This window comes from Paenibacillus enshidis (assembly GCF_042136365.1).
Classification (GTDB): Bacteria; Bacillota; Bacilli; order Paenibacillales; family Paenibacillaceae; genus Paenibacillus; species Paenibacillus enshidis.
Genome location: NZ_JBHHMI010000005.1, coordinates 57,672 through 254,112, shown reverse-complemented (window position 1 = coordinate 254,112; position 196,441 = coordinate 57,672). Strand labels below are relative to the sequence as shown.

General features: G+C 52.3%; 180 protein-coding genes, 1 pseudogene and 2 riboswitches (1 of these 183 running past the window's edge). Of the genes and pseudogenes, 148 read left to right on the top strand and 33 right to left on the bottom strand.

The window, feature by feature from the left end:
* Nucleotides 1–175 precede the first annotated feature (175 nt).
* Nucleotides 176–757, bottom strand: a complete 582-nt coding sequence (locus ACE41H_RS08760; protein WP_375354788.1) for an alpha/beta hydrolase fold domain-containing protein — start codon at nt 755–757, stop codon at nt 176–178.
* Between the two features lie 164 nt (nt 758–921).
* On the opposite strand from ACE41H_RS08760, the gene ACE41H_RS08755 reads away from it, so the two are divergent.
* Nucleotides 922–1,398, top strand: coding sequence for an Lrp/AsnC family transcriptional regulator (locus ACE41H_RS08755; RefSeq protein WP_375354787.1), 477 nt, complete (start codon nt 922–924; stop codon nt 1,396–1,398).
* A gap of 83 nt (nt 1,399–1,481) precedes the next feature.
* Here the strand turns inward: ACE41H_RS08755 and ACE41H_RS08750 are convergent, their stop codons facing one another.
* From ACE41H_RS08750 to ACE41H_RS08740, 3 genes are read right to left on the bottom strand one after another with little or no spacing between them, the layout of a single operon-like run.
* A complete protein-coding gene (locus ACE41H_RS08750; RefSeq protein WP_375354785.1) occupies nt 1,482–2,933 on the bottom strand; it encodes a PTS transporter subunit EIIC in 1,452 nt (483 codons plus the stop codon).
* Nucleotides 2,934–2,966: 33 nt separating this feature from the next.
* A complete protein-coding gene (locus tag ACE41H_RS08745; RefSeq protein ID WP_375354783.1) occupies nt 2,967–3,527 on the bottom strand; it encodes a PTS sugar transporter subunit IIA in 561 nt (186 codons plus the stop codon).
* The gene (locus tag ACE41H_RS08740; RefSeq protein WP_375354780.1) at nt 3,524–4,408 is read right to left on the bottom strand and encodes a PRD domain-containing protein; all 885 of its coding nucleotides are present in this window, start codon (nt 4,406–4,408) and stop codon (nt 3,524–3,526) included. Before ACE41H_RS08740 ends, ACE41H_RS08745 begins: the two co-directional genes overlap by 4 nt.
* A 269-nt stretch (nt 4,409–4,677) precedes the next feature.
* Here ACE41H_RS08740 and ACE41H_RS08735 point away from each other — a divergent pair, with 269 nt between their 5' ends.
* The 4 genes from ACE41H_RS08735 to ACE41H_RS08720 all read left to right on the top strand — a co-directional run bounded on the left by ACE41H_RS08735 (nt 4,678) and on the right by ACE41H_RS08720 (nt 9,685).
* Complete coding sequence (locus ACE41H_RS08735; RefSeq protein ID WP_375354778.1) at nt 4,678–5,235, top strand: glycerol-3-phosphate responsive antiterminator; 558 nt, start codon at nt 4,678–4,680, stop codon at nt 5,233–5,235.
* 205 nt (nt 5,236–5,440) lie between these two features.
* Nucleotides 5,441–6,262, top strand: a complete 822-nt coding sequence (locus tag ACE41H_RS08730; RefSeq protein ID WP_375354777.1) for an MIP/aquaporin family protein — start codon at nt 5,441–5,443, stop codon at nt 6,260–6,262.
* A 36-nt stretch (nt 6,263–6,298) separates the two neighbouring features.
* Nucleotides 6,299–7,792 carry a glycerol kinase GlpK gene (gene glpK / locus ACE41H_RS08725; protein ID WP_375354775.1) on the top strand — a complete coding sequence of 498 codons (1,494 nt, stop codon included), beginning with the start codon at nt 6,299–6,301 and terminating at the stop codon, nt 7,790–7,792.
* 204 nt (nt 7,793–7,996) lie between these two features.
* A complete protein-coding gene (locus tag ACE41H_RS08720) occupies nt 7,997–9,685 on the top strand; it encodes a glycerol-3-phosphate dehydrogenase/oxidase (protein WP_375354773.1) in 1,689 nt (562 codons plus the stop codon).
* A 65-nt stretch (nt 9,686–9,750) separates the two neighbouring features.
* Here the strand turns inward: ACE41H_RS08720 and ACE41H_RS08715 are convergent, their stop codons facing one another.
* On the bottom strand, nt 9,751–10,431 hold the full coding sequence (locus ACE41H_RS08715; protein WP_375354772.1) for an LrgB family protein: 681 nt from the start codon (nt 10,429–10,431) through the stop codon (nt 9,751–9,753).
* Nucleotides 10,428–10,799: a CidA/LrgA family protein gene (locus tag ACE41H_RS08710; RefSeq protein ID WP_375354770.1), complete on the bottom strand. Its 372-nt coding sequence runs from the start codon at nt 10,797–10,799 to the stop codon at nt 10,428–10,430. The genes ACE41H_RS08715 and ACE41H_RS08710 overlap by 4 nt, the downstream gene beginning before the upstream one ends.
* 147 nt (nt 10,800–10,946) lie before the next feature.
* Here ACE41H_RS08710 and cidR point away from each other — a divergent pair, with 147 nt between their 5' ends.
* On the top strand, nt 10,947–11,852 hold the full coding sequence (gene cidR, locus ACE41H_RS08705; protein ID WP_375354769.1) for a cidABC operon transcriptional activator CidR: 906 nt from the start codon (nt 10,947–10,949) through the stop codon (nt 11,850–11,852).
* Between the two features lie 65 nt (nt 11,853–11,917).
* Here the strand turns inward: cidR and ACE41H_RS08700 are convergent, their stop codons facing one another.
* Entirely contained in the window at nt 11,918–12,094 is a 177-nt protein-coding gene (locus ACE41H_RS08700; RefSeq protein ID WP_375354768.1) for a Spo0E family sporulation regulatory protein-aspartic acid phosphatase, read from the bottom strand.
* 226 nt (nt 12,095–12,320) lie between these two features.
* On the opposite strand from ACE41H_RS08700, the gene ACE41H_RS08695 reads away from it, so the two are divergent.
* Nucleotides 12,321–14,654 carry a helicase C-terminal domain-containing protein gene (locus tag ACE41H_RS08695; protein ID WP_375354767.1) on the top strand — a complete coding sequence of 778 codons (2,334 nt, stop codon included), beginning with the start codon at nt 12,321–12,323 and terminating at the stop codon, nt 14,652–14,654.
* Nucleotides 14,644–15,192, top strand: coding sequence for a MarR family winged helix-turn-helix transcriptional regulator (locus ACE41H_RS08690; protein ID WP_375354766.1), 549 nt, complete (start codon nt 14,644–14,646; stop codon nt 15,190–15,192). Before ACE41H_RS08695 ends, ACE41H_RS08690 begins: the two co-directional genes overlap by 11 nt.
* Before the next feature lie 333 nt (nt 15,193–15,525).
* On the opposite strand, the gene ACE41H_RS08685 is transcribed toward ACE41H_RS08690, so the two are convergent.
* Nucleotides 15,526–16,170: a hypothetical protein gene (locus ACE41H_RS08685; RefSeq protein ID WP_375354765.1), complete on the bottom strand. Its 645-nt coding sequence runs from the start codon at nt 16,168–16,170 to the stop codon at nt 15,526–15,528.
* Nucleotides 16,171–16,713: 543 nt separating this feature from the next.
* Here ACE41H_RS08685 and ACE41H_RS08680 point away from each other — a divergent pair.
* The 8 genes from ACE41H_RS08680 to ACE41H_RS08645 all read left to right on the top strand — a co-directional run bounded on the left by ACE41H_RS08680 (nt 16,714) and on the right by ACE41H_RS08645 (nt 24,978).
* Nucleotides 16,714–17,664 carry a nucleoside hydrolase gene (locus ACE41H_RS08680; protein WP_375354764.1) on the top strand — a complete coding sequence of 317 codons (951 nt, stop codon included), beginning with the start codon at nt 16,714–16,716 and terminating at the stop codon, nt 17,662–17,664.
* Between the two features lie 220 nt (nt 17,665–17,884).
* Nucleotides 17,885–18,229 (top strand): DUF2294 domain-containing protein, encoded by a 345-nt coding sequence (locus ACE41H_RS08675; protein ID WP_375354763.1) that lies wholly within the window; start codon nt 17,885–17,887, stop codon nt 18,227–18,229.
* Between the two features lie 172 nt (nt 18,230–18,401).
* Nucleotides 18,402–19,478: an ABC transporter substrate-binding protein gene (locus ACE41H_RS08670; RefSeq protein WP_375354762.1), complete on the top strand. Its 1,077-nt coding sequence runs from the start codon at nt 18,402–18,404 to the stop codon at nt 19,476–19,478.
* On the top strand, nt 19,478–20,452 hold the full coding sequence (locus ACE41H_RS08665) for a nucleoside hydrolase (protein WP_375354761.1): 975 nt from the start codon (nt 19,478–19,480) through the stop codon (nt 20,450–20,452). Before ACE41H_RS08670 ends, ACE41H_RS08665 begins: the two co-directional genes overlap by 1 nt.
* Before the next feature lie 29 nt (nt 20,453–20,481).
* Nucleotides 20,482–21,303 carry an ABC transporter permease gene (locus ACE41H_RS08660; RefSeq protein WP_375354759.1) on the top strand — a complete coding sequence of 274 codons (822 nt, stop codon included), beginning with the start codon at nt 20,482–20,484 and terminating at the stop codon, nt 21,301–21,303.
* 6 nt (nt 21,304–21,309) lie between these two features.
* Nucleotides 21,310–22,098, top strand: coding sequence for an ABC transporter permease (locus tag ACE41H_RS08655; protein ID WP_375354758.1), 789 nt, complete (start codon nt 21,310–21,312; stop codon nt 22,096–22,098).
* Nucleotides 22,099–22,113: 15 nt separating this feature from the next.
* A complete protein-coding gene (locus ACE41H_RS08650) occupies nt 22,114–23,175 on the top strand; it encodes an ABC transporter ATP-binding protein (RefSeq protein ID WP_375354756.1) in 1,062 nt (353 codons plus the stop codon).
* 90 nt (nt 23,176–23,265) lie between these two features.
* Nucleotides 23,266–24,978, top strand: coding sequence for an adenine deaminase (locus ACE41H_RS08645; RefSeq protein ID WP_375354755.1), 1,713 nt, complete (start codon nt 23,266–23,268; stop codon nt 24,976–24,978).
* 153 nt (nt 24,979–25,131) lie between these two features.
* On the opposite strand, the gene ACE41H_RS08640 is transcribed toward ACE41H_RS08645, so the two are convergent.
* Complete coding sequence (locus ACE41H_RS08640; RefSeq protein ID WP_375354754.1) at nt 25,132–25,599, bottom strand: MarR family winged helix-turn-helix transcriptional regulator; 468 nt, start codon at nt 25,597–25,599, stop codon at nt 25,132–25,134.
* Between the two features lie 148 nt (nt 25,600–25,747).
* Between ACE41H_RS08640 and ACE41H_RS08635 the strand changes: the two genes are divergently transcribed.
* The 7 genes from ACE41H_RS08635 (at nt 25,748) to ACE41H_RS08605 (ending at nt 32,237) form a co-directional block, all read left to right on the top strand.
* A complete protein-coding gene (locus ACE41H_RS08635) occupies nt 25,748–26,890 on the top strand; it encodes an NADH-dependent flavin oxidoreductase (protein ID WP_375354753.1) in 1,143 nt (380 codons plus the stop codon).
* 98 nt (nt 26,891–26,988) lie between these two features.
* On the top strand, nt 26,989–27,750 hold the full coding sequence (locus ACE41H_RS08630) for an SDR family oxidoreductase (protein ID WP_375354752.1): 762 nt from the start codon (nt 26,989–26,991) through the stop codon (nt 27,748–27,750).
* A 116-nt stretch (nt 27,751–27,866) separates the two neighbouring features.
* Nucleotides 27,867–28,787, top strand: a complete 921-nt coding sequence (locus ACE41H_RS08625; RefSeq protein ID WP_375354751.1) for an alpha/beta hydrolase family protein — start codon at nt 27,867–27,869, stop codon at nt 28,785–28,787.
* 386 nt (nt 28,788–29,173) lie between these two features.
* Nucleotides 29,174–29,596 carry an SRPBCC family protein gene (locus tag ACE41H_RS08620; RefSeq protein ID WP_375354750.1) on the top strand — a complete coding sequence of 141 codons (423 nt, stop codon included), beginning with the start codon at nt 29,174–29,176 and terminating at the stop codon, nt 29,594–29,596.
* A gap of 301 nt (nt 29,597–29,897) precedes the next feature.
* Nucleotides 29,898–30,374, top strand: a complete 477-nt coding sequence (locus ACE41H_RS08615; protein ID WP_375354749.1) for a Dps family protein — start codon at nt 29,898–29,900, stop codon at nt 30,372–30,374.
* 162 nt (nt 30,375–30,536) lie between these two features.
* A complete protein-coding gene (locus ACE41H_RS08610; protein ID WP_375354748.1) occupies nt 30,537–31,664 on the top strand; it encodes a nitric oxide synthase oxygenase in 1,128 nt (375 codons plus the stop codon).
* Between the two features lie 114 nt (nt 31,665–31,778).
* Nucleotides 31,779–32,237 carry a hypothetical protein gene (locus tag ACE41H_RS08605; protein ID WP_375354747.1) on the top strand — a complete coding sequence of 153 codons (459 nt, stop codon included), beginning with the start codon at nt 31,779–31,781 and terminating at the stop codon, nt 32,235–32,237.
* Between the two features lie 559 nt (nt 32,238–32,796).
* Here ACE41H_RS08605 and ACE41H_RS08600 read toward each other — a convergent pair.
* From ACE41H_RS08600 to ACE41H_RS08580, 5 genes are all read right to left on the bottom strand, one after another.
* The gene (locus ACE41H_RS08600; protein ID WP_375354745.1) at nt 32,797–33,516 is read right to left on the bottom strand and encodes a 3-ketoacyl-ACP reductase; all 720 of its coding nucleotides are present in this window, start codon (nt 33,514–33,516) and stop codon (nt 32,797–32,799) included.
* A gap of 48 nt (nt 33,517–33,564) precedes the next feature.
* The gene (locus ACE41H_RS08595; RefSeq protein WP_375354744.1) at nt 33,565–33,873 is read right to left on the bottom strand and encodes an antibiotic biosynthesis monooxygenase; all 309 of its coding nucleotides are present in this window, start codon (nt 33,871–33,873) and stop codon (nt 33,565–33,567) included.
* A 518-nt stretch (nt 33,874–34,391) separates the two neighbouring features.
* Nucleotides 34,392–34,802 carry a DUF948 domain-containing protein gene (locus ACE41H_RS08590; RefSeq protein WP_375354743.1) on the bottom strand — a complete coding sequence of 137 codons (411 nt, stop codon included), beginning with the start codon at nt 34,800–34,802 and terminating at the stop codon, nt 34,392–34,394.
* 94 nt (nt 34,803–34,896) lie between these two features.
* On the bottom strand, nt 34,897–35,406 hold the full coding sequence (gene nrdG, locus ACE41H_RS08585; RefSeq protein ID WP_375354741.1) for an anaerobic ribonucleoside-triphosphate reductase activating protein: 510 nt from the start codon (nt 35,404–35,406) through the stop codon (nt 34,897–34,899).
* A complete protein-coding gene (locus ACE41H_RS08580) occupies nt 35,403–37,346 on the bottom strand; it encodes an anaerobic ribonucleoside triphosphate reductase (RefSeq protein ID WP_375354740.1) in 1,944 nt (647 codons plus the stop codon). The genes nrdG and ACE41H_RS08580 overlap by 4 nt, the downstream gene beginning before the upstream one ends.
* Nucleotides 37,347–37,634: 288 nt before the next feature.
* Here ACE41H_RS08580 and ACE41H_RS08575 point away from each other — a divergent pair, with 288 nt between their 5' ends.
* The 28 genes from ACE41H_RS08575 to ACE41H_RS08440 all read left to right on the top strand — a co-directional run bounded on the left by ACE41H_RS08575 (nt 37,635) and on the right by ACE41H_RS08440 (nt 64,811).
* Nucleotides 37,635–38,030, top strand: coding sequence for a Fur family transcriptional regulator (locus ACE41H_RS08575; RefSeq protein ID WP_375354738.1), 396 nt, complete (start codon nt 37,635–37,637; stop codon nt 38,028–38,030).
* Nucleotides 38,006–38,803 (top strand): winged helix-turn-helix domain-containing protein, encoded by a 798-nt coding sequence (locus tag ACE41H_RS08570; protein WP_375354737.1) that lies wholly within the window; start codon nt 38,006–38,008, stop codon nt 38,801–38,803. The genes ACE41H_RS08575 and ACE41H_RS08570 overlap by 25 nt, the downstream gene beginning before the upstream one ends.
* A gap of 648 nt (nt 38,804–39,451) precedes the next feature.
* Complete coding sequence (locus tag ACE41H_RS08565; protein WP_375354735.1) at nt 39,452–39,865, top strand: BlaI/MecI/CopY family transcriptional regulator; 414 nt, start codon at nt 39,452–39,454, stop codon at nt 39,863–39,865.
* Nucleotides 39,866–39,868: 3 nt separating this feature from the next.
* The gene (locus ACE41H_RS08560; RefSeq protein WP_375354734.1) at nt 39,869–40,729 is read left to right on the top strand and encodes a M56 family metallopeptidase; all 861 of its coding nucleotides are present in this window, start codon (nt 39,869–39,871) and stop codon (nt 40,727–40,729) included.
* Nucleotides 40,730–40,821: 92 nt separating this feature from the next.
* Nucleotides 40,822–41,235 (top strand): DoxX family protein, encoded by a 414-nt coding sequence (locus ACE41H_RS08555; protein WP_375354732.1) that lies wholly within the window; start codon nt 40,822–40,824, stop codon nt 41,233–41,235.
* A gap of 641 nt (nt 41,236–41,876) precedes the next feature.
* Nucleotides 41,877–43,475 (top strand): spore germination protein, encoded by a 1,599-nt coding sequence (locus ACE41H_RS08550; RefSeq protein WP_375354730.1) that lies wholly within the window; start codon nt 41,877–41,879, stop codon nt 43,473–43,475.
* A gap of 3 nt (nt 43,476–43,478) precedes the next feature.
* Nucleotides 43,479–44,663 (top strand): Ger(x)C family spore germination protein, encoded by a 1,185-nt coding sequence (locus ACE41H_RS08545; protein WP_375354729.1) that lies wholly within the window; start codon nt 43,479–43,481, stop codon nt 44,661–44,663.
* Complete coding sequence (locus ACE41H_RS08540) at nt 44,660–44,884, top strand: hypothetical protein (RefSeq protein ID WP_375354728.1); 225 nt, start codon at nt 44,660–44,662, stop codon at nt 44,882–44,884. The genes ACE41H_RS08545 and ACE41H_RS08540 overlap by 4 nt, the downstream gene beginning before the upstream one ends.
* A gap of 45 nt (nt 44,885–44,929) precedes the next feature.
* The gene (locus ACE41H_RS08535; protein WP_375354727.1) at nt 44,930–46,027 is read left to right on the top strand and encodes a GerAB/ArcD/ProY family transporter; all 1,098 of its coding nucleotides are present in this window, start codon (nt 44,930–44,932) and stop codon (nt 46,025–46,027) included.
* Between the two features lie 91 nt (nt 46,028–46,118).
* The gene (locus tag ACE41H_RS08530; RefSeq protein ID WP_375354726.1) at nt 46,119–46,985 is read left to right on the top strand and encodes a uroporphyrinogen-III synthase; all 867 of its coding nucleotides are present in this window, start codon (nt 46,119–46,121) and stop codon (nt 46,983–46,985) included.
* A 30-nt stretch (nt 46,986–47,015) separates the two neighbouring features.
* Nucleotides 47,016–47,231 (top strand): hypothetical protein, encoded by a 216-nt coding sequence (locus ACE41H_RS08525; RefSeq protein ID WP_375354725.1) that lies wholly within the window; start codon nt 47,016–47,018, stop codon nt 47,229–47,231.
* A 905-nt stretch (nt 47,232–48,136) separates the two neighbouring features.
* A complete protein-coding gene (locus ACE41H_RS08520; protein ID WP_375354724.1) occupies nt 48,137–49,039 on the top strand; it encodes a transposase in 903 nt (300 codons plus the stop codon).
* Nucleotides 49,040–50,104: 1,065 nt separating this feature from the next.
* Entirely contained in the window at nt 50,105–50,686 is a 582-nt protein-coding gene (locus tag ACE41H_RS08515; protein ID WP_375354723.1) for an LOG family protein, read from the top strand.
* Between the two features lie 80 nt (nt 50,687–50,766).
* Nucleotides 50,767–50,956, top strand: a riboswitch (cobalamin riboswitch).
* Nucleotides 50,940–51,107 (top strand): hypothetical protein, encoded by a 168-nt coding sequence (locus ACE41H_RS08510; RefSeq protein ID WP_375354721.1) that lies wholly within the window; start codon nt 50,940–50,942, stop codon nt 51,105–51,107. It overlaps the preceding riboswitch by 17 nt.
* Before the next feature lie 96 nt (nt 51,108–51,203).
* Nucleotides 51,204–51,992 carry an energy-coupling factor ABC transporter permease gene (locus ACE41H_RS08505; protein ID WP_375354808.1) on the top strand — a complete coding sequence of 263 codons (789 nt, stop codon included), beginning with the start codon at nt 51,204–51,206 and terminating at the stop codon, nt 51,990–51,992.
* Nucleotides 51,989–52,285 carry an energy-coupling factor ABC transporter substrate-binding protein gene (locus ACE41H_RS08500; protein WP_375354719.1) on the top strand — a complete coding sequence of 99 codons (297 nt, stop codon included), beginning with the start codon at nt 51,989–51,991 and terminating at the stop codon, nt 52,283–52,285. The genes ACE41H_RS08505 and ACE41H_RS08500 overlap by 4 nt, the downstream gene beginning before the upstream one ends.
* Entirely contained in the window at nt 52,269–53,051 is a 783-nt protein-coding gene (gene cbiQ, locus ACE41H_RS08495) for a cobalt ECF transporter T component CbiQ (RefSeq protein WP_375354718.1), read from the top strand. Before ACE41H_RS08500 ends, cbiQ begins: the two co-directional genes overlap by 17 nt.
* Before the next feature lie 25 nt (nt 53,052–53,076).
* Complete coding sequence (locus tag ACE41H_RS08490; protein WP_375354717.1) at nt 53,077–53,913, top strand: energy-coupling factor ABC transporter ATP-binding protein; 837 nt, start codon at nt 53,077–53,079, stop codon at nt 53,911–53,913.
* Between the two features lie 15 nt (nt 53,914–53,928).
* A complete protein-coding gene (cobJ, locus tag ACE41H_RS08485) occupies nt 53,929–55,659 on the top strand; it encodes a precorrin-3B C(17)-methyltransferase (protein WP_375354715.1) in 1,731 nt (576 codons plus the stop codon).
* A gap of 109 nt (nt 55,660–55,768) precedes the next feature.
* Nucleotides 55,769–56,770 carry a sirohydrochlorin chelatase gene (locus ACE41H_RS08480; protein ID WP_375354713.1) on the top strand — a complete coding sequence of 334 codons (1,002 nt, stop codon included), beginning with the start codon at nt 55,769–55,771 and terminating at the stop codon, nt 56,768–56,770.
* The gene (cobK, locus tag ACE41H_RS08475; RefSeq protein WP_375354712.1) at nt 56,767–57,528 is read left to right on the top strand and encodes a precorrin-6A reductase; all 762 of its coding nucleotides are present in this window, start codon (nt 56,767–56,769) and stop codon (nt 57,526–57,528) included. The genes ACE41H_RS08480 and cobK overlap by 4 nt, the downstream gene beginning before the upstream one ends.
* A gap of 47 nt (nt 57,529–57,575) precedes the next feature.
* On the top strand, nt 57,576–58,226 hold the full coding sequence (locus tag ACE41H_RS08470) for a precorrin-8X methylmutase (protein ID WP_375354711.1): 651 nt from the start codon (nt 57,576–57,578) through the stop codon (nt 58,224–58,226).
* Nucleotides 58,227–58,321: 95 nt separating this feature from the next.
* Complete coding sequence (locus tag ACE41H_RS08465; protein ID WP_375354806.1) at nt 58,322–59,428, top strand: cobalt-precorrin-5B (C(1))-methyltransferase; 1,107 nt, start codon at nt 58,322–58,324, stop codon at nt 59,426–59,428.
* The gene (cbiE, locus tag ACE41H_RS08460; protein WP_375354710.1) at nt 59,421–60,680 is read left to right on the top strand and encodes a precorrin-6y C5,15-methyltransferase (decarboxylating) subunit CbiE; all 1,260 of its coding nucleotides are present in this window, start codon (nt 59,421–59,423) and stop codon (nt 60,678–60,680) included. The genes ACE41H_RS08465 and cbiE overlap by 8 nt, the downstream gene beginning before the upstream one ends.
* Nucleotides 60,680–61,390, top strand: coding sequence for a precorrin-2 C(20)-methyltransferase (gene cobI / locus ACE41H_RS08455; RefSeq protein ID WP_375354709.1), 711 nt, complete (start codon nt 60,680–60,682; stop codon nt 61,388–61,390). Before cbiE ends, cobI begins: the two co-directional genes overlap by 1 nt.
* On the top strand, nt 61,387–62,211 hold the full coding sequence (gene cobM, locus ACE41H_RS08450; protein ID WP_375354708.1) for a precorrin-4 C(11)-methyltransferase: 825 nt from the start codon (nt 61,387–61,389) through the stop codon (nt 62,209–62,211). Before cobI ends, cobM begins: the two co-directional genes overlap by 4 nt.
* Entirely contained in the window at nt 62,204–63,322 is a 1,119-nt protein-coding gene (locus ACE41H_RS08445; RefSeq protein WP_375354707.1) for a cobalt-precorrin 5A hydrolase, read from the top strand. The genes cobM and ACE41H_RS08445 overlap by 8 nt, the downstream gene beginning before the upstream one ends.
* Nucleotides 63,315–64,811, top strand: a complete 1,497-nt coding sequence (locus ACE41H_RS08440; protein ID WP_375354706.1) for a cobyrinic acid a,c-diamide synthase CobB — start codon at nt 63,315–63,317, stop codon at nt 64,809–64,811. Before ACE41H_RS08445 ends, ACE41H_RS08440 begins: the two co-directional genes overlap by 8 nt.
* A 359-nt stretch (nt 64,812–65,170) precedes the next feature.
* Here ACE41H_RS08440 and ACE41H_RS08435 read toward each other — a convergent pair whose 3' ends face one another.
* Entirely contained in the window at nt 65,171–65,620 is a 450-nt protein-coding gene (locus tag ACE41H_RS08435; RefSeq protein ID WP_375354705.1) for an AbrB/MazE/SpoVT family DNA-binding domain-containing protein, read from the bottom strand.
* 339 nt (nt 65,621–65,959) lie between these two features.
* Here ACE41H_RS08435 and ACE41H_RS08430 point away from each other — a divergent pair, with 339 nt between their 5' ends.
* The 15 genes and pseudogenes from ACE41H_RS08430 to ACE41H_RS08360 all read left to right on the top strand — a co-directional run bounded on the left by ACE41H_RS08430 (nt 65,960) and on the right by ACE41H_RS08360 (nt 83,812).
* A complete protein-coding gene (locus tag ACE41H_RS08430) occupies nt 65,960–66,598 on the top strand; it encodes a ThuA domain-containing protein (RefSeq protein WP_375354703.1) in 639 nt (212 codons plus the stop codon).
* A gap of 111 nt (nt 66,599–66,709) precedes the next feature.
* On the top strand, nt 66,710–67,069 hold the full coding sequence (locus ACE41H_RS08425; RefSeq protein ID WP_375354702.1) for a phasin family protein: 360 nt from the start codon (nt 66,710–66,712) through the stop codon (nt 67,067–67,069).
* Nucleotides 67,070–68,728 (top strand): ABC1 kinase family protein, encoded by a 1,659-nt coding sequence (locus ACE41H_RS08420; protein WP_375354701.1) that lies wholly within the window; start codon nt 67,070–67,072, stop codon nt 68,726–68,728.
* Between the two features lie 421 nt (nt 68,729–69,149).
* The gene (locus tag ACE41H_RS08415) at nt 69,150–70,487 is read left to right on the top strand and encodes a DEAD/DEAH box helicase (protein ID WP_375354699.1); all 1,338 of its coding nucleotides are present in this window, start codon (nt 69,150–69,152) and stop codon (nt 70,485–70,487) included.
* A 127-nt stretch (nt 70,488–70,614) separates the two neighbouring features.
* Nucleotides 70,615–71,754 carry an AI-2E family transporter gene (locus ACE41H_RS08410; RefSeq protein ID WP_375354805.1) on the top strand — a complete coding sequence of 380 codons (1,140 nt, stop codon included), beginning with the start codon at nt 70,615–70,617 and terminating at the stop codon, nt 71,752–71,754.
* 193 nt (nt 71,755–71,947) lie between these two features.
* A complete protein-coding gene (locus ACE41H_RS08405) occupies nt 71,948–72,991 on the top strand; it encodes a FecCD family ABC transporter permease (RefSeq protein WP_375354698.1) in 1,044 nt (347 codons plus the stop codon).
* Nucleotides 72,991–74,019 carry a FecCD family ABC transporter permease gene (locus ACE41H_RS08400; RefSeq protein WP_375354697.1) on the top strand — a complete coding sequence of 343 codons (1,029 nt, stop codon included), beginning with the start codon at nt 72,991–72,993 and terminating at the stop codon, nt 74,017–74,019. The genes ACE41H_RS08405 and ACE41H_RS08400 overlap by 1 nt, the downstream gene beginning before the upstream one ends.
* Nucleotides 74,020–74,060: 41 nt before the next feature.
* Nucleotides 74,061–74,939, top strand: a complete 879-nt coding sequence (locus ACE41H_RS08395) for an ABC transporter ATP-binding protein (protein WP_375354696.1) — start codon at nt 74,061–74,063, stop codon at nt 74,937–74,939.
* A gap of 100 nt (nt 74,940–75,039) precedes the next feature.
* A complete protein-coding gene (locus ACE41H_RS08390) occupies nt 75,040–75,516 on the top strand; it encodes a glutathione peroxidase (RefSeq protein WP_375354695.1) in 477 nt (158 codons plus the stop codon).
* A gap of 372 nt (nt 75,517–75,888) precedes the next feature.
* Nucleotides 75,889–77,250 (top strand): FAD-dependent oxidoreductase, encoded by a 1,362-nt coding sequence (locus tag ACE41H_RS08385; RefSeq protein ID WP_375354694.1) that lies wholly within the window; start codon nt 75,889–75,891, stop codon nt 77,248–77,250.
* A 413-nt stretch (nt 77,251–77,663) separates the two neighbouring features.
* Nucleotides 77,664–78,515, top strand: a complete 852-nt coding sequence (locus ACE41H_RS08380; protein ID WP_375354693.1) for a formate/nitrite transporter family protein — start codon at nt 77,664–77,666, stop codon at nt 78,513–78,515.
* Between the two features lie 298 nt (nt 78,516–78,813).
* On the top strand, nt 78,814–80,880 hold the full coding sequence (locus ACE41H_RS08375) for a molybdopterin-containing oxidoreductase family protein (protein ID WP_375354803.1): 2,067 nt from the start codon (nt 78,814–78,816) through the stop codon (nt 80,878–80,880).
* 102 nt (nt 80,881–80,982) lie between these two features.
* Nucleotides 80,983–82,216, top strand: a pseudogene (locus ACE41H_RS08370) (MFS transporter).
* A gap of 42 nt (nt 82,217–82,258) precedes the next feature.
* Nucleotides 82,259–82,765: a GNAT family N-acetyltransferase gene (locus tag ACE41H_RS08365; RefSeq protein WP_375354691.1), complete on the top strand. Its 507-nt coding sequence runs from the start codon at nt 82,259–82,261 to the stop codon at nt 82,763–82,765.
* Between the two features lie 63 nt (nt 82,766–82,828).
* On the top strand, nt 82,829–83,812 hold the full coding sequence (locus tag ACE41H_RS08360) for an ABC transporter substrate-binding protein (protein ID WP_375354690.1): 984 nt from the start codon (nt 82,829–82,831) through the stop codon (nt 83,810–83,812).
* Between the two features lie 79 nt (nt 83,813–83,891).
* Here ACE41H_RS08360 and ACE41H_RS08355 read toward each other — a convergent pair whose 3' ends face one another.
* Complete coding sequence (locus ACE41H_RS08355) at nt 83,892–84,440, bottom strand: GNAT family N-acetyltransferase (RefSeq protein WP_375354689.1); 549 nt, start codon at nt 84,438–84,440, stop codon at nt 83,892–83,894.
* Nucleotides 84,441–84,677: 237 nt separating this feature from the next.
* Between ACE41H_RS08355 and ACE41H_RS08350 the strand changes: the two genes are divergently transcribed.
* Entirely contained in the window at nt 84,678–86,360 is a 1,683-nt protein-coding gene (locus ACE41H_RS08350) for a glutamine--tRNA ligase/YqeY domain fusion protein (RefSeq protein WP_375354688.1), read from the top strand.
* A 173-nt stretch (nt 86,361–86,533) separates the two neighbouring features.
* Nucleotides 86,534–87,814, top strand: coding sequence for an ArsB/NhaD family transporter (locus tag ACE41H_RS08345; RefSeq protein WP_375354687.1), 1,281 nt, complete (start codon nt 86,534–86,536; stop codon nt 87,812–87,814).
* Nucleotides 87,815–87,917: 103 nt separating this feature from the next.
* Here ACE41H_RS08345 and ACE41H_RS08340 read toward each other — a convergent pair whose 3' ends face one another.
* Nucleotides 87,918–89,138, bottom strand: a complete 1,221-nt coding sequence (locus ACE41H_RS08340; RefSeq protein ID WP_375354686.1) for an MFS transporter — start codon at nt 89,136–89,138, stop codon at nt 87,918–87,920.
* A 152-nt stretch (nt 89,139–89,290) separates the two neighbouring features.
* Between ACE41H_RS08340 and mobA the strand changes: the two genes are divergently transcribed.
* Complete coding sequence (mobA, locus tag ACE41H_RS08335; RefSeq protein WP_375354685.1) at nt 89,291–89,980, top strand: molybdenum cofactor guanylyltransferase; 690 nt, start codon at nt 89,291–89,293, stop codon at nt 89,978–89,980.
* Here the strand turns inward: mobA and ACE41H_RS08330 are convergent.
* The 4 genes from ACE41H_RS08330 to ACE41H_RS08315 are packed head-to-tail and all read right to left on the bottom strand — an operon-like array spanning nt 89,925 to nt 92,135.
* Nucleotides 89,925–90,860: a 1-phosphofructokinase family hexose kinase gene (locus ACE41H_RS08330; RefSeq protein ID WP_375354683.1), complete on the bottom strand. Its 936-nt coding sequence runs from the start codon at nt 90,858–90,860 to the stop codon at nt 89,925–89,927. The two genes, mobA and ACE41H_RS08330, sit on opposite strands and share 56 nt — an antisense overlap.
* Before the next feature lie 35 nt (nt 90,861–90,895).
* Nucleotides 90,896–91,210, bottom strand: a complete 315-nt coding sequence (locus ACE41H_RS08325; RefSeq protein ID WP_375354682.1) for a DMT family transporter — start codon at nt 91,208–91,210, stop codon at nt 90,896–90,898.
* Nucleotides 91,210–91,551 (bottom strand): DMT family transporter, encoded by a 342-nt coding sequence (locus ACE41H_RS08320; protein WP_375354681.1) that lies wholly within the window; start codon nt 91,549–91,551, stop codon nt 91,210–91,212. Before ACE41H_RS08320 ends, ACE41H_RS08325 begins: the two co-directional genes overlap by 1 nt.
* Complete coding sequence (locus ACE41H_RS08315; RefSeq protein WP_375354802.1) at nt 91,548–92,135, bottom strand: TetR/AcrR family transcriptional regulator; 588 nt, start codon at nt 92,133–92,135, stop codon at nt 91,548–91,550. The genes ACE41H_RS08320 and ACE41H_RS08315 overlap by 4 nt, the downstream gene beginning before the upstream one ends.
* 229 nt (nt 92,136–92,364) lie before the next feature.
* On the opposite strand from ACE41H_RS08315, the gene fni reads away from it, so the two are divergent.
* The 47 genes from fni (at nt 92,365) to metK (ending at nt 146,343) form a co-directional block, all read left to right on the top strand.
* Nucleotides 92,365–93,456, top strand: a complete 1,092-nt coding sequence (fni, locus tag ACE41H_RS08310) for a type 2 isopentenyl-diphosphate Delta-isomerase (protein ID WP_375354680.1) — start codon at nt 92,365–92,367, stop codon at nt 93,454–93,456.
* A 155-nt stretch (nt 93,457–93,611) separates the two neighbouring features.
* Nucleotides 93,612–94,088 carry a GNAT family N-acetyltransferase gene (locus ACE41H_RS08305; RefSeq protein WP_375354679.1) on the top strand — a complete coding sequence of 159 codons (477 nt, stop codon included), beginning with the start codon at nt 93,612–93,614 and terminating at the stop codon, nt 94,086–94,088.
* 125 nt (nt 94,089–94,213) lie between these two features.
* A complete protein-coding gene (gene ychF / locus ACE41H_RS08300) occupies nt 94,214–95,314 on the top strand; it encodes a redox-regulated ATPase YchF (protein ID WP_375354678.1) in 1,101 nt (366 codons plus the stop codon).
* A gap of 260 nt (nt 95,315–95,574) precedes the next feature.
* Nucleotides 95,575–96,642 (top strand): peptide chain release factor 1, encoded by a 1,068-nt coding sequence (prfA, locus tag ACE41H_RS08295; RefSeq protein ID WP_375354677.1) that lies wholly within the window; start codon nt 95,575–95,577, stop codon nt 96,640–96,642.
* Between the two features lie 25 nt (nt 96,643–96,667).
* Nucleotides 96,668–97,531, top strand: a complete 864-nt coding sequence (gene prmC / locus ACE41H_RS08290; RefSeq protein ID WP_375354800.1) for a peptide chain release factor N(5)-glutamine methyltransferase — start codon at nt 96,668–96,670, stop codon at nt 97,529–97,531.
* A 99-nt stretch (nt 97,532–97,630) separates the two neighbouring features.
* On the top strand, nt 97,631–98,812 hold the full coding sequence (locus ACE41H_RS08285) for an FtsW/RodA/SpoVE family cell cycle protein (RefSeq protein WP_375354676.1): 1,182 nt from the start codon (nt 97,631–97,633) through the stop codon (nt 98,810–98,812).
* A gap of 137 nt (nt 98,813–98,949) precedes the next feature.
* Nucleotides 98,950–99,606 (top strand): stage II sporulation protein R, encoded by a 657-nt coding sequence (spoIIR, locus tag ACE41H_RS08280; RefSeq protein ID WP_375354675.1) that lies wholly within the window; start codon nt 98,950–98,952, stop codon nt 99,604–99,606.
* A gap of 107 nt (nt 99,607–99,713) precedes the next feature.
* Nucleotides 99,714–100,919: an L-threonylcarbamoyladenylate synthase gene (locus ACE41H_RS08275; protein WP_375354798.1), complete on the top strand. Its 1,206-nt coding sequence runs from the start codon at nt 99,714–99,716 to the stop codon at nt 100,917–100,919.
* A gap of 145 nt (nt 100,920–101,064) precedes the next feature.
* Nucleotides 101,065–101,625 (top strand): manganese efflux pump MntP, encoded by a 561-nt coding sequence (locus ACE41H_RS08270; protein ID WP_375354674.1) that lies wholly within the window; start codon nt 101,065–101,067, stop codon nt 101,623–101,625.
* A 41-nt stretch (nt 101,626–101,666) separates the two neighbouring features.
* Nucleotides 101,667–102,248 carry a low molecular weight protein arginine phosphatase gene (locus ACE41H_RS08265; RefSeq protein WP_375354673.1) on the top strand — a complete coding sequence of 194 codons (582 nt, stop codon included), beginning with the start codon at nt 101,667–101,669 and terminating at the stop codon, nt 102,246–102,248.
* Between the two features lie 80 nt (nt 102,249–102,328).
* A riboswitch (ZMP/ZTP riboswitch) is annotated at nt 102,329–102,410 on the top strand.
* 157 nt (nt 102,411–102,567) lie between these two features.
* Entirely contained in the window at nt 102,568–103,152 is a 585-nt protein-coding gene (locus tag ACE41H_RS08260; protein WP_375354672.1) for a TIGR01440 family protein, read from the top strand.
* A gap of 22 nt (nt 103,153–103,174) precedes the next feature.
* Nucleotides 103,175–104,425, top strand: a complete 1,251-nt coding sequence (glyA, locus tag ACE41H_RS08255; protein WP_375354671.1) for a serine hydroxymethyltransferase — start codon at nt 103,175–103,177, stop codon at nt 104,423–104,425.
* Between the two features lie 271 nt (nt 104,426–104,696).
* On the top strand, nt 104,697–105,326 hold the full coding sequence (upp, locus tag ACE41H_RS08250; protein WP_375354670.1) for a uracil phosphoribosyltransferase: 630 nt from the start codon (nt 104,697–104,699) through the stop codon (nt 105,324–105,326).
* A 27-nt stretch (nt 105,327–105,353) separates the two neighbouring features.
* Nucleotides 105,354–106,508 carry a non-hydrolyzing UDP-N-acetylglucosamine 2-epimerase gene (gene wecB, locus ACE41H_RS08245; RefSeq protein WP_375354668.1) on the top strand — a complete coding sequence of 385 codons (1,155 nt, stop codon included), beginning with the start codon at nt 105,354–105,356 and terminating at the stop codon, nt 106,506–106,508.
* A gap of 187 nt (nt 106,509–106,695) precedes the next feature.
* Nucleotides 106,696–106,950, top strand: a complete 255-nt coding sequence (locus ACE41H_RS08240; RefSeq protein ID WP_375354667.1) for an AtpZ/AtpI family protein — start codon at nt 106,696–106,698, stop codon at nt 106,948–106,950.
* A complete protein-coding gene (locus ACE41H_RS08235) occupies nt 106,943–107,335 on the top strand; it encodes an ATP synthase subunit I (protein ID WP_375354666.1) in 393 nt (130 codons plus the stop codon). The genes ACE41H_RS08240 and ACE41H_RS08235 overlap by 8 nt, the downstream gene beginning before the upstream one ends.
* Before the next feature lie 18 nt (nt 107,336–107,353).
* Nucleotides 107,354–108,172, top strand: a complete 819-nt coding sequence (atpB, locus tag ACE41H_RS08230) for a F0F1 ATP synthase subunit A (RefSeq protein ID WP_375354665.1) — start codon at nt 107,354–107,356, stop codon at nt 108,170–108,172.
* A gap of 91 nt (nt 108,173–108,263) precedes the next feature.
* Nucleotides 108,264–108,488 (top strand): F0F1 ATP synthase subunit C, encoded by a 225-nt coding sequence (atpE, locus tag ACE41H_RS08225; RefSeq protein WP_355326366.1) that lies wholly within the window; start codon nt 108,264–108,266, stop codon nt 108,486–108,488.
* 111 nt (nt 108,489–108,599) lie between these two features.
* A complete protein-coding gene (gene atpF / locus ACE41H_RS08220; protein ID WP_375354664.1) occupies nt 108,600–109,088 on the top strand; it encodes a F0F1 ATP synthase subunit B in 489 nt (162 codons plus the stop codon).
* The gene (locus ACE41H_RS08215) at nt 109,085–109,630 is read left to right on the top strand and encodes a F0F1 ATP synthase subunit delta (RefSeq protein WP_375354663.1); all 546 of its coding nucleotides are present in this window, start codon (nt 109,085–109,087) and stop codon (nt 109,628–109,630) included. Before atpF ends, ACE41H_RS08215 begins: the two co-directional genes overlap by 4 nt.
* A gap of 19 nt (nt 109,631–109,649) precedes the next feature.
* Nucleotides 109,650–111,164 (top strand): F0F1 ATP synthase subunit alpha, encoded by a 1,515-nt coding sequence (gene atpA, locus ACE41H_RS08210; protein WP_375354662.1) that lies wholly within the window; start codon nt 109,650–109,652, stop codon nt 111,162–111,164.
* A 178-nt stretch (nt 111,165–111,342) separates the two neighbouring features.
* Nucleotides 111,343–112,209, top strand: a complete 867-nt coding sequence (gene atpG / locus ACE41H_RS08205) for an ATP synthase F1 subunit gamma (RefSeq protein ID WP_375354661.1) — start codon at nt 111,343–111,345, stop codon at nt 112,207–112,209.
* 94 nt (nt 112,210–112,303) lie between these two features.
* Nucleotides 112,304–113,704, top strand: a complete 1,401-nt coding sequence (atpD, locus tag ACE41H_RS08200; protein WP_375354660.1) for a F0F1 ATP synthase subunit beta — start codon at nt 112,304–112,306, stop codon at nt 113,702–113,704.
* 68 nt (nt 113,705–113,772) lie between these two features.
* On the top strand, nt 113,773–114,171 hold the full coding sequence (locus tag ACE41H_RS08195) for a F0F1 ATP synthase subunit epsilon (RefSeq protein WP_375354659.1): 399 nt from the start codon (nt 113,773–113,775) through the stop codon (nt 114,169–114,171).
* Nucleotides 114,172–114,629: 458 nt separating this feature from the next.
* The gene (locus tag ACE41H_RS08190) at nt 114,630–114,845 is read left to right on the top strand and encodes a DUF1146 family protein (protein ID WP_375354797.1); all 216 of its coding nucleotides are present in this window, start codon (nt 114,630–114,632) and stop codon (nt 114,843–114,845) included.
* Between the two features lie 381 nt (nt 114,846–115,226).
* Nucleotides 115,227–116,573, top strand: a complete 1,347-nt coding sequence (gene murA, locus ACE41H_RS08185; RefSeq protein ID WP_375354658.1) for a UDP-N-acetylglucosamine 1-carboxyvinyltransferase — start codon at nt 115,227–115,229, stop codon at nt 116,571–116,573.
* A gap of 196 nt (nt 116,574–116,769) precedes the next feature.
* Nucleotides 116,770–117,846 (top strand): stage II sporulation protein D, encoded by a 1,077-nt coding sequence (gene spoIID / locus ACE41H_RS08180; RefSeq protein ID WP_375354657.1) that lies wholly within the window; start codon nt 116,770–116,772, stop codon nt 117,844–117,846.
* A 112-nt stretch (nt 117,847–117,958) separates the two neighbouring features.
* On the top strand, nt 117,959–118,690 hold the full coding sequence (gene spoIIQ / locus ACE41H_RS08175; RefSeq protein WP_375354655.1) for a stage II sporulation protein SpoIIQ: 732 nt from the start codon (nt 117,959–117,961) through the stop codon (nt 118,688–118,690).
* Nucleotides 118,691–118,875: 185 nt separating this feature from the next.
* Nucleotides 118,876–119,163: a sporulation transcriptional regulator SpoIIID gene (spoIIID, locus tag ACE41H_RS08170; RefSeq protein WP_375354654.1), complete on the top strand. Its 288-nt coding sequence runs from the start codon at nt 118,876–118,878 to the stop codon at nt 119,161–119,163.
* Nucleotides 119,164–119,327: 164 nt separating this feature from the next.
* The gene (locus tag ACE41H_RS08165; protein WP_375354653.1) at nt 119,328–120,326 is read left to right on the top strand and encodes a rod shape-determining protein; all 999 of its coding nucleotides are present in this window, start codon (nt 119,328–119,330) and stop codon (nt 120,324–120,326) included.
* A gap of 100 nt (nt 120,327–120,426) precedes the next feature.
* Complete coding sequence (locus ACE41H_RS08160) at nt 120,427–121,317, top strand: flagellar hook-basal body protein (RefSeq protein ID WP_375354651.1); 891 nt, start codon at nt 120,427–120,429, stop codon at nt 121,315–121,317.
* A 13-nt stretch (nt 121,318–121,330) separates the two neighbouring features.
* Nucleotides 121,331–122,149, top strand: a complete 819-nt coding sequence (locus tag ACE41H_RS08155) for a flagellar hook-basal body protein (protein WP_375354650.1) — start codon at nt 121,331–121,333, stop codon at nt 122,147–122,149.
* Between the two features lie 8 nt (nt 122,150–122,157).
* On the top strand, nt 122,158–122,361 hold the full coding sequence (locus ACE41H_RS08150; RefSeq protein WP_375354649.1) for a DNA-directed RNA polymerase subunit beta: 204 nt from the start codon (nt 122,158–122,160) through the stop codon (nt 122,359–122,361).
* A gap of 324 nt (nt 122,362–122,685) precedes the next feature.
* Nucleotides 122,686–123,120: a 3-hydroxyacyl-ACP dehydratase FabZ gene (gene fabZ, locus ACE41H_RS08145; protein WP_375354647.1), complete on the top strand. Its 435-nt coding sequence runs from the start codon at nt 122,686–122,688 to the stop codon at nt 123,118–123,120.
* A gap of 52 nt (nt 123,121–123,172) precedes the next feature.
* Nucleotides 123,173–124,891 (top strand): phospho-sugar mutase, encoded by a 1,719-nt coding sequence (locus tag ACE41H_RS08140; RefSeq protein ID WP_375354646.1) that lies wholly within the window; start codon nt 123,173–123,175, stop codon nt 124,889–124,891.
* Nucleotides 124,892–125,093: 202 nt separating this feature from the next.
* On the top strand, nt 125,094–127,112 hold the full coding sequence (locus ACE41H_RS08135) for a DUF5693 family protein (RefSeq protein WP_375354645.1): 2,019 nt from the start codon (nt 125,094–125,096) through the stop codon (nt 127,110–127,112).
* Nucleotides 127,085–128,215 carry a polysaccharide pyruvyl transferase CsaB gene (gene csaB, locus ACE41H_RS08130; RefSeq protein ID WP_375354644.1) on the top strand — a complete coding sequence of 377 codons (1,131 nt, stop codon included), beginning with the start codon at nt 127,085–127,087 and terminating at the stop codon, nt 128,213–128,215. Before ACE41H_RS08135 ends, csaB begins: the two co-directional genes overlap by 28 nt.
* Before the next feature lie 6 nt (nt 128,216–128,221).
* Nucleotides 128,222–128,980, top strand: coding sequence for a WecB/TagA/CpsF family glycosyltransferase (locus ACE41H_RS08125; RefSeq protein ID WP_375354642.1), 759 nt, complete (start codon nt 128,222–128,224; stop codon nt 128,978–128,980).
* Between the two features lie 169 nt (nt 128,981–129,149).
* Entirely contained in the window at nt 129,150–130,277 is a 1,128-nt protein-coding gene (locus tag ACE41H_RS08120; RefSeq protein ID WP_375354641.1) for a glycosyltransferase family 4 protein, read from the top strand.
* 262 nt (nt 130,278–130,539) lie between these two features.
* Nucleotides 130,540–134,457 carry an S-layer homology domain-containing protein gene (locus tag ACE41H_RS08115; protein ID WP_375354639.1) on the top strand — a complete coding sequence of 1,306 codons (3,918 nt, stop codon included), beginning with the start codon at nt 130,540–130,542 and terminating at the stop codon, nt 134,455–134,457.
* 297 nt (nt 134,458–134,754) lie between these two features.
* The gene (locus ACE41H_RS08110) at nt 134,755–137,889 is read left to right on the top strand and encodes an efflux RND transporter permease subunit (protein WP_375354638.1); all 3,135 of its coding nucleotides are present in this window, start codon (nt 134,755–134,757) and stop codon (nt 137,887–137,889) included.
* A gap of 34 nt (nt 137,890–137,923) precedes the next feature.
* Nucleotides 137,924–139,276: an efflux RND transporter periplasmic adaptor subunit gene (locus ACE41H_RS08105; RefSeq protein WP_375354637.1), complete on the top strand. Its 1,353-nt coding sequence runs from the start codon at nt 137,924–137,926 to the stop codon at nt 139,274–139,276.
* 494 nt (nt 139,277–139,770) lie between these two features.
* A complete protein-coding gene (locus ACE41H_RS08100) occupies nt 139,771–142,185 on the top strand; it encodes a copper amine oxidase N-terminal domain-containing protein (protein WP_375354635.1) in 2,415 nt (804 codons plus the stop codon).
* Between the two features lie 129 nt (nt 142,186–142,314).
* On the top strand, nt 142,315–143,856 hold the full coding sequence (locus ACE41H_RS08095) for a stalk domain-containing protein (RefSeq protein ID WP_375354634.1): 1,542 nt from the start codon (nt 142,315–142,317) through the stop codon (nt 143,854–143,856).
* Nucleotides 143,857–144,004: 148 nt separating this feature from the next.
* Nucleotides 144,005–144,526: a hypothetical protein gene (locus tag ACE41H_RS08090; RefSeq protein ID WP_375354632.1), complete on the top strand. Its 522-nt coding sequence runs from the start codon at nt 144,005–144,007 to the stop codon at nt 144,524–144,526.
* 92 nt (nt 144,527–144,618) lie between these two features.
* Nucleotides 144,619–144,918, top strand: coding sequence for an alpha/beta-type small acid-soluble spore protein (locus tag ACE41H_RS08085; protein WP_375354630.1), 300 nt, complete (start codon nt 144,619–144,621; stop codon nt 144,916–144,918).
* A gap of 222 nt (nt 144,919–145,140) precedes the next feature.
* Nucleotides 145,141–146,343 carry a methionine adenosyltransferase gene (metK, locus tag ACE41H_RS08080; RefSeq protein WP_375354629.1) on the top strand — a complete coding sequence of 401 codons (1,203 nt, stop codon included), beginning with the start codon at nt 145,141–145,143 and terminating at the stop codon, nt 146,341–146,343.
* 62 nt (nt 146,344–146,405) lie between these two features.
* Here metK and ACE41H_RS08075 read toward each other — a convergent pair whose 3' ends face one another.
* Genes ACE41H_RS08075 through ACE41H_RS08065 form a run of 3 tightly spaced genes read right to left on the bottom strand, consistent with a single transcriptional unit; the run spans nt 146,406 to nt 151,874 of the window.
* Nucleotides 146,406–147,290: a TetR/AcrR family transcriptional regulator gene (locus ACE41H_RS08075; protein ID WP_375354628.1), complete on the bottom strand. Its 885-nt coding sequence runs from the start codon at nt 147,288–147,290 to the stop codon at nt 146,406–146,408.
* A gap of 34 nt (nt 147,291–147,324) precedes the next feature.
* Complete coding sequence (locus ACE41H_RS08070) at nt 147,325–150,456, bottom strand: efflux RND transporter permease subunit (RefSeq protein WP_375354626.1); 3,132 nt, start codon at nt 150,454–150,456, stop codon at nt 147,325–147,327.
* A complete protein-coding gene (locus tag ACE41H_RS08065; RefSeq protein WP_375354625.1) occupies nt 150,453–151,874 on the bottom strand; it encodes an efflux RND transporter periplasmic adaptor subunit in 1,422 nt (473 codons plus the stop codon). The genes ACE41H_RS08070 and ACE41H_RS08065 overlap by 4 nt, the downstream gene beginning before the upstream one ends.
* A 280-nt stretch (nt 151,875–152,154) precedes the next feature.
* Between ACE41H_RS08065 and ACE41H_RS08060 the strand changes: the two genes are divergently transcribed.
* The 24 genes from ACE41H_RS08060 to ACE41H_RS07945 all read left to right on the top strand — a co-directional run bounded on the left by ACE41H_RS08060 (nt 152,155) and on the right by ACE41H_RS07945 (nt 177,272).
* Nucleotides 152,155–154,851, top strand: a complete 2,697-nt coding sequence (locus ACE41H_RS08060; RefSeq protein WP_375354624.1) for a stalk domain-containing protein — start codon at nt 152,155–152,157, stop codon at nt 154,849–154,851.
* A 47-nt stretch (nt 154,852–154,898) separates the two neighbouring features.
* Nucleotides 154,899–156,059: a sensor histidine kinase gene (locus ACE41H_RS08055; RefSeq protein ID WP_375354623.1), complete on the top strand. Its 1,161-nt coding sequence runs from the start codon at nt 154,899–154,901 to the stop codon at nt 156,057–156,059.
* Nucleotides 156,060–156,063: 4 nt separating this feature from the next.
* Complete coding sequence (locus ACE41H_RS08050; RefSeq protein ID WP_375354622.1) at nt 156,064–156,786, top strand: response regulator transcription factor; 723 nt, start codon at nt 156,064–156,066, stop codon at nt 156,784–156,786.
* A gap of 66 nt (nt 156,787–156,852) precedes the next feature.
* Nucleotides 156,853–157,281: a hypothetical protein gene (locus tag ACE41H_RS08045; protein WP_375354621.1), complete on the top strand. Its 429-nt coding sequence runs from the start codon at nt 156,853–156,855 to the stop codon at nt 157,279–157,281.
* 286 nt (nt 157,282–157,567) lie between these two features.
* Nucleotides 157,568–159,529 (top strand): ATP-dependent helicase ComFA, encoded by a 1,962-nt coding sequence (locus ACE41H_RS08040; RefSeq protein WP_375354620.1) that lies wholly within the window; start codon nt 157,568–157,570, stop codon nt 159,527–159,529.
* 59 nt (nt 159,530–159,588) lie between these two features.
* A complete protein-coding gene (locus ACE41H_RS08035; protein WP_375354619.1) occupies nt 159,589–160,461 on the top strand; it encodes a ComFC family protein in 873 nt (290 codons plus the stop codon).
* Between the two features lie 178 nt (nt 160,462–160,639).
* A complete protein-coding gene (locus ACE41H_RS08030) occupies nt 160,640–161,050 on the top strand; it encodes a TIGR03826 family flagellar region protein (RefSeq protein WP_375354618.1) in 411 nt (136 codons plus the stop codon).
* A gap of 146 nt (nt 161,051–161,196) precedes the next feature.
* Nucleotides 161,197–161,472, top strand: a complete 276-nt coding sequence (gene flgM, locus ACE41H_RS08025) for a flagellar biosynthesis anti-sigma factor FlgM (protein ID WP_375354617.1) — start codon at nt 161,197–161,199, stop codon at nt 161,470–161,472.
* Nucleotides 161,473–161,483: 11 nt separating this feature from the next.
* A complete protein-coding gene (locus ACE41H_RS08020) occupies nt 161,484–161,984 on the top strand; it encodes a flagellar protein FlgN (RefSeq protein WP_375354616.1) in 501 nt (166 codons plus the stop codon).
* A 15-nt stretch (nt 161,985–161,999) separates the two neighbouring features.
* Nucleotides 162,000–163,580 (top strand): flagellar hook-associated protein FlgK, encoded by a 1,581-nt coding sequence (gene flgK / locus ACE41H_RS08015; protein WP_375354615.1) that lies wholly within the window; start codon nt 162,000–162,002, stop codon nt 163,578–163,580.
* Nucleotides 163,581–163,608: 28 nt separating this feature from the next.
* Nucleotides 163,609–164,517: a flagellar hook-associated protein FlgL gene (gene flgL, locus ACE41H_RS08010; RefSeq protein WP_375354613.1), complete on the top strand. Its 909-nt coding sequence runs from the start codon at nt 163,609–163,611 to the stop codon at nt 164,515–164,517.
* 78 nt (nt 164,518–164,595) lie between these two features.
* Nucleotides 164,596–165,012, top strand: coding sequence for a flagellar assembly protein FliW (locus ACE41H_RS08005; protein WP_375354612.1), 417 nt, complete (start codon nt 164,596–164,598; stop codon nt 165,010–165,012).
* On the top strand, nt 165,012–165,281 hold the full coding sequence (gene csrA, locus ACE41H_RS08000) for a carbon storage regulator CsrA (protein WP_375354611.1): 270 nt from the start codon (nt 165,012–165,014) through the stop codon (nt 165,279–165,281). The genes ACE41H_RS08005 and csrA overlap by 1 nt, the downstream gene beginning before the upstream one ends.
* Before the next feature lie 223 nt (nt 165,282–165,504).
* Nucleotides 165,505–166,275, top strand: coding sequence for a flagellin N-terminal helical domain-containing protein (locus ACE41H_RS07995; protein ID WP_375354610.1), 771 nt, complete (start codon nt 165,505–165,507; stop codon nt 166,273–166,275).
* A 192-nt stretch (nt 166,276–166,467) separates the two neighbouring features.
* On the top strand, nt 166,468–166,833 hold the full coding sequence (locus ACE41H_RS07990) for a flagellar protein FlaG (RefSeq protein WP_375354609.1): 366 nt from the start codon (nt 166,468–166,470) through the stop codon (nt 166,831–166,833).
* A gap of 11 nt (nt 166,834–166,844) precedes the next feature.
* Complete coding sequence (gene fliD / locus ACE41H_RS07985; protein WP_375354608.1) at nt 166,845–168,314, top strand: flagellar filament capping protein FliD; 1,470 nt, start codon at nt 166,845–166,847, stop codon at nt 168,312–168,314.
* A 20-nt stretch (nt 168,315–168,334) separates the two neighbouring features.
* Nucleotides 168,335–168,718 carry a flagellar export chaperone FliS gene (gene fliS / locus ACE41H_RS07980; protein WP_375354606.1) on the top strand — a complete coding sequence of 128 codons (384 nt, stop codon included), beginning with the start codon at nt 168,335–168,337 and terminating at the stop codon, nt 168,716–168,718.
* 1 nt (nt 168,719) lies between these two features.
* On the top strand, nt 168,720–169,055 hold the full coding sequence (locus ACE41H_RS07975; protein ID WP_375354605.1) for a hypothetical protein: 336 nt from the start codon (nt 168,720–168,722) through the stop codon (nt 169,053–169,055).
* Nucleotides 169,056–169,207: 152 nt separating this feature from the next.
* Nucleotides 169,208–170,452, top strand: a complete 1,245-nt coding sequence (fliB, locus tag ACE41H_RS07970) for a flagellin lysine-N-methylase (RefSeq protein ID WP_375354603.1) — start codon at nt 169,208–169,210, stop codon at nt 170,450–170,452.
* Nucleotides 170,453–170,987: 535 nt separating this feature from the next.
* Nucleotides 170,988–171,185: a cold shock domain-containing protein gene (locus ACE41H_RS07965; RefSeq protein WP_375354602.1), complete on the top strand. Its 198-nt coding sequence runs from the start codon at nt 170,988–170,990 to the stop codon at nt 171,183–171,185.
* A 244-nt stretch (nt 171,186–171,429) separates the two neighbouring features.
* Nucleotides 171,430–171,993 carry a ribosome hibernation-promoting factor, HPF/YfiA family gene (hpf, locus tag ACE41H_RS07960; RefSeq protein WP_375354601.1) on the top strand — a complete coding sequence of 188 codons (564 nt, stop codon included), beginning with the start codon at nt 171,430–171,432 and terminating at the stop codon, nt 171,991–171,993.
* A gap of 401 nt (nt 171,994–172,394) precedes the next feature.
* Complete coding sequence (secA, locus tag ACE41H_RS07955) at nt 172,395–174,845, top strand: preprotein translocase subunit SecA (RefSeq protein WP_375354600.1); 2,451 nt, start codon at nt 172,395–172,397, stop codon at nt 174,843–174,845.
* A gap of 67 nt (nt 174,846–174,912) precedes the next feature.
* Nucleotides 174,913–176,026 (top strand): peptide chain release factor 2 gene (gene prfB / locus ACE41H_RS07950; protein ID WP_375354598.1). Its coding sequence is split into 2 segments (ribosomal slippage): nt 174,913–174,984 and nt 174,986–176,026, totalling 1,113 coding nucleotides; the frame shifts between segments, so codons are not numbered across the junction.
* Nucleotides 176,027–176,372: 346 nt separating this feature from the next.
* Nucleotides 176,373–177,272 carry a YitT family protein gene (locus ACE41H_RS07945; protein WP_375354597.1) on the top strand — a complete coding sequence of 300 codons (900 nt, stop codon included), beginning with the start codon at nt 176,373–176,375 and terminating at the stop codon, nt 177,270–177,272.
* Between the two features lie 10 nt (nt 177,273–177,282).
* Here ACE41H_RS07945 and ACE41H_RS07940 read toward each other — a convergent pair whose 3' ends face one another.
* From ACE41H_RS07940 to ACE41H_RS07925, 4 genes are all read right to left on the bottom strand, one after another.
* On the bottom strand, nt 177,283–178,533 hold the full coding sequence (locus tag ACE41H_RS07940) for an MDR family MFS transporter (RefSeq protein WP_375354595.1): 1,251 nt from the start codon (nt 178,531–178,533) through the stop codon (nt 177,283–177,285).
* A gap of 39 nt (nt 178,534–178,572) precedes the next feature.
* Nucleotides 178,573–179,166 carry an NADPH-dependent FMN reductase gene (locus ACE41H_RS07935; protein ID WP_375354594.1) on the bottom strand — a complete coding sequence of 198 codons (594 nt, stop codon included), beginning with the start codon at nt 179,164–179,166 and terminating at the stop codon, nt 178,573–178,575.
* A gap of 173 nt (nt 179,167–179,339) precedes the next feature.
* Entirely contained in the window at nt 179,340–180,089 is a 750-nt protein-coding gene (locus tag ACE41H_RS07930) for a response regulator (protein ID WP_375354593.1), read from the bottom strand.
* A 28-nt stretch (nt 180,090–180,117) separates the two neighbouring features.
* Nucleotides 180,118–181,782, bottom strand: coding sequence for a GAF domain-containing sensor histidine kinase (locus ACE41H_RS07925; RefSeq protein ID WP_375354591.1), 1,665 nt, complete (start codon nt 181,780–181,782; stop codon nt 180,118–180,120).
* A gap of 207 nt (nt 181,783–181,989) precedes the next feature.
* Here ACE41H_RS07925 and argC point away from each other — a divergent pair, with 207 nt between their 5' ends.
* The 7 genes from argC to argH all read left to right on the top strand — a co-directional run bounded on the left by argC (nt 181,990) and on the right by argH (nt 190,331).
* Nucleotides 181,990–183,039, top strand: coding sequence for an N-acetyl-gamma-glutamyl-phosphate reductase (gene argC / locus ACE41H_RS07920; protein WP_375354589.1), 1,050 nt, complete (start codon nt 181,990–181,992; stop codon nt 183,037–183,039).
* A gap of 22 nt (nt 183,040–183,061) precedes the next feature.
* Nucleotides 183,062–184,288 carry a bifunctional glutamate N-acetyltransferase/amino-acid acetyltransferase ArgJ gene (gene argJ / locus ACE41H_RS07915; protein ID WP_375354588.1) on the top strand — a complete coding sequence of 409 codons (1,227 nt, stop codon included), beginning with the start codon at nt 183,062–183,064 and terminating at the stop codon, nt 184,286–184,288.
* Nucleotides 184,289–184,327: 39 nt separating this feature from the next.
* Complete coding sequence (argB, locus tag ACE41H_RS07910; protein ID WP_375354587.1) at nt 184,328–185,161, top strand: acetylglutamate kinase; 834 nt, start codon at nt 184,328–184,330, stop codon at nt 185,159–185,161.
* 63 nt (nt 185,162–185,224) lie between these two features.
* A complete protein-coding gene (argD, locus tag ACE41H_RS07905) occupies nt 185,225–186,457 on the top strand; it encodes an acetylornithine transaminase (protein ID WP_375354586.1) in 1,233 nt (410 codons plus the stop codon).
* 71 nt (nt 186,458–186,528) lie between these two features.
* Nucleotides 186,529–187,485, top strand: a complete 957-nt coding sequence (gene argF / locus ACE41H_RS07900) for an ornithine carbamoyltransferase (RefSeq protein WP_375354584.1) — start codon at nt 186,529–186,531, stop codon at nt 187,483–187,485.
* Nucleotides 187,486–187,587: 102 nt separating this feature from the next.
* Nucleotides 187,588–188,820 (top strand): argininosuccinate synthase, encoded by a 1,233-nt coding sequence (locus tag ACE41H_RS07895; RefSeq protein ID WP_375354583.1) that lies wholly within the window; start codon nt 187,588–187,590, stop codon nt 188,818–188,820.
* Between the two features lie 92 nt (nt 188,821–188,912).
* The gene (gene argH / locus ACE41H_RS07890) at nt 188,913–190,331 is read left to right on the top strand and encodes an argininosuccinate lyase (RefSeq protein ID WP_375354582.1); all 1,419 of its coding nucleotides are present in this window, start codon (nt 188,913–188,915) and stop codon (nt 190,329–190,331) included.
* Between the two features lie 411 nt (nt 190,332–190,742).
* Here argH and chrA read toward each other — a convergent pair whose 3' ends face one another.
* From chrA to ACE41H_RS07870, 4 genes are all read right to left on the bottom strand, one after another.
* Nucleotides 190,743–191,285, bottom strand: a complete 543-nt coding sequence (gene chrA, locus ACE41H_RS07885; RefSeq protein ID WP_375354581.1) for a chromate efflux transporter ChrA — start codon at nt 191,283–191,285, stop codon at nt 190,743–190,745.
* Nucleotides 191,282–191,875 carry a chromate efflux transporter ChrB gene (gene chrB, locus ACE41H_RS07880; RefSeq protein WP_375354580.1) on the bottom strand — a complete coding sequence of 198 codons (594 nt, stop codon included), beginning with the start codon at nt 191,873–191,875 and terminating at the stop codon, nt 191,282–191,284. Before chrB ends, chrA begins: the two co-directional genes overlap by 4 nt.
* Nucleotides 191,876–191,903: 28 nt before the next feature.
* Nucleotides 191,904–192,371 (bottom strand): chromate efflux transcriptional regulator ChrS, encoded by a 468-nt coding sequence (gene chrS, locus ACE41H_RS07875; RefSeq protein WP_375354795.1) that lies wholly within the window; start codon nt 192,369–192,371, stop codon nt 191,904–191,906.
* Between the two features lie 320 nt (nt 192,372–192,691).
* On the bottom strand, nt 192,692–193,480 hold the full coding sequence (locus ACE41H_RS07870; RefSeq protein ID WP_375354578.1) for an alpha/beta hydrolase: 789 nt from the start codon (nt 193,478–193,480) through the stop codon (nt 192,692–192,694).
* Nucleotides 193,481–193,859: 379 nt separating this feature from the next.
* Between ACE41H_RS07870 and ACE41H_RS07865 the strand changes: the two genes are divergently transcribed.
* Nucleotides 193,860–195,008, top strand: a complete 1,149-nt coding sequence (locus ACE41H_RS07865; protein ID WP_375354577.1) for an S-layer homology domain-containing protein — start codon at nt 193,860–193,862, stop codon at nt 195,006–195,008.
* A gap of 99 nt (nt 195,009–195,107) precedes the next feature.
* On the opposite strand, the gene ACE41H_RS07860 is transcribed toward ACE41H_RS07865, so the two are convergent.
* On the bottom strand, nt 195,108–196,441 hold the 3' portion of the coding sequence (locus ACE41H_RS07860) for a VanW family protein (protein WP_375354576.1). Its footprint extends 115 nt past the window's final position; 1,334 of the gene's 1,449 nt are visible here — the last part of the coding sequence; its start codon lies off the right edge, out of view — the gene reads right to left on this strand; it ends in the stop codon at nt 195,108–195,110.

Here is a 196,441-nt window from a genome sequence, read left to right as displayed (position 1 = left end):
AAGAATAGTGAACTTAAACATAGACACGGGTATGATATTGCATCCTCCTCGGGTCTGGTTGGCATGGAAATCCAAGGAGCGATGGCCATATTTGCAGTGAACCTAAAACGAATATTGAAGCTGATGGAGGAATAATCCTCCTCCTATCCCATGACAGCAAGCGAAAAGACGGCACTCATTCACGTATTTCTGAATGAAATGTCGTCTTTTTGATGAATTCTCTTTTGGCCCTCAGAAAAGCTATGTTTTTCAGTGGCCTCCCTGCCGGCAAAGGTGTCTTTGTATCCCGAATACTCATCAAAAGGGCTGCTGTAAGATTCCCGCCTGCCGAGTCACCGGCGATAATAATGTTTTTAGGAGAGTATCCTTGGTCCAATAACCAGTCATAAGCTTTCATCGCATCTTCAATGGGGGCTGGGAAAGGATGTTCTGGCGCCAGACGATAATTTATGGATAATGTACGAGCTTTGGCAGCTCTCCCCAATTCGCTGGATTCTCCACGGTGTGTAGCTATACTTCCATACATAAAACCGCCGCCGTGCAAATATAGAAGAACACGGTTTTCTCTGGACTCCGGAACGATTTGCCACTCGCCTTTCATTCCATTAATATCTACTTCCTCTGTAATCAAGTCGCTTGCTACAGGAAGCAGGGCAAACATGGCTTCTATATGCTTGCGAACCTCTTCAACAGATGCTGAATAACTTGGCAGATTGTCCTTGAATAGACGATGTGCTCTGTGTAATGATGCCTTCATGAATACCTCTCCTCCTCTAATCGATTGATTCTTTTTTGAGACAAGTTTATTGTATTAAGAAAATCATCTGTTTTACATGGCACAATCATTTCATTACTTTCATTTCACTAAGAAATACTAAGTATTATGTGGATATAGATTTGAATTTAAAGGAGGAGAATAAAATGGATTCAACAGATAAACAAATCCTGTTTTATCTTCAGGAACAGGCGAGAATATCGATGACAGAGCTGGGCAAATGTGTGGGACTGTCACAACCCGCTGTTACGGAGAGAGTCAGACGCATGGAGGAAAAAAGGATTATTATGGGTTATCGTACAGTCCTTTCTCGGGAAAAAGTAGGAAAAGGCGCAGCGGCTTATATGCTTTTTCGTACCAGCAATTGCCCTGCTTTACTTGATTTCGTCCGTTCATCACCTCACGTCAAGGAATGTCACCGCATCAGTGGGGGCCACAATTTTTTATTAAAAATCGTAACAGACTCCATAAGCGCGATTGAAGATTTCGGCGTTCAGTGTGACAAATATGGCACCTATACCATTCTGATTATTATGTCATCACCTTTAGACTACGCCCCTCTCATTCATTCCCTGGAAGAAGCATGCGGCGTTGCCAGTAAGAATGAGCTGTTGGAACTCTGATCTCATGAGAAAAAACCCCTAGTTCGTTCTCCCTTGAAAGGGGTACGAGCTAAGGGGCTTTTCATTTAAAACAGGTTAGAAAACTACATCAGCTTCTTAATCTCATCCTTCAGGATTTCGGATTGGGTGCCGAAGATGACCTGCACGGCTCCGCCGCCGAGCCTCATAATACCGGAAGCGCCGAGCTGCTTGAGAGCCTGGTCGTTCACGGCTTTGTCGTTCTTGACCACAAGCCGGAGGCGGGTAATGCAGGCGTCGATGCTTTCGATATTGTTCGCTCCCCCGATCTCCGCGAGCACCTTGCTGGCTTTGGAGTCGGTGGATGCCGCTGCCACGGAGCCCGTGCGAGTATCGGCATCATAGACATCATCCTCGCGCCCAGGTGTTTTCAGGTTAAACTTGACGATGATGAAGCGGAACAGGAAGTAGTAGACGACCGCAAAAGCGAGTCCCACCGGAATCATGAGCAGCGGATTGGTCGATAGCTTCATGTTCACCAGATAATCGATCAGGCCTGCCGAGAAGGCGAAGCCCAGCTTTACATTCAGCAGGTACATGATGAGGCCGGCCACCCCGGTAAGGACGGCGTGCACTAAATACAGCAAAGGAGCAGCGAACATGAACGAGAACTCAAGCGGTTCGGTAATACCCGTTAAGAAGGAAGCCACTGCTGCGCCGATAAAGATAGAAGCGACCATCTTGCGCTTTTCAGGTCGGGCCGTATGAATTAGGGCAAGCGCTGCCGCTGGTAGAGCGAACATCATGATCGGGAAGAAGCCGGCCATGAACATGCCTGCCGTAGGGTCACCGGCAAAGAAGCGCGTCAGGTCACCATGCACAACTTCCCCGGCTGCATTCGTATAATCCCCGATCTGGAACCAGGCGATAGAGTTGAGGACATGGTGCAGACCGAGCGGGATGAGCAGGCGGTTGGCGATCATGAACACCATGGAGCCGACACCGCCAAAGCCGACAATCCAGGCCCCAAACGCGCCGATTGCGTCCTGAATCGGGCTCCAGATCATGCCGATCAGGATGGCCAACACCAGCATGGAACCGGCTGTGACCATTGGCACAAAGCGTTTGCCGGAGAAGAAGCCGAGCCAGTCGGGCAGCTTGATGTTGTGATACCTTTTATACATATAGGCTGCCAGCAAACCGGCAAATATACCGCCAAGGACGCCCATATCCAGCTTGACATCGTCAGGAATATAATCGAATACGCCCGGAACTGCGCCCAAAATCCGCGTCAGCACCATATAAGCGATCAGGGCGGAAAGCGCGGCGACGGCATCCCCCGCCAGCCCGATCGCCACCCCGACGGCGAAGATCAGGGCAAGATTGCCGAAGATCGCACCCGCCCCCTGATTCAGGAACGGAGCTACATACTGATTGAGAAATCCGCCTACCACAGGTCCGAGCGGAATATCTTTTTCATAATTCAGCAGGCCGAAGCCTTGGAGTATCCCCGCTGCAGGCAGTGTAGCCACAGGCAGCATCAGGGATCTTCCCAGTTTTTGCAGTGCTTTTAACATATTGTTCTTCCTTTCTGTTTTGGATTGTTTATCTTATTTGGGCAAGCTGACTTTCATGATGATGTTCTGGCCTGCTGCAACGCTGCCGTAACCCGGCTGTACCTCCCACTGCTGCTCTGCCGCATTCGCAACGATAACAGGGGTGATGACAGGATACCCGGCGGAAGTGATGGCATTCAGGTCAAATTCGATCAACGTCTGACCGATGGTGACCTGATCCCCGACCTGTACCCGGGGAGTAAAGCCCTGTCCCTTCAGGCTGACGGTATTGATGCCGATATGCAGCAAAAGCTGCAACCCGGAGCTATGCTCAATCATGACGGCATGATGCGATTTGATCAGGTGCACCACGGTTCCGTCGATAGGAGCGACCAGCCGACCCTCCTGTGGAATGACGGCGGCTCCTGGTCCCATCATGCCCTGTGCGAACGCTTCGTCAGGCACTTCTGCAAGACTGACACAGGTTCCGGTGAGCGGAGAGGCGACAATGATTGCCTCAGATTCTTTAGATACTTCGGGAGTCTTAGATACTCCAGATGCTGCAGATACCTCGGATGCTTCAGTTGCTTTGTTTTTCTTCCATTTCCAGATCATTGCGTGATGTCCTTCCTGTTGTTTAATTTGGCATGGGTCTGATACAGCCGGTATAGATGCATGGCGAGAAAAGCGGTTTCTTCCTCCGGTACCTCTGTGCCCAGATCCTCGGCCATCACTGCGCTTAGCTTCTTCGCCAGCCGGTATTCGGACGGATACTCTTTGCACACATACTCAGCGAAGGTTGGAGCCGTCATGGGCTGCTGATACAAGCGTTCCATGGAAAAGCGCAGATGAATCATGAGCCTTGCCTGACTAAGACTGCCTTGGGCAAAGCGGATGCCTCCTTCCTCTTCAATGATGGATTGCAGCTTGCTGATCATATTCGACACCTTGACCAGTTGTCCGACAGGGACGTGGTTGACGGAGGAGTACACATGGTACGTCAGGAAACCTGCCTCATCCTCCGGAACTTTTACGCCAAAAGCCTCTCCAATCATGGCAGCAGCTTCCGAAGCAATCTCGAATTCCTTGGGGAAGCTGAGCTTCGTCTCCTGCAGGAAAGGGTTCAGAATTTCCATGCCGTTGCGGAGCCTGTATAAGGTGAATTGAATATGACTGGGCAGGGCGAGGTAGATTTTGTCATTCAGCTTGCCGGGAAATTGCTCGGCGATCAAGCGGATAATCCGGTCGGAGATGTCAATGACCCTGGGATCCATGTCTTTCATCAGTTCCTGCGCCTGGCCCCATTCTTCCCGGTCTTCCAGCCGGAATCTTTTCTCTATCCGCGGATCATCGGCCTGAACCGTACTCTCCCCCTTGAATGCAAATCCCAGCCCTTTGCCGATAAGCACGTACTCCTTGGTATTCTGGTGTGACCGGGCCAGAACAATATTGCTGCCGACAACCCGTTCTACCTGCAGCAGCATTCTTTCACTCACGGTTCACCGCCTCCTTGCTTCTTAAAATCAAGGCTTCTATGCTTTCAGGAACGGCAAAAAGAGCCAAGAAGCGAGTGTATTCTCATGTTCGCTTCTTGGCTCATGCCCTCTGGGTTGGTAACACGCCAATTAATATATAGTACGTTCTTCCTACATCATATAGAAGCGAATCTGACACCGTCAACCCCAATTTTGTCATTCGCCTATTCGTCGTTTAAGATAAGATATGATTAATCTCACAGAAAAGGAAACCTGAACAGGAGGCGGACATGGCTTTTTACGGACAGCAGATTCTGCCGGCTGCTAAAAACATGAAGCAGTTTGAGTCGATATTGGAGAGCAGCTACAAATACGGCGTATTTCTCGATACGCATGTGGCGCAACTGCGCACCCTGTACCAGATGGCCCGGAGCAAGGAGAAAAATATGCTGCTGCATGCCGATCTGGTGCAGGGCCTGAAGAATGACGAGTATGCGGCGCAGTATCTGTGCCAGGAGATCAAACCGTTCGGCATTATTTCCACCCGCGCCAGCGTCATCACTACAGCCAAGAAAAAGGGGATTCTGGCCATTCAGCGCCTGTTTATGCTGGATACGATTGCCCTGGAAAAGAGCTACACACTGGTTGAAAAAACACAGCCGGATTTTATTGAGGTGCTGCCTGGCGTCATGCCTCATATGATTGTGGAGGTCAATGAGCGGACAGGCATCCCCATTCTTGCCGGTGGACTGATCCGCAGCGTCGAGGAAGTGGAAATGGCGCTTGCTGCCGGGGCCACGGCGGTGACCACTTCGAATAAGGGCTTGTTTGACCATTATCGTCTGTGAAAAAAATCATGTTGACACCGCTTTCATGTTACGATATGATCAACTCAAGTTAATACACCGTGACGGAGACGAGGAGAGCCACACAGACATCACATGCTGCAGCATGTGGGGCGTTTTGTGACGGCTCTCCTCTTTTTTGTGCGGTTGAAAATTTGCATGAAGTTTACATGAAGTCAGTCAGGGAAAATGAAGGAGGTAAATGATTATGACGCCATTTTTTGCTGAATTTATCGGCACCATGATTCTGATTACCCTTGGCGCGGGCGTTTGCGCCGGGGTTACGCTGAACAAATCGCTCGCGCAGAACTCCGGCTGGATCGTCATCGGATTGGGCTGGGGGCTGGCGGTGGCGTTTGCGGTTTATGCGGTTGGCGGCATTAGCGGAGCGCATCTGAACCCGGCGGTTACGCTGGCGCTGGCATTCCAGGGGACATTTCCGTGGGCCGAGGTGCCAGGTTACATTATTGCCCAGTTGCTGGGAGCTATGGTGGGTGCAACACTGGTATATCTGCATTATCTGCCACATTGGAAGGCTACGGATGACCCGGGCGCGAAGCTTGGCGTATTTGCCACGGGGCCGGCGATCGATCATCCGTTTTCGAATGTGCTCAGCGAGATGATCGGGACGTTCATTTTTGTGCTCGCTATGCAGGCCATGGGGGCCAATGCTTTTACAGAAGGGCTGAACCCGCTGATCGTCGGCTTTTTGGTCGTCAGCATCGGTTTGTCCCTGGGCGGAACGACAGGTTATGCCATCAACCCGGCCCGGGATTTCGGACCGCGTCTTGCCCACTTTCTGCTGCCGATTGCGGGCAAAGGAAGCTCCAATTGGAAATATGCGTGGGTTCCGATTGTCGGCCCGCTGCTTGGCGGTTCGTTCGGTGGACTCTTTTACAGTGCTGTGTTTAAAGGCGTCTTGACGACTGCATTCTGGGTGGTGCTCGTACTGATCGTTGTTGTTCTCGTGATTGCCCTGCAGGCCGGGCGTAAGCGCACAGTCAACGCCGCAGGCAAGTCGGTGGCTTGACTACCATTAATATTAACCACACAGGAGGGCATACTCATGGAAAAATACATTCTGTCGCTGGATCAGGGAACGACCAGTTCACGGGCTATTTTATTTAACCGTGATGGTGAAATTGTATATACGGCACAGCAGGAGTTTCCGCAATATTTTCCCCATCCGGGCTGGGTGGAGCAGAACGCTAATGAAATCTGGAGCTCCATTCTCGCGGTCATCGCTTCCTGTCTGTCGGAGTCGGGAGTTAAAGCTTCACAGATTGCCGGCATCGGCATTACCAACCAGCGCGAAACGGTTGTCGTATGGGATAAAGAAACCGGTCTTCCGGTGTATAACGTAATCGTCTGGCAGTCCCGCCAGACCGCACAAATCTGTGAAGAGCTGAAAAATCAGGGGCTGAACGATATGTTCCGCCGTAAAACCGGGCTGCTGATCGACCCTTACTTCTCCGGCACGAAGGTGAAATGGATTCTGGATCATGTGGAAGGCGCGCGCGAGAAGGCTGAACGCGGCGAGCTACTGTTCGGAACGATTGATACCTGGCTCATCTGGAAGCTCTCCGGCGGCAAGGCGCATGTCACGGATTACTCCAATGCCGCCAGAACGCTGATGTACAACATTCATGAGCTGAAATGGGATGAAGAGCTGCTGGATATTCTGGGTGTGCCGCAAAGCATGCTTCCTCAGGTCCGCCCTTCTTCCGAGGTGTACGCTCACACCGTCGATTATCATTTCTTCGGGGAGAATGTGCCGATCGCCGGAGCGGCCGGCGACCAGCAGGCAGCGCTGTTCGGGCAGGCCTGTTATGACAAAGGCATGGCCAAGAACACGTATGGCACAGGCTGCTTTATGCTGATGAACACAGGGGATCAGCCGGTCGAATCCGAGCACGGGCTGATTACGACAATCGCCTGGGGACTGGAAGAGGGCAAGGTGCAGTATGCGCTGGAAGGCAGCATTTTTGTGGCCGGCTCGGCCATTCAGTGGCTGCGCGACGGATTGCGCATGTTCAAGGAAGCGAAGGATAGCGAAGCCTACGCTGCCCGTGTAGAGTCGACCGATGGCGTGTACCTGGTACCAGCCTTCGTAGGGCTGGGCAGCCCATATTGGGACAGCGATGTACGGGGAGCCATGTTCGGATTGACACGCGGTACGACCAAGGAGCATTTTATCCGGGCCACGCTGGAAGCGTTGGCCTATCAGACCCGGGATGTGCTGGCAGCTATGGAGAGTGACTCGGGGATCAAGATGAAGACACTGAAGGTGGACGGCGGCGCGGTGCTGAACGACTTCCTGATGCAGTTCCAGAGTGATATTCTCGGTTCTGTCGTAGAACGGCCTGCGGTTCACGAGACGACAGCGCTGGGAGCGGCTTCGCTTGCGGGTCTGGCTGTGGGCTTCTGGAAGGACATTGATGAGCTGCGTGCTCATATGACGGTGGAGCGCTCTTTTGAGCCGGAAATGGCTGAAGATACCCGGGAAGGTCTGTATGCAGGCTGGAAGAAGGCGGTTCATGCCGCTATGGCCTTCAAATAAAAGAACGGTTATGCGGCGGATTTGGCATTTATTTTTCACCAGCAGTATGGTACGATAGAGCCAAGTTAATATCCTTGTCAGGAGATTGGGAGAGACCACGATGCACCCGGCATTTGCTGCTGCGGTGAAGTTCGTGGTCTCTTTTTTTTCGGACTATGGCCTGCTGGAAACGGCAGTTATCAATAAAAAACGGAGGGAAACGACATGACTACAGTTCAATTTGCGGGGAACGAACGGGCCAAGCTGCTGCGGCGGATGGCTGGAGAGCATTTCGACGTGCTGGTGATCGGCGGCGGCATTACAGGCGCGGGCATCGCGCTTGATGCAACTACGCGGGGCATGAAGGTGGCGCTGGTGGAAATGCAGGATTTTGCGGCAGGCACCTCCAGCCGCTCCACGAAGCTTGTCCACGGCGGCCTGCGTTATCTGAAGCAGTTTGAAGTCGGGATGGTGGCCGAGGTTGGCAAAGAGCGGGCGATCGTGTACGAGAACGGCCCGCATGTCACCACGCCGGAGCGCATGCTGCTGCCGATGCACAAAGGGGGAACCTTCGGCAAGTTCACGACCTCCATCGGGCTGCAGGTATACGACCGGCTAGCCGGTGTGAAGCACAGCGAGCGGCGGCGCATGCATGATGCGCAGGAGACGCTCGCCAAGGAGCCGCTGTTGAAGCGCGAAGGCTTGAAGGGTGGCGGAACCTACGTGGAATACCGGACGGATGATGCGCGGATGACGATCGAGGTTATGAAGAAGGCGGTCTCCTCCGGCGTCTTGGCCGTCAACTATGCCAAGGTCACCAAATTGCTCTATGAGAACGACCGCGTAGTCGGGGCGCAAGTAACGGACCGCGCATCGGGTGAAGGCTATGATGTTCGCGCAACGCTGGTCATTAACGCAGCCGGGCCATGGGTGGACACGTTGCGTGAGATGGACGGGTCCAAGAAAGGCAAGGTATTGCAATTGACCAAGGGTGTGCATCTGGTCTTCGACCAGCAGCGCTTTCCGCTGCGCCAGGCGATTTATTTCGATACACCGGATGGTCGGATGGTGTTCGCGATCCCGCGGGACGGCAAAACCTATGTCGGAACGACGGATACGGTATATAAAGCCGATACAGCACATCCGCGCATGACGGCGGCAGACCGGACTTATATTATTAATGCGATTAATTATATGTTCCCGGACGTAAAAATCACTGTAGAAGATGTAGAGTCCAGCTGGGCAGGGGTACGCCCGCTGATTTATGAAGAAGGCAAGGACCCGTCGGAAATTTCGCGCAAGGATGAAATTTGGGAGTCAGCCTCCGGGCTGGTCACCATTGCAGGGGGTAAGCTGACCGGCTACCGCAAAATGGCCGAAATGGTCGTGGACCGGGCAGTAGAGCTGCTTAAGGAACGTACGGGCACTTCTTATGGTGGTGCAGTGACCAGAGATCTGACCATGTCCGGTGGCGATGTGGGCGGCTCCAAGGGCTTTGAGGCCTTCGTGCGCTCAGCCGCTGATAAAGGCGTCTCCTACGGCGTGCCGCGTCAGCTCGCGGAAGCCTGGGCCAAGCGGTATGGCTCGAACGCCGAGCGGCTGTTCGCCATCGCCGTTCGCCCGCAGGAGAGCCAGGCCGAGCAGTCGCTGCCAGACGAGGTGAGAGTTCCGCTACTGTATGCTATGGAAGAGGAGATGGCGGTCATGCCGGCCGATTTCTTCATCCGCCGTACCGGCGCTCTCTTCTTCAACATCGCCTGGGTGAAGCGGTGGAAGACACAGGCGATTGCCCTCATGGCCGAGCGGGCAGGCTGGAGTGTGGAGCAGCGTGAGCGGTACACGGAGGAACTGGAAACAGAGCTGCATTATGCCGTGGTGCCTGAGGATGAGAAGAGTGTTGTAACCGTTGGATAAGGGGATAAACGTACAAAAAGGGAGACCGTCATCACATACGGACTCCCTTTTTCTGTTTTATGCTGTCAGTGCAGCAGCAGTCCCACCAATAATGGCGCGCTTGCCAGTGTAAACACGGCGGCCAGCACCATAGAGATGCTCGAAATCGTGCCGGTCAGCGAGCTCAGCTCGAATGCCTTCGAGGTGCCGGTGCCGTGAGCTGCTGTACCGAACAGAACGCCGCGCGCAATCTCATTTTCAAAGCGGAACAGACGCATCGTAAGCGGCCCGACAAACAGCCCGCTCAGTCCGGTCAGGATGACAAAAACGGCTGTAATGGTCGGATTGCCGCCGATCGTCTGCGAGATGTTCATCGCAATCGGCGTGGTGATCGAGCGGGGAATGATACTGTTCATGAGCGATTCATCCAGATGCAGCCAGCGGGCCAGCAGCAGCGAGGACACGACGGAGATCAGGGAGCCGCTCAGCACGCTGGCCACAATTTCGCCGGAATGCTTCTTGAGCACAGGATAATAGCGGTGCAGCGGCACAGCGAAAGCGACCGTGGCTGGCTGCAGCAGCAGGGAAAGCCAATGCCCGCCTTCGTTGTATGTGCTGTAAGATACACCAGACAGCATGAGGATAAGAATAATAACGACAGGTGTAATCAGCAGCGGGGACAGATATACTTTGGGCAGCTTGCGGTACATTCTTTTGGCCAGCACATAGATGGCGACAGTCAGGATGAGACAGAGAAGTCCGGTCATGATGCTTTTCGCTCCTTTCCTTTGGTCATGATCGTAGCCACGAGGCCGGTAACGGCCATGACGATAAACGTGCCGAGCAGCACAACCAGCAGAATGATCATGCCGTTATGTTCAAGCATTGGTCCGTAATCCATAACCCCCACCGCCGACGGAATGAAGAACAGCAGCAGTTCGGCCAGCAGCCAGTTGGCTCCGGCCTCAATCCAGCTTAAGCGGACCACGCCGGTCTGCAGCAGTATGAACAGGATCGCCATGCCGATGATGCTGCCTGGCACAGGCCAGTGCAGCCAGTTTACCAGTGTGTTGAGCGCGGCTGATAAAGCGAGCAGCAGAGCTATTTGAATAACGCTGCGAATCACGGTTTTCATGAACCATCGCTCCTTTTTTTGTAATGGATTGACATGCTTTTTCATATTGTATTGAAATTTTACAACAGATGTTTTCATGGGTAAAATGCATATTAAGAATGTTTTGTATTCCATTTGGTTATAGAAGTTTGCTGAAAGGGGGATGTCATGGATATCCGGCATTTGCAGTATTTTCTGGAGGTGGCGCGTCAGCGGAGCTTCACCAAAGCGGCCCAGTCCCTGTTCATCACCCAGCCGACGATTAGCAAGACGATCAAGGGGCTTGAGGATGAGCTTGGTGTTGTGCTGCTGGACAGGATTGGAAAAAGAATCGAACTGACGGATGCGGGACGCGTGATCGAAACGCAGGCGCAAAATATTGTGAAGTCCTTTCAGAATCTTTCCTCAGAGCTGGGAGACTTGATGGATTTGCGGAAGGGTCATATTCGGATCGGTCTGCCGCCGATGGTGGGCTCCAGTTTTTTCCCAATGGTTATCGGCGAGTTTCATAAAGAATATCCGGAGGTCACGCTGCAGTTATTTGAGGATGGGGCGAAGAAGGTGGAGATTGATGTGGCCTCGGGCGCTTTGGATATCGGGGTCGTGGTGCTGCCAACCGGGTCGGATATATTCGATTCCTTTTCATTTGTGAAGGAAAAGCTGAATCTGCTCGTGCATCCCGAGCATCCGTTGGCGGGCAGAACCCGGGTGGCGCTGAGTGAGCTTGCGGAGGATGCCTTTATTCTTTTCCAGGAAAATTTTGCGCTGCATGACCGTATTATTGAGGAATGTGTGCGGGCCGGCTTTCAACCGCGGGTCGTGTACGAGAGCTCGCAGTGGGATTTAATATCGGAGATGGTAGCCGCCAAGCTTGGCATCGCGCTGCTGCCGGAAACGATCTGCCGCGACATGGACCCGAGGAGAGTCAAAGTCATTCCGCTCACCGACCCCGTGATTCCCTGGCATCTGGCGATGATCTGGCGCAAGGACCGCTATCTGTCGTTTGCGGCGCGCGAGTGGATTTCCTTTACCCAGTCCATGCTCCGGAAGAGCAGCCAGGAGAGCGGCGAATAATGAAGAGCAAGGGGGAGAGCGGCGAAAAAAAACCGCTGTCTCCCGGACAACGGCTTTCATTAAGTTTAATTCAATGGCTGGCGGAAGGCTGCAAGCTTGGCACGGTTGTATACATCCAGAATCCGATCCACCTTAAGTGACTTGTCCAACACACGATTGTCTTTGAGTCCATGCTGATTTGCCATCCGGTTAAGTTCCTGCCGTTCTTTCTCCAACAATTGCTCCAGTTCTTTGAGGTTCACAAGGCACCTCCCCATAAGATGTCATGCTTTTACACTGCTGTTTGATAAAAACATGTACATTATGCTTATCGGCATTTTGTCATCAATTTATAATATTTTACCATAACTTATATCATTTATTTCAATTTCTTTTTAATAGAGATGCTCGGCTGATTCATTCAGATCACTTACGTTATGCCCGCAGGCATGGTAAAGTGAAAAGATAAAGACCGGGACGGGTGACCTTATGAAGACAAGAGCGACGGTTCACATTTCAGTAAGGCCGCTGGTTGAATATGTGTATCGCAGCGGCAGTATTATACCCGGATTTCGATCCGCAGGCAGCATGCAGGAAGGGACAAGGGTGCATCAAAGCGTTCAGGCGCAATATAAAGAGACGGACAGGAAGGAAGTGCTGCTGAAAGCAGAGCTTGTTCACGAGGATATTCTCTTCCTGGTAGAAGGGCGCTGCGACGGGCTCATCGAGCTGGATGGTGTCCTGACGGTTGATGAAATCAAGTCCTTCACAGGCGCCGCCGGAGAGCAGGAAGAAGACGGACTGCCTGTGCACTGGGCTCAGGCTATGCTGTACGCTTATATGATTGCGAAAGATGAAGGTTTGCCTTCCATGCAGGTCCAGTTGACCTACGTCCAGCAGGAGAGCGGGGAGACCAGGCGCTTCCGGCGGCAGCTTTCGCTGGCGGAGCTGGAGGGTTTCGTCCGCTCTCTGCTTGAAGCATATGCTCCTTATGCGCGTCTCCTGGCAGATCACAGGGAGCGCAGGGATGACAGCATCCGTACGCTGGAATTCCCCTTTGAGCAGTACAGGGCAGGACAGCGCAAGCTGGCAGGTGCGGTGTATAAAACGATCGCCGAAGGCGTAAATCTGTTCGCGAAGGCGCCGACCGGGATCGGCAAGACGATATCCACCCTGTATCCGGCATTGAAGTCGATGACGGGAGAAGGGATGCAGCGCATTTTTTACCTGACTGCTCGTACCACCACCCGCGCCGGGGCGGAGGAGGCCTTTGCCCGGATGCGGCGTCACGGTCTGCATATTCATGCCATTACCCTGACAGCCAAAGACAAGATTTGCTTCAAGGAAGAGAATCGGTGTGATGCCGGGGAATGCGCGATGTGTGATGGATATTACGACAGGATTAACGGAGCGGTAATAGATATTCTGGGGAATGAGACGATCATGACCCGTCCGGTCATTGAGGCTTACGCCCGCAAGCACAGCGTGTGCCCGTTCGAGTTTTCCCTGGATGTGGCGTATGTCTCTGACGCTGTGATTTGCGATTACAATTATGTGTTCGATCCCCGGATCGCTCTGAAACGTCAGCTGGAGGAGAATAAACGGAAGAGTGTGCTTCTGGTGGACGAGGCGCATAATCTGGTTGAGCGCGGTCGTGACATGTATTCGGCGGAGATCGGCAAAGACGCTTTCCTGGATCTGAAGAGTGTATTCAAGACGGTGAATCCGGGGGTTGCCGCCGCGGCTGGCACAATAAACACTTATTTCATTAATTTGCGCAAAGCTTTGCAGGAATCCGGTTATGAAGTCTCCGAGGAGCAGCCTCATGAGCTTATCGAGCTGCTTGCTTCCTTTGCGGGGGTAGCTGAGCGAGAGCTGCTTGAGCCCGCAGGAGAGGATGCCGAGGCGCAGTCATTGCTGCTGGACACCTACTTTGCCGCACAAAATATGATCCGGATCTCGGACTTGTACGATGAACGTTATGTCACCTATTCGGCGGACACGCGCGAGGACCTGATCACACGGCTGTTCTGTCTGGATCCTTCCGCTCTGATCGCTTCCGCCGTGAAAGGTTACAGGTCAGCCGTCTACTTCTCAGCCACGCTGACCCCGCTCTCTTACTACCGGGATATGCTGGGAGCGGGAGCAGACGACTATACGCTGCATGTCCCGTCCCCGTTTTATCCGGAGCAGTGGGATGTCCGTCTTCTGCCGCTCTCGATACGCTACCGGGACCGCGAGCGTTCCAGAGGGCCGATTGCCGACATGCTGGAGACGCTCGCGGCGGAGAAGAAAGGCAACCTGCTCGTCTTTTTCCCGTCCTACCCTTATTTAAGAGAGGTGGCGGAAGAGTTTATGAGCCGGGATACGGACGCAGAGATTCTGGTGCAGAGCCCGGGGATGCGGGAAGAGGAGCGCGATGCTTTTCTGGCTGCGTTCCAGCCTGGCGCGGAGAAGATGCGGATGGGTTTTGCGGTGCTGGGTGGAGTGTTTGCCGAAGGCGTCGATCTGCCCGGAGACCGGCTGAGCGGTGTGGTCATTGTTGGAGTAGGGTTGCCGCAGATCGGCGCGGAGCGCGATATTCTCCGCAGTTATTTCGAGCGTGCAGGCAAGAACGGATTTAATTATGCCTATGTATATCCTGGTATGAACAAAGTGCTGCAGGCCGGAGGACGCCTGATCCGAACGGAAACGGATAAAGGGGTGCTCGTGCTGGTGGATGACCGGTTTGTGAAGGAGCCTTATGCCTCACTTCTGCCGGAGGAGTGGAGACATTATCGATTTTTGGGCAAAGGAGTGAGAAGGATACAGGATGAATTTTAATTTTCATAACGACTCTATTCGCGGAATTCTCCGCAACCCGGGACATGAAGAAGCGGATATATCGGATATTGAGACTTTTCTGGCTTTCGCCAGATTGGCAAACGGGATATTCCGTGAAATGAACAGCGACCTGGCCAAGCGGGGGGCCTCTCAAGGCAGGGTCATCGTACTGAGCCTCCTGTCCCGGAGTACTCCTCACGATATGACACCTTCGGAGCTGGCACTGCTGGCCGATGTCACGCGCGGAACGATGACAGGGTTGATTGACGGGCTTGAGCGGGACGGATTGATTGAACGGGTGGCGCACAAAGGCGACCGGAGAATGGTCACGGTACGGCTGAAAGAGGACGGACAGGCTTTTCTGGATGATATTCTTCCTTACTATAAGAATCTGATTAAGACGCTGCTGTCCGATTTTACGGAGGAGGATCATGAGATGATGAGGCGGCTTCTCGTGAAGATGAAGGGCAGCTTTGAACGGATATGGCAGGCTTCCGAGTGTGGAGGAGCGGTCAAGGGAGAGCCGCCGGAGAAATAGCCTGCTGCTTTTTATTCTCATATACGGTAAAGAGAAAGGAGACGGCGTTGTATACTCCGTCTTTTTACTTGTGCAATGATGTATAGATCAAATGGTTATTAATACCATTATTTACCTGTTTATTTCCGGCTTATGGAGTATGATGAGTGCAGACTGAATTGAACGAGGTGCTCAGTAATGCTTATCGTTTAAGAGCCCGGAAGGAAACTCCAAGTATGTCCTGAAGGTGAGAGCGTTGGAATAGGAAAGAAGTATCGGGGAACCCAGCCAAGACCTTGGTTTACCTGAAGCTTGGTTGGGCTCCTGGCAGTCACGACAGTTAGAAATAAGGTTTTAAACACGGATGCGAGGGTTATTTCTGTTCAGCATTCTTTCGGTTGGGTCTTCCTCTTCGGAAGCCTGCTTTGTCCGGCCTTCCGATCCCGGAGGAAGCAGTTGGATTACACGGCCTGCCGGGATCGGCTTCAACGGTGCCTGCGGCACGGTCCAGCCATCCGCGCGCTTCTCTGCCGCACGTTGCCGCATGAGGCGCTTGGCAACTTCGTAGCACTCGTCAACATGCCGGTTGCCGATCATGCGCATGGCCGTGAAGCCGAGCGCGGCGGCCAGCCCCTGGCCCAGGATGGGCACAAGCTTGGCGGCATGTCTGGTGGCGATACGAAGACCCAGCTTCTGAAGCAGATGCAAAATGATCTCCTTCGTTACGACACGTCCGATCAGGCTGCTTCCTACAGAGGTGATCAATCCGTACACCATGGATTTGGTTTCCGCATCCAGGCCGGACAGGTCCCTTTCGGACAGGCCGAATTTGGCATTAATGGCCGGCAGCAGCTGCATCAGAATGCCTACATCTGCGAAGACATCCGCGCCGGGAAGGGGAATCAGAGCCGTCCCGCCTGAAGCGATGGCCCGTTTCGTTACCATGGATCTGCATTCCTGCCGGATGCGGTCGAGATCTTCAACCGTATGCAATGTCATCTTCATTCCCCTTTCAAGGCCCTGAGGACCTTTTTTATTAAGATAACTTGCAGCCCTGATCCTTTCGGATTTCTGCAAAAGCTCAGGTTTTCGAGCAGACCGTGTGTCCGCCGGAAATCTAACGGGTGTAGAAGCTGCTATTTCGCGAAAAAAAGGCCTTTTCAAATTCTAACGGTCGCGATTGACGTTATTTTCCTTAATCAAGGCGAAAATGCCCTGGGCAAGTGAAATAGGCGCCATGGCAACCGCTATAATTTGAAATCAACGTTTTTGGAACCAATAGCGGTTGCGGCAACCGTTAGAGGCAGCTGTTAGAACAGTTTGGTGGTCAGAAGATGCGATAGATGGTAATACTACATAAATATTTAAAAGAAGCTAAACCTATGTGCCGAAAAGTGATGGTTTATAAGAAAAAAGTCTATCGACGTAATTCACAGAAAGCCAGACCGCGTTTTCCAACGGGTTCGAGTTTACTGTAAACGACGGATGCTTCATAATTAGGGCTGGCTTGTATATTTGCGCGAGGAAGGAAGAGAATGACATATGACGCTGAAAAACGTATATTTCAACCATGACGGAGGCGTGGACGATCTCGTTTCGCTGTTTATGCTGCTGCAAATGGAGGACGTGCGCCTTACAGGAGTGTCCGTCATTCCGGCAGACGGTTATCTGGAGCCGGCCACGGACGCCAGCCGTAAAATCATTGATCGCTTCGGGGACGGGACCGTTGAAGTGGCCAAATCCAACTCCCGCGGTAAAAACCCTTTCCCGGCCGCATGGCGCATTCATTCGTTCTATGTTGACGCCCTGCCGATCCTGAATGAGTCGGGTCGCATGGACGCCCCGCTGTCCGCGCTCCCTGCCCACCGTCATCTGATTGAAAAGGTACGTGAGGCGGAAGGGAAAACTGTACTGCTCTTTACCGGACCGCTGACCGACCTGGCCCGTGCCCTGGACGAGGCCCCTGATATCGAGGGCAAAATCGAGAAGCTCGTCTGGATGGGGGGCACCTTCGAAAAGGGGAACGTTGAGGAGCCGGAGCATGACGGTACGGCAGAATGGAATGTGTTTTGGGATCCGGAAGCTGCGCTGCGTGTGTGGCAGAGCGGTCTCGAAATCGATCTGGTCGCACTGGAGAGCACGAACAAGGTGCCGCTCACTCCGGCTGTGCGCAGACGCTGGGCGTCCGAACGCCGCTATGAGGGCGTTGATTTCCTCGGCAACTGCTACGCAGGCTGCCCGCCGCTCGTCTACAGTGAAACCAATTCCACCTATTATCTGTGGGATGTGCTGACGACAGCTTCGGTTGGCCGTCCGGACCTGGTTAGAAAGAAAACGGTCACCTGCACGGTAATCCCTGATGGGCCAAGTCAGGGCAGAACGGTCGCTATTCCCGATGGCCGTCCGGTTCAACTGGTCTACGATACCGAGCCTGAGGCTTTTTTTGACTATATGACAGGACTTGCTCAAAAAGCCGCTCCACAGCGATATTAGTTTCACCCAAGCGATAGGGGAGCAATGCCCGGCAGCTCCTTTTGTCACGGGGTGTATGACCAAAATAGGACTATATTCACCAATTTTCGACACATTGTTCGTCTTTCGCGCATGAACAATTACATTTGTAGTGCTGCGGGTTGCCATTTCACGAAAGTTTATGTATAATTCAAGAAGCTGGTGTGTTGAATGTACGGTAGTCCTTGATGAGGGTGGGTTCATGAAGCTGCTGGACAGTAATGAGAGTAAGAAACGTTTATACCGGATTTACAATGATATTTCCAAGGATTTGTTTGGATTCGGTACTACGCTTTTGCGGGCTACCGTTGAAGACAACCTGATTACCCTCGTTGCGAAGCATCGGCGTTCTCCGCGGTCTGTAGCCTTGGAAGGGGAAGCCCCCGGCTTGAAGCTGGAAGTGGATTTCCGTATGTCCTTGCTCTATAAGAAGAGACTTCGCGAGAAGCTGGAACAAGAATTGGGGCTTGATATTGAGGTTCTACTCCGTGATTATGATACCGGGACCCAGTGGGCTGTGACCAATATCATGCTCAAGCCATCCTGAATAACTTCATATGTCGGCTTTTCGCCTCGGATCTATCTGAGGGGAGAACCTGTTTTACTTTTAGCGGGTAGCGCTTATCTTTGTTTACGAAGAAAAGTGTTCTTGGTCACTCAAGAATGCTTTTCTTTTTTTCTATTTATAAGCAGTTATTACATTTGGGGGGAAGCAAGGTATGAAAAAATGGTTTGGCGGTCTCATCACAGTTACACTCGCATCCGCATTGCTGGCAGGCTGCGGGAGCAGCGCGGGCACTAGCGGAAATGCTGAAGGAGGCGGCTCCACACAAGGGGAGAAGCAGAAGCTGGTCGTCTCCACCTGGGGTTTTTCCGAGGATTTCTTTAAATCTGAGGTATATGCGCCGTTTGAGAAGGAGCATAATGTCGAGATCGTTGTAGATACTGGCAATAACGCCGAGCGTCTGAACAAAATCCGTCAGGGCAGCTCCGATGTTGATGTGGTATTCCTTTCTGACTACTATGCTCAACAGGGAATTCAGGAAGGGCTGTTCGACACCGTCGACCGCTCGAAAATCCCGAATATTGATAACATTTATGATATTGCGAAAGCTCCGCTTGGCGAGGAATACGGCCCTGCCTATACCATTGGCCGCCTCGGTATTGCATACAATCCGGGCCTGGTATCCGGTGACGTTACATCCTGGGCGGATCTGTGGGGATCTCAGTTTGCCAAAAACCTGACCCTGCCTAACATTACGTCAACCGCAGGTCCGATGGCCGTGGACATGGCTTCCAAAGTAGCAGGCAATACGGAATTTAATGAGGATGCTGCCTTCGCGAAGCTGGCTGAGGCGAGCCCGAATATCGTCAAGTTCTACGGCCAGACCTCCGAGTTCGTGAATATGTTCAGCCAGGAGGAAATTGCTGGCGGTCCTATTATGGAAATGTATTTTAAAGACCTCCAGGCAGCTATTCCTGATGCGAAATTTGTAACTCCTTCCGAAGGAGCTTATGCGGTTATGAATACCGTAAATATTGTCAAAGGCAGCGATCAGAAGGAACTGGGCGAAGAGTTCATTAACTGGATTCTCAGCAAGGAAGTGCAGGAGGCATCGGCGAAAGCGAAGGTGGACTCTCCGGTCAATACGGAGGTTGTGCTTAGTGGAGCAGATACGGAAGGCATTACTTATGGTGCCGACGTTGTCGAGAAACTCGTTAAGCTGGACATGTCCTTCGTCAATGAAAATATAAAGAAGTGGACTGACCGCTGGAACAGGGAAGTTGCTCAATAATGAAAAAAGTGATCCTGGATGTAGACACGGGTATTGATGATGCATTAGGCATAGTGCTCGCCGTCAAAAGCGGGCTTCTGGATATTCGGGCTATTACAACGGTGTGCGGCAACGTATCGCTGGAGCAGGCAACCTTGAATACATGCAAGATCATGGATCTTCTTCATCGTCCGGATATCCCGGTGTACAAGGGTGCGAATGCGCCCTTGGTCCGGAATCATTATGACGAGAAAAGAATTCATGGTGAGGACGGCATGGGCGGGGCGTTGAAAAATGAAGCACCGCATGCCACACCCTCCGACGGATTTGCACCTGACATCATGATTAACCTTGCGAAACAGCATCCGGGCGAGCTTACACTGGTATGTACCGGCCCATTGACCAATCTGGCGAACGCTTTGTTGAAGTGCCCTGAGCTTCCCCGCTTTGTAAAAGAAGTTATTTTTATGGGCGGGGTCATTCACGGCCCGGGAAATGTGACGCCTGTAGCAGAGTACAATATGTATGCCGATCCTGAGGCGGCCCGCATCGTGTTTCATGCCGGTTTTGGCAGACTGGTTCAGGTTGGGCTGGACGTCACGCGCAAGGCGCTGCTTACGGCCGAGCATGTGGCACAGCTGGCTGACCCGCAGCTGCAGGCCTTCGTTAAGGAGAGCACCGCTGATTATACGAAAAGGTATGAAGCACGGTACGGCGTCCGGGCGTGCGCGCTGCATGACCCGCTCGCTGTAGGTGTGGCGATAGATTCCGGTCTTGTACACATGTCTTCGCTGTATGTGGACATTGAGACCTCCAGCCGTCTATGCGACGGGCAGACGGTTGGCGATGTCCAGAGCAGGCTGGGCCAGCCGCCGAACATGGCGGTGTGCGAAGAGGTGGACAGCACTGCATTTCTGGAACTGTTCGTCAGGGAGGTCGGCAAACCGGCGATGTCCCCTGCCGGGCAGGGGGAGCATAAACCAATTTTGGGTTAAGAGAATTGACCCGCTGCAAGGAGTTGCACATGAAGAGAACATACCTGTATTGGCTGCTGCTGCCGGGTCTGCTCTTTCTGACGGTGTTTATGGTCATTCCAATCGTGCTGACGATTGGATCGACCTTTGTTCAGGAAGGCTCCTTCACGCTGGAAGGCTATCTGCACTTTTTTAAAGACCCTTATTTTTTGAAAATACTTCTTACAACACTGCAGGTTAGCGTGGTGACTACACTGCTGTGCGTGCTGCTCGGCTTTCCGACAGCTTATTATATTTCGCAAAAAGCGCCGCGGAAGAAAGGCATTTTGCTTGCGCTGGCCATCTTTCCGCTGCTGACCAGCCCGGTGGTGCGTTCCTTCAGCTGGATGGTCATCCTCGGACGCAAGGGCCTGGTGAATGAGACGCTTACGGGACTCGGGATCGTGGACAAGCCGCTTGAAATTCTGTATACGCCTGTCGCCATGATTATCGGTCTCGTGCATCTTTTCCTGCCGCTGATGATTATTTCGCTGGTGGGTGTGCTGGAGAACATTGACAATGATCTGGTCAAGGCTGCCCAGAGTCTGGGGGCATCGCGTTTTGGCGCCTTCCGCAGGATTGTATTTCCGCTTGCGGTCCCGGGGTTGATTATCGGATGTGTATTGGTGTTCGTAGGAAGCCTGACCGCGTATACGACGCCTGCGCTGCTTGGAGGCAAGCAGCGGGTTATTGCGACCTTCCTGTATCAGAACGCGATGACGCTGAACGACTGGTTCCTTGCATCGGTTATCGCAACAATGATGATCGTCATTACATTTATTGTGGTTGGTCTGTTGAACAAAACGGCGGTCAAACTCAATCCGAAGGGGTAGGTGGATATGCGGGAGAAACATTTCGGGCTGGGCTTGTTCAGTCTGCTGGTCTTCATCTTTTTGCTGGGCCCGCTTCTGATCATTTCCGCCACTTCATTTGAATCCGGGACGGTGCTGAAATTTCCGCCGGAGAGCCTTTCGCTGCGCTGGTACCGGAATATTTTCGAGGTTGGTGCGTTCATGTCCTCATTCTGGACTTCCATGATCGTATCTCTGGCAGGCAATATTCTGGCTTTGCTGCTGGGAGTGCCGGCTGCTTATGCGCTAAGCCGTTTTTCCTTCCGGGGCAAAGGCTTGCTGAACGCGGTATTTCTGTCTCCGGTGCTGATTCCCGGCATTGTGCTCGGATTTACGTTGTTGCGGTATCTGATCGTCGTTTATCATCTTCCGGTCGTGGCAGGGCTGCTGATCGGACACACGGTCATTATGCTGCCATTTGTAATCCGTGTAATCGCATCAAGCTTGTCGAATTTTGATTTTGCTGTCGAAGAAGCGGCGCTGAGCCTTGGCGCGGGCAGACTGCAGACCTTCTTCCAGGTGGTGCTGCCGAATATCCGTTCAGGCATTATTGCTGCGGTTCTGATTGCCTTTCTGGAATCCTTCAACAATGTCGACATCTCGGTATTCATGACAGGTCCGGGCTTCAGCACGCTTCCGATTCAGATGCTGACGTATGTGGAGAACTATTTTGATCCGACGATCGCCGCTATCTCGGTGCTGCTGATGATTCTGACCGGGGTATTGATGTTCTTGCTTGAACGGCTCATGGGCTTGTCTTATTTCACAAAAAGGTAATGGGGGCTTCAGGTTATGGCATTGCTAACATTGGACCGCGTATCCGTGGCCTACAACAACACGTATATTTTGAAGGATTTTGACCTGCAGCTTGAGAAGGGGCAGCTGCTGTCGCTGCTCGGCCCAAGCGGCTGCGGCAAAACGACGACATTACGCCTGATCGCCGGTTTTCTCGAAGCGAAGGAAGGCAAGTTCCTGTTCGGTGGAGAGGACTACACTCGCGTTCCGGTCAACAAACGCAATTTTGGCTTCGTGTTTCAAAGCTATGCCTTGTTCCCGCACCTGTCCGTTTATGACAATGTGGCGTTTGGGCTGCGGCTGCGCAAGGTAAAAGAGGATGAGGTCAAGCGGCGGGTGATGAGCATGCTGGACATCGTCAGCCTTGTCGGTTTCGAGAAGCGCTTCCCCGGAGAGCTGTCGGGGGGCCAGCGGCAGCGTGTTGCCATTGCGCGGGCGCTCGTCATTGAGCCTGATTTGCTGCTGTTTGATGAACCGCTCAGCAATCTGGACGCCAATCTGCGGGTGAACATGCGTGTGGAAATCCGTCGCATTCAGCAGGAACTGGGCATTACGACAGTTTACGTGTCCCACGATCAGGAGGAGTGTTTTTCGATTTCTGATCAGGTGGCTATTATGAACAAGGGAACCGTCGAGCAGCTTGATGCTCCCTCGGCCATTTTCAAATATCCGTCAACAGAGTATGTAGCCCGATTTATAGGCTTCAACAACTTCCTCCAATTCGACGAGAGAATCGTGGAGGATGACGCACATCTTGCACTGACTTCAGGGGGCAGACCTTTCCTGCTGTCCCGCAATCCCGGCACTGCCCAGTCGGGCGCGCGGACGGGTGCGATTCGTCCTGATGATATCGTCATCCGGGAGAACACGGGAGAGAGCTCGCCCAATGATATTCCAGGCATCATTAAAGTGAGCACCTATCTCGGAAGAAGCTATCAATATGTTGTGGAGACCGATTACGGCCTCTTCACCGCCAACCAGGAAACGGATGTGCCTTACCCGAACGGTCAACGGGTCGTTCTATATTTTCCCAAAGACAAAATGGTGCTCGTTCATTAATGAGCGATCATGACGGTCCGGCGTATGCGCCTCCGGTTTCAGCCGAAGGTACGCAGCAGCAAGAACGGCGAACTGAGAAGGAGAACCCTTATGCGTGCAGATAAGCTGATTTTACAAGTGCAAGTATACAATAGCTTTTACAAACGGTTTGAAACAGGGAACGTGGCGGTGCTGAACGGCCAGTTCATGTACATTGGCAGCCGCGGACTGGACACGTTTCATGCCGATGAGATTGTCGAGGGCGGCGGCAGATATATGATTCCCGGCCTGATTGACATTCATCTTCATATTGAGAGCTCGATGGTTACACCGGCCGCCTTCTCGGATGGGCTGATCCGCAACGGTGTGACGACGATTGTGCCGGAGCCCCATGAAATGGCCAATGTGTTCGGCCTTGAAGGGATTCAAAAGATGATGGAGGCGAGCAGGGAATGTACGGCTGATATGTTCTATGCCATTCCCAGCTCCGTGCCGGCGACCCCGATGGAAACATCCGGCGGGGAAATCGATATTCCGGAAATTGATCAGCTCCTTCAGACCGGAGAAATGATCTGTCTCGGTGAAATTATGAACTATGTAGACGTGATCCGTGATCCGGACAGCAAAACGAACCGGATTCTGAAGCATGTCCGCGAGCATTATCCGGACCTGATCATTGAAGGCCATACTCCAAAGCTGCTTGACCTGGATTTGCATCGCCTGATTTATGCCGGCATCGGCTCCGATCACACTCATCAGAGCATCGAAGGCATGACGGCCCGAATCGCTGCAGGCATGTTCATTGAGATTCAGGAAAAATCGATGACACCCGAGATTATGGACTATTTGATCCGTGAAGATGTCGCCCAGCATTTCTGCTTTGTGACCGATGATGTGATGCCGGATTCCTTTGTGGAGCGGGGGCATATCAACCATATCGTACGCAAGGCGGTAGAGATGGGCATGAAGCCTGAGCATGCGATCTATGCGGCGACCTTTACACCTGCGATGCGGATGCGCATGAATGACCGCGGGACCATCTCTCCGGGTAAAATTGCCGATTTCGTACTGCTGTCAGATCTGCGAACCTTTGAACCGGATCAGGTGTACAAGAACGGGGTTAAGGTGTTTGACAGGTATGAAGAATACACAAGCAAGCTGGTGGCCGGGTATTTTCCGGAGCATTTTTATCACAGTGTACAGCTCCCGCTGCTGGAGGAAACAGACTTTAAAGTCCATATTGACGAGGAAGACGGGGTTCGTGATTGCCGTGTAATGATCGTTAAGGATGGCTCCACGTTTACGGAAGAACAGATTGCCCCGGCTGTGGTGCGTGACGGTCTGCTGCAGTGGGAAGAAGGGGAATACGGCCTGATTGCCACATTTGAACGGTATGGCAAAAACGGAAACCGGGCCTACGGATTGATCGGCGGAGACACCCTCAAGCGCGGCGCGGTAGCTACAACGTATTCGCACGATAATCATAACCTGTTGGTGGTCGGACATCATCCACAGGACATGGTGCTGGCAGCCAACACCGTTATTGCAGGGCAGGGCGGCTTCTGTGTTGTGCATGAAGGCAAGGTTTTGGCTCATTTGTCCCTGCCTGTTGGCGGCATTCTGACGGAGGAGCCGCTGGACATCGTGGCCGTCAAGGTTAAAGAGCTTCGCTCGGCCATGCTGTCATTGGGTTATCGCCATTATAACCCGATAATGTCGCTAAGCACACATTCTCTGCCCGTAAGCCCTGCTTTCAAAATTACCGATCACGGCCTGATTGATGTGAATGCAGGCAAGGTTGTGCCGCTGCTGGTGAAAAAGTAATATGAACATGGAAACATGGATACGATAAAACAGGAAAAGCAGCTTCATCCTCATTGTGGGGATGGAGCTGCTTTTCTATGTACAAGAAAAACCATCGGAGTCCCAGGATCCAAACCTGTGACCGGTGGTTTTCTTGTTCGTGCTGTTGACTATTCATTGCGGGTCTTTGCAAGACCCGGAAGAACCTGTTTTGCTTCTTTCCCCCAGCTTCATAATCAACTCGATGTCTTGATCGGTTAACCGGTCAAGGAAATGTGTGCGTATCGCCTGGGAGACGACGGGACGGGCCTCATCCAATGCTGCTTTTCCAGCGGAAGTGATGATGACTTGAACACCACGATCCGTGTCTAATGGTTTCCGCATCACAAGCTCGCGTTTCTCCATCCGTGTCAGATGGTGTGACAATCGGCTCTTATCCCAGCCCATCGAGTCGGCCAATTCCTGTTGTCGAAGGCTGCCGTCCCCCAAAAGGTCTAACCGGTCCAATACCCCATAATCACCCTCTGATAGTCCTGTGTGCTCGGACATCTCTTTGATTACGCGGCCGAAGATGCTCTGAAAGGAGCCTTTCCACGTATGCCATATTCGCATTTCTTCTGCGTTCAATTCGTTTTTATCCATAGCAACATCATAACACGGTTGACGCATCAACTTCAATATGTTACAGTGGATTAAGGTTGATGTATCAACTTAATTCAAGGCTATATTTATAACATGGGGTAGTACCAGCGTAGCCAATAAAAACATACACGGAAAGTAGGAATGGAACATGAATGCTCGATACGAACCTCTATTTGCATCGTTTCGTTTGCCTTCGGGCGTAAGGTTAAACAACCGGGTGATGATGGCGCCGATGGGCATTGGGGCATCCGGCCCAAACGGAGAAGTGACGGATGTGGAGCTGGCTTATTATCGGGCTCGCGCTCAAGGAGCTGGCGCTATCATTACAGCTAGCGCGCTCGTATCGCCAAACGGAAAGTTCATCCAGCATGGACTCGGCATCGATCACGACGAGCTGCTGCCCGGATTGAAAAAGCTGGCGGCGGTCATTCAGGAAAACGGAGCCAAAGCGATTGTGCAACTTTATCATGGGGGCCGGCTGGGCAATCCGGCGATGGTTCCAAGCGGTCATGCGCTGGGTCCCAGTACGATCGCGGCAGAACGTGAAGGTGCGGCTGTCCCCAAGGCGATGACGGAAGCGGACATCGAAACGGCGATCGAAGAGTTCGCGCAGGCGACCCGCAGGGCAATCGAAGCCGGCTTTGACGGGGTTGAAATTCTTGGTGCCAACGGGTTTCTGATCCATCAGTTCTTTTCCCCGCATGCGAACCGAAGGGAAGACAAGTGGGGCGGAACGTTGGAAAAGCGGATGGCCTTCCCGCTCGCGGTTGTGAAACGCGTTCAACAAACCGTTGCGGCGTATGCAACGTCACCATTCGTAGTCGGGTACCGCATCTCGCCGGAGGAGAAAGAAACGCCAGGAATCACTATGGCCGATACGCTTCATTTTGTCGATGTGCTGGCAGAACAAAACCTGGATTATATCCATCTTTCCGTGGAGCACTTCTGGCAGAGTCCGAGAACGGACGACAAGATCGCAAAGTCGCGAATCGTGATGGTGCAGGAACTCGTCGGCGACCGCGTTCCCGTTATCGGTGTCGGAGGACTGTGGACCCCCGATGATGTCGTGGAAGCTCTGGGCACGGGCGTTCCATTGATCTCGCTTGGCCATGCCATGATTATAAACCCGGAATGGGTAACCCTGGTCCAAAACGGACTGGAGGAGGAAATCAAAACGACGCTTTCGCGTTCCGCGCAGGCGAAACTTGCGATTCCCGACGGAATATGGGGCAGGATCATGAGTATACCTGGCTGGTTCCAAGTGGTGGATGAAGAGAGGACGGAAGGTTAAGGCATTGGTGAATCGATGCGAAGGAGAGGCTATCCGGAATAATGCCAGATCTACGCTGGTATTTCTACAACATATCGATGCCAAAAAGGAGGCAGACTATGGCTATGCAGAATAAACCCGTTGCCCTGGTCACTGGGGCCAACAAAGGGATCGGGCTTCAAATCGCGAAGGATCTGGCGGCGCACGGCTTCACCGTGCTCGTCGGGTCGCGTAACCTCGAGCTTGGAGAGACGGCCGCGCAGAGCGTCGGAGCGGATGCCCGCGCCCTGCAGCTTGATGTCACGGATCAGGCCACCATCACCGCCGCTGCAGAGCGCATCCGTAGCGAGCTTGGCCGTCTTGATGTGCTCGTCAACAACGCAGCCATCTCGCATACGCGGCGGCCGCCGGGCATGTCCGTCGAGGAGTATGCGAAGTCGACCCTGCCGAGCAACGTGTCCCTCGATGAATTGCGTGCGGTGTTCGAGACCAACGTGTTCGGCGTCGTTGCCGTTACTCAGGCGATGCTTCCGCTTCTGCGTGAGGCCCCGGCAGCCCGTATCGTCAACGTGTCGAGCGGCGCTGGTTCGCTGACGATGAACGCGGCCCCGGACTTCCCTTGGCGCTCGATCTACGGCCCCGTCTACCCTGCGTCCAAAACGGCGCTCAACGCCATGACACTTGCCATGGCGATCGAACTGGAGTCGACGGGCATCAAGGTGAACGCTGTAAGCCCGGGCTTCGCTGCGACGGCTCTCAACAATTTCGCGGGCACGCTCACCGTGCAACAGGCTGCCCGCGAGCCCGTGCGCCTCGCGCTCCTCGGCCCGGACGGACCGACAGGCACGTTCTCGGGTGAGAACGGCCCAATTCCATGGTGATACAGGCTCGCGCATGATCCGAAGGAATCGTAGGATAGGAAATGAAGTGCCTTAATCTCTCTAAAAAATATGTTTCTATATAAAAATTATGTTTCTATGGAAAGGAAAGATATATAATGGAACTCAAAGTTAATGCACCTGCTCAAGTCATCTCAGTGAAGCCGATCGTGCTGCCCGCCCCGGGCCGTGGTGAGGAGCTGCAAGTACGAGTATCTGCACCCATAACGGGGAGCGAATTGCCTATTATTGTTTTCTCGCACGGCTTTGGCTGGTCGCTGGATGGCTACGCCCCATTGGTCGATTTCTGGGCTGCCCACGGCTTCGTGGTCATTCAACCCACCCATCTCGACTCAAGAAGACTGGGCCTTGCTCCGGAAGATCCGCGTACACCATTGATCTGGCGTTTCCGGGTCGAGGACATGAAGCACATTCTTGATCAGCTTGATCTCATTGAGGCTTCCGTTCCCGGCCTTAGCGGGCGCCTTGATCGCAGCCGCATCGCCGCAGTCGGACACTCCTTCGGGGGCCAGACGGTGGGTATGCTGCTGGGAGCGCGGGTTCTCGATGCTCACGGCAAACCAGGAGAGGACCTGTCCGACTCGCGGATCAAGGCGGGCGTTCTGCTGGCCACAACTGGCAAAGGCGGGGATGACCTGACTCCGTTCGCAGCCGAGCACTTCCCGTTTATGAACCCGAGCTTCGCGGAGCTGACTACGCCGACCCTTGTGGTCGCTGGGGACCATGACCAGTCCCACCTGTCCACGCGGGGACCGGACTGGTTCACCGATCCGCACTTCCTGAGCCCAGGCAGCACGGACCTGCTCACCCTCTTCGGGGCCGAGCACATCCTTGGCGGAATCTCCGGCTATGATGTTAAGGAAACGACGGACGAGAGCCCCGAACGAGTCGCCCTGATCCAGCGTGTCACGTGGGCTTATCTTCGCAACGCGCTTGGCCTCGATGATTCGAGCTGGCCAGCAGCTCGTGCGGCTCTGGGAGAGAGCGTCAACCCGCTGGGCCGCATAGAGTCCAAGTAAGGGATGACGGAGGTACCGTTTTAAACAGCTGCTCTTCTGGCGGACACTCATAAGGTGTCCGCTTTTTTAATGCCGACTGGGGATGCGAAAGACTTTGGCCAAATATTTGTAGGGAGCTGGTCTTGTTCAAAATCGGTTACAGCATAAATGCGACATCTCCTTGATTACAAGCTTGACGTCAGCTGCGCTTTACCCCCTGAAACTTTATGTATGCCATTTTTCTGAAATGCGAATAATAAAAGACAGTCAGCATTAAACCATCCTCCCATTATCTTGCGAATTTTTTATTGGTAGGAGATGAATAACATTTCACTTCCGAAATAAGAACGTATGTGCTATTATCTTCGTGCCACACATGGATTCAACTAAGGAGTTGATAATGAACCATGACATCAGATCAAAAGGAAGCCATCACAGTAGAAACTACAGTTGACGCACCGATGGAAAAAGTATGGTCGTATTGGACCGAGCCGCAGCATATCACAAAGTGGTCGTTTGCTGCAGAAGATTGGCATGCGCCCAAGGCTGAAAATGATTTAAGGGCTGGCGGAGCCTTCCTTACACGCATGGAAGCGAAGGACGGAAGCTTTGGCTTTGATTTTAGCGGAGTATATGATGAAGTGAGATTCCACGAATTTATTGCTTACACACTTGGAGATGGAAGAAAAGTAGCCATTACTTTCAGCAGTCGAGGTAGCGATACGAGGGTAACTGAGGTTTTCGAGGCAGAAAGCGAAAACCCCATTGAAATGCAGCAAGCAGGCTGGCAGACGTTTTTGGATAATTTCAAAAAATATTGCGAGAGCTGAAAGAACGGCAAATCCAATGGATGCTAAATGAACTTTATGTGCCACCCATCAGAGTTTTAAGGATTTTCTGAAGGGTGGCGTTTTTCTATCTGCAAATACTCCGTGTTCATCCAATCTTCATGAAAATTTTCCCCATCATGACTGTTCAATTGAAAGGCAGCATGCTATAATTAAAACAGGATTTAGATTAAGTCTAAATTCTAATATGCTGAATTTGTATAAATGCAGCATAAGATTCAAGCAAACTTAAGAACATAATCGGACACACAACTATTTTAGATCCGGGAAGGGGTAAACGAATATGTCCACATTGAAAAACACCAACTCAGTCGATGAGGCTGTAACCCATCTTTACGAGGCGTTAAACCGTCAGGTGGCCACATGGTCTGTTCTTTATACGAAGCTGCACCATTTTCACTGGTATGTAAAAGGGCCTCATTTCTTTAGATTGCATGCAAAGTTTGAAGAGTTGTACAATGAAGCGGCCGAGCATTTGGATACGATAGCGGAGCGCCTGCTTGCGATCGGCGGCCGTCCGGCAGCAACGATGGTGGAGTATCTGCAGCTGTCCATTGTGCGTGAGGCGGAAGGACAGCCAAGTGCCGAGGAGATGGTAGAGACAGTAGTCAGCGACCTGAAGCTGGTGGCTTCGGATCTGGCTACAGGCATGGAAGCTGCGGAAGCGGCAGGAGACCCTTCAACTGCTGATATACTGAACGGTATGCGGGAAGCGGTGGACAAGCATATCTGGATGCTGAACGCTTTTTTGGGTAAATAACGGGATTACGTCTAACAGGGATGGAAGCCATTGTCATGGATGTGTAGATCACGTGAACAAAAGCCTCATCCCATTGGTTCTCCCTGTTCCGGGGCGTATAATGGAGGATACTAAGCAGGAGGGCTCGTGCGGCCCTGCGACACGGAACAGGGGAGCTGAATAGTGCAAACAGAAAATACGGTGCTTCTGCAGGAAGCGGAGCACTTTATATATAAATGTTATCAGGAACTGGGTCTGAGCCGTGAGGAGGCGGGGGCCCGGTTTCTTGATGTAAAAAGGGAAGTTGAGCTTACGGGAACCTACGAGCATACCTTTGCTGAGCTGGAACACGGAGCCCGCATGGCCTGGCGGAACAGCAATCGCTGCATTGGCCGGTTGTTCTGGGACAAGCTGCGCGTCAGGGATGAGCGCCACATTAGTGGAGCCACTAATATTGCGGAATCGCTGTTCAGGCATATCGAGACAGCGACCAACGGGGGGAAGATCATTCCTACCTTGACGGTATACAGACCCTCACGGCCGGACCAACCGGACATCAGAATATGGAACCACCAGTTGATCCGCTATGCAGGGTATGAAACAGAGCATGGCATCGTCGGTGATCCGGCCTCCCTGCAACTGACGAAGCTGTGCCAACGGCTGGGGTGGGAGTCCCGAGGGACCGATTTTGACGTTCTCCCGCTGGTGATCGAGGCGGACGGGCAGATTCCTACGCTGTTTCCGATCCCGGAGGAGATTGCGAAGCAGGTTGATATCGATCATCCGGACATCGAGGGATTCGCTGCGCTGGGCCTGCGCTGGTACGCAGTGCCCATTATTGCTGACATGATGCTGAGCATCGGTGGAATTCGTTATACGGCGGCACCGTTCAACGGCTGGTATATGGGAACCGAGATTGGCGCGCGCAATTTTGCGGATACGTTCCGCTATAACAAGCTGCCCGCAGTAGCGGAGCTGATGGGGCTTGATCGCTCCAGCGAAACGACGCTCTGGAAAGACCGTGCGCTGATTGAGCTGAATGCGGCTGTTCTGCATTCGTTCCGGCGAGAAGGGGTGAGCATCGTCGATCATCATACGGCGGCTGCCCAATTCAAGCTGTTCGAGGAACGGGAACGGAAAGCTGGCCGGGAGCTGACAGGGGATTGGACGTGGCTCATTCCGCCGCTCTCCCCGGCTGCTACTCATATTTTTCACAGCTCATATGAAAATAGAGTGGTGAAGCCTAACTTTTTTGCCCAGGAGAAGAAGTATGCGTCCCGTCCGGGCACCGGCGGTTGTCCATTCCATTAAGATTTTTTTCTGAATAAACTGTTTGGTATATACGCTGTTGCAGCATATTATGTTATGAGCACGCATTAATAGAACAGATGATATAGATTGATTTATGGGGGAGCACGAGCAGAGTTGAAGACACAGCAATTAGAGCAGTGCATTGAAGAGCTGCTGCGGCAGGCGGATATCGGCGTGAGCGTCCGGCTGGAGAAGAAATTTCCCGGCGGGCGCATGGTAGGGGGCAAATACAATATGAATACCCACACTATCACCATGTATACCGATGTTATTCAGGCACAATGCATGCAGATGTTCGGAAGTCTGGAGCAGGCTGAAGAATACTTTGCCGTCGTGCTCGCTCATGAAATCGGCCATGCGGCTGATCCTGAGCTGCGGGCGCTGTCGGAGGCTCTGGATGAGACGGATGATCCGTCAGTAAAGCGGCTGACTGCACTGCGAATTGAAGAGAATGCATGGAATTATGCATTGAACCTGCTGCCGGAGGCAGACTCCAGGTTTATGTCCATCATCATTGACGAATCGCTGTTTGCTTACCGCGAGATGGCACGAGATCAGGCGGTTACGGCTTAAGTGCAAGGCTCAACCTAATAATTAGTGCTTGCAGAGTGTTAAAAACTTGAGCGCAGGAAGGCCGGTGGATTGGGCGGCAGATCAACATCCGCTGTCTTTGCATCATTATCCCGTTTGATCAGGGCAAGGAGAAACAGGCAAACTTGGGAGAAGAACCATATTTGGTGAAGGAGCAGATCGGTTCGGAATCATGAGACGGGCTTAGGACAAAGAAGAGGATTCGAGAGAAAGCATACGATCCAGGATAAAAAAATCATATCTAGGATCCTTTATCCTATCCCCTGACCCTAGCCACCATCCCTGAACGAAAGGGATAATCATGCAAAGCATTGCGTAAGGACAGCAAGACACGTAACCTGGTGACCCGTCGCTACGTCACGCAGGGACAACAAGACACAACCCGATAGACAGTCACCTCAGTCTTGAATTCTGGAGCCATCGGAGTCAAGGTCTAACTTATTTCGGCAAGCACTGATTTTAGTTTTGAGTCATCATAGAAAAGGAGCGATTCCGGTCCATTGGCCGGGGAATCGCTCCTTTTTGGTGTGCAAAAGAGTCTTTATTGAGGATTGGTTGTCCAAATGCCTGCCGATTTGATAAATACACGCTGCGGAAGCTTCAGGGTGGCAAGTACCAGCTCGGCCACGTCCTCCGGCTGCATCATGCGGTCTTCATCACCGATTTTGAGCCCGGCACCGGAGGCCAGCTCCGTATTTACAGTGCTTGGTGTCAGTGCCGTAACACGGATGTTGGATTTGCGGACCTCCTGCATCAGCGATTCCGTAAAACCAAGAACCGCAAACTTCGATGCACTGTAAGCGGAGGTGGTAGCTGCTGCCCGTTCCCCTGCCGTCGAGGAAATGTTGATAATGGTGCCGCTGCTTTGCGCCACCATGCTTGGAAGAGCGGCACGTGTCACGTAGTATGTGCCCATCAGGTTTACGCGCACGATGCGCTCCCATTCCTCCGGATCCATGTCCAGCACGGTACCGAAGGTGGCGGTTCCTGCATTATTGATCAGAATGTCGATAGCGCCAAGCTCCATCTCGAGCGAAGCTACAGCCGCTTCAGCCTGCGTGCGGTCGGATACGTCCGCCACCGCGCTGGCTACTTTTACACCGTATGTATTTCCCAATGAAGCCTGTAGCTGCTCCAGATCAGCAGCCGTACGTGCGATGAGACCAAGACTGACGCCTTCTTTAGCCAGAACTTCAGCGATCGCTCTGCCGATGCCCTTGCCCGCACCGGTAATGACGGCGGTTTTGTTCTTAAGTTCCATAAAAATATGCCTCCTGATTATGATTATAAGGGTTTTGGTATGAAAGGGTTATTCTTCTGCGGATACCTGTACCATTAACTCATAGGTGTCCAGGGAAGCGCCAAGAATGGCCTCGTTTTTGCCCCGGCCCTGGTGTGCCGCACGAAAAGCATCGCTTGACGTCCAATTGCGGAAAGACTGCTCATTCTCCCACATCGTGCATACCTTCAGCTCTTCCTGCTCCTTATTGACGCCATGCCACACCTCGAGACGCACAAAGCCCGGCATTTCCTGTACGCCCTGCCCTTCGGCAAACCGTTCGGCCAGCTCTTTACCGGCCCCTTCCTTGACTTTGATCGTATTGGTCACAACGAACATCGTGATTCTCCTCCCAGAGTAAAGGTTCTTGAAGCGGTATACCATATGACAAGTCTATTATACCGATTCCTGTCCGGCGAAAACAAACGGAGACGGAAGCAGCATTCCAATGCCGCTGCATTCATCCTCCTCCGACCACTAAACAAAGAAACAGCAGGGGATGTCATCCTCTGCTGTTTGCTTGAGCATTGCAGCAAATGCTGCGCATTGGAGTAGCAGAGCAGTCTTCTTTAACCTTGATACCTTCATAGTTAATCACCGAAAAACGATCAGCCTTTTCCGACTCCACCGCCTTGCATGTTTATAATTGTAAAGCCTATGTACAGGATAAAACAAGCCCAAACTGTCTTATGTATTTCGTTACTCTTTTGTTAGATGAAGTATTCGAGTGAGATCACCCGGATGCAGACTGGCTAACCCTTAAATGCAGCCATGCATTTTTTCTAGAAAAGTATGAAGAAATCCACAAATGAACATAAAAAACAAGCCTGTTGAGGGGGTTCTCAACAGGCTGACCGTTAAATGCGGTCTGTCTCCTTTGCCGCTGCTTCGATAGACGTTTTTCGTATCGTAATTTTGTTTGCGGGTACATACTCTGGCGACACTGCCTGGCTGCTGTAGTTCAACACGGCGACGGCCCTTCTGGCTGTGTCCGTAACGGTGTGCAGAATTTGGCCGACATCCTGCGCGGAGTTGACGATGGCATCAATGGCCCGGATTTTGTCTTTTACCTCAACGGCAATTTCGTTCGCATGTTGGAGCACGCTGCCTACCTCGCTGTTTATATCCCGGACGGCGGTACGTGCTTCGGCCAGCACCTTGTTCGCTTCATCCAGGGAGACCAGCACTTTGCGCAGCAGCGCGATGACGCTGACGACAAGCCCGACAAATGCAATGGCGATCAGGAAAACACTGAATTCAACCGACATACACCATCCTCCTTCTGCTACCATGGTATGTACAAGTCCATTGACTTTATGCCTACTCTTTAGATGATATTCGCTGCAGAAGAATGGCACAGAGCTATAGATATGCCGGCTGCCAATCGATGACATGACCCGCCTCCAGGCTCTTGCGCACATCGACAAGCCGCTGATTCCGGCTTCCCCGGAAGGGCAGGGAGACATCTCTTTCTTCCGCGACAAAGGGGCCGTCAATGATGACATTACATAGCCTGGCAAGCTCAAGCATAGACGGGTCGCAGATCAGTTCCCCGAACGTAAAGCCTGTGTACGCCCAGACCGTATGGGTGGGGCAGGCGGCTCTGTATGTCTGCACGAATGGAATGCAGTCCGCTGCCGAGAAGAAAGGGTCGCCACCGCACAATGTAAGACCATCTAGCAGTGCATTGGCTGCCGCTTCCCGGATCACGGACTGCTGCTGCTCCAGGGTGAAGAGCTCCCCCGCGCGGAAGCTCCATGAGGCGGGGTTAAAGCAGCCGGGGCAGGCGTGGCGGCAGCCGCTGATGAATACGACGGCGCGCAGGCCGCTTCCTTCATTCAGCGATTCGGGAATGTAACCGCACCAATTCAACGGTGCTTCACCCGGTCCCGAACCTCTGCCTGCTTGGCCGCGTTAAAACGGACGGTATAATCTCCGGTCAGATAACCGGTGACACGGCGCAGCCGCTGAAAGTGGGTGGCTTCCTCGTCCGTGCCGCATTGCGGGCATTCACTGCCAATGATGCCTTCATATCCGCAATCCGGGCACCGGTCAATCGGGTGATTGATGGAAAAATACCCGATATTCTGGGAGAGGGCGTACTGCACGATGGACCGGAACGCCTCCGGGTTGCTGCGGGCATTGCCATCCAGTTCAATATAGGAGATGGCACCCGCATTGCAGTAGGTATGGAAAGACGCCTCCAGATCAATCTTGCGTGCCGCTGTTACTTTGTAATAAACGGGAATATGAAAAGAGTTCGTATAATACTCGCGGTCCGTAACCCCTTCAATGATTCCGAATTCCGCGGCATCCAGCTTCGTGAATTTGCCTGCAAGTCCCTCGGCAGGTGTCGCAAACAGGGTGATGTTCAGGTCATGCGTTTCGCTCATCCGGTCACAGAAAGCACGCATCGCGGCAATGACGCGCTGTGCTTCCCTGTGTACGGTGTCACTCTCCCCATGGTGCATGCCATACATCGCTTTCATGCATTCTGCCAGCCCGATAAATCCGATGGCCAATGTACCGTGCTTCAGCAGACGGCCGACCTCTTCTTCGGGAGACAGCTGGCCCCCGCCCTCCCATACATCCTCCCTCATCATGAAATCGGAGGCCTTCGCAGGCTGACGGGCCTGAATGCGGTAGCGGTGGATCAACCCCTCCAGAGCAATGTTCATGCTCTTCTCCAGCGTGGCGTAAAATCCCTTGATATCCGGGTGGCTGCGGTTCCCTCTGCATATGCCATGCTCAATACCGATACGCGGCAGGTTGATCGTATTAAAAGACAAATTCCCTTTCCCGCTCTGGCGGTTTCTGCCAAACCGGTCGCCGATGGTACGGGTACGGCACCCCATGGTGGCGATAATCGTATCCGGATCGTTTTCCCGGTAATACGGCAAATTAAAAGAGGCGTCCACATTGACGAAATTCGGGTACAACCGCTTGCTGGAGCACTCGACGGCCAGCAGGAACAGATCGTAGTTCGGGTCGCCGTGCTTTTGATTGATCCCCTGCTTGCACTGGAAAATATGCTGTGGAAACACAGGCGTTTCGCCTGCGCCCAGCCCGCGGATCGTTGCTTCCAGCAGCGTGCGGGATACAAGCCTTCCCTCGGGGGAAGTGCACATACCGTAATTAAGAGAGGTAAAAGGAATCTGACCTCCGGCCCGGCTGCTCATCGTATTCAGGTTATGGATGAGGGACTCTGCCGCCTGGCGCGTTTCCGCGATCGTTTCTTCCATAGCGAACGCATAGGAGCGGGGGCAGGCATTCCGTGCTGCTTCACTTTCCATATGTATCTGTTCATAGGCGGATGGGGCTGTCTCTGCAAAAAGCCGCTGTCCCTTACTGAAGTGTCTCCGGAAAGAGCGTGCTACATAAGGGGCAAGGTCCCAGTCGATCTTGTTGGCAGACACGCCGCCAAATTGGCTGTTTTGCTGTGCCTGAAAAATGATGGCCACAAGCGCCATGGCGGACATGATGGTCTGAGGCGTTCTTACCGATCCGTTGCCGGTATTAAATCCTCTTTCCAGCAGCCTGTTAAATGGAATAAAGATACAGTTCGTTGTGCCGAGCGCATACTGATCCAGGTCATGGACATAGATGTATCCCTGATCTGCCGCCTGCTTAAGCTCGCTCGGGAGAATGAATTCCCTGGCATACCATTTGGCGTATTCCGATCCCAGCCTGCTCATTTTGCCGCTGAAGGATTCTCCGTTCAGGTTGGCATTTTCACGCAAAATATCGGGGTCACATGCTCCGATCACCCGTTCACCGATAGTTCGGACATAGGAATCTGACAACATATTCATAATTTATTCCTCCGAATTTCACAATATATAGAACAAAGTATCCTTATTTTAGCTATATATTGTATTTGGTTATGTGATGTAAGTCACATTTTCTGGTCGGGATCACTGAGGGCAAAGCTGGCTGTCCCGGGCCGCTTCTCATTGCGAAAGGGGCTGTCTTAAACTTGCTGTTGTATTGACGAACTATAAAATAAGATTTATACTAGGTCTAAAAATAAACGATAATTATTCTAATCTAATATCAACTGTAATGAAAAGACTTAGTGATATAAAAGGGAGATGCACGGGATGAGAACTCTAAATTTAACCTCACAGCGGCAGGCTGTGTATGATGTGGTTCGTGAATCCAATGATCACCCCACAGCGGCGGACGTCATGAACCGGCTGATGGAGCGTGGTTACAATCTGGCCTACGGTACAGTGTACAACTCGCTGCGTTATCTGACGGATAAAGAGCTGATCCGTGAGCTGAAGCTAGGGGAGGCGGCCAGCCGTTATGACGGGCGCATGGATGATCATCAGCATGTCATCTGTCAGGTGTGCGGACGGGTGGATGAGGTGATGAGCGAAGTTCCGTCGGAATGGACGAAGGAAGTTATGGCAGAAACGGGGTATGATATTGCCCATGCCCATGTCGTATTCGGAGGTGTATGTCCGGAATGTCAAAGCAAACGAATCAGATAAGCCATGCGGTTGCAAGAGTCCGGCTGCCGCGTACCGTCCGGGCGCGCTTTGCCCCGAAGTCGCCGGCGGCCAATCAGCCTTTATTCTGTACGACTACACGGCGGATTGCGCTGATCAGCGCAGTTCCGGGTGTTGTGCAGGCATGGGTGCGGATGCTGACGGATGCCTGCTATGATGTCATGGCGTTCCATCGCTGGAGTCCCGAGCTGCAGGAGCAGCTATTGCCGGACCTGATTCTTTTTGATGCTACAACCTTTGAGGATGCGTTCGCGTTGCAGCGGTGGCATGAATCTCTTGCTGAAGGGGCTGAGCCGCATATATATCTGGTGAATGATGTCTTGATGGAAGCGGCTCGGCAGCTGTTGCCTCATGAAGAGCTTATAAGCTGGCCTGCCGCTTCTGCCCGTCCGGTGCAGCGGATTGAACGAATACTGAGCGGCCGGCCTGCACAGAAGGGGCAGGCTGTTGCCGGACAGCGCATCGTCTTTAAGGATATATGGATTGATCGTGACAAAATGACGGTCCATCAGGCAGAGCGGCAGCTTAGCCTGACCAAGACAGAGTACGATCTGCTGCTCAAGCTGATTGAGACACAGGGCCGTGTGATTTCCCGCGAGCAGATGCTGCATGATATTTGGGAGACGGATTTTAACGGGGGCAGCAATGTGGTGGACGTGCATGTCAAAAGCCTCAGAAAGAAGCTGGGAGATAATGCGGCAGCACCGCGCTACATTACCACGGTAAGAGGCGTAGGTTACAGATTGGCTGATTAACAGAATAACAGGGAATGTTGGGGGAGCGCTCTAACGGATGCTACAACCGCTATTGGTCCCAAGAATAGCGATTTCAAATTATAGCGGTTGCCATGTCGCTTATTTCGCTTAACCCGGATGATTTTGCCTAAATTCAGGGGAATAACGTTGGTCACGACCGTTAGAATTTAGAAAAGGTCTTATTTTGCGAAATAGCAGCTGCTACAACCGTTAGATTTCCAGCGGGCGCACGATCGGCCTGAAAACCTGAAATTTTGAGGGAATCAGAAATGATCAGGGCTACAAGTTGTCTTTATGAAAGAGTTAATGCAACGTTAGGGCGTGAATAGGAGGATTTTTTCTATTCTCGCCTTTTTTTATTAGTAATCGGAAGGGATTGGCGATTTCTTTTTGTATTCTTAAGCAGGGATATACACGCAGCAGCGGAGAGGGCGAAGCAATTCCGGAAAAGCGGTAGCGTTCGCCTTTATCGCCAAATTTCTTCCACTGAAAAATAATTGCGAAATTTGGGGATAACAGCGATTGGAGGAATGGTTCGTTCTCGGAGCGTCTCAGAACATGAAGAAGGTGAGCACCAGATCAACAGTTTTTGACAGTTGACTTCCAGATCAAGCATCACTACAATGGGTAGTGTGAGAGGTGTGCAGGATGAGAAGACTGAACTTTAAGACCGGAGAGAGAGGGCTGAACCGTTTTTTCGGACCTCTGGAATCCCGCATTATGGATATTTTATGGAATGCGCCTGACCGGAGCATCAAGGAAGTGCAGACGTTGCTGGAGCATGACAAGGACATTAGCTTCAATACGGTGATGACTGTCATGAACCGTTTGGTGGACAAGGGCGTGCTCAGCAAGAAGCTCCGCGGACGCACATCGCTATACCGTCCGGTGCAAAGCCGGGAGAAATTTATGGACGTGCAGTCGAAGGAGCTCAGCCATGAGCTGATTGAGCAGTTCGGGCCGCTTGCGGTCAACCATATGATTGATGCCTTGGATGAAGCCGATCCGGAGTTGATTGAACGGCTTGAACAAAAAATCAAACAATGGAAAAAGGAATTGTGAGCGATGTGGAAAACACGATCCAAACTGCTGTTTACGGCCGGTGCAGGCTTGTCCGGGATCATCCTGTTGCAAATGGGGATGTATGGCGGGCATATGGCGTTCGGCTGGGATTTGAACTTTAATGTTTTTGAAATCTGCAGGCAGCTGCTGCATGCCTTAGGCATCGATTACGTAGTTGACGGATTGACATGGCTGGTCACGCTAACCTTTGCAGTGGCTGGTTGGTTTGCCGTACGTCAATGTATAGCAACAAGGAGAGCATTCCTGCAGCTGGAAAGCATGCGAAATCTGCAGCAGACAGAGGAATTGGGCGCAAGGTATGGTGAACTGGGAAGCCGCATATGGGTGATTGATTACGACAAACCTGCAGCTTTCACTATGGGCCTGCTTTTCCCGAAAATTGTACTGTCCTCCACACTGCTGTCGATGCTGGATCAGGAGGAAGAGGCGGCGGTCGTCTATCATGAAGCCTACCACATGCGGCATTACGATCCGTTAAAAACGTGGCTGCTGCAGTTGTGCTCTTCCCTGCTGTTCTATGTGCCTGTACTGCGGCATATTCTCGATCATTACAAGACGGCCCGCGAAATTTTGGCGGATAATGAGGCCATCAGCCGTACCGGAACTCCGGCAGGCATCGGCAGTGCGCTGCTGAAGCTGCTGCGCAACCCTTCACGGGGGACTTCCAAGCCGCTGATGACAGCCGTGTGCTCGTCTTTTGCGGAGACCTCAATTAATTACCGGATTTCCCGCATTCTGGACCCGCATCAGGCGCTAACACCCAGGCTGCCTTGGCGTCCTGTCATGATATCTTTATACGTATTGTCTCTGCTGTCCCTTCTATTCGCGCTTGCGCTGATATAGTCAGTGTGTGCGCGAATAGAAGATTATATATACAAGTCTGGATTTTTATGCTTTATTACACTACATATCGTAGTGAAAAAAAGGAGGAATAAATGATGAACCAAACGATGACAAGCATAGGACTGCTGCTGGTGAGATGGATGACGGGAATCATTTTTATTGTGCATGGTGCTCAGAAATTTCAGGGACTTGGCGGGACGACAGGCTTCTTCCAGAGCCTCGGACTTCCGGGTTTTCTCGCTCCTGTCGTCGCTTCGGTTGAACTTGTTGGCGGTATTCTGCTCATTCTGGGCTTGGGCACGCGCTTTGCCGGTGCAGCGTTGACGGTGAATATGATCGGCGTGCTGCTGACGGCTAAGTTCGGCCAGGGATATATGGCGATTGAATTCGATCTGATCGTTTTGTTCGCCGCCCTGCAGCAGGTATTTACGGGGGCGGGAGCTTATTCGGTGGATGCAGCCATTGCCCGCAAAAGATCCGGGTCCAGCCGCACCCAAACTGTTTAAGTTGGAACAATCTCTGAGGTAATGATGGAAGAAAGACCGAACCAGGCGATGATCGCTGCGGTTCGGTCTTTTTTTGTTCATGATATAAACTGTGCTTTGAGGATACAGAGGAAATCTTTCATTTCAAGTCATTCTCTAGCTCTAAATCAGCGGCCTCGGTGATCCTATTCAAAAAAACCAAGTAATTTTAGGGCCGTATCTCTATCGTTCTATTTCTGGGCGAGTTCAGCAAACGGAGGAACTCATCTTCTGACGTAATAAATCTAGCATTTTTCTGTTCCATTTGTTCACTGCCTGCTGACTTAAATGTAGCTCATGAGCGGTTTGAGTTTCTGTCTTATCATTTATGAAAATGATCGCCCCTAACGGACAAAGTACAGAGTCAGGTCAAAAACCTGTTAATCCAACGAACTTCTTTATTGAGATTCCTGAAGAAGTGCAATAATTTTTTGTGAAAGCAACATATACCATATTGAATTTAATAACAAACGAGGCTGCCGTTCATTGCCGGGCAGCCTCGTTTTTATTTTTCACTGCTGACCCCAAGTTAGCGTCTCATGTACATAAATTTACCTGCCAGAACACATCCTAACCAACAGAACCACATTTGGCCACGCAAGGAGTGTGAAGGAGGAGGGCAAATGAAGAAGATCCGATATCCCTGGAAGAAAAGGACACAGCCCGCAGCAGACCGGAGCGGGCAACCTTCGCAAAAGCTGCCTGAAATGAAGTGGCTTGAAAGACCGCTGAGCAGCAGTCTTGCCGAAAATGAGCAGGCGATGAGGGATATTTTGCGTGATTGTTCGGATATCATTTTTCGCAAGTTTACGGTGGCACCGGGCCGCAAGGGATTACTGGTGTTTCTGGAGGGAACGGTTAAAACCGAGGATTTGCAGTTGCACATCCTGCAGCCTGTTATTCAAGCGCTGATTGAGACCAACGAAGGGACAGAGGTGCATTTGGAGCCGGTGGACGAGACGCGTATCTCTCTTTCTCAGGTCAAGTCGGCGGATCAATTTCGGCAGGCAACGGAAGCTGTTCTGGACGCCAGTGCCGTATTGTTTCTGGAAGGTCTGGCCACGGCCTACCTGTTCAGTGTAAAAGGCGGCACGCGGCGTGGCGTGCAGGAGCCTGAGACCGAGGCCGTAATCCGTGGACCGCGTGAAGGCTTCAACGAGACGCTGCGGGTGAATACGGCACTGCTGCGTTTCAAGCTGAAGAACCCCATGTTCAAGCTATACGCCCTTACTCTCGGAGAACAGACTAAGACCAGCGTCGCGCTTGCTTACATAGAGGGGATAGCCGGTGAAAAGCTGATTGAAGATGTGAAACAAAGACTGCATCAAATCAAGATCGATGCCGTTCTGGAAACAGGCTACATCGAAGAACTGATCGAAGACCACCCCCATTCGCCTTTCCCGCAAATGCAGTATACGGAACGGCCGGACACGGTGGTCGCCCAGCTTCTGGAGGGCCGCTTTGCCATCCTTGTGGATGGCACTCCGTTTGCATTGATCGGACCTGTCACGATGTGGCAAATGCTGCAGGCCAGCGAGGACTATTACGAACGTTTTTTTATCAGCAATATGGTGCGCTGGATTCGATTCTTTTTTCTGACGATTGCTCTCTTCCTGCCCGCGCTGTATATTGCGGTGACGACCTTCCATCAGGATATGCTGCCTACAACGCTGATTCTGAGCATAGCCGCCGCCCGTGAATCCATTCCTTTCCCGGCCATCGTCGAGGCGATGATGATGGAAGTATCCTTTGAAGCGCTGCGGGAGGCCGGGATTCGGCTGCCAAAGACCGTGGGACAGGCGGTGAGTATTCTCGGAGCACTCGTGATCGGGCAAGCGGCAGTACAGGCAGGCATTGTTTCGGCGCCTGTTGTGATCATCGTCTCGCTGACCGGCATCGCGTCCTTTACGATTCCACGCTTTAATTTTGCGATTACGGTCCGGATGCTGCGCTTCCCGCTCATGATGCTGGCCGGGGCCTTCGGGCTGTTCGGGATCATCATCGGCATGGTCCTGATCACCGTGCATTTGACCAAATTAACCTCCTTCGGGATGCCGTATCTGGCTGGATTCAGCCCTTACAGTCACTCAGACCAGAAGGACATTCTGGTCCGAACCCCATGGTGGAACATGATGAGCCGCCCTTCCTGGCTCGCGTCAGATAATGAACATCGGCAGAAAAAAGGCATGAACGGAAGGCAACTCGAGGAGAAGGAGTGGTAATCCATGAGGGCGGGAAAGGTACTGCTCCTGCTGATATGTTCATGCCTGCTCGGGGGCTGTTGGGATCGCAAGGAGATCAATGATGTTGCATTTGTCCTGGGAACCGCCGTAGATAAAGAAGGGGAGCAATACAGGAATACACTGCAAATTGCCTTACCCGGTCAGCTCGGCGCTTCGGGGAATGCTGGAGGAGGGGGAGGCACCAGCGGGGATAAATCCTACTACCTGGAATCGAAGGCAGGAAGGACGATGCGGGAAGTAAATGACAAGGAACAGGAGAGTACGTCAAGGAAGCTTAACTATTCGCATCGACGGATGCTGATTATTGGAGCGGATATGGCAAGGGAGGGAATTGCCCGCCTGATCGATGTACTGGCCCGCAGCCCTGAGAACAGGCTTTCTGCCCTTATCGTGATTGCCGAGGGGCGCGGAGCCGATATTTTCCGGGCGCAGGCGCCGATTGAGCAGTATCCTGCAGAGATGGTGCGTGAGCTGGCGATTTCATATATGAAGGAACCGCGCAGCCTGAAGCTTCTAATACATACCATGCTGAGCGAGGGGGTCGATCCCGTACTGCCTGTTGTCGGGCTTACAGATAGTTTGCCTAAGGGCTGGAAGGGCAGCAAAAAAAATATCAAAATCAAAGGTCTGGCGGTGTTTAAGGGAGACAAGGTAGCCGGTACGGTAAGCCATGAGCTGGCGAGGGGGCTGCTGCTTGCTATGGGTCAGTCCAAATCGACGGAGTTCATCATAGCACCGCCCAAGGGTAAAGGTGAGATTATGCTGTTGTTAAACGAAACCGATGTTAAGATCAAGCCTTCTGTACAGGGGGATGAAATCAAAATGATCATGAACCTGCGCGTCAAAGGGGAAGTGAGCGAGAACGAGTCCACTTACCATATGGCACAGCCCCGGGAAATCAAATGGCTTGAGCGCGAAGCGGAGGATCTGATCCGCCAAAATGTCGAGGAAAGCATACGGGTTGTACAGCGGGATTATCAATCCGATGTTTTGGGCCTTGGCAGGGTGCTCAAAACGAATCTTCCGAGCGTTTGGGATCGGGTGCAGGGACGCTGGTCTACGCTGTATCCGGAGATTGAGGTTGAAGTCCGGACGAATGTGCATGTTGAGAACACAGGCGCAATTACGGAGCCCTTTGGGGCTGAGGGAGGATCAGATCATCCATGATTGAAAAACTTGTTGTGCCGATGCTGCTGGTTATTGTGCTCATGTATGCGATGGACCGGAAAAAGCTGAAAAATTCATCCCCGGCGAACCGCTGGTTTGCTTTCAGCATCTATGGGATCAGCTTTGTCATCTGGCTTTATGAAACGGGTAACTCATCGTCCATGCTTCATCCTTCGGTGCTGCTGGCCCATGCGATCGATGCGCTGGTTCCTCTGCCCTAGGGGAGAGTTTCTGAAAAGATTTTCGACCGGGAAGGAGCAATGAAGATGACGAAGCATTTCACAACAAGGCAGATTGTTTTTCTTGGCATGCTGATGAGTATAACGGTCACTTCGTTTCATGCCCCGGCGCAGGCAGCCGAAGCCGCTGAACAGCACATGTTTCTGACTCCTCTGCCAGCCGCTCTGGTGCTGGTGTTTTCCGTTTGGGTTTTGAGCAGGATTCAAAGACGGTTTTCCAATCAGGATTTATTTGCGGCCCTGATCTCCCGCTTCCCCGTCTTTGGGCGGCTGCTGGTGCTTTTATATTTCGGGTTCAACCTGATTGTATTGGCCAGAGACATAAGACTATTGACGAATCACGTCGCGATTACGCTGCTGCCGTTAACACCGATTATCGTGACTGCGTTTTTTCTATTGATTACGATCGTCTTTATGGCTCGGGGGGGGATTGGCACGTTGGTTGGCATGGCGGAAATGTTTATTCCATCCCTTATTGTCACAGCCATGATTGTGCCGATTACTTTGGGAAAAGCGATGGATCCGTCGCTGCTGCGGCCTGTGCTTGATTTCAATCCCGGAGGATTTGTACGCGGAAGCTGGCACATGCTGGCCTACATGGCTGACCTGGCGGTGCTTCCCTTCGTGCTGTCCGGGGAGAATTGCCGGCTCCGCAGTATGCTTGGCGGGGTTCTGGGCAGTGTGCTGATGCTCATGATTCTGATGCTGCAGCAGCAGACCGTGCTTGGTCCGCTGATTACGGCCCGTCTGACCTTCCCGTCCTACGAACTTGTCCGGCAGGTGCAAATTACGGATTTTCTGGACAGGTTCGATCTGCTGATTGCGGCAGGGACACTGCCAACAGTTATCATCAAAGCGGGGGTTGATCTGTATGTGCTGTGCAGCGCTTCAAGGCGGCTGCTGCCTGCCGTCAAGGGTGAGCTTACGGTTCTGCCGGTAGGAATTCTGGGGTTTGCGTGCACCTTCTGGTTTTTTGAAAATTTGCCGCAGCTGTTTGCTTTCAGCAGGGAATGGGCAGTATACGTCCTGATCTTCTATGTGGTTCTGCCAGTTGTGCTCTTCTTTATATTGCATCCGAAGAAAGAAGGTGGACAAAAAGGGGAGGCGCAGCCTGACCCTGCGTAAGTCATACATCCTGCAAGCAATTTGCTGTTGCCTTTTTTGCGCCGAACGGTATACTTGTATGCAAATGTACGAGCAGCAAGGGAGGAGCTTTATGGCATTGCGTATGGCAGGCAAGACCGTGGCATTGGCAGGACCGCGCAAATCAGAGGAAATGAAGACATTGGTAGAGAAAATGGGGGGAGTGGCGCTGCTTCGTCCGGCACAGGGGACCGTGTTCCTGGACGACGCCGAGCTCCGCGCCGGTATTGAATCGTGGCTAAGCTCCCCGCCGGACTGGACGCTGCTGACGACAGGCATGGGCCTGGATGCCCTGTATCAAATGGCTGAGGAAATGGGGGTTGCCGGGCAACTGCACGAGCTGCTGGCAGCATCGCAGATTGCGGCGCGCGGTTATAAAACGGTAAATGCGCTCAGGAAGCGCGGATTGATGCCGGTGGTACGTGACGATGATGGGAGTACAGAGGGGCTGATCCGTTCTTTTGCACCCTATAGCCTGAAAGGCAAAAAAGTGCTCTTGCAGCTGCACGGTGATCCCGCTCCGCGTCTGGTTGACTGGCTGCAGGAGCAGGGTGCGCATGTCCGGCAGCTGCTGCCTTACAAGCATGTGCCGCCGGAAACGAAGGATCTGGAAGACCTGGTCAATGATATTGTGCAACGGCGGGTGCATGCCGTGGCGTTTACCAGCGGACCGCAAATTCGTTTCCTGGCCGAATATGCACGCAGCCGCGGCGCCATGGACGAGGTGATGGCCGCCTTCCAGAGCGACATTATTGCCGTTTCCGTCGGGAAAGTAACGGCACAGGCGATGCTGGAGGAAGGCATTGAACGCATTGTCATGCCGACCGAGGAGCGTATGGGCAGCATGATGGTGGAGCTGGGACGCTATTTCGAATCCGGATCTGCGAATGGTTTCTGTCTGACAAACAGCCAAATGGATGGCAAAGTGGAAAATGAATAAAGGGATTACCTGTTAGGACTTGCCTCAATCTTGGAGGAAGATGGAAAACCCGGCATTGTGATCAAAGACCAACTGAAAGTGGCGATGATCGACATGGATAAATATCGAATGATCGTGAATGCCTTACAGGAGTACGAACGAATTTCCTATCGTTTGGAAGGTAGCCGCATTGTGGAATACAAAGAAGGTATGTCACTTCTGGAAATGGCAGGCGTTCATCCAAGAGATGAATGCAGCTATTTATGAGCAAGTAGACGAAGATTGAAGAAGAGCCGGAGCATATTCGTTTACATCCTGACCGGAAAGGTAATGAATGCGTATTTGAACCGCTAGGTCAGCGGGCTATCGGCTATCGTAAGGTAAAGGTATTTTCCGGTAAGTCCTTGGAAATAACGCCAAAGGAAAAATCTGATATGTGTATTTGAAGTGATCTATAGTTTTTCGAAAGAGTTAAGTGAGTGTAACTAAGAAGACGACCTACAGACCCGTTTCTGGGAATGATGGTCGTCTTTTTATGCCTCATTAGGATTGGTTGAATGTAATCTAGTATGTTGGTTACGAAGAATTAGCTTGACACCTCAAGCAGCAATTTTGATATAGATCTATTTGAGGACAGAGGCTGGCTGTTTATTTTCGATTTTAGAATGGAGGATTCAATGAAAAAAATTATACTATGGATAGTATCGCTTGTATTCATTGTATCTCAACTTTCGGAGCATGAAATCGGCAAACAGGCCTTGATGTAACTGGGCAAAACGGAGATCCACTGCTGGGGTTGACGCTGAATCAAAGCAGACAGCTGTTTGCTAGCTTTGTTGGAAGAAGAAGATTCTCCCCCCTCAGAGTCTAGTAGCCAGAGTGAGATGGGTGTCTATAGGATGTGGTGGCTGGTGTCCGTTGCCTGGTGCCTAATGCCTAATGCCTAATGCCTTTCCATACAGCTTTGCACCATTATCCCTTTTGATCAGAATGCGGGGGTTGGAGGTTCGGGGGGCCTAGGGGAAGGAATAAAGAGAAGCGAGAAACGAGATACGAGATACGAAAAAAAGAAGCAGCTCAAGTGGGATGTTCGGCTTGAAACAGGAACGCATGTTTGGTATAATGAAAAAAGAACTTATGTTCGTATATTATGGATTCGGAGGCGAGCAGACATGGAAGTCCAAGCGGAAACGGAACTTCAACCCTTTAGCCGTCGTTATCACAACGAGCAGGCCTGCATGGAGGCATTGATCGCGATGAAGTGGCCGAACGGCTTCGTCTGCCCGCGCTGCGCTCACACCCGCTGCAGTCGTCTGACTTCCCGGCGCATCCCCATGTTCGAGTGCGCCAGGTGTGCGCATCAAACGTCGGCTTTGGTCGGCACGATTTTTGAACGAACGCATCTCCCCCTGACCAAGTGGTTCCAGGCGCTGGAGTTGTTCCTGCTCCCCGATGGCATCTCAGCGATGCGGCTGAGCCAGGTGATCCAGGTCACCTACAGGACCGCCTGGGCAATGCTTCATCGAATCCGCCATGCCATCGGAGAGTTCGATGCCCGGGAGCTGCTCTGCGGAGACGTGAAGGTGAACAGCGACCGGTATGGGTGTAATCCGTCCCGGCCTCAGTTTTCTCATCCGCATGCTTCGGCGGTCGTAGCCGGGTGCACGGTCACGGAGTCGGGCGAGCCGGAGCAGATCAAAATCCGCCTGGTCCCGCAGAAGAAGGGAGATGGGCAAAGAGCGAATCGGCACGAACTCGCTGCGTTCATCAACGAACAGGTAGATGTCCGTGCATCGGCGGTACAATCGTTCCTTCAAGCCTATCGACTGTATACGCCCTTGCGGAAAGTAGTGAGAGAGGCGTGGAAATCGTTGAAGAGTACGTATGTAGCCTTAGGAACAAAGCATCTGCAGGCGTACCTCAACGAGTACACCGGACGCCGCCGACTGCACCTGTCTGAAGGGGAAGAAACGATGTGGCAGAAGTTGCTGTACATGGGCGTGGCGATTCCGGCGATCCCTTACCGCCGACTGATTGCGCGCCAACCGGTGCAGCCTCTTGCGGCTGCGGCCTGATCGCAGGGCTTGAACGAGGAAAGGTGAGCATAAGGTACGTCGCTTGATCGGTGTGGGTTAGCATGAACGAGGACATCGGAAACATTCAGGTTCAAGCGGCAACGAGGACCAGGGTCTTTTTATGTTTTCGGTGCCTTGCTCCGCTCCCTCCTTCTCTCTCGGTCGGTTTCCCATCACCTAAACGCTCTGCTTTCTCCAAGGAACGTCTCATGACCTCGAATCGATCTGCTTCTCCGTAAGGCACAATCCAAAAAGATAATAGACCCATTCGATGGTTCTGAATCGCGTAACAACAGGCATTTTTGTGCCTCATTTGATCCGTTATTTTCTTTAGCGTGCCTAAAGTGTATTTTCGGTTCCGGTTTTCTGTTTTTCTTGACCTGATCCAACGGGATAATCGTGCAAAGCTCCTGAAAAGCGAGTATCACATGTCTTGCCACGATCGGCTGGCGGCTTGACTGTCCAGCACTAGAAGGGGATTCGAATTCCTCGAACCAAGTAGCTACAAAGGTTGAAGTGGATTTGGGTTCTGCGAAAGTTGCGTAATTATCTTATAAGTCAAAAAAAATATAGTTCCTCTGATCTTCAAAGTGTCAAAGCAGAGTTTGGAAAAGTGCCTACATTTGGAGTCCAAGTAGTGTTTAAGGATAAGCCTAATAAAGTCTATGGATATACAGACCGTGGTGACGGAAACTGGACACAAATCATGCCGAATGCTGATATTGTGGAGAGGGAAGGTCCATTTAAACATTGGGAAGGAAATTAGAGCACTGTCCAAAGCCAAATGAGAACAGAAGTAGAGATCAGTAAGGATACCGAGGAAGAGCACTAGAAAACGAATACAGATTTTGTGATTGAGGTCGCTAATGATAGCGGCTTCTTCTCTTATGCGCGCCTAGCCAAGCCAGGCACAACTAGCCTGCTCTGGTCTACTTTAAAATAGGGCATCGGGGTACTGCGCTCCTTTTCACTGGCCGCAAGTTCTATTATGATACAACGAGAAAGCTGAATTTAGATAACTACTGGATGCCGTTGCTGAATATGGATAGAGAGAGGTGCTGAATCATGAGGTCGATTTGTGTGTTTGCAGGCTCTAACGATGGAGTGGCTCCGGAGTACAGGGAGCAGGCTTCCCGGCTCGGGGAACATATTGCGCGCTGCGGGATGCGTCTGATATACGGAGGCTCCAGCTTCGGACTTATGGGCACCGCTGCCAACGCCGCCCTCGCAAGCGGCGGGCAGGTAACGGGCATCATGCCCACGGCATTGTTTCGGCGGGAAATCGTGCACGAGGGGCTGACGGAGTTTATCGAGGTCAGGGACATGCATGAACGTAAGGCCACAATGCACCAAATGGCCGACGGTTTTATTGCGCTTCCGGGCGGAATCGGCACCTTTGAAGAATTGTTCGAGGTGCTGTGCTGGGCGCAAATCGGCCTGCACAGCAAGCCTGTCGGACTTTTGAATGTAAACGGCTATTATAACCCGCTAATGGAATTAATCCGTCACAGTGTGCAGGAGGGATTTGCGGGTCGAATGCATTTGGATTTGATCATCCTTGAGGAGGATGCCGGAGCGCTGATCGAGAGAATGTGTTCCCCTAACGGGCTGCCGCTTCAGCAGACCGGCGACGCGGAAACCGTCTGATGAGGCTGAAGCGGACTCGCATCTCTTGTTTTTCGTGCTTGCGCTTTCCGCAAAGGCAGGGTTATGATGGACTCACAATCGAATAAGCGATCAGGCAGGGTGCCTTTGCCGAGGGGCAAAGGGTAACAGGGAATCGGGTGCAAATCCCGAGCGGTCCCGCCACTGTATTGGAGAGGTTCCTCTTCAGCATGTCACTCGAATCAGACCCGGGGAAGACGAAGAAGACTGATGATCCAAAGCCAGGAGACCTACCTTGCCTATATGCACCGTAATCCTTCGCGGAAAGGAGTGGTGTACGAATCGGTGGACGAGCCTGCGCGGGGCTCCCGATGTTCCGGAACATTTTTCATCCATGGATGAAGAGGAGGATGTGAAGTTTCATCTTCTTGTTGACCGGGGGTATTGGGCAAGCTATGCGTAAAGGAGCCTTGTTTAAGGTTGCCTGGCTGACTGTAACTGAATTGCGTACATGCAAGCCCCATCCCTAGAGGAAGGGGCTTTTTTTGAGCCTGTGAATATGAAAGGGGTGGATAAGTTGTTTAAACGGAGTAAAGGCATTGGGTTGGGGCTGTTGATTACCGCATTTACGCTGTATTTTCTGGCGGTGAGCCCGCAAGAGGTCTATGCCATGCATATCATGGAGGGATTTTTGCCCATCGGTTGGGCGTTGTTTTGGTGGATTTTATTTCTTCCTTTCTTCGCTTTTGGTGTCCGCAGTGTAACCCGGCTGACGAGAGAAGCCCCTGAGCTGAAGCTGATGCTTGGATTGGCGGGGGCGTTTACATTTGTACTGTCTGCCCTGAAGCTGCCTTCCGTGACGGGCAGCAGCTCTCATCCGACCGGAACGGGACTGGGCGCAGTGATGCTCGGGCCCCTGCCCATGAGCGTGATTGGCTCCATTGTGCTGTTGTTTCAGGCGGTTCTCCTGGCGCATGGTGGAATTACAACGTTGGGGGCGAATGCGTTCTCCATGGCTGTGGCCGGCCCGTTCGCTGGTTATGCAGCGTACAGGCTGCTTATGAGCACAGCCCGCAAGGAGTGGCTGGCCGTTTTCGCCGCTGCGGCTATAGCCGATATGACGACTTACCTGGTTACTTCCGTGCAGCTTTCCCTCGCCTTTCCTTCCGTACACGGCGGAATATGGGCATCGTTCCTGAAATTTGGCGGCATTTTTGCCGTGACGCAGCTTCCGCTTGCGCTCAGCGAGGGATTGCTGACGGTTATGCTGTGGAAATGGCTTAAAGCATACAGTCCGAATGAATTGTCCGTGCTCCGGCGCGGCATGAAGGAGGCCAAGCCGTCATGAAGACAAGAACAATAACGGGTTTGGTTCTGCTGGCCGTCATCCTGCTGGCCGCCCTCCCGTTGCTGCTGGTGAGTGGCGACTTTGGAGGCGCGGACGGTGCCGCTGAGGCGGCGATTACCCAGATCAATCCCCACTATACTCCCTGGTTTCAGCCGCTGCTGGAGCCGCCGCCGGAAACGGAAAGCATGCTGTTTGCCCTGCAGGCTGCGCTGGGTGCGGGACTGATCGGTTATATCATCGGTCTGTTCAAAGGGAGAAAGGACGCCAGCCAGTCAGATGCTCAGAAGGATTGATTCCCTGTCATACCAAGGAAAGTTCAGCAGCTGTTCACCGTTCTGGAAAAGCGGCTTTGCAGCGGTGATGTTTGTGATGGCTTATATCGGACATCCCCCTGTTCAGCTGGCCGTATGGATTTGGCTCGTCCTATGGACAGTGGGGTATGGCGGGGTTCCATGGAAGCCGTATGCTTCCTTGCTGGCCGCCTCACTGCTCTTCTATATACTGAGTCTGCCTGCGTTGCTAATTGAGGTCGCGTCGGGCCCTGCACAGGGAATGGTGCTGCTGGGTTGGGGAACCCATGTGCTTCTGGTGACGCCCGAAGCGGCAGAGCGGGCGGAAGAGCTTTTGCTGCGGGTAGGGGTGTGCCTGTCCTGTTTTCTGTTTCTGATCCTCACGACTCCATTTACAGGTCTGCTGAAGGTGATGGAAAAGCTGCGGCTTCCGGCCGTGGTCATTGAATTGACGATGATTATGTACAGATTTCTGTTCCTGCTGGGGGATACGGCCGCAGGTATGATGCTGGCGCGCAGGCTTCGCGGGGGCGGCAGGGGTTTCCGGGCTGCTGTTGCGGATACTGCCGCCCTGGCGGGCAGATTGTTTGCGAAGACGATGGAGAGGTACCGCGGGGCTGTTGTCGGATACACCGTGCGCGGTTATGAGGGCACGATTCGTATGGGATCGGATGCCTCGCTGCCAATGCCTGTGCGCTACAGAGTGGAAGGATGGGTCGGCACAGCGCTGCTGGTCGTTGCCGAGCTGTGCTTCCGCTTGTTGAACTGAATTGAATGACAGGAAGGTGAATGCGGTGGAACTGGTGCTGGAATGGCAGGATGTAAGATACATCTATCCTGATGCCAAAGGTGCCGCACTGGCCGGCATGTCGCTGCGGATTCCACGGGGGATGAAGACGGCGGTGCTTGGGCATAACGGTGCGGGCAAATCTACACTGTTCCTGCACGCGGTCGGCATTCTCAAGCCGCAGGGCGGAAGGGTGCTGCACGGTGGAACGGCTATGGATTATGGGCGAAAGGGGCTCAAGGAGCTGCGCCGGGCCGTCGGTCTGGTGCTGCAGGACCCGGAGCAGCAGCTCATTCTGAACACCCCCCGGGAGGACGTGGCCTTTGGACTGCGCAGCGTCGGTATGGATGAAGGGACGATCCGGCAGCGTACGGAGCGGGCGCTTGAACGGCTCGGCTTGCTGGAGCTGGCCGACCGGCCCATACATCATCTGAGTCTGGGGCAGAAGAAGCGTACGGCGCTCGCAGGGGTGTTCGCCACCCAGCCTGAAGTGATTTTACTGGATGAACCGGCCTCCTATCTGGACCCTGTTTCGGAGAGACTCCTGCTACATAGCATCGATGAAATCCACCGCACCGGGGTGACGGTCGTCATGGCTACCCATGATATGGATACGGCCTATAGCTGGGCAGACTGGATCGTGGTGCTCGACCGGGGAACCTGCCGGATGGAAGGCCCGCCGGATCAGGTTTTTGCGAATAAGGAGCTTATGGAACAGCTTGGATTGGAAATTCCCGTGATTGTCGATCTGTGGGAGAGCCTGCCTGCCGCGCTGCGGGAAGGCAGGCCCGTTCCGCGCAGTACGGAACAGTTTAAAGTCTATCTGGCCAACAATTTTGTGTAATGGAGGAGGATTCGTATGAACAAGCTTGGCAAGCTGCTGGTGATCGGCTTCGGACCGGGGGATATGGAGCATATTACGAAGCGAGCGCTGGACGCGCTCGCCGAGAGTGAAGTCATTATCGGGTACAACACCTATGTGGACCTGATTCGTCCGCTGCTGAACGGACAGGAGATCGTCCGCACCGGGATGACGGAAGAAGTGAGCCGCGCCCAGGAAGCTGTGCGGCAGGCGGAGGCCGGACGAAAGGTGGCGGTAATCTCCAGCGGAGATGCCGGCGTCTATGGCATGGCGGGATTGATCTATGAGGTGCTGATGGAGAAAGGCTGGCGGCGGAGCGACGGGGTCGAGGTTGAGGTCGTCCCCGGCATATCCGCCATTCAATCCTGCGCCTCGCTGCTGGGGGCGCCGGTCATGCATGATGCGTGCACAATCAGTCTCAGCGATCACCTTACACCATGGGAGACGATCATCCGGCGTGTGGAAGCGGCAGCGTCTGCGGATTTCGTGATTGCTCTGTACAATCCGCGCAGCGGCCGCCGTACGCGGCAGATTGTGGAGACGCAGGCAGTTCTGCTGCGCTACCGTGATCCCAAGACACCGGTCGGACTTGTCAAAAGCGCCTACCGGGAACGCCAGCAGGTCATCGTCACTACGCTGGAAGACATGCTGAATCATGATATCGGCATGCTGACGACCGTCATTATCGGCAATTCATCCACGATGGTCTATGACGGTCTGATCGTTACGCCGCGCGGCTATCAGCGCAAGTATACGCTTGATGCGGCGGAGCAGCCGCTCAAGCCGCACGAGCGGCTGCGGCCGGAAGCCGAGCCGTGGTCGCTCGGCGCGGCCGGGAACGGCGGCGGCGCGTCAGCCGCCGCCCCTGTGGCAGCACGGCAGAGCACCGCCGTGCTGGAGAGGCCGGAGCAACCGCGCGCGACCGCAGCGGCTGCATCCGGCCCGGCCGAGCTGGCCGCCGAGGCGCTCGGCCGTCTGGCCGCCGGCGGACGGCTGCCGGAGGCAGCAGCCGTCCGCTGGAGCGGTCAGGCGCCGCCGGTGCCCGCGGCGGCGGCAGGAACAGCGCCCGGCCACAGCAAGCCGGCGCTGTTCGAGATCGGTGTTGCCCCGGGGGTGGGCAACAAGAAGTTCAGCGCCCGCCAGATGGCGCTGCTCGCCGAAGCCGCAGGTGATGAGGGTGAACTGGAGTATACGACAGATCACCAGATTATCCTGCGCGTCCCGTGCGCCGACCCGGATGAACTGGTCGCGCGCCTGGCCGAGGCGAAGCTGATCATTATGCCGGTCGGCGACGTGATCAAGGTGAAGGCATGCGACTTCTGCAATCTGGAGAAGGACGATGCCGTGCCGGTAGCCGAGCGGCTGCAGGATGTTATTGGCGGCCTGTCCGCTCCAAAGGAAACCAGCATCGCTGTGAATGGCTGTGCAATGGCCTGCTACGGCGCCGTGCTTGAGGATATCGGCATCGTATACCGCAAGGGCGGATACGACCTGTTCCTTGGCGGTAAAAAGTTCGGACGGAATGCGCATCCGGCACAGCCTGTCGCGGAGGGGATTCCGGCCGATCAAATTGCGGACATCGTAGAGGGCATCGTGTCGGAGTTCAAGGAGAAAGGACATCCGAACGAGCGCTTCCACAAGTTTTTCAAGCGTGTGGGCGTTGTGGGTGGATTCCGTCATGAGGATGCCCCTGTTACTGTAGAGGTCAATCCGGTTTGCGGCGATTAAGGCTAAAAATATAGGCCCTGACCATACCATTACCATCATCACGATTATGCCATTATGGTCAGGGATAGCGTTGGTTTCAAGTTTTAGCAATACGAAGGGAGAGAATTTAATGAATGCAATACTGCTAGTCGGACATGGAAGCCGGGACCCGGAGGGGAACCAGGAGCTGCTGGAGTTCGCGAAAACGGTGGCGTCCAAGTCGCCGGATACACTGGTGGAGACCTGCTTTCTGGAGCTGACGGGACCGACGATTGCCGAGGGCGTCGCAGCCTGCGCGGCACGGGGGGCAAGCCGGGTCGTGATCGTGCCGATTATTTTATTTGCAGCCGGTCATGCCAAGATCGACATTCCGATGGCTATTGATCGGGCGAAGGCCAAATACCCCGAAATCGAGTTTGTGTACGGACGTCCTATCGGGGTACACGAGAAAATCATAGAAATTTTGCAGAGCAGGCTTGCTGAAGCGCAGCCCGTTGCCGCGGCGGCGGGAATGGGCCGGGGGACGGCCATTGCAGACGAAGCGGCGGATCAGGATACGGCTGTGCTTGTGCTGGGCCGGGGCAGCAGTGATCCGGATGCGAACAGCGATTTCTTCAAAATTACGCGGATGCTGTGGGAAAAGCTGCCCTATACCTGGGTTGAGGGCTGCTTTATCGGTGTAACGCAGCCGTCCTACCCGGAGGGGCTTGAGCGCTGCCTGCGCCTGGGCGCCAAAAAAATTATCGTGCTTCCTTATTTTCTTTTTACAGGCGTGCTGATCAAAAAAATCAACGATATGACCCTGGAATTCGCCGAGGCTCATCTGGAAGTGCAGGTGGAAATCGGCGGATACTTTGGCTTCCATCCGCGGCTGGTGGAGCTGGTGCTGGAGCGTGTAGAGGAGGGGCTGCACGGACGGGTGTTTGCCAACTGCGACAATTGCCAGTACCGGCTGGCAGCGCAGGAGCACCATCATCACCACCATGATCACGACCATGGGCACGATCATCACCATGACCACCACCACGATCACGACCATGGACACGATCATCATCACGACCACCATCATGATCACAATCATGATCATGGGCACTCACATAACACCGTGGGTAAAAAGGTGAACGGCTTATGATCTTCATGCTGTGTGGAACAAGTGATGCGCGGGAGCTGGCACTGCAAATTCAGAGCAGCGGCTACCGTGTACTCACCTCCGTCGTGACGGAGAGCGCGGCAGCCAGCCTGCGCGCAGCCGGGCTGGAGGTCCGAACCGGACGTTTGACCGCTGCCGATATGACAGCGCTGATTAAGGAAATGGGGGTGCGGGCGATCGTTGATGCCAGCCACCCTTTTGCCGAGGAGGCGCATGCGAACGCCATGGCGGCCGCAAAGGAATGCGGGCTTCCCTATATCCGTTTTGAACGGGCGGGACTCACCTACGACGACCACTCGCTGCTGCATGTGGCTGCTTCCTATGAAGAGGCGGCTGACACCGCCCGTTCCCTGAAAGGCTCCATCATGCTCACGACCGGCAGCAAAACGCTGGAGATTTTCACTACACGGCTGCTCGGCGATCCGGACATCCGGCTGGTGGCACGCATGCTTCCGCGTATGGACAATATGGAGAAATGCAGCCGGCTTGGCATGGAGCAAAAGAACATCATCGCCATGCAGGGGCCTTTTTCAAGAGAATTAAACGAGGCGCTGTACAAGCATTTCGGCACTACCGTCATGGTGACCAAAGAAAGCGGGCGCACCGGGGCAGTCGACGAAAAGGTGCAGGCCGCTCTGGACGCGGGCATCCGCGTCGTGTTGATCTCACGGCCCGAGGTGGATTTTGGTACAGTATACGACCATTTTGCAGGCATACTGGAGGAGCTTGGCAAGATCTGAAACCGCAGGCCAGATGGAAATAAAGTGATAACAGGGAGTGAAATACGATGGATTTTAAAACAGATTTTAAACCGCTCACCGTGCAGCCGCAGGAAATTGAGGGTAAAAGCTTTGAGATGATCACGGAGGAGCTCGGAGAGCATCCCTTCACGGACAGACAGTATCCTGTCGTGCAGCGGGTTATTCACGCATCCGCCGATTTCGAGCTTGGCCGCAGTATGGTATTTCACCCGGATGCGATCGAAGCGGGCATCAAGGCCATCCGTGCCGGACAGCCGTTTGTGGCCGATGTGCAGATGATTCAGGCGGGCGTCAGCAAGGACCGCTTGAAGCGGTTTGGCATGGACGTCAACGTATATATATCCGACCCGGACGTCATGGAGGAAGCCAAGCGGTTAAATACGACACGGGCGATCATCTCCATGCGCAAGGCGATCCGGCAGGCGGAGGGCGGCATCTATGCCATCGGGAACGCGCCGACCGCATTGCTGGAGCTGATCCGGCTCGTGAAGAGCGGGGAGGCCAAGCCGGGCCTCATTATCGGCATGCCTGTCGGCTTCGTGTCAGCTGCTGAATCGAAGGACGAGCTGCGCAAGCTGGATATTCCGTTCATTACGAATATCGGCCGCAAGGGCGGCAGCACCATTGTCGTGGCTGCGGTCAATGCGCTGTCGCTGATGGCGGTGCAGGAGGAGTAGCCCGGAAAAAGCAGTCTGCCTGAACTACAGCAAGAGCAGCCGAAGGAGGATGACGGATGGAGAAGGAAGCGGCAGGTGCGGGGCAGCCCCGCCGCATGAAGAGCGGCGAAGCCCCTGCGCCCGACAAGCCGATGCGGTCGGGCTTCACGACAGGTGCGTGTGCCGCTGCAACAGCCAAAGGAGCGGTCAAGCTGCTGTTGACGGGCATTGCTCCGCAGCAGGCGGTCATTTCACTGCCGGCCGGCTTTGATCATGCGTTCGAGCTGATTGAGCAGCGGCTGGACGCGGATTCCGCCTCCTGCGCCACCATCAAGGACGGCGGAGATGATCCCGACGCCACGCATCAGGCCAAGATCGTAGCCACAGTCAGCTGGCGGGAAGAAGCAGGCATAGAGCTTGACGGCGGGATTGGGGTCGGCCGTGTGACCAAGCCCGGATTGCCTGTTCCTGTCGGCGAGGCAGCGATCAACCCGGTGCCTCGCCGTATGATTACAGAGGCCGTCTCCCAGGTGCTTGAGGAGCATGGGGCGACGCGCGGCGTCCGGGTGGTGATCAGCGTGCCCGACGGTGAAGAGATTGCCAAGAAAACGTTAAATTCACGGCTTGGCATCATTGGCGGCATTTCCATCCTGGGTACACGTGGCGTGGTAGTGCCGTTCTCCACGTCAGCTTACATGGCCAGTGTTGTGCAGGCGATTTCGGTGGCGAGCGCGAGCGGCTGCGAGGAGATTGTGCTGACGACCGGCGGCAGCAGTGAGAAATATGCTATGCAAATGTACAGCCATCTCTCCGAGGAAGCGTTCATCCAGATGGGGGATTTTGTCGGCTTTGCGGTCAAGCATGGCAAACGACTGAACATGAAGAAGATTATTCTGGTCGGCATGCCGGGCAAGCTGTCCAAGGTGGCCCAGGGGGTTATGATGGTGCATTCCAAGAGCGCCCCGGTGGACTTTGGTTTTTTGGCCGGAATTGCGCGCGATGCGGGGGCAGATCCCGAACTGGTGGAGGCAGTGGCAGCAGCCAATACGGCTTCACAGGTGGCGGATTTGATGACAGAGGCGCAGTGTCTGAAATTTTTTGAGCTATTGTGCGGCTGTGCGTGCCGCCATTGTCTGGAGCATGCGGCAGGCGGAATTACGGTGGAAATGGTGCTTGTGACGATGAAAGGGCAGGTGCTCGGAAAGGCGGTCATCAGTGGATAACAAAATTTATGTCATCGGCATAGGAGAAGACGGAGCGAACGGTCTGACGGCGGAGTCGCTCCGGCATATACATAACGCTGGCCTGCTGATTGGCGGGGAGCGTCAGCTGGCGTTTTTTCAGGATTTTAAAGGGGAGAAAAGGGTGCTCAAGAGCGGGCTCGCGGCGCTTGTCGCGGAGCTCGAAGAGCGGCGCGCGCGGGAACAGATTGTCGTGCTCGCCTCGGGCGATCCTTTATTCTTCGGCATCGCGGGTTACCTTGCGGGCAAGCTTGAAGCGGGCAGCCTGGAGATCATTCCCCATCTCAGCTCTGTGCAGCTGGCCTTTGCCAAGCTTGGAGTGAGCTGGCAGGATGCGGTCGTGGACAGCGTTCATGGACGCCCTATCATGGGACTTGCGCAGCGGATTGACGGGCAGGCCAAGGTGGCGCTGCTGACGGATGAGGTGAACACGCCCGCCGCATTGGCGGATTACCTGCTGCGCTTTGACATGACAGAGTACGACGCGTTTGTGGGCGAGAATCTGGGGGGGGCTGAAGAGAAGTACCGCCGCTGCAGCCTGGAGGAAATGGCCGCAACTGAATGCTCACCGCTGAACGTGGTCATTCTGCTCCGTAAGGCGGATGCTCCCGAACCGCGCCGGGGCTTCGGCTTCGCGGATGAGGAATTCCATCAGCGCAAGCCGGAGAAGGGGCTTATTACCAAACGCGAGGTACGGGTGTTCAGCCTGTCCGAGCTGTGCTTGTCCGAGCGGAGCGTCGTATGGGACATCGGGGCCGGCTCCGGTTCGGTAGCGGTGGAATGCGCGCGACTGGCCAGATATGGCAAGGTGTTTGCGATAGAGAAGAACGAGGGTGATCTGGCGAATATTGAGGCCAACAAGGTCAAATTCCGCACGGATTTTCCCGCCATTCACGCGAAGGCTCCGGCCGGTCTGGAAGAACTTCCCGATCCGGATGCTGTGTTCATCGGCGGCAGCGGCGGAGAGCTGTCAGGGCTGATTGCCCTGTGTGCATCACGCCTTTGTATGGGGGGCAGGATTGTCGTGAACGCAGCTACCATTGAGACGCTGCATGATGCCCTGAAGGCCTTGAAGACAGCCGGATTGGATGCCTCGGTCACCCTGCTACAGACGGCGCGCAGCAAACCGATCCTCGGCATGACACGGTTTGACGGGCTGAATCCCGTCTATGTCATCACAGGCCGTCCGGCGTCTCCGGCAGCAGAGCTTGATGTAAAGGAAGGAGAGAGCTGATGGGTACAGCGGGAACGCTCTATGGAGTAGGGGTAGGTCCGGGGGACCCCGAATTGATTACGGTCAAAGCCTACCGGCTGATCCGGGAGTGTGCGGTCGTCGCCTATCCCCGGAAGCGGATGGGTGGCAAATCATATGCTCATGAAATTGTGGAACTGTATGTTAATCCGGCGGAAAAAGAAATGCTGGGCCTCGTGTTTCCGATGACCAAGGACCCGGCCGTGCTGGAGCGCGAATGGAACAAAACGGTGGCGGCCTGCTGGGAGGCGCTGAGTCAGGGCAAGGACGTCGCCTTTGTTACGGAAGGTGACCCGAACCTGTACAGCACCTTCATTCATCTTGCCAGGTTGATGAAGGAGCTTCATCCCGAGGTGCCGATCGTGTCGGTGCCCGGCATTTCCTCCGTGCTCGGCGCGGCGGCAGCGCTCGGGACACCGCTGGCAGACGGAGACCAGCAGGTCGGCATCATTCCGGCGACCGATGACCGGAACGCCATGCGCCGTGCGATTGAAAATCACGATACTGTCGTGTTCATTAAAGTAGCTAAAGTGCTGGACCTTATTTTGGATGTGCTGGACGAACTGGGGCTGGGGGACCGGGCTTCCGTTATTACGAAGGTGACCTCCCCTTATGAAATGGTGTGGCAGGATGCCCGCACCCTGCGCGGACAGGAGCTGGAATATTTGAGTCTGATGGTGGTGAGCAAATGAGCGTACTTTTCGAACCAAACAAGCAGCCTGGCCTGGAGCCGAAAGTCTATATTGTCGGTGCCGGTCCTGGCGACCCGGAGCTGATCACGGTAAAAGGCTCCAACATCCTGCGCAGCGCCGATCTGGTGCTGTATACCGATTCGCTGGTGAATGATGAGCTGATCGCCACGGCCAAGCCGTCGGCGCAGGTGCTGCAAAGCTCGGGCATGGATCTGGAGCGGCAGGTGGACATCATGGCAGAGGCGGTCGCCGAGGGACGGAGCGTGGCAAGGGTTCATACGGGTGATCCCGCCGTGTATGGCGCCATTCTGGAGCAAATGGTGCTGCTCAAGCAGCGCGGCATCGCTTATGAAATCATACCTGGCGTCAGCTCGGTGTTTGCTTCCGCTGCGGTATTGGGAGCGGAGCTTACGGTGCCGGATCTGACCCAGACTGTTATTCTGACGCGGGCGGAAGGCAGAACGCCTGTGCCCGAGCGGGAGAAGCTGCGTGATCTGGCCTCCCACCACTGCACGGTCGCCCTCTTCCTGAGCGCGACACTGGCCAAGAAGGTGGTGGCTGAATTTATGGCGGCAGGCTGGAGCGCAGACACACCGGTGGCCGTCGTTCAGCGCGCAACCTGGCCTGACCAGAAGATTGTACGCACGACGCTGGAAAACCTGCCTGCCGACCTGCGTGCAGCCGGGATTACGATGCATGCCATGATTCTCGCCGGCTGGGCGCTGGACCCCGAGCTGGTGGACAAGGATGCCCACCGGTCCAAGCTGTACGATAAAGCCTTCACCCACGGGTACCGGAAAGGAGTGAAGGCCGGTGAGTAATCCGTATGCCGTCGTCGCCATTACGAAGCACGGGGTTGAAATGGCTCGCGATCTGGGGGAGCGCTTCCAGGGTACGGACATTTTTTATATGTCCAAATTTGCGCGCGGTGATGAAGACTCCCTCGGTATCCGCCTGTTTGACGGCTCGGTCAAGCTGATTCTGCCCGACCTGTTCCAGCGGTATAACGGCATCATTCTGGTGATTTCCCTTGGCGCGGTGGTGCGCATGATTGCACCGCTGCTTATAGATAAAAAAACGGACCCCGCCGTGCTGGTCATCGACGACAGGGGCGAGCATGTCATCAGCGTGCTGTCCGGTCATCTCGGCGGGGCGAACGAGCTGACACGGCAGGTAGCCGCCGTACTGGAGGCAAGACCAGTCATCACAACTGCCTCTGATGTGCAGGGCACGATCCCGGTCGACCTGTTCGGCAGAGAGCTGGGCTGGACGGTGGACAGCTTCGATAAAGCGACGCCCGTAAGCGCCGCCGTCGTCAATGAAGAGCCCGTGGCGATCATCCAGGAGACGGGTGAAAGAAACTGGTGGAAGTACGACAAACCGTTGCCTGCGCATATCCGGGTGTACCCGGACCCGGTCTCCGCTCTGCTTGAACCCTTTAATGCCGCGCTCGTGATCAGCGACCGCTTGCTAAATGACGAAGATCAGGAGAAGCTGCTCGCGAACGGGGTGCTGTACCGGCCGAAAAGTCTGGTGCTCGGCATCGGCTGCAACCGCGGCACCGGGCTTGAGGAGCTGGAAGCCGGGGTGCTGGATACGCTACAAGAGCTGCGATTGTCGGTGAAAAGTGTGCGCAATGTGGCGACGATTGACCTGAAAAAAGACGAGGAAGGGCTGCTCGCGCTGTGCAGCAAGTACAACTGGGAGCTGGTCACTTACACCCCAGAGCAGCTGAACACGGTGCAGCTGCCCAATCCATCCGACACCGTATTTAAATATACAGGGGCCTACGGCGTCTGCGAACCTGCCGCGCTGCTGTCCGCCGGAGCGGAGGATTGGTTGCTGGAGAAGAAAAAAATCGGCAATCTAACCCTATCGGTGGCGCGGGTGGCCTTTCCACAGCTTTCGGTTGAGGAGAGCACCCATGCATAATAATGAATCGACAAGAACGGAACTCACCGGGAGTTCACATGTCAGACGCAGGCTTGTCATTGCCGGTACCGGCAGCGGGGCGGGCAAAACAACGGTGACGCTCGGGCTGATGAGGGCCTTTGCGGAGAGGGGGTTGAAGGTGCAGGGCTTCAAATGCGGACCGGATTACATTGATCCGACCTATCATACGGCCGTAACCGGTATTGCTTCCCGCAATCTGGATTCATGGATGACCTCCGGGGATTATGTGCTGAACCTGTTCAACCACGCATCGGCAGACGCCGATATTTCCATCATTGAAGGGGTCATGGGCTTGTATGACGGCAAGGACCCGCGCAGCAACACCGGGTCTACGGCGGAAATCGCCATGATCACCGGAAGTTCTGTAGTGCTTGTGGTGGATGTCCGCAGCATGGCGCGCAGCGCGGCGGCTATCGTGCTCGGATATCAGCGCCTGGAGCCGAAGCTGCAAATTATCGGGGTCATTGTGAACCGCTGCGGAAGCCGGGGCCACTATGAAATCGTCAAAGCTGCCATCGAACAGGAGTGTGGTGTCCCCGTCCTCGGCTGGCTGCCCCGTGATGAAGAACTGGACATCCCGGAACGCCATCTTGGTCTGGTGCCGGCCATCGAACGCGGTGAATTGGAGCCGCTGTTCCGTCGTGCGGCGGAGCGGATCCGGGAAGGCACGGATCTGGACAGGCTGTGGGAGCTTGCAGGCTCCATAGCGCTGCCGGAATCCATGGCGCTGTCGGCTTCCGTATCTGCTGATCATCCAGCTTCTCCCCCTGCGGCCTCCCAGATGTCGGCTATGAGGCCGCCTGCCGTCTCTGTCCGGGATCAGCCTGTCATTGCCGTGGCAAGGGATGCGGCTTTTAATTTTTACTATGAGGACAATATGGAGCTGCTGCGCCGGGCAGGGGCCGAGCTTGTGTATTTCAGTCCGCTTGCGGGAGAGGGCATTCCGGCAAGAACGTCCGGACTTTATCTCGGAGGAGGCTTCCCCGAGGAATACGCGGCAGCTATCTCGGTTAATCAAGCCTTCCTGAACGGCATCAGGCAAGCGGCGGCCAGCGAGATGCCGCTGTTTGCCGAGTGTGGCGGTTACATGGTGCTGGCACAAACGTTGACCGACCGTGCGGGAGAAGTCCATGCTATGGCGGGCATCATTCCGGCCCATGTCCGCATGCAGGAGAAACGGGCTGCACTTGGGTACAGGGAAGCCAAAGCGGTCCGTGATTGCCTGCTGCTGGAGCAGGGCGAGACGATCCGCGGCCATGAATTCCATTACTCGGTGATGTCCTTCGACGGGCAAAGCCCAATCCTTCATGCTTATGAGACCAAGGGCATGCGGGGGATAACGACTGAAGGCTATGCGCAGGGCAACATACTGGCAGGCTACACCCACGTCCATTTGGCTTCGCAGCCCAAGGCGGCGGAACGGTGGGTACAAGCATGCTCCTTATACGGTGCAGCACAGAAGCGATAAGTCCCACAAAAAACAAAAGAACCGGCAGGACCGGTTCTTTTTAACTATCAGGAATATAGATCATACTTTTTTGTTCAATACCGAAATCAGTGCTTGACCGGGGAATAAGTGCGAGTGCATATAAAGGCGCAAATTCTAAAGGTTGTGAGCGACGCTATTTGGGTAAAAACGAAAGGTTACAAGATGTAATGGTTTCCAGCGAGCTTATTTAGATTGAGCCTGCCTTTTCAGAGGAAATTTTTTTGAAAATAAAGAAGCCAGTATTGGATTATTGTCCGTCTGGCTCTCATATAATGAATAGTGCTGCGTTTCTTTAAGCATTTTTTTAAGCGTCCTGCGATCGGATTTTTCCGCCCGGGCTACATCAATTTTTTTAATTGGGATACCCTGCCCTGGCTGATGCCAAGCATGGAGGCCAGCTGTTTTTGCGAAGATTGAGGATGCTCCTGCATAAGCTCTCTCATTTTGGCCAGAATGTCATCAGTCCGGCGATAGGATTTCTTGGACGGAACGTTATGAGGCGACGGTACTGCGACAGGTCCCGGAAGCGGAACAGGTTGCGATTTTGCTGTTTTCAGCTCAGCGGCGCAGTCATTACAGATAAACTGATCCTTGTAGTAGGTATTCGTGTCTAGCGAGCCGCAGAAAGTGCAATTAGTAGACTTGTACTTGCGGAGCATCAGAGTCTTGTCTTCAATAAAAAATTCAAGCGGATCTCCAATTTCAATCTCCATCGTCATACGCATTTCCTTGGGAAGAACAATCCTTCCCAAGCTGTCTAAAGGCCTAGTCATTCCCGTCCTTTTCATCCATTCAACCTCCCTATTCAACTTGGTTTTTTCTCGAGTATACTACAATTAAAACGCATTCATTGATTCTAATTTTACACTATAAAGGTGATAAAAATATACACAAATTAAGCAAAAGTATAAGCAGCATGATAATGTTTTATGTTACTTGAAATTTCAAAAAAAAGAAAAGGTATAAATAATGTAACATAATGTAATTATCAGCTGCTTGAATCCACAATTGGAACAGGGATTGCTAGGAAGATGTGGAATTGGTAGTAGGTGCAGTTCAAAAACAAGGCCTGTCCGCGCCGGCGTGATGGTGGTGGGCAAAGCCAACAGGATTGGAGGACATCGCGAATGGAAAAACGTAAAGCGCTTTTGCTTGGTGATTATACATATCCCGAATTTCACCCGTTGCAGGGAGTCGACAGAGAGGTGACGCACATCCTGCAGGATTGGATGACGGTGCAGTGCAGCGAGAATCGCAAAATGCTATTAAAAGAGAACATCAGCGGCTTCGACCTGTGCATATCATACGTGGATAACTGGAAGGACCCGATATCCCCGCAGCAAACAGCGGGCCTGCTGTCTTATGTCAGCGGAGGGGGAGGGCTGCTTGTGCTGCATAATGGCATATCGATGAACAACAACTATGAGATTGCCCAACTGCTTGGAGCGAAATTTACCAGGCATCCCGCGTATGCCCCGCTGGAATTCCGGACAGCAGCCCCGGACCACCCGGTGATGGAGAGCATCACGTCTTTTTCGATGGATGAGGAGCCCTACCGCTTTGAATTTGACCCTTTTACCCAAAAAACGGTGCTGATGGAGTATGAGTTGGACGGAGATATCCGTCCGGCTGCTTGGGCGCATTCCTATGGCCTTGGAAGAGTTGTTTATCTGATGCCAGGGCACCACCAGACGACCTTCCAAAATGAAAATTTCCGGCGGCTGATGGTGCAGGCGGCCAAGTGGGCAGCGCGTTTGCCGGGATAAGCGGCCGTGGCAGTTAACGATTACCCTTATTTTGGATTGTTTTGAAAATCGCCGTTATAATAAGAGTATCCGGACACGGATTCCGGTCTAACAGCAAGGGGAGGAATAATCATGAGCGATTTGTTTAAAAAAGCAATCTCATTGGGTTGGGGCCTCACCGTTGTCAGTAAGGAAAAAGTGGAGCGAGTCGTGGAGGATCTGGTAAAGAGGGGCGAACTGGCGCCTTCGGAATCCAAAGCCCTGGTTGACCGCCTGATTGGACGCGGGGAGGAAGAGCAGGCCCATTTCAAAACGATGATCCGCGAGCAGGTTGCCAAAGTGCTGAAAGAGCTTAATGTACCGAATGAAAATGATATGGCCAGCCTCGAGCAGCGGATTGCGGTGCTTGAGCAGCAGGTCGCGGAGCTGGAAAAAGAAAAGGCCGCGGTCTCTGTGCAGCCTTCATCCGAAGAAGGGAACCTTCCCGGATAAATGGCTGTACATATGAGACATGCGGGCCGTTACAAGGAAATCGCCATGGCGTTCGCACGTCATGGCTTTGGTTACGTGGTCGAAGAAATCGGTTTGTCCATGCCGCTCGGATGGCTGTCACGGGAGACGAACGGAACCAGGACGACCGGTGAGCGGATCAGGCTGGTGCTGGAGGATCTGGGCCCGGCCTTCATCAAGCTTGGACAACTGGCAAGCACACGGGCAGACCTGCTTCCGGATTATATTATCCGGGAGTTGGTCAAGCTGCAGGATCAGGTGCCCCCATTCTCGGCGGAGACGGCCCGTGGCATTTTGGAACAGGAATTGGATATGCCGCTGCACAGCATCTTGTCCCGGTTCGAGGATAGCCCGTTAGCCGCTGCATCCATCGGTCAGGTCCATCTGGGCAGGCTGCATAGCGGGGAGGACGTGGCGATCAAAATTCAGCGCCCCGGCGTAGACCGCATCATCCGCCGCGATCTGGAGATCCTGCGCAATCTTACCGCCCTGGCGGCCAAACGGTGGGAATGGGTCGAGCGTTACCAGCTGCCGCAGATGGTGGAGGAGCTCGGGAAATCGCTGATTCAAGAGCTGGACTACACGCATGAAGCCCGCAATAATGAGCGGATTGCTCTGCAGTTTGCAGGCAGCCAGTCGGTCTATATTCCGAAAATTTATTGGGAGCACACGGCCTCGCGGATACTTACGATGGAGTTTGTGGAGGGTATTACTTTGCGGCGGAGCGAAGAGCTTGTGCAAAAAGGCTTCGACTTGAAGGATATCGCCCAGAAGCTTGTCGATGCGATGCTGCAGCAAATATTTATAGAAGGCTTCTTTCATGCCGATCCTCATCCGGGTAATCTGCTGGTCATGAAGAACGGGAAGCTGGCTTTTCTTGACTTCGGCATGGTCGGGCATTTGAATGAAGACATGAAATCGCCGCTCGCCTCCCTGATTATTGCCTTAATGCGGCATAATACCGACAGTATGATGCGTGCAATTCACCGCCTGGGGTTGATCGATCCGGATATCGATGTGCAGAAGCTGCGTAATGACCTCAACCGTTTGCGTGAGGAGTATGCGGATGTTCCTTTTTCCCAAATCAGCCTTGGACAGGCATTGAACGATCTGTTCAGCACGGCGCAGAAGCACCGGATCGGCCTTCCGTCCGACATTGTCATGCTTGGTAAGTCCCTGCTGACGATGGAAGGGGTAATTGAGAATCTCGATCCGGAGCTGAGCATCATCAAATTGGCCGAGCCCTTCGGCCGCAAGCTGGTCAAGGAACGGTTCAGCACACGCCGTATCCGCGGCAAGCTGCTTGGAGGAGCGGCAGAGCTGGCGGAAACACTGATTGAACTGCCAGCTCAGGTCCGTCATCTCGCCTCCGTTATCAGCAAAGGCAAGCTGAAGCTGGAAGTAACGGTACCTGAGCTGGAGATGCTGCTGCGCAGGCTGGATCAAATCAGCAACCGGCTGTCCTTCAGCATCGTGCTGCTGGCATTCTCAATCATCATGGTGGGTCTGATCATCGGTTCTTCGCTGGCGCACAGGTCGACCTTGCTGTGGGATGTGCCGGCGATTGAAATCGGCTTTGTGGTGGCGCTGCTCATGGTGGCGTTCCTGCTGTATTCCATCTTCAGGTCGGGACGGTTCTAGTTGGTCTGGTGCTGCTCGAGACTGCTCGTAGACCGTTCCGAGACCGCTCCGTGACCGCTCCGAAAACGAAACATTTCTGCAATCGCTGTTGACCCTTCGGGCCAAAGGCGAACGCTGCGCTTTTTCGGAATTGTTTCGTTCTCTCCGCTGCATCGTGCATACTTCCACTTAAACCAACGAAGAACTCGCCACTTCCTGCTATTTCTTGTTTAGCTAAAAGGTCGAGACAGGAGCACTCTCCCTGTTCTCGATCTTTTGGTACTGCTGGCGGTCAAGAGCGACTTCGCGTATACTGGGAAAGGCAAAAGCCGGGCGGACATGCTTGGAAGCCGTCTGCCTGGCGCAAGCTAAGGAAATCCGGCCCATAAGGCCTCATGATAACCGATATAAACGATTATAAGAACAGGGAAGTGACAATCCATTGAAGAATTTCGCATCGCTCGGGGTGGAACCCCACTGGGTGGAAGCACTGAAAGCACAGGGCATCGCCGTGCCGACACCGGTTCAGCGTGAGGCTGTGCCGTTGCTGATGGACGGCCGGGACGTCATCGCCGAGGCACACACAGGGACGGGGAAAACCCTCGCTTTTCTCCTGCCGATTTTGCAAGGCATCGACAGAAATAAAAAATACCCGCAGGCGCTGGTCATTGCGCCAACAAGGGAACTGGCGCTGCAGATCACCGCGGAAGCAGCCCGCCTGGCGTCTACGACCGAGGGCATCTCATTGCTCGCCGTATATGGCGGCCAGGATGTGGAGCGGCAACTGCGCAAGCTGCAGGGCGGAGCGCAGCTTATTATCGGCACGCCCGGGCGGCTGCTGGACCATATGCGCCGGGAGACGCTGCAGCTTGGCGGTGTGCGCATGCTGGTGCTGGACGAAGCCGACCAGATGCTGCACATGGGCTTCCTGAATGAGGTGGAAACCATCATTCAGGCTGTTCCGACCCGGCGGCAGACGATGCTCTTCTCGGCCACCATGCCGACAGCCGTTCGCAAGCTGGCCCGGGCTTACATGCAATCCCCGGCGGATGTCAAGGTGGAGTCGGAATCACCGGTGCCGGTGCATCAGATCCGCCAGCTCGTTGTCGAATGCACAGACCGGACGAGACAGAAGGCCTTGATTGAGATGATCGACACGCATCGCCCGTATCTGGCAGTCATCTTCTGCAGAACGAAGATTCGTGCCGCGAAGCTGAACGAGGCGCTGCAGACGCTCGGCTACAAGAGCGGCGAGCTGCACGGGGACCTGTCCCAGAACAAGCGGGAGCAGGTGATGAAGGCGTTCCGCGAGGCGAAGCTGCAGCTTCTCGTAGCCACCGATGTGGCGGCACGCGGCCTGGATGTGGAAGGCGTCACTCATGTGTTCAACTACGATATGCCCCATGACACCGAAAGCTACATTCACCGCATCGGCCGCACGGGCCGCGCCGGCGGCAAGGGCGTGGCGGTGACGTTCGCCGGGCCCAAGGATATGGATGACCTGCGGCGCATTCAGAAAGCCGCAGGTCTGACGCTGGCCCAGGCCGATTGGTCGGGCCAGCAGAGCCGTACCGCCGCGTCTCCTGCGGAGCGCGGCGAGAAAGCCCGGCCCGCCCGTGCGGCCGGGGGCCCATCCCGCGGCCGCGCAGAAGGCGGACGCCGCGGTGCGGGCAGGGACAAGCCGCGCCAGGGGGGCGCGGGCGGCGAGCGCCGCACCGGACGCTCCGGCAGCGGCGGCGGCTCTCAGGGTGGCCGGCGCGGCGGTCGCAGCAGCCACTAAGCGTATTCAGCCCCGGTCTCAGCTCCGGGGCTTTTTTTGTTTTCCATACATCGTCTGTGTATAATTTGGTAATAGTTAAGCAAATCATTTAGATAAATTTGTTTGCCGAGAGGACTACCACTTGAACATGGAACCGAGGAATGACTGGAAGGAACGCTTCAAATTCTTTTTTCTGAATAACAGGTTCGTGCTGTTCCTGCTGATTGCCCTGCTGATTGGCTTGAATATCATGGTGTTTACCCGTATATCTTTTATATTCCATCCGCTCGCGGTGCTTGTTAAAACCGTCATTTTGCCGCTCATTTTGACAGGTGTCGTATTTTATCTGCTGAATCCGATTGTCGATTATCTGGAGCGCAAAAAGGTTAAACGTGTCTATTCCATTATTGTGTTATACCTGCTGGTGATTGGCATCATCACAATTATTATCACCTCCGTCGTCCCTGTCATCCGCGATCAGGTCGCGAGGCTGATCATCAACGCCCCTGCCTACAGTTCCGAGGTTCAGGCCCGGTTTGAGGAACTGATCGGCAGCGATTTTGTAAATCAATTCCGCGAAACCATTAATTATGATCCTGCGGAATTGGCGAACAGAGTTTCAGAATGGGCTACATCCGCACTGAACAATACCTGGAAGAGCCTCGGCTCCATTGTGGGAGCGGTGACGGAAACGATTATTTCCATCATCACCGTTCCGTTTATCCTGTTTTATTTGCTTAAGGATGGACGCAAGCTGCCGAAGTTCATTCTGGGGCTGCTGCCCACGGCGCTGCGCCCGCAGACCAGCCGGATTATGAGCGAAATGAACCATCAGGTCAGTTCCTATATCCGTGGCCAGATTATCGTGAGCATGTGCATCGGTGCGCTGTTGTATGTCGGGTATCTGATTATCGGCCTTGATTACTCGCTGACATTGGCGCTCATTGCTTCATTCACCAGCATCGTGCCATACCTTGGGCCGGCAATTGCCATTACACCGGCGCTCATTGTCGCCCTCGTGACGTCTCCGGTTATGCTGATCAAAATGATTGTCGTGTGGACCGTCGTGCAACTGGTTGAAGGCAAATTCATCTCGCCGCAAATTATGGGCAAATCGCTTAGAGTGCATCCCATTACGATTATTTTTGTCATTTTAACAGCAGGCAATCTGTTCGGCGTTATAGGGATTGTGCTGGCGGTTCCGGGTTATGCGGTGTTGAAGGTCATGGTGACGCATTTATTCCGGTGGTTCAAATATCGTTCCCGGATGTATGAGCCGGAGGATTAGCAGGTCTGATGTGCCGTTGATCACAAACAATAACGATGATCACCGGTATTGGACCCGAAAGGGTCCATTTTTTTGTCACATTTCTCAATAAGTTGGGTCTGGGCTATTGACAATTGATAATGATTATCAGTATCTTTATAAATAGAATTTAAATGAAGATCGCATGAATTTCGTTGAGAAAGAGGCTTGCTGCATGGATAGCTCTACAACCGGGAAGGAAGAACAGCTGCGGGAACAGCTTTGGGCGCGTCCGGGAGCGGCAATGAGCATTATTGTGATCGGGCTGGCCGCTCTCCTGTTCATCATGGCTCTCGGAATTGCGGTAGGAGCGGTGTCAATCCCGCTGCGGACTGTGTACCAGGCGCTTTTCTCATTTCATCCGGATAACACCAATCATCAGATCATTTGGGATTTGCGTTTCCCGCGCGTCCTTGCGGGAGCGCTGGTGGGGGCGGCATTCGCCGCTTCCGGCTCGATTATGCAGGGAGTGACGCGCAACCCGCTGGCTGATCCGGGCCTGCTGGGCATCAACGCGGGAGCTGCCTTTGCGCTGGCCATCTGCTTCGCGTATCTGCCACAGCTTCCCTTTAATAGCATTATTCTTGTCTGTTTTGCCGGGGCAGGTCTTGGCGTTTTGCTGGTATTCGGCCTCGGCCGTTTTTCCAAGGGGGGGCTCACGCCTGTCCGGCTTGCACTTGCAGGCGCTGCTGTTTCCATCCTGCTTACCAGTCTTAGCCAGGGCATTGCCCTGATGAATGATGTTGCTCAGGATCTGGATTTCTGGATTGCGGGTGGTGTTGCCGGTACTCAATGGAGCCAGCTCGCTCTGACGGCTCCGTGGATCGGCGCCGGACTGATTGCCTCGCTCCTGCTGTCACGGTACATATCGATTCTCAGCCTTGGCGAGGACGTCGCTCTTGGGCTTGGTCTGAGGACGGGACTCATCAAGCTTGCCGCTGTGGCGGTGGTGATGGTTCTGGCGGGGGCTTCAGTCGCTATGGTAGGAACGATCGGATTTATAGGACTGGTGGTTCCGCATGTCGCCCGCTTCCTGGTTGGCAAGGATTATCGCTGGATCATTCCCACCTCGGCGGTGCTCGGCTCGCTCTTGATGGTGGGCGCCGACATTGCGGCAAGGCTGGTCAAACCGCCTGAGGAAACGCCGGCCGCGGCCATGATCGCTCTGATCGGGGTTCCTTACTTCCTGTACCTCATCCAGAAAGAGGTGAGGGACTGATGAAGAAGCAGACAATCTGGAGCTCTGGAAGAAGCGCCAGGACTTTGGCCGTTGCGGCGGTTTTGCTTGCGTTGATCGTTATTGTGCTGATCATCAGCGTCAACTCGGGTCATACCTCCCTTAACCCGATGCAGGTGATGAGGACCTTTATGGGAATGGGGAGCAGGAACGAATCGCTCATATTATTCGAATTCCGGCTGCCCCGCATCGTTATTTCCCTGCTCGTAGGTGCAGGGCTTGCCGTGGCGGGTGCGGTGCTGCAGGGCGTGTCCCGCAATCCGCTGGCCGATCCGGGTATTCTCGGAATCAACGCTGGCGCAGGGCTGGCTGTTGTTCTGTATGTATCGCTGAATCCGCTCCGGATGGGTGCTTCACCGTTTACACTGCCCTTTCTTGCGATCATCGGTTCGTTTGCGGCCGCCGCAGCCATCTACATGCTGGCCTACCGCAAACATAAGGGACTGTCCACTTCGCGCCTGCTGCTCGCCGGAATTGCGATGGCGGCCGGGATTCAGTCCTTGATGCTGGTGCTGGTGATCCGGCTGGACGAACAGAACTATACTTTTGTGGCCAATTGGCAGGCAGGCAGCATCTGGGGGACGACCTGGGATTTCGTGCTGGCGCTGCTGCCCTGGATTATTATTCTTGTTCCCTTTGTGTTCTCCAAAGCCCGGCAGATGGATGTGTTTATGCTGGGAGATCAAACTGCAGCAGGCCTCGGCAGTCTGCTGAACCGTGAACGGCTGCTGCTTATAGCGGCCGCTGTAGCTCTCAGCGGGGCCTGTGTCTCCGTCAGCGGGGGCATAAGCTTTCTGGGCCTGATCGGCCCTCATCTGGCCCGCAGGCTTGTCGGACCGCAGCATATGTATTTCGTGCCTGTATCGGCACTGGTTGGCGCACTGATTATGCTGGCCGGAGACACCATTGCCCGCACGATGATGCAGCCGTCCGGTATTCCGACCGGCATCGTCGTCGCCGTCATCGGCGCTCCGTACTTTTTGTATCTGCTCTCCAGATCAAGGGGCTGACCCAACAAGCTGCCTTTACAATAAAGAAAGGGATGATCACAATGTTTCGTTTAAACACAGTCGGTTTGAATATCGCTTATGAGGATCGTTTGATTGTCGAGGATTTGAACATTGAAATACCGCAGGGTCAAATTACGGCGCTGGTTGGAGCGAACGGCTCCGGCAAGTCGACAATACTGAAAACGATGGCCCGCATCATGCAGCCCAAGGGCGGAAGTGTGCTGCTGGACGGCAAATCCATTCATAAGCAATCCACACGTGATGTGGCAAAGCAGCTTGCGATTCTGCCGCAGAATCCGACTGCTCCGGAAGGGCTGACTGTAACGGAACTTGTATCTTACGGACGTTTTCCCTATCAGAAGGGTTTTGGCTCACTGAAGGCGGAGGACCGGAAAATGGTCGAGTGGGCGATCGGGGTTACCGGCATGCAGGATTTTCATGACCGCCCTATAGATCAGCTCTCGGGCGGGCAGCGCCAGCGTGCCTGGATAGCCATGGCACTGGCACAGGATACGGATATTCTCTTCCTTGATGAACCGACTACGTTTCTTGATATGGCCCACCAGCTTGAGGTCCTGCAGCTCCTTGAGCAGTTAAATGCCAACGCGGGGCGCACCATTGTGATGGTGGTTCATGATTTGAATCATGCGGCCCGTTATGCCCATCATATGATCGCGATTAAACAAGGAAAGGCCCAGGCCGTTGGTTCCCCGGTTGAGGTAATGAAGCCGGATATGCTGCGCGAGGTATTCGGAATCGAAGCCGATATTGTGACCGATCCGCGTACAGGAGTTCCGCTGTGCCTGCCTTATGCCCTGGCCGGGCATCACGCCTTGTCTAACGTTACGGCCAGCCCCGGAGCGGATGCAATGCTCGTCCCTGACAGAGCAGAGAAGCTTGTAGGTGCTGCTGTAAGGTAAGTTGGATTTGGATTTTCTTTTTTATTTGGTTATGATATAGAGACAAGATCCATCTTATCTTGTACTAATCCTAGTCAGTTTATAAAGGAGGAAAGCCACCATGTCCATTTATTCATTCCAGGCGATCACACCCGCCAATCAGGTATTGTCTCTGGAGACTTATGAGGGCAAGGTAATCGTGATTGCCAACACGGCGAGCAAGTGTGGTCTGACACCCCAATACGGGGAGTTGCAAAAGCTGTATGACGAATACAAGGACCGGGGACTGGTTGTGCTGGCCTTCCCGTGCAATCAATTCGGTGCTCAGGAGCCGGGCACCAGCGAAGAGGCAGAGGAGTTCTGTAAAGTCAACTATGGTGTGAATTTTCCTGTTTTTTCTAAGATTGAAGTCAATGGCCCTGACACGCATCCACTATTCCAATACCTTAAAGACAAACTGCCAGGTGAGCAGGAGAACGGGGAAATTGCCTGGAATTTCACCAAATTCCTGGTGAACCGCGAAGGAACGCCGGTAGCTCGTGTTGAACCGAAAGAATCTCCGGACTCGATGAGATCCGCCATCGAGGAACTGCTCTAACAAGCTTCACAATCACAGATAAGTCAGACCGTATCATCTCCCGGGTGTATTGAGCCGGGAGATTTTTGCGTGTAAGGCGTCTGTTCTTAGCTTGCGCTGAAACAGGAGGCATAATCAGAAAAAGCGTGGGAAAGCTAATGCAAGAAAAGAACCCTCCATATCGTTGCAATTGTGAACAATGTATGAACAACTGTAAAAGTTATTGCATTGTGAAATACATCACATTATAATAAAACCATAAAGTGAAATAAATCACATAAGCAATTGCAATATAGTGAAATAATTCACAAAAACCTTGTCCTGTATCTTTTTCAATTTCTTTTCAAGCAAGTCCAGTCAGACATTTTAATTACACCTGAGGAGGCTACACACATGAAAATTGCAGTTATCGGATGCACACACGCTGGGACAGCAGCCATCGTCAATACCGCCAAATTATATCCGGACGCACAGATTACCGTTTATGAACGCAATGATAATATTTCGTTTCTTTCCTGCGGGATTGCTTTGTATGTCGGCGGAGTAGTGAAGGACCCTGAAGGCTTGTTTTATTCGTCTCCACAGCAGCTTGCCGATCTGGGTGTAGCCACCAAAATGCTTCATGAAGTGACCGCGGTGGATACGAAAACCAAATCGCTGCGCGTACGCAATCTTGAAACGCAAGAGGAGTTTACGGATACGTACGACAAGCTGATTATGACGACCGGGTCGTGGCCGATTATTCCGAAGCTTGAAGGCATCGAGCTTAACAATATTTTGCTCTCAAAGAATTACAATCATTCCAATACCATTATTGAAAAAGCGAAAAACGCCGAGCGAATTACCGTCGTAGGTGCCGGTTATATCGGCATTGAGCTCGTGGAAGCTTTCCGGATGAACGGCAAGGAAGTTACCTTGATCGATAGCATGGATCGGATTTTGAATAAATATCTGGATGCCGAGTTCACAGACAGAATAGAGAATTCGTTGAAGCAGCATGGCATTCAGCTTGCCCTGGGGCAAACGGTTAATCGTTTTGAAGGCCGGGACGGCAAGGTTGCGAAAGTCATTACCTCCGCAGGGGAGTATGAGACTGATCTCGTTATTCTCTGCATCGGCTTCCGTCCGAATACAGATTTGCTGAAGGGTCAGGTCGATATGCTGCCAAACGGAGCTATCATTGTCAACGATTACATGCAGACCAGCCACCCTGATATTTATGCCGCCGGGGACAGCTGTGCGATTCACTATAATCCTACAGGCAAAAATGCGTATATCCCGCTGGCCACGAATGCGGTCCGAATGGGCACGCTGATCGCCCGCAATCTTATGGAGCCGACCATCCCATATATGGGGACCCAGGGAACTTCGGGCATCAAAATATATGAACACAACATTGCGGGAACCGGTTTGACTGAAACTGCAGCAAAGGATGAAGGAATGGAGGTAGAAGCGGTTACGATCGAGGACAGCTACCGTCCGGAATTTATGCCTACAGCCGAAAAAGTGCAGCTAAAGGTTGTATATGAGCACGATTCCCGCCGGATCGTCGGTGCGCAGCTAATGTCTAAAGCCGAGCTTACACAGTCGATCAATACCCTGTCAGTCTGCATCCAGAACCGGATGACTGTCGATCAGCTGGCATTTATCGATTTCTTCTTCCAGCCGCATTACAACAAGCCTTGGAACTTCCTGAATACAGCGGGGCTGCAGGCTCTTCCGCCGGTGAAAAGCAAGGAAGCCGTAACTCTGTAACTCTGTAACAATCTGCTAATAAAATCTGTGATAATGTTCACTTAATTGCCATGAAATCCGACTCTCCCCGCTCTCTGAATATTGTAAAATAAAAATGTCAAATATTCAGATCATGATTTATGAGTCATGGAATAAAGGGGGAGGAACCGTCTTGTTTTGGATTGCATTTATGATTGTACTCGGAGCAATCGGTTTTGTGGCGATCAGCTGGTTTATGAAGCAGCTCGAGAAAGAAGAATATAATTAATTACGATATGGTTATACAAGCGGCTTCCTTGAGGAGGCTGCTTTTTTGCATATATACCATCTTTTTCTCTCTTGGTTATGTGATAAATTTCACAACTTCTATCTCCGTGACCTTCTAAACTGAAAGAAACAGAAGAAGCGCTACAGCAAAGGAAGGGGAGAAGAGGATGGCAACTTATAAACCGAAGCAAATTGCGGAGCTGACGGTCGAAACTGGTGTCCATAAAGCCCATAACCCGTGGCAGACGGCGATCATACTTGGCTTTCTGGCAGGCGCTTTTATCGCGCTTGGTTTTTTATTGGACATCAGGGTGATTGCGAGCGCTCCCGCAGAATGGGGGAGTATCGCCAATTTTATCGGTGCTGCCGTATTCCCGGTGGGACTGGTGCTTGTATTGCTGGGAGGTGGCGAGCTGCTGACCGGAAATATGATGGCGGTTCCCCTGGCCCGCATGGCCGGCCGCATCACGACAGGAGAGGTTGTACGCAACCTTGTGCTGATTACGCTGGGGAATTTTGCTGGCGCACTGTTCGTCGCTTATTTTTTCGGTCATGTGGTGGGTTTGACGGCGAGTGGACCTTATCTTGACAAAGTAGTGGAGATGGCAGGTCATAAAATCCATGATTCCTTGTGGCAGTCCTATTTGTCCGGCATCGGCTGCAACTGGCTCGTCGCGCTGGCGGTTTGGTTGTCCTACGGCAGCGACTCCATGAGCGGAAAAATTATGGGCATCTGGTTCCCGACCATGGCCTTCGTGGCCATCGGGTTTCAGCACGTTGTGGCCAATATGTTCCTGATTCCGGCGGCGATCTTTGCAGGACACTTTACATGGCTCGATTATCTCCGTAATTTCGTTCCGGTATGGCTGGGCAATCTGACGGGCGGAAGCCTGTTTGTGGCAGGGGCTTACTGGCTGGCATATTTGAAGGATTCTCAGGCTGTTCCGAAGTCGAATATCCACGGCATCCAGGAGAAGGAGAGTGTTCATCCGCAGGCGGCTCCGGATCAGGCTGTGTAAGTGCTGAGGAGCCGTGAAACAAAATAAATTCGCCATGTCAGGTTCGGGGGAACGTAACCTGGCATGGCGAATTTTTTTGGGAGTGGTCCATGTATGGCAGGAGGCGGAGTGTGTGCTCTTCCATCCTTGCCTTGTTCATTTCTTACCCTGCAAGCAGATTCTTGAAACAGCTTATCTGGCAAAAAATATAGTATGATAGAGAAAAAGATGACGGATAATTGAGGTGCCGGACATGGGAGGGCCAGAAGTGATTCAGGATATCAGCATCAACAGGAAAGACAGGAACGGCAAGACATGGATGACGGAAGCGGCTGACGGTGTGTTTCCGGCGGTATGCCCGCTGGATTGTCCCGATACATGCGGGCTGCTGCTGCATAAGGAAAATGGCAAAATCGTGAAGGTCACGGGCGATCCCAACCATCCGATCACGAAAGGCGCCATCTGCAACAAGGTCCGCAATATGGCGGAAAGAATATATCACCCCGAGCGGCTGCTGCATCCGCTCAGACGAACAGGACCCAAGGGTTCAGGGCAGTTTGAGCGGATTACGTGGGAAGAAGCCCTTGCCGAAATTACCGAACGTTTTCGGGATCTTATCACAAGTCATGGTTCAGAGTCGATTCTTCCTTACAGCTTTTATGGCAATATGGGCAAGCTGAGCGTGGATGGCATGGACCGCCGTTTTTTCAACGCATTGGGCGCCAGCGAGCTGGAACAGACCATCTGCAATTCGGCGGGCAATGCCGGATGGGTGCATACGATGGGGTTTTACGGGGGAGTAAGCCCGGAGGACATTGAGCATGCGGATTTGATTATAGTCTGGGGTGGCAATATTGTCAGCACCAACATGCATCAGGTCGTGCTGGCCGAGAAAGCGCGCAAGAAAGGGACCAGGATCGTCGTCATCGATGTCCACCGCAACCGGACCGCCCAATGGGCAGATTGGTTCATTCCTTTGTATCCCGGAACCGACACGGCGCTGGCGTTGGGCATCATGAATGTTCTGTTTGCAGAAGGGTTGACAGACACGGCCTTTATGGAGCGCTATACCGTTGGGCATGAGCTTCTGGAGGAGCATGTTCGCGGCTGCACACCTGAATGGGCGGCCCGCATAACGGGGGTGCCTGCTGAAGATATTGTCCGGCTGGCGCACATGTACGGGCGCGCGCACGCCGCCCATATCCATGTCGGCAACGGCCTGCAGCACCATGACAATGGGGGCATGATCGTAAGGACGATCACCTGTCTGCCGGCGGTTACGGGGCATTGGCAGCGGCGCGGCGGCGGAGCGACAAAATCGAACAGCGGTTATGCCAGGCTGAACAGTGTTGCGCTAGAGCGGCCAGATCTGCGGCCGAATCCGCAGGCTCGCCATATCAATATGAACCGGATTGGCGAAGCACTGCTGGACAATGAGAAGCCGGTTATGGGGCTTTTTGTATACTGCTCCAATCCACTGGTTGTTGCTCCGGATACGGAACGGGTAACCCGCGGCTTCGAGCGGGAGGAGCTCTTCACCGTTGTCCATGATTTGTTTATGACAGATACGGCGAAGTATGCGGATATCGTTCTGCCTGCTGCTTCATCTTTTGAAAGCACCGATCTGTTCACTTCCTACTGGCATCATTATATCCAGCTTCAGGAACCGGTCATTGAGCGGGTCGGGGAGAGCAAGAGCAATTATGAGCTGTTCTCGTTGCTGGGGCAGATGATGGGTTTTGATAATGAGGCCTTTAGTGAGAGCGAGGAGAGCATGATTCGCGCAGCTTTGAACCATTCGGTCAATCCTTACTTGAACGGGATTACGCTGGAGGCGCTGCAGGAGCACCGGCATGTGAAGCTGGATATGAGTCCACAGGAGCGGTTTTTGGAAATGCTGCCGACCCCTTCAGGCAAGATCGAGCTGTATTCCGAAACGCTGGAGCGGGCGGGGCTGCCCGGCTTGCCTACCTATGTGCCGTTAAAAGAAGGATACGACGGCGAGCACAGGCCGGAACCGGATGCCTTGTATCCGTTGATGTTCATCTCCCCGCCGAACCACAATTTTCTGAATTCGACCTTTGCCAATGTTCCGAAGCATCAGGAGCTGGAAAAGGAGCCTCTGCTGCAGATTCATCCTGAAGATGCAGCGGTACGGGGAATTGCGGACGGCGATAAAGTAACGGTATGGAACGAAAGAGGGGCAAGTGAGCTGCGCGCGAAGGTTGCGGACCGGATGCTGCCGGGAACAGTGATTAGCCAGGGACTCTGGTGGGACAAAAACGGGCAGCGGCAGCGTGTGAATGTACTGACACCGGACAGGCTGGCCGACATGGGGAAAGGTGCCGTATTCTTTTCCACTGCTGTTAATGTAAAGCGTCAATGAATGTGCTTGCCGGATGAGCGCATGTAAGCGATACTGATGGATGTGTCATGATTTTCTTACATGATGAGTTAGTCTGCTCATGTGCGATGAAGGAGTATATTCATGAAATTTTTGCAATCCTATCCTAAAGAAGTAAGAGTATTTTTGATCGCTAGCCTGGTGAATTCAGCCGGAGGCTCTTTGATGTGGCCGCTGGTCACGATGTATGTCTTCGACGAGCTTGGACACACGATGAGCGACGCCGGATTTGTAATATTGATCCAGTCGCTCGGCGGCATATTCGGGCAATTGCTCGGAGGAGCGCTATACCACCGGGTGGGCGTGAAGAAGCTTATCGTGGGCTCGCTGGCGATGAACGCGTTTGGGCTTTTTGCGCTGCCTTTTACCAGCCAGTACTGGTTCATTTTTATAATCATGATGGGATTTATCGGGTTTTCCAACGCCATGTCCATGCCTGCGATTCAGGCCTTTATCGGCTTCCGGTTTGCCGACCGGCGCGGGGAATTGTTTAACGTGGTTTATGTAGCCAATAATATCGGTGTGGCGTTAGGAACGGCTCTGAGTGGTGTCCTGGCTGATTTGTCCTATCACCTGAGCTTTGTGCTGAACGGCCTCACAGCAGCCCTGTTTGCCCTTTTCTTCTTCTCTTATCTTACCAAGGTGGACAAAGAGGAAGGAGAGCTGCATTTGAGCAAGCGCAGCCGCGCTTCCGGGGAGCTGCCGCTGCCTGTGCTGCTGCGGGATATGCGAATCTATCTGTATATAGGCGTAGGGACTTTGTTCCTGTGGTTCGGCAACTCGATCTGGAATAGCGGCGTATCCCCGTTCATCATTGAAGAGGGGATGCCCAAGAGTATGTACGGTCTGCTCTGGACGTTGAACGGCATCCTGATCTTTGCCGCACAGCCGCTCGTGTCCTGGTTGCGGCGCAGCTGGACTGCCACGACCTCTTCCCAGTTGATTGGCAGCGGCGTTTTCTACCTTGCCGCCTATATCCTGATGATGGTTACCCAGAACTATACTGGGATGGTTCTCGCGATGGTGCTGGCAACGATCGGGGAAATGCTGATGTCCCCTGCCATCCCGGCGTTTTTGTCGGAGCACGGCGGTAAGGGGGGCCCCGTTCTACATCGGGCTGACCGGCGGAATCGGTGCGGCTGGGCGGGTATTCGGCCCTTACGCCATGGGTGTGCTGTACGATCAGGCAGGCCTTGCTCCGGCGGTTTGGCTGGCGGCGGCTACAGCCGTGCTCTGCATCCTGTTCTACATGCTGCATGGCTGGCTGAACCGCAGCCGCGTACAGAACGAACTGGAGGCTGTAAGGAGCAGTTATTAACTGGTATGGAGCGGTTAGTAAGAAACGGAAGGATTGATGGATATGACGATTAACCAAGGATGGACTTTGCGTCCTTCGGAACTTAAGGATGCCTCGCAAATTATGGCACTGGACGAGCTTGTGTGGGATGAGCAGACAACTCCGGCTCCGTTGAACAGGAGCTCGCGGGAAGAGTTTCTTCGTCATTCTCCACCGGGGTCGCAGCTTGTCGCAGTTAAAGAGGGAACGGTGTACGGTTATATCGGGTTTAAGCCCTCTACCTCGCTCCCCAGCAACAGCCATGTGCTGTCCATTCATATCGCCGTTCATCCTTCCTGCCAGGGCCAGGGTGTCGGCAGGCTGCTTATGGATGCCATGAAGGAGCTGGCCGCTTCCCGGAGCATTCGCAAGCTCAGCCTTCGGGTTCTGTCATGCAATGAGGGAGCCGTGGCTTTTTATCGGAAGAACGGATTTGTGGAGGAGGGCAGGCTTAAGGCTGAATTTTTCATTTCAGGTACCTACATAGACGATATTTTAATGGCCTATGATATGGAAAGGAAATACATTTGACTCTTCAATTGATAATCATTATCATTAAATCATAACTGATTATGAGAAATGAGGAGAATTGTGTTGAGACAAGTCGTATTTTCACGTAAAAGAACGATGAGCTTCCTCACGGGAATCATCTTGCTTGCATTATTGCTGTCCGCATGCGGACAGGCACAGCCTTCCGCGCAGCCGGAAGGCTCGGACACGAACCAGCCTTCGGCTGAAACGGCGGCAGAGCGTACGGTTACAGATGCCATGGGGCATAAGGTTACGATTCCGGCGAATCCCCAGCGGGTGCTGGCCCCTTATCTGGAGGATCCACTGGTGACGCTGGGTGTGACCCCGGTTGCACAGTGGTCGGTCCAAAACGGCAAGAAGCAGGACTATCTGGAGCAATATTTGAAGGACGTGCCTTTAATGCCGTACGATATGCCCCCGGAGCAGGTCTTGAGCGCCCAGCCTGATCTGATCATTATCAACTCCGAATCGTTGGTGCAAAAAGGGTTATATGAGCAATATTCTGCCATTGCACCTACTTATGTGCTGGGTGATGAAGTCTCCTCCGACTGGAGACAATCACTGCTGAAAATCGGCGAGCTGCTGAACAAGCAGGCGGATGCCGAGAAGGCCGTGGCGGACTACGATGCCAAAGCAGCGGCTGCCAAGGAAGAACTGCAGGGAGTGGGGGGCGATCAATCTGTGGCCATTTTGTGGCTGACCAAGAAAAGCTTCTATATCGTCGATCCTAAGAAATCAAGCGGAGCCGTAGTATATGGCGATCTTGGGTTGAAAGCTCCCGCTCTAACGGTAGAAGCCGATTCGGATGCATCCTGGACCTCGGTCACGCTTGAGAAGCTGCCTGAATTGAATGCAGATCATATCTTTCTCATCAAGAGCGACCAAGGAGCAGGCTCGGAAACGCTGGAGCGTCCAATCTGGAAGGCCCTTCCTGCCGTGCAAAAGGGACATGTCTACACGATGGAGTCCAAGGGAAGCTGGTTATACAGTGGAAAGATTGCCAATGAAGCAATAATCGATGATGTATTAAAGTCCATTGTCAAGTAACTCGATACTAACAGACAAAGAACCTCCGGCTTCACGAATTCGTGAATAACCGGAGGTTCTTTTTGGGTTGAATGTGCTGTTACCGGAGCTGCTTCCACTCCTTTTGCAGCATGCCATAAACGGCAAGATTGACATAACCTGCAGGCAGCTTCTCAGCTTCACGGATAATGCCCTCAAGCACGAATCCCAAGCGCTCGGGAATGCCGCGGCTGCGGCGGTTGTTGGTAGCACAGCGGATTTCGACCCGGTGCAGATCGAGGTCAATCAAGGCATACTCCACAAAAGCGCGGCAGGCGCTTGTCATGATGCCTTGTCCCTCATACCCCCGGCCCAGCCAGTAGCCGATGCTCACGGAGCGGCTGTCCCAGTTGATGGGAAAGAAGCTGATGATCCCTGCCAGTTCTTTATTCACCCAAATTCCTGCCGTAAAAGCTCCATTCTCAGCAGTCTCTTTCATAACGTTCTCCACAAATTTCTCGGTGTGGCTGATATCCGTCGCCGAATCAACCCAGGGCAGCCACTCCCGGAGACGGTCGCGCGACATTTCGGTCAACTCGTACAAGGCCTGCACATGCTCCTTCGCAATAGGCTTGAGCACCGTGCGTTCATCCAGTTCGTATGTAAACAAAAGCGATCCCCTCTTCCTCTCCTAAATACTGAGAATAAATGCTGACAGGCCGCAAACAGGCCATAATATTTTATGCTACATGATTCCGGAAGAGTCGTCAAAAGGGCCAAAGATGCGTTTTTTTAGATTATTGAACATTCTGATATGAAGAGGTATATTTAAGGGAAACATGTTTGCGCAGGAGTTATCTGTTAATACTCAAGACAAGCGATTAAACGCACAGAAAGGTTGATATGCGTGGAGAAGCCAAGCACTCCCCCGAATTTTATCAAGACAATCATTGAAGAAGATCTCCGCGGCGGCAAGGTGAAGGAAGTCGTAACCCGTTTCCCGCCGGAGCCAAACGGTTATTTGCATATCGGTCATGCCAAGGCGATCTGGATTGACTTCGCCCTGGCTGACGAGTTTGGTGGCCGGACGAATCTGCGTTTTGACGATACGAATCCTGCCAAGGAAGAGACAGAATATGTGCAGTCTATTCAAGAGGATGTTAAATGGCTCGGCTACGAATGGGAGGAGCTTCGTTTTGCCTCCGATTATTTTGACGAGATGTATGAACGGGCCGTGCTGTTGATCAAGAAAGGCAAGGCTTACGTGGATGATCAAAGCGCCGAGCAAATCCGCGAGACCCGCGGAACGCTGACCGAACCAGGCACGAACAGCCCGTACCGTGACCGCAGTGTAGAGGAGAACCTGAAGCTGTTTGAAGAAATGCGGGCAGGCAAATACCAGAACGGGGAAAAGGTGCTTCGCGCCAAAATCGACATGGCCTCCCCCAACATCAATTTGCGCGACCCGGTACTGTACCGTATCTCACATACCCATCACCACAACACAGGGGACAAGTGGTGCATCTACCCGATGTATGCTTACGCGCATCCGCTTGAGGATGCTATTGAAGGCGTGACGCATTCCCTCTGTTCGCTGGAATTTGAGGATCAGCGCCCCCTGTACGACTGGGTCGTCGCTGAATGCGAAATGGAGCATACGCCGCATCAATATGAATTCGGCCGCTTGAATCTGGCACAGACGGTTACCAGCAAACGCAAGCTGAAGTTGCTTGTCGATGAGAAGCATGTTGACGGCTGGGATGATCCGCGCATGCCGACCATTTCAGGGCTGCGCCGGCGCGGGTTCACGCCGGAAGCGATCCGCAATTTCGTATTTGAGACCGGGATTTCCAAAGCCTACGGAGAAATTGATCTGCAGGTGCTGGAGCACTTCGTGCGTGAGGATCTCAAGCTGAAAGCCCCTCGTACAATGGCAGTCATTGATCCGCTTAAGTTGGTTATCACGAACTATCCTGAAGGCCAGGTGGAAATGCTGGAAGCGGAAAATAACAGCGAAAATCCGGAAATGGGCACACGGCAAATTCCATTTTCCCGCGAGATCTACATTGAACGTGATGACTTCATGGAGGACCCGCCGAGCAAATATTTCCGCCTGTTCCCTGGCAATGAGGTGCGGTTGAAGCATGCGTACTTTGTCAAATGCAATGAGGTGATCAAAGACGCGGACGGCCATGTGACGGAGATTCACTGCACCTATGATCCGGAAACGAAGAGCGGAACCGGGTTCACGGGCCGGAAGGTGAAGGGAACGATTCACTGGGTTGAAGCCAGTCAGGCAGTACCGGCTGAATTCCGTCTTTACGAGCCGTTGATTCGTGCGGAAGAAATGCTGGATGATGAAGAAGAGGGAGAAGAGAAAACCTTCCTGGATCAGCTCAATCCGAACTCGCTTGTGATCGCTGAAGGTTTTGTGGAGCCGGACATGAAAGAAGCGAAGCCGCAGGACAAGTTCCAGTTTTTCCGTCACGGATACTTTAACGTGGATCCGAAGTTTTCACAGCCGGGACATCCGGTGTTTAACAGGGTTGTATCCCTTAAAAGTTCGTTCCAGCTGCCGAAAAAGGGATAAACAGGCCGCAGACATCAATAGCATCATAGAATTCAGGCGCTTCAACCAGGGATCGTAGTACAGGTGCGATACTGGCGGGAAGCGTCTGTTCTTTGATTGCCCCTTTCCATGGAACAGACTGTAGCACTTATCGGAATAGCGGAGCAGGGATAAGCCTGTTCGAAGGAGGAACTATGGAGCAGCAAGCTGTGTGGGCCATTATTATTTTTCTGGTCGTATATGCACTCATCATCTCGGAAAAAATCCATCGTACGATTCTCGCCATGCTGGGCGCCATTCTGCTCATTGCCACAGGCATTACAGATCAGGAAACGGCGCTTGCGCATATCGATTTCAACACCTTGGGTCTGCTGGTCGGCATGATGATCATCGTCAGCGTCACGGCGGAGACGGGGCTTTTTAATTATTTGGCTATCAAAGCGGCAAAATGGGCCAAGGGGGAGCCGCTGCGCATTCTGGCGGTACTCGGAGTCTTGACTGCTTTCGGCTCGGCTTTTCTGGATAATGTGACAACGGTGCTGCTGACCGTACCGGTTACCTTCAGCATTACCAGGCAGCTGCGGGTGAATCCCATGCCGTATCTGATAACGCAAATTTTCGCTTCCAATATTGGGGGCACTGCAACGCTGATCGGCGACCCGCCGAACATCATGATCGGCAGTGCGGTCAAGGAGCTGACATTCATGGCTTTTATCCAGAACCTGACTCCTGTTGTGGTGATCATTATGGTCGTGCTGATTCCCCTGTTCATGCTTATCTTCCGCAAGCAGCTGCGTACAACGGATGAGTTGAAGCGGGGAATTATGGAGATGAACGAAGCCGAAATGCTGGGTGACCGCAGCATGCTGGTTAAAAGCACAAGCATGCTGCTGCTGACGGTGGCGGGTTTCTTCCTTCACCAGCTGCTCCATCTGGAGACGGCGACGGTTGCGCTGGCCGGGGCGTTCATCCTGCTGCTCCTTACCGGCGAGTCCATGATGGAGCAGGCTTTTACGCGTGTAGAATGGACAACCCTCTTTTTTTTCATCGGACTTTTTGTGCTGGTCTCCGGGCTGGTGGAAACCGGGGTGATTTCGGCACTGGCCTCCAAGGCCGTTGAGCTTACAGGCGGAGACCTTACGGCGGCCTCCATGCTGATCCTGTGGATGAGTGCGATTGCTTCCGCTTTTCTGGATAATATTCCGTTTGTGGCCACCATGATCCCGCTCATTCAGGACATGGGGACGATGGGCATCACCAACCTTGAGCCGCTGTGGTGGAGTCTGGCTCTGGGGGCTTGTCTGGGCGGCAACGGCACCCTGATCGGTGCGAGCGCCAATCTGATCGTGGCGGGCCTTGCGGACAAAGAGGGCCATCCGATTACTTTCCTGAAATATTTGAAATATGGCCTGCCGCTTATGCTGTTGACCATAGTGATCTCAACCATATATATCTATGTGCGTTATCTTCTGTAGCTGTCGGGCGATACGCGTACTAATCAACTGCAGTCTGAACGTGACGAAGGAGGTGTCCCAAAAGTTGTTAAAAATGGCTTAGGGACTGCCTCATTTTGCCGGGTTAAATGCCATTCTGTGGAACCTGCGCTTTTTCAGCCAGCGGCGGACGATAACCGTACTTGTACAGCATATACCACATCACTCCAAATCCTGCTGCGCCCAGTAGGGCCAGCATTACACCCACTTTATACATCATTTCGCCGCCGAAGCTTTGGAAGAGCCATCCCCCGGCAAAACCTGCCGCAATCCCGGAGATGCCGCTCCACGTAAGCGTATACAGCGCCTGGCCGGAAGAACGGTACTCTGCAGGAATGAACAGCATGGTCAGCTGTGTGCCGACATAGAAGTAACCGCCGAACGTAATGCAGTGCAGTGCTTGTATGAGCACGACATCGAGCGGACTGGAGGCGGCCGCCATAAGCTGCCAGCGCAGGGCGAACAACAGGCTGACGAGGGCGAGACAGGCCGTCAGGACCGTCATTTTCCGTTTGAGCCAGCGGTCGAACAGAAGAAAGACGATGACCTCAAAAATGGAGGACATGAATACCGAAAAGCCGACCATGCTTTTTGAGCCGCCAAGCTCCGTGATATAAAGGGAGACGAAGGCACTGTTCACGGCATTGGGAATTGATACGAGCACACCGAGAATGATAAAGCTCATAAAATACCCGTTGTTAATGATCCTGCCGAAGCCGCGCAAGCTGACCGGGGGCGTGTCCGGCGCACTGCGGAGCGGCGGCAGGGCCGAAGCCGCGCCTGCGGCAGCCAGCAGCAGAATGCTGAAGACGACCGCGATGCTGCTTATGCCAAAGTAATCGATAACCGAGCCGGAGGCTGCGGCAATCAGCGCCCAGCCGAGCGAGCCCCATAACCGGAAGGACCCGAATTTCCGGCCCGTGCCTTCGATGTAGCTGAGGATCATACTGTTGGTCTGGGCAAAGAGCGGGCTTTGAAAAAAGAAAAACAAAATCATGGATATGTAGATCATGGTGTAGGTGTTCACAAGAAATACGGCTTGCAACAGCAGCAGTGTCCCTGCCATCATTAAAAACAGGGTGCGCCGAATGTTCTGCGTCCGGTCGCTCATATATCCCCAAAAAGGGTTGGCAAACACGGAAACAAACGGGCCGATGGCCATCAGGCTGCCGATTTCGATTTTATCCATCCCGACTTCCTGCAGATATAACGGGAAGAAGCTTGAGAAAATCGCGATGGCTCCGTAAATGAAAAAATTGTACATTTTCAGGGAATAGAGTGAAGGATTGCTCTTCCTCAAGCGCATACATTCCTTTCTTCAACAGCTGTTAAGGGACTCAGGGCAGTTTATCAGAAAAAAGAAAGAGAATCTTTAGATAATGTATCACTGTTTGAAAAGGTTAACAATTACAACATAAACATATTGCATGAGAAAAAGTCAGAAAAGGGGGGAAGAAGTTGGAGGTAACGGGCATCGTATTGGCGGGAGGAAAATCGTCACGTATGGGAACAGACAAGTCGCGGCTGGAGCTGGAGGGAATGACCGTGCTGGAAAGGATCGCCGAGAAACTGAGCAAGGCTTCCTGCCGTGTGGTTGTGGCAGGTAGGGAAGGGGAGGTGCTGGCGGGCATGGAAGCGGTCTCCGATCAATATCCCGGACGGGGGCCTCTTGCGGGTCTACATGCGGGGCTCAAGGCATCGGGAACGGAGTGGAATATCGTGTGCGCTTGTGATATGCCGCTTGTGAACGCGGAGACGCTGCTGGCTCTGCGGGCGGAGGCGGCGAAGCGGTGGGATGAAGGGAGTCTCCTGACGGCAGGGGGGCAGAATTGGGACGCGGTGATTCCGGTTATTGACGATAGAAGACAGCCGCTGCTGGCCGCCTATCATCGCCGGGTGCTGCCCGGTCTGGAGGAACGGCTGCAGACCGGGCGGCTGCGGATGCAGGATTGGCTGGATACGATAAACGCAGCGTATGTGGACGGGGAATCCCTGGCCGCCTCCGGTCCCCGGTCAGCGGACAAGGTATTTTTCAATATGAATGAGCAGGACGATTACCGCCAGGTGTGCGCATGGATCCGGGAAGAAAAATCTACAGCCGCTCCACGCGGATGTCCCGCTCCAAGCGCCGGACATCCGCGGGCGTGACCCGGCCGGCCATCGCATGCAGCGCGGCCGCCGTGCCGCAGGCCGCCCCCCGCCGCAGCATGGCGGGCAGGGCGAGGCCCGCCAGGTCGCCGGTTACCAGCCCGGCGACCATGGCGTCCCCGCTGCCGAGCGGGCTGACGATGTCAGCCGCGGGCAGCGTCACGCGGTAGCTGGCGGCGGCGGTGGCCGCCAGCGCCCCGTCCGCGCCAAGCGAGACGACGGCCAGGCCGGCTCCGGCCTGCACGAGCTTGGCGGCAGCTTCGCGCATCGCGTCCGGTCCGCCGCCAGGCGCGATGCCCGCGAAGCGGGCGGCTTCCTCCTCGTTCGGCTTCACCAGGTCGGGCCGCCCGTGCAGCCCTTCCCGGAGCGCCTCGCCGCTGGCGTCGAGCGCCACCCGGGCGCCCTGCGCCTTCGCCAGCTCGCAGAGCTCGGCGTACAGCCCCTGCGGGCAGCCGGCAGGCAGGCTGCCAGACAGCACGACCCAGGCGGAATCCGCCGCCAGGAGCCGCACCTTGTCCCGGATCGCAGTCAGCTCACCCTGTCCGATATGGGGACCGCCTTCGATAAGCTCCGTCTGTGTGCCGGCAGCCGGGTCCAGCACCGTAATGGCCAGCCGGGTTTCGCCACGGGCGGCGGGCACAAAATCGGCCGTTACCCCTTCCTGCCGCAGCCCCTCGATGAGCATGCGGCCGGTATGGCCTGCCGCGAAGCCCGTCGCTCTTACAGGCACGCCCAGCGTATGTATAACCCGGGCGGCATTAACTCCTTTGCCCCCGGGAACGGTCACGTTTTCCGTAATCCGGTGCACCCGGTCAGGGCGGAATTCGGGCACAGTGTAGATTTTATCAACAGCAGCATTCAGTGTAACGGTTGTGATCAAGGTTTCTTTCCCCCTGTTTCTGCGGCCGCCGGAGGTTAGGAGATCAGCTTCAGTCCGGCGGCGGCAGCCAAAATCATCGCGATAAACAGCATTCTTTTCCAGTCTCTGTCCTCACCATACATAAGCATGCCGGCCACGGTGCTGCCGACGGTGCCGATCCCTGTCCATACAGCGTAAGCCGTGCCCATCGGAAGGTACTGCATCGCATAGCTGAGCAGCGAAAAGCTGATCAGGAACGAGAGGCCCATCAGGGCGAAGGAGCGCCAGCCCCTGCCCATGGTAATGCCTTTCATGCCGATGACGCCCAGCACCTCGGAACCACCTGCAAGGATTAATGCGAACCAGGCCATCAGGCGTTCCCCCTTTCCCGTGCCCCTGAGTCGGTCACAAGCTTCAGACCGACCACCCCGGCAAGCAGCACTGCAGTCAGGAGCACCTTCATCCAGTTAAAGGGCTCGCCGAACACCAGCATTTCAGCTGCAACCGTTCCGGCGGTGCCGAGTCCCGTAAAGACGGCATATACCGTGCCCACCGGCAGGCGTCTGGCCGCCTGAATAATCAGATAAAAACTGGCTCCAATAGACAGAATGGTGATGATCCATTCTATAGGTGTGGCGGCATGTTTGAGACCGGACACCCATACGACCTCTATGATACCTCCCCAAATAACGTACAACCAGCTGCGGTTCATCTTGTCTCCTTCTCCTTTAAGCAATTCATGCCTTGCCAGAATATAGGCCAGGCGGCATGGACACGTCTGCGGTATTTATCTGGACCTACGAACAGCAGCTCCACGGCTGTGCCGTCAACGAGCGTAATGTAAGCCAGTGCAGCGTTGTCTGCCGCTGCGGCGTCAGTCCCGAGGGCCGACGTCCGGCGCAGCATCCGTGCCAGCATCCGCTCCAGCCGCTCCAGAAACGGACATACGATATCCATCACTTCATCACACAGCGCCGGCGGCGGGAAGAAGCACATCCGCAGTACCAGCTTCGCTGTGCTGCTGCTCTCGTACTCCTTTTCCAACCAGTCAAAAAAATCTCTCAACACCGACTCGGTGCCTGCATTGCGGCAGTCGGCAAAATAGCCAAAAATTCTGCGCGACTCCAGATGGAACGCGTGCACAACCACCTTCAGAAACAGATCCTCCTTGCTCTTGAAATGCGCATACAGCGAAGGCTTGCGGATGCCCACCTCTTCAGCGATGCTGCCGAGAGAGGTACCTTCGTAGCCATACTTTGCAAAATGGGCCAGAGCGACATCCCTTATATGTTCCATACGCACTGTATTTATTCACCTACCTAACGGTCGTTAGTTTATATTCTCACAGTTCATGTAATATGTCAAAGGGCAGAGGAATCCAACCAAAATTGAACTGATCCGCATACTGTCTGACGTTATATTTTGAATTGTAAACAGGGTCCGATATACTATCTAAATAAGGAACTTCGGATTGGGGAAAAGTGATAACCATGATAGTTAAATAAATGAGACAAGGGAGCTTTACATGAGTGATCAAACCAATGAAAACCGGCGCGAAGTTAAGGAAGGCGACTCGCTGCTGCCCGCAGGACGGACCGGGGAACGGAAAATAGAGCATGTGCGCTTGTGCCTGGAAGAGGACGTGGCTGGACGGGGCATCACCAGCGGCCTGGAGCGGTATGCGTTCAAGCATAATCCGCTGCCTGAGCTTGATTTTGCGTCCATTCGGCTGGACAGCACCTTCCTTGGGCGGGCTGTGCGGACACCGCTGCTGATCAGCTCGATGACAGGGGGAAGCGCGGAAACGGGGAGAATTAACGAGCGGCTTGCGTCCGCCGCCGAAGCCAGGCGCTGGACGCTTGGTGTCGGATCGGTGCGGGCAGCCGTGGAAAAAGAGGAATTGGCCGCAACCTTTAATGTCCGCCGCCATGCCCCCAATATCACGGTGATCGCCAACCTCGGGGCAGTGCAGCTCAATTACGGATATGATGAAGAAATATGCCGCCGTGCTGTGGACATTGCGGGCGCGGATATGCTCGTTCTTCATCTGAACGGAATCCAGGAAGTGTTCCAGCCTGAGGGGGATACAAATTTCTCCGGGTTGCTGAAGCAGATTGAGCGGATATGCCGGACACTCTCCGTTCCCGTGGGCGTGAAAGAGGTTGGCTGGGGCATCGACGGTGAGACTGCTTCGAGGCTGTACTCTGTGGGGGCGGCGTTCATCGACGTGGCCGGCTCGGGCGGGACAAGCTGGAGCCAGGTCGAGAAATACCGTAACCCCGATCCGGTCAAACGGGCTGCGGCCGAGGCCTTCGCAGACTGGGGCAACCCGACGGCGGAGTGCATTGCCGAGGTAAGCGCGCTTGAAAGCAAGGGAGCCATCATCGGCAGCGGCGGGCTGCAGAGCGGAGTGGATGCCGCCAAGGCGCTTGCGCTGGGGGCGGATTTGGCGGGCTTCGGGCGCTCCTTGCTCGGACCGGCCGTTGCTTCGGAGCAGGCGCTGCACGACAGGCTGGCCCAGGTGGAGCTGGAACTGCGGACAGTCATGTTCGGCATTGGGGCTGCCGATGTGGAGGCGTTGCGGAGCACCCCGCGGCTGCGCCGAAAAGCATATTAACGTAAGTAAATCGTTTTCCTGTATTGCTTGTGTATCTTGGTGTTAACTTTATGTACTTCGGGGGATGTACTTAAACAATATTCGTATTATACTGAAGGAATTCAAGAAGGACGTCTTGCGGCCTTCACAATCCGATACTGAAGGGGATGGGGCCCATGATCTCGCTTAAACCGATGAATGCTGAACAATACGGGCGTTTTGAACAACGAACGATTAAAGATTTTGCGGAAGATAAAATAAAGTCAGGGGACTGGACGGCAGAGGAAGCGCTGCAGCGCTCTCAAGAGAGCATACGCAAATTTCTGCCTGCAGGACTGGACACGCCGGATGCTTATTTGTATGCCATCGTGCTTGATGAAGACGGAAAAGAGCTGGAAATCGGGGACATCTGGTTCAATATGATGCAGCACCCCTGGGGCACCGAGGCGTTTTTGCTGGACATTCTCATCTATGAGAAATACCAGGGGAAGGGCTACGGCAGGCTGACCATGGCGGCATTGGAAGAAGAAGCCCGTAAGGCAGGAGCAACCCGAATCGGCCTGCACGTATTCGGACACAATGAAAGGGCGCTGCATCTCTACAAGAGTGTCGGGTACACGGTTACGGATATCCAGATGAGCAAAGAGATTTAGGAGCTCGAACAGGCCAGCTTCTCCGGTTGCCGCCTGCGCTGGTTGTCATATATAATGTGGGTTGATGTATCCAGGAATGCTGTTTGCTTTTTTTCATTTCATATAAACGGGAGTTGTTCTTAACTATGGCTTTAAAAGCTGGTATTGTCGGGCTGCCGAACGTCGGAAAGTCGACGCTGTTCAACGCGATTACGCAGGCCGGCGCCGAATCCGCCAACTATCCTTTTTGTACGATCGATCCGAATGTCGGCGTGGTTGAGGTTCCGGACGAGCGTCTTGATAAATTGACAGAGATGGTCGTGCCGAATAAAACGGTGCCGACGGCCTTCGAATTCGTGGATATTGCCGGTCTGGTGCGCGGCGCGAGCAAGGGAGAGGGCCTGGGCAACAAATTTTTGGCCCACATCCGCGAGGTGGATGCGATCGTGCATGTTGTCCGCTGCTTCGAGGATGAGAATATTACGCATGTCGATGGCAAGGTGGACCCGGTCAGTGATATACAAACCATTAATCTGGAGCTGATTCTTGCTGACCTGGAGAGCGTGGACAAACGGCTTGAACGGTCCCGCAAAAACACAAAGGGCGGCAACAAGGCTGCCATGCAGGAAGTGGAAGTGCTGGAGCGTCTCAAGGAAACGCTGTACAATGACAAGCCCGCGCGCAGCCTGGAGCTGACGGATGATGAGAAGCTGCTGGTTCGCGATCTGCATCTGCTGACCATGAAGCCGGTGTTGTATGCGGCTAATGTCAGTGAGGATGGCGTGACGGATGCAGACAGCAATCCATATGTTCAGCAGGTCCGCGAGTTTGCGGCAGGCGAGAATGCCGAGGTCGTGCCGATCAGCGCCAAAGTGGAAGCTGAAATCGCCGAGCTGGAGGGTGAGGACAAGGCCATGTTCCTGGAGGAGCTGGGACTGGAAGAGTCGGGGCTCAACCGTCTCATCAAGGCGGCATACCGTCTGCTCGGGCTGTACACTTACTTCACGGCCGGGGTGCAGGAGGTTCGCGCGTGGACGATCCGCAAGGGCACGAAGGCTCCGGGTGCGGCAGGTGTAATCCACAGCGATTTCGAGCGCGGTTTCATTCGTGCAGAAGTGGTGTCTTATGACGATCTGGTGGCGGCGGGTTCCATGAACGGGGCCAAAGAACGCGGCCAGCTGCGTCTGGAAGGAAAGGAATATGTCGTGCAGGACGGCGACATCATGCACTTCCGCTTTAACGTTTAATTCAAATCATGCAGGGGGACGAAAGCTCCATATCCCTTGCCTTCTGGCGGTCGCAGCCGGGCAGCGAGCCCCGGGCGGCCGCTTTTTTGCAGTATGATTCCGAAGCTGAGGCATGATTGAAGCAACCTGCATAATTTTCTGGAAACGCAGATTTGCCAGTAGTTATTGATATGTTAAGATGATATAATCAAATGTTGAAAAGATAGTGATTGTATAAAAATATAGATATGAAACTTTGATGAATAAAGAGGTGAATTCCCTTGTTGGATCGACTGCAATCTTTAGTGGACCGCTATGAGAAGTTGAGCGAGCTGCTTTGTGATCCGGATGTGGCAAATGACAGCAAGAAGCTGAGGGACTATTCCAAAGAACAATCTGATCTGCAGCCCGCCTACGAGGCTTATACAGAATATAAAACGGTGACGGAAGAGCTGGATGCCGCCAAAGCGATGCTGGCTGAAAAGCTTGATGACGAGATGCGCGACATGGTCAAGATGGAAATTGAGGAGCTTACCGCCCGCAAGCAGGAACTGGAAGAGAAAATCCGCGTGCTGCTGCTGCCCAAGGATCCGAATGACGACAAGAACGTGATCGTGGAGATTCGCGGCGCGGCCGGCGGGGATGAAGCGGCCCTGTTCGCGGCTGATCTCTATCGCATGTATACCCGTTATGCGGATACCCAGGGCTGGCGTGTGGAGCTGATGGATGCGAATATGAACGATCTTGGCGGCTTTAAAGAGGTTACGTTCCTGATCAACGGCCGCGGGGCGTACAGCAAGCTTAAATTCGAGAGCGGCGCGCACCGGGTACAGCGGATTCCGACCACGGAGTCAGGCGGCCGTATTCACACGTCCACGTCTACGGTAGCGGTCATGCCTGAAGCGGAAGAAGTGGATATTGAAATTCTCGACAAGGATATCCGTGTCGATACCTTCTGCTCCAGCGGTGCTGGCGGCCAGTCGGTTAACACAACCAAATCCGCTGTGCGCGTAACCCATATTCCTACCGGCATTGTGGCGACCTGCCAGGACGGCAAATCACAGAACTCCAACAAAGAGAAAGCGTTGCAGGTGCTGCGTGCCCGCATTTATGATATGATGCGCCAGGAAGAGGAAGCCAAGTATGCAGGCGAACGCAAGAGTAAGGTGGGTACAGGTGACCGCAGCGAACGGATTCGCACGTATAACTTCCCGCAAAGCCGTGTAACCGACCACCGGATTGGTCTGACGATGCATAAGCTTGACCAGGTCATGAACGGCGAAATCGAAGAGATCGTATCGGCGCTGACCATTGCGGAGCAGACCGATTTGATGGCACAAGAGGTATAAAGCTTTGGCACGCGCGACTTATCGGATGTCACCGGGCCGAAGTATCAGAGAAGCCTTATCTGGGGCTTCTTCTTTTTTGGCGGCTGCCGGTGTGATGGAGCCGCAGCATAACGCGCGGCTGCTGCTGGAGCATGTGCTTGGGCTGGAAGGAACAGCGTTCTATGCTGAACTGGGCCAGTCTTTTCCAGCAGAACATGCGGCAGATTGGGAGGCGGTAGTGAACCGCAAGGCGGCGGGAGAGCCGGCGCAGTATATTATCGGCTCCCAGGAGTTTTACGGCCGCCCCTTCAGCGTGACCCCGGCGGTGCTGATTCCCCGTCCGGAGACAGAACTGCTCGTGGAGGCCATCCTGCAGCACGGAGACTGGCTGTGGCCGGGGGGCACGCCGCATGCCCTGGACATTGGCGCCGGCAGCGGCGCGATCTCCGTAACACTGGCGGCCGAGAGAACCCGCTGGCGGGTGTCGGCCGGGGATATTTCGGCGGCTGCACTGGCAGTGGCGGCGCGGAATGCGGAGGCAAACGGCGCCACTGTGGATCTGCGCGAAGGCGACTTGCTACTGCCCTTCGCCGGGGAGACGGTGGACATTCTGGTATCAAACCCTCCATATATTCCCGCTGCAGACATCGAAGGGCTGCAGCCGGAGGTGCGCGATCATGAGCCGCGCACGGCGCTGGATGGCGGCCAGGACGGTCTTGATCCCTACAGGGCGATGATGGGCCAGCTGCCGCTGCTGGCGGCAGCGCCGCGCTTGATCGGCTTCGAGCTGGGCATGGGGCAGGCGCGTGAGGTGGCCGGTCTCCTGAAGGAGGCAGGTCATTGGAGCCGCATTGTCATCGTGCCTGATCTTGCGGGTATTGAACGGCATGTACTGGGAATAGCGGAATGAGCTGCATTTTATTTTTGACCGCCGATCCTATACAATGAAGGGTAGCTGAATGGTTGGAGTTGCTGGATCCATGTTCAGAATTCGCTTCAGGGGGAAACTATGCTTCAGAAATTTAAAAGAATCGACGGCCCCATTATTACCATTTTGCTCTTGTTGATGGGGATCAGTGTTGTTGCCGTATATAGTGCAGGCCGCTATTGGGCCGGGCATCAGAACGATTATATCAGTATTATTGTCAACTATGCGATTGGTTTTGTGGCGTTGGCCGGTATGACATTGCTTGATTTCCGCATCTTTATTAAATATGCGAGATATATCTATCTGGGTGGCCTGCTGGTGCTGATGCTGGTGTTCTTTTTCGGGGAAAACCTGAACAACGCGCAAGGATGGCTGAGGATTGGCGGTCTCAGTATCCAGCCTGCCGAGCTGTTCAAGCTCGCACTGATCATCAGTTTGGCCTACATGCTGATGCTGAGACGGCAGGGTGAGCTTCGTTTTGTCCGTGATGTGCTGCTGATTGGTCTGGTCACGTTTGTCCCTTTTGCTGTTGTCATGGCGCAGAACGATTTGGGGAATGCGCTCGCTTATCTTGTCATTCTTATAGGCATGCTGTGGATCGGCAACATGAAAGCATCTCATGCGCTAATTGGTCTTATTATATTTACGGTAGCGGTAGTTGGCGGAATCAAGGCCTATACCACCTTTCATGAAGAGATATACACCTTTATGAAAGATATAGGCCGGCAGCATTGGACAGACCGCCTTGATCCATGGCTAATGCCGGATGAAGCAAGCGCAGCGGCCAAGTGGCATACGGAGAATGCCAAACTGGCGATTGCGTCCGGCGGCATGACCGGCGAAGGTTTTTTACAGGGTTCTTCGGTCCAATCCGGCCGTGTGCCGTATACGTACTCGGACTCCATATTTGTAGTGATTGCTGAGGAATTCGGCTTTGTGGGTTCATCAGCACTGCTGTTGCTCTATTTTATCCTGATTCACCGCATGATTTTGATCGCGCTGGAATGCAGGGACAGGACAGGACCGTATATTGTGGTCGGCATTGTGTCCATGCTGCTGTATCAGATATTTGAGAATATTGGCGCCTTCATCGGCATCATGCCGCTCACTGGCATTACTTTGCCGTTTGTCAGCTATGGCGGCACGTCGCTCCTGATTAACATGGCGAGTATGGGGTTGATTATGAGTATCCGCGTTCACGGGCAGGAAATAGACGATGATTTGCCTGATCCGGCCCGGTCCCGGACGGTCAAGCAGACTTAAATTCATAGGTATATTGCAGGGGTTCTTTCCGCGGGGAGAGGGCCTCTGTTTTTGTTCATTTTAATAGTTTCATAGGTTTATCCCTCCGGCAGACGGACATACTGATAGACATAAAGAGGACCGGGGGGGAACAGGAAATGAAGGCAACAGTCAAACAAACCGTAATTATTCTAGTATGTTTATTTATATTAGTTATGTCCTGGGAGGGGCAGAAAGTAGACGCCGCCGTACCCGGCTGGGTACAGCAGGCCTCGGCGATTCCACATGATTCGATCCGGCTTCGTATTCTGGCCAATTCCGATCTGCCGGAGGATCAGCTTGTGAAATTGCAGGTCCGGGATGCAGTGGTAGCCGAGATGAATACGTGGATCGATGAGATGCAGCAGCCGCGAAGTCTGGAGCAAGCCCGGAGTATCGTACGGACACGGTTGCCGGAAATCCGGGAAACGGTAGGCCGGGAGCTTGCCCGCCAAGGACTGACGTATACGTATAAAGTAGAGCTGGGACAGGTTCCGTTCCCGACTAAAATTTACGGCAACAGAGTGTATCCTGCCGGACAATACGAGGCTGTCCGCATTACGCTGGGAGAGGGTGCGGGCAAGAACTGGTGGTGCGTTCTGTTTCCTCCTCTGTGCTTCGTCGGGGTGAACAGCTCTCAGGGGGTTGACAAGGCAGTCGCTGCCGGTGAAAATGTTGGACAAGGCGACAATAAAGGAGATCAGGTTGAGGTACGCTTCTATCTGGTGGATAAAGCGGTTGATTTATGGAATTGGGTTAGTGGACTGCTTTCCTAGCAAGTGCATCAATAAACGGTTTTCTAAATGTGATATAATAAGTGAATGAAAGCTAGGAATTTGAGCTTATACGGAAGACTGAACCCAATCAAGAAGGTATAGGATGAATAAATATGAATGATGATCAAAAGCTGCAGTCTGAAGCCGCCAGCGGCCCGGCGCAAGCCGGGAAGCGTCCGACGTTCTGGTGGGACGTGAAAAACCTGAAGCAGGCTGTGGCAAATGGAATCGAGCCGGGAGGGAGCTCGTATACAGGGCATCCCTCCCAGTTTGCGGCACTGGCCTTGCGGGAGGCTGCTGCTTTGCTGCGTGCGGGCGATACGGTTGCTTTCCCGACGGAAACTGTATACGGACTCGGTGCCGATGCCCGCAATACCGCCGCCGTGGAGGCGGTTTTTGCTGCGAAGGGCCGACCCTCGGACAATCCGCTCATCGTGCATATTGCGCGGCGCAGCCAGCTCGATGAACTCGTGCAGCAGGTGAACAGCACGGCGGAGGCCCTGATCAAGGCGTTCTGGCCGGGGCCGCTCACGCTGGTGCTTCCGGTCAAGCCGGGCGTGCTGTCCCCGCGCGTAACGGCGGGGCTGGACACGGTCGCCGTGCGGATGCCGGACCACCCGGTGGCGCTGCGGCTGATTGCCGAGGCCGGGTGCCCTGTGGCGGGGCCAAGCGCAAACCGCTCCGGCCGTCCGAGCCCGACGACTGCCGAGCATGTGCGCGAGGACTTGCAGGGCCGGATCGGCGGCATCGTCGATAGCGGCCCTACCGGCGTGGGGCTGGAGTCGACGGTGGTGCAGGTCGGCGACGACGGCACCGTGACGATCCTGCGCCCCGGTGGCATCACCGCCGAGCAGCTCGCCGCCGTCTGCCCGGCCGTCACGACGGACCCGGGCCTGGCGGGCGCCGCCGGCCCCGACACCCCGGCTCCCCGCTCGCCGGGGGTGAAGTACACGCATTACGCGCCCCGCGGGCGCTTAAGCGTGGTGGAAGGCCCGTCTCCGGCAGCGGTGACGGGCCTGATCCGGCGCGAGCTGGCCGTGGCGGGGGCCAGCGGAGAGCGCACGGCCGTGCTCGCTTTTGACGAGCATGCGGCCGATTACATCGGGCAGCGCGTCTATTCGCTCGGAAGTCTCGACACGCTGCAGGAGGCGGGGCGGCGTCTGTACGGGGTGCTGCGCCGCTGTGACGAGGATGGTATTACCTTCATCCTCGCAGAGGCCTGCCCGCCGCACGGGCTTGGCGCGGCCGTTATGAACCGGCTGCTGAAGGCGGCCGGACACCGGGTGATCCGGGCAGACGAAGCCCGCGAGTAGCCTGCAGCACTGGAACAGCCGCAGCACCGGAACAACCCGCAGCTTGTCACACGACTCAGTGCCTTCTCCATGGTTACAGCATGTACTAGTTTCCTCCTTGTTCGCATATCGTGTACAGATTGAAAATGTACATGGGGGAATGACCATGCTTGAAGCCACTTCCCATATGGGACAACTTCTGACCGTTCTGATCATGGCCCTTGCACTCGGGATGGATGCTTTTTCGCTCGGAATCGGTGTAGGGATGAAGGGCGTCCGGCTGCAAGATGTCCTGCGGATCAGCGCGGTCGTTGCCTTGTTCCACTTGGTGATGCCGCTGCTGGGCATGTTCACAGGGCATTTCATGAGTGAAGTGCTCGGACATGTTGCGGCCTATGCGGCTGGTGGCCTGCTCATTTTGCTTGGCTGTCATATGATTTATAATTCAATATATGGAAGCAGCGTGCCGCTGCTGGATTACCGCTCTTCTGTCGGAGTGATCCTGTATTCGCTTGGCGTGAGCATGGACTCCTTTTCGGTTGGTGTGTCCCTTGGCATGTTCCGGAGCGATCTGCTGCTGACGGTAGCTGCCTTCGGCGGAGCCGGCGGTGTGATGTCAGTCCTGGGGCTGCTGCTGGGAAGACACGTCAGCCGTAATCTGGGTGAATACGGAGAGGCGATCGGCGGGGCCATTTTATTTGCCTTTGGAATGATGTTTATTTTTTGATTTTTGCAAGTTGCAGCGTGGAGAGCAGGAGGTGGGAAATCGTGAAAAATATTTTGTTTGTATGCACAGGCAACACATGTCGGAGTCCGATGGCGGAAGCGATGCTGCGCAAGCTGGCCGTTGAACGCCAGCTTGGTCTGGAGGTGCGTTCGGCCGGAGTAGCCGCAATGGACGGCGCATCCCTTTCACGTCATGCCGAGGCCGTGCTGCGGGATCATGGAATCAGGGAACCCTTCCGTTCCACATCGCTGCATCGGGAACTGGTGGAATGGGCAGACCTGATCCTGACTCTTACGCAAAGCCATAAGCGGCATGTGATCCAGCGCTTTCCTGCGGCAGCGGGGAAAACGTACACCCTGAAGGAGTATGTTGAGGATGATCCGGCAGTTCTGAATGACCTGCAAGCGCTGGACAGTCTGTTCGCCTCCCAGGAAATGATGGCTTCCCTCGGCCAGGAGCTTTCCGTGGAAGAAAGGGAGCGTATGATTGAAATCCGCCAGCGGATTCCAAGCTTTGACATCTCCGATCCTTTCGGCGGATCAAGAGAGGATTATGACACCGCGGCAGCGGAAATCCGCACGGCGCTGCACCGTCTGGCGGATAAGCTGGAAAATCGGAAATAATCACACCGTCTGGCGGATTTTTGGTGCAGATTGCTGTTGATTTCCCCGCATTGATAAATTAAGATAAGGGTACATGAACGAGAATCCGGTGTAACTGGCGACGAGAGTGGGCTAAACCACGGTGGAGCATCGGATATACGGCCGGTCGCCTGGGCAAAAGAGCAATTCCGCGAGCAGTCGCGGACTGCTCTTTTTTCATTTAGCAGGTTTCCTCTGCCCCAGGATGGCGGCTTGTCGTTTTTGCCAAAACAAAGGCGGGCCTATTCAGCTAAAATGAAAGCTGAAACTATGCTGGACTGCGGAACAGGAGGGGCTTGAGATGGAGCATATGGAGATGGCAGCCGGCTTGCGCGCGAATACTGTAGCTATATTAAGGGAGCTGGCCGCTGCCGCGGATTTGAAGCCGGGCAGACTGCTGGTCATTGGTGCAAGCACCAGCGAGGTGGCCGGGCGGCGAATTGGTACGTCCGGAGCGCTGGAGGTGGCCGAGCAACTGCTGGCAGGCGTCAGGGAGGTGCAGCAGGAATATGGATTTGATGCTGTATTCCAATGCTGCGAGCATCTGAACCGGGCGCTCGTGCTGGAGAGAGCTGTCCTGGAGGGGCTCGGCTTGAAGGAAGTGGGCGCCGTGCCGGTGCCGAAGGCTGGCGGTTCCATGGCTGCCGCGGCTTTCAGGTCGATGAAGGAGCCGTGCCTGGCCGAAACAGTCGAAGCGCATGCCGGTCTGGATATCGGCGAGACGCTGATCGGCATGCATTTGCGCAGGGTGGCCGTTCCTTTCCGGCCGAGCCTCCGTTATATTGGGAAAGCGCGGGTCAATGCGGCCTTTACCCGTCCTCCGCTGATCGGCGGGGAACGGGCGGTTTACCGGCTGGAATTGCAAGAAGAATACACACAAGCATAACGACGCGGGGAGGAACTTTATTATGATGGAAAATTTGCGAAAAAATGATCCGGCTGTGCTGGAAGCGATGGGGCTTGAGCTCAAGCGCCAGCGGAACAATATTGAGCTGATCGCATCTGAAAATATCGTGAGCGAAGCGGTTATCGAGGCGATGGGCTCCGTTCTGACGAATAAATATGCCGAAGGATATCCCGGCAAGCGTTACTATGGCGGCTGCGAGCATGTCGATATTGTGGAAAATATCGCGCGCGACCGGGCGAAGGAGCTGTTCGGGGCTGAGCATGCCAACGTGCAGCCTCACTCCGGCGCACAGGCCAATCTGGCGGTTTACCTGACAGCGCTGAATACCGGCGATACGGTGCTTGGCATGAACCTGGCGCACGGCGGCCACCTGACACACGGCAGCCCGGTAAATGCATCCGGTTTGCTGTACAATTTCGTGGCTTACGGCGTGCGTGAAGACAACTTCCTGATCGATTATGATGAAGTGCGGAAGGCGGCCTTCAAGCATCGTCCGCGTCTTATAGTAGCCGGAGCAAGCGCATATCCCCGCACGATCGATTTCGAAGCCTTTGCTTCGATTGCGAACGATGTCGGCGCTCTGTTCATGGTGGACATGGCGCATATCGCCGGTCTGGTCGCTGCAGGCATTCATCCGAATCCGGTGCCGCATGCCCATTTTGTGACGACCACGACACACAAAACGCTGCGCGGGCCGCGCGGCGGCATGATCCTGACACGCAAAGCCTGGGCGCAGGCCATTGATAAAGCGGTATTCCCGGGTACGCAGGGCGGGCCGCTCATGCATGTGATTGCTTCCAAAGCCGTAGCTTTTGGCGAGGCGCTTCAGCCTTCCTTTACCGAATACGCGAAGCAAGTGGTGCGCAACGCCCAGGTGCTGGCGGAAACGCTTATCAGCGAAGGTGTCAATATCGTGTCCGGCGGTACGGACAACCACCTCATGCTGATCGATACGCGCAATCTGAACATTACGGGGAAAGACGCGGAGCATGTGCTCGACTCTATCGGCATCACGGTGAACAAGAACGCGATCCCGTTTGATCCGACCAGCCCGTTTGTAACTAGCGGTATCCGCATTGGCACACCTGCTGCTACTTCCCGCGGCATGGATGAGAATGCCATGATTGAAATCGGCCAAATTATTGCCAAAACGCTGAAAAATGCGAAGGATGAAACCATCCTGGCGGAGCTGCGCGGCCGTGTCACTAAATTGACCGACCAGTTCCCGATTTACCCTGAAATCCAATATTAAGATTCTGTCCGAGCGCTAGCGCGATTTATGAGACCGTTCGTGTCCTGTAAAGGATGCGGGCGGTTTCTTTGTGTTGAACTTCTGAGCGGCGGACCCTTTCAGGCGTCAATACCTGACCGAGTCCTTTTCGTTTTTTAGGAATTTGGATAGAAACGCGGAAAACTCGGGCGCGACAGGTGTTAAATCATGCCGGGGAATGATATAATAAACGGGATTTGTGGCAGGATGTATGTACAGGGATTTTATCGAGTGAACACCGGAGGGACTTTTTATGGGCAAATTGGTGATATGTGATCACCCTTTAATTCAGCACAAACTGACTTTTATTCGCGATGTTCGCACCAATACCAAAGACTTTCGTGAATTGGTGAATGAAGTGGCCACATTGATGGCTTATGAAATTACGCGTGATATACCGCTTGAAGGCATCCGGGTACAGACGCCAGTGGCCGAAACGGAAAGCAAGGTGATTTCAGGCCGTATGCTGGGATTGATCCCGATTCTGCGGGCCGGGCTGGGCATGCTGGACGGAGTGGTCAAACTGATCCCGGCGGCGAAGGTAGGGCATGTCGGATTATTCCGCGACCCGGAAACACTGCAGCCTGTGGAATATTACACCAAGCTTCCTACGGACGTAACGGAGCGCGAACTGATTGTGATCGACCCGATGCTGGCTACTGGCGGCTCGGCGATTGCGGCGATTGATGTGCTTAAGAAGCGCGGCTGCACGCAGATCAAGATGATGAACCTGATCGCTGCTCCGGAAGGTGTGAAGGCCGTACAGGACGCACATCCGGACGTTGATATTTATGTAGCCGCACTGGACGAGCGTCTTGATGATCACGGCTATATTGTGCCTGGGCTTGGCGATGCGGGTGACCGGTTGTACGGTACGAAATAAGCGCAAAACCGTTAAAAGGAGTCTACAATGTCTAAAATTAAAGTAATGACCATTTTCGGTGTGCGCCCTGAAGCAATCAAAATGGCGCCGCTTATTCTGGAGCTTCAGCGCCACCCTGAGCATATTGAATCGATCGTTTGCGTAACGGCACAGCATCGTCAGATGCTCGATCAGGTGCTTGAGGTGTTCAAGATCACCCCTGATTACGATCTCGATGTGATGCAGGACCGGCAGAGCCTGAACGAAATTACGCTGCGCGTCCTGGCAGGACTGGAGCCTGTCCTGCGTGAAGCGAAGCCCGATATTGTGCTGGTGCACGGGGATACGCTGACTACATTCCTCGCCAGCTATGCCGCCTTCATGCAGCAGATTCAGGTCGGCCATGTTGAAGCAGGGCTGCGGACGTGGAACAAGCTGTCCCCTTACCCGGAGGAAATGAACCGGCAGCTGACAGGCGTGCTGGCTGATCTTCATTTCTCCCCGACGGATTGGTCGGCTGGCAACTTGCACCGGGAGAACAAGCCGGAAGACCGCATTTATGTTACAGGCAACACGGTAACCGATGTTTTCCAATATACGGTGCGGCAGGATTATGATCATCCGGTCCTGAAATGGGCGGAAGACAAGCGCCTGATCCTGATGACGGCGCACCGCCGCGAGTCGCAGGGAGAGCCGCACCGCAATATCTTCCGCGCAGTCAAGCGCATCGCGGATGAATTCGAGGATGTGGCGATCGTGTATCCGGTGCATCCAAGCCCGGCGGTGAAAGAGCCGGCATTTGAAATTTTGGGCGATCATCCGCGCATCCGGCTGATTGATCCGCTGGACGTGGTGGATCTCCATAATTTCTTCGGCCATACCCACCTGATTTTGACTGATTCGGGCGGAATACAGGAGGAGGCGCCGTCCTTCGGTGTGCCTGTGCTGGTGCTCAGAGATACCACAGAACGGCCTGAGGGCATCGAGGCAGGGACACTTGAGCTTGTCGGTACGGATGAAGAAAAGGTATATGAGCGTGCCAAAGCGCTGCTGACCGATTCTGCAACCTATGAAACGATGAGCAAGGCGGCGAATCCGTACGGTGACGGTCATGCTTCGGAAAGAATTGTCAATGCCATACTTCACCATTTTGGCATCCGCAAGCAGCGTCCTGAACAGTTTCACAGAATGTTCACAAAATAAGTTTGAATCAAGTTCTTACAAACCTACAGTTGAACATACAGTTCAACTGTACGGTTTGCAAGGGTTTGAACTGCTTAATGCCTTGTTTTTGGGCTGATTTTCCTGCTTTAGGGCGCTAAAATCTGTTCATTGACAAAAAGTCTGCTCATTCAGTAAAATGAACTGGAATTGCAGGGGTGACGTGGAAATGGCTGAGCCGGAAAAGCCGGATCGCAATCGGAATGACGGGGGAAATCCCTGGAAGGCAATAGGTCTTGTCAGCGCTCTCGGCATTGATTTGGCTGTATGCGCTTTTGCCGGATTTTATGCAGGCGGTTGGCTGGATAGGAAGCTGGGAGGGACAGGTACATGGATTGCCGTAAGCGTTCTCGCGGGGTTGGCTGTCGGTGGAATCAGCGTTGCCATGGTCATCAGAAAGGTATTGAGGAACAGCAATGAGTGAAATGGCCAGATTTCAAAGAGTACTGTGGGTAGTCGCGCTTTTCTTTATGGCTCTTTGCTTCCTGGTGGCGGCCTTGATGCCGCATCACCGTGATGTAGCTCACGGTTTGGTTTTGGGAACCGTAGTAAGCTGTCTAAATGTGCTCTATATGTCCTATAAAGTCGGGAAGGTTGCATCTGCTGCGGCAGGCGAAAGTGGCAAGAAGGTTATAGGGATAGGTTTCGGCGTAAGAGTTGCTACCTCCATCCTCGCTATGGTTCTCGCCCTGGAGTTTCCGTCTTATTTTCATGAAATCGCCGTCGCGGCAAGTCTTGTCTTCGGACAACTCCTTCTTTTAGTGATAGGCATCATACTTGCACTTCTGGAAGATAAACAGCGAGACTGAGAAAGGGGTGAGAAAAAAATGCATGAATCACCGATTATCGCACTGGGCGGATTGCGTTTTGACCTGTCGATCATATTGATGCTGATTGTGACCTGTACTGTTGTTTTTGTTCTTGCCCGATTGGCTACCAGAAATTTATCGGTCGAAAATCCGGGAAAGCTGCAAAATTTTATGGAATGGGTTGTCGAATTCATTCAAAATATGATTTCCAGTACGATGGATATGAAGAAAGGCAAGCCTTTTCTGTCTCTCGGCATGACGCTTCTCATGTTTATTTTTGTAAGCAACATGCTGGGCCTGCCGTTTGGTATCGTAACCAACTATGAAGATCCCGCTGAGGCAACCTTCTTTGGCAAACCGCTGGTTTCAGTGCAGGAGCTGTTTGCGGAGGCGCATGAGAAAAATCCTGAGGAACACCCGCACGCGGCCGTACAATGGTGGAAATCACCTACGGCGGATGCAGGGGTTGCCATGGGCTTGGCCGGCATGATCTTTTTGCTGGTACATATTCTGGGTATGTTCCGGAACACCAAGGCTTATTTTAAGCATTATGTGCAGCCGTTCCCTTTCTTCCTGCCGATTAACCTGATCGAGCAATTCTCCAAGCTGCTGACACACGGAATGCGTTTGTTCGGTAACATTTTCGCAGGCGAGGTTTTGATTTCCGTGCTGCTTAAGCTGGCGGCTCTGGGTGTGGCAGGCTCGATTGCTTCCGTGCTCGGATTGATTGTTTGGCAGGGCTTCAGTATATTTGTCGGAGCGATCCAGGCGTTCGTCTTTACAATCCTGACGTTCGTTTATATCTCTCAGGCAACAGAATCGCATGATGAACACTAGGTTTCAAGGTTAAGTTCAGGAGTTCCGCTTCGCGCTTAACTGTAAATATATGAATAACACAATTTCACATCTCTAAGGAGGATTATTGAAAATGGGAGTTTGGGCATTTGTAGCAGCAGCTATCGCTGTAGGTTTGGGCGCGCTTGGCGCAGGTATCGGTAACGGTCTGATCGTAAGTAAAACAGTTGAAGGGATCGCTCGTCAGCCAGAAGCGAAATCCACGCTGCAAACGGTAATGTTTATCGGTGTAGGTCTGGTAGAGGCCCTGCCGATCATCGGTGTCGTTCTGGCATTCATTTTCTACGCAGCAGCTTAATTGAATGGAACAAGGTTTGGCGGGGAAGGCACAGCCATCCGCGCCTTCTTTGTTGAATTTAATATGATCATGTCAATAGAACCGACGTTTACCGGAAAGGAGTGACTTCAATTGCATTTGGAATGGACATCTATCGTTCTCACGTTAATCGCGTTTTTGATTCTGTACTGGCTGTTGAACCGCTATGCTTTCGGTCCCCTCTTTTCCGTCATGGAGAAGCGGCGCGAACTGGTCACACAGCAAATGAACGAAGCGAAGCAAACCCGCGAGCAGGCAGCGGCCTACGTAGAGGAGCAAAAACAGGCTCTGCAGCAGGCGCGCAAGGAAGCCTACGATATCATTGAGCAATCGAAGCAAACCGGCAGCAAGCAGGCTGAGCAAATTATTGGCGAGGCGCGCAGCGAAGCGGGGCGTCTCAAGGACGAAGCCGTGCGCGAGATCGAAAGCGAGCGCAATAAAGCGATTGCCGCTCTGCGCAGCGAAGTGGGCAAAGCATCCGTGCAGATTGCTTCTAAGCTGATTCAGAAAGAAATCAAGGATGATCAAGTCCAGGAAGAGCTCGTTGACCAGTACCTGAAAGAGGTAGGGGGCAGAGCATGAGCCAGGATACTGTAGTTGCCAAACGGTATGCGAAGGCCCTGTTTGAGGTAGCTGAACAGCAGCAGAAGGTGACGGAAACAGAACAGGAGCTCAGAGCCTTCGTGGTGGCTGTTTCAGGAGATGCGGAGATCCGGGGTTTCATCAATTCCCCGAATGTGCCGGAGCCGGTGAAGCTGCAGGTGCTGTCCGGAAGCTTTGAGGGCAGGCTGTCCGCTCCTGTCCTCAATACGATCAAGCTGCTCGTTCAGCGGGGCAGAACGGATCTGTTCGGAGCGCTGCTGGACGGTTATCTGGCGATTCAGGAGGATAAGCTTGGCCTTGCTGATGCCAAAGTGTACTCGGCATATGCACTTGACGACGAGGAAAAAGCGGCGGTCGCCGAACAATTCGGCGCGCGTGTAAATAAAACGATCCGGTTGGAAAATATCGTGGACCCGGAACTGCTCGGCGGATTAAAGGTGGTCATCGGTGACACGATGTTCGACGGCAGTGTGGCCGGCAAGCTGGAGCGGCTCGAAAAGTCTTTCAATAGACGAGTATAGAAGATAGGGGTGAACACACTTGAGTATCAGACCTGAAGAAATCAGCACATTGATTAAAAGTCAAATTGAGCAGTATAAAACGGACATTGAGGTTGTTGAGGTCGGCACCGTTGTAGAAGTCGGTGACGGGATCGCTCGTGTCTACGGTCTTGAAAAAGTTATGTCAGGCGAGCTGGTTGAATTCGAGAACGGCGTTTTGGGCTTGGCACTCAACGTGGAAGAAAGCAATGTAGGTGTCGTTATTCTGGGTGAATACTCCAACATCCGTGAAGGCGGACAAGTAAAGCGTACGGGACAGATCATGCAGGTTCCTGTAGGCGAAGCTTTGATCGGCCGCGTAGTGAATCCACTGGGGATTCCGGTGGACGGCAAAGGGCCGCTGGCTACGACAGAATTCCGTCCGGTGGAATATCAGGCTCCTGGCGTTATGGCTCGTAAGTCTGTTCATGAGCCGATGCAAACCGGCATCAAGGCGATTGACGCGATGGTTCCGATCGGCCGCGGTCAGCGGGAATTGATTATCGGTGACCGTCAAACGGGTAAAACCTCGGTTGCAATCGACGCCATTCTGAACCAAAAAGGCAGCGGTATGAAGTGTATCTATGTTGCCATTGGCCAGAAGCAGTCAACCGTGGCTCAAGTAGTTGAAACTCTGCGCCGTAACGGTGCATTGGAATACACCATTGTGGTTACAGCATCAGCTTCCGAGCCTTCACCGTTGCTGTACATCGCACCATATGCAGGCGCTGCCATGGGCGAATACTTCATGTTTAAAGGCGAGCACGTCCTGATCGTATACGATGACCTGTCCAAACAGGCTGCAGCATACCGTGAATTGTCCCTGCTGCTTCGCCGTCCTCCGGGCCGGGAAGCTTACCCGGGTGACGTATTCTACCTGCACTCCCGTTTGCTGGAGCGTGCGGCCAAGCTGAACGACGAACTGGGCGGCGGTTCCATGACGGCGCTGCCGTTCATCGAAACGCAGGCTTCCGACGTTTCGGCCTATATTCCTACGAACGTAATCTCGATTACGGACGGACAAATCTTCCTGGAGGCAGACTTGTTCCATGCAGGTCAGCGTCCGGCGATCAACGTGGGTATCTCTGTATCCCGTGTTGGCGGTTCCGCGCAAATTAAAGCCATGAAGAAGGTTGCTGGTTCCCTGCGGCTGGATCTGGCTCAATACCGGGAGCTGCAGGCATTCTCGCAGTTTGGCTCCGATCTGGATAAATCGACCAAAGCCCGTCTTGACCGTGGTGCCCGCATGATGGAAATCCTGAAGCAGGACGTGAACCAGCCGTTGGCTGTTGAACTGCAGGTTGTCAGCTTGTACACAGCGGTTAGAGGGTACCTTGACGACATTCCGGTAGGTGACGTTGGCCGTTTCGAGAAGGAATTCCTCATGTACATGCAATCTAACCACGACAATGTCCTGCAATCGATTCGCGATACGAAGGATCTTGTTGCAGATAACGAAGCAGCGCTGAAAGCGGCAATCGAACAGTTCAAGAAAACGTTTGCTACTTCGGCCTAAGCTGTACACTTATAGATTGAGTAACTTTGAGCCAAGACCGCTCTCCTTTGCTGGGCTTGGCTCATAAATAGGATATTGTATTGCTTTGCTTACGAAGATAGCTTTGACTTCGTCAAAGCTTAGGCTGATGCTTACGAAGATAGCTTTGACTTCGTCAAAGCTTTAAGGTGGTGAAATCATGGCAAAAGGCATGCGCGAGATTAAACGCCAAATCAAAAGTGTGCAGAACACAAAGCAGATCACCAAGGCGATGGAAATGGTGGCGGCCTCCAAGCTGAGAAAAGCGCAGGAGAAGGCTGACGCCGCTCGCCCTTATGCGGAGAAGCTCAAGGAAGTGGTTGCCAGCATCGCCACCGGTACCAAAGGAATCAAACACCCTATGCTCGAAACCCGTCCGGTAAAGAAAACGGCATATCTGATCATCACTTCAGACCGCGGTTTGGCCGGCGGATATAACTCGAACATTTTGCGTGCGGTCACTGCGACCCTGGCTGAACGCCACAGCTCACAGGATGAGTTTGTACTGTTCGTCATTGGCCGCAAGGGACGCGATTTCTTCATACGCCGCGGTTATACCTTGGCGGACACGGTAACGGATCTGTCCGATTCACCGTCGTTTGCGGATATCAAGTCCATCGCCTACAATGCGGTCCAGGGATATGAGCAGAGCAATTTTGATGAGCTGTATATATGTTACAACCGGTTCGTGAATGCGTTGACCCAGATTCCTACGGTGGATCGGCTGCTGCCGATGGCTACACCGGCGGCGGCCGAAGCCTCCCTGTCTGCCAGCTACGAATATGAGCCGTCAGCTGAGGGAGTTCTTGAAGCGCTGCTTCCCCGTTATGCAGAAACGCTCATTTACGGAGCTTTGCTTGATGGTAAAGCCAGTGAGCTTGGCGCGAAGATGACGGCGATGGGTTCGGCGACCAAGAATGCAACGAAAATGATTAATGAGCTGAGGCTTACTTATAACCGCGCCCGCCAAGCGGCAATCACCCAGGAAATCACGGAGATTGTAGCGGGAGCAAATGCACAAGTGTGATCGGAGTTTCATCAATATAATAGCTTAGCGGCGCAAAGCAACAGGCAACGTATCGGAATTTGCTGTGCAAAGCTTGTAGGAGGGAAACAAGAAAATGAACAAAGGACGCGTTGTGAGCATTATGGGTCCGGTTGTCGACGTTGAATTCGAACGTGGTCAGCTTCCGGAGCTTCTTAATGCCATCACTATCCAAGGTGAATCGGAAGGTGGCAACAAAATCAGCCTGACACTGGAAGCTTCCAAGCATCTGGGGGACAACCGTGTACGCTGTATCGCAATGTCTTCTACCGACGGTCTTGTACGCGGTATGGAAGCAGTGGATATGGGGGCGCCGATCTCGGTGCCTGTAGGTGAGGTTACGCTTGGCCGTGTATTCAACGTGCTGGGGCAACCCATTGATGAAGCGGGCTCGGTAGAGAGTGCTATAAAAAATCCGATTCACCGTCAAGCGCCAGCGTTTGACGAGCTGACGACACAAGCAGAGATGCTGGAGACAGGAATTAAGGTTATCGATCTGCTGGCCCCTTATGCCAAGGGAGGGAAAGTCGGATTGTTCGGCGGCGCAGGTGTCGGTAAAACCGTAACGATTCAGGAATTGATCAATAACATTGCTCAGGAGCATGGCGGTATTTCCGTGTTTGCGGGTGTAGGTGAACGTACACGTGAAGGAAATGACCTCTACCATGAGATGAGAGATTCGGGTGTAATCAATAAAACAGCGATGGTATTCGGACAAATGAACGAGCCGCCAGGTGCCCGTTTGCGCGTGGCGCTGACAGGTCTGACCATGGCGGAATACTTCCGTGATCAGGAAGGCCGCGACGTGCTGCTGTTCGTTGACAACATCTTCCGTTTCACCCAGGCGGGTTCCGAAGTATCGGCATTGCTGGGACGCATGCCGTCCGCTGTAGGTTATCAGCCAACGCTGGCAACCGAGATGGGTCAGCTGCAGGAGCGTATTACTTCCACCAAAAAAGGTTCGGTTACCTCGATCCAGGCCATCTACGTGCCTGCTGACGACTACACGGACCCGGCTCCGGCTACGACGTTTGCCCACTTGGACGCCACAACGAACCTGGAACGTAAAATTTCCGAAATGGGCATTTATCCGGCGGTGGACCCGCTGGCATCCAGCTCGCGTATTCTTACTCCAGAGGTCGTAGGTGAAGAGCACTACCAGGTAGCTCAAGGTGTGAAACGTATCCTGGCCCGTTATAATGAGCTGCAGGACATTATTGCGATTCTGGGTATGGATGAGCTCAGCGAAGAAGATAAAATGCTGGTTGCGCGTGCACGTAAAATCCAGCGCTTCCTGTCGCAGCCATTCCACGTGGCCGAAGCGTTCAACGGCTTCCCGGGCAAATACGTTCCGGTTAAAGAAACGGTGCGCAGCTTTAAAGAAATTCTGGAAGGCAAGCATGACAATCTTCCGGAAGCGGCTTTCTTGTTTGTAGGCACCATTGAGGAAGCGGTTGAAAAGGCCAAAAATCTGTAATCGTACATGACAGCAGGTAGGTCTTACGAAGTGGGCTGTCGATGGACAGCCTGTCAGGAGGGATGGAAGTGAGCACCTTTTTGTTGGAAATCGTGACCCCTGAGCGCCAGGTTTATTCGGAGCAAGTGGAGAGTCTGAACGTTCGGGGCGTGGAAGGGGAACTCGGAATCTTGGCCGGGCACATTCCGATGGTCACTCCTCTGCAGATTGCTCCGGTCAGCATCAAAGCCGGCGGCAGGACTGAAATCCTGGCGGTCAACGGCGGTTTTGTTGAAATCCGGAAAGATAAAGTCGTCATTCTCGCCGAGAGCGCAGAGCGTCCGTCTGAGGTTGATGTTGAACGCGCCAAGGCAGCTCGGGAACGCGCTGAAGTCCGTTTGCAGAGCAAGCAGGATGAGTATGACCACCGCAGAGCGGAACTGGCACTGCAAAAAGCCGTGAACCGCTTGAAAGTGTCCGAAAAATAAATTGTGTTCGTAGGAAAAAAGAATCAATATATATAGGTCAAAAGTCCGGTGGTTTTAACTCGCCGGGCTTTTTTTATGGAAGCTCGCGAATAATTTGTGGAACCTTGCGAATAATCAGAAAAATGCAAAAAAATCAGAATTACATGGATTTTGAGTGGTATTTCAAGCAAGATGAGGATGACTAAATATTGAAAAATGTCGAAAGTTATTGAAAAAAACGTAAATAGGACTGGATTGTTGCGCTTTCGGCAAGTATTATATAATAGTCCAAGCTGGCAAGCGGACATGAAAGAATCCTGATTTCATTGTTTGCATTTTTACCGCTGACGCATATGATGCACATATAGGCTGTTCACGAACCGAACAGTCGGGCGGCGGTCAATGAACTGCGCTCAGTGATCCGGAGGTGCTAAATCGTGACGGATGAATTAACCCGGCAGATCGGCCAAACAACAGGCATGAGCAGCATGGTATCCATGATGGTATCCCTCATATGCATTGCCTTGGCCTGGTGGTCGCTGCAGAGTGTTAAGTTCGACTTGTGGATCAAGAACCCCAAGGGGGGACAGGGAAGGCTGCTGCATCTGTTTTTGGCTGTAGTGCTTGGAAGACTTGTGGCCGGCTTTTTGCTGGATTACATTTCCTGGAGCCAACTGCTGAGGTATATGTTTTGATATTTAAGCACTTGCTTATTTCTCGGTATGCCTGCAAGAGCATGAATTGTCGAATAGGATCGACAACTGTGGTTAACAATGAATTTACATGGCTTTGTCCGGTAGACAGTAACAACGTTACGGGCAGGACAGACATGCAGTGATGAAAAAATGCTTGTATAAGCGCTTTGAACGATGATATGATGGAATTTAGTGAGTCATCAAATCTATGTGATTTATTTTGAATATTAAACAATTTTTTTACACCACATTTACAAAAAAAATGAACCTCGTTTCCGTGGCAGTCTGATCTGGGCCGCCGGGTTGCGAAACACGAAAATAGCGGATACCGTTCTTTTTTTCCACACCGGAAAAGGGAAATGACGCGCGGAGGGAAGCATGATGAGCAAATTTATCGTCCGCGGCGGCAATAGACTGGTCGGAAGCGTAAAAGTGAGCGGAGCCAAAAACTCTGTTCTTCCGATTATCGCTGCCTCTCTTTTAGGGGAAGAAGGAGAAAGCGTCATCGTTGACGCGCCTCCTCTAGATGATGTAATGACGATTAATAAAGTATTGGAATCGCTGGGAGCAAGCGTTACATATCAAGATGAAATCATTCGTGTTGACGCACGGTCGATCACATCCTGTGAAGCGCCGTATGAATGGGTGCGGAAAATGCGCGCATCTTTTCTGGTCATGGGGCCGCTGCTGGCACGGATGGGGTATACAAGAATTTCTCTTCCGGGAGGTTGCGCTATCGGCACACGTCCGATTGATCAACATCTGAAGGGCTTTGAGGCGCTTGGGGCGAAAATCAGTCTGGGCCAGGGCTATGTGGAAGCCAGAAGCCATGGGCGTTTGCGCGGCGCCAAGATTTATTTGGATGTTGCGAGCGTCGGAGCGACCGAGAATATTATGATGGCAGCTTCGCTTGCTGAGGGTATCACCATTATTGATAATGCGGCAAGGGAGCCTGAAATCGTTGATTTGGCCAACTATTTGAACGGGATGGGGGCCAAGGTACGCGGCGCCGGTACCGGAGTGATTCGCATCGAGGGTGTTGAGAAGCTGCACGGCGTTCGTCATACGGTCATTCCTGACCGTATTGAGGCCGGTACTTATATGGTAGCAGCAGCTATAACAGGCGGTGATGTCTATGTAGAAGGCGCCATTTCCGATCATCTGGGTCCTGTGATTGCGAAAATGGAGGAAATGGGCGTTACGGTCCAGCCGGATGAGAACGGCATTCGTGTTATGGCCAGCAGGCTGCTTAAAGCGGTTGATGTCAAAACCTTGCCATATCCCGGATTTCCGACAGACATGCAATCCCAGATGATGGCGCTGCAGCTCGTAGCGGAAGGCACGAGCGTCATTACCGAAACGGTGTTTGAGAACCGCTTCATGCATGTGGATGAATTCCAGCTGATGAACGCGGAGATCAAGGTGGAAGGACGCTCGGCAATCGTCACCGGCAATGCAAAGCTGACAGGCGCAAAAGTATGCGCTACTGATTTGCGGGCAGGTGCCGCTCTGATTTTAACGGGTCTTGTTGCTGAAGGGACTACGGAGGTCAGCGGTGTTCATCATATAGACCGCGGATATGTGCATCTGGCTGAGAAGCTCACCACTCTTGGAGCCGACATCTATCGGGTTTCGGTAGAAGAGAGCAAGCCGGAAGCTGCTTCTGCCGAAAGGGTGGTCAAGGAAGAAACGAAGGGTGCTTTCAAAATACAACCGACCCTGGCATAATCGATTGAATTCAATAGTACATGTACACATAAGAGTTGCTCTCCCCGGGCAGCTCTTTTTTGTCCTTCAGTCGGGCATTGCGGCTCTCTGCTTTCTCTCAAATCCGGTTCTATCAAGAGTGAACCTTTCATATGAATGAATATCCGGTCCGGTCAAGCACCCCGGTCTCACTTCATAGAACGGAGGTTTCTCCCAAATGAAAGATTCTCGTGCCAGGATCCGACGGCTGTCGCCGGGTCCGATAGTTGCATTAACCGCTCTGCTCCTGATGGCGCTTGTTCTGCCGGCCGTACTGGTGTGGCCCAGGGGGACGCACCCGCAGCCCTCGCCTTCAGGAAAAATTGTGCCGGATACAGCAGCACAGCCGGAATCTGTGGACTCGACGAAGAAAGCAGCCCCATTCAAAACTGTTAAGGTCAGCGTCTTCTTAAGCTCAACAGGCGCAATCGAGACCCTTCCTCTTGAGGACTATGTAACAGGAGTGGTGGCAGCCGAAATGCCGCCTGAATTCGGACATGAGGCTCTAAAGGCACAGGCGATTGCAGCCAGAACATTCATAGCCCGGCGTTTGCTGGCCAAGGATACAAGCGGTGCGCCCAACGGGGCTGACGTCACCGACACCGTAGAGCATCAGGTATATCTGCCCCTGACAGCGATTCGGCAGCAGGAGCAGAATCCGCAGCGGGCCGAGGAACTGGCTTCTATCCGTAAGGCTGTCAGAGAAACGAAAGATATTATAATGACGTATAAAGGGAAGCCGATCACTGCAGCTTTTTTCTCAACAAGCAACGGATATACGGAAAACTCCGAGGATGTCTGGACGGCATCCGTCCCTTACCTCCGCAGTGTTCCGAGCCCGTGGGATCAGCGGATCGCGCCCCGCTACAAAGAAAGCATAACGATGAAGACCGCAGAAGTTTTGGACAAACTCGCTCTGAAGGGGGAGGCAGTGCAGGCTGCTTCAGGGTCGGGTGTTTTCCCGGAAATCAAAATTCTATCTACTACCGAGGGGCACCGGATTAAGAGCATCCGAATTGGAGATACCGTTTTTAAAGGAACTGACTTGCGTCAGCGGCTTGGACTTCGATCCGGCGAATTTACATGGGTAATTCGGGGAGAGCAAATGGTTATCACGACTTACGGCAATGGTCATGGAGTCGGCATGAGCCAGTGGGGTGCGAACGGAATGGCCAAGGAAGGTTATACGGCAACCCAAATTCTCAAACACTACTACACTGGAATCCATTTCGCCAAGGCCTCACAGCTGCTTTAAGAGGCAGTTCAAAAAGTCATCTTTTGGTCTATAGAAAAATTTTCAAATTTTCTGAGAATACAAGTATAAAAGAGTAGCGCCCGGTAACACTGGTTACTGAGGTGATGAAACCATGAATGAACAAAACAAAAACCAAAATCACGAAGAATCTTCCAAAATCAAAATGGGAGAAAGAGCTTCACAGCCGTCTTCGTGGAAAAAGCTGTTGTCCAAAAGGTGGGTATATCCTGCAGCCTACATTGCCGCAGCAGCCATCATACTAACTCTTGTGTGGGTCTATCAGGATACCAGCACAAAATCACTGGAGCAGAATCCTGCCGCTCAAGGGACAGCTAACAGTGTGACGGATGATGTCGGTCTTAATGGGGAGCAGGAAAGTGTAGAAGTGGTCGCCCAGTCCGAGAACATGGTTTGGCCCGTGGCGAATGCTAACGAGGTAACGATTGTAAAGCCGTTTTTTGATGAAACTGCATCGGAGGACGAACAGGCTGCCGCGATGGTGGAATATGACCAAACCTTCACGGCCAATACAGGTATTGACCTGGCCCGCTCTGATGACGCGGTATTTGATGTAAAGGCTGCGTTGAGCGGTAAGGTAACCCGTGTAGAGCAGCATCCCCTGATGGGCAACATTGTTGAAATTACACATGATGATAATCTCAAAACCGTGTATCAAAGCCTTGACCAGGTGAAGGTCAAAGAGGGCGACCAAGTGAAGCAGGAGCAGGTTATTGCTTCGGCAGGCCGGAATGAAATGGAGAAGGCCCTGAACAACCATCTGCATTTCGAAGTTATTGAGGAAGGCAAGCCGGTAAATCCGACAACGCTGCTTCCGCAAAAATAATCATGCTCGTCCGAAGGCAGGGGGAACCGTCCCTCTGCCTTTTTTTTGTGCCTTCCAGGGGCTTTGTCTACATCCCGCAAGGAAATAATTAGGGCCACGGAAGCTTGTCACAGCGCCAAACCGAGCATATCTATCCCCGCCACTCATATAATGTACCAAACTATCCACAGTGGGGAGGCGGGAGTGTGCACGATTACATCAAGGAACGGACCATCAAAATTGGCCGCTGCATCGTAGAAACGAGACATACGGTCCGTACGATCGCCAAGGAGTTCGGTGTATCCAAGAGCACGGTGCATAAGGATTTGACCGAACGGCTGCCTGAAATCAATCCGGACCTTGCGGATCAGGTGAAGCATATTTTGGAATATCATAAATCCATCCGCCATCTGCGGGGAGGGGAAGCGACAAAAATTAAATACAAAAAAACGAACGATAGCACGCATGATGTTCTGGTATCCGGCAAGTCCTGAATTTTTGTAAGATTATACACACTTATCCATTGAATCCTTCCCCTGAAGTATGATATGTTAAAAGATGGTACAAGATCGAATTATGTCACGACACTCTTCAATATTGTACATAAATTTGCCGGTTCTTGTCACTTTTTAAAATATGACTTTGGGGGCTCTTTTATATGATTAGCAAGGATATCGGAATCGATCTGGGCACGGCGAACGTGCTGATACACGTGAAAGGAAGGGGGGTCGTATTAGACGAACCTTCTGTCGTTGCCATAGAGGGGGATACGAAGAGAGTCCTTGCTGTCGGAGAAGAAGCGCGCCGTATGGTCGGACGGACACCCGGCAACATTACGGCTATTCGCCCGCTGCGTGACGGGGTTATTGCAGACTTTGAAATTACGGAGTCCATGCTTAAATATTTTATCAACCGGGTTGGGGGAAAAAGCTGGTACAGCCGTCCCCGGATTTTGATCTGTGCGCCGACGAATATCACTTCGGTGGAGCAGAAGGCGATTCGTGAAGCGGCTGAACGAAGCGGAGCCAGGGAGGTTTTCCTGGAGGAAGAGCCCAAGGCGGCGGCGATCGGTGCAGGTATGGACATTTTCGAGCCGAGCGGAAATATGGTTGTAGACATCGGAGGCGGAACGACGGATGTTGCCGTGCTGTCGATGGGGGATATCGTAACGGCTTCATCGATTAAGATGGCGGGGGACAAGTTTGACGAAACCATTTCCAAGTTTGTTAAAGAAAAGTACAAGCTCCTGATCGGGGAGCGCACCGCCGAGGATATCAAAATTGCGATTGGAACCGTGCACCCGGACGGACGTCAGGCTGAAATGGACATTCGCGGACGTGATATGGTGTCAGGCCTTCCAAAGACGATTTCCATTTCCGCGCGCGAAGTGCAGGGGGCCTTGGAAGACCCGGTAAGCAGTATCATAACCGCGGCAAAGTCGGTGCTTGAGCGGACTCCGCCGGAATTGTCGGCAGACATCATTGATCGCGGTGTCATTCTCACCGGAGGCGGAGCGCTGCTCAGCGGATTGGATGAGCTGCTCTCGCAGCAGCTGCGAGTGCCTGTACTGGTGGCTGAAGATCCTATGCACTGTGTGGTTAAGGGGACGGGAATTATGCTGAATAACCTGGATCAGGTGGTTAAGAAAAGATTCTGATCTGCCGATATAGATAGTTAGACAAGTTCAATCCATGACGGATGCAGCACGGTGTGCTGCATTTTTAAAATAGATGAACCGAGGAGCTGAACCGCCAGTTATGCTGAGAGGACTTTACACTGCCGCCGCAGGTTTGATTACCCAGCAGCGCCGTCATGATACGGTCACACAAAATATTGCCAACATCAACACGCCCGGATACAAACAGGAGACAGCCGTGCAGCGTGCGTTCCCGGAAATGCTTATTGCCATGACAGGCGGTTATGCGGACAACCCTAACCGTACGGTAGGGCGTCTGAACATGGGCGTTTTTGCGGAGGAGAGCCTCTCCCCATACGTTCGGGGACTTATTACGCCAAGCGGAGAAACAACCGACTTTGCTATGGAGTCCAATATTATCGTGAACGACCCGGCAACAGGACAGCCAATGAACTTTGACTCCTCGGGCAAATATGTGGATGAGAACGGACAAGTTACGTACAGACCGGAGGCCTTCTTCATGGTACGGGATGAGGAAGGCAATATTCGTTATACACGGGACGGGCATTTTCGGGTGGACGGGGTCGGAACCCTTCGTACATCCGCAGGCTCTGAGGTGTTGGATGAAAATGGGGATCCTATTACCTTGACCGGATCGGTGAAAGATCTTAAAGTAAACGGACGGGGGCAGCTCCAAGGGCAGTTCCGTGAAGGTGATCAGCAGACAGAAATTACGCTTGGCATCAGCATTATCGACCAGCCTTATCAATTGGTTCGTGAAGGCAACGGCAATTTCAGGCTGGACACGCAAAGCGGCGCAACCGCAAGATTACTGCAGGGCGATGACGATGTGGAAATCAAGCAAGGCTACCTGGAGGGCTCCAATGTTGACGCCACCCAGTCCATGGTCGATATGATGGCTGCGCAACGCGCATATGAATCCAATCAAAGAGTCATTCAATTCTATGATGCAAGCCTTGACAAAGCTGTTAACCAGGTAGGACGGGTATAGGGGGAATCAAACCATGAATAACTCCATGATTGGCGCTATGGTGACGATGTCCGGTGTACAGAAGCGGCTGGACATGATTGCCGAAAATGTAGCGAATGTGAATACAGTAGGTTATAAAAGCAGGGATGCTTCCTTTGAGGACGTGCTGTCACGGGTTCAGCAGCAGCCTGAAGCCTTTCGTCAGACCGGGCGGGCGATGCCGCTTGGCTTTAATCTGGGTTTCGGGGTCAGGGCAGCAGCTATGAGTACAGATATGAAGCAGGGTTCGCTGAAGGAGACTGGCAACCCGACGGATTTGGCGATTGAAGGCAACGGGCTGTTCGCCATTGAGGTTAATGGCCAAAAGGCCTGGACACGGAATGGAAGCTTCAGCTTTACCCCTGACCCGCTGGGTACCGGTCTGTTGCTGACAACATCTGAGGGCCATGCCGTGCTCGACCGTGATGGTGTTCCGGTGACAGCTGCGTTGGGATCGAAGGTGGCGATTGACAAGCAAGGCAATCTGCTGGTTCGAGATCAGGGCAATGGTGATCCTTATGTGGCGCATCGGCTTCAGATTGTTGAACCTCAGCGTTCCGAAGGTCTCGTGCAGGGAGCTGACAATACGTTTGTTTTGGCTAATGGCGTCACCGAGGCTGATGTATTCGGGGCAGGAGCTGCAGCGGCTCCTGTGCCCGCGACGATTCGTCAAGGCTACCTTGAACAGTCCAATGTGGATTTGACGGATGAGATGACGGATATGATGCAAATTCAGCGGATGTTCCAGATGGCTTCACGGGCGCTCACTTCCAGCGACACGTTGATGGGTCTGGCCAACTCTCTGCGGGCATAGGCGGTAAAATGATGACAGAACAGAAAGAAACGGCAGCTGTACAAAAATCCGTATGGCGGATTGCCCGTCATTTTGTGATTCCGCTGCTTCTTGTCATTTCCCTGTTGGGGGGGATGATTGCCGGTTATGTTGTTGTGGGCAAGCACAGCCTCGAAGATGTGTTTAACATTGCTACATGGCGGCACGTGTTTGATCTGGTATTTGCCCCATAGCTTTCATCGGGTATTTTATTTTTTTGAAATCTAACCGTACGGCAGAAGCTGTGCGGTTTTTTTGGCATAGACAGGCTGAAATTCAAGCTGCAGCAGTATCTCAAAATGGTACTTGGGCGGAATTTTCTTTTTAGCCTCGGAAAATGTATAATGATGGGGGAGTTTTGCGCGTATTCGTGTCAAAAGGGCTTTTTCACGCCCCGTTCTGCTGGTTGGCGGAAAAAGCCCCTTATCTTAACCTTCACTTCTGCAGCAAGTGTAAGGATATTAATATGTATTACCACCTTGAGCTGTTTTTATGCAAAGGATATGGAGATGATCGTTATGGAAAATGTGCAGTTGGACATCAATCAGATTCAGGAAATTATTCCGCATCGTCCGCCGTTTTTGCTGGTAGACCGGATTGTTGAGCTGGAAGAAGGCAAGAAGGCGGTAGGCATCAAGAATGTCACCATGAATGAACCATTCTTTACAGGACATTTTCCTGGTTATCCGGTCATGCCGGGCGTACTGATTACAGAAGCGCTCGCTCAGGTCGGTGCTGTGGCTATTCTTAAGGTTGAAGCCAACCGCGGGAAAATCGGCTTTTTGGCCGGACTGGACAATTTCCGGTTTAGGGGACAGGTTGTGCCAGGAGACACTCTGCGGCTTGAAGTGGAAATTATCCGCCTCAAAGGCTCCATCGGTAAAGGCAAAGCAACCGCCAGCGTAGGCGATAAAGTCGTTGCCGAGGGTGAGATTATGTTCGCCCTGTCATGATACATAGGCAATCCCGATTCTAATCATAATAGTAGGAAGGGGAAATAACTTTATGTCACAATTGAGCTCACAAGCCATGGAGAGTATTGAGCGCTGGCTTCAGGATCCTGTAATCGATGAGGAGACGAAGCAGGAGCTGCGGGCTCTTGAAGGCAACGATAAGGAGCTTGAAGACCGTTTTTATAAAGAGCTGGAATTTGGCACCGGCGGCCTGCGGGGAGTTATTGGCGCAGGCAGCAACCGGATGAACCGTTATGTCGTTGGCCGGGCGACGCAGGGACTTGCGCGGTATATTTTGGAGGAGCATGGGGAGCGGGCAGGCAAGCCCTCTGCTGTGATTGCCCATGACTCCCGTCACTTTTCACCGGAATTCGCGCTGGAAGCCGCTCTGGTCCTTGCAGGCAACGGCATTGTAGCGAAGCTGTTTCCGTCGCTGCGTCCAACACCACAGCTGTCCTTCGCAGTCCGTCATTTGCAAGCGACCGGGGGCATTGTCGTTACGGCCAGTCATAACCCGCCTGAATATAACGGATATAAAGTGTATAACGAGGAGGGCGGCCAACTGGTGCCGGATCAGGCCGAGAAGGTGATCGGTTACATAAGGGAGGTTCCTTCCTTCTCTGATGTGCGCCGCATTTCACGCGAAGAAGCGGAGGCGCAAGGACTGCTTGTTTGGTTAGGTGAAGATGAGGATGCAGCCTTCATTAACGCAGTTGCCGAGGTCAGCGTCAACCACGAGCTGATTGCGAATGGTCCGGGAAAGGACTTCAAGCTGGTATATACCCCATTGCACGGCACGGGAAATCATCCCGTACGCCAGGTGCTGCAGAAGCTCGGATTCCAGCAGGTACATATTGTGCCGGAGCAGGAACAGCCTGACGCCGAATTCTCTACCGTAAAATCACCGAATCCGGAGGAGCGTGATGCCTTCAAGTTGGCCATTGAGCTTGGCGGAAAAATCGGGGCAGATCTGCTGCTCGGAACGGATCCGGATGCTGACCGCATGGGTGCAGTTGTTAAAAACAAGAGCGGTGAATATGTGGTGCTTTCCGGCAACCAGTCCGGCGCGATTATGGTATACTATTTGCTGAATCAGCTTAAAGAAGCAGGCAAGCTGCCCGAGAACGGGGCAGTGGTCAAAACGATTGTGACAAGCGAGATGGGGGCAGTCATTGCCGAGCATTTTGGCGCTGCTGTATTTAACACGCTTACAGGTTTCAAATATATCGGCGAACTGATGAACAAGTTCGATCAAACCGGAAGTCACACCTATCTGTTCGGTTACGAGGAGAGCTATGGATATCTCGCTGGCAACTATGCGCGTGACAAGGATGCCGTTCTGGCTGCGATGCTGATTGCTGAGGCCGCCGCCTATTACAGCACACAAGGAAAAACATTGTACGATGTCCTGGAGGAGTTGTATGAGAAGTTCGGATACTTCCAGGAAAGACTTGAGTCGCGGACCTTGAAGGGGAAAGACGGGCTTGAGAAAATCCAGTCCCTGATGACCCAGTGGCGTAATAACCAGGCCGATGAAATCGCAGGTGTGAAGGTCAAGGAAGTGCTGGATTACTCCAAAGGGCTGGATGGACTTCCGAAAGAGAATGTCCTCAAGTTCATGCTGGAGGACGGTTCATGGTTCTGCCTGCGTCCATCGGGAACAGAGCCGAAGATCAAGGTGTATTTTGCGGTACGCGGGTCATCCACTGCGGATGCTGAAGGTAAGATTACGCATCTGGTGGAAGCTGTTATGTCCCGTGTAGACGCTTAAGAATAAAAGCAGGAACGCATCGGTGACCTCTCACGGCAATGGGCAGCAAGCCGGGGGAGGTCATCTGCTTTTGAGCTGGAATTTCATGGTGAATCCGCCGTCGAGACTTGGCCTGAGCGGAAGTTCGTTTTACGGCGTGCAGTACAGACCGTTTGTATCGGAAAGCTCTGTGCCGTGTGCTGAATGATGAGGAGGTACTTTGGTGTATCAGAAATGGCAGTATTGGAATAACCGCGCGCGGAAATGGTTGTGGGCCGTGGTCGTAATCGGTCTGGTTGCGGCTGTACCGGTCATTAGCGACCGGCTGCAAACGGAGAGAACATCCAAATCAGTTGAATTTGTATTTGATTACCGTGATTTGACGGACGCCGCATCTTACCAGGCACGTCCCCAGGATTACCTGAACGAACAGCTAGACAAACTGAAGGAAGCGGGCGTCACTTCCATGGCGCTGTTTGAGAGCACTCTGAGTGATCTGGAAAAAGCCCGTCGTATGGTTACTTATAATGAAAAAGATATTTCCCGCATGACAGGACAGCCTGTACCGGGGAATCAAAATTTCACCTACGTTCAGTTCATGAACAAGGAAAGTGCGGATGCGTATACACCGATGATCAAAGAGACGTTCGGCAGTCTGGGCATTGCCGTAAATCCGTGGGGCTATGATGGCCAAAGCGGTCTTGTCATAGAAACCTCTCCGGAGGACGCTTCCCTGAAGCCGATGCAGCCGGACCCGATGGCCATGGCGATGCTCCGCTCCAAAGGCTTTATCATTATGCCGCGGATGACGGACAGCCTGCCGTACAACCAGCAGCTGGTGGAAAGCACGCTTGCCAATTTTGAAAAAAACGGGGTAAAGCGCATTCTGTTTGAAGGCGAGTCTGTCAAGGGCTTCCACGATGATGCCGATTTGAACAGTCTTTCCGCCTTTGCCGAGCTGCTGAACAAGCACGGTATCGGTGTTGCGGCGATCGAAGGTCTGAAAGCTCCGCAGCTTGGTTTTAACAAGCTTGCTTATTTGTTAGATTATAACGTGGTTCGTCTGCATTCGCTGAGCGAAGCCGATTCGTCGCTGGACGTTCAGACGATTGCGGACCGGTTTGTACTGGCGACCAAGGACAGAAATATACGGATTATATATTTAAATACGGTTCCTACCCGCAGTGTTGCCGAAGCGAAGGTCAAGGACTCCGTCGATAATCTGGTACACTCGCTGGCTGACCCGGGCAATGCCGTGCAGCGCATAGAGAATAACGGCTTTACGATTGGACAAGCCGAGCCTTTCCATGTAAGCGATTCTTCTATGCAGCGGTATTTTAAATTGGTGGCTGTTGCGGGTGCTGTCGCGCTGATCGCCATTATGATTTCCTATTTTCTGCCTGCATTGACGCTGGCTGCTTTTATTCTTGGCCTCATCGGCTGTGCTGGCTTATATGTGTTGAATTCCAGCCTGATGGAGCAGGCGCTCGCACTGGCTGTTGCGATCAGCGGTCCCACAGTGGCCACGGTGCTGGCTGTACGGAAAATAACGGCTCTTCACGATCAGAAGCCCGAACCTTCGACGGGAAGCCGTCTTGGCAAAACCGTGCTTCTGTATGTGCAGACTTCGATCCTGTCGCTGGCAGCCGTACCTTTTGTCATCGCATTGCTGAATAACATCAGCTACAGTCTGGTGCTCAATCAGTTCAGGGGAGTAAGCCTGCTACATTTTGTTCCAATTTTTCTGGTAGCGGTGTATTTGCTCTTCTATAGAGGAATTTCGCTTCAAACTGAAGTGCCGAAGCTGCTAAGGATGCCTATTACGGTATGGATGGTTGGCGCGTTGGTCATCCTGGCGGCGGCAGGTTATTATTACCTCTCCCGCACCGGAAACGCCGGCTCTGTATCTTCGTATGAGATGGCATTCCGTACGTTTATGGAGAATACGTTTGGCGTGAGACCACGCACCAAGGAATTCCTGATGGCACATCCGCTGTTTATTGTGGGGGCATTTGCGGCGATTAAATACCGCAAAGCGATTTATGTGATGATTATCGCTGTCATCGGGCAGCTGTCGATGGTGGATACGTTCGCCCATATTCATTCTCCGGTCCTTATTTCACTCGTTCGCGGGCTGCTTGGTCTGGGCATGGGGCTTATTTTCGGAATTATTGCGGCTGGCGTATGGCGGCTGCTGGAAGGAGCTTGGACAAGATGGTCTCCTCGGCTCCGAAAATTGTAATTTCCGGTTATTACGGCTTCCGCAACAGCGGGGATGAAGCTGTGCTGAAATCAATTTTAACGGCTCTGAAGGAAGAGGGAGAGCAAACCGGGTTAACCGTTGAGCCCATCGTCCTCTCTTCCGATCCCGCGTGGACCACAAAAATGTATGGCGTACGTGCGGTACACCGGATGCGCCTGAAGGAGGTCCGAGCGGCTATTCGTGAAAGCTCGGGTGTCATCAGCGGCGGGGGAAGCCTGCTGCAGGATGCCACAAGCCCCAAATCCATACCTTATTATCTCGCCATCTTGAAGCTGGCACAGTGGGCTGGTAAGCCGACATTTGTCTATGCGCAGGGAATTGGTCCGGTGCAGCGCAAATGGTTTTACCCTTTGATTAAGTCTGTTTTCAACCGTTGTAATTATATATCGGTGCGGGATGAGCAGTCGGCGGGGCTGCTGACTGCCATGGGGATACAACGTTCCTCCGTGCACGTCGTCCCGGACCCCGTAATGGGGCTTCCGCTGCCCGCGAATGCAGATTCCGGGCCCAATGGAGTGTCTCCTGCTGACATGCCGGTTATCGGCATCTCGGTGCGTTATTGGGACAAGGAAAGAAGAGAGCTGAAGGCCATTGCCGACGGCTTGCGCAAGTTAAGTGCCAAGCGGCCCGTACATCTGCGCTTTCTGCCTTTTCACCTGCCTGATGACGTGCAGGCCTCCCAATATGTACTTGAACAATTGGGCGATGTGGACTCCAATGGAAGCAGTATGAGTATGGAGCGGGAGATTACAGACCCACAGCAAATGCTTCTGGAGGTCAGCAAATGTGATCTTATTATCGGCATGCGGCTGCACAGTCTTATCTATGCCGCTTCCAGAGAGGTACCGCTGCTCGGCATATCTTATGATCCGAAGATTAATCATTTTCTGAGCCGGATCGGAAGCGAGCCGGTCGGTTCATCAGATACGCTTAACGGAGACAAGCTTGCGGCAGAAGCGGCTGAGCTGCTCGATAAGCGCGAAGCATGGCGGGGCAAACGGGCCGCCGCTATTCAAGCCCTGCGGCAGGAAGCCCGTCTGCCTGCACGGCAAATTATCGAATATTTGAGTCGTAAAGGATGATTGAAATTGAAGCAGCAGCAAACAGTTCCGACGGTCCCGATCTTTGGAATCCCGGTATCAAGGCTCAACATGCAGCAGACGGTAGCGTGGCTGACGGAGGCTGTGGATTCTGGCAGACCCCATCAGATTATTACAGCCAATCCCATTATGGTCATGAAAGCTCTGGAAGAGCCTGCTTACATGAAGGTGATGCTGGGCGGGGAACTGCTCGTGCCTGACGGCACCGGCGTTGTCTGGGCTGCAAACGTGGCGGGTATGCCCGTGGCCGAGCGTGTGCCCGGATTTGACCTGATGCACGAATTGTTCAAGGTGGGTGAAACCCGCGGCTGGAAAGTGTACCTGCTCGGCTCCGCTTCAGAAGTGATTCAGGCCACGGCCGCCAGGATAAAGGAGCTTTATCCCGGAATTGTGATATGCGGGATAAGGGATGGATTTTTCGGGCCGGATCAGGATGATGAGGTGATCGGGGCCATACGGGAGGCTAAAGCTGATCTGCTGTTCGTAGCACGCGGAGCGGACACGCAGGAGCCATGGATCGCCAGGCATAAAGAACGCTTGGGCGTGCCAGTGATGATGGGCGTAGGCGGCAGCTTTGACGTCATTTCCGGAAAAACGAAGCGTGCGCCGGCTGTCTTTCAAAAACTGCGGCTCGAATGGTTTTACCGTCTGTTGAAAGAGCCCAGCCGGTATAAAAGGATGCTTGCGCTGCCAAAATTCGCAGTGAAAGTGCTGCGTGCAAGAGAAAACGTGACAAAAATGGGCTGATAAGCTGAAATTTGACGTAAAAACAGCCTAAATTGCCATAAAATAAAGGTTGGTATTTATTTTTGATCGGAGTATAATTCAATGCGGTTGGATCATTTTCACCAAATCTTCACATGGTAAAGGTAACGGTGAAAAAGATTCACGTTAAAAATGGGGGTCGAATGATCAAATGTTGCCGATCTATATCATTGGTTTTATCGCAGCACTGGCACTGGCTTTAGCCTTGACGCCGCTTGTAAAAAAATTCGCTGTCAAGGTGGGGGCCGTTGATGTGCCAAACGCCCGTAAAGTTCATACCAGAATTATGCCTCGCCTGGGCGGGTTGGGAATATTTCTGGCATTTGTTTTAACGACGCTGGTGCTGCTGCCGTTCATACCGGAAGGGGTACTGACATCACGGGACATTAACTTCATTACTGCCTTTTTAATCGGTGGAACCATGATTGTTACCATCGGTGCACTGGATGACCGCTTCGATCTGAATGCCAAGCTCAAATTTTTGGTACAAATCGCTATCGCTTGTATCGTTGTTTTCGGATTTAATATTCGCGTTGATTTTGTGGATATTCCGTTTATGGATGCCTATTCGTCACTGGAGACCTGGATTTCCGTTCCGCTGACCATTCTCTGGATTGTCGGCGTAACGAATGCGATTAATCTGATTGATGGACTGGACGGGCTTGCAGCCGGTGTATCCGGCATTGCTATCGGTACCATTTTTGTGATGTCCATGCTGATGGGCAATGTGCCTGTCGCTTTGCTGTGTCTGGTGCTGCTGGGCAGCATTATCGGATTTTTATTTTTCAACTTTCATCCTGCCAAAATTTTTATGGGAGATACAGGCTCACTGTTTCTGGGCTTCTGCCTGGCAATGCTGTCACTCCTTGGATATAAACAGATCGCGGTTGTGTCCTTTATTACCCCGCTGATCATCATCGGCGTCCCGTTGTCGGATACCTTCTTTGCCATCGTACGCCGCAAGCTGCAGAAGAAGCCGATTTTCTCTCCTGACAAAGGACATTTGCATCACTGTCTGCGTGAACTTGGTTTCAGCCACAGACAAACTGTGCTGATTATTTACGGCATTGCCGCTTTCTTTGGTGTGCTGGCTGTCATTCAGACGTCGGCTGCGATGGCTGAAGCCAACTGGGTTACCTTTGTTGTCATCTGTATCATGATGTTCTTCATGCAGATTGGAGCGGAAGTGATCGGGCTCGTCGGCAAAACAAAAAAGCCGATTATAAATCTGCTGCTTCGTCTTCGGGTGAAGCCGGATCAATCTCGTTCGAAATTGTAAGATTCGACTCCGCTTAAAGCCAGTACATTTTTAGCCTAAAAATTATAAGCTGAAAAACAGCCCTTAAGCTCCGGATTAACGGAGTTTAAGGGCTGTATTTATTTGTTTTCTTGTAAAAGGAGATGTGGGAGAGTGTGCTGCTACAAGGAATCTTCCCTTTTTTAGGGAAAGCCTAAAAAATTGGATACCTCTGTCCGATAAAATAACTATGCACTCATTTCGTGCCAAAAAGGTACGGCAGAATCAAAGGAGGACAATCAAGTTGAGAAAAATTCTTTCCATGTTGCTGACGGTCGCCTTATTGGTAACCATGGTGCCGACAGTCTGGACGGGTACGGCGGAAGCCGCATCGGGAACTTACTTTATTTTTCCATCGGAAAAATATGCTGTTGGGGATGCGCGTGTGGTTACCACTGAGCGCGTGGATCTGGAGGGTTCCTTCAATAATGTTGATGAAGATACGATTTCATACAGTGTGTATCAATTATCCAAAAGTGGTGATACCTACACTGAAGTCAGCTCGAATGTGGGACAAACCGGGAATATTTATCCCGATGGTACGGATTTGCGGATTTTAAACTTAAAACTGTTCTCCGGCCTCAATAAAATTGTGATCAGTGGTAAAAAAGGATCGTCTAACGTATCCGACACCATTTATATTGAATACCGCAACGGCCCGACGTTATCGGATCTTAACGCGACGCTCAATGGAACGACGGTCGCGCTAACTGAGGACGAGCCTGCAGTTCTGATGGCATCTGCTACTGGTAAAGGCAATTCTTCATCGCAGATCGTTGTCTCCGGATATGCGGCTAATGCCACGAAAGTCACCATATCGACAAACGGTAAATCGTGGACTTATAATGTGTCGAGCTCGAATAACTACAAGTTTACGGCGGGTACGGTGGTGATCAATAAAGGCAATAACACGCTGACCATTACTGCCTCCAACAACGATCAATCGGTTACAACAACCCGTGAGATCACATTTTTTAATGGCGATACAACCTTCTACAATACCTATTTAAAGCAAGGTGCGCTCACTTCGGCAGATTTGTCGACAACGCCGGATTTTAGTGTTGCTGATGCAAACAATATCGTAATGTATGGTACTGCAGTGGTTCCTTTTACAGGGACTGCGCCTGCTAGCGTAGATATTAATTATAAGCTCTCGGGAGGAGCGACGGGCACTGGTACTGTGACGGTGAACCAAGCGAAGTATTCTCAAACAGCGGCCAACTATGTCACTGTGCCGTTTGAGATTCCAATCCCTAGTAGTACGGTTTTTGATTCCAAAGTCAGAATGAATCTTAGCATTACTGGATTGGCTGGTGACGGTGATCTGTATTTCACCCTTCGTAACAGTGCGAAACCGTTCATTTATGGAGTTAACTATCTGCAAGGATACAACAGCAATACCAGTAAAGAGGATTCCTTAAAGCTTACCGGAAGCTCTATGCTCGGTACGACTACCAACATTAACGCGGTACCGGCAGGGATTGAGGTTCAGGTTATCAATGCACAGACTGATACCACTATTAGAACAGATCAGCAGGGTGTTACTTTAAATGTTGTGAACTCCGAAAACGTAAACAGAACAATTAATGGAGTGGCAACAAATGTTACGCGTTTCATTGTTAATATAAGCTCACTTCCTAGCACGACTAAACAAATCAGTCTGCAATTGGCAAATGGCGCAACGGTACTCGAGACCAAAACGCTTGCTATCAATATGCTGTACGGTCCTTATGTGCAGTTCGACAGCGTATATGATGGCCAACAGATCAAGATTGATACCAACAGCCCTGATCAGGCGACTAAGCTTAAACTCAGTGCTGTAAATAATTTCAGTGGTCAGCTGTTCAATGTAGCCTCTGAAAGCGACATCAAATATGATGAGAGTGGTCAAACAGTATTCCTGTATGTGAATAACACTAAGATAGCTCTCAAAACAAATGGTAACCAGACTAAATTCGTAGCCAGTAACACGTCAGCAGCGGCCGATGCCATGGTGATAGGCTCCAACACCATCAGATTTGTGTATAAGTCCAAATCAGATGAGTATGAAAAAACGATGAAGATTAATATTACGACGACCAATGTGCCTTTAGTCCCTGTAGGTCCGCTGGGAATTATGCCATTCACCTACAAGAGCGGGGATGTAGGGACCCCACTTTACAAGGATATCGCACCTACGAAGTCAGATCCTAACTTCACGGGAAGTGAAGGGGATTATACGACAACCGTCTCGAGGATGAACATTTTCGGTACGTTTGATTTTATTGATCTGGGTGACAATGCGGACAATGTTGATCAACAACTGAAAGACGTAACCAATAAAAAAAATTATATCCTTAAAATTGAATCTTCGAGTAAGGAATTTAATAAAGGCGCTCCTCTGAAATGGACTTTGGAGAATCGCTTCCATTCCGATGGTTCTCCCCAGAAGAATTATAATGGTAGTGAGTCCCAAGTTGAGAATTTGGTAGTGTACTACCATCCGAAAGAGGAGAATTTCAGCTTTGTCTTGTTTGATCAAAAAATTCCTGAGGACGGATCTACACTCGTGTACAACTTTACGCTGTACAATGCGGGAGATAGCGGTCCGTCGGCAACATACCGTTTGGAAGTCAATTTTGCAACTTCTTCCTATCATATTATTCGTCCGCTGCCCGACCGAAATCTGATCAACCAGAATTTTGTGGAAGTTGTCGTGGATGCTCCTAACGCCAATGGTGTTAAAATTAATAAACAGGCCGCCGAGCAGGTTGCTTATGATGAAGACTATGATGGAGATACGGATTATCCGTCAGCCTACAGATACGTTGTAAAAGGTTTGAAGGCAAACAAAGATAATAAGATTCCAATCGAAGTTACTGTGGGAGATCAGGTGCTGAAGAGTGAGGTTACGGTGAAATATGTGCCGGCCAACATCCCTGGAGCGCAGTATATGGAAACCATGAAGAAGTCCCACAAGGTTTTTGAAGGGGCGCTTCAGTTAACCTTCCCTAGTAGTACAAATCTTATCAGAAATGATTACTATGTACCGGATCGGTTTAAAAATCAGGTCTTCACGAATCATGATCTGTTATTTGGTATTGCCAACAATGAGGATGGGGTAGTCGACAGATATGATGAGCTTGACGATCTGAATAAGCGCTTTGCGTCGGGGCAGCCTTATTTTGTCGGGGAATTCCCTTTACGTTTTGGTAAAGCAAGCCCGGTATTCTGGATCGATCCGGGTGTAGCAGATGATTTGGAGACAGAGGATAAATATGATCCAGTAACGCAAGGTATGGGCCCGTATCAACTCTCTCCAACCGCGCGGGTGAAAAGCTTCTTTGAACGTGCTACGCAAGATGAGTTAGTACCATCCAAGCGTGGGAGCCTGACACTCACGTATAACTCAAGCGTCACAGCTGATACCGGCAGACTTATTACAGTACTGTATTTTAACCCTGAAACAAAGACGTGGGAGAACTTGGGCGGAGTCGTCAATAACAAGAAGAACACGATAACCGTTCCTTTTTCCAGATTCGGTTACTATGTCGTAGCCAAACTGGGTGAAACCTATACTGACATTATCAGCCACCCATATGCACGGAATTATATCGAAGCGATGTTTGCGAAGGGGGTTATGAATCCGGAGGATCCTTCCGTTGGCTTCAAACCGGATATCAACATTACACGTGCAGAATTTACGGAAATGATTGTTAAAGCACAACAGCTTCCTTTCAACTATCAAGGAGATTTGTCTTTCAATGACGTTTCGAGAAGCTACACCAACAATCTTTGGGACTTCCGTTTCGTAGAAACGGCGGCACGAGCAGGCATTGTAAAAGGCATTCAGCCTGGAGTCTTCGATCCAGAAAGCAACATTACGCGTCAGGACGCAGCTGTGATTATCGCCAAAGCCTTGAACCTGAAGCTGCTAACCGACCGCGCGAAGATTGAAAAAGGATTGGCCAAATACTTCAAGGATTACAAGGATATCGATTACTACGCTGCTGCGTCTGTTCTGGCCATTGCCCAGAAGAAGTTTATTACAGGCTCTCCGGTTGATTCCAAGGATGCTAGCAAGGGATATAATTTCAATCCTCAATCCTTCACTCTCCGTGGTGATGCGGCAATTATAGTTGCGAAGGTCATGGCATCCACGAAGAAACTGCCAGCGATGTAATATATGGAACAGGTATTATAATATTTGAAAATGCACCCCTCATGCTGCATAAAATGCTTCTATTTTATGTAGCATGACAGGGGTGTTTTTGTTCGTTTGAAGCATTTGACTAGGCTGAGCGAACTATGCCATAATAGGGGGCAAGGGCCTAGTTATCAGCAATTATTTCAAATTGTAATGGTTCTAAAAAAATATATAAATTTTGCCTGCCAACCTGAAACCTCTTTACTTGCAAGAGCGTAGTATCGAAGGTATGGCAATCTATACTTATATAGAGATCATATGGGGAGTGAGGAGATGTCACAGTTTTCAATACGCCGGCCCGTAACCGTCTTTATGCTGATCGTGGCTTTATTGATCGGGGGCGGTATATTTGCTCAAAAGTTGCCTGTTGAACAAATGCCGGAGCTAGAGTTTCCTGTTGTTGCTGTTGTCACAAGCATACCAGGAGCAACGCCATCTGAAGTAGAAGAATTGGTGAGTAAGCCGATTGAAGGCAACCTTGCGTCGGTAGAGAACGTAGATACGATCAGTTCTCAATCGCAAGAAGGTTCATCCATGGTCATGATCCAATTCAATTGGGGGGTAGATCTGGATCAGGCTACATTGGATATCCGGGATAGCTTGGATGGGGTTAGGGACTCTTTACCTGATTCGGCCAATTCCCCTAGAATCTTGAAGCTTGATTTAAATGCGACCCCTATTATCAATCTTGCATTCACAGGGGAGCAGGATGTTAATTCATTACAGCCTATCGCGGAAGATGTGATTCAGCCCCAGCTTGAAAGAATAGCGGGTGTGGCATCCGTAAGTGTAACAGGTGGACAAGACAGACTGATTCGCATTCATTTGGATCCTGCCAAACTGGAAAGCTACGGGATCACCCTGGATCAGGTAAGCCAGGCTCTGGCGGCCAATAACCAGTCAGGCTCGGCTGGCGCAGTAACCAAAGGCAGCACAGAAGTTCAGATACGTGTAGATGGTGAATATCAGGCTGTTTCGGAAATGAAGGAAATCCCGATTTCAGCGGGTTCGGGGACTGTTAAGCTTAAAGATATAGCTACAGTAGAGGATTCTTACTCTGATGTAACTTCTATTTCCACATACAACGGGAAACCGAGTATCAATATTGGAGTTACTAAGGCATCCGGCGGCAACACGCTGCAAATTGCAAATGCTGTAAAAGAACGTCTGGATTCGATCCGGCAGGAGCTTCCGGAAGGCACGAAGCTTGAACTGGTTACGGATTCTTCCGAGCCTGTCAGTGATTCAGTCCACCTGTTGGTGGAACATGCTGTACTCGGTCTCGTGATTGCAGCTATCGTACTTTTGCTGTTCCTGAACAGCGTTCGTTCAACGATCATTGCGGCTATTGTTATTCCGATTTCATTTGTAGCAACATTCTTAATGATGTATTTCACAGACCAGACCATCAATGTTATCTCGCTCAGTGGTCTGCTTCTGGGACTTGGTTCCTTTGTAGACTTTGCGGTCGTTATTATTGAGAATATTTTCAGACAGCGGCATGAAGGAAAAAGCATGCTGCAGGGTGCCATTGAAGGCTCCAAGCAGGTTGGTAATGCCGTTATGGCATCGGCGCTTGCGCAGATCGTTGTTTTCCTGCCAATTGTTTTCGTAGAAGGAATTGCAGGCGAGCTCTTCAAGCCACTCGCTTTAACGGTTATTTTTTCACACATTGCAGCATTGCTTGTTTCCTTGCTAATTGTTCCGATGCTCAGCTCACGCTGGCTGCCAAAGCTTCCGGATGAGTCAGTGTATACCTCGGGAAATTACCGTGGCTTCAATCCGATTGTATGGTTTAATATCGGGTTCGAAAAGTTCAAAAATGGTTACAGCAAGACGTTGGAATGGAGTATCCATCACAGAAAAAGTGTACTTGCGATAACAATTCTTATGTTTGTAGGCGCAGGCGCGTTGACTCCAATGGTTAAGTCTGAGTTTATCCCGTCTCAAGATTTGGGAGAGTTCACTATATCGCTGGAAATGCCGGACGGAACCAAGCTGGAGGAAACCAACAGCGCCGTTCAGCAAATTGAGAAAGAAGTTATGAATATCCCTGAGCTGGAGAAGGTGACGGCAACGGTCGGCTCGGCGGGAGGATTTAGCGTCGGCAATCCGACAAATGCGGCTACATTGAGTGTGACGCTTGTTGATGAGCGCTCTCGTTCAACGGACCAAGTCATATCGGGGCTCAGGGAGAAGATCACCAATATTCCGGATGCAGATGTAACTCTTAGTGCTGCTCAAGGATTCTCAAGCGGTTCACCTGTACAAATCAATCTCAAAGGCGACGATATGGAAGTGCTGCGCGAGCTTTCGGATCAGCTTGTCAAAGAGGTTAGCAATATTGAGGGAACGGTTAACGTTAAAAGTACTTTGGACGAAGCGCGTGAAGAATACCAGGTAACCGTTAATCGTCAGTTGGCAGCACAATATGGGTTGTCTACATCACAGATCCTATCGGCACTGCGGACTACCTTTAATGGCTCGGTTGCTACGACCTATAGCACTGGGGACGATCAGATTGATGTAGAGATTTCTATGCCTGAGCAGTTCAAGGAGGATTTCTCTTATCTTGAAACTTTACGGATTACCACTGCACAGGGTTTTGATGTACCATTATCTTCTATTGCGAGTCTGGAACGCATTGAAGTTCCTGTCACAATTACTCGTGAAAATCAGACCCGTCAAGTTGAAGTTACGGCTGATATTGATGGCAGAGATACGGTTAGTGTCAATCAGGACGTAACCAAGCTGTTGAATAATCTGTCGTTGCCTGAAGGTTATTCGGCAGATACAGGCGGCGGGGAAGCGGAACAGATGATGGAGTCCTTTGTAAGTCTCGCTGTCGCGCTCTTACTGTCCGTAGTTCTGATTTACATGGTTATGGCTGGGCAATTTGAATCCTTGTTTACGCCGTTTATCATCATGTTCTCGATACCGCCGACTTTTATAGGTGTTGTTCTAGGGTTGGTTTTGACAGGGACTGCGTTGAGTGTCATGGCCTTTGTCGGATATATCATGCTCGCCGGACTTGTTGTTAACAATGCGATTGTATTGATTGACTTTGTTATTCAGCTTCGTAAAGAAGGGGTGGAAAGGGACAAGGCGATACTGCATGCGGCTTCGGAACGGCTGCGGCCAATCCTGATGACTACGCTTGCGACGGTTCTTGCCCTGTTGCCAATGGTGCTTTCCAGCGACCCGGCGAACGAGTCTATGGCGCCTATGGCAGTTGTCGTTGTATTTGGTCTTTCTTTCGCGTCGGTCATTACGTTGATTCTGATTCCTGTCGTATATATTTTGTTTGATAATATTACTGTTAGACGTAATAACCGCAAGTTGAAACGCCAGCAGAAAAGAGAAGCAAAAAAGCAGGCGAAGCTTCAGCAAGGCAATGTGCAGGTCTAATAGATAATGCAGGACATAGTGAGGTGGGAAAACCATGAATAAAAAAAGTGTAGTATTGTTATCGGCCTTGGCTTTGTCAGTCGCGTTGGCCGGCTGCTCGGGGGGAGGAGAACCCCCTGCAGCCGCACCTGCGAAGCAAACGGCCGTATCTGTCGAAGTCGGTAAGGTGACAAGAGGCAGTATCGAAGCTGAGGCAGGTGTTGTTGGTACTCTGGCTCCCAACAAATCCGTTCAGGTAGCTCCCAAGATTAACGGGACGATTCAGAGCATCAACTTGAAAATCGGTCAGACTGTAAGCAAGGGGCAGGTCCTGTTTACATTGGATCAAAAGGATATCCGCGACAGCATCAAGCAGTCCCAGGAATCCTATAACGTCGCTCTTGCCAATCTGAAGCAGGCTCAGAGCAGCTCTGAGCAGTCGGTTCAGCAGTCTGAATCAAGTGTTGATCAGGCGAAAGCCGCCCTCGTTCAACAGCAAAGCTCCATAGACCAGGCGCAGAACTCCATTAAGGATGCTGAGAGTTCCCTGCGGGATGCGCAAAATAACCTGAACCGTACACAGCAGTTGTTTGCGGCAGGTGCTGTTTCCCAAACCGAGCTGGAGCAGGCACAGACCACAGCAAGACAGGCGCAAAGCGCACTGGATAATGCCAAGCTTACGCTGAGCACCTCTCAATCTTCATTGGATAGTGCCCAAACGACATATCAAAACTCCTTGAAGTCACTCGAGTTGGCTCGTAAAAGCGCTGGTGTAGATGTAGCCCAGGCTAGTGTTGAACAGTCGCGTTCTGCCCTTGAGACAGCGCGCAGCCAATTAGCCGACGCCACGGTGAAGGCTCCCATGTCCGGAACGATTTCGGCTGTCGCCGGGAATGTTGGACAGATTGTGAGTTCCCAGTCATCTGTGGTCACGATTGCGAATACCAATCCGATCCTTGTGAAGGTAAATTTGTCTGAGTCTGAAATGATGAACGTCAAAGTTGGATCCTCTGTTACAGTAGGGATTGCTTCCGTGGAGAAGCGAATTAACGCCAAGGTCACGGCTATCAACTCTGTCATGGATCAGGAACTGAAAGCTTATCCTGTTGAAATCTCTATAGAAAATCCTTCGAATACACTTAAGGCAGGTATGGTTGCCAATGTGTATATCCAGTCCGGGGCAGCGGAAGGTCTGCTCATTCCACAGGCAGCTGTCAGTGAAAAGGCTGGCGAAAAGTTCGTGTATATAATAGAAGGAACTGCCGCCAAACAAGTGAAGATTCAGACTGGAGAAGAGAGCGCAGAGAAGGTCGAAGTGACCGAAGGTCTCTCAGAGGGTCAACAGATCGTTGTGAAGGGCGCAAGCATGCTTACTGACGGTGCCCAGGTAACTGTTGTGAAAAAGTAGAATAATAGCTGTTTGCTTGGCATATCTTGATATGAGGCATGTGTTTTTACCTTTTCCTGAGCAGAATGATGCGTGTTTGAACCCCAAGACGCATCATTCTATACCTCTTTTTCTATATCATATTTTTGTAGATATTAGGAGAGGAAGGGAATAATTGTTGGGTGACTCTAGATAAGGCGTTGAAGTATAATTATGACTGTAAGAAGGCGGATACATATTTTAAAAAAAATCAAAAAACTTTTTTTAAAATGACGCAACTTTTTAGAAACTCGCCACGTCTAATTGTGTGAGTATGATACAGAGGGGTTACAATTTCGAAGAGACAAAATATGATAAAAAAATTCTTTACGACATTGTAATGACATTGTATAATACTGGAGTAAGTTGTGAGATGTACGCTTTCTTTAATGATCTTGATTCCAAGCTTCTGTGATATTGTCACAGATATCATTTTATAAGGGTTATGAAAGCTCGGAAAGGAGGTGTAACGACTGATGAGTGACAAGATCCGACACAAAGAAAAGAATATTGTATCGCATGATATTCAAGGAGGAGAAAAAAAGGTTATGACAAAGTTTAACAAGAAAATGATCAACGTGCTTGCTACTGCAACTCTGGTTGCTGGCGTAGCAGCACCTGTAGCAACACTCGTTGCTCCAACTGCTATCCACGCTGCTGGCGGCGGAGAAATCAAAGCTACTAACACTCCAACTGTTAGCGACGGTGGAGTTGTCTCAATGGGTTCCGTAACATTTACAGTTCCTGAAGGAACTACACTCACTAAAGATGACGAAGTAGTCATCAAATTGGATTATGATCTTGCGAATAAAGGGCAACTCCCCGCTGATTCCAGTGTAACTGGTGATACTTACAATACACTTGGTGGAGTAGTTTATGACTTCTCGTCTTTCCCAATTAAAACAGGGTTTGGCAACGGTGTTTCCTTAACTGCTAACGGTGCTGTTGACAAGAATGACCCTGCGAAATTTGCTGAAGGTGATTTTTCAGCTAGAGTAGCTGCTTCGGACCGTATCGTTGTAACTTACAATGGTGCGACCAAAGAAGTAGTAGGTGATCCGCTTAAATTTACAGTACGTCTGGGTTCTATCTGGGTTGATGAAGGCGAAAACGATGATGCTGAAGTTTCACTTGAAGCTTCGTCTTCCAGCGTATTCCCAGCTGGTAAAGCAACGGTTGCTAAAATCACCGACTCTGATGATCTGAACCTGGCATTCTCAAGCCTGGATACTTCCAACAACAAATTTACACCGAAAATCGTTCTGGAAGAGCCAAAAGCTGGTGCATTCTCAAAGGCGACAGAAGTGAAAATCAAGCTTCCAAGCGGATATTCTTGGGCATCTGCTCCTCGCGCTGACGTTGAAGCCATCTACGGTGACGCTGATCCTAAAGGTCTGAAATATGATACTAGAGGTGATAATGGCCGTGAGTTGGTAATTACGTATGATGGCAAAACATCTACTAAAGCTACCAAATTCGAAATTCCTTTTAATTTCGAGGTTGATGACTCCAGTTCAGTGAAAGCTGGCGACATTACAGCTAGCATTTCCGGTAAAACAAGCACTAACGTAACTAGCGCTAAAATCGGTACTTACGGCGAATACGGCAGCACACTTTCTGCAACTGATGCTCCAACAATCACTGCAGGTAAAGATGAGCAAGAAGTGGCAGATATTAAGTTGACCGAAACTATTGGCGAGAGCTTGGTTAACGGCCGTACACTTGAACTGACACTGCCAGAAGGTGCTGCTTGGCAGCCTGTTTATGAGGCGGTTTATAAAGATTCAGCTGCTCCGGATTACAAAAACCTTGAAGCTCCTGGTGGAAAAGAAACAATCAAAGACGAAGGTGTTATACTGAAATTTGCTGGTTACACTGGTACAGATCGTCGTACAGCGAAGTACACAGTTGAAAGAAATAGCAGCGACGATGATGAAGCAACTCTGGAGTTTGAAGATGTGGAACTGGCACTGGCTAGCAACTTCACAGGTGATGTGAAAGTTACTGTTGGCGGCAACGCTGGTGTTGAAGGTGAAGTGGTTGTTGCTAAAGCGGTAGCTCCTATCACTGCAGCAGCATCCAACAAACCTAATGTGATCATCGGTGCTACTGGTCAAACAGCTTCCAGCTTCACGCTGACTGAAGGCCAAGCAGAAGCATTGGAAGATGACGGTACTGTAAGTCTGGAACTGCCAAAAGGTGTATACTTCACGTCTACTCCAAAAGTTGAAGTAACTTCTGGTGATGCTAAGATCTCCAACGTAAGAAGAGCTTCTGACGATAACAGAGTGTTGTTCACAATTGATGCTGACAGCACTGCTGCAAGCACAATCACTGTATCTGGCGTAACTATTGATCTGGATCGCACTGTTCCAGAAGGCGACATTACTCTGGACGTTCGTGGTAGCGCAGTTTCTGAAACTGAAGTGTACACGAAGTGGGAAGACAACGATGCAGCTGCTAAAGTAGCAATCGCAACTGTTTCGACTCCAGCTCCTAACGATCAAAACTTGAAAACTGTATTCACAATCAACAGCACTTCTTACACTGTTAACGGTGAATCCAGAACAGCTGACGTTGCTCCTTACGTCGAGAATTCTCGTACTTTCCTGCCAGTTCGTTACGTTGCTGACGCTCTGGGTGTAGGTCCTAAAGACATTCTGTTTGATAAAGCTACTTCCACTGTAACTCTGATCAAGGGTGACCGTGTAGCACAAATCAAACTGAACACTAACAAGCTGACTATTAACGGTACTGTGATCACCATGGACGTTAAAGCAGTAACTAAGAACAACCGTACAATGCTGCCTATGACTTTCGTAGCACAAGCTCTGGGAGCAACTGTTAACTACGATGCAACTGCTAAAACAGTTACAGTTTCCCAAAAGTAATTTGTTCTTAACACAATTTAATAATGAGAAAGGGGTTCCTTTATGGAACCCTTTTTTCAATAATATGCACAATATGATGTGATTTTATACTTTCTTCATTCTTTATTCAGATTTGGAGGTATCCTTGATATGAAACGACTAGGCTCGGCTTTATTGTCTACGGTATTGCTCTCTTCGGTTATATCGGGCGTAGGTTCTGCTGCAGCGGCCAACAACATTAAGGTGGTCATTAATGGAGTGACCCAATCTTATGCCCAGCAACCTGTATTAAATCATAATGCAACTTTGGTTCCATTTCGCGCCATTTTTGAATCTCTAGGGGCTCAAGTGAGCTACGACGAAGCGAACCACAAAATTACTGCGGCTAAAGGTCCAGACACACTCGAGTTTCGTATTAACAGCACCACTGCTTATAAAAATGGACAATCCATTGCTTTGGCTACACCCGCTAAGGCAATAAATGGCTCAACTTATGTCCCGCTGCGTTTTGTCGGTGAATCGTTAGGCGCCAAAGTAAATTGGGATGCAGCAACTTCAACTGTAAAGATTGAAACAGCTCAAACCGCATCCAGTGGTCAAACCACACCTGCTGCTCAAAACAGCCTGAATCCGCTTGAAACAGCTGTTACAAGCACATATGCGACTTATGAAACGAATACAGAACCGCTTGCTTATAAAGATGCAGTAGCGCTTGCGGTTAGCAATAGCAATTCTATCAAGTCGCAGGAAGCGTCGCTAAAGGCACAAAATAACAGTTTGGAGGATGCTGCAGATGATATTGACTTTATCCCTCCACGCAATGGAAGCAATGATGCAGCTAATTCGGCGTTCAATAACTATAGCCAACAACAAATTAACTATTCTATAGCTCAAAAAAAATTGGAGACTGAGAAAGATGGCGCGGGTCTTCAAGTCAAAAATAAATATAATGCCATCATTGATTCTATTGAGAAAAAACGCATTGCCGATTTGAATGTAGCTGATGCGGAGTGGAAGCTGCGTATCGCACAGACTAAGCGGGACAACCAAATGGCCAGTGACTATGATGTAACCCAGGCCCAAAATACACTAACACAACAAAAAGCTGCACAAGAGGTAGCCGCTAAAGCTTTGGATGATGCTTACCGATCCTTAAATGCAATCATCGGTTATAAAGCTGATCAAAAGTATGAAGTACCGGACACCCCTAAATTTGAAGTGTTTGAGGATGATGTAGAAGCACACGTTGGACGCGTTCAGGCTGACAGCCCTACCGTATGGATGGCTGAGCGGGGGATCGAGCAAGCTGAACTGGATATTAATTATTTCAATTTTGTTGGAAGTACCGATAACGCCTATGAAAACAAAGAAATAAATGTTGAGTTAAAAAAAATCAGTGCAGCAGATGCCAAAAAACAATTGGAAGATGCAGTCCGCCAAACCTACAACCAAATTAAAGAGCTTGAGACGCAATATGGACAGCTACAGGCTTCCATGACAAGCGCTCAAAATGCTCTTGATATGACGAAAAAGCGTTTCGAACTCGGTATGTCCACAGAATATGAAGTGTTCCAAGCAGAGCTTCAGCTCGAATCTCTGAAACAACAAATGACAACTCTTGTGACTAATCTGGATAACGCAAAAATGGCTTATGAGAAGCCATGGCTCGCCGGAGCAGGTGCACAAGGTTAACTTAATGCAATAGTAGAATATGAATCAATGTATGGATCAATCCCCTCCAATAGGGGATTTTTTCTTGTCCTCATTATACAAACCTATTATGATAGGGTTAACTATTAATAGGATAAGAGCTATATTTAAAAGATATAGGAGGAAAACCATGAAATCCGGTTATAAAGCAGCATTGGCGGCCATTCTGGTTGGTGGAGGCATCGTTGCGGGAACGGTGTTGAATAACCCGGCAAATGGCGCATCTAATGGAGGGCAGCCGGGAACGGCTGATGATCCGGTCGTAACCAAAAGCTATGTAGATGAGCAGATCGCCAAAGCATTAGGGGGAAAAGTTCCTTCAGGCAGCACAACAACTCCTTCTGCGAGTGCACCAACAGATACTGCATCCACAGCCAATAATGAAGTGAAAATTATCGAATTAGAACCAGGCAAGAAACTTATAGCCAAAGCGGGGGCTGAATTCATCGTCCGTAATGGTTATGCTGTCGTTTACAGTATGGATGCCAGCGGGGCCATTGATATTACGGATGGAACGGAAATATTCCATAATCAAGCTGTTAAAAAAAATCATCTGTTATCTTTCCCGCGTGAAGGCAGAGGGATACAAGTTCAAGAAGGGCAAACCTACAACGTGACGGTCATGGTCCGTGGAGGTTATTCAGTTTCTTAATTGCATTTTCCTGATTTAACAATATGTGCATGGCTGAATGCAGCTCATTCCCGGCAAAATAACCATACAACATTCATATGGAGGTGGCACTCATGCCGGGAAAACGTCGTAATCATATTGTGCCCGCAAGTCGAAGCATGCTGCAGGAAATGAAATATGAAATTGCCGCTGAATTAGGATTGCCGGTACACAACCCTTTATATGCAAGCTCGACGAGTGGAACAACTGACACTGAATTTGCAGGGGAATTGGGGGCCAATTATGCAGCAGGTACTGAAACAGTTGAATGGCGTCATCTGACCTCTCGTGAAAACGGGTCTGTTGGAGGACAAATTACCAAGCGTTTGATTCAAAGTGCAGAAGGTGAATTATCAAGGCTCGGCTTAATGTAATAAACCCCTTAGTCTCATTTCAATTGACACCATATATCAAATGCGCTATCATGGCAGTTGAGACTTGTAGAACCTTTTCCAGTCGGAAAAGGTTTATTTTTTGAGTACGGAATATTGCATTGCATTGGGCACTGCTGGGCAAGAGCTTGCATATACTGAACAACATTCAATATGTATGCCATATTCATTATTCATTATTTCTCTAGCGGGAGGTTTAAATTCATGTCTGTAAAAGGCCGTCACCTTTTTACGTCCGAATCCGTTACGGAAGGCCATCCGGATAAAATCTGTGATCAGATTTCCGATGCTGTTTTGGACGCATTTCTGGCTAATGATCCTAACGCGCGTGTAGCCTGCGAAGTATCTGTAGCAACAGGGCTGGTTCTTGTTATTGGGGAAATCAGCACGAAGTCGGAATATGTGGATATCCCATCCATTGTACGCAATACAGTGAAAGAAATTGGCTATACACGTGCCAAATATGGCTTTGACTATAACACATGCGCGGTACTTACTTCTTTGAATGAACAGTCTCCCGATATCGCTCAAGGAGTTAACGCAGCTTTGGAAAGCCGCGATCCTGCGGAGATGGACAAGGAGACAGAAAACATCGGCGCAGGTGACCAAGGCCTGATGTTCGGTTTTGCAACGAACGAGACACCTGAATTGATGCCGCTGCCAATCGCTATGTCTCACCGCATTGCGCGCCGTCTGTCTGAAGTGCGCAAGAACGGCACTTTGAATTATCTGCGTCCGGATGGCAAGACTCAAGTCACGGTAGAATATGAAGACGGTAAACCGCTTCGCATCGACACGATTGTCGTATCCACACAGCATGCTGAGGAAGCTACCCTGGAGCAGATTCAGAAGGATATCAAAGAGCAAGTCATTTTGCCGGTAGTCCCTGCCGAATTGCTTGATGATCAGACAAAATATTATATTAACCCGACTGGCCGTTTCGTTATTGGCGGACCGCAAGGGGATGCGGGTCTGACAGGCCGCAAAATTATTGTAGATACCTATGGTGGTTATGCACGCCATGGCGGTGGAGCTTTCTCCGGTAAAGATCCGACAAAAGTTGACCGTTCTGCAGCCTATGCAGCGCGTTATGTCGCCAAAAACCTCGTTGCGGCCGGTCTGGCGGATAAAGTCGAAATTCAGCTTGCTTATGCGATTGGCGTGGCAACCCCGGTTTCTATTAACGTAGATACTTACGGAACGGGCAAAATCAGTGACGAGAAGCTGGTTGAACTGGTTCGCAACAACTTTGACCTCCGTCCTGCAGGCATTATCCGCATGCTGGATTTGCGTCGTCCGATCTACAAGCAAACAGCGGCCTATGGACACTTTGGTCGTACAGACCTGGATGTGCCATGGGAGCGTGTCGATAAGGCAGAACCCCTTAAGCAACAAGCCGGGTTGTAATTATATTTTTTCATATCATAAAAAAACAAAGACGACTGAATATGCTCAGTCGTCTTTGTTTTTTACAAGCCCAACAAGCCTCTCAATTTCAGACAATCTTCCTTTAACTCATCAAGCTGTTCCAGATAAGACAGCATCGCCTTAAGTAGCCCGGCGGACGCATCGTCCGCAGAGGCTTCTTTTCTCAACTGGCTGATGATATCCAAAAACTCCTGTTTATTGCTATCACTGAGGCTTAAACGCATGAGCCTTGCTTCCAATTTCTCGAGCAAGCCGGCAATCTTTTTACCCTCCTGAAGGGGATCCGGCCCACTGCTGCTGGTAAACCATCCCTCCAGGCCCCACAAAAAACTGGGGGGTCCGCTCTGCTGACGCATTCCTGCAATCAGAGAATCGATGATATAAAGAAAAAAATCCGCTAGCTTGTCGATGCTCTCCTTCTCCACACGGTTTTCGAACATCTGGATATATTCAAAGGTTACGCTCTTTAAAATAAATGCGATATCCCAGACATGTTCCTCCACATCGGGACCGTACACATCAAGCAGAGCGTCGCGGATCCAGAGAAAGAGGCGCTTCTCATGCTCATCCAGAGCCTCGGTTGTTTCCTCATCATAAGTGCTGGCCGGGAATGGATCAGTAATGATCAGCATATGAATTTTATTGCCAATAATGTTATTCAGATAGATTTTAAAAAACTGAAGAAGCTTATCCCTGGACGAGAGGCCTGTCTGGCTGTACAAAGCTTTAATACCCTTCCGAATGTCTTCTTCCATTCTAAAGCAGACGGCCATAGGCAGTTCATGCTTTCCCTGAAAATATTTATAGAAGGATGCCTTGGCCATCCCGCTCTCCTTGGCAATTTCCTCGACAGAGGTCGCAACAAAGCCTTTTTTGGAGAACAGCCGCATGGCCGCCTGTACAATATCGTCTCTCTTGTTATCCAAGTCCATGTTCCTCCCAGCGATACCTAGCGATACTTTATTGATGCAGATACCCAGTGTCAGAGGTGTCAAGCTCAACAATTGCTTTCTTTTCCTTGCGATGCTTGCGACTTAGCTTGTATCTGGCCATCAGCATATAAAGAGATGGTACCACAAACAGAGTCAGGAGTGTAGAGAACAGCAGACCGAAAATAATGGCATATGCGAGCGGCTTGAAAAGCAGACTGCCCAGCAGCGCGATCGGGATCATCCCCACAATGGCCGTGAGTGAAGTCAGCAAAATCGGCCGGAAACGGGCGGCGGTGGCCTGTATAACCGCTTCTTCGAGCTCTATCCCCTGATGGCGGGCATCCTCAATAAATTCAATCATCACGATGCCGTTGCGCACAACGATGCCGGCAAGCGCAATGATGCCCATGATGCTCATAAAGCCGATCGGCATACCTGTCAGGAATATTCCAAGAATGCCGCCTGCGGCTGCCAGGTAGACCGTTGTCATAATAATCAGCGGTATTGAAATGGAATAGAACTGGATTGTAATCAAAATTAAAATCAAAAAGACAACAACAATCGACAGTGTGCCCAAATCGGCAAAAATTTCGTTCTGGTCCGAGGTTTCGCCGCCGATCTCCCAGGAGTATCCCTCCGGGAATGAAATTTTCGCTAGCTTTGTTTGTACATCCGCAGCAGCATCCGTAGCCGTCCGCCCATCCAGATCCGCCTCAACGGTAACTGTCCGCTCCAGATTATAATGACTGATCTGCTGGATGGCAAAGGATGGCTTGACCTGTACAAGCTGCGACAACGGAATTTGCGTGCCGGAGGTGTTGGTCACACCAAGCTGCTGAAGCAGCACATTCGGGTCTGTATTGTCCTGATTCAGATACACCTTGATGTCAATCAGCTCCGAGCCGGTATCAAACTGGCTGGCGTCCAGACCCTCATTCAACAGCAGCAGAGTTTGTGTCAAGTCGGCGTAGCTGACTTGATACTGGTCCATAGCCTGCTGATTGACCTCAAGCTCCAGAGCGTAGCGCTCAATTCCCATGTCGTCCGTAATCCCTGTCGTACCGTCTATAGAAGCTATGGACTCCCGCACCTGCTGGGTAAGTGCCTGCAGCTCCCCGGTTTCCGGGCCGGAAATACGAACAGATACAGGCTTGCCGACAGGGATTCCGAGGCGTGGAATCCTTTCTGTAATCGTAATTCCAGGATACGTATTATCAAAATGCCTGCTCCAGACTTCAGGTGTCTTGTCGAGCTCAAAGCTGTGTTCTTTGCCAACAACGGTAATCTGACCGTAAATGTCGCCTGCTTCTGAAGAAGTGCCACCATTCAAGTCACTGTAAAGCTGCGGTGCTCCGCCTCCGGCGGCATAGGCCACCTTCTCCGTTTCCGGCTGCTGTTGCACCCATCCGGCTATCTCCTGCACGACACGGTCCGTTTCCGAAAGCGAAGTCCCGACAGGCATCGTAATATTGATGGTCATATGCGGGTCCTCAGCTTCCGGGAAAAGCTCAATCGGCGTAAACAGCACAAGACCGTAGGCGGCTGTCCCAATGAGCAGCCCGGCGAGGCCGGTAAACAGCGGCCTTTTCACGACTCTAGCCATGATTTTACCGGAGTAGAGCTGAGTTAAGCTCTGAATTTGACGGCCCAGCAGCCCAGCCGGTTTGACCGTTTTTTCCTTGCGTTTGTGAAGCCTGCGCGTCTCGTACCATTCCCGAAAAATGGGGATGATGGCCAGGGACATGAGCATGGAGGCCAGCATGGCCAGCGAAATCACGACCGGGATCGGTTTGATAAACGCGCCGGTATCCCCGCTGAGGAACATCAGAGGCATAAATGCCGAAATGGTCGCGAGCGTGGCCGTTAATATCGATACCGCCACCTCCTTAGTACCGTTCACGGCTGCCTCGGCCGGGGATTCTCCCAAATCCGTTAACCTGCGCTCGATATTGTCATTTACGACGACTGCGTCATCCACCAGAATGCCGAGTACGATGATCAGCCCGACCACGGAGATCTGATTAAGCGTAACGCCAAGCATAGGAAGAAAGATCATGGCTATAGCAACGGAGACAGGGATAGCTAAAGCGACAAAGGAGGAAGTCAGCAGGTTTAATCCCAGCGTACAGATGAGGATTACGGCTGCGATCGCCAAAAGTGTTTCACGGGACAGGTCGGCGAAGATTTCATCGACATTGTCCTTCTGTGCAAAGAGGGTAACGAATTTCACGTCCTCCGGGAGTGTTTTTTGCAATTCGGCCAGCTTGGAGTTGACCCTCTCGTTCATCGTACGGATGTCCGTTCCTGTCTCGGCGCCCAGTGAAATGCGAATCGCCGGTTTTCCTTCCGCGTACGCATGGACATCCGCATCGGCATGAGTAAGCTGAACGGTTCCTATATCACTGAGATACACAGGCGAACCGGATTCGGTGCGGGTGATCAGGAGCCTGCTCAACTCCTCCGGGTCTGAGGCTTCTTTGACGATAAGCTGGTAGGTCCGGTCATTATATTCCACATCACCGGTCGGCACCAGGTTCATTCGGGCTTGAACGGCCTGCACAACCCGCCCCCAAGGCAGCCGGTACTGCTGGAGCTTCTGTGTATCGATCGCGATCTTGACCTCTTGATCAGGCAGGCCGGAAATCGTCACATCGGAAACCCCATCAAGCGCTCCGAGCTGATCTTCCCAGCTTGTCATCAAGCTGTTCAGGTTATAAAGGGAATCCCTGGAGTCCGCAATGATGGCATAGGAGCCGATAAAGGAGCTGGCAAGATTATCGTTAATCACCGGTACCTCGGCGTCCTCCGGCAGATCGGATTGTGCGTCCTGCACTTTCTTGCGCATTTCGTCCCAGACGACTTCCGGATCGGCGTCATCCTCGGTCTCGACCAGAATGGACGAAAATCCGTTCCCGGAGGTCGAAGTAATGTTGCCTACCCCTTTAACCTCCTTGATCCGCTGCTCCAGTTTTTTGGTGACGGTCTGCTCGACCTTCTGCGGCGCAGCCCCGGGATAAGTGGTGGTTACCATAGCCTGTCTGACGACGACATCCGGCATTTCCTGACGGGGGAGCTGCATGAAGCTGAACACACCAATGAGAACGGCCATCAGGAAGAAAAGAATCGTAATTTTACGTTTCTTGACGAAATAGGCGATCATTCGCTGCTTCCTCCCGTTTGCCGCAGCACATCCCCGTTAAAGAGAGAGGCGGATCCTTTCGTTACGATACGGTCCCCCTCGCTGAGCCCCGAGACAACCTGCAGCTTATTATCGGTCATTTCCCCACCCAACTCGACATTCGTTTTGACGGATTTGCCTTCAACCTCCTTGAATACATACGGCTGGTCACCTGTCTGAATTACCGCTTCAACCGGGACAAGAATTCCCTGTTTGCCTGACAGCTCACGCGCAGCTTTGATGACCTGACCCGGCAGCCAGTCATGCGATGAATTCGGAATGACAACCTCGACGTTGATCGTGCCTGTGCTGGCATTTGTAGCGGCGTGGATGGCGGACACCGTCGCGGTACGGGTTTCACCATACAGACTGACGGCAACTTTCTGACCCTTTTTCCAATCCTGAATTTCACTGTCCGGAACAGGGAGCAGCACCTTCAACCGGTCAATGCTGCCGATCTGGTAAATCGCCTGGCCGGAAGCGACAAGCTCTCCGGGCTCGATCAGCTTCTCCAGTACGACGCCGTTAAAGGGGGATGACAACGTTGTGCGGGACAGAGCAAGCTCAGCCTGCTCCTTGGCGACCTTGGCCTTCTCATAACCTGCGGCAGTCTGTTCCCTGGAGGACCGGGCCTGCAGCTGCGCTGCGGAGGCGGCGGATTTGCCTGCAAGTGCTTCCTTGAGCACGGCTTTAGCAGCATCCGTATCTTCAGCGGTGGCTCCTTCCTGTAGCAGAGACAGCGATTCACGGGCGGTTTCCAGATCCTTTTCTGTGCTGATCAGCTGGAGCTGGGCGGCCTCGTTATCCGAGGCGGAAGCTGCTCCCGCTTCGTACAGCTTGCGAATGCGGTCAGCATCGGCCTTGGCTTTGTCATAGGCGCTTTGTGCTTTGTCGACAGTCGCCCGGGCCTGGGCTTTCTCCTGTTCCCGTGCACCCTTATGTACCTTGCGTACGTTGGCTTCGGCGCTTTCAACCTGGGCTTCCGCCGATGCGAGTGAAGAATCTGCCGACCGGATGCCTGCCTCCGCATTCGTGATTGCTGCCTGAGCCTCTTGAATGGAGGCTTCTGCTTGTGCAAGCTGGAGCTGGTAATCCGATTGATCCAGCCTGGCCAGAAGGCTTCCCTTGCTGACTGCAGCTCCCGCTGCAAGTGGGGCCGCCGCGACCCGCCCGCCAATTTCAAAAGAAATGGTTCTCTCCTCATTGGCCTGCAGTGTGCCGGAAAGGTCATACACCGTGTTCAGCGGTTCTTTTTTGACAACCATCATATCTACAACCGTTTCACTGGCGCCCGCTTCAGCTGTGGTATCCGAATCGGGTTGTTCCGCTGAACAACCAGCCGTAACGACAGTGATGGCGAGTATGGCTGGCAGCCAGAGTGGCATTTTATTTTTGCTCATTCTCAATTGCTCCTCCTCTTAAAATAAACAAGCATTTAAACTAATTAGTATTATTTGAACTCATTAGTTCAAATTGATTATAGAAGGCGGATATGAACCTGTCAATATGTGGGCGAGGTTGGCGGCGGGCAGACATTAGACGAGGAAAATCGCGAGAATGGCGTAACTTTTCGCATTTTTTTCAGTCTATTATTACTAGGGCAACAGTTTTATAGGATAATATCTAAGCAATTGCTTTTTTAATTCAAATAAGCATGCAGATGGGAGAGTTTATATCCAAATGGTTTTGCGTCGCGCCAAACAAACGGACAGTGGGACAGGCAGAGGGAAAAAGTTGGCGATTATATCGCTTGCAGGCATATTGTGGGTTGGACCGGTCATTGGAGCGGGCGGCTTTGCGCCGTTGAATTGGACAGGGGGCTCGGTGGCCAGCGCCGCCTCTGCGGTCAAGCTGGGGGAGGAAATCCTTACTTCGGGGGCTATTTTGATGAAGTACCGGTACAGTACCTCCTCAGGAACAGCTCTGGCGGATGTCATTCGTGTCGATCTTAACAATCCGTATGTAAAGCTGGATGTCATGACAGGCCAGGGAGGACAGTTCACGACACGGCAAAGCACGGAAGGCATGGCAAAAGAAACCGGGGCTGTGGCAGGAGTTAACGGTGATTATTTCAACACCTCCCGCGAAGGCGCGCCGATCGGCGGACAGGTATCCGACGGCGAACTGATGTCCACTCCTTCCGATTTGTCGGGTATGTATGCTTTTGCCGTGACGAAGGATGGCACTCCTATGGTTGAGCAATTTACATTTGAGGGCACTATTACTGCTGACGATGGTTCTTCGTTTGAACTGGCCGGCATTAATAAGGCTGCCTATACTCCTGAGACGTCGGGCGGCAGCTACAGCCACTCGAATGCCGCCTATATCTACACATCCGCATGGAAGGCGCTGGAACGGCCGGAAAACAGTTCAACGACTCCGACGGAGGTTCTGGTCGAGAACGGGGTTATTACCCAAATCGCGGAGAATGCTGCGCTGCCGATTGCAGTGCCGGAGAACGGTTATATTTTGCGCACGCACGGCAAAGCGGCCGATTTTGTCAAGCAGCATCTGGCCGTAGGGCAGTCGGTTACGACAAACTATAAGCTGCTTGTGAAATCGAGCGGCAAAGAAATCGATCCATCAACCCTGCAAATGATGATCGGCGGCCATACCATCCTGGTGAACGAGGGCAAGGCATCTTCTTTCTCCCGCAGTGTAACCAGCATCGGAGGAACCCGCGCCCGCACGGCTATAGGGTATTCCAAGGACAATCGTTATGCCTATTTGATCGCTGTAGAAAAGAACGGCAGCAGTGCCGGTATGTCGCTGAACGAGCTGCAGTCATTCATGACCAGCATCGGTGTATGGAAAGGCCTGAATCTGGACGGCGGCGGCTCCACAACATTGGTGACCCGCGATCTTGGCAATACCGAGCCTGATCTGACGTTCAACACCGAATACGGCACGCAGCAGCGCAGCATTGTCAATGGAGTGGGCGTTTATTCGGAAGCTCCGCAAGGAACACTGAAGGGCTTCACGGTCGGCGGAAGCAAAACGCTGCTGATCGGCCAGACCGGAAGCTATACGTTGAAAGGTTATGATACCTACTACAACCCTTATAATATTGGAAATACGAACGTTACCTGGTCATCCGGCAACCCGGCGGTAGTCTCGGCCAGCGGGGGTACAGTTAAAGGCGTGAAACCGGGAACGGCGACCCTGACCGCCAAGAGCGGCTCGGCGACAGCGACTACGAAGGTTACTGTGCTGGGAGCGGAGGGTATATCCTCCTTGACGGCCGGCAGTGGTACAGGCTCCCTCAGCAAAGGAACGACCATGTCCATTCCGGTGACGGCCAAAACAACGGACGGACAGAATGTAAGCATTTCCGCCGATGCGCTGAAATGGGAGTTTATCGGCTTTAAAGGCAGTGTCAAGGGGAACGAGCTGACTGTGTCCTCTGTGGACGCCGGAGCTGAGGCTGGATATGCCATCGGCCGCTATGATGGCTTCAGCACGGTGGTTACTCTGACAGCGGACGGCGGAAGCAGCATGTGGGAGGATTTTGAAAATGCTGGCTACGATGTGAGCTTTACCACCAACGCGCAGGGAGTAACCGGCTCGGCAGCCATCATGGCTGGCAGCGGTGAGAAAGCGGGCTCGAAGGTTTTCCAAATGGATTATGACATGACAGGTGGTTCCGGCAAAATGTACGCCTATGCCCAACTGAACGGCACCTCCGGCAAAACCATTCAAAGCCCGGCGACAGGCATCTCGATGGATGTGCTTGGGGACAAAAGCCTCAACTGGCTGCGGGCCGAGATTGCGGATGCGGACGGTGACACGGTGTATGTGGACCTTGCCAAAGCGATTGACTGGAATGGCTGGAAGTCACTGAGCGCGGATCTGAGCGGACTGGATATTGCTTATCCTGCGAAGCTGAAGCGTCTCTATGTTGTCAACGTGGAAGAAGGACAGGATGAGCGGGCCAAAACAGGAACCGTAGCGTTTGATAACATTGCGTTAAATGCTCCCGGTACGGTAAGCAACAAAGGACTCAAGACCGGAACGGCCCAGATGAGCATCGGCAGCAAGTCCATGACCGTGAACGGCAACCAGACGGCTATCGATGCCGCACCGATTACCCGGAATGGCTCTACCTATGTGCCGATTAAATACATTCTGGATGCGTTTGGCGGGCAAGCGCAGTGGAATGCCTCCGCGCAGCGCGTGACGGTGATCCGTGGCGGAGTGCTGATGGACCTTAATGTGAGTGAAAAGCAGTTTGTCCTGAATGGGAAACGCAAAAATGCAGACGTGGCGCCTTTGGTGTTAAATGGCAGGACTTTAGTCCCGTTAAGACTGGTATCTGAGCAGCTAGGGCTTACTGTAAAATGGGAGCAAAAAACGAAGACCGTTACGATCCAATCATGATATGGTATGATATATACCTGAAAAGCTAGGATTGGAGATTAAAATTCGTGGATTTTCAAGCCGATGTCATAGACCGAGTCATCAAAAACGCCATCCAGGTGATGGAGAAGAGCAAGTACCAAATGTTCGAAGTATTGGATTCGGCACGGTCCGAGCTTATTAATTTGAACCAGGAACTGCAGACGGTGCTTAAGGAAACGGCCGAGACGATCGAGAAGGTCGATCAGTTGGAGATGAACTACCGGCGCTCGCGGATCCGGCTGACGGAAGTCAGCCGGGATTTTGTCCGCTATTCGGAAGAGGATATTAAAACGGCTTATGAAAAGGCTACACAGCTCCAGCTGGACCTGATGATCTACCGTGAGAAGGAGATCTACCTCAAGGCGAGAAGGGATGATCTCCAGAAGCGGGCAAAGAGCGTTGAGGCATCCGTGGAGCGGGCGGAAACGATCGGCTCGCAAATGGGCGTGGTGCTGGAGTATTTATCAGGGGAGCTGGGTCAGGTGACCCGGATTATCGAATCTGCCAAGAATCGACAGTTTATTGGTTTGAAAATTATTCTTGCACAGGAAGAAGAACGCAAACGCATTTCGCGTGAAATACACGACGGGCCTGCGCAACTGCTCGCTCATCTAGTGCTTAGGGCGGAAATTGTAGAAAGAATGCTCGCCAAGCAGGAATTCAAGATGGTACAGGACGAAATAATAGATTTGAAGAGACAGGTCCGTTCCAGCCTCGAAGAAATGCGCAAGGTCATTTTCAATTTGCGTCCGATGGCGCTGGATGATTTGGGTCTTATTCCTACGCTCCGGAAGTATGTTCAGGACTTTGAGGAAAAGACGAAAATAAGGGCGATCTTTGAAACGAGGGGGAAGGAGCACCGTCTCTCTTCCGCGATGGAAGCGGCCATTTACCGTTTGATCCAAGAAGGCCTCACCAATGCCGCAAAACATGCCTATCCAACTTTTGTACTAGTAGAGATCACATACCAGGCACAGTTGGTTAAAATCGTTGTGCAGGATAACGGACTGGGATTCAAACCTGAGTTATTCGAACAAAAGGGCAAAGATCACAATCACTTTGGCTTGATTGGCATGCGAGAAAGGGTTGAACTGCTCGAAGGGAGAATGGAGATCGAGTCCGCGGAGAACCAGGGGACGAAGATCGTCATTCATATCCCGACCAACGTGGAGAAGGGAAAGGAGTAATAGGATGGAAAATCATGACAGTGGAACTGCAGCAATTAAAGTCCTCCTGGCTGATGATCATCAGCTGTTTCGTGAGGGACTGAAGCGTATTTTGAATATGGAAGAGGATATCGAAGTTATCGGAGAATGCGGTGACGGCATCCAGGTGCTCGAGTTTTGCAATGAGGAGAAACCGGACATCGTGCTTATGGATATTAATATGCCTGTGGAGAACGGCGTGGAGGCTACCGAGAAGCTGCGCGAGATGTTCCCGGATGTGAAAGTCATCATTCTGTCGATTCATGATGATGAAAGCTATGTTTTTGAGACGCTTCGTAAAGGAGCTAATGGATATCTGTTGAAGGACATGGAAGCGGAGTCGCTGATCAATGCGATTCGTTCCGTACATGAAGGATACGCGTTTATCCATCCGAAGGTTACTGGAAAGCTGATTCAGCAGCTGCGCCGGATGACCTATTTGAATGAGACAGGTGCCATGGCTGAAGGACATTCCGCTGAGGCCGGCGTAAAATTTGTGGCTGGCGAGAACAATCCGCTGACTCGGCGAGAAGCCGAAGTGCTGCGTCTGATGGCAGAAGGCAAGAGCAACAAGATGATCGGGGAATACCTCTTTATCAGTGAGAAAACCGTAAAAAACCATGTCAGCAGCATTTTGCAAAAGATGGAGGTAGACGACCGTACCCAAGCGGTAATCAACTCCATCAAGTACGGCTGGGTTACTCTGTAATCGGCAAGGCTGTCACTCCTTCCCTCGTACCGGCATATATTGTCGCTATGAGGAGGTGGGGCTTCCATGGCAATTCAACTGGCATGGATCTTGCTTGTGTACGGTCTGGCGGCCGCCGTGGTTCGTTTGCTTTATATACGGCATGCGGCCGAATTGCAAACAGGGCATCGGAAGCGCCCTGATAAACGGCGCATTCATTATATCCTGATTACTTCCAACCATGAGCTGTGGGTGGAATGGGTAGTCAGAGTGCTGGCGGCATATTCCTGCTTGCTGAATCGATCCTTGCACATATCGGTCATAGATGATCAGTCGGAGGACTGTACGGTGGGTATTCTGGAACGGCTGGGCCGTACGGGCGGATTTGAGCTGGCTGTGATCTCAAGTCCATTCACTGCGGTACCGCCAGTGGTGGAGTTGGAGGCTGGGGAAGCCCAGGCGGTGCTTGACCTGAGAACGATGAAGCCTTCCGATAAGATCCCGTTTGTCCGCTGAATCCAGCAAGGATTTGTTAACATTTAACAATATGAATAGTGAAGGAGTGAAGCACACTTTCTGCCGATCGGCATGGGAGGAGTGCTTTTTTGCTATAGTATGGGGGCGAGGTCACGTATACAATAACAGAAATAGTTTTGTTGTTAAATAAGATAGCTGCTTAATGATTAATATGATAAACCTTTATTCATCTGAATTTTAAACAGAAGTGTGAAGCACACACCGATGCCTGCGGGCTGGTGTGTGCTTTTTTTGTGTGGCAAAGAGTGTTGAAGGGGGCGAAGGTATGAAGGTGGCTGTGTATGTGCTGAGAGGTGATAAAGGCTGGGAGATGAATCTCTCGCTGGATCTGGAGGCTGATCAAATGTGGAGAGAAATCAGGGCACAGAGGAAGGGTGAATCTGGCGGTGATGCTGAGATGATATTACTGGGCGCAGCGTTTCCGCTTCCGTGGGCGCTTAAGCTATGTGGCGGGTTTCGCAGCCTGCCGGACATGAACACCTGGACGCTGCAAAGGTGGGAGGCTTATGCGGCTGCCCGGCTACGGGAGGAGGTTGCGGCCGAGCAGCCCAGAGGAGGCAGGGGCATTTTGGAAAGAGCAAGGCTGTTGGGATCGGCAGATGGCAGGAAGGACAGCTCGGGGTTTGGGGAAGGGCCGACAGGGGGGATGGGAGAGTCGGCTTGGGAAAAGCTGCAGCGAGGGGCGGACGAGCTTGCCGGACTGCTGGCCGGCAGGAAGCTGCTCGCGCCCGAGCTGGAGGCGCTGCTGGCGGAGGCAGCGCCAGCGTTAAGCGCAAGCTGGCGCGCTGCCGCGCAGCTTGCGCATCTCCAGGGCCGGCTCGGCTTTGCCGCCGGCCTGACTGCGCCGCGCGCTTCGCGGGCGCGGCGCGGTGAGCTGCGCTGCCGGCGCTGCGGCAGCGTGGCCAGGGCCCGCACGGCTTGCGCCTCGTGCGGGCTGGCGGGCTGCGCCTACTGCGAGGCCTGCCTCGCGCTGGGGCGCAGCCGCGCCTGTTCGCTGCTGCTTCATGCGGCAGCAGCAGCCGTGCCGGCCCTGTGCAGCCAGGCCGGCAAGCCCGCCCCCACCCTGGAGAGGTGGGGGCTTAGCCCGGCGCAGCGTGCCGCCGCCGAGGCGGCGCTGCGCTTTCTGGCCGCGCCGGCTGTGGGCGCGGCCGCCAGGTCCGCTGCGCCTGTGTGGCTGCAGCGGCTTCGCCGCCTGGGCCGGCCGCCGGCAGAGACAGCAGCGGCCGGGCAGCCCCTCCATGCCGACCGGCGCTTCCTGCTGTGGGCCGTAACAGGCGCGGGCAAAACAGAGATGATTTTCCCGCTGCTGGATGAAGTGATCCGGCGGGGCGGGAGTGCGCTCGTGGCATCCCCGCGCCGCGATGTCGTGCTGGAGCTTGCGCCTCGGCTGTCCAAGGCTTTTCCCGATATTGACATGGCCCTCCTCTATGGCGGCAGTCCTGAGCGTTGGAAAAAAGGGCGGCTGACCCTGGCAACAACGCACCAATTGTTAAGGTTTCACCAGGCGTTTGACCTTGTTATTGTGGACGAAATTGACGCTTATCCCTATCACAACGATCCCATGCTCGCATATGCGGCTGAGCATGCATGTCTCCCGGAAGGCAAATTCATTTATCTGTCGGCCACACCGCCTGCCACGCTGCAGAGAGAAGCAAGACAGGGTACACTGGCGCATGCCAGGGTGCCGGTGCGTTTTCATCGTCATCCGCTCCCTGTACCGATAAGACTGGCGGGAGCTTCTGTAAGCCGCTGCTTGCAGCAACGAAGGCTGCCTTCCTCCTTGCTCTCACGGCTTCAGGCATCCCTTGCCCGGGGCGCGCAGGTGTTTTTGTTTGTCACACGCATAACCCAGATAGACCCTCTGGTAACATTACTGTCCGCTTCCTTCCCCGATATCAGGGTGGCGGGCACTTCTTCCCAGGATCCCGACCGGAGCGCCAAGGTCAGCAGCTTCCGGAATACAGATATCCGGCTGCTGGTCACGACGACGATACTGGAGCGGGGAGTTACGGTTCCCAGGAGCGATGTCTACATTTTGGATGCCAATGACTCATTGTTTGATGAGGCCTCGCTTGTACAGATGGCCGGCAGGGCCGGGCGCTCCAAGGATGATCCCAGAGGCAAGGTCGTTTTTGTCTCACCTGAATGGACAAAAGGGCAAAAACAGGCGATAGCCCATATCCGCGCCATGAATGCGCTGGCCTCAAAGCTTGGCTATTTAAAATGAACCTATTGTAGCTGGCACTGCTGCTTTTATATATCCGAACTTACGAAGGAGGTATCAACATGCCCGTTGTATCCTTGGCGTCCCTGGGCCGGCAGCTTCAGGAACTGCTAAAACCCCCGGTTAACCGCTGCCTCACCTGCGGAGGCCGTGCCGTACTTAACGCAGGATTGCCCGGTATATGCAGCCGCTGCGCACAGCGAATTCCATGGATCGGCCGCATCCGCTGCAGCTGCTGCGGCCGTCCTGTCGGCTGCCCGGATTGCTTGCGGCCAAACCGGGTGGAACGAGCTTTCGCCTGCAACCGCAGTGCTGTTGCCTACACGGCCGAAATGAAAGAATGGATTTCGTGGTACAAATACAGGGGCGAAGAAGCGTATGAGCCTTTGCTGGCTGCGATGCTGGGCAGGGCTTATGCGGCTATGCAGTCAGAGCTTGCGATCCGGGATCAGGGAGCGCGTACCCTTGAATCCACAGGTTTATTTATGAAGAAATGGAACAGGTATAAGATAGAGCGGTGGCAGCCCGATCTCATCACCTGTGTACCGGTGAGTGAGGAAAGACTGGCGGAGCGCGGCTTCAATCAGGCGGAGAGGCTGGCTATGTTCCTGGCTGCCGACAGGCGCATCCCTTTTTGTCCGCTGCTTGTCAGAAACCGCGATACCGGCAAACAAAGCTTTAAAACCCGCAGAGAGCGAGGCGATTCCATGAAATCCGCCTTCTCCGCATGGCCTGGCATTCAGGAATTATTGTGGGAAGCGAGGGAGCGCCGCAAGGGTTCTTCACGAATCCATCACCCGCTGCGTGTGCTGCTGGTAGATGATATTTACACAACCGGAAGCACGCTTGAGGCGTGCAGCCGTGTCCTTCGCAGTGAAGGCGAGGCCATCGGGCTAAAGCTCGAAGTTTATGGACTTACCTGGGCAAGGTCCTGATGATGATTAAAATGCCGCAGCCTGCTGCCGATATATTCACTAAGGGGAGCAAAATGCATGTTCACGCAAAAATAAGTCGGACAACAGCCAGCCCCCACTAGACGAAGCATCCGCATATCGTGTACTCTATAAAGATCAGAGGTGCGTGTATCGGAAATGAGAGGAGCAATAGAACGAGATGAATATTGACAATTGTCCTCGCTGCGGCAAACTTTACGCGGTTAACATTCGGGAACTATGCCTTAATTGTATTAAAGATATTGAAAGAGAATATGAGGTATGTGTACAATACCTGCGTGATAACAGGGGTTCCAATATTCAGGAGTTATCTGAAGCGACGGAAGTGAGCGTCAAGCAAATCACCAAATTTATTCGTGAAGGCCGTATTTCCGTTATGAATGCGCCCAACATGATGTATCCATGCGAAGTGTGCGGAACCCTCATTCGCGAGGGCCACATGTGCGATTCCTGCAGAACGCGACTTACGAAGGAGCTGACAGAGGCGACACGCAATGAAAATGCACGGGACCAGGGCAATAACATGGGCTCGTCTACCTACAGTGTCATCGACAAAAAGCGCTCTTTCTAGTACAGTGGAATTAAATACACTTGACGCTATTCAAAATGCTTTGTAAACCGCCGATAATCTTAAATAGAGCTTATCGGTTTTTTTATATTTCTCGATAAAATTTGCCTATAAAATATTGAAACATTAAGGAGGGTGGAAGTTAAGTTATGAAAATTAACGAGACCAACCGCATCGGTGCCATTAACCCATATCAACGAAATATCGAATCCAATATTCAGGAAAGCAAGAAGAAAAACCAGCGCAAGGACGAGGTATCCATCTCCGCAGAGGCTATGGAAATGCTGCAGCGCAGCAGCAACACGGATCGGGCCAACCGAATCCAGGAATTGAAGCAGCAGGTCGCTTCAGGCACGTATAAAATTGATGCGGACAAAATTGCAGAGAAGCTGCTGCCGTTCTTCAAGCAGAATGCTGATAACTAGGTGAACGAAAAATGCCATTAACACTGCTGCTCGGAACACTTGAACGGTTAAATGAGGCTCATCTGCAGTTAATTGAACTGGGCCTTGAGAAGAAAGAAGCCCTGATCAGGAATCAAGTGGACCATTTAATTGCTGTGATGACACGGGAATCCAGAATGTCCAAAAGGATTGAACAGCTGGAACAGGAGCGGGTAGAGAATGTTCATCTATTCCTGCAGGAACGTGGCATTAAATCCAGGCTGAATCTTACGATCAGAGAATTATCAAGACTGGTTTTTGAGCAGGAAGAGAAGCAGAGGCTGCTTCAGATCCAGTCCGCCCTCGGCTCCACGCTGAAGCAGCTGAAGGAGCTGAATGATCTCAATCAGCAGCTGATACAGCAGGCTATTTCGTACATTGATTTTTCTATTGAAAGCATGTCCTATTACTCTGAATCAGAAGTGACCTATACGCATCCGGCCGAGAAGCAGGCTTCCGGCGGGCGCCGTGGCCTTTTTGATACACGTGCCTAACTGGAGGAGAACAATATGGCCTCAACTTTTCATGGGATCGAAACATCCAAACGAGGGTTAAATACCCAAACGGCTGCATTAAACACAACAGGGCATAACATATCTAACGCCAATACACCCGGTTACACACGGCAAGTCGTCAAGATGCAGGCGTCTGAGCCGATGGAAGCCATCGGAATGAACCGTTCGGTGGTTCGCGGGCAATTGGGAACCGGGGTACAGTTTAACGCGATTGAACGTGTCAGACAATCCTTTCTGGATAACCAATACCGTAACGAAAATACCTCCCTCGGTGCCTGGAGCATCCGGTACGACACGCTGGATAAGCTTGAAACCATTATGAATGAACCTTCAGATACGGGGATCCGCAAGGTGCTGGACAACTTCTGGAATGCATGGTCCGACCTGAGCCAGGATCCCCAGGATGTGACCAACCGCAAAATCGTAAAAGAAACGACATTAGCGTTAACCGACGCGATGAACCAGGTCGATAAGCAATTAAACGCGCTGACCGGTGACCTGACTAGCAACATTACACTGAAAACTACGGAAGTGAATTCCCTTCTGCAATCCATTGCGGATTTAAATGGAAATATCACCAAACTGGAGGGCTTGGGGGATAATCCCAATGATCTGTATGACCAGCGTGATTACGCAGTAGACCAGCTTTCCAAGCTGGCTAATGTGACCGTGACTCAACTGGATACAGGATATCAGGTTACGGTTGCAGGACAGATTGCTGTAGCGGGAACACAGGTGACGGCAACAACAGCAGATGCGTTAAAGGCTGCTTATGACGGCGGCACGCTGACAGGCGGGGAGATCTACGGCATGTTCGTGTCCCGTGACAAATATGTGGTGGATTACAAGGCACAGATGAACCAGTTGGCCAATACGCTCGCGAATGGAAATATAGAAATCACCTTGCCTGCAGGCACGGTACTGCCAGAGGGAACGGTGCTGAATACCGGCCCTGACAACACACCTGTAACCTATTCCGATGCTAACGGGAACAGAACTTTAACTTCCGATTTGAAAGTGACCGTTGCAGGGATCAATGGATTGCATCAACTGGGCTACACACTGAGCGGTACCACTCCACAAAAGGGCGGACTCTTTTTCACCACAAAGGATGGAGGTCCGGTCACAGCAGGCAATATCACACTTAATCCGGATATCCAGAGCGACCCGAATAAAATTGCCTCTTCCCTGCGTGTAAATGGTGCAGGAACAACGGATGAAGCAGTAGTGGTCGGTAATAATGGTCTGGCGCTGGCTATGGCGAGCCTAAAGAATGTCTCGTTTGATTTCGGGTCTTCCATGTCCAAGCCGACAACGACGGACGACTTTTTCAGCTCGATTGTGGGCCAGCTTGGAGTGCAAACGGAAGAAGCGGACAGACAGGCGAAGAATGCGCAGCTGCTTACCGAGCAGGTGGATCTGAACCGTCAAGCAGTCAGCGGAGTGTCGCTGGATGAGGAAATGACTAACCTGATTAAATTCCAGCATGCATACAGCGCAGCTTCCCGATTCATGACGACATTCGATCAGCTGCTGGACAAACTGATTAACAGCACAGGCCGTGTAGGTCTTTAATTAGCTCTTTTAGCATAGGAGGTAGGACATGCCTATTCGTGTAACCCAAGGGATGACCACAATGCAAACGCTCAGCAACCTGAACCGCAATTACAGCAATATGAGCAAAATGGAAAACCAGATTTCGACCGGCCGCAAGCTGAACAAACCCTCCGATGACCCGGTGGGTGTGACCTATGCGCTTCGTTACCGTGCCGAGCTGGCGTCAAACGAACAGTTTCAGTCGAATGCGGATACAGCCTTGAGCTGGCTCGATTTTACGGATTCCACCATGCAGCAGGCGACCAGCGTGATGCAGCGGCTCAAAGAGCTGACCGTACAGGCTTCGAGCGGAACCGTGCCCCAGTCCGGCCTCGACGCTGTTAAGATGGAAGTACAGGAATTGAAGGAGCAAATGACGAATATCGGCAACAGCCAAATCCGGGGTAAGTATATTTTTAACGGGCAAAATTATGATCAGGCTCCATATGAGCTTTCTGCAACCGTCACGCAATATTCCCAGATCACACCGGATACCAATCCGGTAGAATATGCGATTGGGGACCAGTCCAAATTTCAGGTGAATACATCAGGCAGTGACTTTTTCGGTACCGCGACGGAAGGTGACAATGTTTTCAAAGTCATGGATGACTTAATCGATGCTTTAACAAGAGGCGATTACGAAGATATTGGTGCTCAATCCGACAAAATTGAATCCAGATCCATTAAAATGCAAGCAGGCCTCTCCGAGGTGGGCGCGCGTACGAACCGACTGGAACTGGTTCAATCCAGGCTCGATGACCGGAACCTGAACCTGACGACACTGCAATCCAAAACAGAAGATGCAGATATCGCCAGTCTGATGATTCAGGCCACTTCTGCCCAGACCATATACCAGGCGGCTTTAAAGTCGTCGGCCCAAATCATGCAACCCACACTTATGGATTTTATGAATTAACACCAGCTATTTGTGGGTATGTTTAGCTGCGGACGGAAGGTCCGTAGCTTTTTTGCTAATCAAAGGAGGAACCATAAAGTGAGTCCTACGCAGAATATTTTTCATTTTCCCAAAGGCCTGCCGGGCTTTGAAGAGCTGCACGAATTTTATTTGCAGGCGCATAATGAACTATTCAGCTTATTAAGCGCAGTTGACCAGCCTGCCGTATCGTTTATTACGGTCAATCCGTTTGATTTTCATGCCAATTACGAATTTGAGCTGTCTGATGACACTATAGAAGAGCTTGGAATTCAGAATGAGAGTCAAGTAGCTGTCCGTTGTATTGTAACCTGGCATAGTCAGCAGTCACTCACTACCGTTAATTTGCTGGCACCTATCATTTTTAACACTGAAACCCGTACTGGAAAACAGGTCGTACTTCAGAATACAAACTATGCTACAAAGCATCCGTTATGGAATCCTCCAGTATCAGATGAGATGGATGGTGAGGGCTAATGCTGGTGCTGTCTCGGAAAAAAGGCGAGTCCATCGTTATTCAAAATAACATTGTTATCACAGTACTCTCTGTTGAAGGGGAGAATGTGAAAATCGGGATTTCGGCCCCCAAGGATATCGATATATATCGGAAGGAGATCTTTGAGGCCATCCAGCAGAACAATCAGGATGCGGTAATGGACTTGCAGGCTATTCAAAATGCGATGCTCGACATGGAGGGCCTTAATAACAATCAGGGCGACAATGAAAATCCGATTACAAATAAATGAACCTGCGCTTGGATACGCTTCATCAGGATTAATCTGATGGAGCCTTTTTTGGGTTGAAAATCAAATTACCAGAACAGCAAAAAAATATGCACCCGCTATAAACAAATCTGATGCTGCTGTCGATATATCATTTAGAGCGGGAATTCTTCAGGGCGGCCGACCTGTGAAGACGCTTATACCACAAGGATGTGGGAATTACACCATTTCAGGGAGGAAAAATCCAATGATTATCAACCACAACGTACCAGCTTTGAATACACACCGCAATATGGGCTTGAACAACGCTGCAGCAAGCAAAAACATGGAGAAGCTGTCTTCCGGTCTGCGCATTAACCGTGCTGCTGATGATGCTGCCGGTCTGTCCATCTCCGAATCGATGCGCGGTCAAATCCGTGGTCTGGAGCAAGCGCAACGTAACGCTCAGGACGGTATCTCTTTCGTACAAACAGCAGAGGGTGCAATGAACGAAGTATCCGCAATGCTCACACGTATGAAAGAATTGAACGTTCAAAAAGCAAGTGGAACTTATGGAACTGGAGATAAAGCTAACATTGACCAAGAGCTGACTCAATTGGGTGGTCAAATTGATCAAATCATGACCACAACTAAATTCAATGGTATGGATATCACTGCGGGAGCTACCATTGTCGTTGGTGATAAGGATGCTACTACCATCACCATTGATAAAATTACTGTAGATTCATTTAAGGGTCTGACCAAAGATAAATCCACTGCCGACATTGAAACAGCTATTACTGCTGTATCTACTGAACGTGCGAAACTGGGTGCTGTGCAAAACCGTCTGGAGTACACTTCCAACAACCTGGGAACTACAGTTGAGAACCTGACTGCAGCAGAATCCCGTATCCGTGATACAGATATGGCTAAGGAAATGGTTGCTCTGTCCAAGAATAACATCTTGCTGCAAGCTTCCCAATCTATGCTAGCTCAAGCCAACTCTGCTCCACAAGGCATTCTTTCTTTGCTTCGTTAAGATTGGCATTCATTTTAGAGGTCTTGATTTTTCAAGGCCTCTTTTTTGTTGTGTTTGGAAGTGAATTCGGGGATTTTCTTCTCGTTATTCTAAATTAAGTACAGCTTTAACCGATATATATATTAATTAGTTAATTAGATGATATATCAGGATGCTTTATGAGCGAGTGATTTAATATCAGGAGGATGATGTATGGATACAAAACTGATACCGAAAGTTTCTTCACCGGGTTCAACATCCTCATTCACTAATCCATTGGCTTCATCGACAGGCACTGTAGTATCTGAGCCAATGCAGAGTGGTGGGACAAGAACTTCAAGTTATGTCCCTCAGGATCAGGAAAAAGTAATTGCCGATTTGCAAAAGGCAATTCGAGCTATTCAGGGGCCCCAGAAGCAATTTGAAATCTCCATGCACGAGCAAACGCATACCGTTATGATCAAGGTTATTGATAAAGAGACCGGGGATTTGATCCGCGAGGTCCCTCCGGAGAAAATTTTGGATCTTGCTGCACGAATGATGGAAATTACCGGATTGATTATTGATGAGAAAGTCTGAGGAGGATTAAAATGAGACTAACAGGGCTCGCTTCAGGGATGGATGTTGACTCTATGGTGGCTAAGCTAATGAAGGCTCAAAGGGCACCATTAGACAAGCTGAATCAACAAAAGCAATTGGTTGAATGGAAGCGCGAAGGGTATAGAGAAGTTGGCTCCAAGCTTATTACATTCTCAAATACAACCTTAATGGATCTGAGTCTAAGCAGCTCGACTCAAGCCAAAAAAGCGGAAGTCAGCGGGACAGCAGGGGTGCTGTCCGCCGCAGCGACAGGGGCCGCCAGTACCGGTACTTTGGATATTAGTGTACAGAAGCTAGCCACAGCAGCCAGTACAGCAAGCGCCACAGGGATAGGCAATAAACCCGGTTCGACACTTATTTCCACGCTTTCATCTGAAACAAAAATTACAATCAATAAGGTTGATATCCCTATCGATTCCACAGACACAATTGATTCCATGATAGCGAAGATCAATAATAGCAAAGAAGCAGGAGTAACAGCCGTATACGATCCTGCATCAGGCAAGCTTTCGTTAACGAATAAATCTACTGGTGCTGATGCGCAACTCAGCTTTGGCGGGGATATTCTTAGCAAATTTAATTTGGCTGCACCAACGTCCGGACAGGATGCGCAGCTCACAGTTAACGGGATTAGTATGCAGCAGGCATCCAACCGTTTTACACTGAATGGCGTAGAAATCAATTTGACGGGCACACACAGCGCCGGTCAGTCATCCAAAATTAACATAGTACAGGACACAGATAAAATTGTTGAGAATGTTAAACAATTTGTTACAGCATATAATGAAGTTCTGTCTTCACTGAATAGTAAGAGTGATGAAGAACGGTATTTAAAATATCAGCCGTTAACTGAAGAGCAAAAAAAGGATATGAGCGAAGATGAAATCAAGCTCTGGGAAGAAAAAGCCAAAAGCGGAATGCTTAAAAATGACAGCATTCTGAGACAGTCGCTTACCGATATGCGTACTGCCATCATGGGAGATATTGACCTTGGCAACGGAAAAAAAATAAATCTGGCCGACTTAGGAATCACAACTGGTACCTGGAACGAGAAAGGGAAGCTTTACCTTAATGAGGACAAGCTGAAGCAGGCCCTTGCCGCTGATCCGGAGGTTGTGTCCAAGGCATTCGGCTCCGGAAGTATTGCTTCATCCGGAAGCGGTCAAACTTACGAGCCGACTGATGGTATTTATACGAGACTGCGTAAAATTTCTCAAAGCTCTTTGGAAAGCATGGCTCAAAAAGCGGGAACTTCCAAAACGAACAGTGATCTCAATGCATCCTTTATCGCAAACAGCTTGATGGGGGTTGAGCTTAGGGATCTCGATAATCGAATTTCAAATATGAACAGTTTGTTAACAAGAAAAGAAACTCAATACTACAAGCAATTTAGCGCAATGGAAGTGGCAATGAATAAATATAATAGTATTTCCGGTTCACTTTCCAGCTTTATGTCTTGATTATAAAGGAGGACATATCATTGATTACATCACCGTATCAGAAATATCAACAGGCTCAGGCGCAGACGGCATCTAAACCGAAATTGTTGATTATGTTGTATGATGGAGCGGTTCGCTTCGTCAGCGCAGGCATTGAGGGTGTGGAAGAGCGGAACATTGAGAAAGCCAACAATAACTTTTGTAAAGCCCAGGCCATCATTCATGAATTAATTGCTTCTCTGAATTTTGAATACCCTGTTTCTAATCACTTGTTAGCAGTTTATGAGTATATGATTAATCGGCTAGTGGAAGCGAATATAAAAAAGGACAAGGAGATCGCTGAGGAAATATTGGGATACCTCGTGGACCTGAGAGAGGCGTGGCTAGAAGCGAGTAAGTCCCCCGGACTAACGATGGTGAACTAGTATGGACATTCAACAAATTTTGACAGAATTATCCCTTAAAACTAATCAAATAGCAGCAAGATTAAGTGAAGTGACCTATCAGGAGTTGGAGATCTTTACACAGCATAGGGAAGAGCTTGTACAGCAGCTTCTGGAACTCCAGTTCAAACCAACGGAAGATCAAAAAAAACAGATTGCCTCTATTCTCAGCTACGATCCCGAGATTAAATCGCGTATGGAATTTTTTAAAAACGAAGCAGCCCGGTTTCTGGAAAGACAAGGTGCAATTAAAACTCAACAGGCTGCTTATCAACAAATGTATATTCCAGGCAGCTTGTTTTTTGATAACCGGAAGTGATACAGATAAACCGAATTTTCTGTCATCGAAAATTCGGTTTTTTTAATATAGGCTCATGATCTGGCTTGGGGATGCCGATATAACTACGTATATAGAAGATGGGGTAAGTTACGAATGAACTTCACAGATTTTCTGGGTATAGGAGTGAAAGAATGAACACGAACGCCGCGCTCGTTCCAAAATATATGTTAGATTTCAAGTGTATTGGACCTGAATGTGAGGATAGCTGTTGTATTGGATGGAGGGTCCAAATTGATAAAACAACCTTTACCAATCTGACCAGTGTTCCCGAAAAATCTCTAAGAGAATCCATTAAACAGGGTATCGAAAAGATAGAAACACAATCAAGGACTAATGACCAATATGCAACAATGAAAATGGACAATGCTACCGGTTGCTGCTCATTGTTAAACGATCAGAAGCTTTGCACAATTCAAGCCTCACTAGGTGAGAGATATCTTGCACCCATTTGTGCTACGTATCCGCGTGTTATTTATGCGGTCAATGACCAGCAGGAAATCTCCTCCGTGATGTCATGCCCGGAAGCGGCCAGATTGGCTTTGCTGAATCCGGACAAAATGGAGTTTACCTACACAGACGCGATGCTGCAAAAAAACGCTCAAGTAAAGGGCAAAATTGCTACAAATCAATCACCCGATTCTTTCATGAATTTTTTCTGGGATATTCGAATTTTTGCAATTGAAATTATCCAAAACAGAAGATTTAGCTTTCCGCACAGATTAATGATTCTGGGACTATTCTGCGAGCAATTGCAGCAGCTTATTGATCAAAAGTTGGAACAAGAAGATGATATTAATGGCCTGATCAACAGGTTTAGAGACATGGTAGCCAACAATGAAGAGCTGCAGGACTATAAAACGTTTCCTGTTGATCAAGAATTTCAATTTATAACTCTTAACACTATTATATCTCAGAATTTAGGCAGTATTGGTTCGAATGCCAGGTTCGCTTCTTGTGTGCAGGATTACTTGGGTGGAATGAGTGAACATGAAGCCTCGGATGATACCATGACATTAGTGGACTTTTATAAGAAAGGTTTCGTTTCCTATTACGAACCTTTTATGGAAGAGTATGAATATATTTTCGAAAACTATGCCGTCAACTTTTTATACTCACATGTGTTCCCTAGGAGCGAAAGTAGAAATGTATTTAATGTATTTATTATTTTAGTAAGTCATTATGCTATTTTAAAGCTACTATTAATAGGGATATCTATTAAATATAAAGGTTTAACAAGCGACGCTGTTTTGAAGCTAATCCAATCATTTACTAAAATCTCTGAACACACCAATGTATACGTGAAAAATATAATAGATTTTCTCAACGAGAAGGATTATAAGAATATGGGTTATGTAAGCTTGCTTATTAAAAACTGAAAAACTTCTATAGTAATTAACAACCGTTCCTTGGGCCTAGCCAAGGAACGGTTGTTAATTATCCAGTATGGAGAATCGAGGCTGACAAAATGAAAATATCAAAATTTGTCGAGTATTCCCTAAAATATGCGAATAAAAATGCATTAATTACTTATGAATTTTCGACGAAATATGACAAGTACATTTGCTAAGCCGATATACTAGCCGTTGCTCAACCGTTCATCTTGTATCTGTTAATAATACTTTGTACTTTTTAGATTTCTTCCAGAATTTGCGGTTGGTTCCATCGGCAGTTGTAATAAAAAAATTCTCAAAGTATGATTCACTAGAATCAAAAAGGTTTAATAGTTAATCAATAGCTCAAGTTCAGAACCGGATTGGTCCATTTATGCTGTAATTCCAGTCAATTTACCAGTGGAAGAATAATGTATTAAACCATTTACATTTCCAATTGACAATGGATAAGCTTGGGTGGTATAGTCGGAAATGTGAGCGAGAGCTTCACTTCATTTGATGACGAAGGGAATGTTAGTGCATGCAAGGTAAAGTTAAATGGTTCAACGCAGAAAAAGGTTACGGTTTCATCGAAACTGCGGAAGGTGGCGACGTATTCGTTCATTTCTCAGCTATCCAAACTGAAGGCTTCAAAACCTTGGAAGAGGGACAAGACGTTGAATTCGACATCGTTGAAGGCGCTCGTGGACCGCAAGCAGCTAACGTAATCAAATTATAATCATCCCGGCATAGCCGAACTACATAATCGGTAAGATGGTTAGCAATTGAGAAAACGCTAGCATAAACCCTGGAATCTGATTCCGGGGTTTTTTTTGAGGGTTTGAGATAGTATAAACTTCGGAGCACGGTTCACTGATCTCACAAAAATAACTACTGTTAACAAATTTCTGCATTTGCCCATCCTGCTTTTTACTCCCGCTTAACAAATGTGGTATACTGGAGGGGCAAAGGAGGCGTGACATATGAACTTTACCGTTCGAGGTCAACAGATCGATGTTACTGACGCTTTGGGAGAGTATGTTGAGAAGAAATTCAGCAGGCTTGAGAAGTATTTCGATGCACCGCCAACAACTGATGGAAGTGTCACCTTAAGCACGACAAGAGGGCTGAGCACCGTGGAAGTAACCATTCCTTTGCCGGGGGTACTGCTCCGGGCCGAAGACAGGAGCGAGGACATGTACGCGTCCATCGACGCGGTAGCGGACAAGCTGGAACGCCAAATCCGCAAGCATAAAACCAAGCTGAGCCGCAAGTTCCGCCAGGAAGGCGGTTTGAAGTCGCTGTTCGTGGAGCAGTCGGCTGCGGAGGTGGAGGTTCTCGAGGCTGCAGAGGATGAGCAAAGCGATGAGCTGGAAGTGGTCCGCACCAAGCGCTTTTTATTGAAGCCGATGGATGTGGAGGAAGCCATCCTGCAGATGAACATGATCGGTCATAATTTCTTTGTATTCTCCAACATTGAAAATCAGGAAATAAATGTGGTTTACAAACGCAATGACGGGAAGTACGGTCTGATTGAGCAGGAATGACTGCTTACCCGGTGCGGATGAACCGCCATGACTAAGAAGATAAGCGAGCCCTTGTTCCAGGTATATGCCTGGACCGGGGCTTTTTTAGATTGCACTTTTTATAAAGTTTCAGTGAGTACATCGATAGGCATTTTCCTATGAACGTACGGATAAAGAGCGTGGAAATATGAAACCTATTTTATACCCGCTGCGTCTTTATTTAATACAATGAAAGGGAGTGGATTTTGCAGATATTGCCCAGCCCGTGTGTGTTGCGGCAACTCCCACAAACTGTTACAATTTAGCCAAAGACTTTTTTTCTGAAAATGGCAAGCTGAAAGGTATGAATCAATTTCATTTTCATGGACCCTTTTGTTTGTGAAATTGATTCCATCAATTGTTTTGCGCGAAAGGGGTAAGCCATGCTAGGCATAGTTAAGAAGATATTTGGAGACACGAATGAACGGGACGTCAAACGTCTGATGAAGACGGTTGACATGATTAATAAGATGGAGCCGGACTTTGAGGCGCTTACCGATGAGCAGCTGAAAGGAAAGACAGAGGAATTCCGCAGCCGTCTGGAGCAGGGAGCGGCACTGGACGAGCTTCTGCCTGAAGCGTATGCTACGGTGCGTGAGGCGTCCAAGCGTGTGCTGGGCAAGCGTCATTATGATGTTCAGATGCTGGGCGGGATGGCGCTGCATGAAGGTAAAATTTCCGAGATGAAGACGGGCGAAGGTAAAACGTTGGTCGGTACTCTGCCTGTATACCTGAACGCCCTTGCAGGGAAGGGCGTACACGTAGTTACGGTCAACGATTATCTGGCTCAGCGCGACAGTGCGGAAATGGGACAAATTTACGAATTTCTGGGCATGACGGTCGGTCTGAACCTGAACGGCATGGATCATGGCGCGAAGCAGCATGCGTATGCCTGCGATATTACGTATGGCACCAACAACGAGTTCGGCTTCGACTATCTGCGTGATAACATGGTGCTGTATAAGGAACAAATGGTTCAGCGCCCTCTGCATTTCTGCATTATTGACGAAGTGGATTCCATCCTGGTTGACGAGGCGCGGACGCCGCTGATTATTTCGGGGCAGGCACAGAAATCGACGGAGCTGTATTTTGCGGCAGACCGTTTTGTGAAGACACTGTCGGTTGAAGAGGATTACACGGTTGATGTGAAAGTGAAATCGGTAGCGCTGACGGAGAACGGCGTGTCTAAGGCGGAAAATTTCTTCGGTCTGGAAAATTTGTACGATCAGGGTAACGTGACGATTAACCATCACGTGGTACAAGCGTTGAAGGCGAATGTAATCATGCGCCGCGACGTGGATTATGTGGTGACCGAGGATGAGGTTGTCATTGTTGATGAATTCACGGGCCGCCTGATGGCCGGCCGCCGTTACAGCGACGGTCTGCACCAGGCGATTGAAGCGAAGGAAGCCATCGGTGTACAGAACGAGAGCATGACGCTGGCGACGATTACCTTCCAGAACTATTTCCGCATGTACCGCAAGCTTGCGGGCATGACAGGTACGGCCAAAACCGAGGAAGAAGAGTTCAAGAAAATTTACGGGCTTGAGGTACTGCAGATTCCGACGAACCGTCCGAACCAGCGCGTAGATATGGCTGATGTGGTTTATAAGAGCGTGAAAGGCAAATTCAAAGCGGTTGTTGATGAAATTGTGGAGCGCCACCAGAAGCAGCAGCCTGTGCTTGTCGGTACGGTATCGATTGAGAACTCCGAGCTGCTGTCCGAAATGCTGAAGCGCAAAGGCGTGAAGCACAAGGTGCTGAATGCGAAGTACCATGCGGAGGAAGCGGAAATTATTTCGCGTGCGGGCGAAGCCGGTGCGGTGACGATTGCGACGAACATGGCCGGCCGCGGTACGGATATTGTGCTGGGTGAAGGCGTAGCGGAACTTGGCGGGCTGCATATTATCGGTACGGAGCGCCATGAATCCCGCCGGATTGACAATCAGCTGCGCGGCCGTGCGGGCCGTCAGGGCGACCCGGGGTCAACGCAGTTCTATCTGTCTCTTGGTGACGAACTGATGAAACGCTTTGGCGCTGACAATGTGCTGAATATGATGGAGCGCCTCGGCTTTGAGGAAGATCAGCCGATCGAGAGCCGCATGATTACGCGTGCCATCGAATCCGCCCAGAAGCGGGTGGAAGGCAACAACTTCGATCTCCGCAAAGTGGTGCTGCAGTATGACGATGTGATGAACCAGCAGCGGGAGATTATTTACAAGCAGCGCCGTGAAGTGCTGGAGTCGGAGAATATCAAAGAAATTGTATTCGACATGATCAAGCCTACCATCGAGCGTATAGTTGAGGCACACTGTGGGGACGACATTCCCGAGAACTGGGAGCTTGAAGAAGTGGCTGAGTACGTCAACGGCAAGCTGCTGGAAGAAGGCGCAGTGAGCCGTGACGATCTCTGGGGCAAAGAGAAGGAAGAGATTGTCGAGCTGTTGTTCGAGAGAGTCACTGCCAAGTACAACACCCGTGAAGCAGAGATCGGCGAGGAAATGGTTCGTGAATTCGAGAAGGTTATTGTGCTGCGTGCTGTAGACAGCAAATGGATGGACCACATCGATGCCATGGATCAGCTCCGTCAGGGTATCCATCTCCGTGCTTATGGCGGTACGGATCCGTTGCGTGAATACCAGTTCGAAGGCTTTGAGATGTTCCATGAAATGATCGCCAGCATCCAGGAAGAGGTTGCGACTTACGTGATGAAAGCGAAAATCGAATCGAACCAGGAGCGTCAGGCGGTTGTGGATGAGAAGAAGATGTCCACCAGCGGAGAGCCTGCGACACCAAAACAGAACAGAGCAGCCCGGAGATCCAACAAATCGTAAGGCGACCGGAATTTTGGGATAGTATATGTATATATAAGGTTCATTTCACGAGAAGGAGTTTTGCGGAATGATTGATCCAAGTGTAAAGCATGATTTGCGTGAAATAAGCAAGAAACTAACAAATCTTAGGGGGTCTCTTTGACTTAGATCTGAAGCAGGAGATGATCGCCAACTTTGAGGAGAAGATGGCGGCCCCGGATTTTTGGGATGACAATGAGAAAGCTCAGGGCGTTATTGCTGAAATGAATGCAGTAAAATCCTCTGTTGACCAGTATGAGGAGCTCCGCAAGGAATACGAGGATGCTGCCATGATGGTGGAACTGGCTGATGAAGAAGGCGATGAGGAACTGGCGGCGGAGGTCACGAACAGCGTGTCTGCATTGGTCGCCAGGCTGGAGGAATTCGAGCTGCAACTGCTGCTAAACCAGCCTTACGATAAACTGAACGCTATTCTGGAGCTGCATCCGGGTGCAGGCGGCACCGAGTCGCAGGACTGGGGGCAAATGCTGCTCCGCATGTATACACGCTGGGGCGAAAAGCGCGGCTTCAAGGTGGAGACGCTGGACTATCTGCCAGGAGATGAAGCGGGCATCAAGAGCGTTACGTTGCTGATCAAGGGTTTTAACGCTTACGGTTATCTGAAAGCGGAGAAAGGCGTTCACCGCCTGGTGCGCATCTCGCCGTTCGACTCGTCAGGACGCCGTCATACATCGTTCGTATCCTGTGATGTCGTACCGGAGATTGCGGATGATGTGGATATCGAAATCCGCACGGAGGATCTGAAGATCGATACGTACCGTGCCAGCGGCGCGGGCGGCCAGCATATCAATACGACCGACTCGGCTGTACGGATCACCCACCTGCCGACAGGCATCGTGGTCACCTGCCAGAACGAAAGATCCCAAATCAAGAACCGTGAACGTGCCATGACAATGCTGCGGTCAAAGCTATATGAGCGTAAAATTGAAGAACAGGAACAGCATCTGGCCGAAATCCGAGGAGAACAATCGGATATTGCATGGGGCAGCCAGATTCGCTCCTACGTGTTTCATCCCTATAGCATGGTAAAGGATCACCGTACCAATGTCGAAACAGGCAACGTAGGCGCAGTGATGGATGGAGACCTCGATGCCTTTATCGACGGTTACCTGCGCAGCCAAATCAAGGTGGAAACCGAATAATGCAACCCTTCCTACACGAGGTGTATGTTTTTTGAGTACACTTTGTGTAGGAATTTTTTTGCCTAAATCATGTACGCCCTTGTCCGCTGCTGTACAGGTATTCTTTGGTGGCCGTGGGGTAACAACGAATATAACAATAAACGAGGTTAAAATACGTGTTCAAAAAGTCAGGTTTTCAGCACCGAGAAGGTTGGATGAAGCAGGGACTGAGGAGCGGAGCGTACTTGGGTACGTGAGCACCGGAAGTTCCGGCTGAATTCAAGATTCGATGTCGAGTCCGCTTCCTGACTTCCTTCGTGATCAAAAGATGACTTTTTGAACAACCTCTTAAAGGAGAAATTGAACAATGTCTTCATCTTATTCACCCTCTGAACGGAGAAAGCGAATCGCGGAAAGGATTCCTGTATCGGGGCCAAGGCGTAATGTGCTGGATGTCATTTTGATTATCTTAGGCTCCCTTATTACAGCACTGGCTTTTAACATGTTTCTGCTGCCAAGCCGGATTGCTTCCGGGGGAGTATCCGGGCTGTCGATTTTGGCGGAGGCCTGGTTCGGGCTGGAACCGGCTTTTACGCAGTGGGCGCTCAATATTCCGCTGTTCATTGCTGGCGTGCTGCTGCTTGGCCGGCAGTACGGCCTCCGTTCGCTGCTGGGCAGCGTGCTGCTGCCCCTGTTTGTCTATCTTACAAGCAACTGGCCTGTTCCGACGACGAACCCGCTGCTTGCTTCATTATATGGCGGGATTGGTGTGGGGCTCGGATTGGGGATTGTATTCAGGGGGCGCGGATCAACCGGGGGGTTGAGCATTTTGGCGCAGATTATTCAGAAATATACGGGCTTCAGCTTTTCGCTGTCCGTTGTGCTGCTCGATGGGACGGTCATTTTGCTGGCAGGCTTTGCTCTTTCACCGGAAAATGCGCTGTATGCCCTCATCGGCCTCTATATCACCGGTAAAGTTATTGATGCGGTGGAAATGGGACTTGGTTATTCCAAGGTGGCCTATATCATCTCTAATCACAAAGAGAAAATGGCCAAAGCTATTCTGGAGGATCTGGACAGGGGTTTGACCGAGCTGGCGGGCCGCGGCGGCTTTACCCAAGAGAATCGTCCGGTGCTGATGGTGGTGGTGGGGCAAAACGAAGTCACCCGGCTCAAAACACTCGTCAGATCCGTAGACCCGGATGCGTTCGTGATTATTGGCAACACGTATGAAGTGTTGGGCAAAGGATTTAAAAGAGAAAGCTAACCGAGAGGTCTTAACGGGCAGGATGGTTTTCCCGCTTGGGGCCTCTCAGAGGGCGTTGCCATTTCCGGTAGGCGGCGAACAGAAATGGCAGACCGCACGCGGAGGCGCAGGCGATCAGGCTGAAGACGAGTGGAGCGCGACCGGTGCCAAAGACGTCCAGCAGGAGACCTCCCAGCAACGGTCCCAGCATATAGCCGGTGTTCGACAAGCCCATAACGCCGAAATAGGTGGCCCGCAGCTCCTTCGTGGCCAGCTTGTCTACAAGTGTATCCGACAATGTGAAGACAAGCACTTCCCCCACGGAATAAATCAATGCGCCAAGCAGCAGCCACCAGAATGAGGTGAACAGGCCGAACATCAGCATGCTGCCGGACACGAGCACGCTGCCTGCCATCATGAGCAGCATGGGGGGCAGATAGCGGGCACAGCGCATGACAGGATACTGCACGGCAAGAACGGCGACGGCGTTCAAGGTCAGCATGTAGCCATAGAGCACAGGGCCATTCTCTACATACGGGCTTATGGTTAAATGCTGGGGCAGCGTTGTGCTGAATTGACCAAAGCCGATATTGGTCAGCAGTGAGCCGATAAGCAGAAGCATAAACAGTCTGTCGGCACTTGTTATGCGCAGGGCAGTGAGCATTCCCGGAAAGGCATGCTCTTCTCCGCCTATGTCTGATGCGGATTCCGGAGATGCGTGCCTTCTGAACTGAACAGCCAGTACCGCTCCGTATAAAAGGTAGACCAGACACGGAATGAGAAACAATGAGGCTGAACCTGCTGCTCCAAACCGAATGCCGATCAGCGGTCCCAGCATAAACCCGACGTTAATGGCCGCATAACGCATGTTGAACACCAGAAGCCGCTGCTCTGGCGGAGTGACATCGGATAGCAGGGCACGTGACGCTGGTTCGAATACCGAACGGCATACCCCGTTCAGCGCGTTGACGGCAAAGAACATCCACAGCTGATCCGCTGCGGCGAAGCCGGCAAATACGGCGGCCCAGCCGCAGGCGGAGAGCAGCAGCACCGTTTTGCGGCCGAGCCGGTCGGCAGCGTAGCCGCCCCAGAAGCTGCCAGCCAGGCCCGCGAGAGAGCTTACGGCGATAACAAGACCGGTTTGTGAAGGGGAGGCCCCCAGCGACTGTGTCAGGTAAATGGCCAGGAACGGCAGGCTCATGGACATCGCCATTCTGCTGCATACCGTGCCGATCATAATGGTCCAGGCCAAGGGGTGAATGGAGCGCATCTGTTGAAGCATGGGGGCACCTCATCTTCTATAAAGTGTGTTTTATCTGCTTCAGCCAGACAAGGATGTGCCTGCTGAAGCATCTTGTCCGCTGCGCAGGCCCTCGGCCAGCCGCAAGAATGATCCGACGGCGCTGAAAATGCGTTCGTCCGCTTCCGGAACTGGCTCGTGTACGCCGGTCCTAAAGCCGGTCACACCTTCGAAGCGGCTGCGCAGGCTGCCGCCGATGGATATCCATTCCGGGGAGTTTATACCGTGCAGATTGCGGACGATGGCCTGCAACTGCAGCAGCGAGCTAATGCCAACAGGGCCTCCTGCGGTGCTGGCGGTCAGGACGGCCTTGCCTTTAAACTGCGCTTGACCGAGGTAATCGAGCGCATTTTTGAGCACACCGCTGATGCTGCCGTGATATTCCGGCGTGGTCAGCATGATGGCGTCAGCCTGCCCAAATGCCTGCAGTAGCTGATCTACGCCAGGATGCTGCAGGTTCTCCGCTTCGGGGGAATAAAGCGGGAGCGGCGTATGATACAGATGGATCAGGCGGACGGTATGTCCCGACTCGCGCATAATGGCTGCGGCATATTCCGCCAGCCCGCTGCTGGCCGCGTTTTTGCGGTTGCTTCCTGTAAGAATGACAATATTCATAGGGGATTCCTCCTGTGGATTGGTGTGTTGTCAGCAGCATGTGCTGTTTCTATTAGCATCTTACCTTATTGGCGCAGCGGGAGCGTCGGCAGTGGGATGTATCTTTACATAGCAAAAACACTCAGCCGTTAGGCTGAGTGTCTACAACTCTGGTATGAGACGGAATGGGCGTTCTAGCTGCCGGTTCCGTTTTTTAGTGCAAAAATGGCTGCCTGCGTTCTGTCGGCAAGCTGCAGCTTATCGAGCAGGTGGCTGACATGGGTCTTGACTGTTTTTTCCGTAATGACCAGCTTATCAGCAATCTCGCGGTTGTTTAACCCACAGGCGATTAGATCCAGCACCTCGCGTTCCCGTGGAGTCAGCCGCTCCAGGTGGGAGCAGGTGGATTCGCCTGTTATATGACTACGGATTCCGCGCAGAGCTCCAACGTTTCCCTGTTCTCCCGCATGAGGTGAAGGTGTAATGCCATGTACATCTTGAGCTCCTATCAGTCCCTGGGCATCCGGGGAGGACATCAGCCTCATCAGCTCCCCCGCCGCATCGGGGTGCAGCTCAACCTTCCCATGATGCACCCTGCGGATGGCTTCCGCCAGGTCGGAAGGATCGATATCTTTCAATAAGTACCCTTTAACACCGGCCTGGACGGCAGGCAGCACATGAGCTCTGTCATTGAAGGAGGTCATGACGATCACCTTGATCTGCGGATGCGCCGCCCGTAGCTCCCGGGTCGCCGCGATGCCGTCCATCACCGGCATATTCAGGTCCATAAGAATCACATCGGGCTGCAGCAAGGCTGCCTGTTCGAGCGTTTCCCTGCCGTTGGAGGCCTCGCCGACCACTTCAATATCTGACTGGGTGGATAAAAAGACCTGCAGCCCTTTACGTACCATGGCATGGTCGTCGGCAAGCAGCAGCTTAATCATAATCTGGTTCCTCCCGTTGTCATATCTTTTATCGCGAAAACCTGTTCAGGGGAATGACAGCTTCCACAACGGTCCCGTTTCCAGGGCTGCTCGCAATCGTACAGCTTCCCCCCTGCAGCTCTGCCCGGTGCCTCATGTTGGCCAGGCCGTAATGGGCGACTCCGGTGACCGGACGCTCCTGCGCTCCGCCGCGTCCTTGGTCAGCAATACGCAGTACCGCGCGGTCCGGCAGCAGCCGCAGCCTTATGTCGGCCGCACCGATTCCCGCATGCTTGACGACATTGTTCAGGGCTTCCTGCCCGATGCGCCAGAGCGTTTCCTCGATCAGTGAGGGGAGCTGGCTGACACCTTCCATTTCCGCACGAACCTCCAGTCTCAGCATGGCTCCGTATTCCTGCAGCGCAGCCAGCAAGCCAGCTTCAAGGCCAGCAGGCCGCAGCTGCCTAATGAGGCTGCGCATCTCCTGCAGGGCGGTCTGCGATAGCTGGTGCATATCGCGGACAGCGGCCGCCGCCGGTCCATCGTTCTCCCCCGTAAGCATACTTTCCACGCCCTTGGCTGTCAGCGACAGGGAGAATAACAGCTGGCTGACCGAGTCATGCAAATCCCTCGCCAGGCGGTTGCGTTCCTCCAGCCGGGTCAGCAGCCGCTGCTGTTCCTCCAGCTTCACCCGCTCCAGCGTGACGGTAATATGCTCCACAACGGCCTCGATCACGACGGCGTCGACTTGTGCGGCTTCTTCTTCCTTGCCGCTGCATCCGATAATCAGCACGGCCGGTTGTTGACACCAGGATGGAACAGTTGCTACAAAAGCGGCCTTAAGCCGCGTCCCGTTGTCGCCTGTCCCCCGCCGCAGCTCCGCCAGCTCGGTCGCTGAGGCACGCACGGGGCGGCTGGATGCTGCGCCCTTCATCAGCAGGGGGAGCAACTGCCCGTCGGCAGCGATGCCTTCTCGGGACAGGCTGCTGCCCGAATATAAGCTGCGCAGGGAATAGCCGTCATCCTCCGGCTCGAACAGCGCGGCAACCGGCCAGTCGGCAAACGTCTCGCCGATCAGCCGGGTTACGCGGTCAGCCACCAGACATAGCCTTGTACCTGCGCCTGCGGCCATTTTCGCCAGCTCGCCTCCGAATTCGCCCGCCTTGCTGAACAGCCGCGCCCGGCGCTGCTCCGCTTCGAACAGCCGAATGCGCTCCAGTGCGCCGCCGATCTGCAGCGCGACGGACTGCAGGAGAGCCAGCTCGCTGTCCGTAAAATGGTTTTTGCCGGGGGCGGCTACGTTCATCAGCCCGTAGCTGCGTTCAGCGGAACGCAGTGGAACGGTGGCGTGATGGGTGATGCCCCCGGTGTCCGCGGTCCGCTGCTCCTCGGCGTCTTCAAGCCGCTTGCAGTTCAGGATGTTAACGGCATTATGCAGCCGTCCGCCCCGGTATTTGTCCACGCACCAGCAGCTGCCGCATTTCATGGGCTGCTTGTCTCTGTATGTCAGTGCGGGAGGCAGATTCCGGTCGGCAACAAATTCATACTCATGCGATGTGTCCATCAGGAATATCCACCCGGTCGTCAGCCCGGTCAAATCCAGCAGCTGCCCGAGCACATTTTGCAGCATCGGCTGCAGGGTGCTGGAGTGATTCAAGGTTTCGGCGATGGTTTTCAGCGTGATGAGCTCCTGCATGCGTGCAGAGTTATTCATACGGCCCCCTCGCTTTCTTATGATTTATAGAGTCTATAAGTTTTCAGCGGAGATGAACAATTCTATAATCGTAAAAATACCCTTTGCCAAACGCAGTTTTATTATAGCATCCGCCCCGTATAAACTTAACATGGAATGGTTGTATTTATATGAATTCAGATGTATAATAATACACATCTCAAAGCAGAGCGGAATGGGGGAGCAGTCTTGAACAGCAGATTAAAAGTGGCAATCGTTGGTTCCACCGGCTACGGCGGGGTGGAACTGATTCGTTTTTTACAGCATCATCCTCAAGCGGAAATTGTTTCGGTCATTTCATCCTCCAGCAGCGGAACGCCCATTAACGAAGGCTTCCCACATTTGACAGACATTATGGTTCAGGATCTGGACGCAGTCGTGGTGGAGGAGATTGCCACCAGGGCTGATCTTGTATTTACCGCAACGCCGTCGGGCGTAAGCACACAACTGGTTCCGCAGCTTCTGGAAGCGGGTCTGAAGGTCGTCGATCTGTCGGGGGATTTCAGGCTGAAGGATGGCGCTTTGTACGAACAATGGTACAAGAAGCCGGCTGCTCCCGCCTCGTTTCTGGAACAGGCTGTATACGGTCTGGCCGAAGTGTACGGTGACCGTGCTGCAGACGTGCCTTTCATTTCCAACCCGGGATGTTACCCGACGGCTACGCTTCTGGGGCTGATTCCGGCGCTCAAGGCCGGCTGGATCGACCACCGCAGCATCATTATCGATGCGAAATCCGGCGTGTCCGGCGCGGGCCGTGGCACCAGCCTGACGACCCATTTTGCGGAAATCAACGAAAATTTCAAGCCGTATAAAGTGAACAAACATCAGCATATACCGGAAATTGAGCAGGTGCTGGGGGATGTGGCGGGAGAGCCGGTTACGGTTACTTTTACCACCCAACTGGTGCCGATGACACGTGGTATTATGAGCACCATGTATGCGACGATGAACGGAAGTTATACTGACCAGGACCTGGTGGAGCTGTATAGGGAGTACTATAAAGGACGGCCGTTTGTGCGTGTACGCAATGCAGGTGTATGGCCGGCAACGAAGGAAGTAACCGGCTCCAACTATTGCGATATCGGTTTTGCTGCGGACGCGAGGACGAACAGGGTGACGATCATTTCGGTCATCGACAATGTCGTCAAAGGCGCGGCAGGCCAGGCTATTCAAAATATGAATCTCATGATGGGATGGGAGGAGAACCTCGGGCTCGGCTTGGCGCCGGTCTATCCGTAACGCGGATATGGGGGAGATGGATATGGGGAAACAAACGTTTGACATCGTGAGCGAAGGCTCAATTGTAACACCTCGCGGCTTCAGCGCCGGGGGGCTGCACTGCGGGCTGAAGAAGACGGACCGCAACGATCTGGGGGCGATTCGCTGTGAGGTGCCTGCGACGGCGGCGGCCGTTTACACCACTAACCTGATCCAGGCGGCACCGCTGAAGGTGACTCGCGAAAGTCTGGCCGACGGAAGGCTGCAGGCGGTCGTTGTCAACAGCGGCAATGCCAATGCCTGCACAGGGCAGCAGGGCGAGGAAGACGCTTATACAATGCGTGCAGCAGCGGCGCGGGAGCTGGGCGTGGCGGAAAGCAACGTGGCCGTGGCATCCACCGGTGTCATCGGCGAGCTGCTGAAGATGGATTGTGTGCATGCAGGCATCAAAGCGCTGCCGGAGCAAATCAACGGCGGTCGTGATGGGGCGGCGGCCTTCTCGCAGGCTATTTTAACAACAGATCTGGTAAAAAAAGAAGCATGCGTTTCGCTCGTCATCGACGGGGTTACGGTACATATCGCCGGCGCTGCCAAAGGCTCGGGCATGATCCATCCCAATATGGCGACCATGCTTGCCTTTATGACCTGTGATGCGGCCGTGGAGCAGGCGTCCTTGCAGCAGCTGCTGAGGCAGGCGACGGATACAACGTTCAATATGATCACCGTGGATGGAGATACGAGCACGAATGATATGCTGGTCGTCATGGCAAGCGGGTTGGCGGGCAACAAGGAGCTGAACGTGGAGCATCCGGAGTGGGAAGCTTTTGCCGAAGCATTCTCTTATGTCTGCCGCGTGCTGGCGCAAAGCATTGCCCGGGACGGCGAAGGAGCGACGAAGCTGGTGGAGGTGTCGGTCAGCGGCGCGGTCAGCGACCTGTCGGCCAGAGCCATCGCGAAGACTGTCATCGGCTCCAGTCTTGTCAAGTCGGCCGTGTTCGGAGCGGATGCCAACTGGGGACGTATTATCGCCGCCGTGGGCCGAGCAGGAGAGCCGGTCAACCCGGAGACCGTTGATATCCGGCTCGGTGATATTGTTGTGCTGCGAGACTCACGCCCGGTAGCGTTTGATGAAGAAGAGGCCTTGGCCTATTTGCGGGGGGACACGGTGCGGATCGTTGTGGACCTGCACAACGGCGGCGGTGTCGCTACAGCGTGGGGCTGTGATTTAACCTATGATTATGTGCGAATTAATGCGGCTTACCGGACGTAAGTAGCATTTATAGATACCTGAGGGCAGAGGAGGTTTGCAATGAATACCACAGCGGGCAATACAGCACAGGCAGCGCTGGAACAGTTGCGCTCCAGCTTTGTCATGAAATGCGGAGGCAGCACACTGGCGGCGCTGCCGGATGCCTTTTTCGACGATCTGGTGCACCTGCAGCGGGATGGCAGGCAGCCAGTCATCGTGCATGGCGGAGGCCCGGCCATCTCCGATACGTTGACGAAGCTCGGCATTGAGACCGAATTCGTCAACGGACTGCGCCGCACGACGGAAGAGGTGCTGGACGTGGTGGAAATGGTGCTGGCAGGCAGCATCAACAAGCAGATTGTGCGCCGCATTATGATGCGCGGGGGCAAGGCTGTCGGCCTGTCCGGCGCGGACGGCTTTCTGATTCAGGCACAGCCGGTGTCCAATAGCGCAGAGGTCGGCTGGGTCGGGGATGTGACAGCGGTGAACGCGGAACTGATCGGCGGCGTAACGGGTATGGGTTATATGCCGGTCATCGCGCCGGTCGGGATCGATGCAGGCGGTCAGCGCTACAATATCAACGCTGATACCGCTGCCGGTGCAGTGGCATCCCATATCGGCGTCAGCAGGATGATCGTGGTGACAGATGTGCCAGGCATTATGCGTAATGTTAACGGTGTCAAGAAGGTGCTGCCATCGGTTACAGTGCGGGAGATTGAGGATATGATCAGCACCGGGGAAATTTATGGCGGAATGATTCCCAAGGTGCGGGCGGCCATAACGTGCATCCAGGGCGAAGTCCGCGAGGTGGTCATTGTGGACGGAACGGAGCCGCAGGTGCTCAGCCGTGTGCTGAACGGAGAAAATATAGGTACGAGAATAGCCAGAATGTAGTGTAATATTTGAATGGAAATTTGATCCGGCCGCAGCGCCGGCATGAACAGGAGCGTGAATGATATGAGTAACGGGCACAATGTGACCGCAGGCGGAGCCGCAGTGAAGGAAAAAGGACAGGAAAGCGCTTTGTTTCCCACGTATGCAAGGTATCCGCTGAGCCTTGTCAAAGGAGAAGGCAGCTGGCTGTGGGACGACCAGGGAAAACGCTACCTTGACTTCATGTGCGGCCTGGCGGTGACCAACCTGGGGCATGCGCCAAAAGCGGTGGCCGAGCGGCTGAAGCAGCAAATTGATACGTTATGGCATGTATCAAATCTTTTTCAAATTCCGGGCCAGGAACAAGCCGCACAGTTGTTGACGGCCAACAGCTGCGCGGATGCGGTGTTTTTTTGCAACAGCGGAGCGGAAGCGAATGAAGCGGCCATCAAGCTGGCGCGTCGTTACCACCAGAAGGTGAAACAGAACGGAAAATATGAAGTGATCACGTTTACGCAGTCTTTTCACGGACGGACGCTTGCTACATTGACGGCTACCGGACAGGATAAGGTAAAGGAAGGCTTCCTGCCTCTGCCGGCCGGCTTCAAAAGCGTACCGCTGCATGACAAAGAAGCTCTGGAAGCCGCAGTCAGCGATGTGACGGCAGCCGTGATGCTGGAAATGATCCAGGCCGAAGGCGGCGTGTATCCGGTGGAAGCGGATTTTGTGGACTACGTTGTGGAGCTGTGTCGCGAGCACGGGCTGCTGCTGATCGTTGACGAAATCCAGACCGGCATGGGACGTACGGGCAAATTGTTTGCCCATGAGCATTATGGCATTGAGCCAGATATTTTCACCATTGCCAAGGGGGTAGGCAGCGGCTTCTCCGTCGGCGCAATGCTTGGCAAAGGCTATCTGCGGGAAGCCTTCACGGCGGGCAGCCATGGATCGACGTTTGGCGGCACACCTCTCGCTATGGCAGCGGTTAATGCGACGGTGGAAATCATCGTTGGCGAGAAGCTGGCGGACCGGGCGGCGGAAATGGGCGAATATCTCATGGAGCGTTTGAACAGTCGGCTGGGCGACAGTCCTTTTGTCAAAGAAGTGCGGGGTAAGGGACTGCTTATCGGTATCGAATGTGTCGAGCCGATAGGCGAGCTGGTGCTGGCCGGACAGCGCAAGGGACTTCTGTTTGTACCGGCTGGACCGAATGTCATCCGCCTGCTGCCTAACCTTTATGTCACGAAGGAAGAGATCGACCAGGCAGTGGAACTACTAGCGGAAGTCATTGAAGAGCATACGGCTGCGAAGAAATAAAACGGCCGCAAATCGCAAACATTGTGATGGGGTTGCACCTCATTTTACCCATATTGAAAGGAGACCCTCTCATGAGCCTAACCGAAGAGAAACTGAAGCTCGACCTGAAGGGGCGGGATTTTATAGAGCTGAACGATTTTACGACCGAGGAAATTGAATATCTGATCGGTCTGGCGGTGGAGATCAAGCGCAAGCAGAAGAACGGTGAAGTGTATCAGCCGTTGAAGGGCAAGACACTGGGTATGGTGTTTGAAAAATCCTCGACACGCACCCGCGTGTCCTTCGAGGTCGGAATGTACCAGCTTGGAGGTCATGCCCTCTTCCTGAGTAAAAATGACATCCAGCTCGGCCGGGGCGAGCCGATCAGCGATATGGCGCAGGTGATGTCCCGTTATCTGGACGGCATCATGATCCGCACGTTCGGCCATAACAATGTCATTGATCTGGCACGTTACGCTACCGTGCCGGTCATCAACGGTCTGAGCGATCTGGCTCATCCGTGCCAGGTGCTGGCGGACTACCAGACGATCTTTGAAAAGAAGGGCAAGCTCAAAGGCCTCAAGGTCGCCTATATCGGGGACGGCAACAATATGGCGCATTCTTTGATGATCGGTGGAGCCAAGTTGGGTATGCATGTATCTGTCGCCAGCCCTGCCGGTTATGAGCCTGATAAAAGTGTGGTTGCGGAGTGCCAGGAAATTGCCAGGGAAACAGGCAGCAAGATCGTGGTCACAGCCAACCCGCAGGAAGCGGTCAAGAATGCGGATGTGATTTACACGGACGTGTGGGCAAGCATGGGCTTCGAGGAGGAGCAGAAGCAGCGTGAAGCGGCGTTTGCAGATTATCAGGTGAACGAGGAGCTGGTCAAGCTGGCAAAACCGGATTATCTGTTCATGCACTGTCTGCCTGCGCACCGTGGGGAAGAAGTGACTGCAGATGTCATCGACGGGCCGAATTCCGTCATCTTTGATGAAGCGGAAAACCGGCTGCATGCGCAAAAGGCTCTGCTTGTTGCTTTAATGGCTTAAACGATGCAGCATATAAACGATATACTTCAGTTAATGAATTATACATGTGATGAACAATAGCATGGATTCTAAAGCATGGATTCTCAGGGAGGAAGCGGCGTAATGGCAAAAGAAAAAATTGTACTGGCGTATTCCGGAGGTCTGGATACGTCGGTCATTCTGAAATGGCTGAAGGAAACCTATGACGCGGAGATTATCGCTTTTACGGCGGATATCGGCCAGAAGGAGGAACTGGAGGGGCTGGAGGAAAAAGCGCTGGCTACCGGTGCCTCCAAGGTTTATATCGATGACCTGCGTGACGAGTTTGCCAAGGATTTTATTTATCCGATGTTTCAGGCGGGAGCATTATATGAAGGCCAATATCTGCTCGGCACAAGCATTGCGCGTCCGCTGATCGCCAAACGGATGGTGGAGATTGCCCAGGCGGAAGGCGCAACAGCTATTGCGCATGGCGCTACAGGTAAAGGCAACGACCAGGTGCGCTTCGAGTTGAATGCGGCGGCATTGACGCCGGACATCAAGGTCATTGCGCCTTGGCGGCTGGAAGAGTTCCGCAATCAGTTCCCGGGCCGGGCGGAAATGATCGCTTACGCGGAAAAGCATGGCATTCCGGTCACGGCATCTGCGGCGAAGCCGTATTCCACCGACCGCAACCTGCTGCATATCAGCTATGAGAGTGGCATGCTGGAGGACCCGTGGTTTGATCCGAGCACACCGGAGAACAAGGACATGTTCCTGCTGAGCAATGATCCTGAGGATGCTCCGGACACACCGGAATACCTGGAGCTGGAATTTGAACAAGGCAACTGCGTGGCCCTGAACGGCGAGCGGCTGAGTCCGCTGCAGGTGATGGAGAAGCTGAACGAGTTGGGCGGCAAACACGGCATCGGCCGTGTCGACATGGTGGAGAACCGTTTTGTCGGCATGAAGAGCCGGGGTGTATACGAGACGCCGGGAGGTACGATCCTGTTCACGGCACATCGCAAAATGGAGTCCATCACGATGGACCGCGAAGTCATGAATTTGCGTGACAGCCTGATTACGAGATACAGTACACTCGTATACAACGGTTTCTGGTTTGCACCGGAGCGTCTGGCTCTGCAGGCCTTAGTGACGGAAAGTCAGAAAAATGTAACGGGTACAGTACGCGTGAAGCTGTACAAAGGCAATGTGATCGGCGCAGGTGTGAAAAGTCCGGTCAGCCTCTACAATCCGGATATCGCCACGATGGAAGCCGATCCAACCCAGGCGTATGATCAAGGGGATGCAACTGGCTTTATCCGCCTGAATGCACTCCGCTTGAAGGTATATTCGGGCGTAAACCAGAATCAATAAGCCAGAACTTATTGCAAAATATCTTAAAAAAGTGCGGGCCGTCCTTATCCGATGACAGGGGCGGCCCGCACTGCGAGAGAGGGGACAGCAGAATGAGCAAGCTGTGGGGCGGACGTTTTACGAAGCAGACGAACAAGCTCGTGGAAGAGTATACGGCTTCCATCAATTTTGACAAAGCGCTGGCTGAAGAGGACATTCAGGGCAGTCTGGCCCATGTCACCATGCTGGGCAAATGCGGAATCGTGCCGCAGGAGGATGTCGAGACCATTAAAGCAGGTCTGCAAAAGGTGTTGGAGCGCATCCGCAAAGGAGAGATTGAGTTTTCCGTGGCGGATGAGGACATCCATATGAACATTGAGAAAAACCTGATTGAAGAGATCGGACCGGTCGGCGGCAAGCTGCATACAGGCCGCAGCCGCAATGATCAGGTGGCGACGGACATGCATCTCTACCTGCGTGGCCGTGTAATTGATCTTGTCGGCATGCTGCATGCCGTTCAGGAGGCGCTGATTGCTCAGGCAAAGGACAACCTGGATACGATTGTACCTGGTTATACCCATCTCCAGCGGGCACAGCCGATCCTGTTCGCCCATCATCTGCTGGCCTATGTATCCATGTTCGAGCGGGATATCGACCGTCTGAAGGACAGCTATAAGCGGATCAACATCCTGCCTTTGGGTGCAGGCGCGCTGGCAGGCACGACCTTCCCGATCGACCGCCATTTTGTGGCCGAGCAGCTTGGCTTTGACGGCGTATACGAGAACAGCCTGGATGCGGTAAGCGACCGCGACTTTATCGTTGAATTCCTGGCCGCTGCTTCGCTGATCATGACTCACCTGTCCCGGCTCAGCGAAGAGCTGGTGCTGTGGAGCAGCACAGAATTTGGCTTTATCGAGCTGGACGACGCGTTCTGCACAGGCAGCAGCATCATGCCACAGAAGAAAAATCCGGACGTGCCCGAGCTGGTGCGCGGCAAAACCGGCCGTGTCTACGGCAATCTGATGGGGCTGCTGACTGTGCTGAAGTCGCTGCCGCTCGCCTACAACAAGGACATGCAGGAAGACAAGGAAGGCATGTTCGATACGGTAGCGACGCTGGAAGGCGCGCTGCAGCTGTTCGCACCGATGATCGCCACCATGAAGGTCAATAAAGGACGCATGCGGCAGGCGGTCAACCAGGACTTCTCCAATGCGACGGATATCGCGGATTTCCTCGTCGGCAAAGGCCTTCCTTTCCGTCAGGCGCATGAGGTGATCGGCAAGACGGTGCTGTACTGCATCCAGCACGGCAAATATCTGCTCGACCTGACCTTGGACGAGTTCAAGCAATTCTCCGGGCTGTTCGACGACCGCATTTATGCCGTGCTGCAGCCGGAAGCAGTGGTGAATGCCCGCAACGTATACGGCGGAACCGCCACCGCACAGGTAACGGATGCGATTGCACGCAGCGAGAGAACGCTGCAAGCTACGGTGCAATGGCTGGAGATTCGCCGGGGTAATGTGGAAGCATAACAGTTAGAGGACAATAGTTGAAGCAAACAAGGAAGAAGCCTGTAGGGTCAAACTTCAGTTTGACACCTTGGGCTTCTTCCTTTTTCTATTCTAGCCCTGATCCTTTTCAGATTTCCCGCAAAAGCTCAGGTTTCGAGCTGATCGTGCGCCCGCCGGAAATCTAACGGATGTAGCAGCTTCTATTTTACGAAAAAAAGACCTTTTCAAATTTTAACGGTCGTGATCGACGTTATTTGCCTTAATCTAGGCGAAAATGCCCCGATCAAGCGGAATAAGCTCCATGGCAACCGCTATAATTTGAAATCAACGTTCTTGGAACCAATAGCGGCTGTGGCGTCCGTTAGAATAGTTTTGCGGTTAGAAAATGTATCTTTGTCATATTTGTTGCAACGCTAGTGCTGCGGCTTCAATCTAAATCATGTGCGACAGCACCAGACCGCCGTATACGAATGCTGCCACTATCACCAGCGCAGGATGAATCTTGCGCAGATTCATGGCCCAGAAAGCCACGGCCGCGATGCCGAGCGACTGCCAAATGCCGATGGAAGCAAACGAGGTGGCGCCCATCTGCCAGGTGAGCACAGCCATCATCACTGCGATGACCGGCTGCACGAGCAGTGTCATGCCTTTAACGACGGGGGACTGCCGGTACTTGGCCATGACGCGCAGCAGGATGATGAGCGCGGCAGCCGAAGGGACTATGGTTGCGGCCAGAGCAATAAGTCCGCCGAACCAGCCGGACACGTCATAACCGACAAAAGCCGCGATTTTTGTCGCAATCGGCCCAGGCAGGGCATTACCGAGCGCCAGCATATTGGAAAATGCCTGATCATCAAGCCAATGATAACGGGGCACGATTTCCTCATACATCAGCGGGATGGAAGCAGGTCCTCCGCCATAACCCAGCACGTTGGCCATAAAAAATCCGAGCAGCAGCTGCAGCCATTCCATCATTGCGCCTCCTCCTTCTCCTTGCGGCGGGCCTTAAGCTTCGCCAGCAGCCGGAAATGCACGGCACCATAAGCAAGAAACAGGACGATTACAATGGCCGGATGAATTTCAATCACCTGAAGCAGCAGCAGGGAAGCGATAAAAAAGGCCACCCCCACATATTTGCCCAGCCCCTTGACGGCCTTTTCCCCGAATTCGTAAGCCATCGTCCCGAGCATCACCGCCACGACCGGGGTTACTGCCGCAATCATGCCTGCCACGACCTTCGAGGTGCTCAGGAACTGAACGGCTGACAGCAGTGCAACCATGGCAATGGAACTTGGTAAAATATGCGCAAGAACGGCAATGATAGCACCGAGCACTCCTTTTTGCCGGTAACCGAGGTAGGCTGCCATTTTCGTGGCGATCGGCCCGGGCAGGGCGTTGGCAATCGCCAGAGTCTCTCCGAATTCATCGTCCTCCAGCCATTTGTAGCGGGTGACTGCTTCATAACGGATCAGTGGAATGACCGAGGGACCGCCGCCGTAACCTAGAATGCCGGTGCGGATCATGGCGGCTGACAGATTCCAGTAGGTTTTTCCTGATGGTTTCATAATTTTTCAGATTCCTTCCTTGTTCAGTTTATAAGCGCATGCCCATGCGGCTCTTATAGCGCTGAATCAGCACCTGGCAATCCACTCCGGTAATGCCCGGCAGGGGATACAACTTTTCCTTCAGAAAAAGCTCCATTTCCTGGTGATTGGCGAATAAGCCGTGCATATGCAGCTTGCTTGGGCCTGTCATGTGGTACAGGCTTGTGACCGCAGGCTCCTCGGCGAGAATTTCCGCTACCTGCTGCAGATGCTTTGGCTCCACCTCGACATTAAAAAAAGCCGACACCGAAATTCCGATCTTCTCCGGATTAATGACGGCGGTAAAACGCTCAATGACACCGTTATCCATCAAGGCCTGAATGCGGGTCTGCACGGCCACACGGGAAAGACCGATTTCCTTGGCGAGGTCCGTATAGGAGATACGCGCGTTTTGGTGCAGAATGGAAATGATTTTGCGGTCAATGGTGTCGGTGGGCGACTGGGTCTGTTCATCCATACTTTTCATGCAGCGCTTCCTCTCTGTTTGAATTCTAAACGAAATCTAATGCTCCATTTTCATTTCTTTATGTATGAATATAAGTGTGAATTGATTACCAATCAATAGTTTATTTTTTTGTTTTTGTTTCGATTTGTCTGAGAAGCGAGTTCGTTATTAAGCACAAAAAAGGAAATCCTTCGCCAGAAAGATCTCCTTATATTTCTTGAATTTATCATATTTCTCGCATTCCTATAATCATGTAATCCTATCCTGTATTCCCGTATTTCCAGTATTCCGCGCAGTTCGACAAAATTAGCGGGAGGTATGACCCGTCTGGTCTATTTGTGTTTGAAAGGCAGCCATGCCAGCACATCCTGTATTTTGGCATCCCAGTAGCCCCATTCATGCTCCCCCGGCCCCTCTTCATAAGTAAGCTCAATGCCTGTCTTCCTGCAGGCGTCCCGGAAATTCAAATTTTCCTGATACAAAAAGTCCTCCGTTCCGCAGCACTGGTAGAGCAGCGGCCTCTCGCCCTCAGCCCGGTCAAGGTGAGTCAGCAGTTCAAACAGATCATTTTCCGTGCCCCGGATGGGAGCCTTGCCGAAGATCCGGTCCCATTCGGCGGCCTCCATGACGCTCAGCTGCGGCGAGGTCCGCATTTTCTGCAAATCCAGAGCCCCAGACAGGCTGGCCGCCGCCGCAAACCTGTCCGGATGCCGCAGCGCAAGCTTGAACGCGCCGTATCCGCCCATGGACAGACCCGCCACAAAGTTGTCCTCCCGCCTGCTGGAGAGGGGAAAGAAAGAGCGGGCGAGTTGAGGAAGCTCTTCGCTGATGAATGTCCAGTAAGCGCCACCCTCAGCCATATCCGTATAAAAGCTCCGATGGACCTGAGGCATGACGACCGCAATCCCGAGCGAGGCGACATACCTTTCGATGGAGGTGCGGCGCAGCCAGATGGAATCATCGTCCGATAGACCATGCAGCAAATAAAGGGTGGGATGGGGTCCGAGCCCCTCCGTATTTTGTAGTCCGATCTGGGAGTGAGTCTGCTGCGGCAGAATGACTGTCATGGATGTGCTCAGCCCAAGAGTTTCCGAGTAAAATCGGCATTCAATCAGCGCCATTAAAGTTGATCCTCCTCAAAATAAAGGTTATTTTGTCACAATGAAAAGCGTTTGCAAGAACTATTTTAGCGGATTTCATGGGCTGTGTCCCGATAGGATTCGAATTTTGCTAGATCATGAATTTACGCAAATATGAAAATGAAAACCTGAGTAAATTCAAAGGGAAATAGAAGTTTGAAAAGCCCTCAGCAGGCTAAGCGAGATAAAAAATAGCTTCTTAAGTCCCGGTATCTATTTGGATTTTAACCAGTTCCCGGGAATGGTATGATCGAATCATTTTCAGAATAAAGGGTTTTCAGAGATTGGAAATCTGCTAAATTGGTTTAAAAAGGATTGAGGCATTCTCGCAAACCGAATCCAAAAGGAGGATGTAAAAGGAATGGGAAAGCATTTTCGCAAAGTATTGACAGGAACGCTGGGAGCTGGACTGGTGCTGAGCTCATTCAGCAGCGCTTTCGCAGCAAGCGAAAACCTGAGCGCACACTGGGCCGGGGATCAGGTCAAGCGCTGGGTGGCGGCTGGCTATCTTGGAGGCTACAATGACGGGACGGTCAAACCGGATGCAAGCATCACCCGTGCTGAATTTATTTCACTCGTTAACCGCACCTTAATCCCGCCCTCCTCGTCGGTGCCAAATTCGACCTACGGAGCGGGTCACGCCTTTTCCGATCTCTCTGCAGGCAGCTGGGCTTATAACGCTATGGTGTCTGCTGCACAGGCCGGTTATCTCGGCGGTTATTCTGACGGCACGATCCGTCCGAATGAAAAGGTGACACGCCAGGAGGCAGCGGCGATTGTTGCCAAGGTTAATGGCCTGACACCACGTTCGGCAAGCTCCCTGAGTGGTTTCTCCGACTCTGATGAGATCGCTTCCTGGAGCAAAGGCAGTGTAGCCGCGGTTATCGGGCAGGGATACATGAGCGGATATCCGGACGGCACCTTTAAGCCCGCGAAGCCATTGACACGCGCCGAGGCGGTAGTGCTGCTGGATGCGGCTTCCGGATATACGATGGACGATACGGACAATATCATAGCTCCTGATGAAAATACAGGAAGCGTTATCGATGATACTTACAGCGAAAATGATAATTTTGTAATTCCGCCGGCAACTACGGAGGACATGGATAGTGCTGGGCCGGGTGGAGATACCAATACAGACACGGATAGCGAGCCTGCGGAAGATGCGGATACTTCCCCGGGTACGGATAATACGGCTGACGATGACAGCGAAGATACTGCGGATACAACAGTGACGGCGCCGGATGTAGATGCTGTGGCAGGTGGAGATCTCAGCATTACGGGTACGGCTGATCCTGATGCGACAGTCCGTGTGTATTCTGAAAATGACACGCTGCTTGGCAGTGGCACGGCGGATGGCGAAGGACAGTTTGATATCACCGTATCGGCGGTGACGGAGGGGGCAGTATTGACGGTCATTGCTGAAGATGCTGACGGCAATGAAAGCACGGCGGTTGAAATTACAGTGGCTGATGAAAATGTAGATGACGATGGCAGTACTGATCAGTAAAACCGACCATTAAAGCAAGGATATGCTGCTCCGGTTTGAAAAGATATTTTGAAAAAGTATAACGAAAGCCGGGTCTCGAAGACCCGGCTTTCTTGTCGCTCAATTCGCGGCTCCGCCACTCACACCATCCTCGATCAGAGGGGCGCGGGAGGGCTGCTTTCTCCCGGTATGGGGTGCAGACTTCCCATATCCGTTGCCAACGGCGAAGATGCGTTTTTGCGCCTTATAGGTGTCATGTGATATCCGGACCTTCTCGACAGGTTTTCCATCAATCAGCTTTATCCGGTATGTATCAACAACATAACCGGGCTTGCCCGCCTGGACCAGCTGCTGCCCGCTGCCCGGAAGACCACTGTTTACATAACTTATCGGCGGGCTCAGCACCTCAATGGTCCGCGACTCGAGCCGGTAGGAGACATTGGGAGGGAAGGAGCCGAAAAACTTGACGGTCAGCACTCCATTCCGGACGCCCGCCCGCAGCAGCAAGTGTTTGCCCGTGTTGTTTCTGAAGCGGAAGTTAATGGAGCCGGTGGCGTAGGTGGCATCCAGTCCTTTGGGCAGATAGCTGACAGGCAGGGAGTGGTTGCGGCGTTCCACAATTTCAAGTCCTGTACGCAGAGCCGCATTGTACACCGTGCTGGACACCTGGCAAATGCCGCCGCCGATGCCGGGCTGCAGCTGCCCGTTGACGATGACGGGGGCTTCCCGGAACCCGTATTTGCTTTCCGCCGTGGCGATGACTTTTCCGTAATCGAAGATGCCGTCCGGCTTAAGGATCATACCGTCAACAGCTCTTGCCGCCGCTGCTACATTGTATATCCGCCCCGCTGAACTGCCGCGGAGGTTGGTCGAGAACCGGGCAATCCGCCGCTCAATGCCTTCCTTTTTCAGGCTTTCTACCGTTGCAGCAGGCTCTTGGATGGCTATAGGAATCGTGAGCTCTATGCCGCTGGAGTCTGTTTGCTGCAGCACGGAAAAGTCGGATGGCAGCGACTCGTCCAGCCTGGCGTGCAGCTCCTTCCATTGAATCCGGTAGACCGACACTTCCGGGATGTATTTCACGGTATCATCGGCTTCAATCCGGCGGACAGCATTAACCGACTTCCCGTAACGCGCCTTTTCCCATTCGGCGTTTAGCCTCTTTTCCAATACCTCCGGTCTGCGCCGTGCTTCAATATTCCAGAAGTAGGGGAAGGAGGCGCGGGCACGAGCCCGCTGCAGCAAATTTCCTTGCTTTAATCCTTCCAAAGCTTGCAGGAAGCGATCGGCATGGTAGGACACACCTGCTTCACCAAGCGTTATCCGCACATCCAGGGCCTTTGTCTCCTGATCGGTAAGCACGAGCGGAATGCGCTCCAGCTCCTGCAGGTCTGAACGAATAAGTTCAGCCGCTTCATCCAGCTTCATGCCGCCGATACTGTGTCCTCCCACCG

Coding starts and splice junctions, on each gene's coding strand:
- ACE41H_RS08150 (WP_375354649.1), top strand. CDS start 122,158: ATGATGACAGAACAGAAAGAAACGGCAGCTGTACAAAAATCCGTATGG.
- ACE41H_RS08030 (WP_375354618.1), top strand. CDS start 160,640: ATGAATATTGACAATTGTCCTCGCTGCGGCAAACTTTACGCGGTTAAC.
- fni (WP_375354680.1), top strand. CDS start 92,365: ATGAGTGATCAAACCAATGAAAACCGGCGCGAAGTTAAGGAAGGCGAC.
- ACE41H_RS08550 (WP_375354730.1), top strand. CDS start 41,877: ATGAAGAAGATCCGATATCCCTGGAAGAAAAGGACACAGCCCGCAGCA.
- ACE41H_RS08375 (WP_375354803.1), top strand. CDS start 78,814: ATGACGGAAGCGGCTGACGGTGTGTTTCCGGCGGTATGCCCGCTGGAT.
- ACE41H_RS08270 (WP_375354674.1), top strand. CDS start 101,065: ATGCTTGAAGCCACTTCCCATATGGGACAACTTCTGACCGTTCTGATC.
- ACE41H_RS08480 (WP_375354713.1), top strand. CDS start 55,769: ATGAATGCAATACTGCTAGTCGGACATGGAAGCCGGGACCCGGAGGGG.
- ACE41H_RS08690 (WP_375354766.1), top strand. CDS start 14,644: ATGAATTTTAATTTTCATAACGACTCTATTCGCGGAATTCTCCGCAAC.
- spoIIQ (WP_375354655.1), top strand. CDS start 117,959: ATGAATGAACAAAACAAAAACCAAAATCACGAAGAATCTTCCAAAATC.
- ACE41H_RS08140 (WP_375354646.1), top strand. CDS start 123,173: ATGTCACAATTGAGCTCACAAGCCATGGAGAGTATTGAGCGCTGGCTT.
- ACE41H_RS08720 (WP_375354773.1), top strand. CDS start 7,997: ATGACTACAGTTCAATTTGCGGGGAACGAACGGGCCAAGCTGCTGCGG.
- ACE41H_RS08500 (WP_375354719.1), top strand. CDS start 51,989: ATGAAGACAAGAACAATAACGGGTTTGGTTCTGCTGGCCGTCATCCTG.
- ACE41H_RS08065 (WP_375354625.1), bottom strand. CDS start 151,874: ATGAGCAAAAATAAAATGCCACTCTGGCTGCCAGCCATACTCGCCATC.
- ACE41H_RS07935 (WP_375354594.1), bottom strand. CDS start 179,166: ATGAATATTGTCATTCTTACAGGAAGCAACCGCAAAAACGCGGCCAGC.
- cobJ (WP_375354715.1), top strand. CDS start 53,929: ATGAACAAGCTTGGCAAGCTGCTGGTGATCGGCTTCGGACCGGGGGAT.
- ACE41H_RS08715 (WP_375354772.1), bottom strand. CDS start 10,431: ATGACCGGACTTCTCTGTCTCATCCTGACTGTCGCCATCTATGTGCTG.
- ACE41H_RS08110 (WP_375354638.1), top strand. CDS start 134,755: ATGTCACAGTTTTCAATACGCCGGCCCGTAACCGTCTTTATGCTGATC.
- ACE41H_RS08045 (WP_375354621.1), top strand. CDS start 156,853: ATGGCAATTCAACTGGCATGGATCTTGCTTGTGTACGGTCTGGCGGCC.
- ACE41H_RS08160 (WP_375354651.1), top strand. CDS start 120,427: ATGCTGAGAGGACTTTACACTGCCGCCGCAGGTTTGATTACCCAGCAG.
- atpG (WP_375354661.1), top strand. CDS start 111,343: ATGGCAAAAGGCATGCGCGAGATTAAACGCCAAATCAAAAGTGTGCAG.
- ACE41H_RS08640 (WP_375354754.1), bottom strand. CDS start 25,599: ATGGATAAAAACGAATTGAACGCAGAAGAAATGCGAATATGGCATACG.
- cidR (WP_375354769.1), top strand. CDS start 10,947: ATGGATATCCGGCATTTGCAGTATTTTCTGGAGGTGGCGCGTCAGCGG.
- ACE41H_RS08615 (WP_375354749.1), top strand. CDS start 29,898: ATGTCCACATTGAAAAACACCAACTCAGTCGATGAGGCTGTAACCCAT.
- argB (WP_375354587.1), top strand. CDS start 184,328: ATGAATACCACAGCGGGCAATACAGCACAGGCAGCGCTGGAACAGTTG.
- ACE41H_RS08465 (WP_375354806.1), top strand. CDS start 58,322: ATGAAGAGCGGCGAAGCCCCTGCGCCCGACAAGCCGATGCGGTCGGGC.
- ACE41H_RS08755 (WP_375354787.1), top strand. CDS start 922: ATGGATTCAACAGATAAACAAATCCTGTTTTATCTTCAGGAACAGGCG.
- ACE41H_RS08600 (WP_375354745.1), bottom strand. CDS start 33,516: ATGGAACTTAAGAACAAAACCGCCGTCATTACCGGTGCGGGCAAGGGC.
- ACE41H_RS08505 (WP_375354808.1), top strand. CDS start 51,204: ATGAAAGGGGTGGATAAGTTGTTTAAACGGAGTAAAGGCATTGGGTTG.
- ACE41H_RS08090 (WP_375354632.1), top strand. CDS start 144,005: ATGAAATCCGGTTATAAAGCAGCATTGGCGGCCATTCTGGTTGGTGGA.
- fabZ (WP_375354647.1), top strand. CDS start 122,686: ATGGAAAATGTGCAGTTGGACATCAATCAGATTCAGGAAATTATTCCG.
- cbiQ (WP_375354718.1), top strand. CDS start 52,269: ATGCTCAGAAGGATTGATTCCCTGTCATACCAAGGAAAGTTCAGCAGC.
- ACE41H_RS08625 (WP_375354751.1), top strand. CDS start 27,867: ATGGAACTCAAAGTTAATGCACCTGCTCAAGTCATCTCAGTGAAGCCG.
- cobK (WP_375354712.1), top strand. CDS start 56,767: ATGATCTTCATGCTGTGTGGAACAAGTGATGCGCGGGAGCTGGCACTG.
- flgK (WP_375354615.1), top strand. CDS start 162,000: ATGGCCTCAACTTTTCATGGGATCGAAACATCCAAACGAGGGTTAAAT.
- ACE41H_RS08730 (WP_375354777.1), top strand. CDS start 5,441: ATGACGCCATTTTTTGCTGAATTTATCGGCACCATGATTCTGATTACC.
- ACE41H_RS08555 (WP_375354732.1), top strand. CDS start 40,822: ATGATGAACCAAACGATGACAAGCATAGGACTGCTGCTGGTGAGATGG.
- ACE41H_RS08520 (WP_375354724.1), top strand. CDS start 48,137: ATGGAAGTCCAAGCGGAAACGGAACTTCAACCCTTTAGCCGTCGTTAT.
- ACE41H_RS08665 (WP_375354761.1), top strand. CDS start 19,478: ATGAAAAAAGTGATCCTGGATGTAGACACGGGTATTGATGATGCATTA.
- ACE41H_RS08395 (WP_375354696.1), top strand. CDS start 74,061: ATGTTTCGTTTAAACACAGTCGGTTTGAATATCGCTTATGAGGATCGT.
- ACE41H_RS07990 (WP_375354609.1), top strand. CDS start 166,468: ATGGATACAAAACTGATACCGAAAGTTTCTTCACCGGGTTCAACATCC.
- ACE41H_RS08035 (WP_375354619.1), top strand. CDS start 159,589: ATGCCCGTTGTATCCTTGGCGTCCCTGGGCCGGCAGCTTCAGGAACTG.
- argD (WP_375354586.1), top strand. CDS start 185,225: ATGAGTAACGGGCACAATGTGACCGCAGGCGGAGCCGCAGTGAAGGAA.
- ACE41H_RS08410 (WP_375354805.1), top strand. CDS start 70,615: ATGGAACCGAGGAATGACTGGAAGGAACGCTTCAAATTCTTTTTTCTG.
- ACE41H_RS07870 (WP_375354578.1), bottom strand. CDS start 193,480: ATGGCGCTGATTGAATGCCGATTTTACTCGGAAACTCTTGGGCTGAGC.
- ACE41H_RS08305 (WP_375354679.1), top strand. CDS start 93,612: ATGATCTCGCTTAAACCGATGAATGCTGAACAATACGGGCGTTTTGAA.
- ACE41H_RS08735 (WP_375354778.1), top strand. CDS start 4,678: ATGGCTTTTTACGGACAGCAGATTCTGCCGGCTGCTAAAAACATGAAG.
- flgL (WP_375354613.1), top strand. CDS start 163,609: ATGCCTATTCGTGTAACCCAAGGGATGACCACAATGCAAACGCTCAGC.
- ACE41H_RS08345 (WP_375354687.1), top strand. CDS start 86,534: ATGGAGCAGCAAGCTGTGTGGGCCATTATTATTTTTCTGGTCGTATAT.
- ACE41H_RS08580 (WP_375354740.1), bottom strand. CDS start 37,346: ATGAATATGTTGTCAGATTCCTATGTCCGAACTATCGGTGAACGGGTG.
- argF (WP_375354584.1), top strand. CDS start 186,529: ATGAGCCTAACCGAAGAGAAACTGAAGCTCGACCTGAAGGGGCGGGAT.
- ACE41H_RS07895 (WP_375354583.1), top strand. CDS start 187,588: ATGGCAAAAGAAAAAATTGTACTGGCGTATTCCGGAGGTCTGGATACG.
- ACE41H_RS08470 (WP_375354711.1), top strand. CDS start 57,576: ATGGATTTTAAAACAGATTTTAAACCGCTCACCGTGCAGCCGCAGGAA.
- ACE41H_RS08050 (WP_375354622.1), top strand. CDS start 156,064: ATGGAAAATCATGACAGTGGAACTGCAGCAATTAAAGTCCTCCTGGCT.
- ACE41H_RS08440 (WP_375354706.1), top strand. CDS start 63,315: ATGCATAATAATGAATCGACAAGAACGGAACTCACCGGGAGTTCACAT.
- ACE41H_RS08340 (WP_375354686.1), bottom strand. CDS start 89,138: ATGCGCTTGAGGAAGAGCAATCCTTCACTCTATTCCCTGAAAATGTAC.
- ACE41H_RS08060 (WP_375354624.1), top strand. CDS start 152,155: ATGGTTTTGCGTCGCGCCAAACAAACGGACAGTGGGACAGGCAGAGGG.
- ACE41H_RS08745 (WP_375354783.1), bottom strand. CDS start 3,527: ATGATCTGGAAATGGAAGAAAAACAAAGCAACTGAAGCATCCGAGGTA.
- prmC (WP_375354800.1), top strand. CDS start 96,668: ATGTCACCGGGCCGAAGTATCAGAGAAGCCTTATCTGGGGCTTCTTCT.
- ACE41H_RS08190 (WP_375354797.1), top strand. CDS start 114,630: ATGAGCAGCATGGTATCCATGATGGTATCCCTCATATGCATTGCCTTG.
- argH (WP_375354582.1), top strand. CDS start 188,913: ATGAGCAAGCTGTGGGGCGGACGTTTTACGAAGCAGACGAACAAGCTC.
- flgM (WP_375354617.1), top strand. CDS start 161,197: ATGAAAATTAACGAGACCAACCGCATCGGTGCCATTAACCCATATCAA.
- ACE41H_RS08620 (WP_375354750.1), top strand. CDS start 29,174: ATGACATCAGATCAAAAGGAAGCCATCACAGTAGAAACTACAGTTGAC.
- glpK (WP_375354775.1), top strand. CDS start 6,299: ATGGAAAAATACATTCTGTCGCTGGATCAGGGAACGACCAGTTCACGG.
- ACE41H_RS08650 (WP_375354756.1), top strand. CDS start 22,114: ATGGCATTGCTAACATTGGACCGCGTATCCGTGGCCTACAACAACACG.
- ACE41H_RS08385 (WP_375354694.1), top strand. CDS start 75,889: ATGAAAATTGCAGTTATCGGATGCACACACGCTGGGACAGCAGCCATC.
- ACE41H_RS08595 (WP_375354744.1), bottom strand. CDS start 33,873: ATGTTCGTTGTGACCAATACGATCAAAGTCAAGGAAGGGGCCGGTAAA.
- ACE41H_RS08215 (WP_375354663.1), top strand. CDS start 109,085: ATGAGCCAGGATACTGTAGTTGCCAAACGGTATGCGAAGGCCCTGTTT.
- ACE41H_RS08645 (WP_375354755.1), top strand. CDS start 23,266: ATGCGTGCAGATAAGCTGATTTTACAAGTGCAAGTATACAATAGCTTT.
- ACE41H_RS08020 (WP_375354616.1), top strand. CDS start 161,484: ATGCCATTAACACTGCTGCTCGGAACACTTGAACGGTTAAATGAGGCT.
- ACE41H_RS08235 (WP_375354666.1), top strand. CDS start 106,943: ATGAGTGAAATGGCCAGATTTCAAAGAGTACTGTGGGTAGTCGCGCTT.
- ACE41H_RS08695 (WP_375354767.1), top strand. CDS start 12,321: ATGAAGACAAGAGCGACGGTTCACATTTCAGTAAGGCCGCTGGTTGAA.
- hpf (WP_375354601.1), top strand. CDS start 171,430: ATGAACTTTACCGTTCGAGGTCAACAGATCGATGTTACTGACGCTTTG.
- spoIIR (WP_375354675.1), top strand. CDS start 98,950: ATGAAGGCAACAGTCAAACAAACCGTAATTATTCTAGTATGTTTATTT.
- ACE41H_RS08240 (WP_375354667.1), top strand. CDS start 106,696: ATGGCTGAGCCGGAAAAGCCGGATCGCAATCGGAATGACGGGGGAAAT.
- fliB (WP_375354603.1), top strand. CDS start 169,208: ATGAACACGAACGCCGCGCTCGTTCCAAAATATATGTTAGATTTCAAG.
- murA (WP_375354658.1), top strand. CDS start 115,227: ATGAGCAAATTTATCGTCCGCGGCGGCAATAGACTGGTCGGAAGCGTA.
- ACE41H_RS08685 (WP_375354765.1), bottom strand. CDS start 16,170: ATGACATTGCATACGGTTGAAGATCTCGACCGCATCCGGCAGGAATGC.
- csrA (WP_375354611.1), top strand. CDS start 165,012: ATGCTGGTGCTGTCTCGGAAAAAAGGCGAGTCCATCGTTATTCAAAAT.
- cobM (WP_375354708.1), top strand. CDS start 61,387: ATGAGCGTACTTTTCGAACCAAACAAGCAGCCTGGCCTGGAGCCGAAA.
- ACE41H_RS08675 (WP_375354763.1), top strand. CDS start 17,885: ATGAAGCTGCTGGACAGTAATGAGAGTAAGAAACGTTTATACCGGATT.
- ACE41H_RS08540 (WP_375354728.1), top strand. CDS start 44,660: ATGATTGAAAAACTTGTTGTGCCGATGCTGCTGGTTATTGTGCTCATG.
- chrB (WP_375354580.1), bottom strand. CDS start 191,875: ATGAAACCATCAGGAAAAACCTACTGGAATCTGTCAGCCGCCATGATC.
- ACE41H_RS08390 (WP_375354695.1), top strand. CDS start 75,040: ATGTCCATTTATTCATTCCAGGCGATCACACCCGCCAATCAGGTATTG.
- ACE41H_RS08570 (WP_375354737.1), top strand. CDS start 38,006: ATGTCAAAGCAAACGAATCAGATAAGCCATGCGGTTGCAAGAGTCCGG.
- ACE41H_RS08560 (WP_375354734.1), top strand. CDS start 39,869: ATGTGGAAAACACGATCCAAACTGCTGTTTACGGCCGGTGCAGGCTTG.
- cobI (WP_375354709.1), top strand. CDS start 60,680: ATGGGTACAGCGGGAACGCTCTATGGAGTAGGGGTAGGTCCGGGGGAC.
- secA (WP_375354600.1), top strand. CDS start 172,395: ATGCTAGGCATAGTTAAGAAGATATTTGGAGACACGAATGAACGGGAC.
- atpD (WP_375354660.1), top strand. CDS start 112,304: ATGAACAAAGGACGCGTTGTGAGCATTATGGGTCCGGTTGTCGACGTT.
- ACE41H_RS08400 (WP_375354697.1), top strand. CDS start 72,991: ATGAAGAAGCAGACAATCTGGAGCTCTGGAAGAAGCGCCAGGACTTTG.
- ACE41H_RS08590 (WP_375354743.1), bottom strand. CDS start 34,802: ATGTCGGTTGAATTCAGTGTTTTCCTGATCGCCATTGCATTTGTCGGG.
- argJ (WP_375354588.1), top strand. CDS start 183,062: ATGGGGAAACAAACGTTTGACATCGTGAGCGAAGGCTCAATTGTAACA.
- ACE41H_RS08680 (WP_375354764.1), top strand. CDS start 16,714: ATGACGCTGAAAAACGTATATTTCAACCATGACGGAGGCGTGGACGAT.
- ACE41H_RS08750 (WP_375354785.1), bottom strand. CDS start 2,933: ATGTTAAAAGCACTGCAAAAACTGGGAAGATCCCTGATGCTGCCTGTG.
- ACE41H_RS08320 (WP_375354681.1), bottom strand. CDS start 91,551: ATGAACCGCAGCTGGTTGTACGTTATTTGGGGAGGTATCATAGAGGTC.
- wecB (WP_375354668.1), top strand. CDS start 105,354: ATGTCTAAAATTAAAGTAATGACCATTTTCGGTGTGCGCCCTGAAGCA.
- ACE41H_RS07865 (WP_375354577.1), top strand. CDS start 193,860: ATGGGAAAGCATTTTCGCAAAGTATTGACAGGAACGCTGGGAGCTGGA.
- ACE41H_RS08420 (WP_375354701.1), top strand. CDS start 67,070: ATGGCTGTACATATGAGACATGCGGGCCGTTACAAGGAAATCGCCATG.
- ACE41H_RS08430 (WP_375354703.1), top strand. CDS start 65,960: ATGGAAAAACGTAAAGCGCTTTTGCTTGGTGATTATACATATCCCGAA.
- upp (WP_375354670.1), top strand. CDS start 104,697: ATGGGCAAATTGGTGATATGTGATCACCCTTTAATTCAGCACAAACTG.
- ACE41H_RS08655 (WP_375354758.1), top strand. CDS start 21,310: ATGCGGGAGAAACATTTCGGGCTGGGCTTGTTCAGTCTGCTGGTCTTC.
- ACE41H_RS08095 (WP_375354634.1), top strand. CDS start 142,315: ATGAAACGACTAGGCTCGGCTTTATTGTCTACGGTATTGCTCTCTTCG.
- ACE41H_RS08165 (WP_375354653.1), top strand. CDS start 119,328: ATGATTAGCAAGGATATCGGAATCGATCTGGGCACGGCGAACGTGCTG.
- ACE41H_RS08260 (WP_375354672.1), top strand. CDS start 102,568: ATGGAGCATATGGAGATGGCAGCCGGCTTGCGCGCGAATACTGTAGCT.
- ACE41H_RS08630 (WP_375354752.1), top strand. CDS start 26,989: ATGGCTATGCAGAATAAACCCGTTGCCCTGGTCACTGGGGCCAACAAA.
- atpE (WP_355326366.1), top strand. CDS start 108,264: ATGGGAGTTTGGGCATTTGTAGCAGCAGCTATCGCTGTAGGTTTGGGC.
- csaB (WP_375354644.1), top strand. CDS start 127,085: ATGGTCTCCTCGGCTCCGAAAATTGTAATTTCCGGTTATTACGGCTTC.
- ACE41H_RS08325 (WP_375354682.1), bottom strand. CDS start 91,210: ATGGCCTGGTTCGCATTAATCCTTGCAGGTGGTTCCGAGGTGCTGGGC.
- chrA (WP_375354581.1), bottom strand. CDS start 191,285: ATGATGGAATGGCTGCAGCTGCTGCTCGGATTTTTTATGGCCAACGTG.
- chrS (WP_375354795.1), bottom strand. CDS start 192,371: ATGGATGAACAGACCCAGTCGCCCACCGACACCATTGACCGCAAAATC.
- ACE41H_RS07945 (WP_375354597.1), top strand. CDS start 176,373: ATGTCTTCATCTTATTCACCCTCTGAACGGAGAAAGCGAATCGCGGAA.
- ACE41H_RS08425 (WP_375354702.1), top strand. CDS start 66,710: ATGAGCGATTTGTTTAAAAAAGCAATCTCATTGGGTTGGGGCCTCACC.
- ACE41H_RS08635 (WP_375354753.1), top strand. CDS start 25,748: ATGAATGCTCGATACGAACCTCTATTTGCATCGTTTCGTTTGCCTTCG.
- ACE41H_RS08155 (WP_375354650.1), top strand. CDS start 121,331: ATGAATAACTCCATGATTGGCGCTATGGTGACGATGTCCGGTGTACAG.
- glyA (WP_375354671.1), top strand. CDS start 103,175: ATGATGGAAAATTTGCGAAAAAATGATCCGGCTGTGCTGGAAGCGATG.
- ACE41H_RS08670 (WP_375354762.1), top strand. CDS start 18,402: ATGAAAAAATGGTTTGGCGGTCTCATCACAGTTACACTCGCATCCGCA.
- ACE41H_RS07995 (WP_375354610.1), top strand. CDS start 165,505: ATGATTATCAACCACAACGTACCAGCTTTGAATACACACCGCAATATG.
- ACE41H_RS08100 (WP_375354635.1), top strand. CDS start 139,771: ATGAGTGACAAGATCCGACACAAAGAAAAGAATATTGTATCGCATGAT.
- ACE41H_RS08575 (WP_375354738.1), top strand. CDS start 37,635: ATGAGAACTCTAAATTTAACCTCACAGCGGCAGGCTGTGTATGATGTG.
- metK (WP_375354629.1), top strand. CDS start 145,141: ATGTCTGTAAAAGGCCGTCACCTTTTTACGTCCGAATCCGTTACGGAA.
- ACE41H_RS08365 (WP_375354691.1), top strand. CDS start 82,259: ATGACGATTAACCAAGGATGGACTTTGCGTCCTTCGGAACTTAAGGAT.
- ACE41H_RS07940 (WP_375354595.1), bottom strand. CDS start 178,533: ATGCTTCAACAGATGCGCTCCATTCACCCCTTGGCCTGGACCATTATG.
- ACE41H_RS08040 (WP_375354620.1), top strand. CDS start 157,568: ATGAAGGTGGCTGTGTATGTGCTGAGAGGTGATAAAGGCTGGGAGATG.
- ACE41H_RS08515 (WP_375354723.1), top strand. CDS start 50,105: ATGAGGTCGATTTGTGTGTTTGCAGGCTCTAACGATGGAGTGGCTCCG.
- ACE41H_RS07925 (WP_375354591.1), bottom strand. CDS start 181,782: ATGAATAACTCTGCACGCATGCAGGAGCTCATCACGCTGAAAACCATC.
- ACE41H_RS08120 (WP_375354641.1), top strand. CDS start 129,150: ATGTTGCCGATCTATATCATTGGTTTTATCGCAGCACTGGCACTGGCT.
- ACE41H_RS08380 (WP_375354693.1), top strand. CDS start 77,664: ATGGCAACTTATAAACCGAAGCAAATTGCGGAGCTGACGGTCGAAACT.
- ACE41H_RS08405 (WP_375354698.1), top strand. CDS start 71,948: ATGGATAGCTCTACAACCGGGAAGGAAGAACAGCTGCGGGAACAGCTT.
- spoIID (WP_375354657.1), top strand. CDS start 116,770: ATGAAAGATTCTCGTGCCAGGATCCGACGGCTGTCGCCGGGTCCGATA.
- fliD (WP_375354608.1), top strand. CDS start 166,845: ATGAGACTAACAGGGCTCGCTTCAGGGATGGATGTTGACTCTATGGTG.
- ACE41H_RS08285 (WP_375354676.1), top strand. CDS start 97,631: ATGCTTCAGAAATTTAAAAGAATCGACGGCCCCATTATTACCATTTTG.
- ACE41H_RS08535 (WP_375354727.1), top strand. CDS start 44,930: ATGACGAAGCATTTCACAACAAGGCAGATTGTTTTTCTTGGCATGCTG.
- atpB (WP_375354665.1), top strand. CDS start 107,354: ATGCATGAATCACCGATTATCGCACTGGGCGGATTGCGTTTTGACCTG.
- ACE41H_RS08435 (WP_375354705.1), bottom strand. CDS start 65,620: ATGAAAAGGACGGGAATGACTAGGCCTTTAGACAGCTTGGGAAGGATT.
- ACE41H_RS08315 (WP_375354802.1), bottom strand. CDS start 92,135: ATGGAACATATAAGGGATGTCGCTCTGGCCCATTTTGCAAAGTATGGC.
- ACE41H_RS08105 (WP_375354637.1), top strand. CDS start 137,924: ATGAATAAAAAAAGTGTAGTATTGTTATCGGCCTTGGCTTTGTCAGTC.
- ACE41H_RS08565 (WP_375354735.1), top strand. CDS start 39,452: ATGAGAAGACTGAACTTTAAGACCGGAGAGAGAGGGCTGAACCGTTTT.
- ACE41H_RS08070 (WP_375354626.1), bottom strand. CDS start 150,456: ATGATCGCCTATTTCGTCAAGAAACGTAAAATTACGATTCTTTTCTTC.
- ACE41H_RS08545 (WP_375354729.1), top strand. CDS start 43,479: ATGAGGGCGGGAAAGGTACTGCTCCTGCTGATATGTTCATGCCTGCTC.
- ychF (WP_375354678.1), top strand. CDS start 94,214: ATGGCTTTAAAAGCTGGTATTGTCGGGCTGCCGAACGTCGGAAAGTCG.
- ACE41H_RS07975 (WP_375354605.1), top strand. CDS start 168,720: ATGGACATTCAACAAATTTTGACAGAATTATCCCTTAAAACTAATCAA.
- ACE41H_RS08085 (WP_375354630.1), top strand. CDS start 144,619: ATGCCGGGAAAACGTCGTAATCATATTGTGCCCGCAAGTCGAAGCATG.
- ACE41H_RS08760 (WP_375354788.1), bottom strand. CDS start 757: ATGAAGGCATCATTACACAGAGCACATCGTCTATTCAAGGACAATCTG.
- ACE41H_RS08660 (WP_375354759.1), top strand. CDS start 20,482: ATGAAGAGAACATACCTGTATTGGCTGCTGCTGCCGGGTCTGCTCTTT.
- ACE41H_RS07965 (WP_375354602.1), top strand. CDS start 170,988: ATGCAAGGTAAAGTTAAATGGTTCAACGCAGAAAAAGGTTACGGTTTC.
- ACE41H_RS07930 (WP_375354593.1), bottom strand. CDS start 180,089: ATGATTAAGCTGCTGCTTGCCGACGACCATGCCATGGTACGTAAAGGG.
- ACE41H_RS08530 (WP_375354726.1), top strand. CDS start 46,119: ATGGCATTGCGTATGGCAGGCAAGACCGTGGCATTGGCAGGACCGCGC.
- ACE41H_RS08710 (WP_375354770.1), bottom strand. CDS start 10,799: ATGAAAACCGTGATTCGCAGCGTTATTCAAATAGCTCTGCTGCTCGCT.